Raw genomic sequence first — 199,990 nt, forward strand, 5'->3', positions numbered from 1 at the left:
GCTGGTCACTTCCAGAGGCTTCCGGTTCAGCTTGGCGTAATCGATGGCGAAAAAGCCGGGAGCTAGCGGTTCCCCTGCCGGCAGCGTGCCCGTCTTCGATTTGTAACGGTCCACCTCCTGCTGCAGTTCGACCGTCTGCTGGAACGAAGGCAGATCCATCATCTTGACCGTCGGCTTCGTTTCCGCATCGATCAGGACGTAGGTCGCCGTCCCACCGTTCTCGAACGCATTGGCCGGCACTTCGCTAAGGTAACGCCCTTTCAGCTTTTTGAAATCGATCGGATTCTGTTCATATAGCGGCGTGGTCGCCTCGAAGTTTTTGATCGGCAGCACGCCGGTCTTCGCCTTATATTGATCAATCGCGTTCTGAACGACGATCACATACTCGCCGCTTGCGATCTGGTTCTCCTTGCGCATCTCCTTCGGATACATGCAGCCGCCGAGCAGCGTGCAGACCAGCAGCAAAGACGCCGCCTGCAACCAACGCTTCATCACCATTCCTCCTCCTGCTTCTCCAACTGCTTGCGTATCGCGCTCTTTAACGGATCCTCCGGCACGAGCACCGTGACAGGCCCGGTGATTTTCGCTTGGCAAGCGAGACGATAGCCGTCCTGCTGCAAGCCGCCGAGCTTCAGCGCCTCGTTGCGGTTCGGGTCGGCCAGCCCCGTGCCAGCGTTCTCCGTCACGCGAACCTTGCACATCAGACAAGCCGCCTTTCCCCCGCATCGGGTACGGATATGCACGCGAGCGCGCCGGGCCGCATCCAGAAGCGTCGTGCCCGGTCTTGCTTCCAACGTTTTGTTATCGGGTAAAAAAGTCACTTTCGCGGCCATACGCGCTCTCCTTCCGTTAAATCATCGCTTTCGAGTCGAGCAGCGTACGCAGCCTGTCGGCAAGCTCCCCGCTGAAGCGGTTGCGGGCAATCAAATCGTTGAGAGCCAGCCTGTGACGCTCCGGCTCCCGGACTCGGCATACCCTTGCAATCGCTTCATAACGGTCCGGGCGATCCCTCAGCACGTTAAACACCAATTCGTGGGCCAGCGGCATTAACCGGACGGTCTCTCCTACGCCATGCGAAACAGCAAGCGCATGCGTTCGCGCCAAATACTCGGCTTCCACGCGATATTCGCTATCCATCGCCCGCACCTCGAAAGCCCCGACCAACTCCACCTTGACGTCGTTCATCTCATAATGGCTGAGAATCGACCGGTAAATGAGCGTTTCACTCTCCGTCTGATCGTCAGTCGCGTATTGTCGGAGCGCTATATGCAAAGCCTCCGCATCGCGCCGGTCAGCGTATATATCCAAGTCCCGGGGAAGCGCGTCAAGTTCCACGCCCTGCAGCAGCAGTCCGGTGCTGCCGCCGACCAGCCAAATAGAGTCAGATCCCCGTGTATGTACGGCAAGCTCGGAAAAAATCTCCTTGAGCGGTTCCGTCACCGTGCCAAGTTGTTGAGTATTCATCTTATCATCCTATGCTAAGCAAAATGGTCAAAAATAAGGCTTATGCGCAACCGCGATCGTGCCCTCTCTTTTTACTTTCGCCTGACAACCTAACCGAAAGCCCTGCTCCAGCTCTTCCGGCTCCAGATTGTCCAGCTCCTCGTCCGTCGGAGCGTTCAAATGCTCCATGCCCTCGCTTACTTGACAGCGGCATCGGGAGCAAGTGCCCCGCATGCAGGAGAAGCCCCAGTCCACTTCCGCCTTCAGCGCCAAATCCAAGATCGTGAACCCGGTCACCGGTTCGATGGATTTCGTTACTCTGCGTCCTTTTAAAGTTATCATGAACTGCCAAACTCCTTACAATAGGGATACGACCATATAAATAAAGATCGGGATAAACATCAAGAACGCGACCAACGAAAGCACAAACCTGACAATGCCCGTCGTTTTATTTCTCGCAAATGTGATCAGCAGCGAAGCGAGAACCATGAGACCGATCGCAATAAAAGATGCCCACATTTTGTCCAACGGCGACATAATAAATTTTCCAACCCCTAGCTTGGTAACGTAATTGACTCCATCATAACACAAAAAAAGCATAAGCGCGCTTGACGGGCGGCTCATGCCATAAAACTGTTAAAAATGTCACCTTACTTCTTCATGATCATCTTCATGAGCTGTTCCAAATTGTCCGTACTCACTTTGCTGCTCTTGATCGCTTGAATCAGCTCGTTCGTCGTTTGATCCGAAACGGGAACATTCACAAGGCCCGCAACTTGCTTAATCAGCTGCCGCAGCTGCGTATCGCTCTGCAGCGTGGACGGCTTTACTCCGCTCGCAAGCTTGTATATATCTTTCTCGGAGACGCTTTTGCCGGTTTTTTTCTTAACCACATTGAGCACGTCTTTCGGCATGTTTTTATCTGCCATCGTTGTCCCTCCTCAGACTGGGTATGCAATAAAGCCTGAGGTAGTATATGTGGAAAAGTTGCCGTCGGTATAGGCGTTTGCCTTAACGAAGCCAACCGTTTTGAGAATCGTCGGCGATTTCTTCAGTTTCGTGCCGGGGACCCCGACCCATCAAATGCTCTACGGCCGTTTTCGGGTTTTTCCCGTTAAACAGAACATCGAACAGCTGTTCCGTAATCGGCATGGAAATCTCGTAGCGGCGGGACAACTGATACGCGGCCTGCGTCGTTTTGACGCCTTCTACGACCATTCCCATCCGCTGAAGCACTTCTTCCAGCGAATGCCCCTGTGCCAGCATTGACCCGGCCCGCCAGTTGCGGCTGTGCCTACTCGTGCACGTCACCACCAAATCTCCGATTCCGGCCAATCCCGCGAACGTCAACGGACTCGCCCCCATCGCCGTCCCAAGTCTGGCGATTTCGGCCAGTCCCCGGGTAAGCAGAGCCGCTTTGGCGTTATCTCCGAATTCCAACCCGTCACTGAGGCCTGCACCGAGTGCGATAATATTTTTGAGCGCGCCGCCAACCTCGACGCCAATAACATCAGGATTCGTATATACGCGAAAATACGAGTTGATCAATAAATCCTGCGCCTTTTCGGCGGCTTCTTTGTCCAGCGAAGCAACGACGACCGTCGTCGGGCATTGCCGGATGACCTCTTCCGCATGGCTTGGTCCGGACAGTACGACCAGCCGGTTCGAATCGTAAGATGTCAGCTCTTCCGCCAGCACTTCGCTCATGCGCTTCAAGCTGCCGGCTTCGAATCCTTTGGTTGCGTGGACCAGAAGCGAATCGGGGCTTAAATACGGTTTAAGCTGACCTGCGATATCCCGCATGGCCGAGGATGGCGCTACAACCACGACGGCTTCCGCATCTTTCACGGCTTCTTCCATCGAATCGGTCGCCCGAATCCGCGAAGACAACAAAACCTCGGGCAAAAACCGGCTGTTACGGTGCTCTTCGTTAATCTCCCGTACCTGGTCACGGTTGCGGGACCATAGCAGCACGTCGCGGCCGTTATCCGCCAGCACCGAGGCAATGGCCGTTCCCCAACTTCCCGCTACCAGCACGGCGGTTTTACCGGAAATCGGCATGAACGAACACCTCCGTCTATTTCGTCAAACTTGTTTTTTGGCACCAAGCTTGTTCTCTTGTCCTTTTAACAGCTTCACGATATTGCTCCGGTGCTTGACCCAAGCGAATACGAAGAGAAGCAGGCTGAGCGTGAAAATTTCCCGGGAACCGGCCATAAACCATATCAAGATCGGCAAAAGTGCGGTAAACAATAGGGATCCCAGAGAAACGTAACGCGTGACAGCAATAGAAACAATAGCAACAATCCCGGCGATAATCGCAGGCAAAAAGGCAAGCGTCGCCATCACTCCGATCGTCGTCGCAATGCCCTTGCCTCCCCGAAACCCGAAAAACACGGGCCAATTGTGCCCGACGATGACGCTGATCCCAGCAAGCACTTCAAACAGCGGATCGCTCCCGCTCAGCCACGTGCCGATCCAGACGGCTGCCACACCCTTCAATACATCCAAGAGAAGCACTGCGATGCCCGGCCCTTTGCCAAGCACCCGCAGCGTGTTCGTAGCCCCTGCGTTCCCGCTTCCGTGTTCGCGTATATCGATGCCTTTCAGCAGTTTGCCAGCCAAATAACTAAAGCTGATCGAGCCGAGCAAATAACCGATTAAAAGTGAGAGCAAGCTAGTCAACACGGTTCGCCCCTATTCCTCGTCCGATTTGCGACGCGTAAACATGCGCAGAGGAGTGCCCTCGAAACCGAACGCGCCGCGAATTTTATTTTCCAAATATCGCTGGTAGGAGAAATGCATCAGCTCCGGATCATTCACGAAGAAAATGATGGTCGGAGGCTTGACCGCCACCTGTGTCGCATAATTGATTCGCAGTCGTTTCCCTTTATCCGTCGGCGGCGGGTTGATGGCCACGGCATCGGACACGACGTCGTTCAGCACGTGCGTCGCCACGCGCGCCGCATGCTGCTCGGCCACATTGGTCACGACCGGGAACAGCTTATGCAGCCGCTGCTTCGTCTTGGCCGACAAAAACACGACGGGAGCATAGGTCATAAACAAAAAATGGTCGCGAATTTTTTGTGTGAACTGATGCATTGTTTTGTCGTCTTTTTCCACGATATCCCATTTATTCACAACGAAGATCGCCGCTTTGCCCGCCTCGTGCGCATACCCGGCGACATGCTTATCCTGCTCGATAATGCCTTCCTCGCCGTCGATGACGACCAGCACGACGTCCGCCCGCTCGATCGCCTTCATAGCGCGCATGACGCTGTACTTCTCCGTCGTCTCGTATACTTTGCCGCGCTTGCGCATCCCCGCCGTATCGATAATGACATACTTTTGGCCGTCTTTCTCAAAAGGCGTATCGATCGCATCGCGCGTCGTTCCGGCGACATTGCTGACGATGACGCGCTCTTCTCCCAAAATGGCGTTGACGAGCGACGATTTCCCGACGTTCGGCCGGCCGATCAATGCGACCTTGATCACATCCTCGCCGTACTCTTCCTCAGTCGTGTCCGGAAAATGCTTGATCACCTCGTCAAGCAGGTCGCCGATTCCCGTGCCGTGAGAGCCGGAGATGCCGACGACTTCGCCGAAGCCGAGGCTGTAGAACTCGTAAATATCGTCCATCCGCTTCAGATTGTCCACCTTGTTGACGGCAACGATAACCGGCTTTTTCGCCCGGAACAGCATTTCCGCGACTTCGCTGTCCGCCGGCGTAATGCCCGCTTTGGCATCCACCATAAACACGATGACGTCCGCTTCCTCGATGGCAAGCTCCGCTTGAACGCGAACGGACTTCATGATCTGATCTTCCCCGTCGATCTCAATCCCGCCGGTGTCGATGACGCTGAACTCGGTGTCCAGCCACTCTCCTCTGCCGTACAGCCGGTCCCGGGTAACCCCCGGTTTATCTTCCACAATAGCCAGCTTATCGCCGATAATACGGTTAAATACCGTAGATTTGCCCACGTTCGGACGGCCGACAATCGCTACGATTGGTCTTGCCATGCACTTCATTCCCTTCTTTGACTACCGCAATGTTGCTTCATGTCTCCCTCCGCCGTTCAGCCAAGGGACGTTATGTACAAAGACAAGCCTTTTTTCAAGGCTTGCAAGCTCTGATATTATATCAAAATCGAATTCACAAGTAAATGAACGAAACGTTAGCGGGCAGCCTTCCAACCGCTAATGCTTCACTAAAATAACGATTCCATTCTCCAAATCGTGGGCCGCCGCATCCAAAATTTTTTCCAACTTAAAGGCTACTTTCTGCTGATGATTGGCATCGTCTGCAATAAAGATGGGAGCTCCGCCTGCCACCGTTTGCCGGTTTGCTTCAATAGCCACCACCGCCATAATTTGTCCCATAAGCGCTATCCTCCCGCTTTTCCGCCGGTTTGCACATGCGCTTCGCTCGGCATCCGCACTGCGCTTTCCAGCACCGGCGAGTTCATCGCGACTTGCCGGGCTTTCTCCGGATCTTGCTCCTGCGGAAGCAGAAGCACAGCCAGCCGCCCGTCCTCCATATTCAGCTTGGCCAACGGTACGAGCGCCGGTTCGCCTTCGTCGCGATGGACGCCCATGATCGTTGACACATCATGCAGCAGCGCCTGCCGCTGTCCCGGGTTAGCCAAAGTAACCCTTGCATTTTTGTTTTTGGGCACAAGCACAATACCGATGGCTTTTTTCCGGATGACGTTTTGCGTATCACTCAATCCTACGTTCATGATATAAATGTCGTCTACAAACAGATTCGGTCCGTCCAGCCGCACCTGGCCGATGTTTACATTTGCAATGCGGGACAAGGTTTTGCCCGTCTTGAACATATTGGTGACCAGAATAGCCGCAATGCCGGCCACTATCCCCCAATACCAGGGAAACACGATACCGAAGAACGCCGTGGCAAACGCGGTAAAAATGACTAAATAGTTGCGCCCTTCAAATACCATTGCAATCCCTTCGATATAGGTCGCTCCCCGCGGTACCAGCTCCAGGCTGTCGATCTTGCTCAGCGTCTGACGCTCCATATTGCGGACGTCCCGGAACTGCTGCGCCGCCATAGCCAAAAACGTCATGGCCGTATAGTTCTTATCCAGCAGCGAAGGGACGGCAACCGATCCGAGCCCCGCCGCAATGACGCCCAAGGAAAGGTGAATGATTTTGCCGTGAGGATAAGTCGGATATTGCCGGTAATCGGTTCGCAGCATCGTCAGCCGGGCCAGCACACCGAACACTACGCCCAGTATGATTCCTACGGTATATTTTTGCTCCACCAGCCAAGCCCACATGTCGATCACGTCTCCTTCCTTCTTGGGCAACAGCCTCTGCCAGTCAATCGTTCTCCGGCTCTCTGCCCGACCTAACCCTTTGCCGCACACGATTAAATGCCAGCTTCGTTCCCGCGACCATCCCTTCCAGCAGCAGAGAACAGCTTCGGGCCGCAAAGGCCGTCAGCCACCATTCATCCTGAAATTCCGCTTGCCCGAGCGTCATCTCCATCTGTTCCCGGTGCGCGTAGGCGGACATAACGTCGCCGATCAGCAGTCCGAGCGACAGCCCTGCGATCTGCAGCGGCGGCCAACGCAGCAGAGCCGCTGCCAAAAAACCGACGCTTGAGGCAACGGTCCATTCCGAGCTGAACCAGATGACCGCGGGCATCAGATGCAGCGTCTCTTTCAGGAAGAAATAAACCGATCCGAGCAGCAGGGCGATGGAGAGCAAATGGAACCGATACAAAAAGCTCGGCGTGCGAACCAAGATCCAGAACGAAACAGCCATCAGCAGCAAAGTGCAGCCGTATACCCGAATCCCGCCCCAGTCCGTGCTCCACCGCATAAACAATATCCAAAGCATAAAAAAAAGAAGTAGACTCGTAGGAGTAATACCTCTTAATATGACGTTCATCCAGCCACTGGCGAACAAAATCAGCGCAACGACGATTAACAATAAGGACACGTAACCCGCATTCATTCGCTCTCACCCGCAGAAAAAGCTTGTTCCTCTTTTTCCTTAGTATGGCTTTCTTTATTTAGTTTTAGTCAATCCTTAAGCGTAGCCCAATCGCCTGGCGTATGTGGATACATCCATTCCCCGGTTCGAGCACCACTCTGCCGTTTCCGACGTAATGACGACCGGAAGTTCGTGCAGAGCTTCAATTCGGGATGCGCCCAACGCCGTCATCAACAGCCGGAGCTCCTGATGCCATGAGGTAATTTGCCCGATCAACGCTTCGGTCCCCGATGTTCGCAGCACTCGCAGCATGGCTCCGGCCATACCGACTGCTGAGGCTCCGAGCGTTAATGCTTTGCAAATCTCAAGCGCGCCTGTAATGCCGCCTGTCGCCACGATCGCCACGTCCGGCCGGTTCAGACGACGCTTGGCCTCCAATACTTCTAACAGCGCGATGCTGGTCTTGCAGCCCCAATCGTTAAGCCAATCCATCGGCAGATCGCGCCGGGCATTCTCGATTGCGGCAAAATTGGTACCTCCCGATCCGCCAACATCGATACATCCAACACCGCAGTCGATCAGCTTCTCGGCGCTTTCTCGCACCATGCCGAAGCCGACCTCCTTGACGATAACGGGAACGCCCGCCCGTTCAATGATCGTCCGGATCCGCTCCAGCATTCCCCGGAAATCTCTGTCCCCTTCGGGCATGATCAGTTCCTGCATCACATTCAGGTGGATTTGAAGCCCGTCGGCTTGCAGCATGTCCACCGCTCTTAGCGCTTGCTCCAGCGTCGCTTCGCTTCCAAGATTGCCAAATACGATGCCGCGCGGGTTTATCTTTCTTACGATACGGTAGCTTTCAGCCGTCTCCGGGTTTTTGATGGCGGCCATCTGCGAACCTACCGCCATGGCAAGTCCCGTCTCTCGAGCGGCAACGGCAAGCTCTCGGTTAATTTCTTCGGTCTCGCGGGCTCCTCCGGTCATGGCATTAATAACAATCGGCGAGCTCAATAAGAGTTCGCCGATTCGGGTATGCAATGCTATGGATTCCGAAGAAATACCGGGGAGACAATTATGGACCAGCTTGATATCGCGGAAGCCCTGCTCGCCGCTTTGCCCAAGCCGGAGCGCATGATGAACATGCTCCATTTTTCGTGGTATGCGCACCCCTGATTCCTCTTTTCGTCTATAGACAGCGGTTTACTTGAATTTGCTCAGCTTGTCGCCAAAACGCTCTCCGAGCGTCAGGTTTAGGCCTTGAAGCTCTTCGTGGGAAACGGATTCCCGTTTCGGCGCACGCTCTCTTTCCGGTCTCGGTTCACGGGCAGGTGCTTCTTCCGTCTCTTTGATGCTGAGCGAGATGCGCTTCTCGCCCGGGTTCATATCCAACACTTTCACTTGAACCTCTTGACCTTCCTTCAGCACTTCGAACGGCGTTGCAATGTGACGGTGTGCGATTTGGGAAATATGAACCAATCCCTCAACGCCAGGAGCGACTTCGATGAACGCGCCGAATTGCACGAGCCGTTTAACGGTACCGGTGACGATATCCCCGATGTTGATTTTGTTCTTAACGGATTCCCAAGGTCCCGGCTGCGTAGCTTTGATGCTCAAGGAGATGCGCTCGTTGGCCGGATCCAATTTCAGAACTTGAACGCGAACTTGGTCGCCTTCCTTCACGACTTCGGAAGCATGCTCGACATGATGCCAAGCCATCTCGGAAATATGAACGAGTCCGTCCACGCCGCCGATATCGACAAATGCGCCGAATTGCGTCAAGCGTTGAACCGTACCGGTCAGCTCTTGACCGACCGACAGTTTGGAAATCGTTTCTTGCTTTTTCGCTTCGAACTCTTCATCCAGCACGTCTTTTTGGGAAAGAATGACTTTGTTTTTCTCGCGGTCCATTTCTTTCACGCGCAGACGCAGCGTGCGGCCTTTGTAATCACTGAAATCTTCGACGAACGTGCGCTCAACCATGGAAGCCGGAACGAATCCGCGCAGACCTACGTCAACGACAAGACCGCCTTTAACCACTTCGGCAACTTTCGCTTCGAGGATCGTTTTGTTTTCCATGTCCGCTGCAAGCTTCTCCCACGATTTCTCGCTGTCGATGGCGCGTTTGGAAAGCACAAGCTTTTCCTTATTGTCATCGATGGTAACAACTTTCAGCTCGATGTCTTGACCGACTTGTACGATCTCTTCCGCATTGTCCAGTTGGACGGACGAAAGCTCGCGCACTGGCACGATGCCGTCGTATTTGTAACCTACGTCGACAACCGCTTGATCCGCATCCACTTTAATGACTTTGCCAGTAACGATGTCGCCTTTTTTGATAATGCTGACATTCGCCATGGACTCTTCTTGAGATACCTCTGCGGATTGAACTTCTTGATCTTTTGTTTCTTCTGACATGTCCAATTACCCTCCTTAAACAACCTGACAACGTGTAATGTATTTGGATAAAAAATTTACTTCATCATTTTCTTAAGTATGCCACAATTTATCATTTCGATTCGTGCTGCTTGACCATGCTTCGGATCGTGCTCATGATTTTGTCGGTCGCCTGTTCCAAGCCTTCCGAACCGCTGTTCTCAAATTCGCTTAAATCGACTGGCGGACCATACACGACCTTCATTTGCCGAAACGGCTTATAATTGCCGATAATGGCTGCCGGAATGACTACAGCCCCAGATTTCAATGCCAGGCTGGCCGCTCCCTTTTTACCCATGCCTCCCGCGTTGCTGCGCGTCCCTTCAGGGAAAATGCCCATAACCTCGCCGTCTTTAAGCAGCTGCAGCGACAAGCGGATCGATTCTTTGCTGACACCACCGCGTTTGACGGGAAATGCCGCTATTCTCGGCAAAACGTACCCCAAAACGGGAACGTCGAACAGCTCGGCCTTGGCCATGTAATGCACCTTTCGCTTCAGCGGAGAGCCCATCAGCGGCGGGTCCCAGTTGCTGGTGTGGTTGCCGCACAGAACGACGGCGCCTTCGGCGGGAATGTTCTCGATCCCTTCCGCCCGCAAAAAAAACACGGTGCGGAACAAGACGCGAAAAATCCCTCGAAAAAAGACGTACAACATGCTACTGCCCCCCACCGACCCGGAGCCTGCAAAGCTCCAAAATGCGATCCACCACTTGCGGTATCGTCATCTCGGTCGTATCCAGCAGTACGGCATCCGGCGCTTTCACAAGCGGCGAAGCCTCGCGTTGCTCGTCCATCCGGTCCCGCTCCGCAATATCGCGCTCCAATCTCTCAAGCGTGATATCCGGCTGCGAATCGCAAATTTCTTTGAACCGGCGTTGGGCACGGACGCTGACGCTTGCGGTCAAAAACACCTTGACCTCGGCGTCCGGCAACACATGACTGCCGATATCCCGGCCATCCATGACAATTCCTTTGCTTCGGGCCATTTCCTGCTGTTTGGCGGTAAGGATACTGCGAATTTCAGCGATGGAAGCGATTCTGGAGACGTTTCCGGTCACCTCCGCAAGGCGAATCATGCCCGTCACGTCTTCGCCATCGACAAAGACCATTTGGCCATCGCTGCCCGGCACTAAGCGAATGTCCATACAGCCTGTGAGCGCAATCATGTCCGAGATCTGTTCCGCTTGAAGGCCTTCCCGTAAAATCTTCCAGGTCACGGCTCGGTACATGGCTCCCGTATCGACATAAACGAAGCCGAGCGCACCGGCGACCAGACGAGCGATCGTGCTTTTCCCCGCTCCCGCCGGACCGTCGATTGCGATGTTAAACTTTTCCAAGATGCGGCCTCCTTACAAAATGAAGCGGACGAGCAGCCTGAAAAAAAAACAGGCCGAAGCCTCGAACGAAGAAAATTATACCATAGTTTTACCGTGGATTGCAAAACTCACGCACCCTCCATTATTTTCCTTCCGCGGCCTGAAGCCGGGACATCGAATATGGAAGTCCCTCCAACTGCTCTACCTTGACTAAAACATAACGGATTCGCGGGTTAAGAAGCAGCAATTGGGAAGCGACCAAAGCAATGGCGCATCCCGCCAATGCCCAGGCAATCCATCGTTCCGCCCGATGGGCAAACTGCAAAAATAATTCTTCGTACCTATCGTCCGATTCATTTTGATTCTTTGTATTCATCCGCGGCCACCACGCCCATCCAATATTTGGGGGATAGTGTGCCCGTCATGCCAAGTTATTATGTATTATCTTTTGCGGAAATCAAGCTGCCGCTCAAAGCAGTACCGGATAATTTTTTGGCGGTCGCGGTCCGTGATCTCCGAAAAGCGCATCATGACCTGCTTTTTGCCCGTCTCCAGCTCTTTGACGCGAACGATTTCGCTTTTGAACGGCACATGCTCGATCTGGCCGTTCTTGAACGGGACAAGCAGCCAGCATTCGACCGTGTGGCCGGACTCCACTGGCACGTAGCCTTCACATAGGAACGATATGCCTCCACCTCCGACATCGTCGGTCAGCGATACGAACTGCAGCTGCTCCGAGAATTTCACGGCGATTTCGAGTATGGCCGGCACGCGCAAAAAGTTGCGGCGCTGCACTTTCGTGATCGATTCGGGATCCGGTTTTTTGATCAGGACAAGCCGGATCACATCATCGGAAAATCCGAGTACGGACGAGTTGAAGTAGTTCTTGACGCCGCCCTCGGTTATAAAATAAACGGAAAGCTCGTCGCCCGGATACAAACGCTTCAGCTTCCCCGATTTGTCGTTCATAGGAATTTCCATGCTGATATACGCATCCGAGACGTTTGTAATTCTGGATTTATATTCCTGCTTCGCCTCTTCTTCATCGATGGAATTGATTTGGATAAAAAGCGTCTGGTTTACTTTCGGCAGCAATCGGCTCACCTCCCCGGAGTGTAAACTTCGATAAGTCCAAGCTTTATTATAGCACGTGAAGAAAATATGGGAAGGGGTGAGCGCACAGCGTTCGGAGTTTCTTCTTTGGAGCGTTGCGGGACGGTGAGAGGGACGGTGAGAGGACGGTGGCGCGGCCTGCGGCGAAATCGCGATTGGCTAATGCTCAGACACGTTTTGACCCGGTCCCATGGAACAATTTTCCTATGGAATTGGGACCAGGTCAAAAAACTCGCCGCCAATCGCGATTTCGCCTTCGGCTCATCACCAAGTACCACCCCAAACAAAAGAAGCAAGAATGCAAAAAAGCCCGAACACATCGGGCTTGGGAGAGGACTAAAAAAAATGAAACATCAGGTTGGGGTGACGGCGGCGGCCTCTTCCGCGCCAAGGCGGTCGATCTTCTCTTGCGCGCCGCTCTCGGCGTTGACGTAGATCCGGTACAAGCCGCCATTCACGCGGCCGATATACTGGTAGCAGAGCACCTCTTCGTCGATATCGTTCTTGATCAGCGCCTGGTTGACGCTATCCGCTTTAAAATCGGCATTCAGCGTTTTGCGGGCTTCGTCCGCCGTCAGCTTCGGCGCTTTGATCTGGCGGTCCTTCTTGCCGTACACGTAATCCGTCGCTTCGAGTCCCGTGACCTCGCCGTTGTCCAACGCCACCTGAACCGCGACCTTTTCCACGTAATTGATCACGTTGTTCGTGCGCGCCGCATACGTCATATGGGCGACGTTGCCGTATTCGTCGTAGCTGACCGCGGTCATATTCTTGTAGCCGTGCTCATCAAGGAACTGCGCCCCAATGTCGCGCGCCTGCCGCAAGTCGAGCTTCTTGTCAGGCACATTGCGGGAAGCCGCGAACCATAAAAGCTGGCCGCCTCTTTTCGAATAATCCAAATGAGCGCCGTCCGCCGTGCCCTGTTTAGGAGCCGTGACACTGAAAGACTGGTACTCGGTCCCGGGGCCGTTTTCTACGACCTGAAGACCGGACGGGTCCTGGATACCAAGAAACTGAGCGGCCTTTTGCTTAATTTCGTCCGCATTCACCTCCGGGCCGGAAAGCATGTGCATGTCCCGCTTCTGATACATACTCATGACCGCCGGGCTCCAGTTGATTTCCGGATATTCGCGCACCTTTTTATCCACCGTAGTGAACCCGTCGACGATGACGTTGTCATGAGGTTCCTTCTGCGTTGCCAGCGCCAGCTCGACATCCATCCAGCGCAAGTTGTTCTGGATGACCTTGCTTTGAACCCCGCGCAGATCTTTGGAAATTTCCGCCGCGTGCTCGTATAGCGTATTGAGCGTCTTCATTTCGTTTCCGTCCAGCGGATTTTTGGAAAGGTCGCGTACTGCCGCCCGATAAGCAAAATTCGAAATATTAGCCAAAAACTCCTCGGTTTTGTTGAAAGGCAGCATGGTCAACGGCAATTGACTGATTTCGTTCTGCGCTTCGCTCGTGATCCGCCAAACGTTGATCAGCCCTTTTTTGTAGGCGTCCTGGGATGTCGAATTCACCGCGAGCGTATTGCCGAGCTCCGTGTGCAGCTTGTCCACGTGAAACGACAAATCGTGGAACGCCCGTTGATAATGGTTTTCCGCCTTGATCAAGACGGCGTTTTTCTCTTGATGCTCCAAGTAACCCCAGACCCCGGTGCCGATGAGCGCCACCAAAAGAATCGGAAACATGACCATGCTCAGTCTTTTGTACATGTTCGAGAAATCTCCCTTCATCAGCAAAACTTGGGCTTAGTTTTCGCCTGAAGCGAGACGGATTATTCACGAAGCACAGGACATCGCAATCGAGCCGTGCAAAAAAAGAAAAAAGCCGGCTCTTGGCCGACTCTTTCCCGGACTAGAAATCAAGGGTTTCGATATCGAAATCTTTTTCATTGTTGCATATGCACTGCTTGAACCCGGTATCGATCTTTTCCTTTTCTTTCCGGCCCTTCAAGATGAATTTCTCGCCGCAATGCTTGCAGCGGATGGCAACTTTCACCCGCGGACTAACGACATTCATCATATCCCTCCGGTACGACCTATGGTTTTTATATATCCATTATGGTCATTCCGGCTAAATTTTAACCTGATCCTCCCGCGTGGCGACCCTGAGCGGCGATTTGGCATTGGCCCGATTCACTTTGCGCAGGCTGCGCAGCCACAAGAAGCACATGAGCGGCACCATAAACCAGACCCAGTACGCTTTGCTTAGGAGCAGCGTATAATCGAACACCCCGTGCCAAAATACCGGCAGCGCCAGCGCCAAAATCAGATGCTTGCGGGTGTGGTCCGGCGTAAACTTTGCTTTTCCAAAATGGTAGCCCATCATGACGCCGAACATGGCATGACCGGAAACCGGCAGGAACGCCCGAATCATGAGCGACGAAAAGCTCGAGCCGTTCAAGAACGCATAAAACACGTTTTCGAGCGTGGCGAATCCGAGGGACACCGCTACCGCGTACACGATGCCGTCATATGGTTCGTCGAACGATGCATGCTTATAAGTAATGAAATAAACCAGAAACCACTTAAAAAACTCCTCCGGCAGCGAAGACGTGAGGAACGAAAAAACGAACGGATCCTCGCCGAGCCCCTGCACCAGAGCCCGCTGCAGCACCATGACCGGGAATACGATCAGAACGCCGAACAAGAACAGCTTGATCACTAGGGAAATAGGCTCCGTATCGTATCGGTCTTTTAAATAAAAATAGGCCAGCAGAGCGACACCCGGCGCTATAGCCGCCGTCAGGACAGTTAAGACGCTCAAAGTGTCTCCCCTCCATCACAATGGTTTAAACCCGCCCGCAGCAACGGCCGGCCCCCGCAACTTTGCGGATGCCGACCGTGATACGGGCAGGCGCTTGTCGATATTTCTTTTCCTATGAATATTATAGACATTTTGAATGGCTTTTTCCATCATTTCTTGGAATCTGGCATACACTTCCGCATTCGTCCTACTTCAGGCGCTTCACTCTTCCGCTTCAGCAAAACGCGCCTGCTGGTCGTAAAACCGGAGCGGAATGGTCGCCAGCGTCCCATTGCGGTGCTTCAGAAGCTGCAGACTCGAGCGTATCCCGTTAGCGGACGTTCCGTCCGGCTCCGGCTTCAGCCGCATAATGACGTCGGCTGACGCTTCCGCCCCTTCCGGTAGACGCTCCTCCCCGATATCCGAAGGAACGGCTGCAACAACCGGGCCGCCCCATTCCTTGGACCAATGCTTGAGCATATAAGCGATTATCGTCTGATGCTCGGCGGACGAGCGGGGCGGATTGGGCAATCCGCCTGCCGGGATGCGGTTTATATGGTCGATGAATACGACGGGCGTTCTACCGGACATGCCGGCAATCCGCTCGACATTGGTCATGACGCGATCGATCGTGGAATCGAGCGAGCATTCGATCGTCCAAAGCATATTGCTGATGGGCATATAGCGTTTATTGGCTTCGGCCACTTGCCCCGGCTCGATCTTCCCGCTGAGCACGTTCTGCGGCTCGGTGCCGATGAGCCTGGCTATGCTGCGCGCCCAAAGCTCGAATCCCGTCATGTCCCAGGATACGTAAACGACCGGCGTCTGGTGCACGGCGATGTGATCCGCTATTTGCTTCATAAGCATCGTTTTGCCCGAAGAAGCGGCCCCGGCCAGCAAATACAGCCCGCTCCGAAGCCCGCCGAACAACGCTTCGTCCAATGCGGCGAAACCTGTCGGGACGCCCGAGGCTTGTCCGCGATGCCGCTTCATGAATTCTTCGGTATATATGGTAATATTTTTCGTATCGGGAGCAATCGGAAGCAGCATCGTCTCTTCCATCGTTTCGTTCAACAGCCGCATGAACGAATCCAGCGGATTTTGCACCCGCACGAAGAAATCGTTGGCGTCTCGGATCGACTCCGGCAACTGCATGACAAACGTTTGCTTTGCCGTCGATTGCAGCAGCGCCTGGATTCTGACGCTTTCCCGGCGCCCCGCTTCATCGTTGCCCAGACAGATGAACACCCGCTTGTCCCGCAGCTTGTCCGCATGAATTTCTTTAAAAGACATCCAGATCGGCACGCATACCGCCGGCAGGTGCGCCTGAGCCAAGCTGAGCACATCGAACACCCCGCTGCACACGATGACGTCCTCCGTCTGCTCCAAGATCTCCTCGTTGAATAAATAATCGCCCTCTCCGAGCAGCGATTTGTATTTTGGCTCGCGCTGGTCGACCGATCGACCGATTAAATCGACCGTAACCCCATCCGCGTTCGTAATCGGAATAATAATGCGGTTCTCAAAAAAATCACCCAGCTTGCCCGAGTTGATGTAAAACCCGAACTTGCCCGGCTCAAAGCCGATTCGATAATGTTCCGCCGTCTCCTGATGGATGCCCCGCCGCTCCAAATAAGCATAAGCTTCTTCCTTAAGCTGTTTGTGGTAATGGGTGACAAGCTCCTCCAAATCAAACGCGGTCTTGGCTGCGCCAATGTGTTGAACTTCGCTCATGACGTTCTTCCCCCCCGCAAAAAAAGCATTCCGCAAAAACAACGCTGTTTTTGAGAATGCTTACGATTCATTAAGCTAAACAAGCCTCATTAAAACTTGGAACAAAGCACCTTCACGGCATCGGATTCAATCACGATCTTGCCGTATTCCTCCAGAACCGCTTGCGTGACGGATGTGGCTTCTCCGAACTCGGACAAGACGGCCACGACCGATTGAAGCCGCTTTTCTTCCATCTCGACGGCATCCAGCAGCAGGATCCATTTATTTTTATAGGAATACAACGTTCCTCCGTCCGTCAGGAGCGGATTGATGACTTTGGCAAGCCGGAGCAGATCCTCGAAATCGTGGAAAGCGTAAATGATTTCGTCGGTCTCATCCATCGTCACTTCAAGCTCGTACACTTCTTCCATTTCGTCCTCTAGCGTATCGTCGCCTTGGCTGAAATTCATTCGGCCGCGTGTGACGATCACCATCATCCCTTGCGCCGGCATGGCGAGGACTTCCACGGCAAGCGGTCCGGTTGCGTCGAAGCCAAGCTCGGTATAGGCTTGGTCCATCATCTCGCTGAACAGCTCGTGAACCTTGGGGATTTCTCTCCACATGTCATCCTTGTGAATCCCGCGCTCCGTTAAGTCATCGAATGTGAGGAAAATCCGTATCTTGTCTTGACTTAAACGCTCCATTTTCATACTGGATTCCTCCCTTGCCGACTAATAATAAACAGCTTATGAAGTTTGGTAAACAAAGGTGAGCCGTGTTCGTTCCGCTATATAAAGGATTCGAAAACGCGTTCGAAATTGCGTCCTCCAGCCTTTCCCCTCGGAAACGGTACAGCTTGTTTGCCATGCTATGACTATTATATCACAAACCGCGCAGAAAAGAACGGTTGTCGCCTGAAAAAATGCCCTTTTCATACAAAAAGACACATACGCCGCCTTTTGGAGAAGGCGGAGTTGTGTCTTTACACGCAAGTCGAACGCTTAATGCGCCCGAATTTCGGATTTTCCCCCGTTGCTGGCCAAAATGTCGTTCACTGCCGCTTTAAGCCCCGAATCCTGATTGATCAGTTCCTGGACCTTGCCGAGACCCGCGGCGGAAGTCGCCACGTCGGCGGCGCTCTTGCCGTAATCGGCGTTCGGCTCGGCCGAATCCGTCAGAACCTTTTCTTTTTTGTCAGATCGATCCATGACCTGGTTCAGAAAGCTTCCAATGGCGTCGCTATTCGTCATTGCGGAGAACAGCATCGGTTTTCTTTTGCCCGTTAGTACGACCGCTGCGGTCGCCCCGACAAGCCCGCCAAGCAGAAAAGCACCCCATCTCATGCCAATCCCTCCCGTATTGTTTTCTAATTCGTTACTATTTTTCGCTATATCCTATGAATCATGCATGATAAAATAAGGAAAAGCCAAAAGATTCATACCAAACCTAACGAGGGGATTACACATGTCTAAACAATGGATTGCCATTCTGGCCGCGCTTCTGCTTCTGACTTCCTGCGGCACCAAACCGGACGCATCGCCTGACGCCTCGGCTAAAACGGAGCCGCCTGCTTCGCAGCCGGTCTCAGGGAGCGAGAAACCGAAATCCGCGGACGACGCCTCCGCTTCGAATCAGCCTGCACCGACTCCTGCCAAGGACGGCAAAGAATCTGCGCCTGCGGACGGCGTCAAAAAACAAGAGCAGCAAGTCGCGAAGCGCTATACGATGAATCCGAAAACTTACGATATCGTGCCGATCGATCCGAACGGGGCGCCCAAAAAAGTCGTTCTGCTGACATTCGATGACGGTCCGAAGGACCTTGAGATAAATAAAGCGTTGCTCGATACACTGCAAAAACATAAAGCGAAGGCCATCTTCTTCCTGAACGGCTACCGCGTCAAACAGAAGCCCGAGCTCGTCAAGCTGCTTGCCTCCAGCGGCCAAACGATCGGCAATCATTCCTGGGATCATATCGATTTGAAAAAGGAATCCAAAGAAAAGGTAAACCAACAAATCGGAGATGTGCAAAAAGCGATCAAAGAGCTGACGGGCAAAGCGCCGGTCTTCTTTCGTCCGCCGTTCGGCTCCGGCAGCGACGACGTTCGGGCCAAGGCCAAGGAAGAGGGGCTGCTGTTCATGACCTGGTCCAACGGATCGAAGGATTGGGAAATGACGGTGAAGAAAAATAGCCCCGAGCAAGTGATCAGCAACGTGCTGAATCAGCTTCACCCGGGGAGCAACATTTTAATGCACGAATTGCCATGGACGGTAGAGGCGCTGGACAAACTTTTGACACAACTCGAGGAAAAAGGCTACGGATTCGTTGATCCGGAAGAAATTGAACTTACATCATGACGAGTTTCCAGCCCCAAACGGAAAGACCTGCAACAAGGAGTATAAAAATCCACAGCAACGACCGATAAAAATAAGGCAGCCACTTTTCTTTCTCTGTCGGATGCACGGTTTTGCGGGGAGGCAAATAATGATCGTCGGGTCCCGCTTCCTTCGCCGGGTCGGGTTGATGATCGGCCTCTTCCTTCGGTCGGTGCGGAGGTTGCAGATACTTGTTGTTCATGATTCTTCTCTCCTGTAACGAAGAATGCAGCCCATGACGAAATCAATCAGGAAATGGGCGATAATCGGTGTTAACAAGGACCCGGTCCGAATATAAATCCAGCCGAGCCCGTAGCTGATGCTGAAGACAAGTCCCGTCATCAGCCAGTGCTGCAAATAGCGGACATGAATGGCCGCGAACAGGATGCTGGTCCAGTACGGTCCCCACCAGGCTTGGATCGTACCGCGGAACAGCAGCTCTTCGCAAAATGCGACAATTAGCGAGATGAGTGCAATATGCCAAAGCGGCCTGTTTTTAAACAGCATTTCGTTGATGCCCCCGTCGTCCGTCACTTCGGGAGGCACCCATCTGGAAACGAGCAGATCGACGAGCAGTACGGCGACGGCAAAGCCCGCTCCCCATAGCAGGATCGTGTAGCCCGAGCCCGGGGAAAACATCGCCCGCAGGTCCGGCTTCTGAAAAAGCATCAGAACGACGGCTGCCAGGAAGACAAGGAACTGAGTCACATACAAGTTCACGAGCAAAAAGCGCTCGTCGATTTCGTCCGGATTGATTTTTCGCAGCTTGATCCGTTTAAAGTCAAATTTTTTCATTCTGATTCCCTTTTTCGACAATTTCACCTATACTATCTGCATAGAACAAGAATTTGAGGTGCTTGATCATGGAAAAACGGCTTACCCGAACGGACTACTTATTCGCCGTTACCTTCATTTTCATGCTTGTCGTGGCTATGGGGGCCTTCTTCTTCGGTTTAAAAATGGGACAGGACCGTTCTTCGCTGAAATACGAAGATCTGCTCAACAAGCAAAATGAAGCGGCCAAGAGCTTTACCGCCTACCATCAGCAGTACTTGGTGTCTTTCTATCATACCATTTATCAGCCATACAGGGAATTTCATAAAAAGTGGTTTGAGAAAACCGACGAGCTGCTGACGAATCGTACGGCCGACGCTTCCTTGATTCTCAAGGACTTGAGCAAGCTCGCGCAGGAAAGCTACGACAGTCTCGGTTCGAAATCGATGCCGGACTCCTCTCCGCTGCTGCAGGAAGCGCACAAGGATTACATGAAAAGCTTAAAGCTGTTCGGTGAGGGCCTGAAAAGCTATTCGGCCAAGGCAAACGGCATTCCCGCGGCCGAGCTGATCGCACAGCTTCAAGCGGACCCTTATCTCGGCGAAGCGAAGACCTTTGCGCTCAAGGCTGAAAAAAGCTACTACGAGTCGATCGACAAATGGTATGCTACGACCAACCCGCAATTTAAGCCTGTCGATGTGACCAAGCCGCTCTCCCTGAACGATTGGAAGAGCCAAAGCCTGAATATGAAAAACGAATACGTCGCCCAACTGATGCTCGGCAATAAGCTGTTTAAACCGTTCACTCCGCAAGATCTGACCAGCCGGATCGACGAAATGATCCAGTCCGGTCAAGCGCAAAAAATGAATCTGAACGACGTGGGGCAAGTCGTCGACGTGCTAATGGCTACCGATGCCGTTCGCAAAAGCGATTTTATCCACAACAAAGACAAATATTACGGCAAAGAAACGTTGCCGCAGCTTCCGTTTTTCACTGCCAATTAATACATAGGCTTCCGAAGCCACGATGTGCGGTCACTCGTACTCGTGGCTTTTTCCATGCGCCGATTAGTCGTACTGGAACCCGCGAAGGGCTGCGAGCGCAGCCATGCCGCCCTCGACATTGATCACATCGTCGAAGCCGTTCTGCTTCAAATAGTAGCACACGTTAGCGCTTCGCACGCCATGGGCGCAAACGACATAAATCGTCCGGTCCTTCGGAAGCTCGGCCAGCCTTCCCGGAATGCTGTTCATCGGCATCAGCTGTGCTTGTTCCCAATGATAATACTCCCATTCGTACGACTCCCGGACATCGAGCATTAGCGCGTCCCCCAGCTCTCCGTTGTCCGTTTTTGCCCGGAACGCTTCGGGCTCTATACTTTCGAACATCATGAATGCCCCTTTCGCTGTACGATAATTTCATACGGGTTGCACGGTTTATTTTAGCACGGCGAATTTATTTTTCACAAATATTTCGGATTTGCAAATCGTTTGCCTGCCTATTGACAATGTCGAAATAGTCATGTTACGCTAATGAAAAATTTCACCTGTAACAAACTTTGACGGAGCCAAGCATAAGCCGAATCGATCAGAGAGCCGGTGGTCGGTGCGAACCGGACGAATTCGATATGCGGAGCACTCCTGAGTTGTTGTGCCGAACCTTACAGTAGGCGCAGCCGGCCGGAAACCGTTATTTTTCCTGGTCTGTTCATCGCAGACCTCATGAGGCTGTTGCGCGCGAGCGCACAGCGAAGTAGGGTGGTACCACGAGAATCAGCTCCTCGTCCCTTGTATACGCTAGTCGTGTCGGGGCGGGGAGTTTTTTGTGTTTTTTTCGTAATTAACTACATGGAGGTCTGGGAAAAATGTACAAAGTGTTAGTTATGGATGGAATCAGCGACATGGGAATTCAACTGTTGTATGACGCACCGGATGTCGAGGTGGAAAAAAAGAACGGATTGTCCGAAGACGAACTGGTGGCGATTATTGCAGACTATGACGCTTTATTGGTGCGCAGCGCCACGAAGGTAACCGAACGCATTATGGGCGCCGGCAGCAAATTGAAAGTTGTCGGACGCGCCGGTGTTGGCGTCGACAATATCGATTTGGAAGCGGCGACGAAGCGCGGCATTGTTGTCATCAATGCACCAGACGGCAATACGATCGCCACCTGCGAATTGACTTTCGCGATGATGATGTCCGTCGCCCGTATGATTCCGCAAGCGTACAAGAAAACGGTTGGCGGCGAATGGGACCGCAAAACGTTCGTCGGTGTAGAGCTTCGCAACAAGGTGCTCGGCGTGCTCGGCATGGGCCGCATCGGCAGCGAGGTCGCCAAACGGGCGAAAGCGTTCGGCATGGAAGTACTCGGCTATGACCCATTCCTGACCGAAGAGCGTGCGGAAAAGCTCGGCGTGAAGCTCGGCTCCGTGAACGAAATCTGTGCCGCAGCGGACTTCATTACGGTTCATACGCCGCTGACCAACGAAACCCGCCATATGATCAGCAAGCCGCAATTTGAGCTGATGAAAAAAGGCGCTCGCATCATCAACTGTGCACGCGGCGGCATTATCGACGAAATGGCGCTTGTCGAAGCGATCGATGCCGGCATCGTCGCCGGAGCGGCGTTCGACGTGTTCGAGAAAGAACCACCGGCGGCAGATCACCCGTTCCTGAACCATCCGAAAATTGTCGTCACGCCCCACCTCGGCGCATCGACGGTCGAGGCACAGGAGAACGTCGCGATCGACGTATCCGAGGAAGTGCTTCACATTCTGCGCGACCAGCCGTTCAAGAACGCCGTCAACATGCCGCCGGTACCGGCTAACGTGCTCAATGCGCTGCAGCCTTATTTCAATCTCGGCGAGAAGCTCGGCGTCTTCCTTGGTCAGACGATCGACGGACCGGTCAGCGAAATCGTGGTCAACTATTCCGGTGATTTGACCGACGTCGATACGACGCCGCTCACCCGCTACATCGTCAAAGGCATTCTCGCCAACCAATTGGAAGGCGTGAATATCGTCAACGCGATGCATCTGGCCAAAACGCGCGGGCTTAACGTCGTCGTACAAAAGTCGTCCGCAGCGAAGAGCTTTACGAACCTCGTTTCCGTTACGCTGAAAACGAAGCAAGAAGAACGCGTGCTTGCCGGCACCCTGCTTTCCGGCTACGGCGAGCGGATCGTTCAAATCGACCAATATCCTGTCGATATCGCACCGTCCGGCCATCTGCTTCTGATCTCGCATAACGATAAACCGGGCATCATCGGTAAAGTCGGAACGCTGCTTGGCGACAACGGCGTCAATATCGCGACAATGCAGGTTGGACGTAAAGTCGTCGGCGGCTCGGCGATCATGGTGCTGACCACCGATAAAGAAACGCCGAAGGAAGTGCTCGACCGCCTGATTCAGCTTCCGGAATTGACCAATGCGCGCGAGTTGACGCTGTAATCGGATATACAACGTTCCACGATTGTTTCACGAACAACAAGAAAAAAGACGTTTGTTCTACAAAAAGAAAGAAGCCTCCGATGACGAATCGGAGGCTTTTGTCTGGTTTTACACCGCTTTGCAGGGAAGTGTGATGGAAAATGTCGTCCCCTGCCCCGGCTGGCTTTTAACATGTACGGTACCCTCGTGAGCTTCTATGATGTTTTTTACGATGGACAACCCCAATCCCGTTCCGCCGGTAGCTCCGCGCGTACGAGCTTTGTCCGCCTTGTAGAAACGCTCGAAGATGAAGGGCAGGTCTTCCGCCGGAATGCCGTAGCCTTGGTCGGCCACCTCGATCAATACCGCGTCTTCCCCTTTGTAGCGCGTTTGTGCCGCGCTCAATTGAATAAGCGATTGCGACGGCGTATGCCGGATCGCATTGTCCAGCAAGTTGGTCAGCACCTGCTCCATCCGGTCTTCATCGGCATGGCACAGCACCAGCTCTTCCTCGGGCAGGATGCAGGTCATCGTAATGCCGTGTTCCTTGGACAAGCCGGCGAATTTACGGTGTACCCGCTTTAAGAATGTGTTCACTTCCAGCTCACGGAAGTTCAATTCCATATTGCCCGTCTCCATCTTCGCGAGATCGAGCAAATCTTTCACCAGCCGGCCCATGCGAAGCGATTCGTCATGAATGACCTGCGCCAAATCCTTGCGTTCTTCGGGTGTAGCCGCGATATCGTCGATCAATGCCTCGCTATAGCCCTGCAGCATCGAAAGCGGCGTGCGCAGCTCGTGCGATACGTTGGCGACAAAATCTTTGCGCAGCTTGTCGAGCCGGAATTCCTCGGTAACGTCCCGCATCACGGCAACAACCCCGCGTACAAGCTCACGCGAATACAACGGCGCCATCACGACGGACCATACTTCACTCTGAACATGCAGCTTGGCCGTCATTTCCTTTGCCTCGGAGATCACCCCTTGGAATAACGGTTGAAGCGGTTCGGGGACCGTTCCCGGCTTCCCCGGCATCTGTCTTTCTTCCTGGCCGGACCAGTCGTCCGTCCAATGAATCTCGTTCCAATCCCGTACGACCTTATCTCCCGGAGGATTAGTCAGAATGACTTTCCCGTCGGCGTCGAACGTAATCACCGCATCCCCCATGCTTCGCAGCACGCTGGCCAAGTGCTCCTTCTCATGACTTAGGGCTTTGATCGTATCCGACAGCTTCTCTCCCATATGGTTGAACGTTTTGCCCAGCTCGCCCAGTTCGTCGGAAGACGTGATCGGCACGCGGGTATCGTATTCGCCCATTGAGATCAGATCGGCCGCCTTCTTGAGCTGGAGCAGCGGCTGCGTAATTTTGGTCAGCAGGAAGAAAGCGAAGAACGTCGTCATCAGAAAGCCGGCGACGCCGACGACGACGAACAGCTTTTTGACATAAGCCTGCGTCTCCTCCGCCGACTGTGTGAGTTGATACAGAATCAGCGCTCCGGCGGTCTGCGTCTGGCCTTCATTCAGATAAGGCACGGCTACGGCCGTGTATTGATTGCTCAACGGCGCACGCGGAAGGCCCGAGCTCGTATTGCGGTTATCGACCGGCTGCCCGGCGAACGCCTTCTGCAGATCCGCTTTCGTGAAGAAATCGGTATAACGAAACGTTTTGTCCTGCGTTTGCGCAAACGGCGGATCGATCTGCTCGAAATTGGCAGTCACCATCAGAATGCTCGCCCCTTGGGCGCTAAGCAGTTCGTTGACAACCTGCAAATACCGCCGTTCTTCCTTATGCAAGGAAATTTCATTGGCCACCTTGACCGCGAGCCTCGTGAGCGTTTCCGCCTGATCCTTCGACTTGGGGAACGACGTTTCGATATATCGGAACAAAAAAAGGCTGAGCGTCAATAAAACGACAACAACCAGCCCGATAATCGTAATCCACAGTTTACCGACAACGCTTTTTAAAATAAACACGTTATTTCGGGACCTCGAGCTTGTAGCCTACGCCCCAAACGGTCGTAATCATGGAGGCGGCGTCCGGCGACACTTTATTCAGCTTCTCGCGCAGCCGCTTCACATGGGTATCGACCGTGCGCAAATCACCGAAAAACTCGTAGTTCCATACGTCTTTGAGCAGCTCCTCACGGGAAAACACCTTATCCGGCGACACCGCCAAATAATGAAGCAGCTCGTATTCTTTCGGAGTCAATGCCACTTCCTGTCCTCCGGCCGTGACGCGGTGAGCGTCGTGCTCGATGACCAGATTCGGGAACACGATATTGTTGCTCGAATTCACTTCCTTGGACAAATACGCGGTGACCGAAGACCTCCGCAAAATGGCCTTGACGCGGTAAATGACCTCGCGGGGACTGAACGGCTTCACCACATAGTCGTCCGCTCCCGATTCGAAGCCTTGGACACGGTTCGTTTCTTCGCCTTTGGCCGTCAGCATAATGACCGGCGTCGATTTCACCTGGCGCAGCCGGGCGCACACCTCGTTGCCGTCGATGCCCGGCAGCATCACGTCAAGCAGAATCAGGTCGTAATCCTGATCCAGCGCTTTGCGCAGCGCCGATTCGCCGTCCTCGGCTTCGTCAATGCTGTAATTTTCTTTCTCCAAATACATCCGCAGCAAGCGGCGAATCCGTTCCTCATCATCTACAACCAATATGTTCAACTTCGTCTCGCTCATGGCTGAACCTCTTTTCAATTGAGATTAACGACCGTTTATTGAAACTCGGCATGCTGTCGCTGTGCCGGTTTACGTGCCGGAATACGAATGCAAGCCGGCGATCACCAGGTTTACGCCGATGAGCGTAAACATGACGACGAGAAACCCGATCACGGACAGCCAGGCGGATTTTTTGCCCTGCCAGCCGCGGGAAAGACGAAGATGCAGGTACACCGCATAAAACAACCAGACAATCAGCGCCCATACTTCCTTCGGGTCCCAGCCCCAGAAGCGTCCCCATGCTTCATGCGCCCAAATCATCGCAAAGATGAGCGCCCCGAGCGTGAAGATCGGGTAACCGATAGCAATCGCCCGGTAGCCGATCTCATCCACATCCTCCGAGTCAATCCCCCGCATTGCCGGCTGAAGCGCCCGGCCTAACGGCTTGCGGATTACAAGACGAATCAGCGCGTACAGCAAGGTGCCCAGAAGGACCGACCAAATCACCGTGTTGAACTTCCGCCCGGCATTCGCCCCCTCCATCCAGGATGGAGCTTCGAAAAGCGGCTCGGTCATCCCGAGAAAGGGCTTCATTTCCAACTGCTCGCTCTGATACGGTTTTACGATCGGCGGCAGTACGTACTCGACGTTTTGCTTCACGACCTGCTCGACATTATTGATATCGGTCATCTTGACGTCGCTGACGAACGTCGCTTTATACCCTGTTGCGTTAAAGCCGAAGATGGCAACGACGAACGAAATAATCATGAGCAGGGTAAAAATGGTAAACTCGACGCCACGCTGCTCCCTGCGGTCCGCTTTGGATGCTCCGCCGAAGTTGACGTTCTGGAGCAGATACATCAAGCCTGCGGCAAACCCGACGGCGAAGAACGCTTCACCGAGCGCCGCGGTCGTCACGTGGATTTTGAGCCAGTAGCTTTGCAGCGCCGGAATAAGCGGCTGCACTTCGCGCGGAAACACCGAAGCGTATGCGATGATGATAATCGATACGGGCATCGCGAATACGCCAAGCGCGGGCGTGCGATAAATCAAGTAGACGACGATAAATGCGAGCACGATCATCATTCCGAGGAACGTCATGAACTCGTACATGTTGCTCGTCGGAATATGCCCGCCTTCCACCCAGCGGGTAAAGAAAAACGTCACGTGACACAAAAATCCGATCACGGTCAAGATGAAGCCGATGAAGCCCCATCGTTTGGCGAACCCTTCGGGGTCCGCCTCCTGAACCGATTTTTTCCCGGTAACGGCTATGACGAAGCCGAGCAAAGCCAGGGCGTACACGATAAAAGCAATCAGCAAAAACGTGCTGCTCAAGTTTCAATCACCTTTCTTTCCAGCGTCTTCGGATCGATGTCGATTCCCGTTTTTATCAAGACCTGGGCCACTTCCTTCCGGATACCGTACCAGTTCTTGTTCGTATGAGCGCCGAGCGCAAGCTGTCCGTTATCGATGCGCAGCCAGATCCGGCGATGGTGCCAATAAAAGCCCATGATCAAGCCGATCATCGAAATGGCCGCGCCGACCCAGATATACGGCATTGCCCGGTCGACCCGGATATTCAAGTAACTGACATACTCTGAAATAGCTACGTCGGCCATGGAACCAACGGACAGCTCCAGCTTGGCGCCGAGCGCTCCGTTGATTTCGTCTTGACGGAAATTGACTTTATCCACCTGACGCGGGAAGTACATGTAAGGCTCCCCTTCCGGCTTCAAGCCAGGACCCGAAATGGCGAATACGAACGCCGGGGCTTTCGGTTCGTTGGACTTGGTCATCGGCACACCTTTGTCGTCCAAAGCGAATTCGGGGAAATACGCCTTCAGCTTCAATTGGTAAGAACCTGCGCTGTACGATTCCGCAGGCTTGTTCATCGGCAGCTCGAAGCTTCCGTACGTTTCGCCGGTTTGTTTGTTCTTAAGCGTCGGCTTGACGGATATGAGCGTCGGAGAAGGCTTGAAGTCGAATTGATACGCGAGAAATCCATTGTACTCCAACGGCTTGTTCACGACAATATCCTGGCGGTGCACTTCTTCAAGCACCGGCTCCTTCGCCGGATCGTCGCAGTCCGCCTTGCACTGGTAGAGCACCGCTTTCGTTTCGAATACCTTCGGGACGTCCTGTCCTTTGGACCGGAAGCTCTCCGACATCTCTTCCGGCTTGTAAAACTCCAACGTAAATTTCTCGTTCTTCAAATAATAAGAAGTCTCGGGAATTTTGACAAGTTTGCCTTCCGGAAAAGCGATATGCTGATCCATATGCCACCCCGGAATGCTGCGCATCAATACGGCGCCTAGAAAAATAATCAACCCGATATGATTGATATAAGGTCCCCAGCGGCTGAACCGGTTTTTCTCCGCCAGCAGCGCCGTGCCGTCCGTATGTACGCGGTAGCGCTGCTTGCGGAGCACCTCCGCCGCCTGCTCCGTCCAAGCTTCCGGCGTCTGTACCGAACCTTGGGCAGTGGAAGGAAGCGGTCCGGTAAATGTCACTTTTTGTCGCGTGATGAAGCTTAAATGCTTGCGGATCTGCTGCTTATTGAGCGCCCGGTACAACGGCAGCACACGGTCCAGACTGCAGACGACGAGCGATGTGCCAATCATGAACAGCAGCGTGATGAACCACCAAGATTCGAACGTATGCGACAGCCCCAGCAAATAATAAATGTACCCGATCGTTCCGTACGTTTCTTTATAATACACCGCAGGATCGATGTTCAAAAACGTATTTTCCTGCGGATATACGGTCCCCAGAATCGAGCCCAGCAGTGTAATCGCTATGAGATAAACGGCGATTTTGACGGACGAGAAAAAATTCCACACCCGGTCCAGCACGCCGGGATTGGCACGCTGGGATCGCCGGGCGACCCCGTCGTACCGCATCTCAAGCGGCTCGCTGCCGCCTTCGTCTGAAAGCGGCTTGCCACAGGACTCGCACAGCATGGTGCCGACATGATTCTGGTGTCCGCATTCGCATTTCGTGTTTTGAATCATGCCTACTCACCCTTGCTTCTGCGGTAATAGCGATGTGATGGTCTTTTCAATATATGCCTCGTCCATTTCGCCGATCCGGATGACGCCGACCTTCCCTTCCCGGTCGACGAAGAACGTGGTCGGATATTGGGAAACGCCGTAACGCTTGCGGGTTTCCTCGTTCTTGTCGAGCAAAATCGGGAACGTAACCTTATATTGGCTGACGAAGTTTTCGACCGCGACTCTGGGCTCGTCCAGATTGAGGCCGAGAATCTCGACATTTTTATCCGCCCACTTGGCGCGCTGTCTTTCGAGCGCCGGCATCTCGTTGCGGCAGGGCTCGCAGAACGTTCCCCAGAAGTTGACGACGACGACTTTGCCGCGGTAATCGGACAGTTTGCGGGTGGTGCCGTCCAAACCGAGCAGCTTAAAATCCGGCGCCTCCGAGCCTTGCGTCGGTTTCTTGTCGCTCCCGAACAGATTGCTCGCGAGCGTGAGCGCGCCGATGACGATAATGACGGCAAAAATGGAAACTTGGACCCATCGTCTATGTTTTCCCATATTCTCACACCTTTAAAACGAGAGTTGACTGACTGACAAATATCACACTACCATTATATCGAAAATGGTTCCTGTAATTATTCGCCTTTTTGAATTTTGTGTGACTTGCTTTCTCCCGCTTTAAGCGCTTCCTGGCGAAGCTCGTTGACCTCCTGCGGGGTCAGGTGGCGAAACTTGCCCCGGGGGATGCCGGATAGCTGAAGCGGCCCGAATTGAATCCGTTTCAGCTTGATGACCGGATGATGAATTGCGTCGAACATCCGCCGCACCTGCCGGTTGCGTCCTTCGTAAATCGTAATTTTCACGACGGCTTCGTTGGTTTCCAGACGCACGTCCTGGTACTCCACCTCGGCGGGCGCGGTCATCCCGTCCTCCAGCTCAATTCCGTTCTTCAGCTTGTCCAACAAGCTGCCATGGGGCACACCTTTGACCGTGGCCAAATAGGTGCGCGGCACGTGGTGCTTCGGATGGGTCAGCAAATGAGCGAATTCGCCGTCATTGGTGAGCAGCAGCAAGCCTTCCGTATCGTAATCCAGCCTGCCGATCGGGTAAATGCGCTGCTTGATGTTTTTGAAAAACTCTGTCACCGTTTTACGTCCCTCGGGATCTTGAGCGCTTGTGATGACGCCTTTCGGCTTGTTAAAGATCACATACACTTTGGACTGCCGGCGGATCGGCTTGCCGTCCACTTTAATAAAATCCTGGGAAGGGTCAACCTTCACCCCCAGGGTCGTTACTACCTTGTCATTGACTTCCACACGTCCTGCGGTAATCAATTCTTCACACTTGCGGCGGGAGGCCACACCCGCTTCGGCCAACACTTTTTGCAATCTGTCCATCTGTTGGATTCACCTCAAGCTAATGATACCTATCCTCGGGTGAAATCACAAGTTGCGCCCACGGAAAATCGCCGCCCGGGCACGTAATCGAATGCGGAAAAATGTCGTCGGGCTGAAAACCGTACGTTTCCGCCAGCCGGAGAATTAGCTTGTTCATCAAAAACAGCTGCTCTTTTTCCGCGGGAGTGCGGACGGCGCGCGGCCCGGAGAAGTCCCCTTCGAGACACAGGTGGATGTAGAGCGGATCGGTTTGCTCGGAAGAAGGGATGATGTCGCCGTTTTTTGCGATGAAATAATCATACCCTTTTCCGTTAATGGAGGAGCAGGCGGAGTGGTGGATGACAATGCCGTAATACTGCATGCGGTTCACCTCGTTAAGGCTGGACTGCTCACAGTATATGTGCGGAGAGGATGGGGGGTGATGCGTGGACCGGCGTATATGCCGGAGCGGGCGGAATTGGTCCGCACGCATGCGGCCTGCAATTTACCGGCAGCGTTCAGGCAAATACCAACGAACAGATCGCAATTGAAGCGATAAAACCGACGGCGTCGGAAATAAGACCGACCTTGAGGGCGTAGCCGGCCTTGCGGATGCCGATGGCGCCGAAATAAACCGTGATAACGTACAGCGTCGTATCCGTGCTTCCTTGGATCGTGGAAGCGATCCGTCCGATCATCGAATCGGGGCCGAACTCGGAGATCAAGTCTGTCGTAAAGGCAAGCGAGCCGGCGCCGGTAATCGGGCGCAAAAAGGCGAGCGGAATAATATCGCCCGGAATGCCAAGCCGCTCGCAAATCGGCTTCAGCCAGCCGATCATCAGATCCATTGCTCCGGATGCACGAAACACGCTGATCGCTACCATCATGCCGACCAGATGCGGAATAATCCGGATCGTCGTATCGAAGCCTTCTTTAGCCCCTTCCACGAACGATTCGTAGACGGGAACTTTCCGGTAAGCGGCGTAAAGAGGAATGAAGACGATCACGACAGGGATGGCCCATGCCGATATCCAATTGACCAAGTTATACACGCGGGTTCATCCTTTCCCCTGTCCGGGCGGCGTTGAGCGCTTGCGGTACCACCGGTCAACCACGATGGCCGCCAAGGTCGAGACAAAGGTAGCCAGCAGCGTCGTACCGACGATTTCGGCCGGATTCGCCGAATTGTAATTCATCCGAATGGCGATCAGCGTTGTCGGAATCAGGGTAATGCTGGCCGTATTGAGCGCCAGGAGCGTGCACATGGCCGGGCTCGCTATGTCCTTATGCTTGTTCAGGAGCTGCAGCTCCTGCATCGCTTTAATGCCCATCGGTGTGGCGGCATTGCCCAATCCCAGGATGTTGGCGCTCATGTTTGACATAATGTATCCGAGCGCCGGATGATTTTTGGGCACGCTAGGAAACAGCGCGCGGACGACCGGAGAGAGCAATTTCGCCAGCTTCTGCAGCAAACCCGCGTCCTCGGCGATCCGCATGATGCCGAGCCAGAACACCATAATGCTGATAAGCCCGAAGCAGACCGTCACCCCGCTCTTCGCGCCGTCAAATACCGCCTCGGTCACCAATTCGATTTTGCCCTGAAAAGCAGCGACGACAAACCCCGCAACAATGAAAAACAACCATATCCAGTTGACCATGCCCGCCGCTCCCTTCCGCTTAATCCGCTTGCCCGGTAAACAGCACCCGGGTCAGTTCGGTCAAGATGTAGAGCCATTTGCGCGAATAGCCGCCGCCAAGCTCTTCCGCTTCCGCGAACGAATAGGCGGACCGTTCTTGCTGCTTCAGCCGGGGGCTGTCCTTGGCAAACAGCGGGATCGAGCCGACCGGCTTACCGTCCAGCAGAAATTGCAGCCGCCCCGCTTCCCCGAGCCGACTCTCAACGGAAGCCGCATCGTATAATATCGGCTGACGCGCCAGCCGTCCGCGTTCCGCCTGCTCCGCCGGATATTGGAACGATGCCCCGGCGACAAGCCCGGTCCCCTCAATCGTCTCCCCCTTCTCGGCCAAAGAAAGCAGGGGGAAATGCTTGAAGCCGAAGTCGAGCAGTCGGGCGTGGTCGATCCAATCGTCCGGATCGTTCAAGGTCACGACAGCAAGCTGCTGCCCGCCGCGGGTCGCCGAAGAGACAAGGCAACGCTTCGCCAGCTTCGTATAGCCGGTTTTCACTCCATTCGCCCCGTCGTAAAGCGTAAGCATTTTATTTTTATTGACCCAGCTGTAATCCCAGGATTCGTTCGGATTTGGCACCTTCTTCACTTTCGTCTTCACAATCTCCTGAAACACGGGGTTTTTGAGCGCATAAGCGGTCAGCTTGGCCATATCGTTCGCAGTCGAATAGTGCCCTTGCTCGTCCAGACCGGAAGGATTTTTGAAGCTGGAATTCGTCATCCCGACGACTTTCGCCTTCTCGTTCATCAAGAAGGCGAAGCCTTCCACGCTGCCGCCCACATGCTCGGCAATCGTAATCGCCGCATCATTCCCGGAACGGAGCATCAAGCCGTACAGCAAATCCTTGAGATTCATTTCCTCGTTCAGCCTCAGGAAAATGGACGACCCTTCTTTGCCGAAAGCGTTCTTGCCTACTTTCGCCCGGTCGGTCAAGCGTCCATGCTCAATCGCGACAATCGCAGTCATGATTTTGGTCAGGCTGGCGATGCGCATCGGTTTGTCTCCCCTGGAGCTGTAAAGCAGACGCCCGGAAGCGACGTCGATCAGCGCCGCAGCCTGCGCGCCGGTCGATACGCCCGGAGCGGCGTTAACCCCCGCAGGCGGAAGCGCACCCATATAAGCCAGCAGCAATGCGAGCAAAAGCAGACATCCTTTTCTCATCTTTATCCTCCCACGCGCCATCCTATAGGAAAAGCCGACTGCCATCGGTCGGACAACTCCATGTCTTTGTACAAGTATATGCTTGTCACTCCAGGTTATGAACGGCCCATGACATGCTGAAATTTCCGAAGCGTATGGGAAAAGATGTAAAATAAAAAAACCTTGCGCCTGAGGGTGTCTCCCTACAGGCTACAAGGCTATTGGCTCTATGCAATCGGGCTCATTGTATGAAACACGGCCGACCTTCGGATCGACCTCGTAATACCTCATCCGCTCGGCGGGATACGGCTGTAAAACGGGAAGCAGCTCCCTTTCGTCCTGCACGGTCCGGTTCAGCCACAAGCTTTCATGCTCTCGCGGCAACATGACGGGCATCCGCTCGTGAACCTCGGCCACCAATTCGTTCGCGGCTGTCGTAAGGATCGTGCAAGTGTGCAGTTTCGTTCCGTCCTCTGCCACCCATGTGTCATACAAGGCAGCCATGCCGAACAGTCCTCCGTCCTGCAGCACGAAACGGACCGGCTGCTTCTGCGAACCGATCCGCTTCCATTCGTAAAAGCCGTCGGCCGGAATGAGGCAGCGCTTCCGCTTCAGCAGGCTGCGGAAGGCGGGCTTCTCGGCGGCGGTTTCGGCCCGCGCATTCATCATGCGCGCGCCGGATTTGTCATCCTGCGCCCAGGAGGGAACCAGGCCCCAGCGAAGCTCGCCAAGCCGGTTCGCCCCGCCGCCTGCACCCCCGATAATCGCGGGAATCCATTGGCCCGGCGCCGCATTATAGCGCGGCTGAAATGGCGCGGGACGACGGTCCAGCATAAAATACAGCACCAGCTCTTCGAAACTTACGGTAACGGTATAGCGTCCGCACATGCCGGAGCTCCCCCTTTCAAGCTTGGCGGGCTTGAGTTATATTGTCCGCATGGTTAATAAATACCGTCAGCTTCTCGGCCAAATCGATTTCGTAAGGCTGCCCCAGCACTTGGCCATAGGCGTCGATCAGCACCCGGACGACGGGACGCTGCGGCACCGCCGGGTTAATATTAACGACAACCCCCTGCTCCCCCGTGCTAAGCGTGACGGTCAAGCCGAGCGGATAAATGGCGACGTTATCCCGGAACAACGCTACTTTACGCTGATCGTACAGTGTTCCGACGCCCGCAAACAACATTTCCATCGCTTGATGCGGAAGCATCGCGAGCCGGTGCGGCCGGTGCGTCGTCATCGCGTCGTAGCTATCGGCGACGGCGATCCACTTGGCATATTCGTGAATATCTTTTCCCGTAATCCCTCTCGGGTATCCGCTGCCATTTTCCCGTTCGTGATGCTGAAAGGCGCAGTGGGCGGAAAGCAGGGGCATATTCGGCTCGTCCTTGAGCAGGCGGAAGCCGATCTCCGTATGCTTCTTCACCTCTTCGAATTCCTCCGCCGTGAGCGGTCCGGGCTTCTTAATGATGTCCAGATTAATCTTGGTCTTGCCGATATCATGCAGCAGCGCGCCCATTCCGAGCGCCATCAGCTCGTCCCGGTTGTAGCCGCTTATCATGCCGAGCATGGTTGCATAAATACAAACATTCAACGAGTGCTGATACAAATAATTGTTCAGAACGTTCATATTCAACAGCATAATCGCGGTGCCTTGCTTTTCGTTCAAGTCATCGATAATCATCTTCATGACATTTCCGAACGAACGTCCGAGCACGTGGTTTTTAGAAAATTTGGATCGGCTTTCGTTTTCCATGAAGCTGCGAAAATGAGTTCGGATTTCGGTTAGCGCTCTGATTCTCGTTTCATCAGCAAGCGGTTCCTCAATCTTAAGGTCCTCTGTCGCCTTATCGGCAATATATAAATAATCGATGCCGAGCCTCTCCAAACGCCCGAGTAATCCTCCCGTCAATTCCACTCCTTCATTTAAAAGAATGACGCCTTCTTCGTTATAAATGCACTTCCCGAGGCGCATACCCGGTTCGCACGATCTGGTGGGCAACAGCCGCATGAACGTATACCTCTTTCCCCATGTCTTCAGTCCTACGGTTACAAAATAACTATAGTCCAACCTTTGGGAAAGAGCAATATGTGTCATGTTAATTAATCAAAAAACAGTAAAAAATATGTAAAGCTGCTCCTGAGAGCAGCTCGCCGAATGATACGATCTAACCTTTTTCATATCAATTATGTCTTTGTCTACAGGTTTTATTATGACCAAAAAAGGGTCGGGTGAAAAGGGAATGTTGCTGGAAAGGGAAACAACTCTTTCCAAACACCGACAAATCAGACAATAAAGTTCTGATTTTCGATGTTGTTCGTGACGGTAGTAGCGCCGCCGGTTCCTTCCGTCATCGCACCCGTACCGGCTTTCGCCCCGTTCTTGATCATCGTTTGAATGCGGTCAACGACATGCGGCGCCGAATCGATCAGGCGCTCCAGCAAGTGGGTCTGGTTATCGAGCGGCACAACCTTGACGCCATGCTTGCCTACGACCAGAAAAGCGATCGGCGTGATGGATACCCCGCCGCCGCTGCCGCCGCCGAACGGCAAGGCCACATTGGCGTTATGCGCATCGTTGCGGCTAAAGCCAGCGGACGAGGATTCGTCGGTTACAAACTCGCTGCCGCCGGCCGCAAACCCGAAGCCTACTTTGCTGATCGGCATAATGACGCTGCCGTCCGGGGTTTCGACCGGATCGCCCACAATCGTATTGACGTCGACCATTTCTTTGATGTTTTCCATGGCCGTTTTCATGAGTCCTTGAATCGGATGCTCAGACATAAATGAAGATCCTCCTTTTCGAAAAGGCTTGAACGCTACAATTTTCGATTGCTTTTTTAGCATTACCCAAAGCCGAAAACGGTATGCGGAGGCGGTCCGTAAATGCCGAAAAGCCGCCGCTTCTGCGCAATGCAGTTCACGACAGCTTCGTCAGGTGCGCAGCAGCACTTTTTTCCAGGCGCGCAGTCCGCCTTTTACTTTTAAAATCCGGAAGAGTAGCTGGAGTCCCGCCGCTACAAGATGCCATAAGCGGATATGCAGGCGGCATATGCCTTCGGTAATAAACACGTTCTGATTAAACACCGGCATGACTTGAAGCTCCGGCTTCGCCTCAAGCCGAACCGTCCGGAAGATATACCCCAGAAACGATGTTTTAAGCCCCCATAAAGTACCTACGACAACGGCCGTCTCCGCCGCATCCCCGATACCGGCCGATGTTTTCCAGTTCAGCTCGGTACAATGAAAACGGCTGAGCAGCCGGCGGAACCATTGGTTGAACTTAAAGCAGTTGTGAAGCAATACACGAAAGTTATCGATCGCCTTTTTAATTTTATCGAAGTCGATTTTACGTTTAGGGTCGCGCTGAAGATCCCCCCTGTTCGGATTCGTCTTCTCCGAATTCAGTTCGAGCCCTTCCAGCCATCCCTGGAAGCGGAGCATTGGCACGATGTACCTGTAGCGGATAAGTCCGAATAAGGAGCGGACATCGATTCGAATTTCGTCATTTTGTTCCATATGTACGAAAGACAGGCAAATTTTGATCTTGCTTTGCGCCACGGCAAAAATCAAGACCGCGACCGCTCCGGCGATCCAAGCCCATATCATGCGATGCTCCTCCTCTTCGGCCCGAGACGCTTGCGGGCAGCACAAATACTCCTGAGCCGGAAGCCTTTTGCTTCGTTTCCTCAGGAGTTAGTATAGCCCAGCATTGGAAAAACATGCGTACGTTACATGCCGTCCGGTTCCGCTACGTCCTCGAACGTGATCTGTTTGCCGTCCAGCTTCTCGAAAAGCAGCCTTGTCTCTTCTTCCAAATTATCGTCATTTTCGAACATCGATGTCTCCGGAAGATCTTCAATCGTACTGAGCGCAAAATAATCGAGAAACGATTTGGTCGTCCCGTACAGAATCGGCCTTCCCGGCGCGTCCGCGCGGTCTACCTGTTGAATCAGATCTTTGGCCACCAGCGTCTGAAGCGCGCGGTCCGACTTCACCCCGCGAATCTCTTCGATCTCCACCCGCGTAATCGGCTGCTTGTACGCTACGATCGCGAGCGTCTCCAGCGCCGCCTGAGAAAGTGACGTCCGCGAAGGAGAGTAGGCCAGCCGCTCAAGATACGGCGCATGCTCCGGTACGGTCGTAAGCTGATACGTACCCGCCAGCTCGACAATTTGAATCCCGCGGCCCTGACGCTTCATGTCCTCCTGCAGATCCAGCACAAGATCGGTCACGAACTCGGCGCTGAGCTCCAGCACATCGGCCAGCTGTTTGGCGTCCAATCCCTCGTCTCCCGCCACAAACAACAAGCCTTCAATAACTGATTTCATCTGCCCAAAATCCATCCGCCGTTCCTTCCTCTCTTGCCTGAATCACAATATCGTCAAAAAGCTTATGCTGGAAGCAGACGATCCTCTTGACTTTCATCAGCTCCAGCAGCGCCAAAAATGTAACGACAATCGCGTCTTTCGTCGCGTCGTCGCTCAGCAGCTTCGAAAACATGACTTTGCCCCCGCACTTCTCGAGCGTATCGACCACCTCGTACATGCGATCCTTCACCGAGATTTCGTCTTTGCGGATTTTGGCAATCGCCTGACGGCTCTGCATCCGCCGCATCGCCTTGCGAAATGCGTTAACGAGATCGGCCACATGCAGACCTTTGACCGGGTTTTCCTGCACCGCAGGCACATACGGGGTCAAGTCTTCGGGTTCTCTCGTATAAATGAGGCTGCGCTCCATCTCTTTATCCCGCAAATGATCCGCAATCGCTTTATACTTGCGGTATTCGATCAGCTTCGCTACGAGCTCGGCGCGGGGGTCGTACTCTTCGTCCATCATGTAATCGTCGAACTCCATGTCCACGACGGGAGGCTTCGGCAGAAGCATCTTGCTCTTAATGGAAAGCAGCGTCGCGGCCATGACGAGGAACTCGCTCGTCACTTCGAGCTCCAGTTCCTGCATGGCGTCCAAGTATTCCATGTATTGATCCGTAATTTCTTTGATCGGAATGTCGTAAATATCGACTTCCGCTTTATCGATCAAGTGCAGCAGCAAATCAAGGGGGCCTTCAAAGGTTTCCAGTTTTACTGTGACTTTCACTTTCCTCTCGTTCCCCCTTAATCCTCATGCAGCTTTCGTCAGGTTGTCAGCTGTTTCGTCAAATTGGCCATCTCGATGGCGCTCGCAGCCGCTTCCCAGCCTTTGTTACCGGCTTTGGTCCCCGCACGCTCCACCGCCTGCTCGATCGAGTCGGTCGTCAGCACGCCGAAAATAACGGGAATGCCGGTTTTGAGCGAAATGGCAGCCACGCCTTTGGCCGCTTCATTGCAAACGTAATCGAAATGCGGAGTGGAGCCGCGAATGACCGCACCCAGCGTGATGACGGCGTCGTACTTGCCGCTCTCGGCCATTTTCTGGGCGATCAACGGAATTTCGAACGCGCCCGGAACCCAGGCAATCTCGACTTCGTCTTCCTGTACGCCGTGCCGCTTCAGCGCATCCAGCGCGCCGCCCAGCAGCTTGTTCGTAATAAATTCGTTGAACCGTCCGACCACGATCCCGTATTTTAATCCTTGCGAGACCAGATGTCCTTCGTATACTTTCGCCATGTCCCTTCAACTTCCCTTCATTTGATGAAATATTTTTTTAAATGGTAAAATCAAGCAGATGCCCCAGCTTCGCCTGTTTCGTATGCAGGTAATTCGTATTGTCCTCGTTTTCTTCCATTTGCAGCGGCACGCGCTCGACCACCTCAAGCCCGTAGCCTTCCAAACCGCGAATTTTCCGCGGGTTGTTGGTCATGAGCCGGATGCGCCCAATGCCGAGATCCTTCAAGATTTGTGCGCCGATCCCATAATCCCGGAGGTCGGGGGCGAAGCCCAGCTTCAGGTTCGCATCGACGGTATCGAGCCCCTGCTCCTGCAGCTTATACGCCTTCAGCTTGTTGATCAAGCCGATGCCCCGTCCTTCCTGCCGCATGTACAGCAGCACACCAGAGCCCGCTTCTTCGATCTGCTTCAGCGCCGCCGCGAGCTGCGGTCCGCAATCGCAGCGGTGCGAGTGGAAGACGTCGCCGGTCAAGCATTCGGAGTGGACGCGCACGAGCGTCGGGCGGTCGCTGTCGATCTTGCCTTTGACGAGCGCCACATGCTCCTTGCGATCAACATCGTTCGAGTAGGCGATGGCGGTAAAAACGCCAAAGTCCGTCGGCATCCGCACCTCGACCTCGCGCTGCACCAGCTTCTCTTTCTGATTGCGGTAACGGATCAGGTCCTGAATCGTGATAATCTTCAGCTCATGCTTGCGGCTGATCGCCATCAGGTCCGGGACGCGGGCCATTTCGCCGTCTTCCTTGATCACTTCGCAGATGACGGCAGCCGGGTAAGCGCCGCACATGCGCGCCAGATCGACCGCCGCTTCCGTATGTCCGGCGCGGCGCAGTACACCGCCTTTTTTGGCCGTGAGCGGAAAAATATGTCCCGGACGGCGGAAGCTCTGCGGCTTCGTCTGCGGATCGATCAACGCCTGCACGGTCCGAGAACGCTCCGATGCGGAAATGCCGGTCGACGTTTCGACGTGATCGATCGAGACCGTGAAGGCCGTGCCATGGTAATCCGTGTTGCGCGATACCATCTGCGGCAAATCCAGCTCCTGGGCCCGCTCTTCGGTAATCGGGGCGCAGACGAGGCCGCGTCCTTCCTTGATCATGAAGTTGATGACCTCCGGCGTCGCTTTCTCAGCCAGGGCGATGAAGTCGCCTTCGTTCTCGCGATCTTCGTCGTCCACGACGATAATGACTTTGCCGAGCATCAGATCGTATATCGCTTCTTCAATCGGATGAAACCGGATCGGTTCGTCCATTGCTCTCTCCTCCTTATTGTCGATGGGAGCGGCATCCAGATTACAGGAACCCATGCTCCGTTAAAAACGCTGCGCTCAGCCCCCCGGTGGTTGTCCCTTTAGCGACTGCGGCTCCTTCTCCCGATCGGAAGGTCAGCAGCCGTTCGATGTATTTGCCGAGCACATCGGCTTCGAGATTGACTTCATCCCCTTGCTTCTTATGCTGCAGCACCGTTTCCGCGAGCGTATGCGGGATGATGGATACGGTAAACAACGTTTCTCCCAGCTCGACGACCGTCAGGCTGATCCCGTCGATCGTGATCGAGCCATGCGGGATAATATATTTTAAGATACCCGGGTCGCGCGGCTCTACGCGGAAGACGACGGCGTTTTCTTCCGGTGTCCGTCCCCGGATGATGCCTGTCGAATCGACGTGTCCCTGTACGATGTGACCGCCGAACCGGCCGCCTGCCGTCATCGCCCGCTCCAGATTGACCGGAGACGCGCTCGACAGCCGGGACAAGTTCGTTCGCCGGAATGTCTCCGGCATGACATCGACGGTGAAAGACGCTTCGTCATAAGCGATGACGGTCAAGCAGACGCCGTTCACCGCAATGCTGTCGCCAAGCTTCACATCGTCCAGAATCCGCTTCGCCCCGATCGTCAGCACCATCGCCTGACCTTGCTTGGCAATGCGGCGCAACGTTCCTATTTCCTCGATAATTCCTGTGAACACGGCATATCCCTCCTTCTTCTCGCTATCCATCTTCTCAGAACAGCTTGTCTATTCGCTCGGCTCCGCATACTTCGGGTACCCGATCAGGCACAAGTCGTCGCCGAACGTCTTGACCTGCATGTGCTCCAGCCGAATCGCCTCACGCATTTGCCCGAAGCCGGCGAAGTCGAAGTTCGCCGGCGCCAGCGCGCCGCCACCGATGATCTTCGGCGCGAGGAAGAGCACGAGCTTGTGGGCGAGCCTACGCTCCAGCAGCGCACCGCTCAGCTTGCCGCCGCCTTCCACGAGCAGCGAGCCGATCTCGCGCTCGCCGAGCCGCGCCATGGCGGCGTCCAGATCGACAGCGGGGCCCGGCCCGCAGTCGACGATCTCTACGCCGCGCGCTTCGAGCTCGCGGCGGCGCGCCGCCGGCGCCTGTTCGGTCGTGAGCACGACCGTTGGCGTAGCCCCGTCCCGCACGAGCTTCGCCTCGTGCGGCAGCCGCAGCGTCGAGTCGACGACGACGCGGATGGGGTGCAGACCCGGCACGGGCAGCCGGGTCGTCAGAGACGGGTCGTCGGCCAGCACGGTGCCGATGCCGACCATAATCGCCTGATGGCGATGGCGGAGCGTATGAACGTAGGCTCGGGAGGGCTCGCCCGTAATCCACTTGCTATCGCCCGTCCTTGCGGCGATTTTGCCATCTAGCGTGCTGGCCGATTTGACGGTGACGAACGGCCGCCGGGTGACGATGAACGTATTGAACGCTTCGTTCAAAGCGTTCGCCTCCCGCTCCAGCACCCCTTCCGTCACCTCGATGCCGCTCGCCCGAAGCCGGGCGATCCCGCTGCCCGCCACAAGCGGATTCGGGTCGGTCGCCGCAACGACGACTCGCTTGACGCCTTCGCGGATCAGCCGGTCGCTGCACGGCGGTGTCTTTCCGAAGTGGCTGCACGGCTCCAGCGTCACGTAGGCCGTAGCGCCCGCCGCTTCGCTTCCCGCCATGTTCAGCGCGTGAACTTCGGCATGCGCTTCGCCCCGCTTCAGGTGGGCGCCCATGCCGACAATACGTCCTTCCTTGACGATGACGCAGCCGACGACCGGATTAATGCCCGTCTGTCCTGCCGCCGAAGCAGCCAACTGCAAAGCCAGATTCATGTAATACTCGTCGTTCAGCAACCTCACAGTCAATTGACGCAGCCTCCTTCTCCCTGATTAGCTTGCCGGAAAATGCGAAAAAGCCCTCTTTTTGCTTAGCAAAAAGGGGCTTGTGAGAAGCGTCGCGTTCAGGTAAACAAACGCAGGCGGAATCCCTTGCAGCGATAGATCGCAATGCCATGCATGCCACTAACGCGCGTCGATGCATGCCTAAAAAAACCTTGCTCCATGTCCGAAGACACGCGGCAAGAAGACATGCTTGAACAGACACACCTGTGGCATGTTGAGTATGTGAAATAACGCACATACGCACGCAGACAGTCTATCGTCGATTCCGCTTTCCCTTCTCCCATCCAGACTATACTGTCGGTCTCGGAATTGCACCGAGTCCACCGGCAACCAGAAGCTGGCTGCACGGGTCACGGACTGAGTTCGGCCGAAAACAAATCAGCCGAAACATCACCGCCGGTAGGGAATTTCACCCTGCCCCGAAGGTAAGCTGTATGAACTTATGGTCTACCAGAAAAACATACCTAGCATTGATTGCAATAGTACCATCGCGAAGTGAAAATTGCAAGCGCGGTCTTTTTGCTTTTTTCGGGGCCGGAGGCCCGCTTTCGCTCGCTTTATAACATTCGCCGGGACTAGCCGGTTATGTCCAACATAAAGTAATAGGGAAAATAAACGAAAGGGAGGACCGAGCGAATGAACCGGACGCTTGTAAAAAAACCTATAAGCACAAGGTAGGCAAAAATCAGTTCGTCAAGACATCACTAATTAAAAAACGCCGAAACCCCGTAGTTCATCAGGGGATTCGGCGTTTTTCCGCATCAAGCACAGCAAACAGGAAACCGATTAAGCTTCCACGATTTGAACGGATTCCATTTTGTCACGGCCTTTGAATGCATCGACATGCTCCATGCCTTTGACGACTTTCCCGAATACGGTATGCTGACCGTCCAAGTGAGGCTGCGGCTGGTAGCAGATGTAGAATTGGCTGCCGCCGGTGTTTCGGCCGGCATGCGCCATGGCAAGCGTTCCGCGTTCATGCTTGTTCGGGTTGATCTCGCAGTTGATCGTATAGCCCGGGCCGCCGGTGCCTGTGCCGTGCGGGCAGCCGCCTTGCGCTACGAAGCCCGGAATGACACGGTGAAACACGACTCCGTTGTAGAAGCCTTCGTTTGCAAGCTTTTCAAAGTTCGCTACCGTATTCGGCGCGTCTTTCTCGAACAAATCGAGCACGATCTCGTTGCCGTCGGTCATTTTAATAATCGCCTGTTTTGCCATAGGACGTACACTCCTTTAATTGCTTGTTCTGCCGGACGCATCCTTTCGCGATGCTCCCGGACAACCCTTCCTATTTTACTATGAAAAGCGGCTTCGCACAAATCAGCATCCGCCCCTATCGCTCACACCGACAATAAAAAAAACGCCGGCCACAGGGACCGGACGTTCTCTCTCGCTTGATTATAACGTTTTGGCCGTCACTTGCCGCATCCGTTCGGGGACGACATCGTTGCCGAGCAAATGCTCGAACGATTCGCGATTGACCACGATATCGGCCTCGCCGTCCTTCACGAAAACGACGGCCGGCCGGCGAATCCGGTTATAGTTGCTCGACATCGCGTAATTGTACGCACCGGTGCAGGCTACGGCGAGCAGATCGCCCGTGCGCGCCTGCGGCAGGCTGACGTCCCAAATGAGCATATCGCCGCTCTCGCAGCATTTGCCCGCGATGGATACGACCTCTTCGTCCGCTTCGCTCGCCCGATTGGCGAGCATGGCCTCATACTGCGCTTCGTACAGCGCCGGACGCGGATTGTCCGTCATCCCGCCGTCGACGGCGACGTATTTGCGCACACCGGGAATATCCTTGTACGTGCCGATCGTATACAGCGTCGTCCCTGCGTCTCCGACGATACTGCGGCCCGGCTCGGTCCAGATCTCGGGCAGCGGATAGCCGTTTTGGCCGAATTTCGTTTGGATCGCTTCGGCGATCGAATTCACGTACTCGGCGACAGGCAGCGGCGAATCGCCATCGACATAACGGATGCCGAAGCCTCCGCCCAGATTGATAACCGGGAACGTCAGACCTAGCTGCTCCCGAATATGGACTGCAAAATCGGCTACTTTATCCACCGCGAGCCGGAAGCCGCCGACCTCGAAAATTTGCGATCCGATATGCGAATGAACGCCGAGCAGCTCGATATTCGGCAGCTCCGACGCTTCCTTGACCGCCTGCTCGGCCGCGCCGTTGGCCAGATCGAAGCCGAACTTCGAATCGGTCTGGCCTGTCGATATATATTCATGCGTGTGAGCATCCACCCCAGGGGTGATGCGCAGCAGAACATTGACTTTTTGCCGTTTCTCTCCCGCAATGGCATTCAGCATGTGCAGCTCGACGAAGTTATCGACGACGAAGCAGCCGATCTTCGCGTTAACCGCCATCTCAAGCTCCTGCGGCGTTTTGTTATTGCCGTGAAAATGAATCCGCTCGGCCGGAAAGCCGGCTTCCAGTGCGGTATACAATTCACCGTCCGATACGATGTCCAACGACATCCCTTCTTCCTCCACAATACGGCACATCGCCATAACGCAGAACGCTTTGCTGGCATATGCTACCTGAAACCGGAGGCCTGTAGCGCGAAAAGCTTGCACAAATTCGCGGCAGCGCTGGCGGATCAATTGTTCGTCCATAACATACAGCGGTGTTCCGTAGCGCTCGGCTAAATCGACTGTGTCGCAGCCGCCGATTTCCAGATGTCCCCTGCCGTTAATCTTGCTGGTGCCGTGTAGATACATCTTGTTCGACTCCTTCTCCCCATGAAAAGACATTACTTTTAAAGTACCACAGACAAGCGCCAAAACACAATATGCAAAACACCCCTCCGAAGCGGGCTTCGAAGGGGTGCGAGGAGTGAAACTATTCCTGCCGCTGCGGCTGCCGGGTTCTGTCCTTCGGCCTCGTCAGACTTAGGCGCGTTTTCATGGACAGAAACGGCGGCCTTACCAAAATGTGCCTCATCGCGTTCATATTGAACGGGATAAACGGCCACAAATACGGGGTATTGTACGAGCGCTGCAGCGCCAGCATAAGCAGCAACAAGGTGGAGCCGATGACAAAACCCGGCACTTTGAAAATGGCGGCAATCACGAGCAGCGCGAGCCGAGAAAGGCGGTTCGCCAAGCTGAGCTCGTAGCTGGGGGTTGCAAACGTACCGACCGCGGCAACCGACAAGTAGAGGATGATTTCGTTTGAAAACAATCCCGCCTTGACGGCTACATCTCCTACCAAAATTGCCGCCACCAAGCCCATGGCGATCGCGAGCGGCGAAGGCGTATGTACGGCGGCCATCCGCATCAAATCGATGCCGAGCTCCGCAATTAGAAACTGGCCGAGCAGCGGGATTTTCCCCGGCTTCTGCGGCCCCAAAAACTCGAGCCCGGCCGGCTTAAGCCCCGGAGATGTCACGATAAGAAGCCAAAGCGGCAGCAGAAAGATCGATGCGGCGATGCCGATAAACCGCACCCAGCGGAGATAGGTGCCCACAATCGGCGTCTGACGGTATTCTTCCGCATGCTGCACATGGTGGAAAAACGTCGTCGGCAAAATCATAACCGAAGGGGATGTATCGACAAACACGATGACATGGCCTTCCAGCAGGTGAGCCGCCACCACATCGGGACGCTCCGAATACCGGACCGACGGATACGGATTCCAGCTTTTTCCGACAATCGCTTCTTCCAGCTGCTTTTCGGCGAGCGGCACCCCGTCCACTTTCACTTTTTTGATTTTATCGCGGATCGATTCGACCAGCTTCATGTCGCAAATATCTTGAATGTAACCAATGCAAACGTCGGTCTGCGTCCGTTTGCCGACCTGCGTAATCTCCAACTTCAGCCGCGGGTCCCGCACTCTTCGGCGTACTAATGTAACATTGGTAAGCAGCGTCTCGACAAAGCCGTCGCGCGAGCCCCGCACGACCCGTTCGAGCTCGGGCTCTTCGGTCGTGCGGGCAGGAAAGCTCTTGGCATCGACCAGCACGGCTTCGTGTTGACCCTCAAAGAAAAAGGCCGTGCCGCCCATCGACACATTATCGATCGCTTCCTTCAGCTTGCAGGCCCGCTTCACCTGCACGTGAGGAATCAGCGCCTCTTCGAACAAGCCGATAATATTGCGGCGCTTGTCCTCCTCCTGTCGATCGGACGGCTCTTCCTCATGGTCCGATCTCCAATTCCGGTAAGGTCTCCGGCGCTCCTCCCCCGGTTCCCGGTGCCCCGCTTCCCGGCGCACCTGATCGGCATAAGAAAGCCGTTCCAGAATTTCGGTCAGCACAAAATCTTTAATGAACCCGTTATAGTAGAAAATCCCCGTTTTTTGCCCGCCGAACACCATTTCGCGAAAGATGACGTCGAAGCTTTTGTTCAAGCCTACTTGCTCTTCCAACTGCCGCTTCAGACGGTCGAAATCCTCGGAAATTTTCGTGCTCTCCTTGAGCTCCCGCTCCTCCGCCGTCAATTGCGTCTCCTGACGCATCTTGCGCGACATTCCCGCTTCCGAATCACCTGATCCGGTATCGCGCTCTCTTCCGTCCTTCGCGGATGGCTCCTCCGGTTCGTCCGCCGACAAGCTGCCGATAATATTGCCTTCCCGGTCAACGATCAGCTTATCTTCCTCCGGCGGCTTGAAGCTGCGAAGCTTTTTCGTTTTCCCGCCTATTAATTTCGCACGTTTGATTTGTTTGTTCACGCCCTTCACCTCCCAGTGAATTTTGCTGCGGCGCAGCTTCCGGCATTACTGCACCAGCCCGAGCCAGTCGATCAGCGAGCCGAGCACTTTCCCGAAAATCATCGCCATCAGCAGCCAGATCATGTACTCTTCCATCCGGATTCTTTTGGCCAAAATCGGCAGCACGTTGATGACCTCGGTCAGCGCCGCCGCAAGCATTCCGACAAAGCAGCCGGCTAACAGGCCGAGCACCGAGGCGGACAAAGGAAACAGCCGGAACTTCCATTGAAAGAAATCCGTCACCGTAAAAAAAACCGCACCGAGCACGACTGCGCCTTCGTATAAGCGGATCGACCGGTACGATCTGCTGATTTGCGCCAGCCTCGGTATGATGTCCAGCACCACTAGAAAAGCAACCATGCCGCTGCCCACCGCAAGGCCGCCGGCCAAGCCGACAAAAGCAAGCAGAAATCCGCTCAGCAGTCCGGTCAAGGCGGCGGCTCCCGGTCCGGCGTGCGATTGATTTTGGCGTATTCCTCGGCGATGACATACTGGTTGACGTTTTCCTGGTACATGAACATTTCCACCTCCAACGGGCTCGGCTCCTCGTTGAACTTTTTCTTGAACAGGTGATTGAAAAAGACGATCATCCCGATGCCGATGCCAAACGAATATGGAATCTGCAGCAGCAGCGGGCGCTCGGTCTGTTTGCCGGTGAGCAGCCTATAGATGCTCCGGTGGACTTCGGCCATGCTGACGTCGGCGTGAAAGTTCATAATGGCCAGACCCGAGCCGATAAAAAGCAGCAGCCACACGAGAACGATGAGAAGCCTACTGGGAGGGCGCGCTTTACCCGAAATTTCAACCAGCGTGTGCGGTTCGCCGAAATGCTCGATGGTCATGGACGGAAACCGCTCTTTGACTTTGCTCACGACCAGCATCATATCGATAAGCAGCAAGCTGCCGTCATGCTCTTCGGGGCGGTACAATTCCAGTTCAAGCAGCTCCGCCTCGTATTCGGGTTCCGTCAGAAAGACGGCAATATGCCCGAGCCGAATCGGATCGCCGCGGCTGACCCGCATCCGTTTGCGCAATCGGATGTACAGGGACGGAGCGGAAGCACGGTTCATCTCCGAATCCTCCCTTACCATGCATTTAACGGTAGTATGAATAATTACGCATGGCGGTAAACATCCCGGACTTTGGCAAAAATTTCACTGGGAGCCGAAGCATAAAGGAAAGCGGCGTGACAAACAGTAAGGGCAAGAACAAAGATCACCCAAACTTTTCTTTAGAGGAAGGTGTCGAGCATATGAGAAGAACGGCTTTAACGCTCGTAATCATCGGGGCTTTAAACTGGCTGTTGGTCGGATTGTTTCAATGGGACTTGGTTGCCGCCTTGTTCGGAGGCGACGCCCATCGGGTATCTTCGGGCTTAAGCCGAATTATCTATACCTTGGTCGGTTTGGCAGGGCTGTACTGCATCGCCTTGCTGTTCCGCGACGACGACAGAGCCCGGGCCCGGTAACGGCAAGGCTGTCCTCAAGAACGCGCCAAGAGGACGAGAGCGTTCGCTCGTTCTCTTTTTAGGCTGCAAGAAAAACAGCTCCCCATCGATTCCAGTAAGAGGAACCTCGGAGAGCTTCTTTAGGCAGCTAGTTATTGGGCAATCTGATCCTTGATCGACTGCAAGATTTTTTTCTCGAGCCGCGAGACCTGCACCTGGGAAATTCCGAGCCTGCTGGCTACCTCGGACTGCGTCTGATCCCGGAAATATCGGAGATATACGATCAAGCGTTCCCGCTCGTTCAGCGCGCCGATCGCCTCATTGAGCGCCAGCTTGTCGAACCACTTGTCCCCGCCCTCGTCCGCGATCTGGTCCATCAAGGTGATCGGGTCGCCATCGTTTTCAAAAACGGTTTCATGGATCGAGGACAAAGGCTTGTTCGCTTCTTGAGCGAAGACGACCTCCTCCGGCGTGATTTGAAGCTCCTCCGCCACTTCCTTGATCGTCGGCAGCCGGCCGTTCCGTTTCGAAAGCTCGTCCTTCGTCTTGCGGATTTTGTTAGCCAGCTCCTTGAGCGAGCGGCTGACCTTAAGCGTTCCGTCGTCGCGCAGAAAACGCTGGATTTCCCCGATGATCATCGGGACCGCATACGTTGAAAACTTCACATCATACGACAAGTCAAACTTATCCACCGACTTGAGCAGTCCGATGCAGCCGATCTGAAACAAGTCCTCGGCCTCGTAGCCCCGGTTGAGAAACCGCTGCACTACCGACCAGACCAGGCGGATATTGCATTGCACCAGCGTATCTCTGGCCACGGTGTCGCCGGACTGGCTGAGCGCGATCAATCGTTTGACTTCGCTATCGTCCAAATAGCTGTGTGAGGCGTGCTTCAAATCTACATCCATGAGATCAGACCCCTAATTGAAAAGAGCTTTTTTCGATTCGATTCGCTTCTTCATTCTAATCGTGGTGCCTGTGCCTAAGGTTGTCGTCACTTCGATCGCATCCATGAAATTTTCCATAATCGTGAAGCCCATGCCGGACCGCTCCAGCTCCGGCTTCGACGTGTAAAGCGGCTGCTTGGCCAGATCCAGATCCTCGATCCCCGCTCCTTCGTCCGTCACGGTAATAAAAACCGTGTCCGCTTCGAGCTCGGCCGTAATCGTTACAATTCCGTCCGGGCGGTTGTCGTAGCCGTGAATGATGGAGTTCGTTACCGCTTCGGACACGACCGTCTTGATATCCGTCAGCTCATCCAGCGTCGGGTCCAGCTGCGATACGAAAGCGGCGACGGTTACGCGGGCGAACGATTCGTTCTCGGAGCGGCTCGCAAACTTCAGCGTCATAAAGTTTCGTTCACTCATAGGGCGACCTCCAGACTTTGCAGCGCTTTTGTTTCGTTATCCTGAATCGACAAGATTTTGAACAGCCCGGACATTTCAAGAAGCCGGTATACGGCAGGATTCAGGTCGCAGACGACCATTTTGCCGCCGCGCGCCGTAATCTGCTTGTAGCGGCCCAGAATGACGCCAAGGCCGGAGCTGTCCATAAAGGTTAGCTCCTTGAAGCTCATAATGATGTGGTTGACGTTTCCGCGCATGACCGCCTCTTCCATCCGCGTTTTGACCGTATCCGCTGTATGATGGTCCAGCTCTCCCTGAAGCCTGACGATCAGAGTTTGGCGGTGATGTTCGAGTTCGATTTGCAGACTCAAGCTGCTCACTCCTTCCCGTTCATGCACACTCATTTCTACGTGAAGGAATCCTTTTCCTGCCCCCCGACAAAACTAGAAGAAATGCGCTATAACTAGAACAAAAGCGACAGAAAGCGCAGCGGAATAGCGCAAAATCCCCGCGGCGGCGTAGGCTGTATCTGCGGGGATCATGCTGTGTATGTCAGGCTGCGGCCGTTCGTCAATCCAAGAACAACATCCGCTTCGCCGTTCGTTTCGTCAAGGTCCACCAACCGGCTTTTTTCACATTCACGGGCGCTTCCAGCGCGAATTCGGTCAATACCTGATCGCCTTTGTACACGACGATTTTCCCGATCGAATCCCCGGCTGCAATCGGCGCTTTCAAATCCGTCCGCAGTTGGACTTCATGGCGGATTCCGTCGGCCGCTTCCCCTTTTTTGAGCAGCAAGCTGTACGGATGTGTCGCCGTCAACGGGACGACCGGCACCTCGCCTTTGCCGATTCTCAATTCGCCAAGCGAATCGCCGGTCTTATAGATCGGAAGATTCGTATATTGCGAGAACGCATAATCGAACATCCGCGTGACTTCCGCATTGCGCGTTTTGGTATCCGGTTCGCCCATGACCACGGAGACGACGCGCAGATTGTCGCGCTTCGCCGTTGCCGACAGACAAAACTTCGCTTCACTCGTGTAGCCGGTTTTCAAGCCGTCCGCCCCCGAATAAAAGCGCACGAGCTTGTTCGTATTGACGAGCCAAAACGGCTTGGGCGTTTCCTTGCGCAAATAGTCTTGGTACAAGCCGGTATACTGGGTAATCTCTTCGTGCTTAAGCAATTCTTTGGACATCAGCGCAATATCGTAGGCGGAAGAGTAGTGATTTTCGGCAGGCAGTCCGTTCGGATTGGCAAAATGGGTATTTTTCATCCCCAGCTGCGCGGCACGCTCGTTCATCATCCGAACGAACGCTTGTTCCGTACCTGCAATTTTCTCCGCCATCGCTACCGATGCGTCGTTGCCGGAGGCCATGGCGATGCCTTTCAGCATATCGCGTACCGTCATTTCTTCGCCGACTTCCAGAAAAATCTGCGAGCCGCCCATGGAAGCGGCGTATTCGCTTGTCCGCACCTTCTCGTCCAGCTTGATTTTTCCTTGGTCCAGCGCTTCCATAATAAGCAGCATCGTCATAATTTTCGTGATGCTGGCCGGGGGAAGCCTGGCATCTTTGTTTTTGTCGTGAATAACCGTGCCGGAATCCGCATCGATAATAACGGAAGATACGGCATTCGGAGCCAGCTCAATCGGCTGCGCCCTTTTCGTTTCCTCGGCCATTGCGGGCGGCAGCGCGACCAGCAGCAGAAGCTGGAGGCAAATCGACCACTTGATCACTTTGCTGAACATAACCCTATTCTCCCCTCCTGTCGGAGCTCGATTGTAGGTACTGGTATTCAGTGTTGACGAATCAGCAGCAAAATATTCCAAAACAGGAAAACAAACAACCGGGAAGCAGGCTTGATCCCCGGCTTGCATTGACATTCGCACTGGAGGATGCGGCTCTAATGCGCAGTCGGGAAGACGCGGCGGACCAAATCCGCAAACCCTTGCACGAATCCGCCGACCGGACGTCCAGCACGCACATCCGATATATACGTATTGACGCGCCCGACAAAATCCGGATTGACGGATACGTAGACGCGCTGTACGTTCGCATTTACCACCCGGACTTTCCCGGCGATGCGATTTTCGACATCCTGCGTCAGCGTCTGGTTGGGCTTCAGCACGGATGCCACATAAGCCGTACGGTCAGTAACGAGCACATTCGCCGAATGTACTTCCGGCACCTCGGAGACAATTTTGCCTGCGGCCGCATCCGCGATATCGATTTTTCTGGCGGTGCTTTGATTCGGTTGAGCCCCTTGATTCGTTCCCTGCTGTGCGTGATGAGTCTGCTGCTGGGTTTGGGCAGCTTGCTGCTGCATACGCGCCTGCTGCCTGTTCGTGCAGCCGGCAGCCAGGACGGCGACGCAGCCAAGCACGACCGAGGCGCGGACCCATACTTTCACGTGATGCATCGTTGTTTCAGCCTCCCTGTGGATGATTGTTCGCCTTTAGTATGCTTACTCCCATCGTTTGGCATGCACGCAAAGAAGCCCGGGACGAAAATCCCGGGCTTTCATGTATGGATCACAGCTATTATAACTGGCGAATACCGTCCTTCGTGACAACCGCATAAATCAACTTCAATTTTTCGGCAGGCGCCGAAGCGATTGTAAAAGCGGCAGCCGTCCGCTGCATCATTTCGGCCGTTTCTGCCGAATCCTCACGGTTGATGTACAGTTCGGCCAGCGGCTCGCCCTTCTTCACCGGATCGCCGACACGCTTGAACAGCTTGATGCCCACCGCCAGATCGATCTTGTCTTCTTTGGTCGCGCGGCCCGCGCCAAGCAGCATGGCGGTAATCCCTAGCGCTTCCGCATCGATCGCAGCTACGAAGCCTTCTTCCGGCGCCGGAACGTCCACGCGGCGGGCTGCTTGGGGAAGCCTGGAAGGATCTTCCGCAACACGGGCGTCGCCTCCCTGCGCGGCAATGAACTGCTTCAGCTTCGCGAGCGCCTCGCCATTTTCAAGCAGGCGGGTGACGAATTCCTTTGCTTCGGCTTCGCTGTCCGCTTTGCCCCCAAGGCGCACCATATGCGCCGCCAACTCCAGACAAAGCTCCGTCAGCTCGGCCGGTCCCCGGCCGCTGAGCGTATCGATCGCCTCCAGCACCTCAAGCGAGTTGCCGATCGAAGGCCCGAGCGGCTCATCCATATTCGTAATCACCGCAACCGTATCCCGGCCGACCTCCGTCCCGATATCGACCATCGCTTGAGCCAGCTTGATGGAATCGTCAAGCGATTTCATAAACGCGCCGCGTCCGGTCTTGACATCGAGGACAATAGCATCCGCGCCGGAAGCGATCTTTTTGCTCATGATCGAGCTGGCGATTAGAGGAATCGATTCTACCGTCGCCGTCACGTCCCGCAAGCCGTACAGCTTCTTGTCCGCCGGCGTCAGGTTGCCGGTCTGACCGACTACCGCAAGCCCGATCTCTCGCACCTGCGCCAAAAACTGCTCCGTTGTCCGCTCGACGGCAAAGCCGGGAATCGCTTCCAGCTTGTCGATCGTCCCGCCCGTATGGCCGAGGCCCCGGCCGGACATTTTCGCCACAGGAATACCGGCTGCCGCTACCAACGGCCCTACGATGAGCGTCGTCGTATCTCCGACTCCACCCGTGCTGTGCTTATCGACCTTGATGCCGGGAATGGAGCTAAGATCGACCTGATCTCCCGAACGTGCCATCGCCAGCGTTAGGTCCGCCGTTTCCCGCGCGGACATGCCGTTGAAATATACCGCCATCGCCCAAGCGGACATTTGGTAATCCGGAATTTCCCCTTTCGTATAGCCTTCGATCAAAAAAGCGATTTCTTCGGAGGACAGCTCCTTGCCGTCCCGCTTGCTATGTATGATATCGACCGTTCTCATCCAGGCCAACTCCCCTGTCACGTAGTCTCTCCCCCGTATTATATTCCCTCCCAGGCAAAAAGAAAAGAAAGCCCCGGGAAACAGCTCCCGAGACTTCCTTGGCTCATGGTTAAAACGATATATTGCTATTAGGAAACGACGATCTTGGTTTTCATCTCCGCATGACCCGGACCGCAAGGCAGCGTGCAGTGCACTTCATACGTACCCGGTTTGTCGAACGTGACTTCCATCGACTTGTTGTTGTTATCCAGCTTAACGCTGGTGCCTACGATCTCAAGCGCATGAAGCCCTTCCTTGTTCATCAAAGAAACGGTCATCTTCTCGCCGGCTTTCGCCGTGTATTCCGGCTTATCGAACTGATAGTTCGAGGCTACGAATTTAATCGAAGGACCCGCCGATTCCTCTTTTGCCATTTCCGCTTGACGGGCAGAGATGTTCTGGAACAAAACGCCCGCGCCAAGGAGACAGGCGACGATGAACAGTGAAAACATAGCCCACTTTTGCATAGATAATCCCCCCTTACTGTTTGGCCGTAAAGACGTATAGTCTTATTGTACAAAATACGAGCGACTTTACACATGCCCTTTCATGCCATTCCCGTGAAAAATTTGTGAACAAATTTAGACCGGTTCGACACGAAATTCCCTCTTAGCATGAGATAACCTTTAAGCCAAAATACGCGGACTTCCTCTGCCCGCAAAAAAAACTCCGCCGTGGCGGCATAGTATTTACAATTGGATTCAACGGCTGAGCCGATCGCGAATTTGAAAGCCAATACCTCGCTCTTTCCGCTTCGCTTCCTGTTGGTTCATCTTATGTATATCGTTCACGATCCGAATCCGGCACGAGCTGCATAAATGGTGCTGTTTGATCGGGGAACCGCAGCTGTTGCACGGGTAGGTCAATCCGGGATAATAGGCGACCGGCAGCCGGTTCGATACGATGAATTCGGCGATTCGTTTAACGGAGACCCCTGTAGCTCTGCTCAGCTCTTCGGTACTTGCCTTCCGGTTGCCGCGCAAATAAGCCTCGCAGCGGTCAAAATCGTCGTGGACCTGATCGATACAATCCTGACACAGATTGCGTAAATTTTTTTGAAACACTTTTCCACAGTTCGGGCAGTTGGCTACTTTAAGCATCGTCATGGCGGCACGCCCCTCTTTTTCCTACCTTAGTATCGTCAGAGATGGTTCTAACGAATTATCGAAAGTAGTCCTATATGCCCAATTGTAGCACAGTCGCTTCGGCCCGAACAGAGGGACGTCCCAACTTTTTTCGGGATCTGCCCCTAAAGTATTATGCCTGAATAACCCTATCGCGGATTGTCATACTATAAAGGACCCATTCATACCAGAAGCAAGGAACAGGAGGTGCCGCACATGTCTGACAAGCAGCAAGGCCACGGGAATCAGAACACGACGACCCGTACCAGCGACAAAGGCGCAAAGAAATCGAAATAACGAGCCGCGACAAAAAAAGTACTCCCGCTTCCGAGGAAGGTGGAGTACTTTTTCCATAACTATGCGATCGGCGTCCCGTTCGGAGCCGCCTGGTCCGGCGCGAGCAAAATGACATCTCCCTGCTCCGGCACCCCGCCGAGCACCAGCACCTCGGATACGTATCCGGCAATGCGTCTGGGTGGAAAATTAACAACCGCTACAACCTGTCTGCCGATAAGCTCTTCCGGCACATACCGCTTCGTAATCTGTGCGCTGGAGCGCTTGATCCCGAGCTCTCCGAAATCGATCTGCAGCTTGATGGCCGGAACCCGCGCTTCCGGGAAAGGCTCGGCGGCAATCACCGTGCCGATGCGCAGGTCCAGCTTATGAAAATCGTCGATCGTTGCTTCCATTCCGCTTCCTCCCGAGTTATTCATGCTTTAATAACCATGATAGCCCAGCACAAAGGGACAAAGCAACGAACCGTTTCGTTATAACGTTATTTTACCTTCCGGTTTCGTCATATTGCCGACTTGCGAAGCATGGAATACGACGCAAGCGCATAGACGACCATGAGTGCAAACAACCAGCCCGCCCATTCAGACGCCGATTTGCCCGCGATCCATTGAAACAAGTCTCCCCACCATTGGTAATAGCTTGACATAACCACGAGGACACTAACAACCGCGAAGATGCCGCCCGATAGCAAAATCATACCGAACCACCCATAACGCCGCTGGACGCTCGAAATGGCAAATCCAAGAAAGAACAGATGCAGCAGTAACACGAAGTTTCTCATCACTTGCCCGATCGCCGCACCGTCACCCCAATAAGGCATACGGAAAAAGTGGAGCCCCATTCCCCAGCCGCCGCTCCAGCCTTCAATCAGGGAGAGCAGCAATAGCAGGATGGCCGTACCCAGGCTGATCAGAGCAAAGTTCATCGCCGTTCCGGCAAAATAATCTTTTCTCCGGACACCCAAGCCAAGTGCAAAGACAAACGTTTGAGGCAGAGCGATCATCCCGATAACCAGCATATATACATAAAGGGAAGTAATGCCGCCGGTATACATTCCGTCTTTCCCGCCGATCGAAAACCGGATGGTAAGATGTATGATGAGATTGAATAAGATAATGATCCAAGGCATGTATATCCAGGAAAGCTTATCTCTTAAATGCATTTTTGCTACGCTCGCAATGCGGTTCATAGAGTACTTCCCGCCTTTCTGTCCGAGGTATGCTTCGTTAAATGGACGACTAATTGCTGTAAGGAAACGGGGGAGAATTCGAGCCCGAGCGCTTCCCCTTCTTTCCGCTCTTTCTCGCTCAGTTCATCCATCACCGTTGCCGAAATCAGTCCGCCGAATGCTTCCTGATGTATGATTTCCCGGGCTCGAATGAATTTTTCCACGGTACGGGCCGTTCCTACGACGGCAAACGCCCGCCCCCGAAGCGCCTCGGTATCCTCGTTCAAAATCAGCTTGCCGCCATCGATCACAATCACATGCTCCAGAAGCCGGCTGACTTCATCAATCAAATGCGTCGACAATATGACGGTTCTCGGATAAGCCGAGTAATCCTCAAGCAGCTTTTCGTAGAATAACCCTCTGGCCACCGCATCGAGACCCAAATAGGGCTCGTCGAATATCGTAAGCGGCGCTCGGCTGGCAAGACCCACGACGATTCCTGCAGCGGATAGCATGCCTCGGGACAGCTTCTTCATTTTCCTTTTCAGCGGAAGCCCGAATGTCTCAATCAGTTCATAGGCGTACTCGCGGTCCCACTGCGGAAACAACGATTCTGCCACCTCCAGCACATCGATAACGTGGAAGTTGTCCGGGTACTTTTGGCTTTCCTTGATAAAGCACATTCTGCTAAGCACGCTATTGTTCTCGTACGGGCTTTCACCGAATACTTCAACTTCTCCACTCGTAGGAAAAATTTGAGCCGTGATCATATGCATGACTGTCGTCTTGCCCGCACCGTTTCGCCCGAGAAGCCCGTAAATTTTGTTCGGCTCGATGGAAAAGCTGATGTCGTCCACCGCTTTGACGTTCCCGTAAGACTTGGTCAGCCGGCTCACTTCGACTATCGGATTCACTTGCCCCCATCCCCTCTCCGGATCATATCCATCAGCTGCTCCGATGTAATCCCGAGCTTCTCGGCTTCACGGATCATCGTCACCACATATTGCTCAAAAAACTGCTCTCTCCGCTTCTCCATCAATTGTGCGCGCGCGCCGGTCGCTACAAACATGCCTATCCCCCGCTTCTTGTACAATATACCTTGGTCCACCAACAGATTGACTCCCTTGGCCGCCGTTGCCGGGTTGATCTGATAAAATGCCGCGAATTGATTCGTCGAAGGAACCTGCGATTCTTCGGGCATGCCGCCTTCGATGATGTCATTTTCAATCCGTTCGGCGATCTGAACAAAAATCGGACGGCTGTCGTCTATTAAGGTCATTTGTTCACCACCAAACTGGTTAATTACTCATGTAACTAACTATATATCCAAGCAACTTCTATGTCAATCGGATTTGAGCAAAAAATAGAAAAAATCCCCGAAAGCCTAGAAGCGAAGGCTCTCAGGGACTATTCATTGTACCGTTAAAGTAATGCTTCGACTGCCGGTTCGATATCGAGCGGGTCGACCGTCGATTCAAACCGCTTAACAACCTTGCCTTCGCGATTGACGAGAAACTTCGTGAAGTTCCATTTAATGTCGTCCCCGGCCAGCAGCTCAGGCTGCTTCTCTTGCAGAAATGCACTCAGCATTTTGCCGGCCGACTGGTCGAGATCGAATCCCTCGAACGGGGCTTGCTCCGTCACATAAGCAAAAAGCGGATGTTTCTCCGAACCGCGCACGTTCACTTTCTCAAACAACGGAAACGAAACCCCGTAGTTCAATTGGCAGAAGGTATGGACATCTTCACTGCTCCCCGGCTCCTGCTCGCCGAATTGATTGCAAGGGAAGCCCAGAATGACCAGCCCCTGGTCCCGGAATTTTTCGTACAGTTTTTGCAGGTCGGCGTACTGCGAGGTGAAGCCGCATTTGCTGGCCGTATTGACGATCAGCACGACCTTGCCCTCATATTGCTCCAGGCTGACTTCTTGGCCTCGGATATTGTTCGCTTGGAATGAATAGATAGACATGATAATTCCTCCATTGTCGTTTGATTTGGTTGATGCGGTTTTAATACTAATTAGCGAATCGAAAATTAAATTGTATACAATTTAATTGTTTAAAATTTATCATATGGTGCCAGCTTCTGTCAAGCCTTTCATGTTCCTTTTTTAAGCTAAAAAAACCGCTTCCCCTGTAAAAATCGAAGGAAAGCGGTTCTTTCATTAGCTTTATTTAGACGGTAAGCCTATGCTTCTTTCACAAAACGGCGCACCAGCTCGATGAAGATCGGCTTCGTGCGGTTCGCCACTGCCACAACCTGCTCATGCGTGAGCGGCTCCAGCTCCTCGCCGATCGCCATGTCGGTAATGCAGGAGATGCCGAGCACCTTAAGGCCTGCGTGGCTTGCAGCAATCACTTCGCCTACCGTAGACATGCCTACGGCGTCGCCGCCGAGGTTCGCGAGCATGGTCAGCTCGGCCGGAGGCAAATAGTTCGGACCGCTAATGCCCGCGTATACGCCTTCCTGCAGCCGGATCGCTTCGCCGCGCTCCTGTCCCATTTGGGCAGCAATCCGCTTGGCGAGATCACGGAATTGCGGGGTATACGCCTGCGACATGTCCGGAAAACGAGGACCGAGCTCCGGATGATTGATTCCGATGAGCGGGTTGTCCCCCGTCAGATTGAGCTGGTCGGAGATCAGCATCAAATCGCCCGCCTGAAAGCCGCGGTTCATGCCGCCCGCCGCGTTCGTAATGACAAGCGACCGAACGCCGAGCTGCATCATGACGTAGATCGGGAAGACGACTTTTTTCATGGAGTAGCCTTCGTAATAATGAAAGCGGCCCTGCATGACGATGACATTTTTGCCTTCGAGCTTGCCGATGACAAATTGCCCGGCATGGCCTTCCACCGTAGATACCGGAAAATGCGGAATTCTATCGTAAGGAATGGCGATCGCATCCTCCACCTGAGCGGCCATATCGCCAAGGCCGGAGCCAAGCACCAAGCCCATATCCAAAGATCTTCGTTCGATGCGGTCGCTGATCCATTGAGCTGCTTCTTGAATATGTTCAACGTAGTTCGGTTCCATCTCTTCTCCCTCTTTCGAATCGAATTTGGCGGTCGCTTGAAAGGCGGACGCCGTTCCAATCACCATGACATTCTAGATTCGCGAGATGATTCCGAGCACCAGCTTAAGAAATTTCGGCTTCGCGCGCTCCGTCGTTTCCATAACCTCCGCATGGGACAACGGCTGATCCAGGATGCCCGCCGCCATATTGCTGATGCAGGAAAAACCGAGCACTTCAATACCCGCATGCCGCGCAACAAGCACTTCCGGTACGGTGGACATGCCCACGGCGTCGCCGCCGAGCGTCCGCATCATGCGGATTTCCGCAGGCGTTTCGTACGACGGTCCGAGCAGCCCGAGGTATACCCCCTCCTGCAGCTTCAGCCCCTGCTCTGCCGCTACCTCCTTCGCAGCCTCGCGCAAACGGCGGCTGTACGCTTCGGACATGTCCGGGAAACGAACGCCCAGTTCGCTGTGGTTCGGTCCAATAAGCGGATTGCGGAACGTAAAGTTAATATGATCACGGATCAGCATCAGGTCACCGACCTCGAACGACGTGTTGATGCCGCCGGCAGCGTTGGTCACCAGCAGTTTCTCCACGCCAAGCTCCTTCATGACGCGGACCGGGAACGATACCGTTTCTACGCCGTATCCTTCATACATATGAAAACGGCCTTTCATCATCAGCACGTGCTTGCCTTCCACTTTACCGAGCAGCAGCTCGCCGGCATGGCCTTCAACCGTAGATACCGGAAAATGCGGAATGTCCTCATATGGAATTGTTACCCCGCCTTCCACCAAATCGGCCAGCACGCCGAGGCCGGAGCCAAGAATCAGGCTAATTTCCGGCTTCTCCGGATATTTCCCGCGGATATATTCCGCGGCTTCCTTAATGTTCTTCAACAGCGTCGTTTGATCGCTCATTCGAATCGTCCTCCCCGGCAATATGTACTTGTTATTTCAATTCGTTCAAAAAGCTGGCTCCGTTGCCTGTTCCCTTCACGCCGAAGTTTTCGGCAACCGTCGCGCCAAGATCCGAAAACGTGCTGCGGACTCCGACCGTCCCCGTTGTTTCGAACGCCGGGCTGTACACCAGAAGCGGCACATACTCGCGGGTATGGTCCGTCCCGTGATGAATCGGATCGTTGCCGTGATCGGCAGTCAGAATAAGCAGGTCGTCCTTGCCGACCCGTTCCATCAGCTTGGGCAGCCATTCGTCGAATTCGTTCAGCGCCATGGCATACCCTTCCGGGTCACGGCGGTGGCCGTACAGCGAGTCAAAATCGACGAGGTTCGTAAACAGCAGCCCTTGGAACGATTCTCCCATAACGTCAATCGTCTTGTGAATCCCGTCGAGATTGCTTTTGGTCGGAAGCGCACGGGTCACGCCTTCTCCGTCAAAAATATCGTTGATCTTCCCGACGGCGATGCAATCGAGTCCCGCATCCTTCAGCTGGTTCATGACCGTCGGAGCCGGCGGCTTCACCGCATAATCGTGACGATTCGGCGTGCGTTTGAACGCCCCTGGCGTTCCAACATAAGGCCGCGCTATAACACGACCGACCGTATACGGATCTTCGAGCGTCAGCTTGCGGGCGATCTCGCAGGCGCGGTACAGCTCCTCCAGCGGAATAATCTCTTCATGCGCCGCAAGCTGGAACACGCTGTCCGCCGAAGTGTAGACGATCCAAGCCCCGGTTTTCATCTGCTCCTCGCCCAGTTCATCCAATATTTCCGTTCCGGAGGCCGGCTTGTTGCCAATGACCTTGCGCCCGGTTTCCTGTTCGAAACGGGCGATCAGCTCCGGTGGGAAGCCGTCCGGAAATACATTGAACGGAACGGTCACATTCAGACCCATAATTTCCCAGTGGCCGGTCATCGTATCTTTGCCGACCGATACCTCGGCCATTTTGCCGTAATATCCGCCTGGGCGTTCAACCGGATCAACGCCCTGAAGCCCGGCAATATTTCCGAGGCCGAGCTGCTGCATATGGGGCACGCGCAGCGACGGCACGCGCTCTGCGATGTGGCCGAGCGTATGGGCTCCGGTATCGTTAAAACGCGCGGCATCCGGCAGTTCGCCGATCCCTACGCTATCAAGCACAATCAAGCATACTCGTTTAAATTTCATGGATGTCCCTCCTCAGAGTATTGCGAAGCAATACTTTCTTCGTAAGCACAGGCTTGGCATTGCGCAGCAATGCCATCTTCGTAAGCACAAGCTTGGTATTGCACAGCAATGCTTTCTTCGTAAGCGCCGATTCGGGCATTGCGCAGCAATGCTACAGCGAAAGCGAAAACTTGGCCATGGTGAGGCAATGCCATCCTCGCAGGCCGATCCTTTCGACAAGCCTACCATTATTATCGCAAAAGCGGACATGGTTTGCAAAAAGCCGCAATACGAAAAACCCGGTCTCTCAGGCGCAGAGGAACGGGCTCGCCGGAAGACTATTCGATTTTGGCCCGGGGATGGGTCCGATCATAGACCTCCTTCATTTTGCTCCGGGTAACTTGCGTATAAATCTGCGTCGTCGAGATGTCCGCATGACCGAGCATTTCCTGAACAGACCGGAGGTCGGCTCCGTTCTCCAGCAAGTGCGCGGCAAACGAATGCCGGAGCGTGTGCGGGGTAATTTCCATCCGAATGTCGGATTCCGCAGCATAACGTTTAATGATTTTCCAGAAGCCCTGACGCGTCATCCGGGTCCCCAAATGGCTGACAAACAACGCCTCCTCGGTCTTGGACGGCTTAAGCAGCTTCGGACGCATCGTTTGGATATAGGCCTCCACATACTCCGAAGCGATTCTTCCGAGCGGAACGATCCGTTCTTTGCCTTTGCCGACACAACGGATAAAGCCCATACTCGGATTGACGCTGTCCACGTCAAGCGAGATGAGCTCCGATACCCGGATTCCCGTCGCGTACAGCACCTCCAGCATTGCCTTATCCCGCATCCCGTTGGGCGTCGTCGTCAGGGGGGCTTGGAGCAGCTTGCCAACCTCTTGAACCGACAGCACCTTCGGAATCCGTTTCTCGAGTCTCGGCGTCTCCATGTGCAGCGACGGATCGCTGTCCAGCAGACGTTCCTTCACGAGGAACTGGTAAAAGGCGCGGATGGAAACCATACTCCGGGAAAGCGTGGCCGTAGCCCTCCCCCGCTGCTTCAGGTCCAGCATATAGCCGGAAATGTTCAGCTTCCCGCTGTCGCCCAGCGAAGAGATGCCGGAGCTTTCCAAATAATCTATATACTGAGACAAATCGCGTCGGTACGAGTCCAGCGTATTCTGAGCAAGGCCCCGATCCTCCGCCAAAAAACGGATAAACGAGTTGAGTTCCTGTTTCATGCGCAATTGATCCCCTTTTATGTCTTGCATCGGCGCTTTTAAAACAATTCCACATGCAGGATCAATTTTCCTTCCGCATCGGGAAGCTTTTTTACTCGCCGATCCGGTAGAACAGCTTCAGTCGTTCGCTCATCTTGATTTTGTCGGAAACCGAAGCCGTCTTATCGTTCTGGAACGCTTTGACGGCGCGGCCTGCAGGCTCCTTGTACTTCGGCTCCGGCTCCAGCCATCGCGTAACGGCGAGCAGCATGTGATAAAGCGCGAACGTAAACACCACGAACAAAAGTGCGAAGCGAAAGCGGCCGAGCCATTTTCGCGCCCGAACATGAACAATCACGGCTTGTCCCCTCCTCCCCTGCTCCCTGCCGACGGCTTGGCGCCGGACCGCGGGAGTTCAGACAGGTTCTAAGAGTACACTATGACCGGACTGGCCAAATTATGCGTACTCGAACGAAGGACGAGACGAAACTACCGCCAGCATGCACCGCTGCCTTGATCAACTTATTGGCAGCAGCGAATCCAAGCCCGTATAAGGCAAACCGACGGCTTCGGCTACCGCGGGATACGTGACGTGGCCCTGATAGGTGTTCACGCCGAGCTTCAGCGGCGGATTGCCGTAGAGCGCACGGGTCACCCCTTTGCCAGCCAATTCGAGGGCGTAGCCGATGGTCACATTCGTAAGCGCCAGCGTAGAGGTACGCGGCACGGCTCCCGGCATGTTGGCGACCGCATAATGAAGGACGCCATGCTTCTCGTACGTCGGCGCGCTGTGCGTCGTCACGCGATCCACCGTCGCGATCGATCCGCCTTGATCGACGGCTACGTCCACGATGACGGCCCCGGGCTTCATCTGCCGCACCATGTCCTCGCTAACGAGCTTCGGTGCTTTCGCTCCGGGAATAAGGACGGCCCCGATCAGCAGATCCGCCTTTTGTACCGCATTGGCAATGTTGTAGGGGTTGGACATCAACGTGCGGATGCGGCCGTGGAACACGTCGTCCAAATACCGGAGCCGTTCCGCGCTGCGTTCGATGACGACGACGTTGGCGCCGAGTCCGAGCGCCATTTTCGCAGCGTTGGTTCCGACGATGCCTCCGCCCAAAATGATCACGTCCGCCGGAGGCACTCCAGGTACGCCGCCGAGCAGAATGCCGCGCCCGCCGTAATTTTTCTCCAGAAACTGCGCACCGACCTGAACGGACATGCGCCCGGCCACTTCGCTCATCGGAGTAAGCAGCGGCAATCCCCCGCTCGGAAGCTGGATGGTCTCGTACGCGATGGCGGTTACTTTCTGCTGCACAAGCGCCTCAGTCAGCTTCGGCTCGGCCGCCAAATGAAGATAGGTAAACAGCGTCAACCCTTCGCGGAAATAACCGAATTCCGCAGAGAGCGGCTCCTTCACCTTCATAATCATCTCCGCTTTGCCCCAAACCTCGGCAGCCGTAGGTAGCAGCTCGGCGCCTTCCTTGGCATACTCTTCGTCGGAAAATCCGCTGCCCGCACCGGCTCCCGCTTCCACAATAACGCTATGCCCGGCTTCTCTCAGGACCGCTGCGCCGCCAGGGGTTAAGGCAACGCGGTTTTCGTTGTTTTTGATTTCTTTCGGTATCCCGATAATCATCGTTCCATGCCTCCTGTTCCCGTTGTTCAACCAAAGCGTATGATATTGTATAGCGTTTGCCTTTTCGGTGCGAATATGTGACAAAATGCAAAAAACCTTCATACTTGATCTAGCGTCAAGCCGAAGGTTTCGTGTTTACGATTTGTTCTTGTCGCGGCAGCGGTGGCAAATGCCCTGAAAATCGAGCCGGTGGTCGAGCACCTGGAACCGGTATTCCCGCTCCAGCCGTTCTTCCAGCGCGCCGAGCCAATCTTCCATAATTTCGTCGACGGCACCGCACTGCACGCAGATGAGGTGATGATGATGGTGATGAGAGCTGTCGTTGCGCAAGTCGTAGCGTGCCACACCGTCGCCGAAGTTCATTTTCTCGAGGACGTGCAGCTCGCTGAGCAGTTCCAACGTACGATAGACGGTGGCAAGGCCGATTTCGGGCGCTTTATCTTTGACGAGCATAAACACGTCTTCCGCGCTCAGATGATCCTCTTCGTTCTCCAGCAAAACCCTGACGGTCGCTTCCCGTTGAGGCGTCAGCTTGTAGCCTTGCGATTGCAGCTGTTGTTTGATTTTTTCGATGCGAGATTCCATGCTTCTCCCCCACGGGTTTTGCACCGAAGCAAAACCTTTCTCGTAAGCTTAAGCTTTCTTCATGCTTACATTATAGGAGGAGGACTTAGGGAAAGTCAAACCTTTTAAGACCCGGACATCGTTACCAGCATGGGAGTTACCCATTTCATCATGGCCGGTGAGACATAAGCCTCGAATACCGCCACGCCGAGCAGCAGCGCCCCGGAAGCCAGAATGACGCCCGAAAATCGCATAAACGGTTCGTATAGAGCGCCTTTGCGGCTGATAAACCGGTTTTTGACCAGATGAATCGTGAAAGCCATCGCCGTGACGCTGCATACGAGCAGCAAAGGGATGACTACCAGGTTCGGCGGCACGACCGAAACGAGCGCAAACAGCAGCCCTTTCCACGATAAGGTGCCGACCAGATAGCCGACGGTGAAGCCGACCAGCACGCCCTTTAAAAAATCCAGAATAAGGATTAACGGCAAGCCGATGACGGACAGGCCCAGCACCCAAATAATTAAAAACCATTTGATATGCATGGAAAACGAATCTTTGAACGAACCCGTAACATCGCCCTCCAGCCCGCCTTGATGGACGGACGCAAAAAAGCTGCCCAAATACCGGCTCAGCTCCTGCTTCTGCTCCAGCGACAGGGCGTTCACCATAACCGCACCGAAAACGACGCCCGTGACGAAGACGACGCTTACGAATAAATAGAACGACAAATGCTCCTTCATATACTGCTCAAGCGTACGGTTCCGCATCATGCCGGTGCGCCCCCCTTGTCCGAATAGTACAGAATATGAGGGGGCACACCGGTTTATGACTCCGTCCGTTTTTCGCGTTATTCTTGCCGTGAGGACACTTTGCCGTATTTGCCGCCGCCGCCCGTATCGAGCCGCAGCGTACCCGCGCGCGCTTCCATAATATAGCCGGCTATCGTTTCGCCCGCCGCAGCCGCGAGCTCTTCGAACGATACGCGGTGTAGCAGGTTCATTTCGGAGCCGAACCGCTCGATGAGACGATTGAACGTTTTCGGCCCGAGGCCCGGAATGTATTCAAGCGGCACTTGGTAGCAATAAGGCGGTCGGTCCGGGGCAACCCGAGGCTCCTCCCGATCCGCAAGGCTCAGAATGCGGTCCATGACGCCGCGGACAATCCGTGGGCTGCCGCAGTACAAGCAGCGCTCCACGGCAGTCTGGCCCTGCTCGTCGAGAATCGAGCTGCAATCGCCGCAGTACGTGCGGTGGTATTTGCCAAGACGCGGATTGAGCCCGTAATTGGCAAGCACGCCGCGTCCGTCCTCCTGCGACAAAGCCTTCCGCAGCTCCTCGAACGTCGGCACCTCAAGCGCCAGTTTATTGTATTCGCGTCCGATCTTCGGAAGCGAATGAGCATCGGAGTTGGTCAAAAAGGTATAGCGGTCCAGTTCGCTGATATGCCCGGCCATGACGGTGTCGGCGCTGAGACCGAGCTCTACGGCCGCGATTCCATCCAAGTCGAGCAGATGCTCCATCCGCGTCGAGCAGCTCCCGTAGACGCTTTTATGCGGCGTGAAGATATGGGCCGGAATCAAGAAGCCTCCGCGCGCGATAACTTCCCGCTGAAGCTCCCGGGCCGTGACATAGATGCGCTGCGAGCTGAGCTGCACATTTTTCATATGCTTGCGCAACCACTCCGTGAAGCTCTGCATGTCGCCAAGCTTGGGCAAATAAGCGAGCAAATGGGCGGTCCCCAAGCCGGGGTCGCGCACCTCGATCTCGCAGCCCAGCAGGACGGTCGTCCGGTGGAAGCGGATGCCCCCTCCTTCCAGCTCTTCCATCTCGCCCGTATCCAAATAATGCAGCATTTCGCGCTGCACGCCCGGCGAATGGCAGTCGATGATGCCGATCATGTCGATCCCTTTGCGCTCCGACGCTTCCTGCGCGATGTTGTAGAACGTCAGGTTGTTCGCGGCGCTTATTTTGACCGCTTCGCCCGCTTCCGTTCGCCCGATGTGGATATGCAGGTCGGCGTAGTACGCGTTCGTGCTCATGTCGGGAACGAGCCGGTAAGCTTGTACAGCTGCCAGGCGTAAACGGCCATGATCGTCTTGGCGTCGCTGATCCGCTGCTCCCGGATATACGCTTGCGCCTGCTCCAGCGTAAGCTCTTCGATTTCGAGGAATTCGTCTTCGTCGGGGTTCGCTTGTCCTTTCACCAACTGCTCGGCGGCATACAGATGAAGAATTTCGTCGGCGAAGCCGGGCGATGTATAGAAAGAGCTGATATGGCGGATCGAGCCTGCGGTATAGCCAGTTTCCTCCTCCAGCTCGCGCTTGGCGGCATCCAGCGGATTCTCGCCGGCGTCCAGCTTCCCTGCCGGAATTTCCACCTGGCTTTTCTCCAGCGGCTTGCGGTATTGTTCGACGACAATCATCCGGTCATCCGGGGTAAGGGCCAGAACCGCGACCGCACCGGGATGCTTGACGATCTCGCGGGTCGCTTCCGCGCCGTTCGGCAGCTTTACGGTATCCACTTGCAAGGAAATGATTTTGCCTTGAAAAATCGGCTGGGTGGAGACGGTCACTTCTTCGAATTTTTTATGCGTCTTATGCGGCATGGAAGATTCCTCTCTTCTCTTTACGGGTATTGTAAGAATAAGACCAAAGCTCATTATACCACATCCGGCGGCTGCTGGCCGCCCGACTAAGGACATAATCGTGTCGTCTCCCGCATAAGGTGGATTATATGAACCTATCGAAGCAGGGGGGGTACTCTATGAAAACATATGTCAATGCAAGGCAGCTTCGTTTGGTAGGAAAAGGCTGGGAAATCCGCAACTATTTGAAAATGGCGCTGGACCGCGTCTCGCCCGATGTGCCCCTTTCGGCCTTCCTGGACGGGACGCGGTCCAGCAGTGCGGCTACTGCGGCTCCTCGTTCCGAAGGAGCCGGTACGCCGCCCCTGCCGCCGTACAAATGGCCGCAAAAAACGCCGGATCGTCCGGCAAGGCTCGCCCCATGGTAGTAATTTGCCGCCCATACGCTGCCAGCGCAGCGGCCATTTGCTCCAAGGACGGCGGCGTCTCCCACAACAGCCGGTGACGCCGGGCGAGTCCGCTCTGCCGGACCTGCTCGCGCAGCAGCGCGGTGTCCGCTTCGGCAGGCAGCCGCGGCAGCGGGACGCAGGCCGACGCGAGCGCGGCTCGGCCCAACGCCACCGCCGTATGGCGGCTGAGCCCGCGGTGCTGCGGCCGCGGATCGGCGAAGCTGATGCGAGCCATCGCCACGGGCACGCCCCCAAGGGCATGCACTGCGCCCACAAGCTCGCCCGCCTCGATGCCGCTGAAGCCGTATAGCGTGCCGGTGCCTACGATGCCGGGGCCCATACAGACGACGGCCAGATCGGCTTTTAGCACATGCCTCGCGGCAAGGAGCGCCGTGTATTTGTTGACGGCTTCGACGTCGCCTCCGTAGGCGTGCCCGTATGTGACCGCCCCGGCCAGCAAGCCGAGCTCCCGCAATCGCCGTACATGTCCGCTAACCGCCAGAGGCAGGGCGCCCCCGTCGGTCATGACATAAGCGATGCGCGGTACTGGCGCTCCCGCCTCGCGTGCAAGCTCGCGGAGCCAGCAGACGGCGGCAGGCAGCATGCTGTGGAGCTCGCCGATGAGCACCGGCATCCCATTCAGCGTAAGTGATTCGGCAAACAGAGCGTGATGCGGACTTGACGGCTCCTCGACCGAGAGCACAGCCCGCTGCAAAGACGTGTACCGCAGCTTCATAATATGCCCTTCCTGCGGCCCAGGGGACCGCAGCCGGTCTGGCGTCTCTGGCTCCCGAGGGATTGTAGCTCCAACGTTCAGGCTGTCGATGGTCTCTTCCGCCCTCCCAAGTCTCGCGTGGACGAAATGAATGCCGCCCGTACCGAGCCCCAGACGAACCGCGGTCGTATTCAGCAGCACCTCGTCCCCCGGCCGAAGCGGCGTCCCTATGGCAAGATCGTGCAGCGCAGCGGCCGTTTCGCCGTTCGCAAGCCGCACCCGGACCTCCTGCAGACCATTTGAAGACAAAGGCTCCCCCACCGTTTCTGTAACGACTGCCGTTTCCCATTGTATCCTCACCGTCCGTTTCCTCCCGCTTTCGCACAAAAAAAATCGCCGCTTACCCTAAAAAGAGATAAGCAGCGATTAAAACAACCTGTATGCTATTACTTTATGCCGGAAGGTCAAGCATTATGCCTTGGTAACTTCATTGACGATCGAGACGACCACTTCGGCCGTTTTGACAAGGTCCGAGATCGCGATCCGTTCTTTCGTCGTGTGGATATCCAGATAGCCGATAGCCAGATTGACGGTCGGTACGCCCATGCCGTTGAACATATTGGCGTCACTGCCCCCGCCGGAATGGAAGGTGCGCGGCGTGCAGCCGACGTTCGTCAGCGCGTTCATCGCAAGCTTCACGACCGGAACGGATTCGTCGTACATAAACGCCGGATAGATGACTTCGCTTTTGAAGTCAAGCTTCCCGCCCATTTCCTCCGCCGCTTCCTCGCACGCTTGACGCATTTTCTCGACCTGCTCGTACATTTTGGCCTGCGTGATGCTGCGCGCCTCGCCTTCGAGCGTTACCCGCTCGACGACGATGTTCGTCGCGCCTTCCACGCCGCCTTCGAAGCGACCGATGTTCGCGGTCGTTTCTTTGTCGATGCGGCCGAGCGGCATGCACGCAATCGCTTTGCTCGCAACGGTAATCGCGCTCACGCCCGCTTCCGGATTCACGCCTGCATGAGCCGAGCGGCCCCAGAACGTGATGTACACCTTCGCCTGCGTCGGAGCGGCTACGGCGATGTCTCCGATGGTGCCGTTCGAGTCCAGCGCGAAACCGAGATCCGCATCGACCCATTTGGCGTCCATTGCCCGGGAGCCCTTCAAGCCGGATTCCTCACCCGCCGTAATGATAAACTGAATCTGCCCGTGCTCGATGTTGTTCTCTTTCAGGACGCGAATCGCTTCAAACATGGCGGCGAGGCCCGCTTTGTCGTCCGCCCCGAGAATCGTCGTTCCGTCGCTGCGGATATAACCGTCTTCGCCGATCTGCGGCTTGATGCCTTTTCCCGGAGTAACCGTATCCATATGCGAAGTGAAGAACAGCTTCGGCAGCGGCTTCGCGGATGTCGCCGGCAGCGTGCAGATGAGATTGCCCGAGCCGTGGCCGGTTTTCGCTGCGGAATCGTCCTCTTCTACCTTCAAGCCCAGCTCAGTGAATTTTGCCTTCAGCACGCGGCTGATTTCCTGTTCGTGCTTCGTTTCGCTGTCGATTTGAACCAACTCGATAAATTCGTCTACCAATCGCTTTTGCTGAATCATAGCTTTCCTCCATTAGGCCGCTTGGGTTATTATAGGAATAGTATTCCCTTGATAAGGAGCTGAAATCGTTGCGAAATAAATTGATTTTCAAAATCGTCGTCTACACGATGATTGTCTCGATGCTGTTATCGACGCTGTTGTTTACGGTAAGCAATTTCTTCTAGCTGGTCGACGGGCGACAGGTTAGGGACAAGCCTCCCCGAGCTGCCGCCGGCCTTTAGTACAGCTTCGTGTCCTGATTGTACGCTTCCAGGTTCTCTTTCACCCGCTGCAGGAAGCGTCCGCAGATGACCCCGTCCAAAATGCGGTGGTCCAAGGACAAGCACAGGTTGACCATCGAACGGACGGCAATCATGTCCTGAATGACGACCGGCTTTTTCACGATCGATTCGAAGGTCAATATGGCGGCTTGCGGGTAGTTGATGATCGGGTACGACAAAATCGATCCAAACGAGCCCGTATTGTTTACGGTAAACGTTCCGCCTTGCATATCGTTAAGCGTCAGCTTGCCGGCTCTTGCTTTCCGGGTTAAAGAATCGATCTCCCGGGCGAGGCCGGCAATATTCATTTGGTCGGCCTTTTGGATGACCGGCGTGACGACGAAGTCCTCGGTACCTACGGCCAGCGCAAGGTTGATGTCCCGCTTGACGATAATTTTGTCTACCGCCCAGACCGAGTTCATGATCGGATAATCCTTGATCGCGCCAACGACCGCTTTGAGCAGGAAGGCCAGATACGTAATGTTGATCCCTTCCTGTTTCATGAATTCGCCCTTCACTTTGTTCCGCAGCAGCACAAGGTTGGTCACGTCGACCTCGATCATCGTCCAGGCATGCGGAATTTCCGTCACGCTCTGGCGCATGCGGCTGGCAATCGTATTGCGGATCGGCGTTACGTCGATCAAATATTCGCCCCGGCCGTCAAGCGGCTGACCCTCCACCTCGATTTTCGGCAGCGGCGGGTTTTCCGACAAATGGATGCCGGTCGAACGAACCGGTCCCTTCGGCGGCACCGGAAGGAACACGCCGGCGGTCGCAGCTTCTGCAGCGGCTTCCGCATTGACGGCGGCCACGGGTTTACCCTCTACGACCGTTGCAGGCTTGCCGCTCGCGACGTAAGCTTCCACGTCTTTGCGCGTAATGCGGCCGCCAAGGCCCGTTCCCTTCACTTCCGACAGCGCGATCCCGTGTTCTGCGGCAAGCTTGAGCACCGCAGGCGAATAACGGCCGCTCATGCCCGCTTCACCTCCGGCAGCTTGCGCTTCGCGACGGGCTTGTCCGCCTTGAGCGCGCTGCGGCTGAGAAACGGCTTCTGCGGCTTCCGCCGTGCTGTCTGCTGCCTGATGCGGCTCCTCGATCAAACAAATCTCTTCTCCGACCGCAGCCGTATATCCTTCTTCCGCCAGCAGCTTGACCAACCGGCCTTCGATCGGGGACGGCATCTCCACCGTCACCTTGTCGGTGATCAGCTCGCACAATACGTCGTACTGCTCGATATAATCCCCCGGCTGCTTGAGCCATTTGCCGATCGTCGCCGATACCAAACTCTCGGCCAGATGAGGAACCTTGACCCCGGTTCCTTTCGTCGCTTGATCGTTCATGTAACGGTCCTCCTAGAACAAAGCCAGCTTCCGCATGGCTTCCATGATCTTATCCGTATTGAGAAGGAAAAACTTCTCCATCGGCGGGTTCATTCCGACGGCCGGAACGTCCGGCGCGCAGAGCCGCATAATCGGCGCGTCCAGCTCGAACAGCAGCTCCTCGGCGATGATCGCGGACACTTCCGCCCCGACGCCTCCGGTCTTGTTATCCTCGTGGATGATCAGCACTTTGCCGGTTTTGGCAGCCGCTTTGAGAATCGCTTCCGTATCCAAAGGCTGCAGCGTTCTCAGATCGAGCACATGAGCCTGAATGCCTTCTTTAGCCAGCTCTTCCGCCGCACGCAGCGCATATTGCACGGTGATGCCGTACGTGATGACGGTGATGTCGGAACCCTCACGCTTCACGGCAGCTTCGCCGATCGGCACGATGTAATCGTCCTCGGGCACTTCGCCCGTGACAGACAAATAGCATTTCTTATGCTCGAAGTACAGCACCGGATCCGGATTGCGGATCGCGGCTTTCAATAGCCCTTTCGCATCATACGGGTCTGAAGGGGCGACGATGACAAGCCCCGGCGTGCCGAAAAAGACGGATTCCGGACATTGGGAGTGATACAGCGCGCCGCCGCCGGTCGCCCCGTACGGAGCGCGGATCACGACGGGACAGCTCCAATCGTTGTTCGAACGGTACCGGATGCGGGCCGCCTCGCTGATGATCTGGTTCGTCGCCGGAAAAATAAAGTCAGCGTACTGCATTTCCGCCACCGGCTTCATCCCGTACATGGCGGCGCCGATCGCTACACCCGCAATCGCCGATTCGGCGAGCGGCGTATCCATGATCCGCTCTTCCCCGAACTGCTCTTTCAGCCCTTTCGTCGCATTCATGACGCCGCCCTTGCCGACGTCCTCGCCCAGGACGAACACGTTCTCGTCCCGCTCCAGTTCTTCCTTCATTGCCGTGCGAATCGCTTCCAAATACGTAATGACCGCCACGAATTAGCCCTCCCTCTGTTCCGCGTACACATGCTTGAGCGTATCTTCCGGCTTCGGAAAAGGCGCATCGTCCGCGTAATTCGTCGCTTCGACCAATTCCTGCTTGATGGCCGCCGCAAGCTCGGCGTCCTGCGCCTCGCTCCAGAGGCCGCAGTCGATCAGATACTGCTTGAACCGAGGCAAGCCGTCCTTCGCGCGGTTCTCTTCGACTTCCTCCGGGGTGCGGTAGAGCAAATCGTTGTCGGACGTCGAATGCGGAGAGATCCGGTACATGACCGCTTCGATCAAGGTCGGACCTTCGCCGCGAAGGGCGCGCTCACGTGCTTCCTTCACGACGCGGTACACTTCAAGCGCATCCCGGCCGTCTACCTTAACGCCCGGGAAACCGTAGCCGTGGGCGCGCTCGGCGATGCTGCCGCCCACCTGCTTGTGCAGCGGGATGGAGATCGCGTACTGGTTGTTTTCGCACATGAAAATGACCGGAAGCTTGTGAACGCCCGCAAAGTTGCAGCCTTCGTGGAAATCGCCCTGATTGCTCGATCCGTCGCCGAAGGTCGTGAACGCCACGAAGTTTTTCCGTTTCATCTTGGCTGCCAGCGCAAATCCGACCGCGTGAGGCACTTGGGTCGTTACCGGGGAAGAACCGGTCACGATATTCAGCTTTTTATGGCCGAAATGGCCCGGCATTTGACGTCCGCCGCTGTTCGGGTCCTCCGCCTTGGCGAAGACGGACAACATCAGTTCCTTTAACGTCATGCCGACCGAGAGCACGAAGCCGTAATCCCGGTAATACGGTAAAAAGTAGTCTTCCCCGCGCGAAAGCGCGAAGGCCGCGGCCACTTGCGCCGTTTCCTGGCCGATTCCGGACACGTGGAACGCAATTTTGCCCGAACGCTGCAGCAGGAAGCACCGCTCGTCAAACATGCGGGCTTTCAACATGTATGTATACATTTCCAGAGCCTGACCGTCCGTCAATCCGAGCTGCCGGTGTTTTGTCATTTGACCGATGGACATGGAGTTATAGACGCCTCCTTTTAAAACAGCAAGAGTTTTTTAATACCTGGTGCTAATACCAGACACTATAACTTATTATAAACCGTTTGGTCTATGAATACAATTTTATTAGATAAAGAGGCGCTCTCCCGGCCTTCCGGCAGCAATTTACATATTGATGGACCGCCCGTCCACGGCCAGCATCGCCTCGCCCAATAGCTCGGAGAGGGTCGGATGCGGATGGATCGTCTGTCCGATTTCCCATGGGGTCGCATCAAGCAACTGAGCTAACGCCGCTTCGGAGATATAATCGGTCACGTGCGGTCCGATCATATGGACGCCAAGCAAATCGTTCGTTTCTTTATCGGCCACCACTTTGATAAACCCATCGGTCTCCCCGAGCACGATCGCTTTCCCCAGCGCCCGGAAATGAACTTTGGACACTTTGACGTCGCGTCCCCGTTCCTTGGCTTCCCGTTCCGTCCAGCCGATGCTTGCCGTCTCCGGCCGGGAATAGACGCACCGCGGCACTTGGTGCGGCTCCACCTTGTGCGGCTTCAGGCCCCAGGCATGCTCGGCCGCAGTCAAGCCTTCATGGGCGGCGGCGTGGGCGAGCTGAAGTCCGCCGATGCAATCCCCGACTGCATAAATGTGCAGCTCGGCCGTCTGCATCAATTCGTTGACGCGAATGAAGCCGCCTTCGACCTTCACGTCGGTATTTTCCAAACCGATGCCTTCGACATTGGCTTGACGCCCTACGCACACGAGCGCGATTTCGGCCGACAGTGCGGCTTGTTCCTCGCGATGTTCTACATTCAGCGTCACGCCGCCCTCATGCTTGCGGACGGATTCCGTGAGCACCTTGGTGCCTGTGCGCACGCTAACCCCGCGTTTTTTCAGCAGCCGCTCCAGCTCGCGCGATACGTCTTCATCCTCGCTCGGAAGCAGTCTGGGGGCAAATTCCACGACCGTCACCTGCACGCCAAAATCGCTAAGCAGCGAAGCCCATTCCACGCCGATGACGCCGCCGCCGATAATGACCGCCGAAGCCGGCAGCTTCTCCAAACGAAGCGCCTCGTCGCTGTTCAGAATCGACACGCCGTCGGTTTCCAGACCCGGCAGACTTCTCGGACGGGAGCCCGTCGCGATGACTACCTTCTCCGGCACCAGCGTCAAGATCTCATCCTCGCCTTGATCGACGGATACCGTACCGCTCCGGGGCGAAAAGATGGAAGGACCGATTAATCTGCCCTTCCCCTGGAATACGGTGATTTTATTTTTTTTCATCAAAAATTGCAGCCCGCTGTATAGTTGCTCGACCACCGCATCTTTGCGGCTTGCGACTTTAGTGAAATCTAGGGTGACCGCCTCGGCTCCGACGCCGAATCTGTCGCTGTCTTTCATGAGGGCGAATACTTCCGCGCTTCGCAGCAGCGCCTTGCTTGGAATACAACCGCGGTGGAGACAAGTTCCTCCGATCTTGTCCTGCTCGACAATGGCCACGCTTTTTCCAAGCTGCGCGGTCCGAATGGCCGCCGTATAACCGCCAATGCCTCCGCCAAGAACAACCATATCAAAAGTATGCGTCATCCATAATTCCTCCTGATACTTAAGATTCTCCTATTGTAACTCTATTCTGCGGCAGAAATATAGTCCAATTTGTGAAATGACATGAATTCTTGATAAATTTATGATAACGTAGAGATTGACGATTTTGAAGCAATAGAAGGAGCCAAGCATGATGGCCGTTATTTCTCGTTTCATCGCCATGCTGCTGCTGGTCGTGCCCGGACTCATGGCAACTTACGGATTTTTGGCAATGAAGGACGCCTGGTTCGCCCAATTCGATCCGGCGATCGGCTTCCTCTGGTGGAAATTTGCGCTGGGACTGCTGCTGTTTGCCGCAGGAGTCGCTTTTATCGGGGGATGGATTTTTTTCCGGGACCGCAAACGCAATTATGTCGCGCCGCGCTTTCGCAAGAAACGCAAAAAGGGATAGGCAGCAATCGCAGCCTGTCCCTTTTTTTGTCGTTCAGCCTCGTCCGCGGCCGGCTTGATCCAGCCAGCGGAGCAGCGTGTGACGCTCGATGATGACGCTAAGCGACCGCCGCCAGGTGATCGCGTGAAGCCCTATGAGCACGGCTAATGCAGCGGCCTGCACCGAAACCGGTGTCAGCAGCGCGAACCCGACACCAAGCGCAAACCCCAGCACGTTGGCTCCGGCGTCGCCCAGCATAGCCTTGCCGCGCAGGTCTGCGCCTGCGAACATCCCCGCTCCGATCGTAAGCGGAACCAACATACGCCATACATTCCAAACGGCTTCCGTTCCGCTCTCCTTCCAAGAAGCAAGCCATACGAGCAGAAGCAGCGAAACAAAAAAGCCCTTCAAGGCCCGTCCGGGCCGGACGTCAAGCAGATTCACCGCATTGGTGGCGAGCAGAATAAGAAGCAACTTGAAGGGAAGCAGCCACAGCGCACGGCTATCCGCTGTGAGGGTTGTCCCCGTCCCGCCGCGAAGCTGTTCCGCTTCCGGCAGCAGGATAAGCATTCCGGCCACTAAGGTCGTCCCCGCCTTGACGATCCCGGTCGTTATCCTCCGCTGCTCGATCCAAGTCTTCCAATGATTGCGCAGCCCTTTGACCTCCCGCTCCCCGAGCAGATCGTCAAGCAATCCCGCAAAACCGACCAACGTGACCGCCAGCATCCATCGGTCTGTATCGGGCCAAGAGGAAGGCACTACGCACACCCCGTACAGATACCACAGCAGAAGCAGCAGCCACAGAAGCACGCCTCCAGCCGTCGGAACAAGACGTCCCCGGTAGTTCGTTTCCGAGAGCCCGTGCTCCTGCAAAAAACGAATCGTTCCCGGCAGCAAAACGGCTCCCGCCGCGATCAGCAAGCCCAACGGAACTGCCCATGCCCATAACCAGCCGGTCACGGTCAGCATGCCGGTTTCCGCCAGCACTGCCACAAGGTAAGTCCGACCTCGCAAAGCTGCTTGCCGCGATGGAGCCATCCCTGCCAGGTCCGTCCGGTCTCCCGGTGCCGGAAAGGAACCTCCAGTTCGACGATCCGAAAGCCGAGCCTGACGGCATCGACCATCATGCCGACCTCGGCGCCGAATCCCTGGTATTTCCTTTCGCAGCGCCGCAGCACTTCGCTTCGCATCGCCCGTTGCCCGGATAACGGAGCCCCCGAGTCATAGCCGCTCAACAGACGGACGCCGCGGCCGGCCAAGCCTCTGACGAGCCCGAAGCCACCCGGGATGCTTGCCGGTGGAAGCTTCGCCACGGTCAAATCCGCTTCCCCCCGCAGCACAGGCTCAAGAAGCAGAGGGAACTTTTCGGCGGTGCTGCCGAGATCGGCGTCCAGAAACACGACAATCTCCCCGGACGCCGCTTGCCAGCCCGCGAACATCGCCGCTCCTTTGCCCGAATTCACGGGAAAACGCAATACGACGTCAGCCCACGCACAAGCGACGTCACCCGTTCCGTCGCGGCTTCCGTCATCCACCACGATGAGCTGCATGTCGAATGAAAATTCCGCTGAGGCGTGCGCCTTCGAGACCGCTTCCAGCGTCGAAGCCAGCAGGCGGGACTCGTTCCACGCAGGAATAATGACGGATATAAGCGGAACCATTGGCGTCCTCTCCCTTCTCTCAATGCAAAAAACGGACAAATGATAACCACGCTGCCCCTGGGCTTGCCGGCTTACGCCGTTCGGTTGCAGGGTATAGGCGGCTAATCCCCCTTGCATCGACAAGCCTGCTCCCAATCTTCATCCGCACAAGCCAACTGCTGCCCATGCCTTTGCGTCCTTTTTCCATAAAGTCCTGCATATGGCTGTGCAATCCAACGGTGATAATCTGCTCGCAGCCTTGTTCGTAAGCCAGCAGGAGCGCCGCATCCTCGCTCGTTCCTCCCGTCGGCAGGGAAGCCGCCGAAAGCCCGAGCCGCCGAAGGCGCTCCATCCCCGGAGCCGCTCCGTTCCGATAGCTATGTACGATAAGTTCCGCCCCGCTGAATAAAGCAAGATCCGATACGCTGTCCATATCCCCTATGATCATGTCGGGGTTGTACCCCGCTTCCAAAATGGCGTCAGCCCCTCCGTCCACACCGATCAGCACAGGACGGACTTTCCGTATGTAACGTTTCAGCGCGGCGAAATCTTCCCGGTACCCGCTTCCCCGCACCACCACCAGCGCATGCCTTCCCGGCAGCTCCGTTCGCAATGTAACGGGCGGCAGTGGTTCGAGCAGCTGCTCCTTTTCCTCGGCAGCGTATTTCAGCGTATTCTCGATAAACCTGGCGAGCTGCTTCGGCTCCGAAGCTTGTGCGGCCCGGTATCCGGCGAACCAGCTTTGCCGGGTAAACCGGCGGCAGGGCACCCACGACGTCCCCGTATCGATCCCGTGTTCGGTCACGGTAACGGTCCGGGAGGTCTGCAGCAGCTCGAAAGCGTCCGGAGACGTCTCCACAAGCGGCGTACCCGCCTCCAGAAGCTCTAAAACCGCCCGGGAGGCAATCGTCCCGGTCATCGTCCGGCCCGTGTTCACGACGGCGGATACCCGAGCTTTGAGCAGGCCGCGCACGGCCAACTCGTCCAAATCATCGTGCGCCAGCACGGCGATTCGCCCCGGTCCCAATCGTTGAAGCAGCCGCTTAGTGCTTCGGTCACTTTCCGTTATCCCGGTGATGGGTAAAAGTCCCATTTTCGACTTCCATCTCATAGCTTCATCCCCAATCACGTCAAGGAATCCAGCGCCTGCTCCACCCTCGTGACCCCTTGAGACATCGCATGTCCGCTAGCCACCGCCGACGCCACGGCCGTCGCCTCGAGAATTTCTTGCCGGGAAGCTCCTTTCGCCAGCGCTTCTTGAACGTGATATAGCGTACACACCTCGTTATTGGCAAACAAGCCGATGCCAAGGGCAATCAACTGCTTTTGCTTTTCATCGAGTGCTCCGGGGGCAAAACAAGCGGCTGTAAAATGATGGTATGCTTCCACCATCGTCGGCATAAGCTCTTTCATGTGGCCGACACCGACCTTATAAGAGTCGACTTTTTGCAAGCTGTCAGCTTGATGCATCGCGGCGCCTCCTTCCGATTTTCCTTGGTTTAGCTTCCCCTCGTTCCAAAGGCATATGCAAAAAGAACGAAGATCGTGTCCAAAAAAAATCAAAAATTAACGAAAACACTTACAATATTCTACAAAAATCGATTTTATCGTATGGTATAATTAGTTCTATCCTAGGGTAAGGAGTAGATTCAATGCAAAAAACATGTCAGAAAATTGTTCGTGTTCAGGATGGTCTGATTACGGAAATTTATGATGGCTTGGTTTACCGAGACTTCAGTGACAATGAAAGCGCATTGAAGGAATTGCTGATGGACGATATCGGTCTGGATTTTGATTCCATACTCCATACTTACGAGCAGCTCATTTACGAGATGGCATGCTCCAGTTCGGAACTCCGTTCCTCCATCATGAAGCGTCTGCCCGAAGGCTGGCTTGATTGGGCACACGATTTGTATTCCGACAATAACGCCGAAAATAAGGCCATGCTGCCCATCACTCAGTCAATCCTATAATTGCCTGACGTCAGCCGCATACTTGGATAAGCACGTTCCATACTAAGTTTGAATTCACTTAGGCGGAGGTGCTTTTGAAATGGTTGACAATCTCGAAAGCAATTATGACTGCTCCAATGCAGGTGGCGATCTTCAAGAGCTGCAGCAGCAGCTGGCCGGGATGCACAATACCGAGCTGGACGAACAGTCTCAGCAAACGGTCAACCGTCTGGAGAACCAGATTCGGTTCATCAAGAACAAGTGCGACATTCGCCCTTAATCCGAGCTTTTGAAGAGAAAAGCCAGCCCTTCGGATATCCATCCACGGCTGGCTTGCTTGCATTTGTAAGATAAAAAACGGTTATTTTTAGTCTTCGCGAAGCAGCACGATGTCGCTCACATTATGAATGACATGGAAATTCAATAGTTGATAGGCCGTCATTGCGTTTAGTTTTTCGTGCAAATCATAAATGGCGACCTCGCCGCGTGCAGTCTCGCCCAGCTTGATCGCCACGTGACATTCCACATAGACACGTTCAACTTGTTTGCGGGCGGCCATCGTATAGTTGACGATACCATCGGAAACAAAATTGGCATGGTTCTTATCGGGCGTGAGAAAAGCGTCAACGATTTCGAAGTCACCGTTACCCGAATCAATGACGAGCTTGATTCTTTTTAACACGGCATGCAGCCCCTTTCGTTTGAATTTATCTGCACAGGTTCATCTGGTCAACGCATGACACTATTTAGATGACCAAAAGAGCCTAATTTCAGCAATATAACAAACAAAAATTAGATGATAACTCGGAATTAAGAAGTGGTGAATATAACGGCTTTGTTCGTAAGAATGAAGCCCCCTATTCGTGAATTGAAAGAGATGAAACTTTTTGTTAAGATGTACTTGAATCATGAGTCAATATTTCGATTTGTCAACATGTTGTGCATAGAATTATATTAACTCTTACCGTTCAAAATGTCAACATGTTGTGCAAATGTTTTAGGAGGAATCCGTATGTCCGTTCGTTGTAAACTTGGAGACATTATGAAGCTGCGTGGACTTTCCAATAAAGAAGTCGTAGCGTTAACAGGAGTTAGCCGAAACACAATTACTTCGTTGGCCGCTAATGCCACAAAGAGGATTGATTACGATACCCTTGAGGGTCTCTGTCGAGGACTTGGTGTCACGCCAGGAGATTTGATTGAATATGTACCGGAAGATAACACAAAGACCCCGTAACGCGACATACTGATCCTTACCCGAAAAATTCGATTCGATAACCATCCGCTAAAGATTTCGTGGAAATTTGCGAAAATGAGTGGTGGGGATGATGAATTGGTTAACTCCCACTAAAATATACATATAAACGCATAAACATATTATATGCCTATCAGTTTAAACGTTATTACGTATATTTCGTAAATTTTGGATAAGTATAATAGCTTTATAGGTGGGTGATCAACAGTTGCGCAGAGTTCGCTTAAGATTAAAAGAAATTATGGAACAACGAGGATTAACCCAGATACAGCTTTCGGCATTATCGGGGTTAGGCAATCTGCAATAAGCGAGATGTCTCGTAATGTTCGCGAACAAATAAGTCTCATTCATCTTGCGAAATTAGCAGACGCTCTAAATATTGACGACATTAACGAGTTTCTAGTAATAGAAAAAGACGGCAGCCAATCGGACTAATGCACCGAAAAGCTGCCGTCTTTTGTTTATGTGACATTCATTTATCGTTTTGACGAATTACGCTATTTCAAGCCGAATTGTGCTTTTGTCACAAGTTTGCCGTCTTGGAATGCAAAATTAGCGTTTGCTCCGGGTGAGCCCTCGCCTTTATACATATAGCCGACAGTGTGAGACTTTTCGCCTTTCGTTCCAGCTTCGGCTACCAATTCGCCCGGTCCCCCGATAATCTTTGAGACTTCCTCATAGGTCTGCCCATTCTCAATCTTATCGAATTCCTCTTTCGTAATGGTTGCTTGCTTCGATTCCGTCTTCTTTTCCCCTGCAGGTGCGCCTGCTTCTTTGGCCGGTGTGCTTGCTTCCTTTGTAGTCGAACTAGTTTCCTTTGCCGGAGTGTTTGCTTCCTTGGCAGGTGCCGCTCCGCAACCACTAATCACAACAATCATAAGCGCCGCGGTGAAAGTCAGTAGATGTTTCACGCCATGACCCCTTTCCAGTATATACCGTAATTCTACACTGGGAATGTGCGACATACTAGAGAATATTCGTTCGCATATGGACAGAACTCCATGAAAATGAAAACGTCGAGCCCGTTGGGACCCGACGTAGGAAAGCTCACTTATTTCACGAAACTTTATGCTCGATCCGCAGCTTGTCCGCCACCATTGCGATGAATTCGCTATTCGTCGGCTTCGCTTTGCTAATATTGATCGTATAGCCGAACAAATGCGAGATACTGTCGATATTGCCGCGTGTCCAAGCGACTTCGATCGCATGGCGGATCGCCCGCTCGACGCGGCTCGGCGTTGTTTTGTATTTTTCGGCAATGGCCGGATACAGCGTCTTCGTAATCGCTCCGAGAATTTCGATGTTGTTATATACCATCGTGATCGCTTCACGCAAATATTGGTATCCTTTGATATGAGCGGGTACGCCGATTTCGTGAATGATGGTCGTAATGTTGGCATCCAGATTTTTGCCTTTCGGCAATTGAACGACGTTCGCTTTCTGCGACGACGAAGAGGACATCACAGGCACAGCTGGGCTTGTGCCGATCAACTGCCGAATCCGATTCGTCAAAATTTCCATATCGAACGGTTTCAAAATGTAATACGAGGCGCCGAGCTGAACTGCTTTTTGGGTAATGTTTTCTTGACCAAAAGCAGTGAGCATGATGATTTTCGGCTGCGGATTCAAATCCATTTCCCGCAGCTTCTCGAGCACGCCAAGACCGTCCAGATGAGGCATAATAATGTCCAAAATCAATACGTCCGGTACCCGCGGGCCTTGCTCGATTAGACGAAGCACATCATTTCCATTGTAAGCAACGCCGGTCACTTGCATATCGGCCTGATCATCGATGAATTCGGAGAGAAGATTTGTAAATTCTCGGTTGTCGTCTGCTAAAAGAACTTCAATGGTTTGCAACGGTAAGCGCCTCCTTCATTTGCGGCAATTCGCTTTAGCATTATTTACCTGTAATACAATTTCGACATGCACTTTAAAATTCCTTCTGTCGAATATTATTTTTCTGGATTTTTTCTGATTTTTATTTTATAATTAATAATTTACTTCACCATTATACATCATTCGACAAAGAATGATTATATGCTACATATCGTATCTATCCTCGAACAATAACAAAACGTCCACCTACAAACGATTCGAAACGGAGCAAAGATTTACGTACTGCCCAACAAAAAAACCGAAGACCATTAACTGGCCTTCAGTTCCGTTGTTTCCGTATTGGAAGGACGAAGCATAATGCCTGCATCCTGCAGCATCCATTCGATAAAGCATCCGTAGCCGCTCGTCGGGTCATTGACGAAGACGTGAGTCACCGCTCCGATCACTTTTCCGTTCTGAATAATCGGGCTTCCGCTCATGCCTTGCACGATCCCTCCAGTCTTGTCCAGCAGGCGGGAATCGGTAATTTTGATTACCATCCCTTTGGTGGCCGGATATTCCTGCTTCGCCACATGAACGACCTCGATATCGAATTTCTCGACCTTCTGACCGTTGACCACCGTATAAATCTGTGCAGGACCTTCCTTCACCTCTTCGGCGAAGGCGACGGGCAGTGCCTTGTCGCTGTAGCTATGCCCCGGCGTGTCAAACATTTTGCCGAAAATGCCGAACTGCGTATTTTTCTCAATATTGCCGATGGCTCTGCTTTCCTTGGAGAACTGGGCACGCTTTTCACCCGGCTCGCCGTTTTGGCTCTTCGATATCGAAGTGACGTTCGAATGCACGATCTCTCCGTTGCCTACCATGATCGGCACTTGCGTGTCCATATCGGTAATGACATGGCCCAGCGCTCCGTATACGCGTTGATCCGGGGCATAGAAGGTCAGCGTCCCGACCCCGGCGGCCGAATCGCGTATATACAGCCCGAGCCTGTACGCCTTGTCCACGATATCATACGCAGGAGTAATCGGAATATCGAGCGTTTCGTTTCCGCGGCGGATCGTCAGCATAATCGGCTTTTTGTTCTCTCCCGCCGCTTTGACGAGATCCGCTACCCGGCTTACGTCGCTTACGGTTTTACCGTTCATTTTGACGATGAGATCGCCGAGCTGTACTTTGGCTTCTTCGCCCGGAGACGATTTGCGGTCATCCGTGATCGCAACCAAATGATGCCCGACGATCATAATTCCGGCCGATTTCAGCTTCACGCCGATCGTCTGCCCGCCGGGAATAACTTTCAGATCAGGGACGACATTGACTTTAACCGTCTTGAAAGGAATTTTTCCGAATAGCTTCAGCTTCATTTCAGCTTGTCCAGCTTGATAAGATTCAAGTGCGATAGGATGATGAAGATCCACTTGGAATGAGTGCCTTGCCGAGCCGTTGACCTTGAGCACTTCCGGATGGTTGACTGTCACTTGCGCGCTGACCGGCATCGCCAACTTCAGTTGGGTTTGCTGTCCGGTAAAAAGCCGGAGCTCCTCGGGGAATGAGGCAAAACTGCGGAAAGGGGTGGTGAGGCTACCCAAACAAACGAAGAGGACGAGCAGTAATCCAATCAATCTTTTTCTATGGTTGGAACCCAATTCGCTCACGCTCCCTTGCTTCCTTTGCTTTGCGGCACGCGGCTTGCGACTTCCGGCTTCAAAGCTGGCTGCACCGCCGTTTGTGTACCTTTAAGGTAACCCCCGCCCTTTTCTTTTATAACTCCAAAATGCTCCCTTGGCTAGCTCATCTTTGCTTTCATGTTATCGGCAAGCGCAAGCATTTCCTGCGCGTGCTGGAGCGTTTTGTCGGTCACTTCGACGCCTCCCAGCATCCGGGCCAGCTCGTGCATGCGCTCTTCCGTATTCAAGTCGTCAATATTCGTATAAGTGCGGTCTCCATCCGTCGTTTTATGAATGCGGTAATGCACGTCCGCCATGCAGGCGACCTGCGGCAGATGCGTGATGGAGAAGATTTGGCAGCTCCGGGATAGCCTGGACATTTTTTCGGCTATCGCCTGCGCGGCGCGACCGCTTACCCCGGTATCCACTTCGTCGAAGACCATTACCGGAATGCTGTCCACCCGGGCAAAAATCGATTTAAGCGCCAGCATGACGCGAGAGATTTCACCGCCGGATGCAATTTTGCTGAGCGCACGCATCGGCTCTCCGGGATTGGCCGAAATGAGAAACTCGACCTGATCGGCGCCTTCACGCGTCAGCTTCTTCTCCCCACCCACGGCAAAATGCACCCGGAATTGCGTCCGCTCCATCTGCAGCTCACGGAGCTCCGCCACGATTTCCGCCGCGAGCTTGTCCGCTACGATCATACGCTGCTCGGTCAGAACCGAAGCCAGCCGTTGTACCTGTTCGAGGGCCGCCGCTTCCTCTTTTTGCAGCTGCTGAAGCTTTTCGTCCTTGTTCTCAATCAGATCCAATTCCCGTTCAATCTTTTCAACATAAGCAAGAATATCCGAAACCGATTCTCCATATTTTCTGCGAAGCGACGAAATCGTATCCAGCCTTTGCTCGATGAAATCAAGCCTGGAAGGGTTGAACTCCACTTCATCGCGGTAATCTCGAACTTGGTAAGCGGCGTCTTCCAGCTGGTAGAACGCTCCTTGCACCTGCTCCAGCAGCGACTGAAGCTTAGCGGGATCGAGCGCGGCAATATCCTGAAGCTTCTGGACGGCGCGACCGACGGCATCCAGTCCCTTGCTTCCCCCGTACAGCAGATCGTAAGCGTCCGAAGCATTTTGAAACAGCCGTTCCGCATTGACCAGCTTTCGTTTCTCGTCGGCCAGCGCCTCGTCTTCTCCCGCTTTCAGCTTGGCCGAACGGATTTCCTCCACCTGAAACCGGTACAAATCCATCATTTGCAGCGCTTGCTTGCTCGTTTCCTGCAGCTCCTTAAGCTGCTTGCGGATCCCCTGGTAGACGTCGTACGCTTCCTGGTAAACAAGCTTGGCGGGCAAAATCTGCGGCTCGCCGAACATGTCGAGCCATCGGATATGCTCCTCCACCCGGAACAACGATTGATGCTCGTGCTGTCCGTGAATATTGACCAGATAATCGCCGATCTCCCTAAGCACCGCCCGGTTGACCAACTGTCCGTTCACGCGGCTGGTGCTTTTGCCTTGAGCCGTAATTTCTCTGCGAATAATAAGATGCTCCTCCGGGTCGGCTTCTATTCCCACGCCGTACAAAATATTCCAAACGGGATGATCCGTTCCGATCTGATACAGCGCTTCGATCGACGCTTTGTCGCTTCCATAGCGAACCAGATCCGACGAGCTGCGACCCCCGGCAATCAGACCGAGCGCGTCGATGATGATCGATTTGCCCGCACCCGTTTCCCCCGTCAAGACGTGGAATCCGGTTTTGCAATGCAATTCGACGTGTTCGATAACCGCCAGATGGCGAATGGATAGTTCCAGCAGCATAGCTACACCTCTTTGAACATTAACTGAGCATTCCCAAGACTTGATTAACGACATGTGAGCTGTGATCCTTAGTCCGGCAAATGATCAGAATCGTATCGTCGCCGCTGATCGTTCCCATAATTTCATTCCATTCCAGACTGTCGATGAGCGCTGCAATCGCACTTGCCGTCCCCGGCAAGCTTTTGAGTACGACGAAATTCTCGGTATGGTCAATATGCACAAAATGATCGTTTAGCGCCCGCCGCAAGCGCTGCAGCGGATTGTAGCGCTGATCGGCCGGCATGGAATATTTGTACCTTCCGTCGTCCAGCGGCACTTTGATCAGGTGCATTTCTTTAATGTCTCTGGAAATGGTCGCCTGCGTCACATGAAAGCCCGCTTTGCGAAGCTGTTCGACGAGCTCATCCTGCGTTTCGATTTCGTTGTTGGTGATGATTTCGCGTATTCTAACATGTCGTTGGCCTTTCATGGCATCCTCCCTGGTTATGGGGTCTCGGTATCTTCTTCTTCGGCTTGCAGTTCGAACACATAGCAATCCACCGTTTGCTCAGGCACATTTACGAATAGTACTCCTGCCGTCTTCGGGTATAGCAGTTGATACACGAGCAGATGGTCGCGGACGCCGCTTCCGGTCCTCTCCATCGGTTTACGCTCTTTTGCTGTCTTGACGATGTAATACCGGCCGTTTTTCTCTACGGTGTAATCGACGAACAGCCGGCTTTGAAGCGTTTCGCTGCGGTTGACTTTGATGTGCACGGGAATGCGTTTCTTCCCGCTAAGGACCGAATAGCCTCGCGCCTCAAGAAGTTCCGTCGCTTCATCCTCGGGCACCTCCGCGTCGGCGAGAAATTCGAACGGAGGCTCGTCTTCTACGGCTTCCTTCAGCTTGGTCCGGGTGTAAAAATACACCCATGCCCCCAGTGCCAGCGCCACCAAAAACACGATCAAGCCGTCCCCGCTTTGCATGGAATCACCTCGAAGGAATATTCGAGAAACCGCATCCAAATTCCTGTGTAAAGGCAAAAAAACTCATCCGTCAAGATGAGCTCTGCATGCTTTGCGACTCTTGGGTGACCTCTCGGATCAACCGGTCCAGTTCGGGACCGGACAACCCGGGCTCGTCCGTATGGAGAAGATGTACTAAAAATTCAATGTTGCCCTCGCCGCCCTTGATCGGGGAGTAAGTCAATCCCCGAATGGCATAACCGATATCCTGGGCAAACCGGAGGATATCCTCCAGCACTTCTTGATGGACCCGGGGGTCGCGGACGACGCCGGATTTGCCGACCTTCTCCCGGCCCGCTTCAAATTGCGGCTTAATTAAGGCAACGACCTGCCCTTTCGGCGCAAGCAGCTGCTTCAGCGGCGGCAAAATGAGCTTCAAAGAAATAAAGGACACGTCGATCGAAGCAAATGCCGGTTCCGGTCCCTGCAAGTCGCCCGGCTGCATGTAACGGAAATTGGTCCGCTCCATCACGCTGACCCTGGGGTCCTTGCGCAGCGACCAATCCAGCTGGTTGTAGCCGACATCGACCGCATAGACGTGAACCGCCCCATTCTGCAACGCACAATCGGTAAATCCCCCGGTCGACGCACCGATATCCAACATCGTAACGCCATTCAAGTCGATGCCGAACACGTTGAGCGCCTTCTCCAGCTTCAGCCCGCCGCGGCTGACGTAAGGATGAACCGCACCCTTGACGATCAGCCGGGACGTGCGGGCAATCTTTGTCCCGGCCTTGTCGACCGGAACGTCGTCCACCAACACCAATCCGGCCATAATGGCCGCCTTGGCCTTTTCTCTTGTTTCATAATAGCCCTGCTCGACGAGCAGGACATCGAGTCGTTCTTTTTCCGCTTTGTCCGCAGCCATGAATTGCTCCTACCTCATATTGTTAGGCCCGCTGCCGTCTGCGCGGAACGAGTGCCTGCAGTTCCGATACGAGCCGCTCGGCTGTAAATCCAACCTCTTTGCGCTGTTCCTTGACGGAGCCGTGCTCGACGAAATAATCCGGCACGCCGATAATTTTGATTCGCAGGCCGTAAATATTTTGCTGCGAGTAATGCTCCAGCACGCCGCTACCGAAACCCCCGAGCTCCGCTCCTTCCTCCAGGGTCAGGATCGGAATGTCTTCTTTCGCCAATTGGAGAAGCATCGCCTCGTCCATCGGCTTGATAAACCGCGCGTTGATGACGCGAACTTGAACGCCTTCCTTGCTCATCGCTTCGGCCGCTTCCAACGCAAGCGGAATCATCGGGCCGACGGCCAGAATCGCCGCATCGCTTCCCGGACGGAGCACTTCCCAAGTGCCGATCGGAATCGGCTGGAGCGTCTCGTCGATCGGCACCCCAAGTCCGCTTTCCCGCGGATAACGGTAAGCGATCGGGCCTTCGTTATACTCGAAAGCCGTCTTCATCATATGCCGCAGCTCGTTCTCGTCCTTCGGCATCATCAGCACCATATTCGGAATGCTGCGCAAGTACGCAATATCGTACACTCCTTGATGCGTTTCGCCGTCCGGACCGACAAACCCCGCACGGTCAATGGCAAATACCACGTTCAGGTTTGCGCGGCAAATATCGTGCACGACCTGGTCGTAAGCGCGCTGCAGGAAGGTCGAGTAGACGGCGAACACCGGCTTCAATCCTTCCTCGGCCAAACCGGCGGAAAACGTAGCGGCATGCTGCTCCGCGATCCCTACGTCGAACATCCGGCCGGGAAATTCCTTTGCAAAGCCGAGTAGGCCCGAACCGCCGGGCATTGCCGGGGTAATCGCCACAACACGCTCATCCTGCTTCGCCAGCTCAATCAGCGTGCTTCCAAACACTTCCGTATACATCGGAGGGCCGACCGTCTTCAGGACTTGGCCGGATTCGATTTTGTACGGGCTGATACCGTGCCATTTGTGGGAATCCGCCTCGGCTGGCGAATAGCCCTTGCCTTTGGTCGTGATCACATGGACCAGGACAGGCCCGTTAACCTTATCCGCTTGCTTCATCGTTTCGAGCAGCAGCGGCAAGTTGTGGCCGTCCACAGGTCCCAGATACGTCAGGCCGAGCTCTTCGAACCAAACGCCGGGGACAACCAAATATTTGAACGAATCCTTCACCCGTTCCGCCGTCTTCGCCAACGTGCCGCCGATGGCCGGAATCTTTTTGATCAGGTGTTCGAATTCTTCCTTTGCCTTCACATAGTGCCGGTCCGAACGAATACGCGCCAAATAATGGCTGAGCGCTCCGACGTTCGGGGCGATGGACATTTCGTTGTCGTTCAGAATGACCATCAGCTTCCGCTTCTCGTGGCCGATGTGGTTCAGAGCTTCCAGAGCCATACCTCCGGTAAGCGCTCCGTCGCCGATCATGGCAATGATCCGGTTCTTCTCGCCCTTCAAATCGCGGGCAACGGCCATCCCCATCGCTGCGGACAGCGAAGTGCTGCTGTGGCCGGCCTCCCAGACGTCATGCTCGCTTTCGGAACGTTTCACGAAGCCGCACAGGCCTTTATATTTGCGCAATGTATCGAACTTGTCTTTTCGACCGGTTAAAATCTTGTGAACATACGACTGGTGACCGACATCGAAAATAAATTTATCCTTCGGACTGTCGAACAAATAGTGCATAGCAATCGTTAACTCGACAACGCCAAGGTTGGGCGCGAGGTGACCGCCGGTGACCGAAAGCTTCTCGACAAGAAAATGTCTCGTTTCCGCAGCCACTTGCTCCAACTGTTCCACAGTCAGACGTTTCAAGTCCTCAGGCTGATGAATGTGATCGAGCAGCACGCTTGTTCCCTCGCTTTCCATAGTTGGAGTATGCCTAACGAATGGCAGGTAAGAGTCGGTAACGATCTGCTTCATTGCATAGGCTATGTAATGTGCTTGAATACGATGCCATTATAGCACAGGACCGTCACGCGCTCAAACGGGACCGGTGCGAAAGCAGCCGCGCCCATGGGCGGCAGAACCCGGCCAAGCGCTAATGGTCGCGCTTCATTAAATAATCCGCAAGCTCCAGCAGCCGCTCCGGGCGCGGGAAATCCGCCGCCAAGATCGCTTGCTTCGCCTCGCGCGTCAGTTCCCCGACCTTCGCAATCGACGCTTCAATCCCGATAAAATAAGGGTAGGTGACTTTCTGCTGTTTGACGTCGCTTTGGACCGGTTTGCCGAGCTTGCTTTCGTCCCCGATCAGATCGAGCACATCGTCCTGAATTTGAAACGCCAGCCCGATGCATGTGCCGAACCGCTCCAATGCGGCAAGCTGGGCTTCCGTCGCCCCTGCGATCCGGCCGCCGGCTTTCAAGGAAAAGACGATCAAGTCGCTCGTCTTGTGCAGATGGATGTACTCCAGCTCTTCCAGCTTCGTGACTCCCTGCTCGCCCAGCATGTCCGCCGCTTGACCGCCGACCATACCGGGGGCTCCGGAAAGCCGGGACAGATCTTCGACGATGTCGATCACGCGATCAGCCGGAATGTTATGCTTCCTCGCGGATTGGACGACCGAGAAAAACGCATGGGTTAGCAAAGCATCCCCGGCCAGAATCGCCATCGCTTCGCCGTAAACCTTATGGTTCGTCGGTTTGCCTCGCCGAAAGTCATCGTTGTCCATGGCGGGAAGATCGTCATGAATAAGCGAATACGTGTGGATCATCTCCACGGCCAACGCTGCAGGAACGGCCGCTTCCGGGCTGCCGCCCAGCGCTTCCGCCGCTGCCAGCACCAGAATCGGCCGCAGCCGCTTGCCGCCGGCCATCAAGGAGTACATCATCGATTCGCGAAGCGGGGCGGGAATCGCCCACGGCGACGGAATCGACTGCTGCAGCTCCCGCTCTATGAGCGAAGCCATGTCTCGAATGTATTCTTGGATGCCGGATGACTCGTTCATCGGTTATCCCCTTTATCGGTTTCCTGCGGCTGAAACGGCTTTTTCGCCAGTCCGCCCTCTTCTTCCAGCAAAATTTCGATTTTTCGTTCCACCTGCTCCAGCTTCTGCCCGCACAATTGAGACAGCTTCATCCCCTCTTGAAACAGCTCTATCGCTTTTTCAAGCGGAATATCGCCGCTTTCGAGCTGTGCCACAATGCGCTCAAGCTGGTCCATCGCCTGCTCGAAGCTAGGCGTCGCTTCCTGGTTTGACATCGCTTTTCTCCTCCGTCTTCTCCTCCATAGACCAAACATGACAATCGATCCGTCCGTCCATCAAGCGCAGCTTCAAAATATCCCCAATTTGCACCTGGCGGATCGATTTCACGAGCTGTTTCTCTTTCTCGTCATATACGAGGCCGTATCCGCGCTGCATGATCTTGAGCGGGCTGAGCGCATCCAGCTGGCGCATCGATGATACGAGTTCCTGCTGCTTGCGCTTCAGCACCGCCTGCATCGTCTGGCGAAGCAAACGGGCGGAAGAGTCCAGCCGCTTCCGGGAGTAGACGACCTGCTCCTTCGGATTAAACGAGGCGAGCTGCCGGTCGGCCTTCATCAGCCGCTCGTGACTTTTCGTCAGGCGGCTGCGCATCTTGTAGCCGAGCTGCTCGCGCATGCGGTCAAGACGCTCCGCGGGCTGCAGCAGCAGCTGCCTGCGGGGATTCGTCAGGTAAGGCGACCGCTGAAGCCGCTTCAGCCGCTCTTTGCTCCGCTCGAGCTGCTGCGTCAACCCGCCGTATAGTTGCTGGCGCAAGTAGCCGAGCTGCTGCTTCAGCTCCAGATGATGCGGAACGGCCAGCTCGGCGGCCGCCGTTGGAGTCGGCGCGCGCAGATCGGCGACGAAATCCGCGATCGTGAAATCCGTTTCGTGGCCGACGGCCGAAATGATCGGCAGGCTCGAAGCGAAGATCGCCCGGGCCACCGCCTCTTCGTTGAAGGCCCACAGCTCCTCAAGCGATCCGCCGCCGCGGCCGACGATTAGCACATCGACTTCGTTCCTGGCATTCATCTCCTCGATCGCTCTCACAATCGAAGGGGCCGCCTGCTTGCCCTGCACAAGCGCCGGATACAGCAGAATGGGGACGGTCGGATGGCGGCGCTGCAGCGTGATGATAATATCGCGAACCGCCGCGCCCGTCGGCGACGTAATGACCCCGATCGCACGCGGGAAGCGTGGAATCGGCTTCTTTGTCGCCGGAGCGAACAGGCCTTCGGATTCCAGCTTTTTCTTCAACTGCTCGAATGCCAGATACAGGCTCCCGATGCCGTCCGGCTGCATTTGCGTGACGTAGAATTGGTACTGCCCGTCCCGTTCGTATACCGAGATGTTTCCGCAGGCAATCACCTTCGTCCCTTCCCGGGGAATGAACGGAAGGCGCTGGTTATAGGAGGCGAACATAATGCTTTTTAACCGGCTATCCGCATCTTTTAACGTAAAATACATATGACCGCTGGAATGGTGGGTGAAATTGGAAATCTCACCCCGCACCCAAACGTCCTGCAGTCGGTCGGTGCCCTCAAGCAGCATTTTAATGTATCGATTCAGCTCTTTGATCGATAAAATTTGTTTTTCTTTCATAATTACGCCCGTTACCGCTAGTTGGTTGCAGAAGCCGCACGCTGTGCCGCTTCAAGCGTATTGCGAAGCAGGATCGTAATCGTCATCGGACCGACGCAGCCCGGCACCGGCGTGACATAGCTTGCCGTTTCCAGAACGTCGTCAAAATCGACGTCTCCCGCCAGCTTGCCCGTATCGAGCCGGTTGATGCCCACGTCGACGACAACGGCTCCCGGCTTGATGTGGCTGCGGTTGATCATCTTCGCTTTGCCGACCGCCGCGATCAAAATATCCGCCTGCCGCGTAATTTCTTCCATATTTTTCGTGCGCGAGTGGCACACCGTTACGGTTGCATTCTCGCGAAGCAGCAGAATCGCCATCGGCTTGCCGACGATGTTGCTGCGGCCGATCACGACGGCATGCTTGCCGGCGATTTCAACACCGACTTTCTTCAGAATCTCAATGACGCCCGCAGGCGTACAAGGAGCCGGCCCTTCCTTGCCGATCATCAGGTTGCCCACATTGACCGGATGGAAGCAGTCGACGTCTTTTTCGACCGCGATCGCTTCGACTACCCCTTCCTCCGAGATATGTCCCGGCAGCGGCGACTGGACAAGAATGCCGTGAATCGCCTTATCGCCGTTCAGCTTGGAGATGAGCGCCAGCACATCCGCCTCCGGCGTATTTTCCGGAAGCTTGTACACTTCGGAATGCATGCCCGCTTCTTCACAGGCTTTCGCTTTATTGCGCACGTAAACGTGCGAGGCCGGGTCGTCCCCGACGATGACCACCGCAAGCCCTGGCTGTACCCCTTGCTGCTTCAACTGCTCGACTTGCTGCTTAATATCAGCGCGGTAAGCGCTGACGATTTCTTTGCCGTTAATGATTTGCGCGGACATGCTTGTTTTCCCCTTTCGCTAGGTAGCTTCTACGCTTCGGACGAACGGCTGCGGATCGTCTCCAGGTCTTTGATCATTTTGCCGAGCACGCCGTTGACGAACTTCCCCGATTCCTCCGTGCCAAAGTTTTTGGCCATTTCGATCGCTTCGTTCACGACAACTTTCGGCGGCACGTCTTCCCGAAACACCATTTCGTACGTGGCAAGCCGCATAATTTCCCGGTCTACCTTGGACAGCCTGTCCATCTGCCAGCCCTTCAAATAATCGGAAAGCAGGCCGTCGATTTGCCGCTTGTGCTGCATCGTGCCTTCCACGAGCTCAAGCACCTCATGAGGCGCAATCTGATCGCGCTCCCGCGTCAGCTGCGCCTCGTCCTCCGTCCGCGCTTCTTCGATTACGTGCGCGATGGCATCGGCCGCTGTCGCTTCGTTCATTTCGATCTGATATAAGCTTTGCACCGCAAGCTCCCTTGCCAATCTTCGTCTCATCCGATCAAATCCTCCTGTGGGTTTGCACTTGCTTCACCGGAATAAACCGGCTGCGTCTTCCTTGTCTTAAGTTGAAGACTTATAAATCGTTATCAACCGAAAAAATCCTTGGGCGTCATCCAAGGATTTTAGCGGAACAGTCTCCATTTGTCCATTAGCCGGCGCCAAGTGTCTTCTGCGGGAAACACCGGCTCGTTCCGGTCCAACCTTTTCCCTATGTAGTATCCAGTATATACGATCAGGATAAAGATTAACATACGCCAGAAGCCGAAGAACAAATAAATGAGGCCAAGGGCACTCCCGGCCAGGACGCCGATCGTCTTACCCCTATGCTGTTCCCACAGCTGCTCCCAAATTCGCATCCACATCCGGGGGCTCACCTCTATTCCACTCGACTTTTGAAGGTCGGGGACGATTGTTGAATATTCGCGATAAATACCGTGACGAAAGCCACGGGAATTCCGGTAATTTCCTCAATATGCCGCTTCACGTTCGCCTGCATCTCTTCAGTCATCGCCGGAATGGAATTTTCGCCGTCGACGATGGCGCGAATGACGATTTCAAGTCCGGATTGATTCACTTTGACACGGGCGCGCAAATCTTGAACCCCGCGCGTCCGGCCTGCCGCTTTCAACGACAAATTCTCCACCGTATCGAGCGAAATGCGGATGTCCCCGAATTCGGTCCGCTGATCGATCGATGGCGACGAAGATTTCCCGCGCCTTACGGACAAATACAGGAAGCGAAGGCTTAACAACGCAGCCACCACCGTGGAGCTGATGAAAATAATCGCCGTTCTTAAATCGAAATAGACGTCGTGAGCAAAGTTGCCCGCCGTGTCGAAGGAAATCAGGCCGAATGCAGCGAACAGCAGAATGAACGTTGCGATCAGCACGGCCAAGCTGAAAATAAAGAGCAGCAGTCTGTCGAGAACTTTTACCACGAATCCTGACTCCTTCCTAAGATGGAGGAAACCCCCAAACGGTGAAGGATGGGGGTTCAACCGGGGTATTTATTAATTATTTTACGCGCTGTGCGGGCATTTCCGGCTCTTCGACTTTGTCCGCACCTTTGAAAATGACGTCATGAATGTGAACGTTCACTTGAACGACGCTAAGTCCGGTCATCGATTCGATGGCCTGCTTCACATTATGCTGAACCGCGCTTGCAACCTCCGGAATCCGCGTGCCGAATTCGATGACGACAGACACATCAATCGCCGCTTCGCGCTGGCCTACTTCGACTTTTACGCCTTTGGACATATTTTTGCGTCCGAGAAACTCGGCGATATCTCCGGCAAATCCGCCGCTCATGCCTGCAACTCCGGACACTTCCACGGTTGCCATACCGGCGATGATCTCGATCACCTCCGGGGCGATCTGAATCGTGCCCATCTCGGTCTTCTCATAATCCGCTGCCAGTGTACTCATGGTCAGGACCTCCTAAACATTTGGCTTGCCCACACCTAAACTTATTGTATACTATACCATTCCCTTAAAAATATGACAATGAAGCGAACGGTGTGCTTAAGAGTTCGGATCGTTCACGTCATGCTCTTCCAAAAACTTGATATCGAAGTCGCCGGCCAAAAACTTTTTATGCTCCAGCAGCTTAAGATGGAACGGGATCGTCGAATGAATGCCTTCGATCGTAAATTCGGCCAAAGCGCGCTTCATCCGCTGGATCGCATCGTTGCGGTCCGCTCCCCACACGATCAGCTTCGCGATCATTGAATCGTAGTGAGGCGGAATCGTGTAGCCTGGGTATGCGGCGCTGTCGACACGGACGCCGAAGCCTCCGGGTGGCAAATAAAATTTGATTTGACCCGCGGACGGCATGAAGTTGCGCTCCGGGTCTTCCGCGTTGATCCGGCATTCGATCGCCCAGCCGTCGATGCGGACCTCGTCTTGAGTGAACGAAAGCGGCTCGCCTTCCGCGACACGGATCATTTCTTTAATAATATCGATGCCCGTGATGAGCTCCGTAACCGGATGCTCTACCTGTATCCGGGTGTTCATTTCCATGAAGTAAAACTGTCCGTCCGGTCCGAGCAAAAACTCCAACGTACCGGCACCGGAATAATCGACGGCCTTGGCCGCGCGAACGGCCGCTTCGCCCATTCGTTCACGAATGTCTTCGGTCAGAATCGGACAAGGCGCTTCCTCCACCAGCTTCTGGCGACGGCGCTGCACCGAACAGTCGCGCTCGCCCAGATGCACTACGTTGCCGTGCTTGTCAGCCAGCACCTGAATTTCGACGTGCTTCATCCCCGTCAAATATTTCTCCAAATAAACTCCCGCATTGCCGAACGCTTTTTGCGCTTCCTGCTGGGCAGTCGTAATTTGCTGAATCAGCATCTCTTCGTTTTCGGCCAGACGAATGCCTTTGCCTCCGCCTCCGGCCGTCGCTTTAATAATGATCGGATAGCCGATCTCGCGGCCCAGCCGGATCGCTTCGTCCATATCCTCGACAAGGCCGTCGGAGCCGGGGATAACGGGCACGCCCGCTTCCTTCATCGTCTGCTTCGCAACGGATTTGTCGCCCATCTTGCTGATCGCTTCCGGCGAAGGACCGATGAACGCAATGTTGCAGCTCTCGCAAATTTCGGCGAAGTCGGCGTTCTCGGCCAAAAAGCCGTATCCCGGATGAATCGCGTCGGTCTCCGTCAACGTCGCGACGCTCATCAGATTCGTATAATTCAAATAGCTGTCTTTGGAAGCTGTAGGTCCGATACAATAGGCTTCGTCCGCCAAACGGACATGCAGCGCTTCACGGTCCGCTTCCGAGTAGACCGCGACCGTAGAAATTCCGAGCTCACGGCATGCGCGAATAATGCGCACGGCGATTTCCCCACGGTTGGCGATCAATACTTTTTGAAACTTCAATGGGTTCTCCTCCTAGCGGATTATTCCGGCTTCACCAGGAACAACGGTTGGCCGTACTCTACCAACTGGCCGTTCTCGACAAGCACTTCGACGATCTGTCCTTTGACTTCGGCTTCGATCTCGTTCATCAGCTTCATCGCTTCGATGATGCAGACGATCGTCGTTTCCTTCACGCTGCTGCCCTTGGAAACGAACGACGCCGCGCCCGGAGCCGGAGCTTCGTAGAAGGTGCCGACCATTGGGGAAACAATCGTATGTAAATTGGATTGGGCTGCTGCCGAAGGTTCGGCTGCGGGGATGTTGACCGCTGCGGACGTCTGAACGACGGCTTGAGGAGCAGACTGCTGGGCAACGAGGCTAGCCGCGGGCTGTGCGGCGGTGACGACGACTTGCTCGGTTTTATTCGGTTTACGGATTAAAAGGCGGGAGCCTTCGTTTTCGATCTCAAGTTCTTGCAAAGATGTTTGATCCACCAGCTTGATCAATTCTTTAATTTCGCTTAACTTAAACACGGAATTCACTCCTTTGGGCATCTTGTTGACGGCTGCTCATGCAAGCTGCGGCACGCCCCGGACCAAGCGGCGCGCGAACCGACGGCTTGTCCCGCGGCAGCGGTCAACACCGTAAAACAAACGACGTTGTTATTATATCACAATCTTTCGGTAAGAAAAGAGTTTCCTTGCTCCGGGAACAGCGCGAACTTTTCAGCTCCATCGGCTCTCCAAAAAAGCCGCCGCTAATAAAAAAAAGAATATGGCGAAAATCGTCGAACGATGCCGCAAAAAAAAGGAGAGCCGGGTTTTCCGGACTCTCCTTACAAATTCTTGCTTAAGGAATCATTTGCACCGATACGCTGTCGGGGCCGATGCTCAATTCTTTGATCGTTTTGTCGATGATGCTGAGCGCCTGGCTTTTCTCCAGCTTGCTGGCTTGGACTGTAACCTTCCATTTGCTGGAATCTTGTGTTACAACAGCCTGCGGGAAATCTTTCGTCAAGCTTTCTTCGAGATTCGTGACTTTGGCTTCCATATCTTCGATCTTCCGCAGCTCTTCCTGTGCCTTGACGGCTGCTTCGGTTGTTTGTTTCGGATCCGCGATAATCGTCAGAAGCTGTTCGGCCTTCTTAGCCATCTCCTCGTTGCGCTTAAGCTGAAGGTTTACAAAATAATCGTTCCCCGATTGGGCATGCGCCTGCGCTTGCACTTGCTGCAGCACTTTGGCGTCCGTTTCGTTTTTGGAGACCGGCTGAGCGGCGATATCTGCCCCCGTGCTGGTGGATTTGTCGCCCTTTCCAGGCTTTTGCTCCGGTTTGCCTTCCGGCTTTTGTTCCGGCTTCATGGGCTTCTGTTCCGGCTTCATTTCCGGTTTTTGCTCGGGCTTCATTTCGGGCTTCTGCTCGGGCTTCATCTCGGGCTTTTGCTCGGGTTTCATTTCCGGCTTTTGCTCCGGCTTCACCTCAGGCTTTTGTTCGGGTTTTATCTCAGGCTTCTGCTCCGGTTTTATTTCCGGCTTTTGCTCCGGCTTCACCTCAGGCTTTTGTTCGGGCTTCACTTCCGGTTTTTGCCCCGGCTTTTGCTCGCCTCTCGGACCGGCGTTCGTATCCGTCGCCGTGGGATGCATCGCGTCCGTTTGCCCGGCGCTGATCGTCATTTCCTTCGGCGTCGTTCCCGTCACTTCCACATTGCCCACGTCTTCCGTAAACAAGTAGTAGGCGGACAGCACCACCATCAAACTAAGCATGGATACAAGCCAAATGGTTTGTCTTTTCGAATTCATTGCATATCCTCCTTAACGTTTATCCTTGTTTAAAATTGAATGTATCGCACCGGCCCCGTACGGCTTACTGCTTGCGGGGCTGGATCGATATCCGGTGGGCAGGGACGTCCAGCCCGCGTTCTACCGCTTCGGTAATCATTTTTTTCACCGTCAGATTCTCCGCGCCCTTGGCGACGACGAGCACGCCGCGGATTTTCGGCTTAATCGTCTTGACGACGAGCGGCTGCTTGCCGCCCGAGATCTCGTAGAGCACAACTTCGCCGTTACGGGTCACGTCGGTGATATGTCTCGTGGCCCCCTGCGGATCTTTCTCATTGGTAATTTGCTGCGTTTCCTTGGTGTTACGCTCAACGTTTAGTTCCTCCGTCGACTCAATGGTCACCAGCACTTCTACATCGCCTACTCCGACAATTTTCGACAAGATGTCTCTAAGCTCGGTTTCATACGCTTCCTCATAATCTTTGAACATGCTTCGTTCTTTGCTTCCCTGACCGAAGGCCGGCTTGGTCTGATCGGGAGGAGACGCCCGTCCCGTGCCGATGGGATCCACCTCCTTCACGGTGATAAACGAGTTCAGAATCATAAGCGCCGCGCCTGCGAGCCCAAGCAGCAGCACCCACCTAAACGTCTGAACCCGCTTTGGACCGCCCGGGCCGCCGCCAAGCCACGATTGCATCTTTCTCCGCATCTCTCCCATCAGCATCACCTCCCCACCGTCAGCTCCAGCCGGATTTGGTCTTCGCCTACCTGCCAATCCTGCTCCAACATCAGTAATATTTGCGTCTTTTTCTGCAACCATTCAGGCGATAGCTTATTTTCATCCGATTCCCTGCTGCTTATCCGGGAAACAGGCTTCGATTGCGGCTCTCCGATGCGGATATCGACACCTGCAACGGGTTCCACCGGTTTGACCGGCTCGATTCCTCTACCTGGCCTTGAAGCCGTATCCGTAACGGACGTCACCGGTGGCTGCGGTTCCAAGGCGAGGGAGACGCTGCGAATGACAAGCTGGCCATCGCTATCGGCGGTAGTCTCCACCTGAATGCTTCGCACCTTTACTCCGGCCTTCTGCTCGATGCTTCGCTTCATCAGATCGGTAGCCTGCGCCTCCACCAGCTTGCGCGATTGCTCCTGCTGCTTGGCTTTCAGCGCTTCGGCCCGCTGCAGGGTGACGGGCAGCGACTCGACTTCTTCGCTTGCCCCGCCCGCCGGCCGTTCCGGACTCGCCGCTCCGCTTTTGAACAGCGCGTCCTTGACGCGCTCATCCAATTGCGACCGCTGGCCAAGCAGCGAGAAGAGCGGCTGCAGCAGCGTAAGCAGCAGGAACAGGCCGATCACGGTTTTGACGTAGCGCTGCATCGACTGGTTCGGCAGCAGCAGGTCGACGAAGGTGGCGAGCAAGATGACCATGACGATCGACTTGAGCCACCCGCTCAGGAAGTCCAATCGTCATCCTCTCCTTCGCGGGGCGCGGTTCAGCGCATCATGACGGATACGTTGCCTGCGGCAATCACAATGGTGATCGCCAGGAAAAACATCAGCCCGACGACGGCAAGCGCCGCAAATACGAATATCAAACTTTTCCCAATTGTTTCCAAGCACGTAATCATCGGGTTATCTCCCAAGGGCTGCATCACTGCAGCCGATACATTATAGATGAAGGCAAGCGCCAATATTTTAAGCGCCGGGAAGGCACAAAGCACCAGAAGAATGACGACCCCCGCCAGCCCTACCGCGTTTTTCACCAGCAGCGAGGCACCGATCACGGTTTCCGAGGCGTCCGAGAAGAGCCGCCCGACGACCGGCACGAAGTTGCCGGCAATGTACTTGGCCGTCCGGATCGTCACCCCGTCCGCCGCGGCGCTGCCGATGCCTTGTACCGAAACGACCCCCAAAAATACCGTAACGAAAACTCCAAGACACCCTACGCTGACGTTTCGCAGCAAATTTGCAAGCTGGGTCACCTTGTATTTGTCCGACAGCGAGCTGACAATATGCAGCACCGCCGAGAAAAACAGCAGCGGAAATACGATGAAGTAGATCGCCGTCCCGACGGCGTGGATCATGAATACGATCAGCGGGTGCAGGACGGAAACGGTCACCACGTTGCCCATAGAAGCGAGCAGCGTAAGAAGGAGCGGCACGACGGCGATCATGAAGTGGATCATATCGGTTATCGCCGATTTCGCATAGCCGATCGCTACGCTGAAGCTGTTGACCGCCATGATCATCAGGACCAGAAACGAAATGGCGTAGGCGATTTTGCTGACGTTATTTTTCTCGAAGGAGCTTTGCAGCGTTTCCAGCAGCATGCTGAACACCGTAAGAATGACGATGGAAACGAGCAGCTTGCCGTTGAAGAGAAGCTCATGAAATAAGTATTTGAACAGTCCCGAGAAAATCGAACCGAGGCCGAAATCCTTGGCTCCGAGCAGCAGCTCCATGAAGCTGGGGGCCCGGCTGTCCGGAAAATATCCGCCGTACTGCCGGGTCAGCCGGCTCCAGAATTGCTCGACCTGATCAAGCGGCAGCCGCTGCGCCTGCTCACGGATCAGCTCTTCCGCCGGTACGGCGGCATAAGCGGTGCCGCAGCAGCCCGCTCCTCCGTCCGGCATGAGAGTCGTGAGGAACGCCACGCTTAGCAGCAGTCCGAGCCGGAGCGCGCCGCAGGCAGCTAGTCTCCCGAACGAATGTCGTAACCCTTGCATCCAGCGCCGCCTCATCGCTTCGCCTCCACCCGCCTTTTCATGCCGAGCTGCCCATCTCCGGCGCTACGCGGGAAGCAGCTTGACGACCGTTTCGATGATGGCCGAGACGATCGGAATCGCCATCACCATAATGAGAACTTTGCCGGACAGCTCGATTTTGGAGGCGATCGCTTCCTGGCCGGCATCCCGGACGATCTGGGCGCCGAATTCGGCAATGTAGGCAATGCCGATAATTTTCAGAATTGTTTTCAGAAAAATCAGGTTGATGTTCGCCTTGTTGGCCAGTTCCTCCAGCACGCCGATCACGGAGGTTATTTTGCCGATCAGGAAGAGAAAGATCGTAATGCCGGTGAAGGCCGTCAGCAGGAAGGCGAACATCGGCTTTTGCTCCTTGATGATCAGCACCAGCACGGTCGTCACCAACCCGAGCCCTACGATTTGAATGATCTCCACGGGCTTCACCTGCTTTTATTGGAAGAGAAAAATCGTCTTGATCTCTTTAAACAAGCTGTCCAGCAGCCGGACCACCATAAACAGCACGACGACGAAGCCGATCACGGTGACCCAATGCGCCATATCTTCTTTGCCCATCTGCTTCAGCACGGTATGAATCATTGCGATAATGATGCCGATGCCGGCGATCTGGAATATCGCGTTTACGTCCACGTTCATTGGCGGCACCTCACCCTTAAGCCTGGCTCTGCTTCTAATACATTAAAATGACGACTAACGCGCCCATCAGCAGGCCGAGGCTTTTCCACATCCGCTCATACCGCTCCCGCTCGTCCCGCGCAATGTCCGCTTCCCCCTGCAGGCTGCTGGCGGCAAGCCTCAGGTGCTTGACCTGGTCATCGCGGTCCGTCAGCCCCAGCGTAGAGCCAAGCTGCAGCAAAATGTCCCGCTCCGCCGCTTTCATCGACGTCGTTTTCCATCCCCGGCTTACCGCCTGCTCCCAGACGGTCTGTACGGAACGGCCGCCGGGCTTGCCGAGTTCCTCCGCTGCGGCCGTAAACAAAACACCTGCCGGAGAGTCATCCGCTCTTGCGGCACGCCGTAGCGCGTCCGGCAGCGGCGTGAAGCCGTAGACGATTTCCGTTTCCAGCCGCTGCAGCATGCGGATCAGATCGGCGATTTGCCTCGGTCGGCGCGACAATTGGGAAGCCTGGTAAAAGCCGAACAGCGTGCCTGCCAGCAAAATCAGCATGGCGCCGAGCAGCTTCAGCATGCGGGGTCCTCGTCCTCTTCACCGGTTCGTTTCATCAGCTCAGCCCCCCTCTCCAAGCGAGTCTGTCGTCCAGCCGTTTGCCCTGCTTGTCATAAACGGCCGTTTCCGGGCCCGCTCCCGGCGGTCGGGCCAGTACAACAAAGCGGTCGAACACGCCGTCTTCGAGCAGCTCGCGCAGGATCGGACGGCGCCGGAGCTCCGCGGCATCCCGGCCGTGGGCCGTAGCGATGACGCCGACACCGGCGTGCAGTGCTTCGTGGATCGCAAGCGCGTCCTCGGCCCGGCCGATCTCGTCGGCAATCAGCACCTCCGGCGACATGGAGCGGATCATCATCATCATGCCTTCCGCCTTCGGGCAGCCGTCCAGCACGTCCGTCCGGTACCCGACATCGAAGCGGGGCACTCCTTTGACGCAAGCGGCAATCTCGGAACGTTCGTCGACGATGCCGATCTTGAAGGACCGGCGCAAGCCGTTGTCCGCTCCTCCACTGCCCAGCAATCGGGCCAGATCGCGGATCAGCGTCGTCTTTCCCTGCTGCGGAGGGGAGACGATCAGCGTGCGGTACACCCGGTCGCCGCCCGGTTCGAGCAGATAGGGAAGGACCGGCTTGGCGGTGTTTTTCCATTCCCGCGCCAGCCGAACGTTGAAGCCGCTGACATCCTTGATGTACTTTACTTTTCCCTGTTCCAGAACGGTTCGTCCGGCGAGGCCGATCCGGTGTCCGCCGGAAACGGTAATGAACCCCCGCTTCAGTTCCTCCTCGAACGTGTACATCGAATGCTGCGTCAGCTGCTCTAGCAGCTCCGCGCAGTCCCGGCGCGTCGGCCGGTAGGCTTGCCCAGGATCGGCGCACAAGCTGCCCTTGTCCGATACGAAGCCGCAGCCCGAAGCCCAAACGACTTCCAGAGGCCTCTCTTCGCGGATCCGGATTTCTTGCAGCTCGGCTGCAATGCGGGTTGGTAGAGTTGCTAGGATCTGCTGCATAGCGGCGGAGAAGAACGGCAGCAGCGACCGGATCATGGCTATCCCTCCAAGCTGTCCATCTTTTACAATCATATGTATGATGCAATCTACTGAACTATGACCGATTACTTTTTTAAGATTCCAATAAAAATACAGCTTACGCCGACAAGCACCCATAGCATTTTGCCCGCCGACAGCTTTTCCGCCATCCCCACAAGTCCGATCGTCGTAGTCGTAAGCAGCACGAGAGGCCCGACCAGCGCCAGCGCCGAATTAATCAGGAGCGCTTTCTCAATCTGGTTGTAGCGCAGCATAAGCAGCCCCGCCATAATCTCAATGCTCCCTGAGAAGATTCGGATCAGCGCCATACTGAGGACGATTTTGTTGATGACAGACATTGGTTTCCCCCCTTCACTTTCCTTATCACTGTATGCGGGCTCGTCTTATTTTAGGCTTGCGGGGCACACCATTCGCCCAAAATGCATATGATGCACCGTAATCCAACTTTATGTTACTGCGAGGCGATACAAGATGGAGGTTACATCACCGCTGCAGTGGAACACCCTGCTCAGCGATCCGACCGGGCGTCGTACGGAGAAGCCGCGAGCCTTGGGCAAAACGATGGTCATCGACAAAGGCCTTGGGCTTCATGCACTTGAGGATTTGCTGCAGACGGCCGGCGTCTATATCGACATGCTGAAAATCGGATTCGGCACCTCGCCGCTTTATAAGACGGAGTTGCTTAAGCGAAAAATCGAAATGGCGAAAGCCCACGACATTATCGTCTACCCCGGAGGCACTTTTCTCGAGGTGGCGATCCGGCAGGATGCGGTCGATCATTACTTTGATATGGCGGCTTACATGGGCTTCAGCGGTGTGGAAGTATCGGACGGAACCATCGAGGTGCCTAGGAGTCTGCGCAGCGAGCTGATCTCCCGGGGGGTGGAAGCAGGACTTACGGTCATCACCGAATACGGAAAAAAAGGGTGGGGCTCCACCATCGAATTGGACGCATTGATTGAGACAGTGATCCTGGATACCGGGCTTGGCGCCGCGCTGGTCACGATCGAAGGCCGGGAATCCGGCAAAGGCGTCGGCATCTACGACGCTCAAGGCGCTTGCAAGGATAAGGAAATCGCGCAGGTGCTCAGGCAGGTGCCGAGTCCGGGCGTTCTGCTCTGGGAAGCGCCGCAAAAGGAGCAGCAGGTGCATCTGATGCAAATGCTGGGAGCTGACGTTCATCTCGGCAATGTCGCTCCTTCGGACGTCATCTCGCTCGAAGCGCTCCGTCGGGGGCTCCGTTCGGATACGATGCTTCCCGAAGGGTTGCAATCCGCTGCCGTCGGCCATTCGTGGGATTATCAAATTTGAAGCGGGGGAGGTCCGGTTTCCATGAATATTCAAGTGATCGCCTCCATTAACGAAGCGCGGTCCGACGATCTTCAGCACAAAACCGTTATCGTCATCGATGTGCTTCGTGCGACCTCCACGATGCTGACAGCACTTGCCGGGGGATGCCGGACGCTTATCCCGGTCGAAACGGTGAGCCAGGCGAAGAGCTTGCAGAGCCCGGGGAATTTGCTCGGGGGCGAACGTTCGTGCAAAAAAATTCCCGGCTTCGACTTCGGCAATTCTCCGCTCGAGTATACGCCTGAAGCTGTGGCCGGAAAAACGTTAATCATGACGACGACTAACGGCACCCGGGCGATTCATAAGGCCAGGAAGGCGGATCACGTGCTGATCGGCGCTTTCCTGAACGCCGGGGCCTGTGCCCGCAAGGCGACCTCGCTGGACCAGGAAATCGTGCTGGTCTGCTCGGGAGCCCAGGACGTGTTCTCGCTGGAAGACGGCCTATGCGCCGGTCTGCTTGTGCACGAATTGCTCGGGTTGTCCGGCTGCGACCCGGACAGTCCGGCCGCCGCACAGGCGGTCGGCGATTTCGGCCTGGCCATGCTTCACGCCTACCGGCAAGTGCAGGACCGTCTGACCGAGACACTGCTCTCCTGCGCCGGCGGACGACGGCTGACCAAGCTCGGCTTCCGCGACGATGTGACGTACTGCTCGGAAATCGATCTATTGCCCTTAGCCCCTGTCGTACGTGCCGGGAAGCTGGAGCCGGAACCCACCTCCGCCTCGCTCTAGTTCTAAACCAAGCCCTCGTTCATACACTGGAAAAGAAACCAATGGACAAGGGGCCTGACCATGAACGGAGACATTTTGCTGGTGGCGCTGATTATCATCGGCCTAATCGGTCGCTCCCATATTATTACAACGGCGGCGTGCGTGCTGTTGATTATCAAGCTCATCAGTTTGGAACGGTATTTGCCTACCATCGAACGGAGAGGGCTGGAGCTCGGGCTGCTGTTTTTGACGATGGGGGTATTGGTTCCGTTCGCCAGCGAACGAATCACCATTAAAGACGTGACGTCGATGTTCACGACTTGGCCGGGGATCTTGGCCTTGGTCGGGGGCGCAATCGCAACGTATATGAACGGCAAAGGCTTGGAGTTATTAAAAATAGACCCACAATTGATTGTGGGTCTTGTCATTGGGTCCATTTTCGGGATTATTTTCTTGAAAGGCATTCCGGTCGGGCCGCTGATGGCCGCCGGAATTACCGCTTTTCTGTTCAAACTGTTTACGTTCGTCTTCGATAAGCTGCGTTAGCTTATCTTCTTTCGGAAGGGCCGCCCACAAATACGGTCTGATCCGTATCGAGGCCGTAAGCACTGTGCAGCGCCGTAATCACTTCGTTCAAACGGCCGTTTTCAATGACGCAGGACGTCTTGATTTCGGACGTGCTCACCAGCAGAATGCTGATGCCAAGCTCGGAGATGACCTCGAACATTTTCGCGGCCACGCCCGGCGTACTAACCATGCCCGCGCCAACGATGGATACTTTGACCAGATTGGTTTCGGAGGTCACTTGACGGAAGCCGACTTCCGGACGAATCCCTTCGATGACTTGAAGCGCCTTCTCTTGATCGGACAGCGATACGGTGCAGGAGAAATCGGCAAGACCGTTCTGTACGCCGCTTTGGACGATGATATCCACATCGATTTGCGCTTTGGCCAAGGCAGAGAAGACTTTAGCCAATTGCCCCGGCTTTTCTTCCACTCCCAAAATACTGATTCTCGCCACATTTTTGTCGTAAGCAATGCCGCGTACTACGATGCCTTGCTCCATCGCCGCTTCCTCCTTCACTTTCGTGCCCTCATTATGATTGAAGCTGGATCTGACGACCAGCTGTACATTGTAATTTTTGGCGTATTCTACGGCGCGCGGATGCAGAACCGCCGCTCCGAGATTGGCAAGCTCCAGCATTTCGTCGTACGAAATTTCGTTCAGCTTGCGCGCGCACTTCACGATCCGCGGGTCGGTCGAATAAATGCCGTCCACATCGGTGAAGATTTCGCAGACATCCGCTTCAATGGCAGCCGCCAGCGCTACGGCCGTCGTATCCGACCCGCCGCGTCCGAGCGTCGTAATTTCGCCTTCCTCCGTCATACCTTGGAAGCCCGCAACGATGACGATTTTGCCGGCTGCGACCGCATTGCGGATACGATCCGGACGGATATCGGTAATGCGCGCCTTGCCATGAAGCGCTTCCGTGTACATGCCGGCTTGCCAGCCTGTAAACGAAACGGCTTCTTGCCCGAGGCTGTGGATCGTCATCGCCAGCAGCGCAACCGAAACCTGCTCGCCCGTCGTCAGCAGCATGTCCATTTCTCGCGCCGGCGGCGTGCCGGGGCACAGTTGTTTGGACAAATCGATCAAATCGTCCGTTGTATCTCCCATGGCCGAAACGACGACGACACAATCGTGGCCTTCAAGCTTTCTTTCCACGATGCGGTTCGCCACCCGCTTCATTCGCTCCGCGTCACCTACGGAGCTCCCGCCGAATTTCATCACTATCAGAGACAAAGCTGCTCACTCCCTACGCAAACTTTTACATAACTAGTGAGTTATTATATCATATGCCCTGTCTCTCTTGAAATAGTAAAATATCAACCCGAGCAGACAGATAGCGCGAAGCCTCCGTTTTTTTCTAGACATGTAAAAAATTTCTTTGTCCCATTGCAGCGAGCTTCCGCCAGATGCTCCTGATAGGCTCGGCTCGTACCCGTCTCGGTCACCACATAGACCCGTTCTTTGCCTAGAGCGCGGCACCATGCAAGAAAGCGGTCCGCCTGTTGGGCGAAGAGCAGACCCGGCAGCGTATGGATGCCCTGCAGCCACAAATATTCGGGCAAGTCGGCAGGCAGCTGCCACTTGGGGAACCGGCTCGCAAGCCGGCCAGGCTCCAAAGGCATGTCACAAGGCATCGTATGAAAATCGTAACGGAAAGGATATTGGCGCGGACCTGCGAGCGGATGCACAAACCGGGCGACGGGCATCCCTTCGCACCAGAGCTCCGCCGTTTGGAGCATTCGCAGCGTTGGACCGGCAACGACCGCGTCCGTATCCGAGAGCGGCTTCAAGCTTCGAAGCCGAAGCGCGTCCGTTCTGCCTCGTTCCGTGAGCTGCGGATCCTTCATTTCCCGGCTTCCGGGCAAACCGAGCGAATGCTGCGCTTCACCGTGAATGACGAATATAAAGTCCATCATGCTCCCCCCAGTCCATCGTTTTCCCTAGGCAAAAAGCTTCTGTTCATTTATACGAAACCGGCGAGTCCTCCATGCTACCTATCGTTAGCGCCGCCCGGGAAGCTACGGCCGGTTCCGCCGATTGGCCCATCTCCGCAACAGCGGCTGCAGGGCTAAGGCGTACAAGGCGGCGCTGCCGGCGAACGTCAGGGCGTAAAGCCATCCGGACGGGCCCGCCGTCAGCCCGAAGGAAACCTGCGATTCCATCCCTTGCTTGCTCGAATAATCGTCGACCATCTTCGGCACATACCGCATAGTAAGTAGCATCCCCGAAACGACTTGCACGATAACATACACAAGATGAACTGCCGCTGCGAACAAAAGGGCGTTCCTTATCGTTTTAACCATCCGCTTCTCCCCTTGAATCCGTCGTCTATAGTTTGCATACCATCCAGTATTCGTCGTAGTACTCGCCGCCGATTTTCAATGCGTTCGGTTCGGTGCCGAAAATTTCGAATCCGGCCGAACGGTACAATCGAACCGCCGGTTCGTTGGCGGTCACCACAGCCAAATAAATCTGCTCCAGTCCTTCCAGCAAGCGCGCCTCCTCCAGCACATGCCGAAGCAGCGCGGAAGCGATCCCTTTCCCCTGATGGGCGCTGTCCACATACACTCCCCACAGCATGCCCTTGTGAGCCAGGTTACGCGAAGACTCCCGGCGAAAGCCGATCATACCCATCAATCCGTCGTTCTCTCCGAACGCTCCCAGAAGAAACTGGTCCGCCGAATTCGGAAAACGGCGGCGAACCTCGTCCATTCCGGTAAGCGACGCGTCCTCGTAGTTCGAGCCGAATGATTCCGGATGTTCTTTCAGCGATTTTAACCGCAAGCTCCAAAATGCCTCCACGTCTTGAGGCTCCAGTTTACGAAGTATCATGACTTATCCTCACCCTTTACATTGATGTAAAAAAAACGATTGACTCTGACATTAATGTCACGGTCTATAATAAAACTACGATCCGCAATCCACCCGAAGGAGGGATGGCCCCTGAAAATCGGCGAGCTGTCCAAGGCGACCGGAGCCAGCATCCGATCGCTCCGCTATTACGAGAAGCAAGGGCTAATCGCGCCGGCCCGCACCGAAAGCGGCTACCGGGAATATCACAAATTTGCCGTAGAACAGGTCAAAACGATCCGGTTGTATCTGAATCTGGGCTTGTCTACCGAGCAGATTGCCGGTTTTCTGCACTGCGTGCTCATGAACAAAGAAGCGTTCTGCAACGAGGTGTTGCCCGTTTATCAGCAGAAGCTGCAGGAACTCGACGAGCAAATCCAGACGCTGGTCCGGATCAGGTCCAATCTGGCGGAGCGCATACAATCTATTCTATCGGAACGAACCGATAACGAATCCATGGAGGGAACGAACGATGAGTCTTAAAACAAGCAATGACGCCGAATTTTCCGAGGATATCCGCAAATCCGAACTGACGCTGGTCGATTTTACCGCCGTATGGTGCCCGCCGTGCAAAAGGCTGATCCCGCTGCTGGAGGAGCTTGGGCAAGAGCTGGGAGAGCGCGTGACGATTCTGAAGGTGGACGTCGACGCTTCGCCGCACATTGCGGCCCAATACGGGGTGATGTCGATGCCGACGGTCATCCTGCTCAAGGATGGCGAACCTGTCGAAAGGCTGGTCGGCTTGAGGCCGAAAGAGGCATACCGGGGCTTGATTGCCAAGCACTCGGCCATGGCCGCGGGCTAAGCAGTCGGGCACCAGTCATACACCGCCATCCGTACCTCTTCCTGTTCATCGTACCATATTTTGGCGCATGGTGGAATTCCCTGCATGTCGGATGATTTTATCGGAAATTTTGCCTAACCCAAAAGGGCTGGCGCGCCTTAGCCGCCAGCCTCCATCCTCCAGTTCCCCTCTTCGATCGCGACGGTTCGGACCGGACGGCCGAACTCCCGTTCGATCCCCTGCTCCACGATAAGCTCATCTGGTTCGTCATGCTGCGGATCGTCCCAGTCCAGCCATTGCAAGCGGCCGAAGCTGTAGGACCGGTACGCCTTTCCATCCTTCACCCGGATATAGACCAAATCGCCTCCGGCCAAATAGTTCACGATCGCTTGACCTGCGCTCTGTTCTGCCGGGAAATGGGTCAGCCAAATCTCGATCAGCCGGCTGCGGCCGGGCGAAGCGGACAAGTCGGCACGGCTGCGCCCATGGGAAGCGATGATGTCCGTCCACTGTCGTGTCCAGCGCTTCTTGGTGAATACCTCTGCGACTTCGGTCGCTTTTTGCTTGAAGGAAACGAGCTTCGCCGGATCGTCCAGCAAGCTGCCGATGGCTTGTTTCAGGGCATGGGCGTTAGGCTCGATGAGCAGCCCGTTGTACCCGTCGATGACGAGGTCCGTCAAGCCGCCGACCCGGGTGGCGATGACCGCATTCCCGGAAGCCATCGCCTCCAGACAGGACAAGCTTGTGCCTTCGCTGTACAGCGTCGGGATCAGCGAGATATCCGCCTGCCGGTAAGCCTGCGGCATGTCGTCAAGTTTAAGCGAGTACCGTTTAATACGGCCGGGCCACCGTTTGATTTTGATGTCTACATGCCGAAGGTCGTCATCGAGTCCTTGCCCGACAAAATGAAAATCGACATGAGGATATTTAAGCAAAATTTGATCGATAACTTCCAGTACCAGGTACAACCCTCTCGCATGGTACAATCTCCGGGGATACAAGATGACGATGCGGCTCCCCGGCTTGTCGTAATCGGGTCTTGGCGTAAATTCGTCCGTATCTACATAGTTCGGAATCACTTTGATCGCGTGGCCCAAAGCATAATCGACCGTCTGCAGCCAGTTCGCCGAATTCGTATCTACCGACACCAGCGTTCCGCACAGCCGGGCCCCTTCGATAAAACGGCGGTTCGTTTCCCAGAAAATCGTCCCGTCCGCATAGCTGCAATCCGGGTTATCCCAGCTCACGCCGTGAATAATACCGATGCCCGAACCGCTCGTTTCATAGGGCCACGCGTTGAAAAAGGCGGAATAGACCGTCAGTGCCGAACGCTCGGCCGTCTGCTCCTGAAACAAGCGGCTGTACGTTTTGACGGTGGGGATCGTATATTGCTTCGCGTGCTGTCCGCCTCGCGATAAAGACACGACATCGATGCCCCTGACCCGGCGCAGCCACGCATCATGGCCGTACTGATAGACGGTAAGCGGCACCCCCTGCTGCTCCATCAGCCGGTGCAAATCTGTCAAATACCGCTCCGCTCCGCCGTTATAGAACTTCTCCCCCTCATAATCCAGAAACGTAACCGTCATCACCGCAGCTTTGCCGGCCGGATCGTAATTGGCATACGCCTTCCAGGCTCCCTGCCGTTCCTCCAGCAGACGCTCCGCTTGATCCGTCCGCTCCGACCATTGGTGTCCTGCGGCGAAACGAACCCCTTCCCGGGCCGCGACCGCAGCGAATTCCGGAGCCAGGACCGATTCAAGCGCCGCTTCGAATTCGTCAGCGCCTTCCGCCAGACGCAAGATGTCGGTCTGGTACGCCGTTAATTCCAGCAGCGGCGTAGAAACGACTGGAAGGCCAAGCGCTGCATATTCGAAAAATTTGACAGGAGACACGCCGTTGGTCGTTTCGTTGACGCGGAATGGAATGATGGCCGCATCAAACCATTTGCCATAGTGGACCAGTTGATGGTACGGCTTCATCCCGAGCAGGTGGACGTTGGGTGCATCGAGTTTATCGCTGGAAATGCCCGGCTTGCCGATAATAATGAACTGCCACTCCGGCTTTCTGCGGGCCAGTTCCAGCACCAGCCCGTCGTCGAACCATTCTTCCACCGCTCCGAAATATCCGATGACCGGGGAGCCTGCTGCGGCAAACGGGGCCATATCCCCGGGAATGAACGCACGTGGCATGCCGAAATCTTCGATTCTCGCAGCGTTAGGCAAATAATAGGCGTCGGACCGTTCCGTCACATACCTCTGCAGCGATTTCGCGGAATAGGTCACGATGTCCGCTTGGGCCGTCGTTTGACGGTGCTTTTCGAGCATGTTCTCATCATATAACGAAAAAAATTCAAGACAGTCGAGCACATCGTACCAAAGCACCTTATGCGGCAATTGGTCCGCCCAAGCCATCTGCAGCAGCCAAGTACACAGCACAATTACGGATTGGCTGCGAAGCGCAGGAAGCAAATACGCTTCGCCGCTCACGACGAAAAGGTTCGGCTCGGCTTCGCGAAGCTGAAAAGGTTCGCCGGTAGGATCGCAAAAAAAACAAAGATAACCTCGTCCGGCAAACTCTTTCAGCAGCTGCTGCGGACGCTGGAGCGGCTCCCAGGGAACGGCTTCGGGGAATACGACGATCGCTTTGTATGTTTTGTTCCCCATCAGCTTCATCACTTCCGCTGCATACGGATCGATCGGACCATGCAGGAAACTGGAATAATACTGCTGCCTGTAATGATATTCCGAACGAAAGTGCGGTTTCGTCTCTGCCGTCACCTTCCTCTACCTCCCCTTCGTTACCGAATCAAACGGCGGTCTGCGTTCGTTCCGTTTTTTCCATAAATAGGTTGATTCATCATTTTCGATGTGACAAGTTCCTATAAGCATTTGACTGACATATGGTACAACGTATCTATTCGGAAGGAGGGTGTAATGACCGTGTCCTTACGGCAAATTCTTTTAGTGAAAAGCAACTGCGTTCCGGCACGCAAAAAGGCGGTTCCCCGAAAGAAACGCCCGACCTTGTCAGACATCGTCAGCAGGCTCCGTCACCGTTTGCTCAGGCTGTTTACCATCTTAAGCCGGCGCATTCGTCGAATCTCGCGCGACGTAAGCCGGCTCGCCGGACAGGTGAACGCCGTCTCCGCGCAAGAGAAGCAATTGGCCGCGCAGTTGGCGCAAACGAACCAGTCGCTGAACGGTTTAAGCGGGCAAGTCTCCGCGCTTGCAGCCCGGACGGAGCCATTCGCCGCCCAGATCGCCGACTTGCAAGCGGAAGTGGAGAGTCTCTACGCCACGAGCCGTGCCGTTCGTACGGTGCTGCAAGGACGTGTCGGCACGACGGTATCTCTCGATACAAACGCAGGCTCCATCTCCGGTACGCTGACTGCGGTCGGCGACGATTTTGCCCAAATCCAAGAGCCTACCGGCGACATTGTCTTAATCCCTCTCGCCAACGTAAATTCCGTAACTTGAGAAAGGAGGCCGCAGGACATGAATTTCTCGCAGGCGCTGGCCGCCTTCATCGGCAGAAAGATCGAAGCGTTTTTGACGAATCAATTCGTACAAGGTACGCTGCTCGGCGTAGGAGACGGCTTTTTTACGGTACTGGTCCCCAATCCTTCTTACACTTCTCCGACGATTCAAGTGACGGTATTTAACCAAAATGTAGAATTCGTACGCATTCTTGCGGCTTAATCTTGCTACGGGCTTATGGCCGGCAGCATTTCCCTCATCCACTGAAGCCACTTGGCATAACGGCCCGGGTGGCGGTGGGTTATGCTGGACATTCGCAGTCTTCGATGGTACATGACTTCAGGTACTTCCTCCGGCGGCCCGAACGGCAGAAGACGTGCCAGAAGCTGAAGGTCTTCGTACAAACGCCCCTCGAACGGGTCCGTGGTCAGCCAGCCTCCCAACTGCTTCAGCCGCTCTACGTTATACATGCGGGGAGCCAGCGGAAACCCGTCTTTCAGAAGCAAATCGACCGTCATCGCTTTCGGACACTCGCCGATCCGTCCCATGATCAAGCTTTTGTCCCGGCGTTCGTGCCATAGCCTGTGACTCCCGTAGAGGAAGGCCGCTCCGTTTCCTTGCACAGCCCGGCCAGCGAGTAAACGCAAGCAGTCCGGCATCAGCCAATCGTCGGCGTCAAGCTCAAGCAGCCATCGTCCCCGGGCCATCGATAACGCCCGATTCAAGGTATGGGACTTTCCCATGTTCCGCTCGCAGCGCACGAACCGGATGCGGGGGTCCGCCGAAAAAGGGCAGGCTCTCAGCTTCTCCTCGGCGCCGTCGGTCGATCCGTCGTCCATAATGAGCAATTCCCAGTGCGGGTACGATTGTACGCAGACGCTTCGGATCGCCCAAACCAAATATTCCGCATCATTGAATAGGCAAAGGACTACCGTTACGAACGGAGACTTGCCGGGAATGGCGGCGCTATACCGCCCTTTCAGGATCGGGACAACCTCGCGCCATTCGTCCGCCGCTCTCTTGGAGACGGGAATACCCGTCACAGCGGGCAGCCACCCCACTGACTGCCGCTCCGGCCAATGCCATGCCGCGCTTAACTGGAATTGCTTTTCCACCAGGGCATACCGTTCGAACGGAAGCAGCCCAGGCCCGGCAAATCCCGGAGACAGGCCGCTTCTACACGCTTTCGTTCGCCAGAGCACAGGCCCTCTGGGTACGCTGGCGGCAGGCAGACGACGGCCTTCCGCTGCCGCCGGGAGCAGGAGCACACCGGCATCGCTCTCCTCCAATGAACGGACCCAAGTCTCGAGCTCGCGGCGAAACGCCGGGAGCAGCAGCTCGCCCGCATACAGCACGACAAACCAAGGCCCGTCATCATCGGCTAGAGCTTCATTCATGCCGCCCGCAGCATGCGATTCCAGCAGTACGCACCGGCTATCCGGGAAGACGGCCCGGACGGATGCTAGCGTTTGCTCCGCAGGTCCGCTTTGATGCGAGTCCAGCACGATAAACAGCATCTCGGGAACGGCCTCCTGTCATCTGCACTTTCGGATTCACTGTTTACTATATGATAAACACCTAGAATATGTTATCGATTTTTCGAAGGAGGAACTGTCCGGTGAGCATCGTCATTTATCCGCCGACCCTCGATTGGCTATGGATGAAGCAGCGCCCGCAGCAGTTGATGACCCAACTGGCAAGACTGGGCTACACGGTATTTTTCTGCAACCGGACCAGATCGATTCCGCGGGTGGAACGCATCGAGCCGAACCTGTTTGTCGTTCATCATCATGAGCATTGGCTTCAAACCGCTTGGCCCAAAATCCGCAAAACCGCCCCGGTTCTCGTCTGGTGCTCGCTGCCCTTCGCCTACTTGTCCATTGCCGCTGCCTACTCCCCTTATCAGATCGTTTACGACTGTTCGGACGAGCTCGGCGAGTGGTTCCGGGCCGAAAAACAGCTGGCCGTCCGGGCGGATGCCATCGTATGCTCATCGCAGCGGCTGTACGACCGAATCCGAAGATGTTACCGGGAGCAGCGGGCCATTTTGATCCGCAATGCTTACGATCCAAGCATGAAGCTTCACCTGCCGGACGAAGAAGCGGCTGCAAGCCGTGGATCATCGAAGCGAAAACAGATCGGCTACGTCGGAGCATGGGCGCCCTGGATCGACGAAGGGCTGATCGGCTTATGCTCACGGCTGCCCGGGGCCGAAGTGTCGGTAATCGGGCCGCAATTCGACAGAAAACTCCGGCCCGACGCTTTCGGCGACACGGTACGGTTCTTGGGGCTCAAGCGGCATGAGGAGCTGCGGGACTATATTCGAAGCTTCAGCGTCTGCATCATTCCTTTCCGCATAACGCCCGTCACGGTCGCAGCCAATCCGGTCAAAGCGTACGAATACCTGGCCGCCGGCAAACCCGTGGTATCCACGGCGCTTCCCGAATGTCAGGGGATGGCTCCGCATGTGGATATCGCCTCATCCCGCGGGGATTTTATACGAAAGGTTGCAGAACGGCTTGTCAAACCGGGCGACGGGGCGGCCCGTATCACCTATGCCCTGGAGCATACTTGGGAGCGCCGCGCCCGGGAGATCGACGCCTTCCTTCGCTCGATTCCGCAACGAAAAGAAAGAACCCGACCCCAGGGAAGCGATCGAATTCTCTCCTGAATGATACCTGCTGCATCGTTTAGCAAGGGAAAATGATTATCGTCTGCCTTCCTCCGCTTGATGCCGTTCCTCCGTCCCGATCTCCTCCACCAGCTCCCGGCTCCCCTGGCGAAACTCGCTTAGCGTGGTCCCGACCGCCCGCCCGAGCTGTGGCAGCTTGGACGGGCCGAATAAAATGAGCGTCACCAAAACGATGAGCAACAATCCCGATAATCCGATACCTGAAAGCATTCGCTTTTCCCCCTTTCAAGTTATTGCAAATTTTACGCGATCCGCACCGGCACGCCTTCCTGATCGGCGGACTGCTTTTCCGCTTCCGCAATTCGCAGCGATACGAGCGTATCCTCCGGAGCCGAGCGGTCCAACGGGCGGTCGTGCATGACCGCTTCCGCGAAATATTTGATCTCGCGGTAGTACCCGCTGTCCTGGGACAGCTCCGGCACGAAGCCTTTGCCGTTCTTGGGGTTATCCTTCAGCACCCGTTTGTCGTATACCAGATTGCCGCCCTCGAAATTGACGCGAAACGCCATTTCGAAGCCAAAATCGCCTTGCAGCGACCGGTCGATTTGCGAATTGACCACTTTGCCGTCGGGATACGTATAGTTCGTGGAAATAATATCGTATGCGCTTCCCGGCAGAACACTGCGGGCAATCGTCGCTACGGAGCCGGGGATGCCGAACAGCCAATTCACCATATCGATGTCGTGAATATGAAGATCGAGCATGCCGCCCCCGCTCGTATTCTCGAGCACCATCCAGTCGTTGTACGTCCATACCGGCGGATTGCCTCCGCGGAAAAAGTAAGCCGACAGCACGTTACCGTATCTCCCGCTGGAAACCGTGTCCTTCAAATATTCGTATTCCGGCCAAAAGCGCAGCACCTGCGCGATCATCAGCTTCTTGCCATATTCCCGGGCGGCTTCGATCATCGCCTCGCCTTCGCCCGTCGTGAGAGCCATCGGCTTTTCGCATAGGACATGGACGCCTTGGCGCAGCGCCTTGAGCGCCACTTCGGCATGCAGATACGTCGGCAGCGAGATGTCAACCATATCCAGCCGTTCCTCCTTCAGCATCCGGTCGACCTCGTTATACAGCCGGTACGGGCTGAAGTCATACTGCGTCGACGGGTTCTGAATGTTGCCCTCGGTAAAGATACCCTGGAATTTCTTCGCATCGACATCGCATATCGAAGTCAGCCGGAGTGGGAAGCCTTCGCGCTCCAGCCGGAGATATTGGGTCATGTGAGTCCGGCCCATAAAGCCAATTCCGATTAACCCTACGTTCAGCATCCGGTTTCTCTCTCCTCCAAAATGAAATAATGGCATGTCCGTCGCCCCACGATGCCCTCCCGTCAGACCGGGAAGCGGACGGCGTTCGGGCGGGTCCAGACCAAATGCTGGACGAACCCTTCGGCGTAAGCGCAGCCTGCTTGAATTCCTCTCGTCTTTCCGAGAGCATCCACAAAATCGACAATATCGACCCCATCATGCTCTTTAAGCCAGACAAGCTGGCTCTGGTGCTTCTTGAGCATTTCCAGCTTCGTGGCGAAATGGTCGGTCACATCGACGTAAAACGTCGGCTCGAAACCGAGACCGGACAAATTGTCCATGTAGTACAGTCCGGGCACCTTGGCCGCCGCCGGACGGTCCGTGACGAAATGCGGCAGCGTGGCAAAAAATGTCGCGTAAAACACCAAGTGGCTGACGGCGATATGATCCGGCATATAATCGTTCGGAGCGTGCGTGATAACGAGATCCGGGCGCACCTCGCGAATCAGATCGATGAACTTCATCCGGTTCTCCTGGTTGTCGGCGATCACTTCGCCGTCGCCGAAGCCGAGCGTCAGTACCCGGCTGCCGATGACGCCTCCCGCTTCCTCCGCCTCTTTGCGGCGGATGTCCGTCAGCTCGTGCGGCGGGATGTGGTAATGCCCTTTATCCCCTTTGCAGACGTGGCACAGCACGACCTCGTGCCCTGCCTGCTTCAGCTTGGCAAGCGTACCCGCGCACGAAATTTCGATGTCGTCGGGGTGCGCGCCGATGGCAAGTACGATCATGAAGCGCCTCCTCCTTAGTTCAGCTCCGGCTCAAGCGGTCCGGCCAGTTCGCTTAGGAAAAACAGCTTGCCGGGCAGCGTCGGCATATACGTTGACGGAATCCAGGGGTCGGCGCCGTGCTGAAGCGTAACGGCCAGCGACATGCCCTGCCACATCATCCCGCGTCCGAGCGCGCCGTCCGCGCCGCCTATCGCATAATCGGCCTGCAGGAACAGCCCGGGCCCGATCGTATTCGCATAGCATGGCACGCGCGTCGTCCGGCTCTTGAAGCTCGTTATCGCATTTTGCTCGATCGTAAGCGGGTGCAGCTTCGCCCCGATCCGGTGCGTGGCGGCCCGCCAAGCCGCTTCGTCCGCATATTCCCCGGCATACTGCGGCTCCCAGAAGGCGATGTGGCAGACGCGCCCGATGCCATAAATAACCAGCAGCTTGGCGCCTTCCTTCTTCAGCATGGCAATGCGCTCGGCATATCTCGGCAAGCTTTCCGCCGTTGCGTAATGCCGCTGTGCCTTCGGCACCGTCCGTTCGCCCAGCAGGTTGTAAAAGCTGTGCTCCATCGCGTATTGGAACGCTCCCGGATCGGACGGCGGCAGCGTGCGTCCTTCGGCGTCGCTCCATTCGTCCATATTGAAGCCATAAACATGGGAAGCGCTCACATCCCAAGCCTTGAGAAAGTAGACAGTCCACTTGTACATCCCCATCGGCCCTACCGGGAAAATGATCGCAAGCTTTTCCCCGCGGTCCCGCGCCTGTTTGATCGTCAGGGCGATCTCATGGCCCATCAGCGCGTTAAATTCCTGCAAATCTTCGCAGGCCACCGGCTCGAACCGGTCATGCCAGTGGCTTTGACGCGCCAGCAGACGCCCGGGGCCCAGGTTGCAGCAGGCGTCCATTTTCTCCAAATCCCACCCTTGCGGGAAAAAGCTTTCCATCAAAGAGCCCTTCAGCGTCGTGAACAAGTTCATGCGAATTCCTCCCGTCTCCTCCACCGCTCCAGCCGCCCGATCGTCGCCCGTATATCCCGGGCCTGCTCGTCGCCGGATATTTCCCGTTCGATAATCAGCTCGCCGTCGTAGCCAAGCTCCTGCAGCTTGGCAAGCAGCACAGGGAAATTCACTTTCCCTTCTCCGGCGGGCACTTCCTTGCCGAGACGATCGCCGTCGGTCGGATACAATCCGTCCTTCACATGCACGTTGCGCACATAAGGACCGATGACGTCGAGCGCATCGACCGGATTGCCTTTTCCGTACAAAATCAGATTGGCCGGATCCAAATTGATGCCGAGATTGGACGTCCCGACCCGCTCGATCGTTCGAAGCAGAACGACCGGCGTTTCCTGGCCGGTCTCGAACCAGAAGCCGAGCCCCTTCGATTCGCAGTACGCGGCGACTTCGCGAATCGCCTCCACCACCGCCGGATAAGCGGGGTCGGTCATATTTTCCGGAATGAAGCCGCAGTGGGTAATGAGCGCCGGGGCGCCGATCCGCTCGGCAAAGTCCGCCCAACGCTTGAGGGTCACAACCCGCTCGCTGCGGTATTCCTCGGGGATCAGACCGAGAGTAACCGGACCTTCGGTAAAATTCCACTTCCCGGGACCCACGACCCAGCCCCAGACCGCACAGATACGGACGCCCGCCCGGGCTGCGCATTCTACGACGCGATCGGCCACTTCCTCAGTGGCCAGCTCCGGGTCCCAACACATCAGCTGACATACCGACAAGCCGAAGTCTCTGACATGCCCAAAGCAATCTCCGCCGTTCCGCAAAATGTTAATGACACCGATTTCCAAAGGGTTCACCCGCTTTCTTGGTCTCTTCCCTGCTAATGATAAACGAAGGTTTTGGCAAAAGCTTTGCCCGTTTCGCCGCACTTTTTGTACTTCGGTTTGCAGGTTGGTACGAAAATTTTGCATTTTCGTCCGTGGCCGGATTTTTACAGAGACAGCACACCGTAATCGCGCAAAGCCTGCTTCAGCTTGTTCACCTCCGACTCAAGCTGCGCCAAGGTGGAGCCGTTCGTATCGCCGATGGCGGAGAGTCGGCCAATCGCGCCGAACGGCTCGAACGAAGGCGCAGCGAAGCTGACCGCGCCGGTGACTGGCTGGCCGGAGGCGACCGGTTCGTGCACGCGCAGAACTGTGCCGGAAATGGCGACGATCCTCAGCCGCTGGCTACCGCTTCCGATGCGAATCCATTGACCTGCGGCAAGCGCAGAAGCGTTATTCACGTTCAGCACCGCCGATCCGGAGCTTCCCGAAGCCGTTACCCCGGTCAAAGCCCCTGCCGTTCCGCCCGAAGTCACCTTGTAGCCGGCCGGCGTCCGGCCCTGTTCTACGGTCGGATCGGCCACATAGACGAATGCGCCGGCCTCGAACGTACCCGAGACTGGTGGAAACGCTTGCACAAATCTCGAAACGGCGCCGTCCCGCTCATCAAAAAGGATGCCCGGACCGAGGTCGAGCCACAGCCCGCCCTGCTTCGAGGCGATGCAATTGTTCTTCAGGCGAATATTCGAGAACGTGCCGTCCGCCTCGTTAATTCGGATCGAATAGAGTCCCCGGGCCGTGTCGTACGTATCCCGGATATAATTGTCCGTAATGTAAGCGTCGCTGACCGCGGACTGGAGCAAAATGGCGGACTTGTACTTTTCGTTCGCCGCCGGGTAATGGCCGGCGTTAATGATCAGGTTGTCGCTGATCTGCACCCCGGTTACTTTGCCCAGCTTCTCCGCATTGCCGATGCGGATGCCGGTAAACGGGCAATTTTTGATCACGTTGCCATTGATGACGATGTTGCTCGCTTCGACCGGCCGCACGAAGCCGATCCCGAATGCCCGGTCTTCGAGGATGGGAACCCCGGCCTCGTTAGGGTCGTTCGGATTGCGTCTGACGAACTCTTCCTGAAACTGGATCGTATTGCCGCTGATCGTTATATTGTCGTAGCCGCCAGAGTCCGGCAGCACTCCCGGGAACGAACCGATGCCCAGCATCATGGAGAAATTATGGTGCTTGTTATTGATGCTGATCGTATTGCCTGTGATCGACACGTTCTTAACCGGAAACTCCTTGCGGGGCCACAACTGAATAGCGAGGCAAGCGTTGCTGAACGTATTCCCCGAAATCGTCATATCGCTGAAATCCAGCGTTTTTCGGAGCTCGGGGTCGTTTGCGATTTCGCTGGACTGTATGTGAATGCCGGTAAAATAACCGTCCGTAATGTTTCCCGACACGACACTTTGGCCCGCATGCGTTTCCATCGCGCCGAACGCTTTATATTTTTTCGGATTCGTATTGAGAAACCGGCAGTTTTGAATCGTATGGCTTCTGGCGTTGATGTATACGGCTGAATTATCGTAATATTTGGGCGCTTTCGCCTCCACGAATTCGAAGGAGCAGTTCAGGATTCGGACGTTTTTACAAGCCGGGTTATTGAGCGTAATCGTATTGACTCCGCAGATCGGAGCGAACCGGACATGCTCGATCGTAATATTGTCGAAGTCGAACAGCGCGATGCAAAACTGCCGCCAGTAATAATCCTTCGTGCCGTTCGTATCCCGGCCGGGATCAATGCTGCATGTCGTATTGTTCAAAACGTTCTGGTCGATCCGCAGATGGCTGATGCGGACGTTCGACACTTTGGACGAGCCTTGAAAACCGCCGAAAATCGTCCAGTAATCGCCCGCATCGTTTTTCACCTTAATCACGGAGTTGCTTCCCTCGCCACGCAAATTTACGTTGCTTTTCAGAATGATGCGTTTCGTCTGGAGAAGCGGCGATACGATGTACGTGCCGACCGGAAAATAGACGGTGCCGCCCCCCAAAGCCGAAACCGCGTCGATCGCCGCCTGAATGGCCGCCATATCGTCCGCTGTGCCGTCCCCTTTGGCCCCGAACCATTTCACGCTAATCTCGTCCCGGTCCACAATCCGCTTAAACCGGTACCCGCTCACCGTCGAAACGAGCACGAGCCCCGTATTGTCCGCCGTCGTGCTGTCGCTCGGATCATAGTAAAAAAATCCTTCCTGCCCCTGATCCCTCACATAGTATAAAAATCCGTCTCTCGCATCTTTTGCCGCCCGCAATGCCGCTATACTGGAAGGCGTGCAGAAATCCATGTTCATCAGATCTCTCGGATGGTTGACCCGGCTTCCGTATACGATGTCGGTCACGGTTTGCGATTCCCCGGCGTAAGCGGACCTCAGTCCGCCGCCGGTCAACAGTCCGCCTGCAGCGGCTACGCCGGCCATGCCGAGCGTGGCGATGACCGAACGGCGGCTAAGCCGCTTCGGCTCGGGTGGAAGGGACGTTTCTTGCGGTACGGATACGGGCTCGGACTCGGCGGGCTTGTATTCGGACATCGTTCATATCCTCCTCTAGTACGGCCAGGCTCCTGTCGGCAGGCAGGCTGCGGGCCGTCTGCATGAAATTTGGGTTGGGATTGAAACAAATAAATTAAACGAGGACCGGCGGGGTAAGAAAATACATTGCAGCTCCATATAACGGTTCTGATAGAAGCGGTGAAGCTTTTGTCGCAGAAGTGAAAGGGTTCGTGTCTCCGCCGCATACGTTCCTTTTGTCTTCCCCCCTTGACGATGCGGGTAAATGCAGGGTTTATCGATAATCATAGCGTGGAAGTTGGAGCAAAATCTTTAGCAGATTAACCGATTTTTTTGCACAATCGTTTGGATTTGCAGTAGCATGGGAGGGTGACGAAGATTTAACTGTGATAAGTCAGGATACGCCCTTACCAATCGACAAAATTCCACTTCATCTGCTCCTCCCTCTGAGATACATTCAGCCAATTCCAGTGAGGGGAAGCCCGCGACAACAGCATAATGGGAACGATGTTTCAACGGAGAACGTTGGGAATCTATTTTTAGAAAATAGGGAGATGAGTAAGTTGGAAAAAGCACTGATCGTATTACTATTGTTATTAATGCTCTCTTACGCTATTCTTGCGATTATTAAACCAGCAGTGATATGGAAAAGGGAATTTATTTCGAAAAAAGTAAGGAAACCGAACGATATCGATTTACTGCTGATGAGAGTATCGGGTGTTTTCTTGATATTTGTTTGTATTGGACTGGCTTATGTATTTCTAATAAAGTAACAAACCCCTGCACCTCATTTTTATCAGCACTACTAGTCACTTCCAAAGTAAAATGCGAGGAAATCGCCTCTTGGCTAACTCCTTGCTTTTTTATTTCCCGTTGTTGCTATTCGCACATTTCCCCCATTACTTGGCACGTGGCATTTTCTGGACCCATTTTCGAAAAATACAGAACAGAACAACAGAACGCCCTGCTTTTACTCAGTCAACCATTGTGTTAAATTAGGGGTAAATTGGTGGTTTCTACCTAACGATGAGGAAGTGAACGTATGCGAAAAAAAGCCGGGATTTTATTAATCCTCGGACTGTTGGCAGGTGCACTGGACGGCCAAACACCGGTACCATCCGCTCTAGCCAGCGACTCCCAGAACCTGGCGGATTCAGCCCAACCCTTGACGCTGTTCGAGCCGACGGAGCTCTACGACGACCGTTATCAACAAGTCGGAATGATCGCACCCCAGCAAGTTCATGTGCTGCAGACGTCAAGCATCAGAAGAGGACATGGGGAAGGCTATCGGGTGCCCAGATATTTGATTTCCACCTGGATGGGCAACGCATGGATCGTTCCCGACAACGCGCTGAGAGGAAAAGAAGAACCGATGGACGCGTACATTGAGCTGTCCCACGAAGAAACTTTGTACAACGATCCGGGGTTATTGTCGCCTAAAGGGAAGATCGGCAAACAAACCGTCAAAGCGATTGCCAGCTGGGATAGACGGTACAAGGTCGCGACACCCGAAGGAGAAGGATGGATTGCACCAACTTGGGAGGCGTTCGTCGACATTAAATTGGTTCAGATGGACGTTCAACTGACAGCGCCGACGAGATTATTTCGTTTTCCATACCAGGATGCCGGAGCGGGCGTCAATCCCCAGCTGATGCAGGTTACTGCGGTTTGGCGAGATTGGTACCGGGCCGATTCGTGGCTGGGGCCGGTTTGGTTCCGGCTTCATGAACTGGATGCGGCGGATGCAGATCATCGCATGGAGGTTGGCCTGCGATATTATTATTTTGACGGGGATCAAACGCGATTTCGAGCCTCGGTGCAGCTCGGGCCGAGGTGGCGGGATACGGGAGAGACGATCCCGGTCGGGTTTACCGTCCTATTCTACAACGAAAAGGGCGAACGAATCGGCGCCTCCTCGGGAACGACAGTCCGGCTTAAAGACGGGGAAGCAACGCCGGTCGAGCTGACGGTGGACCGGAACATCCAGACGTTTGCGTATGCCACCGTTCAAGTCGGCATGTTCAACGATCAAATCGTAAGCGCGATTCAACCGGACGACCCGATGGCCATCGCAGATGATGCGGCTAATCAAGATCTTCGCTTAGGCTCGATTCAAGTGAGGCGGGATGGCGTATTCAGCATCGTGACCGGTCAATACGCCTCCAAACTTGCAGGCGAGCGTCAGGTGAAAGCGGAGCTGTCGTTCCTGAACGCAGACGGTGAAACGATAGCTAAGGCTCCGCTGGAATTGTCATTCGATGCGTCCTATCCGGGAAGCGGCTCCCATCAACCGTTCGAAGCCGTTGTGCCGAAGGATGTATCGAACTATGCATCCGTGAAGCTGAGGGTGCTGGATGCGAGGTAACGACGAAACGCGAGCCTGCTTGAATCGTTGCCGGGAAACGATCGTATTTCAAGCAGCCCCTCGTCTGCCCCTATTCTACTCCGCCTGACGCAGTCCGGCTGCCGGGGAAGACCGCCGCATCAGGGCCAGCGCTTCCGCCGAGGCGACCGCGTCCGGCATGCTGCGCAGCTCCAGCACCCAAGAGCCGGCGAAGCCGTGATCCTGCGCCAGCACTGTCACAGCTTCGAGCGGAACGGAGCCTGCGCCAAACGCCCAGTGATCGTCGCGCACACCCCCATTGTCGCTCAAATGCAGCCCGACAACGTACGGCATGACGCGCTTGAGCGACAGCAAGCAGAGTCCCGTGCCGGTCAAATGGGCGTGTCCCGCATCGAAAACGACCCGCAGACGCGGTGAATCGACTGAGCGGACGATCCGCTCCAGAAACTTCACGTCCGTACCTAAGAGGTTCGGATACGGCGGTACGTTTTCCAGTCCGATCACGACTCCCGAGCCGGCCGTTGCGCGCAGCGCTTCCCGGACAAATTCCGCCACCCGCTCCGCAAGCTCCGCCTCCAGCCCGGAATCGGCCTCCATCCCCTCCGCTTCGTCCGATTCTCCGGGATGCACCACGACATAAGCGCATTCCAGCCGCTCTGCGATCCGAAGCGTAGTTAACAACAGCTCCATCGAGACTTTTCTCGCTTCCGCCTCGTACGCAGCCGGGTTCAGACCTGTGATCGGAGCATGGACCGTCCAGCGAACGCCATGCTCCTTCCCAAGCTGCCGAAGCCAGTCGAGCTTTTCCTCCGGCCATTCCAACAGCTCGATGTGCGGTCCTTCGCCCATGATCTCGATTTCCTTCCATCCGTCCCCGATCAAACGAACGACCGCCGCCTCCAAAGACTCCTCCAGCAGCGCGTAAGTCGAAACGGCGCATTGACGCATCGCTTCCATAGACTCCATCCTCCTCATCTTCGTGTGTTTACTTGATCCCCGATTGAATAAAGCTGTTCATAAATTGACGCTGGAAGAGCAGAAACCCGGCCAGCAGCGGAGCGATGACCATCAGCGTTGCGGCGCTCACTTCCGTCCACTGCGCGCCCGTCTCGAACGATTGGGCGAAAATGGCAAGCCCTACCGTAAGCGGCCGGTTTTCAACGGAATTGGTAATGATGAGCGGCCACAAAAAGTTGTTCCAATGGTAGCTGACGGACACCAGCCCGAAGGCGATGTAAGACGGACGGGCCAGCGGAAAATAAATTTTCCACAGCATCTGCCACTTGGAGCAGCCTTCCATGACGGCGGCTTCGTCCAGCTCCGGCGGGATCGTCTTGAACATCTGGCGCAGCAGGAAAATGCCGAAGGCCGAAGCGAAGTAAGGCAGCATTATGCCGAGCTTCGTATCGAGAAGCGACAATTCCTTCAGGACGTTATAGTTCGGAAAAATCAGCACGTCCGCTGGAATCATAATCTGCACCAAAAACAGCAGAAACACGAGATTTTGGCCGCGAAAGCGGACCCGGGCAAAAGCAAACGCCGCCATCGTCGCCGTGACCATCTGCACGGCGAACACGCAGACGACGATCAGCAGCGTATTCACGTAGTACTGTGCGAACGGTGCAGCCGCCCAGACGCGGGCGAAGTTGTCCAGCGTGAACTCCAGGGACAAGCCCGGCTGCAGCGCAAGCTGCTTCGGACGAAAGGCCGTGCTGGTCACCCAGACGAGCGGAACGAGCCAAACCAATGCAAGCATATATATGAACGCATGACTTATTTTCAATTTATTACGCAGCATGTAACCGCCAACCTTCTTTCACAGGGCATTTCCGCATCAATGGTAATGTATTTTTTTATCCAGCCCGAAAAATTGCAGCGCCGCCACCAGCAGAAGGACGGCGATCATGACGACCGTCAAGGTCGAGGCCATGCCTTGATCCCAGAAGCTGAAAGCCGTTTCGTAAATATAATAAAGCAGCAGATTGCTCGCGTTGTTCGGTCCGCCCTTCGTCATGATAAGCAAATGATCGACGAGCTTGAACGCGTTGGTCAGCGCGACGATGGCGACGAACAAAGTCGTCGGCATGAGCAGCGGGAACGTAATTTTGCGGAACACGGTCCAGCGCCCGACGCCATCCACCTCCGCCGACTCGTACAAGTCCCGGGAAATATTTTGCAGCCCGGCTAAATAAAAAATCATAAAATACCCGGCTTCCTTCCAAATCATCATGACGATCATCGCATACATGACCAGCTCCGGCGTGCCGAGCCAGTTGATGTCGCCCTGCCCGATCCATTGGGTCAGCCTGCTCAGCAGCCCGTACTGCGGCGTATAAATGAACAGCCACACGTTGGCGATGGCGATCATCGGGATCATGGTCGGGTAAAAGAACGCCGTCCGCACAAAGCCTTTGCCGCGAATCGCCTTGTTGGCGAACACCGCCATCAGCAGCGCCAGCGACATGGACGTCGGTACCGTGCCGAGCGCAAACCACAGATTGTTGGACATGACCTGCCAGAAAATATCGTCCTTCATCAGATGCGCGTAATTATCCAGTCCGATGAATATCGGCACTGGGCTCGCCAGATCTGCCTGATAAAAGCTGAGCCGGATCGTCTTGGCGATCGGATAAAACGTAAACAGGAACAAGAACACGAGCGAAGGCAAAAGCAAAAGCCATGCGAATGCGTCCGTTTTCCATTGTAAGTTGAAGTTTTTGCCGCCCAAAAGGAAGCCTCCCCGCGATCGTTAAAATGAAGCCGTGCCGGAGCCCCGGGGCGGCTGCCTGGATTAGCGCATGCCGCCTCCGTTGGTACCGGGTACGTAAGATTACTTATTGAACGGAGCGAGCGCCTTGTCCGCATCCTCCTGCGCTTTCTTCAAGGCGTCCGCCGGCGTCATCGCGCCTGTCAGCGCCGCCTGCACCTGGTCGCTGAGTGCCTTCATCACTTTGCCGTTGTTGTGCGTAGACAGCTCGGCGGCCGCATACTGCAATTGGTCGCGCGCCACGACGGCAGCCGGGAATTCGGCGGCGTATTTTTTCATCCGCTCGGTTTCGTAAGCGGACTTGCGGACGGCGACATATCCGGTGTCGATGCTCCATTGGGCAGCACGTTCGGATTCGGTCATGAACTTCACAAACTTCCAAGCCGCTTCCTGCTTTTTCTTGTCGATGTCTTTAAAGATGTAGAAGTTGCCGCCGCCGGTCGGGCTGCCGAAGCTCTTTTGTTTCGGCAGGAAGCTGACGCCGAAGTCGAACTTGGCGTTCTTCTTCACGTTGGACAGGTTGCCGGTCGTATGGTACATCATGGCCGTCTTCCCTTCCAGGAAGTCCGAAGGCACGGTGCCCCACTCAGTCACGCCTTCCGGCATCGCTTTTTCCTTTTTCGCCAAATCCACCCAATACTGCAAGCCTTCGACGTTTTCCGGCGTATTGAACATGACCTTTTTGCCGTCCTCGGTCATGATGTTTTTGCCGTTTTGCAGTGCGAACGTCTGGAACATCCAGTACGCGAAGCCGGTGACCGGAATTTCGAGACCCCATTTGCCGTCTTTAGTCAGCTTCTTGGCGTAGTCCTTCATCTCGTCCCAAGTTTGCGGCGGTTTATTCGGATCGAGACCAGCCGCTTTGAACAGATCCTTGTTGTAATACAGGACGATGGTGCTGCGCTGGAACGGAATGCTGTACGTCTTGCCGCCGGTTTGCGAGTTCGCCAAGAACGCGGGGTAAAAGTCCGACAAATACTTGTCGCCGCCTTCTTTGGCGATGAACTCGTCGAGCGGAACGATGGCGTTCATATCGAGCAGGCTGAACAGCTCGGTCGATTGGAGCACGGCCACATCCGGCGGATTTTTGCCCTGCACGCCCGCTTGCGTCTTGACGGCGGTATCCGCATAGCTGCCCGTATAGACCGGCTTGACGGTAATGTTCGGATTTTGCTTCGTAAATTCTTGAGCCATCCCTTCGATGGTGGCCGTCAGCGGCCCCCCCACGGCAATCGGGAAATAGAACGTGAGCTCGACTTTCTCGTCCTTCGTCTCCGCTTTCGTATCCGCCTTATTCGAAGCGGAGGAAGTGGCAGGCGATTCGGTTTTGGCACCGCACCCGGCGAGCATCGAAATACACAGACCCAGACTTACCATTCTTGCAGTTAGAGAACGCATCGTTTTCTCTCCTTTGGTGGTTGTATGTAGTACTGTAGCAAACGTGTGTGATGCCCTCGTTAGAGCAATGTAAAGCAAATGTTAAAAATCGGAGCGGAGTGCTTCCAGCAAATCTCCCAGGGAATTCCAGACGTAGTCGGGCCGGATCGGAGACCCGTCCAGGTCGGACCTCGCCGTCACACCCGTCAGCACCAACGCCGTGCGCATGCCGCTGCCGAGTCCCAGCAAGATATCCGTATCCAGCCGGTCGCCCACCATCAGACAGCGCTTCGCCGGAAGACCGCTCCATTCGAGCGCCTTGCGGGCGTAATAGTCCGACGGCTTGCCGATGACGACCTGCGTTTCGGCGCAACTCGCCGCTTCGATCGCTTTCACCATCGCCCACGTGTCGGGGATGACGTCGCCGTCGACCGGACAATACGGGTCGGGATTGGCTGCGATCAACGCCGCACCTCCGCGTACGGCCTTCATCGCTTGATGCAGCCGGCCGTAGTCGAAATGCATGTCCATCCCGACAAGCACGTGCGTCGCGCGAAGCGGGTCCTCCGTTCGCCGGACGCCCAGCTCGTCCAATTCACGCATCAGCGCCGGCTCCCCGACGGGGTACACGACCGGATCGTGCAGCTCCGTGAAATATACCGCAGCGGCATAGGCGGCCGTCACAACCTCGTGCACGTGCGCTTCCAGCCCGAACGATTGCAGACGAGCCTGGCAGTCGCTCCTCGTCCGCGTCGTCGTATTGCTCAGAAACAAAATGCTCTTTCCTTTTTCCCGCAGGACGGAGAACGTTTCGGCAGCCGCCGGAAGCAGCCTGTCCCCGAGCATGATCGTTCCGTCCAAATCAAAAAAGAAACCGTCCACTTCCCTCAAATCCGGCAAAATCCTGCGCAGCTCCCTTCGTGATGAAAACACAAAAAAAACCTTTATCCAGCAGAAAGAAGCGGCGCGTCGTCATTTAGGCGCTTCCTGCAGCTGCATAAGGGTTTTCTCCTCGTCTCATACCCTTGAATATGCAATTGGGACTTTCGACTCTTACTCTAACAGCGATTTATCATCGGGATGTTAACGGTTTGTGTAGTTTTTGTAAAGGTGCGGCTTCCGGCGCGTTCGCTGCTGCCGAACCCGGTCCCCACAGCTTCCGGCTGCCCATCGATACGGCGCTTGCCCCTGCCTGCAGCGCCATGTCGATCTCCGCGTGATCGTGAATCAGCCCACCGGCGATGATCGGCATGGAGATGCTCCGGCGCAGTTGGGTAATGACCCGCGGAATCAGACCGGGCATAATCTCTACGGCGTCCGGCTCGCTCTGTCCGATATTGTGGATGCCGTGCTCCAGCGCCGACGTATCGATCAGAAACAGCCGCTGGATCGCCGCTAAGCCGTTCTTTTTCGCCTGCTTGACCAAATGGCTCTTCGTCGAAATGATGCCCGTCGGCCGCCAGCGCTCCGCCACGTACTTCATGACGATCGGGTCGCTGCCGAGCCCCGCGATAAAATCGACGTGCAGGAACACGTTTTTGCCTGCTTTGAGCGCCGTCTCCACATACTCCCCCGCCGTAACCAAATCGCCGATCAGCAAAAAGACGACGGGCCACTCGCTGGCGCACGCCGCCTGTAAATCCTCCGCTTTGCGCACCGCGGGTATGATGCGCTTGTCCCCCATGTACTCGTATAATGCCTGCTTCACGTTCTCTGCCCCTTTCCAAACATCCGTTCTGCGCCCTACGCTGACAATCTCTGCGCAGCTCGAGTTTATCTTAGCAAACATTTGTCAGGGCAGTGTTAACGGGGTGGGGCGATGGATGGGGGTATGAGCGTAATCGGCAAGGCGTGGGGCATTTTTCTTGGCCGTTGGCTGGATCGTTTCACGAGTGAACCCGTTTCAGAGACATGCGAAAAAAATAGAGGAACTGATGTTCTCTATTGTGTTCGAATTGGTCCGCCTGAGCAAAATAGAGGAACTGCGATGACTTAACACCCTCATCTCAGGGAGAATGATTATTTTTCGACACGAATAAGTCATCCTGCTTCCTCTATGTTCCGAAGAACGTATAAAATCTTTGCTTAGCGCATCCTCGTTCCTTTATTTTCAAGCCGAGTCGAGGGTAATAACCGTCATTCGTGCTTCCTCCAGCGATTGTCTGCATTTGTTGCCATGGTTCCGCTATTACGCGAAAAACGCGGGACGGTTACGCCCCGCGTTGAGCTTTTCGATTTTTTTACCTTCGCTTTGTCTCTTAACTCGCCCGCTCAGGTACGGAGCCGCCGTGCTGCGGTGTCCAAGGACATGCCCTGCTCGTTGACCGGCATGAGCCGGACCGCGAACGTAAATTCATGCGGCTCCAGCCGGTAAGGCGGAAGCTGTCCCTGTCCGCAGCTTGCGCTTCCGAGTCCGTTGTGCCGGTAATCGAGGTGCACGGTAATGAAATCCCGTTTGACCAAGTCGGTCGTATGCTTCGCTTGCTCGATGTCTTCCGGCGTATGCCAGTGCGCGCCGAAATCGAACTGCGGCATCCCAGCCGCCAGCAGCCCCGAGCCGCTGCCGCTCAGAAAAGCAGCCCACCGGACGTCCGAGCGGTTGCCGCTCTCTTGAGGGTACACGTATGGGAACGCCAGCCCGTCGACGGAGCAGTCATATCGGCCGAAGCGCGCCGCCTGCTTGCTGTCCGGGTACGATTCCCCTGGCCCCCGGCCGTACCACACGACGCGGTCATAGTCGCCCGGCAGCTCCATCCGCAGCCCGATGCGCGGAAGCATCTCCGGCGGCTTGCCGTACGGTGTGCCCTGCACCCGGAGCTCGACAAGGCCGCTGCCGTGAACCGTATACGTCCATACGGATTCGTAGCCCCAGTCGTATACGGGCGGAGCCGTGCGTATACGGCGGGTGCAGCGCACCGTGCCGGAGTCGAGCCGCTCCCAGGCGAACGAACGGGTGTCGTCGCGCGCCAAATGAAGGCACGCCTTGCGCCAATCCGCCACGACGTACATGTCGTTGTCGATCGGCGGCCGCCATAGCGTAAGCGCGGGGCTTCGACGGAGCAGTGGACGGCCCGCGCCGGTCCACGAGCGGATATCGCCGCGCGCGAGATCGAAGCTGAGCGCGAAGTCCGCGCCGTGCAGGACGAGCTCGCCCGCGCGCTCTTCCGCGAGCAGCGGGTGCGGCGCCGTCGCAGCAGGCTGGACGCTCAGCCCGGCCGCCGCCCAGCCCGGCAGCTCAAGCTGCGCCCAGGCCACTTCGTGGCCATGTGGCGCCCAGCTTGTGTCCGAGGCGAGCACGAAGCGCAGCTCAAGCCGGTACTCCGCGCCGGGCAGCAGGCGCGCCGGTTTTTGCAGCGGAAGCGTCAGTGAGGCTGTGCCGTCCGGCGGCACGTCCGGCAGCGGCGCGCTGCCGCTCGCAAGCAGTACGCCGTCCGTCAAGACGGTCCATACGAGCTGCAGATGGCTCAGGTTGAGGAAATCGTACCGGTTCCGAATCGTGACCGTCCCTTGCCCGGCATCGAACGCTTCCACCGTTACCGGCTCGATGATCTTTTTGTATTCCAGCAGTCCGGGCGAAGGGGTGCGGTCCGGCGTGATTAGCCCGTCAATAACGAAGTTGCCGTTGTTCGGCTCGTCGCCGTAATCGCCTCCGTAGGCGTAGTACGTCCGCCCATCCGCCGTTTTACGGCTGAGGCCGTGGTCGATCCACTCCCATACGAAGCCGCCGGCGAGACGGGGATACTTGCGGAACGCTTCCTCGTATTCGAGCAGCCCGCCGGGACCGTTGCCCATCGCATGCGCATATTCGCACAGTACATGCGGCTTTTCCTCGTTTTCGCGCTGTCCGAAGCCGATCATTTTCTCCACGGTCGAATACATCGTGCTGAATACGTCGCACACCTTCGCCTCACGGTCGCCTTCGTAGTGAATGAGCCGCGTCGGATCGGCGCTGCGGCACCAGGCGGCCATCGCCTCGTGGTTGCAGCCGAAGCCGGATTCGTTGCCGAGCGACCAGAACAGGATGCTCGTATGATTTTTGTCCCGCTCGACCATCCGCCGCATCCGCTCGACATAAGCTTCCTCCCACGCGGGATCGTTGCTTAGCCGATCGGCATCCCCTACAAGCTCGAAGCCGTGCGTCTCCAGGTCGGTCTCGTCCATCACATACAGCCCGTACCGGTCGCACAGGTCGTAGAACCGCGGATCATTTGGGTAATGCGCCGTCCGCACCGCGTTGATGTTGTGCCGTTTCATCAGGATGATATCCTGCTCCAGCGTCTCCACCGTGACCGCCCGGCCGCGCTCAGGATGATGATCGTGACGGTTCACGCCGCGCAGCCGGATCGGCTTTCCGTTGACGAGCAGCCTGCCGCCTCGCACTTCCACCCGGCGAAAGCCGACGCGTGTCGGCACGACTTCGAGCGTGTCGCCGTCCGCCGTCTTGAGCGTGAGCAGCAGATCGTACAAGGCTGGCGTTTCCGCCGTCCACGGGCGGACGTCGCTCAGCTGCGCCCGGAAGTGCACCTCCGCTGCGCCGCCATCCTCGCTCCAGCTCTCCACGGGGCAAACGCCGGAAGCGGCCTCCGTTCCTTGTTCCCCATCCGTCAGCCGCCACTCCAGCATGACATTTCCTGTCATCGTCCGCTCTTTCACCAGTTCCACTCGCACATGGAGCAATCCGGTGCAGCCGCCGTCTGCATCCAGATCGGCGACGATCGCGAAATCTTTTATATACGTCTTCGGCTGAGCAACCAAGACGACATCGCGAAAAATGCCGCTCAGCCACCACATATCCTGATCCTCCAAATAGCTGCCGTCCGACCATTGGTATACCTGCACCGCCAGCACATTCTCGCCCTCGCGCACAAACGGGACAATCGCGAACTCCGACGGCAGACGGCTGCCTTGACTGTAGCCGACGTAGCTGCCATTCACCCAGACGTGAAACGCGCTATCCACACCTTGAAACTGCAAGAACACATTCCGGGACAGCCAGCCCTCCGGCAGCGTAAACGTCCGCCGGTACGTTCCGGTCGGGTTATCTGCCGGCACCTCGGGAGGAGAGACCGGGAACGGATAATATAAATCCGTATAATGCGGCGCGCCGTATCCGTGAAGCTGCCAGTGGCTCGGCACGACAAGCCGATCCCAGCCGCTGTCGTCGAATTCCGGCATGTAGAACGAGGCCGGAACCTCCTCGGGACGTCCGGCGTAATGAAACGCCCACTCGCCGTTCAGCAGCATGAACCGGTCGGAGCTGCCCCGGTCGTACGACAGCGCCGACTCCTCAGCGCCGTACGGAACGAACGAGGCACGGGCGGGCAGCCGGTTCCGCTCTAGCACCTTCAAATTTTGCCAATCCCTTCTTGCCAGATGGTCGCTCATGATAATCCTCCTAGTATATACATCCGATTACCCTGTTTTATTGATGTTGTACGGCATAGAACGGAGCTGTTTCTTTTCCTGCCGCATTTCCCGCAACCGTCCGTCCCGCTTATTTTATCCCCGTCTGCGCAATGCCTTCCACGATGTACCGCTGCGCACCGAAAAATACAAGCAGCGGCGGCAGGCAAATGATCGACGTCACCGCCATCACGGACGTCATATCGACGCCGTGCACCCCTTTGAACTGGGCGAGTCCGAGCGTCAGCGTATATTTGCTGGAGTCGTTCAGGAAAATCAGCGGTCCGAGGTAATCGTTCCACGTATCGAGCATGTTGAACACGCTCACGAGAATCAAGGCAGGCAGCATCAGCGGGACGATCACCCGGATGAAAATACCTAAATCGCTGGCCCCGTCGATCTTCGCCGCCTCCTCCAGCTCCGTTGGAATGGTCATAATAAACTGCCGCAGCAGAAAAATATAGAAGGCCGATCCGAACCAGGCCGGGACGATCAAAGGCTTGAGCGTATTAATCCAACCGAGAAAGTTGAATTCCATATACAGCGGAATCATCGTCACATCCCACGGGATCATCATCGTCGCCAGCACGATCAGAAACAGCGCGTCGCGTCCCGGAAACCGGAAGCGCGCAAAGCCGTACGCCACCAGCGAGGAGGAAATCAGCTGCCCGATATTGCACAAGATCGTCACGGTCAACGAATTTTGCAAAAACGTATTGAACGGCTGAATCGTCCACGCTTTGACGAAATTGCCCCACTGAATTTCCGACGGAATCCATTTGGGCGGGTACATGTAGATTTCGTCCGGCGCTTTCACCGCCGTCGTCACGAGCCAGAAGAACGGCATCAAAAACAGCAGCGAGAACAAGACGAGCAGCGCGTACGTGAGCGTTTTTTTCATCTCCGGTCCCTCTCCTTTCCTCAGTCCTTAAGCTGCCTTCCGCCGCCGCTTGCCCGCCCGCTTCGATTTCACTTCGCCCTCGTAGTACACCCACATGCCGGTCGAGCGGAAGACGAGCATCGTCAGCGTCAAGATGATCAGGAACATGATCCACGCATTGGCTGCGGCGTAGCCCATATGAAAATACTTAAAGGCGTTTTCATAAACGTACATCGCGTAAAAATACGTCGAGTTCGACGGCCCCCCGCCGGTCAGCGTCAACGCCAGCGTCAGCTGCTGGAACGCGCCGATGATCGAGGTGACGAGGTTGAACAGCAGCGTCGGGCTGAGCATGGGCAGCGTGATCCGAAAAAAACGGGTGAACACGCCGGCCCCGTCGATAGAGGCTGCCTCATACAGATCGCCCTGGATGTTCTTGAGCCCGGCCAAAAAGATCAGCATCATCGAGCCCTGCGCCCATAGGCTCGCGCCTACCATCGCCGCCAGTGCCCAGCCCGGCTCCCGCAGCCAATCCGGTCCGGCAATGCCTACGAGCGACAAAAAGTAATTCAGGATGCCGTATTCCCCGCTGTATACCCACGCCCAGATCATCGCGAGCGCGACTCCGGAGATGACGGACGGCAAATAAAAGATCGTGCGGAATATCCCGCTTCCCCGCACCTTTTGATTCAGCAGCACCGCAAGCAGCAGCGCTACCGATAAATTCAGCGGCACAAATATCGCGGCGAATTTCAGCGTGACGCCAAGCGAATCCCAGAAAAGCGGGTCGTCAGTGAACATCCTGGTATAATTTTGCAACCCGACAAACGTACGCTCTCCCGCAATCGGCCAGTCGTATAAGCTGATCACCAGTGAGAACAGCAGCGGCCCCAGCGTGAAGGAAACGAAACCGATCATCCAAGGAAGGACGAAGAGGTAAGGCGTGAGCCAGCCTCTTCGTTTCAGTCGGATGTCCGGCCTGGCTGCCTGTCGAACGGCGGTCGTATCCATAGGTCCATCCTTCTTCCGTTTTTCGCCTGCCGGCTTTATTTGAAAAATTTCTCCGAGTCTTTGACGGCCTTGTCAAGCGAATCCTTCGCATTCTGGCCGAGCATAATCGTATTGATCGCCGACGTGAGATTGCGGTTCACTTCGTTCCATTTCGGATTCAGCAGAAACGCCGGCGTGTCGTCGCAAGCCTCCAGCATTTTATAGAACGATTGATAGAGCGGGTCTTGGTCGAGCTTTTTTTCGGCCACGACGCTTTTGCGCACCGGCAGGTCGGAGGTTCGCAGCTTGATCGCCTCGTCGGACGCGTAGTATTTAACGAATTCCCAAGCCATTTCCTTGTTCTTGGACGATTTGGAGATCGAGACCGCCGATTCGGCAATGACTCCCTTGAGCTTCTTACCCGGGAAGGCCGGCATAATGACCGTGCCAACGTCGATTTTGGCCTCTTTGAAGCCGTCCAGCGGCCATACGCCGCTTTCCCACATGGCGATTTTGCCCGCCTTGAAGACGTCGTCTCCGGACTGCTGGTTTTTGCCGCCGACAATGACGGCCGTTTTATCCTTGACGAGGCCGCCGAACATTTGCAGCACTTCGGCCGTTTTATCCTTGACGAGGCCGCCGAACATTTGCAGCACTTCGGCCGTTTCATTGCCGTTCATAAACCCTTCGATCGACTTGCCGTCCGGGCTGATGAAGCTGCCGCCGTTGCTCCAGATAAAGCCCTGCAGGTCGTACGGATCGTTCTCGGCCCGGATGCCGAAGCCGTATTGCTTCTTGGCGGGGTTCGTCAGCTTTTTCGCCGTTTCCTTGAAGTTGTCCCACGTCCAGCCCGCTTTCGGATACGGCACGTTCGCTTCGTCGAACAGCTTCTTGTTATAGTACATGACACGGGTCGTAAACCCGGCCGGCATGCCGTATGTTTTGCCGCCGATCTTCACGTAGTTGAACAGCCCGGGATAAAAATCGTCCGGCTTGAGGCCGGCATCAGCGGACATCATCGCATCTAGCGGTTCGAGGTTCTGGGAGTAGGTCGGAAAATCCCACATGTACATCACGTCAGGCGCATTGTTCGCTCCGATCGAAGCGGCCAGCTTCTGGTCAAAGCCGTCCCCGTACGCCTCCACCTGCACCTTGACGCCGGGGTGCTTCGCTTCGAATTGGCGTGCGATCGTCTCTTGAATTTTGAGCAGATCGCCCGTATCCCACGTGGCAAAACGCAGCGTCACCTGCTTGCCCGATTCGGACGATGGCGTCCCCGCCCCCGCTGCGCTGTTTTGAGGCTCGCTTGCCGGTTTGCCGCACCCGGCGGCCAGCAAAGAAGCGGACAATATCGATGTCGTAACAAGAAGCATCCTTCGTTTCATTCGAATTCCCCCTGAACGTCTGTTAGTTAACCGCTTACATGTTTATTGTAACGGGAGTAAAACGCATACAAAACGGAGGGATGTTCGGAAAATCGTGCATCATCGGCTGTATGAACGGCCTCTGTCGGGCAAAGGTGTCATTTCGTTCGATGATCGCCGTGTTTTTAGATGGCGCTCCTTTCCTCGCGCCGCTCGCTCCGGTATTGGCTCGGCGTCTTGCCAGTGCAGCGTTTGAACCATTTGCTGAAATATTTCGCGTCGGGCATGCCGATTTTATCCGCGATGTCCTGAACGGTGATCCCTTGGGCCCCCAGCAGCTCGCAGGCGATTTTCAGCTTCGCCCGGTACGTGAACGAGACGAAGCTTTCGCCGACCGTCTTCTTGAACAGCGTGCTGAAATGGCTGCGGCTCAGCCCTACCTCATGCGCCACCTCGGAGACGGACAATTGGGTATCCGTATGCCGGACGATCAGCTGCACCGCTTCCGCAATCGGAGCGGGCCACTGCCCGACGCTGATGCGGTACCGTTTCTCCAGCTCCATCTGCCCGCGGGCTTTGCGCACGGCGTCAATCCATTCCTCACGCCCAGCCAGCGGCGCTAGCCGTGACCAGTGCAGCTCCGGCTGCTCGGCCTTCCGCTCGCTCAGACGGCTGTCCCATTCACGCTGCCCGGCTTCGGGTACAAACAGCAGCAGGTGCCCTTCCCCGAAGGGCAGCACCTCGCAGGGCTCGCCCGACGCGCAGCCGCGCAGCTCATGCTCCAGCGTCCCACCGCCGCATTTCCCGGGGGCGGAGATCAGATAAAGCGCGGTCGGCGCATTCATCCAGCTCCAAGCCCCTTGAAGCAGTCGATCCAGCTCGGCCGGAAACCGGTCGCCGACGCCGTACAGCCATTCGAGCAGCAGCCCGGAGATCGCGGGGGCGGCAAGCTCGGCCGCAGCGTGCCGTGGAGCCTCGGCGCCGTTCGTGCCGAGCTCCTGACGGAAGGCGGCTAGAAATTCCTCCAGCTCCTCGTCGTTGAACGACGTTTTCAGCAAATAGCCGGAAGCACCCAGCTTGATCCCCTGCTGCGCATATTCGAAGTCGCGGTGGCAGCTAAGCAGCAATATTTTGGTCCGGGGCTCGCATGCCTTCACCTTGCGGGCGAGCTCGATTCCGTCCATTTCGGGCATCACGATGTCGGTGATGACCACATCCGGCCGGTGCTCCAGAAACGCTTCCCAGCCCCGGCTGCCGTTGGGCACGTCCGCTACGACGGTCATCCCGTACTTGTCCCACGGCACCGTCGAAATCAGTCCCCGGCGGATGATCACCTCGTCGTCGGCAATCAGCACTTTAATCGGTTTGGCATTCATGCGATCCCCTCCTTGGCTTTGATCGGCAATCGGATAACGATGCGGGTCCCCGCTCCCGGCGCGGATTGAACGGTGAGCCCGTAAGCTTCGCCGAAATGCAGCTTGATGCGCTCCTCCACATTGCGCAGGCCGATGCTCCGGCGTTTTCGAACGCCGTCCGGGTGCGGTTGAAGCAGCTGCTGGCGCGTGCGCTCGCTCATGCCTTTTCCATCGTCGATCACGGAGACGAACGCGTCCGTGCCGTCCGCTTCGATGCGCAGCACGATCGTCCCCTCCCCGTCCTCGAATGCGTGAAAAAACACGTTCTCCACCAGCGGCTGCAGCGTCATCCGCGGAATGTCCACGGCAGACAGATCGACTCCGGCGGCTTCGATCCGGTAGGCGAACACGCTGCCGTACCGCAGCTCCTGCAAATTCAAATAATGATCGATCACCTCAAGCTCCCGCTCCAGCGTGACGACCTCCCGGTCGACATTCAGGTTGCCGTCCAGCACGTTGGTTAAATGATAAATCATTTTGTTCACATCGGCGGCTCCTGCCAATCTGGCCTTCCATTGAATGGAAGCAAGCGTGTTGATGAGCAAATGCGGGTTGATCTGATGATGCAGCGCGCGGAGCTCGGCTTCTTTTTTCTGGCGTTCGACCTGTTTCATCTCATGAAACAATGTCTGAAGCTGCCCTACCATCCGGTTGAAGCTGTGGCCGAGCAGCCCCAGCTCGTCTTCGGTCTCCACGTCAATCCGCGTATCGAGCTTCCCGAGGCTGACGCGGCGGATCGACTCTTTCATTTTCTTGACCCGCTTGAGCAGCGGGGCCGAGCACATATAGGCCAGCACGAACGCCAGCGCAATCGACAGGCTGACCGCAGAGAACGTAAAGGTGCGGATCAGCAGCGACGGCTTATAAAATTGCTCGTACGGCGTCCGTACCTCAATCGTCCAGTCCGTCTCGTCCGAATGCTTCGTCCAGACGACATCGTCATCCCTTTTCACTAACGAGCCCTGTGTCTGGTAAACCGTTTTGCCGCCGCCGGTGATCGTCAACTGCGAGCCGGTGTCCTGCTCAAATTCGCGAAACAACCGCAACAGCTTGTCAGCGTTCGTCTCGATCAAAATGCTGCTGTTTTCCAGCACTCCCACCTGATTGCGAATGCGGAACAGCAGGCCGATCACTTTTTCCCCGGGAACGCGGGCGGTGTCGTTGTAATGGTTCGGCTCGTACAGGTCGAAGCGGTAACCGTCGGCGTCGTTCCGGTACCAAGGCTCCGCCTTGAGCAGATCGAAGCGGATGATCCGTTCGCCGTAATAGTAGCCCGACTTCGTAATCAGGAAAATGCCTTTCATATCCAACGACTTATGGGCTTTCAAATACTGCTCGAGCTGCTGCTCCTCCTGAAAGCCCTTGTACGTCGTCGGCACCTCTTCGTGCAGCACCGTAAACTTCGGGTCGAGCAAGTACGACAAAATGTCGCTGACCGTATACTTCATTTGCCCCAAGGTGGAATCGATCTGAAATTGCAGCTGCGAGGCGGAGTTTTCCCCGTAGCGGCCGAATTGCTCGTTGATCGTTCCCGACGATTTGTGATACAGCACGTACCCGAGTGTCAGCAGCGGAATCACCGCGGCAAGCGCAATAAGCAGCACCAGTTTGGTCTGCAGGGTGCTTCGGATACCCCGAGGCAGCTTGAATCCGTTTCTAGGCATCATGGACATCCCCCGCAAGCAGTTGTTTTTACGATCTCGTAAGCGCTTTCCTTGTTTATTATATCACGCTCCGAAGACCGCCAGCATCAAGCGCAGGACCTGTACCTGCCGGAAACTTTACCCTTTGCGGGAGCGTCTCGTGAAGCAAAAAGCCGGACTCCAAGGCGGATTCCGGCTGCTGCTGACATTGTCGGGATCACCCCGGCTTTATTTTGCTCAAGACTCGACACCGGCTTCGGCCGGGGCGGTCTTTTTGAGATAAGCCCGCCAGGTGATGCACCATTTCGCCGGGTCGTCGAAGCTCGATTCGTCGATCCGGTGCACGGTGCTGTTGTGCGGGGCGCTGCGGACGATGTCCGGCTGCTCGTAGGCTTCCTTGGCAATCTGCTCCAGGGCGCTTACGTATTCGTCCAAGTCTTCCTTGGAATACGACTCGGTCGGCTCCAGCGTGAACGGCTGCGGCACGATGTACGGATGGTGGCTGGTCCAGTAATGGAGCCCGAAGTCGCACATGCGGCGCTGCACGTCTTCCGTCGTGATGCCGGTTTCCCGGGTCAACTGCTCCCAGCTGTAGCGCACCTGTTCCAGCCTTCCGCCCTCCACATACGGAGCGCTGGCGCCCGGAATTTTCAAGATGCGGCTGTACAAATAGTTGTTGTTCAGGACCGCCACCTTCGCCGCGTCCAACAGCCCTTCCGGCCCCAGCGCACGAATCCATGCGTACGAGCGGAGCACCGTCTGGGCCACGCCTTGGAACATGCGGACTTTGCCGATGCTTTGGGCCGGCGAATGGTTCAGCGTGTAGCGGGTTCCGTCCGTTTCGACGAGCGGGCCAGGCAGAAACGGAACCAGCCGCTCCGTCACGCCGAGCGCTCCCGTCGCCGGGCCGCCGCACATATGAGGCGCGGCGAACGTTTTGTGCAGGTTGAAAAAGCACATGTCGAAGCCCGCTTCCTTCGCCCGGGTGATGCCGAGCAGCCCGTTCGCGTTCGCTTGGTCGTAATAGCATATCCCGCCTGCGGCGTGCACGAGGTCAGTAAACTCGCGAATCCGCGGGTTGAAGATGCCCGTGTCCTCCGGATTGGCTACGACGAAGCCCGCTGTCCGCTCGGAGATTGCTCCCCGAAGTGCTTCCAGGTCCGGGAATCCGTCCTTGTCAGGGTACAGCGTAATGATTTTATACCCCTTCACGGCAGCGGTCGCCGCTTGCGACGGGTGGGAAAATATGGTGGTTATGATTTCATCCCGCTTGTTACCTTCGCCGTTCGCCTCGTGATAGGCCCGCACGATGGACGCCATCGCGAACAGCGCCTGCGTCCCACTTCCCGGCTGGAACGTGAATCGGTCCATGCCCGAAATCTCGCGCATCGCGAGGTCCAAGCGGTGGTACACCTCCAGCATCCCCTGCACGGTCGACTCGTCCTGCAGCGGATGCAGCTCGGATATTTTCGGATTGCGGATCAGCATTTCGTTGACCCGCGGAATGTATTTCATCGTGCAGGTGCCCTGCCCGATCTCGACGTTGAAATCCGAGCCCAGCGTCTCTTGCGACAGGCGCAAGTAATGGCGCAGCACCCGGGCCTGCCCGATCTCCGGCAAAGCCGGAGCTTGACTGCGCAGCATGCCTTGGGGCACGCAAGCTTCCGCGTCTCCCACGACCGCTGCCACTTCCTCGCTGACGGACGGCGGGATAACGCCACGCTCACCTGGCTGATGCAGCTCGAAAATGACGGGTTCGTCCCATTTGGCCTGATGAAATTGTCGAACGTTCCGGTTTCTAGGTATCCGTTTCATAGGTATTCGCATGGCTCCTTTCTGCCCTCAGGCTTACAGGACCGCCTTCAGAGCGGCCGCAAGCGCGTCGATATCTTCTTTCGTGTGGATTTCGGTGACACAGTAGAGTGCGCATTGGCCCCAGGCCGGAAATTCCTCCGACAAATCCTTGCCTCCGAAGATGCCGTGCTCCAGCAGCCGCTTGTTGATGTCGCTCACTGTACGTCCCGTCCCGTTGAAATCGACGACGAATTCTTTGAACGACGATGCCTGAAACCGGATCCGCACCCCTTCCAGCTCCGCCAGCCTGCCCGCTGCATAGCGTGCCTGCCGGATAATCGTTTCGCCGACCTCGCGCATGCCGTGAGGCCCCATTAAAGCCAGGTAGACGCCTGCCGTGATTCCCCACAGCGCGGTTTGGGTCCCGACCGATTCCTTTCCCTTCTCCCGCTTGGCAAAAGAAGTCCGCTCATAAGCGACGTCCCCGAAGCCGTACTCGCCTTCGACCGCCGTCGGAGCAATGCCGAACAAGCGGGACGGATATTCCATGACGAATTGCTCCTCGTCGCGCGTGGCGATAAAGCCCGCTTGACCGCCGCCGTACTGCATGCGGATTCCGAGAGGCTGCAGGTCGCCGCAGACGATATCCGCGCCGTACCGGGACGGCGGCTCAAGCATTCCGAGCGAGATCGGATCGACGCCGACGACGAAAAGCGCGCCCGCCGCATGCGCGAACTCGGCGATTTCGCGGCCTTGCGTCTCGATATGTCCGATGTAGGACGGATTCTCAATATATACGGCGGCCGTGTCGGCCGACAGCTTCGCCTTCAGGTCGGCCATATCGAGGAGTCCGGTGTCCGACGCGTAATCGACGAGCACGCAGTCCATCTGCGGCGATAAATAATTGCGGATGACCCGCAGCCGCTCGGGATGCATCGTCGCCGGAAGCAGCGCCGTACGGCGACCGGTGATGCGGCCTGCCATCCGCAGCGCAGTGGAAGCCGCCTGCGCCCAGTCGAACGTCGGCACGTTCACGACGTCCATGTCGACGAGCTCCGCCAGCAGGCTCTGGTACTCGAACAGCGCCTGGAAGCGACCATGGTCCTCGTAAGGCTCGCCCGCATACGCGGTGACGAACTCCGAGCGCTGGTTGATTTCATCGCAAACGGCCGGCACGAAGTGCTGCCAGCAGCCCGCTCCGAGAAAGCTGATCGTTTCCTTCGCGCTCCGGTTGCGCTCCAGCAGCCGATCGACATGACGCTGCAGCTCGTATTCGGACAGCGCCGGCTCCACCTTCAGCGGGCCCGTCAGACGAAGCTCCTTCGGCACCATGCGGTACAGCTCGTCAATATCGGAGACGCCGATTTCGTCAAGCATCGCCCGCTGAACATCGGGCACGGTGTTGGGGATATACGGATGAGACGTTGTTTTTTTAAGCGTGGCCATGCGTCGCAACTCCTCCTTTTTCGTTATGCCAGTCCTCCGCCGTCGACGACAAGCACCGAGCCGGTTACCCACGACGACATATCGCTCGCGAGAAACAGCACGGCGTTAGCAATGTCGTCAGGCGTGCCGATGCGCTTCAGCGGTCGTTCTAGCGCCGATGCCTGCACGAACGACTGCTCTTCCCGTTGGAGCTGCTTCGCTTCGTCCCGCAGCAGCGGCGTATCCGTATCTCCGGGACAGACGCAGTTGACCCGGATCTGCTGTCCGCCATGGTCGATCGCCATCGCCTTCGTCAGATTGACGATGCCCGCCTTGGCGGCGCAGTAGGCGGCCGCCCGGTCGCCGCCCTTCAATCCCCAGCCGGACCCGGTGTTGATGATGCTGCCTCCGCCGCCTTCGGCCATGAGCGGAACTGCGTATTTCGAGAGCAAAAAAGCGCCCTTGAGCGAAATATCCACTACCGCATCCCATTCTTCCTCCGCCATTTCAACGACGGTGCGCCGCCGGATCACCCCGGCGTTATTGAACAAAATATCCAACCGGCCGTATTCCCGGCGTATCGTTTCCACCGCCGCTTCGCAATCGGCCGCAGAGGTTACGTTGCAGCCGATGAACCGGGCTGCGAGCCCTTCGCTCCGAAGCTCGTCTGCGGCCTGGCTGCCGGCCATCTCGTTCACGTCGAGGATGACGACGGACGCCCCGTGCCGGGCCAGTTTCCGCACCGTGGCGAGTCCGATCCCCGAAGCGCCTCCGGTTACCGCAGCGACTTTTCCATCCAATGCCAGCAATTGTTCTGTCATTTGCATCTCCCTTGTTCCCCCTTATCTTCGGACAAGCTCAGTGTAAGCGGCCTACACACCATATTCCCGGGCCAGCAGCAGAAAGACGCTGGACGTCCACGTGAACGCCCGGTCCCGCAGCCCGCGCCCTTCGAGCGCGTCGAAGTTTTCAGCCATGCCTGCGGAAGCCGCCATCCGGCAAAAACGTCTCGCAACGCCGGCCGCGAACTGCTCCTCGCCCGCTTCCTTCAGCCCTTCCACGAGCAGCAGCATGACCGGGGCCCAGATCGGCCCCCGCCAGTAGCCATCCGGCGCGTACAGCGGGCTTCTGACGCTTTCGGTAGCGAAGCCGTGCGCCGTCAGAAAGCGCCCTTCCTCGCGCAGCCCTTCGATCAGCTTGCACAGGATCGGCCCAGGCAGACGCTTGCCCAATATGACAGGCAAATACCCCATCAAGCTGTCGCCCTCGTCGGCTCCGGCATGCGTGCCGGACTGTACGGCTTGGAAGCGGTCACCGGTCCAAAAGTGCTCGATCATCCGCGTCAACAGCTCCTGCGACCGGCGCTCCCACTGCTCCGCTTCCCCGGCGCGGCCCAGTCTGGCCGCCACCATGGCAAGCGTTTCCATTTGCAAAATAAGAAAGGCGCACAAATCGGGACTTTCCACGGGAATCGTCGCCAAAAAGACCGTACTGTTGTCCCAACCGGAGTCGTTGCCGTGGTTGTACTGCGGCACGCCGTCGCGGTCGTCGTCGCGGTAATCGAACCACCACTGCGTCCAGCGGGCCAGCGGTTCGTAAATTTCCGCAAGCCGCTCCGGCGTAACGGCCTCGGAACGGTTCATCAGCCACCGCAGCGTCCAGCCGTGGATCGGCGGCTTGCAGCAGTTCCACAGCGCATATTTGTCGTTCATAAAATCCGGCAGCATCCCGCTATCGTCCTGCCGGTCAAAAAAGATCGCGAACTGGTCCCAAGCCAGATCGGGATCGGCTGCGGCAAGCGCCATCGCATTGAAGCAGTGGTCCCAGCTCCAAATGTTCGTCATCCAGTTTTTGGACATATACATTGCGTTCCGGGGCAAATACCCATCGGCCTGCACGACGCAGGACCAAGTAATATAAGCGGCCAGCTCCTCCGCTTCGGACCAGACCGCGGCAACGGCGGGCATCCGGCTGCGCCAGGCGGCGTACTCGCCTTGCACCTGCGCAAGCCCTTGATCGAACGATCCGGGGCGCGGCGGGCGCGGAACGGTGCGGTATTCCTCCAACGTAAGCTCCAGCTTCCCGTCGCCCCCAGGCACGCCGTCGAACGCAAGCCGCTGCGCTTTCACCCCATCCCAGCGAACGTCCTCGCGAATCGACCCGGCCACATGGGAAAGCAGAAAGCGTCGTTCCCGCACGAAGCTGTTGAACTCCCAGCCCCGCTCTCCAAGCGGAAACGCATAATCGTATACGCCGGGCGCGCAGGTTAACCGCACGCCGACACCCTGCGAACGAACGCGTATAAAATCCGGTTCCGGTATGCACCACTCGGCTGTCCCTTGTTCCGCTTCAAGCCGCAATAACGTCGGAGAAGCGGAGCAAGTAAAAGGAACGGCTTGGCCGCCAGCGAGCAACTCGATTCGGAACACGGCTCCGATATCGTTATCCCCACCCCGCACGAGCCTCAAGTACAGACCGGCTTCCCTGTCGGGACGCGCCGGAAGAATTGAAAAGGCAAAATACGAACCGAAACGGCTGAACGGCACAGTATGAAGATCGAACAACATGCGGATTCCGATAGCCCCCTCGTCGTCTGGATAACGGCTCTCTCAAACGAAAAGTGTAAGAGAGCGTTTACATGAATTATAAGTAAAATGCATTTCCCGCAAAACGGCTTTCTGTTCGCTGCTTCGTGTCTGTTTGCGCGTTTTTCCGCAAGGCGGTCCCAGAAGCCCGCCGGGGTGTCATTTTGTTCGCAGCGGATCGTAAGTTTATCCGGTAACGGTCTTTTGTCCGATGATCGAACAATTTACCCAGCCAAAAAAAGCCTGAGCATGGCGACCCAGCTCAGGCAATTTATTTTCCAATACTATTTCCCAAATTTCAGCATCGTCTCCGCAATGATTTCCGCCGCCAGCACCACCTGCTTAAGCTCCACCCATTCGTCCTTCGTGTGCGCTTGCTCGATCGAGCCCGGTCCGAACACGACCGCAGGGATGCCTGCCCGGGCCAGCTTGCTCGCATCCGTGCCGTAAGGCACGCCGAGCGTGCGCATTTCGCCGATTTTCCCCGCAGCAGCCGAAGCCACAAGCCTCACAATCTCGCTATCGGGGCTCGTATCCATCGCGTAATCCAGCACAAAGGGCGGATGAACAATGACGTTCAGCCCGCCGTCCTCCGCCGCCAGTTGCTCCATCTCCACCCGGATATCGTGCCATACTTGCTCGCTGTCCTCGCCGGGGATCGTTCGGCGGTCGATGCGGATGAGGCACCGCTCGGGAATCGTGTTCGGCGCCACGCCGCCTTGAATCTGCGTCACGGCAAGCGTCGCCGGACCGACAAGCGGGTGCGCGGCATGACGTAGCCGTGCTTGCATTGCCCCTTCGATATGGGCGACGACCTTCATCATGCCGCTGATCGCGTTGACGCCTTCCTCGGGCTTGGAGGAATGGGCGGAGACGCCGACCGTCTCGATCTCGCAGCGGACGACCCCTTTATGCGCGACAACCGCCTGAAGCCCGGTCGGCTCCCCGACAATGGCGGCGGCATATTCGTGTCCCGCCTCCAGCACGTCCAGCACGCCGAGATAGTTGACCTCCTCGTCGACGGTCGCCGCCAGATGGACCGGCACGGGCGGCTTGACGCCGTTCTCGGCGAACCACTCGATGGCGGCCAGCATCGCCGCGAGCGACGCTTTCGTGTCACAGGCGCCGCGGCCGTAGAGCTTGCCCCCGCGTATTTCCGCGCCGAACGGATCGATGGTCATGTTCGCGGTCTGCACCGTATCCATATGCGCCTCCAGCAGCAGAGCGGGCGCATCGTCGGCAACCCCGGGCAGGATGCCGATCACATTTGGCCGGTCCGGTCGCACTTCCCTGCGTTCGGCCTTCAACCTGAGACGCGTGAAGAAAGCTTCGACGTAATCGGCCATCTCCCGTTCCGGCACGCCGCCTTCGAAGCCCGGATTAACGCTTGGAATCCGCACCAAATCCTGCAGCAATCGGGCAACGCGCTGCTCGTCTATTTTTACTATCATCTTGCGGCTTCCTCCGATCCTTCGCGTTAATAATTGCAGCCCCGCGCATCAACCTTGATACGTTCCGTCACGACGCCGCTGCGCACACCGTAAATCGCATCGTTCAAATTCGGAATGACGCACGAATGGTTCGGAATAATGTCGATCCGCTCGCCGATGGACAAGGACACCTTGTCCGGATCAAACCGCAGCATGCCGTGCTCTTCGTTAAGCGCAGCAATCACAACGTCCGGCTTCCCGACGACGATGCCGAAGCCGTCGCCATGGTGCGCCCGGTCGCTCGTCAGCGCCTTGGTTCCCGCGTCGATCGTCGCCATGCCCGGCAGCGGCAGGCTGACGACGGTAGCCGCGACCCGCAGCGCGCAATCCGCTTCCTCGGCCAAGCCCATCTGTACGGCCGATACGTCGTTGAAAATATAATTGCCTGCCCGTACCTCCGTCACGCCTGCGGCGTGCTCGCACATTTTGGCGGTGGGCGTGGAACCGGAGCTGATCGTGTTTACCGCAAAGCCCGCTTGGCGCAAATCCGCAACGACCCGGCCAAGTGTCTCCGATTCGGCCTGCACCGCAGCGGCGACCGCAGCCGGGTCTCCGCTCCGGTAGATCAGCCCGAAATAAGCCATCAGACCTTCGATGTCAATGCCCGGCAGCTCACGAAGCCGCAAGGCGAAATCGACGATGTCCTTGCCCGGCTGCCGGCCGCCGCGATGCAGCCCGCCGTCCAGCTCGATCAAGACGGGCACCGGCTTGCCGGAGCGGACCCCGACGGTCGAGATACCTACCGCCCCTTCCCAGCTGTCGACGGTGACGGCAAGGGCAATCCGGCGGTGCAGCCGTTCCAGCCGTTCGAGGTTGCGCTCTCCGATGACCGGAAAGGCAATCAAAATATCGTCGATGCCCAAGTCCGCGAACGTTTCCGCTTCCGAAAGCTTGGCTACGGTTATGCCGACCGCCCCGGCTGCGAGCTGCATGCCCGCGAAGCGCAGCGACTTATGCGTTTTGATATGAGGCCGGTGCTTGATCCCGTATTGTGCCAGCTTGTCAGACATTCGCCGGATATTCCGCTCGACCGTGTCGAGGTCGACGAATGCATACGGCGTGGCCGGCGTTTCGGGATAAAGCGCTTCAGATTGATGTGTCATGACGTTTCACCTCGGAATCCGATTGTGGGGAAGCATACTTGTCCCGGTATTCTTGGGGCGTCAGCCCCGTATGCTTTTTAAATACGTTGATGAACGAATGCGCCCGCTGATAGCCGACGTCCGCCGCGATTTCGTAAATTTTGCCCGGGGTATGGAGCAGTAGACGGGCGGCCTTCTCCATGCGGAGCCGATGGACGTAATCGCTTACGTTTTCGCCGGTTTCCCGTTTGTAAATCTTGGAAATATAGACCGGATGCATATACACATGCTCGGCAATCGCCGTCAAGGAAACGTCCTCCGCCAACCGCCGCTCGACGAATTGCCGGACATCGGCGATCAGCTTCGCCCGCGAGCGCTTCGTTTCGCTTTCGGTTTCGCAGCGCAAGCTGCTCATGAGCGCGACCGACCAGTCCTGAAGATGCCGGACGGAACGGTACGGAACGCCCTGCAGCAATTGGTCGTAGCCCGGCCCAATCAGCCCGGAGAGCGGCCGGCCGTTCTTGTGCGCATAAGAGGACGCCGCCGAGGCGATGGCAAAATAAGCTTCGAGGAGCATCTCCTGAATGCAGCCGCTCCTCGTCTGCAGCTCGCCGAAAAGGCGCTCGATCCGCTGATCCGCGACATCCCATTGGCCGGCCTCAAGCAGCTGCGCGAGAGACGGAAGCTCGTACAGCGATGCGAGGGACCGCAGCTCCGTCCGTTCGGACGGCCCGTCCGCCGCAGTCAAAATCAGGTCCTGCTCGTTCCCGACCCTTCTCCGCAAAGCAGACAACGTGCCGTCGTACAGCGCAGACACATCGCCGGGGAACGTTCCTTCCCGGCTGATGACAATCGTCGCTTCGCCCTTCAAATAGGCGTGGATGGCCTCCTGCAATTGCTCGACCGCACGTTCGAGCGCCTGCTGCCGCTCCTCCTGCCCTTCGCCAGCTTCCGACGATACGGCGAATACCAGATAATCGTACGTGTCTTTGCCGGCCCAAAGCTGAAAGCCCGGCGCGAACAGCTCTCCGGCGATATTGCCCACCGCGTATTCCACGAGCGCAAGGCCGCGCGGATCGTAGCCGTAGAACGGCTTTTCGAGGCGGACGAGCAGCAGCGAAACCGGCTTTCCGAATAAGTCGGGCACGTCGAGCATCTCCATTTTGTCGCGGAGCTCAGCCTCGGAGTAGCGTTTGCCGAGGAGCAGCTCGCCAAGCAGCGTGCTCCGCAGCTGCGGCAAGTTTTCGCGCAGCGTCCGGGCGATCCGCTCCTGGGAAATTACCGCGTTCCATTCCTCCCGAACCGTCTCCAGCACGCCAGAGACGGTGTCCAGCAGCTCTTCATCGGTTACCGGCTTGAGCAAATAGCTTGCGGTACCGTTGGCAATCGCTTCCTTGGCATATTCAAACTCGGCGTAGCCCGACAGCAGGATGCATTTCGTTTTGGCCCATTTGTCCCGGATGTGGCGGGAAAGCTCAAGACCGGATATTCCCGGCATCCGGATATCCGAGATCACGATGTCGATCGCATGCGCATTCAGCAGTTCGAGCGCTTCGTACGCCGAATAGGCCTTATGCACGGCGGCGATGCCGATTCGCTCCCACGGGACGAGCTCGGCGAGACGTTCCACCACGTGGGCCTCGTCATCCACGATCAATAGCTGCGCCATCCTCCGAATCCCTCCCCCATGTCAACGTGACGCGCAACCCGCCGAGCGGACTGTGCGAGAGCCTGAGCCCTGCACCTTCGCCGAAGACGTAGCGCAAGCGCTGGTGCACGTTCCACATCCCGAAGCCCGATGCGGCCTCCTGCGGCAGCGCAAGCTGGTGCTCCATGGCGGCGATCGCCTCGTCCGTCATACCGACGCCGTTGTCGTCCACAACGATCCGGCATAAGCCTTCGCTCACGCTTCCGGATACCCGGATGACGGCCTCCCCCGGCTTGTTCTCGATGCCGTGAACGATGGCGTTCTCCACAATCGGCTGCAGCAGCAAGCGAGGAATCGGCAGCTCCAACATCGGCTCCGGGACGTCCAGCTCGCAGCGAAGCCGTCCGAGCCGCAGGTTATGAATGGTCAAATAATTGGTCACGAGCTTCATTTCTTCGCCAAGCGCCGCTGTCCGGTTTTCCATACGTGTAGTGTAACGGTAATATTCGGCGAGATTGTGCGCCATCGCCACGACCGACCTCGTATCCTCCAGCATCGCGGTATTGACGATAAAGAACAGGCTGTTATACAAAAAATGCGGATTGATCTGCGCCTGAAGCTGCTTGAGCGTCGCTTCGTGAAGCCGGATTTTCTCGGCGTATACCCGCTGCACCAAGTCTTGGATCTGTTCGGCCATTTCGTTAAACCGGTCGATCAGGAAATCGAACTCGTTGTTCGGCCGGTAACGGATGCGTGCGGACAAGTCTCCCTTCTTGAGCAGCCTCACGCCATTCAGCAGCTTCCCGATCGGCTTCTGGACGTTCCGATAAAGCAAATAAGCGGCCAAACAGCTCATGCCTAGCAGCAAGCCGAGCGCTGTGTAGAACAGCAAATTCGTCTTGCGGATCGGCGCCAAAATGCTGTCGACGGGCACATAATCGACCAGATACCAGTCAAGCTGTCTGGACTTGACATAGTACACGGCAACCTGCCGTCCGGCGACCGCCGCGACGAAATGACCGCTTTCCTGCAGCGATTGCCCGTCCAGCATACGAACGATGGCCTGCACGGACCCGTCGTTCAGCGTGGCGCTGCCGATCGGGGAAAAACCGCTCCGGTACAGAAACGGATCGCCTTTGCCGCCCGTTTTCACCTGATCGAGCATGACGGAGATGTTGGCAACCGGAAAGCTGACCTGAATCATCGCTTGAATCGCGGACGGATCGGTTGTCCCTAACGGATCGACGATCTGGCGGGTGAAACGGGCCCCCGGCGTCCGGGCATCGCCCCGTACGGTCCCGTCGTAAGTCCAATTCTTAAGCGGTGCAAATTTGTCTATCTCCCCCGGATCGTAGGACTTAAATATATTGGAAGATATGACAAGCTGATCTTTGGGCAAATAAACCGTCAAATCGTTCGTCCAGGCGGCGGAAACGCTCTGCAGGCTGATTTTCTGCATCAGGCGGGTCTGCTCCTTCAGCTTGTCGTAAGGCTTGTCCGATCTGCGGTCGACAAATTCGCGCAAGTACGGATCCGAATTCAAAATAACGGGAAACATCGCAAGCTGTTCGACCGTCGAATCAAACTGCTGCAGAAAAAAGGATAGCCGGTTGAGACTCGAAGACTGGATTTCTTCCCGCACGACGTTCACGCTGACTTGATTCGTGTAAATGTACAAAAAGAGCACAGGCGTAAGCAGCAATGCAATGAGCACTAATACCTTGGTGAAGATCGTTGGCTTTCCCGTCATGATGTCACCGCTCCTTGCGGAATTGTAGTGTGCGCCAGCCATCCGATTCCGAACCATACACGATAAAAGCGCCGTTCGTCCGCTGCAGCCGTTTCCCGCAGGTACTATCCTTTCACCGCCCCCGCCGACAAGCCGCTGACGATATAACGCTGCGCAAGCAGCGCAATAATCAGCACGGGCAGCGTAATGATGCAGGCTGCGGCCATGAGAGCCCCCCAATTGATTTCGGAGTACGACATAAAATTGTAGACGGCGACGGGAAGCGTTTTCGTACGGTCGCCGGCCAAAATAATCGAGAACATAAAATTGTTCCATGAGAAAATAAAGGATAGCAGCGAAGAGGTAATAATGCCAGGCCCCGAGATCGGAAGCACGACGCGCCGGAACACTTGGGAGCGGGTGCAGCCGTCGATCAGCCCGGCCTCCTCGATTTCGGTCGGAAGCCCCTCAAAGAATGATATCATGATCCAGATGATAAAGGGGAGACCTACCAACATATGGCTTAAAATGAGCGACGTAAAGCTGTCGACGAGCCCCAGCTTCGAAAAAATGATAAACCACGGAATCAAGAACGTAATGCCGGGAATGATCCGCGCGACAAGAATAACCAGACCGAGTCCCTGCAAACGGTAGCGGGCGATCGCATAAGCCGCAGGCAGGCCCAGAAGAAGCGAGCCGATCGTCGAGCCCGCCGCAACGAAAAAGCTGTTCCAGATGAAGATCAGGAAATCGTATTGACCAAATACGCTTGCATAATTTTTGCCGGTAGGCTCGAATACGAAAAATTGGCCGGTCGACATGATCTGCGACTGCGTCTTGAAGGAAGCCAGCAGCATCCAGATGAACGGGAACGAGAACACGAGCACGACGAGCAGCGTCAGCCCCGACAATACGGCGTTAGTGATCTTTTGTTTCTTTTTCTTCATGTCGCTCCCTCCAGACGTTTGCGGAACCAGATCATCAGCAGCGTGAATCCCATCACGAGCGCGAAAAATACGACTAGCAGCGACGAGGCCAGTCCGAGCTTGAAGTACTGAAAGCCGAGCGTATAGCCGTAAATGTTGAGCGTCTCGGACTTCATGTTCGGGCCGCCCTGCGTCGTGGAATAAATGATGTCGAACGTTTTGAGCACGTCGATCAGACGCAGCATAAAGGCGACCATAATCGTCGGACGCAGCATCGGCAGCGTGAGATGAACGAATTTTTGCCAGGCCGTCGCCCCGTCCACATCGGCGGCTTCATAAGGCTCCGACGGAAGCGTCGACAGCCCGGCCATCACGATGAGCGCGATCATCGGCGTCCATTCCCAGACGTCGATCACGATAAGCGAAGGAATCGCCTGCGTCGGCGATGCGATCCAGAGCTGCGGCTCCAGACCGAACGCTTTGAGCACATGGTTGGCGAGGCCGATGGAAGGCTCGTAAATCAGCACCCAGACGAGCCCCATGGCGACGGGCGTTGCCACCATCGGCAGCAGAAACAACGTTTTGACGAAATTTTTGCCGCGAAAATCACGGTACAGCAGCATGGCGATCGCGACGCCGAGCACCGTTTCCAGAATCAGCGCGCCGGCCGAGAACACGAACGTATTTTGAACCGCCTGCCAGAACCGGGTATCGGAAAGCAGCGTCGTATAATTGGCAAGCCCCACCCATTTCGGCGGCGTCGCCGACGACATGCTCCATTCGTAAAAGCTGATTCGGAACGTGTATAAAATTGGGAAAACCATCATCAGCAGGACGAACAAAACGGCGGGCATCGTGTAAATCCATTTCAGGTTCCGGTCGAACCAGTTCGTCGGCATGTGCATCATCCTTTCCGCTTCGACTTGTCAAGCAAAAGGATGCGCCCGCCAAATGGGCGCATCCTCCATTCCGCACGCTTATTTTCCTCTTTCCTTGTCGATCAGGGCTTGAAACTCCTTGTTCGCCTGCTCGGCGGCGGCTTTGATGTCTTCACCGGTAATCGCCTTCTGAACGATAGCCCCGATGATGTCCCGCGCCTCACTGACTTTGTCGACGGACGGTACGGAATGGTCGATGCCGCCTTTTTGCGTTTCCTTGGTCACTTCGGCAAGCTCTTTCGGAAAAGCGGTGATGCCTTCCGGACTATCCCATACCGACATGCGCGCGCCCGGATTTCCTTTTTTCTGGGTGGCCGTCACGGTCTCCTTGCTGGTCGCCCATTGGATAAAGGCCCATGCAGCGTCTTTTTTCTTGGATTTGGCATTCATCGCGAGGCTCCAGGAAGTAATGTTGAACGGCTTCGAGCCCTCCTTGCCCGCCGGGAAGCTGGCGAAGCCGACCTTGTCGGCGACCTTCGATTTTTCCGGATCGGTCGTGTTCTTGAAGAGCGAATTTGCGTCCGCGAAGAAAGCGGCCTTGCCCTGCGCGAACACGCCGATAGCTTGCGGCCAAGACATGTTGAGCACTCCGGGAGGACCGAAGTCTTTCAGCAGCGTAGCATAGGTGGTCATGCCTTTGATCGCTTCCGGCGTGTTGATAGTCGCCTTGTCGCCGTTCATAAAGTCGCCGCCTTCGGAGTACATGAACGACGAGATTTGCGAGACAAGCGGAGAACGCTGCCCGCGGGCGGCGAAGCCGTACAATTCGTTCTTCGGATCGTGGAGCTTCTTTGCGGCGGCAAGCAGCTCGTCCATCGTTTTCGGAACTGGGATGCCCGCTTTTTCCAGCAGATCCTTGCGGTAGTACAATATGTGCTGCTCCGTAATAATCGGTATGCCGTACAGCTTTCCGTTCACCGTATTGGAGCTGACGGACGCTTTGGAGAAGTCGGTGAAATCGTAGGCGGCGTCCTTTTTCAGGTAATCGTCAAGCGGGGCAATCCAGTCGTTCTTGACGAACATCCGCGCTTGCTGGAGCGGGCTCATCATGAATACGTCCGGCGTCTCCGACGCAGCCGTCAGCTGTACGGTCAGCTTCTGTGCCAGCTGGTCCTCGAAAAAGCTCTGCACGTCCACCTTCATCCCGGTGCTCGCTTCGAATTGCGGAAGCAGCTCCTTGATCGCGTCTCCCCAAGGGTGGTTGGCGGTGACGATCGACAGCTTCTGCCCTGCGAAAGGCTTGTCCGCGCTTTGTCCCGGCTTGCTTTCGCCCGGTTTCGGTTCGCCGCCGCAGGCGGCAAGCAGACCCGCCGACAGGACGGAGACAAGTCCGGTTTTCAGCGCGCGATTCATGGTTTGGTTCATGATATTTCGACCTCCCTTATAATGTACATGGCGGCGGGATTCGTTCGAAAGCGCTATCATAATAAGTTGTTCCCGCTATAGCTCAAGCCTAAACGATTTCGGACGATGTTGAAATAACGCAGATTAAGCATTCATAACGCAGGTTCAACAAGTTGCTGCAACAAAAATAGAGCAAGCCGCCGCTCGCTCTATATTCCGCACCATTGTTTCCTTTCCAGGTAAACTTTGCATATGAGAAGACGAAACGAACTGCGCGACATGTGGTCATCAGTAAGTTTCGTAGACGAGCTGACTGTTCATTTCCAGCTTGCGGTTGAATACTACGTAAATATACAGTTGTCCAGCCGGGGTATCGCCTGCATCGTACCCTAAGTGAACGGTGCCGTCCCCATCAAATCTCAGCTCGGACAAAGTTAACTCGGCCACATCTTCGTCGGGATGGGTATGGGCAATCAGATCCAGCGCCCGCTCGTGGAGCTCGTCGAAGTGTGCCCAAGCTTTTCGGATCACGGGCGACAGACGCTTCATATCCGCCTTGGCGGGCACAGCCGCAGTAATGGATAGCTCCTTCTCCTTGTAACGAAGCGTAGTGGAATAATATGATAGCGAGCTATCGTACCTAAAAGTACCCATGCCTTTGACCGTATGGTCCGGTTCAACGATAAGATTATCGGCGTAATCCGGCCGCTCCAGCTTCGGATTATGGCGGAGATCCAGCTCCGAAAGTTTATTTTCCGAACAGTAGAGCTCGGCCAGAAGCGGATTACCGCTCAAATCCAAGCTCGCAAGATGATTATGGAAGCATCTTAGCCGCTGCAAAGCCGGGGAGCCGGACACATTCAGATTTTTTAAATGATTATCATAGCATCGAATTTCCGTCAGGTTCGCACATTTCGTGATATTCAGACTGATCAAGTAATTGTTTCCGCAATCAAGATGCGCCAGTTGGGTGTTCTGTTCCAAGTCCAGGCTGAACATGGAATTATAACTGCAGTTCAGTTCTTGCAAATTGACGTTCTGCTCCAAATGCAATTCCGAAATGATGTTCCAATAGCAGACCAGCTTGGTGAGCTTAAGGTTTCGGCTCACATCCAGATGGCGAAGGCGGTTGAAACCGCAGTCCAACGCTTCCAATCGTGCGTTAGCCGTTAAATCCAGTGCAATTATCTCGTTATTATTGCAGAACAACTGCTCCAACTGCAAATTGCGGCTCGTATCCAAACGAGTCAGCTTGTTGCCTTCGCATTTCAATATTTTCAGGTTCCTGTTCCCGCTGATATCCAGCTCCGTCAAATTGTTGAACGAACAGTCCAGCTCGTCCAGTGAGGCGAAGTGCTCGATGCCTTTCAAACTTGCAAATGATCGATTCGCAAGCTTCAAGGAGACGATTCCTTCTACATCCTCCGTCCGAATCCGCTCGCGCTTTCCGCAAAACTGCTCCAGAACAAATGCTTTGAACTCTTCGTCAATGAAATCTTGGGAAATATCCATCGTGCGTCTCCCCGGCAATAGAATGGTTTTCGTTCGATTGAGCGCGAAAGCGTCTATACCCCACCTTGTAGAAGATGGGGGCGTCCATTAGTCCGCAATAAGAATCTCGATGCCCTTCTCTCTCAGCTGTTGAATCCAGTCGGCTGGACATTCCCTATCGGTGATGATCATGGAAATGTCCTGCAGCGCCGCTATGTTGGCGAATGTCGTTTTTCCGAATTTCGAATGATCGGCCAAGACGACCGATTCTTCGGCCCGCTCGATCATTTTGCGCGAGACGCTCGCTTCATTCAAGTCATAATCCGTAATCCCTTCGACGAGCGAGATGCCGCCGACGGAAATGAACGCTTTGTGCACTTTGAATTGCTGAAGCATCGCTTCGGTCAGCGTCCCCCCCACGGATTGCTGATTCACGTTGACCTCGCCGCCGGCAAAAATAATCCGGCCCTTGAACAGCTCCATCGCCAGAAGCAGCACCGGCACGGAATGGGTCACGACGGTCACGTCGGGCCGGTTCTGCAAATAACGGACGATCTCCATCGTCGTCGTTCCGTTGTCGATCATGATCGTTTCGCCTTCTTTGATCAACGAAGCCGCCAGCTTGCCGATCGACGTCTTGGCGCCGTTGTTCATTTGCTCCCGCTGGATGAACGGCGGCTCCCAGCTGTCCATGCGGGTTTTGACCGCACCGCCGTACACTTTTTTGAGCAGGCCTTCTTTCTCCAGCCTGTCCAGATCCCGCCGGATCGTTTCCGGCGACACGTTCAACTGCTCGGCCAGCGCATGCACCTGCACTTTTTCGTCCTGCAGCAGCTGCCCCATAATCGTTTTTTTGCGTTCTTCGAACGTTAATGACACCGCCGCCCCACCCTTCTTTGATTTATGCTTATTGTTGAATGTTTGTGTTGTTTATTGTTTTTATGGTAACTTGCCGCTAGGGGGATGTCAAATGGTAGAACGGCCGAGCATATCGAACTGCCGGACAATTGAGCCCGGCAGCGGCTTACTTCTTTGGATTATACATGCGAAGCGTACTGCGGTAAGCCCGTTTCATCCGGTCCAGCTGCCCGGCGAAAAAGGACTCGGGCTTTGCGATTGCCTGCCAAATCGGTACAATGCGGCACTTTTTTTCCCTGCCGTTCTTCGCAATACATACCCATGTCGGGACGTACTCGACCCCTGCGAGCCGGACGGAACCGCGGGATGCTTTTCGAATCTTGATGCGGACGATCAACCCCGTCAAGGCGGCATCCTTGCCATGCAGCCGGGTAGAAATAAAGTTGCCCAGCGAGTAGATCGCGAACCGATCCCGCGTCCGGCCGTCAATATCTTTCACCGTGCGGCACACGGCCGGCTGAAGAACATGCGGATGCGAACCAAGCACCACATCGGCCCCCTGACGAAACAAAAACCGGACCAGCTTCTTCTGGGAAGCGGCCGGACTTTGGTGATATTCATATCCGCAATGCACGCACACGATGATGAAATCCGAGATTGCCCGCAGCCGTTTCAGATCCTTCCTCATGCTCGTGCGGACAATCTTCTTGGCGCCGGCCGGCTGGTTCTTCGGAACCGGTATGCGGTTCGTGTCTCTCGTATAGGATACAATGCCGATACGAACCCCTTCGACCTCTTGAACGAAGAGCGATCGGGATTCTTGCCGGTTCCGGTACGTTCCGACGTGGGCGATCCCGTTCTTGTCGAGCACTTCGAGCGTCCGTCTGAGCCCGCGGATGCCATAGTCCATGCAATGGTTATTTGCCGTAGCAAGCACATTGAAGCCGGCCGCCTTCAGCGCGGAGGCGAAAGCATCCGGACAATTGAAGGACGGACAGCCGTTCTTCGGATTGCGCTTCGCCTTCGTGTAGCCGTCGTCCGGCCCCCCGGCGAAGGTGGTCTCGAGATTGCCGATCGTCAGATGCGCATCCTGCAGAAAGCGGGCGACCGGTTCAAACGCCTGCTCGAAATGGTAACGACCGACTTTATTGCCGGCGGAGTCCTTCGGTTTGTTACCGGTACGCATCAGCCGAATCAGCAGCGGCTTCATCAAAAGATCGCCAACAGCGGCAATGATAATCTCACGCGACATGCAATCGTCCTCGCAATAGCTGGGCTAAAAAATTCTTCATTCACTATATGCAATGCCACCGGATTGGTTCTGCCAAGATAATACGCGATCATTCGCTTTCCAGTTTCTTCGAGGCCAGAAACTCCTCATTCACGATATTGCGCGGCATTCCGCTGACATATCCTCGAATGTTATCCAGCAATTCCTTCATATTGGCTTCCCGTGCGGTATCCGTATACCACGCCGTGCCGGGCGTAAATACAACGTTATCGAGCTTATACAAGGGATTGCCGGCAACCTGCGCCAGGTCGTCAAGGCCCGCGCCGGCGATTTTTCCGTCCCGAAGCCGGGTGAACAACGCTTCTTCGTCTACCAGACCGCCCCGGCTCGTGTTAATGAGCAGGGCCGTCCTTTTCATCGAAGACAGCAGCTCCGAGGTGATCATCCCTTTCGTCCTGGCATGGAACGGCACATGCAACGAGACGACGTCGCTTCGCCGCATCACCTCGCGAATATTAGCCGCTTCCACCCCCGGGACGGCCCTTCCGGAACGGTTCGCACCGATCACATGCATCCCGAAACCCCGCGCGATCCGCGCCACCGCCTGCCCGATGCGGCCCGTGCCGATCAGTCCTAACGTTCGGCCTGACAATTCGCCTGCCAGGAAAGGGCCGTATACATGGCTCTCCCCCTGCCGGACAAGGTGGTCCGCCTGAATGATGCGCCGATTGACCGCGAGCAGAAGCGCAAACACATGCTCCGCCACCGCCTGCGCCGAATACGTCGGGCAATTCGACACCGAAATTCCTGCGGCTCCTGCAGCCTCGATATCGACCAGATCGTATCCGGTCATGACGAGGGCGATATGTTTCAGCCTCAGCAGCTTCCCGAACGCCAATTCCCGAAGCCGCGTCCACTCCACGATCACAATGTCTGCCGTAGACAATCGCTGAACGGCGGTCGTTATGTCAGGCCGGTCGAAGTAAACTTCGAACTCCCCGAGCTTCTTCATCTCTCGCACAAAACTATCCGGCAGGTAAGTAGGCTGATCCAGATAAATGATTCTCATGCCGGATCCATCCTGTTCGTCCTGAGTGCCGATTTCAAAATTTTGCAGGCCTCGGCGAACATATCCGGGCATCGGGCAAGCGCAATCCGGATATATCGCTCCCCATGTCCGTGGTCGTGCCAGTAGAAATGATCCCCCGGCAAAATTCCGAGCCCCAGCCGCTGCAGACGGTCCACCATGTCCAAGCTGCGGACGTCGGGGTCGGTTATGCGAAGCCATTCGACGCTGATCGTCGAACCCGGATTGTTCAAGAGAAGCCCGGAGGAGCGAATGGCTTCCCGAAGCGTCCGGCGGTTCCGGTCAATCGTTTCCCATACGACGGACTGCAATCCGTGCCGCGCGGTGTCCTTCAAATATTCGATCAACAGCTGCAGAATAAACGGCGAAACGTTCAGCAGAATATCGTTGTGAAGCTCAAGCACGTCTTCGGCCAAATCTTCGCTCATCGCCAGAATGCTGCATTTCAGATCTTGGGTCGGCCATGTCTTTCCCGTATCTTCCACCATCAAATAGCTGATGTTCGACCTCTCCAGCAGCTCGTACTGATCCCACGAAGGCTTCCTCGAAAAAAATCGGAACGTGCAGTCAACGATAAGCAGCTTGCCGTAATGACCGCACAGCATAACAAGCCTCTCCCATTGTTCCCGCGACAGCTCGAATCCCGTCGGGTTGTTGGGAAGCGTAACGAACACCGCATCCGCCGCAAGCCCTGCGAACGTCTCTTCCATCCGGTCGAGCCTGAGCTCCTCCTCATGCAGCGGCGTCAAGGCTACGTTTCTTCTTTGCAACAGCGTCGCCAGATTGTCGAAGCAGGGATGCAGCAGCGCGGTCGTCAACCCCCGCGAAGCCAAAAAAGTAGCGATCAAATCGGTCGACAGCGAAGCCGAGTAACAGAACAGCGTCCGGGTAAGATCGGCGGCAGTCGGCTGTCCGGCCAAGGTGTAGAACAGACGGCGAAACTCCTCCTCCAACTCCGCCTGCCTCGCCGCTTCCGCCTGATCGAACAAGTCGGGCAGTCGCCCGATAATTTGCCGCTGAGCATCGGTTTGCGGCTGATGGGCATGGCCGTCAGCTACGTTAAACAGCTGATTGATGCCGATCGATTCATACCTCGTCAGATTCGGCATCCGCATTAATGATTTCACTTGTCTCACTCTCCACTTGCAGATTCGAGGGTTAGTCATCTTACACCATATGGGTGATCCTTGCCGCCGGACTCGTACAAATGCCCATTTTTTCCCATATACCCACTCCATCCGTTTACGCCAGGCGTAGACTACAGCATATATTCGCTGTGAAAAGGTGGGATTGACATGCCGGCTCGGAACATTCCCGTCATCGCCGTTACAGGCAGCGCGGGAAAAACGACCACGAAAGAAATGATCGCTTCCATCCTGCGGAAACGGTGGACCATTTTCAAATCGGCGTCGAACTGGAATTTGCCGCCGAACACGCGCAAGCACGCCAAGCAGATTCATGCCCGGCATCGGGCGGCCGTCCTCGAATTCGGGATGCTCCGTAAAGGGCATATTCGCGAGCATTGCCGCTTGATCAAACCAAGCTACGGCGTGATTACCAATGTCGGAACGGCGCATATCGGCAATGTTGGACACCGGGTCCAAGGCATCGCGTCCGCGAAATCGGAGTTGATCCGGCATATGCGGAAGACCGGAACGCTCGTCCTGAATGCGGATAACGCGAATTCCAGACTGCTGTCCGTCAAAGGATTTCAAGGAAGGCTGCTGAAGGTCGGCATCCGCAACAAAGCCCATTACAAGGCGCGCGGCATCCGGTTCTTGGGCCGGGGGGTTTCCTTCCGGGTTCGGCTGAACGGAAAAGAAGAGCGATTCTTCATTCCGTGTCTGGGGGTTCATAACGTGTACAATGCACTGAATGCGATCGCCATTACGCACAGCTTGGGATTCACGGCGGGCGAAATCCGCAAGGGGTTGGCGAAGTATCCGATTCCGTACCGCCGATTGGTCCGAACGGAGCTGCCGAGGCGAATCACCTTGATCGACGATACGTTCAGCTCCAATCCCGATGCAACCAAGGCCGCCCTCGATACGCTCGCCTCGGTAAGCCGAAAGCACAAAATCGCTATCATCGGTTATATGAAGGACATGGGCAAATACGCCATCCAAGGTCACAATGAGGTTGGAAAATATGCCGCCCGAAAAAGACTCACCCGGCTCTACACGGTCGGAAAGCTCGCGCGGCACATCGCGACGGGCGCCAAAAAAGCCGGATTCCCCGCAACCCGCATCCGCAGCTTCGCATCCAGACCGCAGCTTCATCAAGCGCTTGCCGGGACGATCAAGCCGGACACCGCCATCTTGGTCAAGGGCACCCACTTATTAAAGCTGGAGAAAACCGTTTCCTTCCTGAAACGCAGCTTATCCGGCAAGCGGTCATAAAGGCAGATCCGGCAAGTCCCGGTCCTCGGGACACTTTTTTTGTAAAAAAAATCTAATATTTTTTAGAGTGGTGCCGATATTATAATAGTTAAAACTGAAAACATTTGGAAAGTTTTCGACATCAAGGAAAGGTCAAGGTCTCTGAAATGAATAATTGGGAATTACTAGGCATTTCTCCTACGCTTGAAGTCAGCGCCATTAAACGCGCCTATGCCAAGAAGCTAAAGGTCTATCATCCCGAAGACGATCCGGAAGGCTTCCAACGTTTGCGGGAAGCGTATGAACAAGCGTTGAATGAAGCGAAATATCTCAAGGAAGCGCAGCAGCCCGTGCGGTCCGACTCCACGGAGCCGGCAAGCGATCCGCATGACGAACCGGTTCGACCAGACGCACCGGATCGCGAACCCGCTTCATGGGTTGATTCCGATCCGGCAGCTTCCCCTCCCTCCCACCCGTTTGTCGAAGAGACGATGAAGCGGATCGAAGCTTTATACGCCAAGCTTCCGACGCGGATCGACGTAAGCTTATGGCGAGGGCTGTTTGCTCAAGAAGAGCTCTGGAATATGAATGTAAAGGCCGCTTTGCACGAACGGCTGTTAGCTTTTCTGGCCGAGCATAACCACCTGCCCAAGCCGGTTTGGGCACTGCTGGACGAGCATTTCTGTTGGACAAGCCAGGAAAGGGAATTAACTAAACGCTACCCGGAAGATTTCGTCGATTATTTGTTGATGGAAGTCACCAAGCCCTGGGAGCTGCGTTACGAGTTTATTCCGGAAACGATTGATTATGACGCGTTTATCGGATACCGGAACGCGGCCCAGCATGCGCTGATGCACAACAATCTGGCGGATGCCGAGCCGTATCTGGCCGCGGCCCGGGATTTGTTCGCGGATGACCCGGACCTGCTCCGGTTGATCGGCAATTTTTATGTTCGCACAGGCGACTTGGAGCATGCGCTCCAGACTTACAGCCGCTTGATCGAACTCCATCCCGCAGATCTGGACGGATTTATCCACCGCGCCGCCCTGTCGCTGGAAGCAGGGAATTTAAGGCAGGCGTTCTCCGACTACCAGCATATTTTGTCGCATACGCCTGACGATCTGCAAGCCCTCAGCGGACTGGCACGCTGTTATATAGCCTATGACAAATTAGCCGAAGCGAAGTCGCTGCTCGAGCTCATCATCGCACAGTATCCGTTCGACCTCGATTCGCGCATCAGGCTAATGGATGTGAGCAAGCAGCTTGCCGGCAAAATACGCACGGAATTGATCCTTTCGCCCGAACAGGCCGAGCTGCAATTTGCGCTGGCCCAAATTTATTTTGATTTGGAACAGTTTGACCCCTGCTGCAAGGTGTTTGACACCATTCAGACTTTGACCGCATTGAACTCCGACATGTATTTGCTGTGGGCTCGTGCGTCATTTAAACGGCGATTGAAGAACAAGGCCTTCGAATTATTCGAAAAAGCATGGACCGCAGCGCAGAACGAAGGCGTCAACGGCTACGAAATCCTCGTTCATCGAGGTATAGCTTACCTGAAAGCGAAGAACACGAAGCTTGCGGTCCGCGACCTGTCTGCGGCGCTGCGGATGAACGAGTATGACGCCGCCGTTCTCGGCCATTTGGCGAGCATCTGCCTGAAGGAGAAGCAGTGGCAGGAAGGGATCGGGTTTGCCGATCGCGCCATCGCCATCGATCCGTCCAACTGGCATTATTATTCCGTCAGAGGCCTCTGCCACTATCATTTGAATAACAACAGGGAAGCTCTCAACGACCATGCCGTGGTGGTGGAGCATGAATATGATTTTGACGAAGCGTGGTTCCGGAAAGGGATGCTGCATTTGCGTCTGGGCCAATATCCCGAAGCGATTACATGCTTTGAAACCGAGATGGCTTGGAATCATGAGGAGGATTCCTACTATTATGTGGCCGGCGCGTGTTTTCTGAATCGCGATTACAAGGCCGCACTTGAAGCGATCTGTACATATAAACGGGCTCATCCCGACGATGCAATCGGCTATATGATCGAGGGCGATATTTACCGTGCCATGGGAGATGAGGCCAAGGCGAAGGAAATCTATTTCGAGGCGGCGGAATTGTTTAAGGACGATTATTATCCGACCCAATTGGCGCTGTATTACCTTCTGAAGGAATGGAAAGTGGTGACAGGCAAGCAAATGACTGCCTTTATCCGCCGTCTTGCCGCTGGCTGGCCGAACGATACATGGGTGCAGCTTGAACGCCTCAAGTTTATGATCAACACGGATTTATGGGAACATGTCCCCGAACTGGTGAAAACTTATTTTGCGAATTGCAGCGACGACCCTTCTTATGATTCCTTGATTTGGCTATACTCCGGGGTGGCTTATTACCACGAGGGAAACTATGCGGAAAGCATCGAGAGCTTGAAACGCGCGCATGAGCTTGGAGAAAGAAAAACCGTCAGCATTTACTTAAGCATGGCGCACGTCAAGCTGGAACGGATGGCGGAAGCGTTGTCCTACGCCCTGCAAGCTTGTCAGGAAGATCCGGATAACGAGGAGTACCGGTTGTTTTATAACCGGCTGCAAGAACCGACGGATAAAAAGTCGATTTGGGGGCTCTTCGGGATCAAAAAGAAGTTCCGCATTCCTAAGACGCTTTTCCTGAAGCATCAGGATGTGGGCGACGTGCACGCCTTGCATTTTATGCTGGATGAAGATGAGGATGGGGATGAAGAAGATGAATAGGGATAGTCAAAGCGGATCCAACCTGACCGAACTATGGAGTATCTCGTTATGCGCCGTATTATACAAAATGAACGGGCTCGATCCCGGAGACGATGACGAATGGGAATCCGCAAAAAATATCGAAATGCATAAGCAGTCTTTTAAACGGGATTGGGGGATCGAGAGCGCGGAAGATTTAAGGAGAAATCTTGAGTGGCTGGCCGAAGAGGGGCATCGCGAGTCGTTCAATCAGATCCGGTCCTTTCTGTCCGCATTGTCTGAAGCCGAACAAACGAAATATGTCGAAGCGATCCCGAAAACGACGGAAGGGTACCGAAAGCATCAAATTGTAAAAGCTTATATGAACCGGCTCCCGGCTGCGGGGATTGCCGCTTGGGACTTGGGCAGATATGCGTATTTGAGCCGAAAAGGCGCTGTCATGGGCTACATCTCGCAGGAACAATCGCTGGAGCTTGTGAAACCGATCATTGCCGCTGCTCAGCAAGCGTATTCCGGCTGGCGCGAATACGGAACCGCCTATTTGGCTGGAAGGCAATTTTGGTGGGCGCAGCCCACGGCGGCAAGCGCGCAGAAAATGGCGGGCTACGTCCGCAGCCTGCTCCTGAATGCCGACAGCCTGTGGAACCGGCTGGAGTGGGATGTGCCGCTCGAAGAGACGGCCGGGCAGCCGGCAAGCCCATTATAATAATTTTTTCCATTCATGAGCCAAGGCCGGACGCCATCGTCCGGCTAGGCTGTTGAGAAAGTGGTCGTATAAAAAATAGAAAAGTATACGGAGGTAGGGGATCTACTGTAGGAGCGATAGCGTTCGCCTTTGTCTGCGGGAAATATCCGCTGTTAAGCGGATTCTAATGAAAATTTCCTGCAGACAACAGCGACCGGAAGTAGATACCCTACCTACTCGTACACCTCTATTACCTAATTGACCACTTTCTCAACAAACTCGCCGCGCATGCAAAAAAACCGCCTTGCCGCAGCAAGCCGGTATCATAAGCGGTAGGTCGAAGGGTAGTCGCGGTCTTCCGCATGCCAGCCCCCATTCATGACATAATAGAACGTTCCATGAACGATTAGAATAACCACGCCGAACAACAAGCAGAACAGCACGGACTGCCCGTTCAAGCTTTCCCCAATGAGACTCAAGAGCGCTTTCGCATCGGTCAGCGCATCCCAGCTGTTCAACCGGTATTCGCGTCCGAGCAAGATCCCGTAGCCCCCCAGCATAGACACTGCAACCACAAACAGCCACGAAGCAGCGCCCCCGAACCTCTTCATGACCTGATATTGAACCAAATAGGCGGAGCCGAAGCCAAGCAAAAATCCGTTCCATGAGATCAGCAGCATCGTCAGAAAATCATACCAGTAGCGGAACGTCCACCGGCCCGCCTCGACATACCAAGCTTTCTGAAGCGTTAAATGGATAAGATCCGTAACGATATAGGGCGCATTCGGAAAAAACAGCAGCCAAGCCGCCCCCAATACGGTGGCGACGGCGGAACGGACCCATCCGGGAGCAAGCCGCTTTCCGAGCTCCGCCACGGCGACGGCAAGCAGCAGCGAAACCCAGGCCAGGAACAAATTCCACAAGAGGAAATCGAAATACGTCTTATTGCGGAACGCATAATAAAGCGCCGTGCAGATCAGAGTCAACAGTCCCATGGAAAGGACAAATTTTCCAGAATGCAGTTTTTTCATCCGGCCCTCCTTCGCAATCCATTCTACTTTTCGGGCAGCATGCCGCGCATGAACAGCTCGACCACTTGGGCGGCCAACTGCTCCGGACTACCCACGCCTTCGGACAAATACGCAAAGGTCAGCCGCTCAAGCGTACCTACAAAGCATTGTGCTACAACTTCCATATCGAGGGTTGAACGAAAGTAGCCGGACCGCTGCTCTTCGAGCAGGTTGTCGCGAATCAGAGCGGCCAGCTCCGCTTTAATGCTTCCGGCCTGCGGTGCCTGAAACAATCCAATGCGCGTCAAGTGCGGGTCTTCCGTAAAAAAACGAAAAAGCGTCTCCAACACGCCGAGTACCCGAGCGTTCACTTCGCCCGGCTTCAGCCCCGATTCCAGGCGGCTCGACGTAACCAGCTCCTGCAGCCGGGACCGGAAATGTCCGACCAGCTCCTCGAACACCGCTTCTTTGCTTTCAAAATAAAGGTAAAACGACGGCTGGGTCAGCCCGGCCTGAGCGACAATCGAGCTGATCTTCGTCTCGTAAAAGCCGAGTCCGGCAAACTGCTCCGCCGCCGCAGCCAGCAATCTCGCCCGGCTTTCTTGCCCTTTGGCTCCTTTGTTTCGCGCCATTCCGCCCGAACTCCTTATGTGTATAAAGTAAGGTATTGCATCTTTCAAAATCCTTAGTTCGTATTATGTCCCAGTCATGCTTCACCGTCAAATCGCAGCGCTTCTATATCCGGTGCCGAAGCTCTTCGTAGGCTTCCTTCAGCCACGGATGCACGACCTTCAAGGTATGCTTTCGCTCCCACAGGTAATGGATGTAAACGAACGCCCCATGAATAAGGGAGCGGTTCAATTGCTCCTGCAGCTCGCTGATATACGGCGGTGTACCGGGCTGATCCCATGCGACTTTATCCGCTACGAACAGCACTTGATCAAGCAAGGTGGAGCCCGCCCGCAAGGTCGTGTGGCAGCCGACCGCATCCAGAATCGCCGCATCGGTTACGCCAAATAGCTGCTCCGCCATCACCACCGACAGCTTCTGATGAATGATCATCGGGAACGCTTCTTCTTCCGGCAGCACCTCGATGCCAAGCTCCCGCGACACCGCAATTCGATCCCCGTTCGGAATGACCGCGCTGATGTCGTGCAGCCAACCAGCCGTCTCCGCCGCCTCGGGATCGGCTCCGAACCGCAGCGCGATACGCCGCGCCTCCGTCCCGACGTCCATACAGTGCTCTGCTGTTTTCTCGCATCCGTTCAAGCTTAGAAAGCTTCGGATATCGTCCCGAAGCCGATTCGTCCGGGGAAACGGTTTCGTTCGTTCAACCAAAATCGAATGCATGCTTCTTCCTCCGTTCACTTTTGCTTCATACCGGGCAGCCGCCGACCGTCCGCTACGGCGCAGAGAACGAGGGCTTGTGCTCCGGACATTGTTTAAGCGTATCTTCATGGGTCAAATATTTGCGGATCAAATTGCAGTAGTGCGGCGTCTCATCCCGCCCCGTGTTCGGTCTGAAATGAACACAGCCTAGGCACGGCTCCGCCACGACAAGGTGGCCGCCGCGTTGAAGTGCGGATAGAACCCCTCCGAGTCCCGCTTCCAATGAAGCCAGTGCTTCCTCCGGCAAGCTTTGGACGGTTTCCTCCAAGGCCTCCCCCCATCGGTCAAGCTTGGATACGGCTTCTTGTCCTTGCGAAGTCAGTTGAAGCAGCGTAATCCGGCGATCCTCGGGCTTCGCGTACTTGGCGATCAACCCTTTGGCCACCAGGCCGTTGACGATTTTGACTGCCGTCACGTGGGTGGTTCCGAGATGATCGGCAAGGCTTCCGACCGATGCCACATCGCCGCGCGTATGCGCCGTAAACAATAACGACTGGATTTGCACGGGAGACAGTCCGGTATCATCGCTCTCCATCTGGCCGATCTTCTTAACCGCTTGGGCCATACGAACAAGCGCCATGCTGACTCGGGCAGCCCGGCTCTCCTTCCGATGCTGGGGATCGTAGCGCATTGGATTCTTCCTTCCATTCCTTTCTAGCCTTATCCTCCATTGTAACCGCTCGATCCGCGAATATAAAGCTTACGCAAAAAGTGCGAGGCGCCTGTACGCACCCCGCACTTTTGATTCATCCTTTTTTCACGTCTTCCAGGCTTGCGCCGAAATTAATGTGGAACACGTTCTCGTCAATCACCAGCGCCGGTACCGACTGGACGCCCGCTCCTTCCGCTTCGGCAATACGGTCCCGCTTCTCGCCCAGATGCACGATCTCGACAGCCGCCTTGGATGGGTCGAGATAGTCCAGCACCATCTGCTCCGCATTTACACAAACCTTGCAACCTGCATGATAAAATACCGCTTTTGCCATTTCAATCAGCTCCTCTTCATTTTATGTAGCATTGCTACATATTCAGTATAGAAACTGCCGCCGGCAGTATCAATTGCGATTTTTCTATCGTTTGCATAGGGAGAAGCTATCGTTAGCGCGCCGCATGATATGCTAAAACTTTTTCCAGATGCACTTCCTCTTCGTCTCTTTGAACTTCTACGTAGCCGTTGGCTTTATAAAATTGAACGGCGTCAAGCCAATCCGCCGTCGTTTCCAGCACGAGCTTCGCATAGCCCTTCTGCCTTGCCCTCCGCTCCAGCTCCTGCAGCATGCAGCGCGCGATGCCTCTTCTCCGGTACGGCTTCCACACGGACATTCTAGCGATTCTTCCAACGTTGCACCCCTCCTGGATGAGAGCTCCTGTACAGACCATTTGGCCCTCAAGCGCACCCGTCAAGAAAAGATGCCCCTGACCGGCATACCAACTCACGATATCGTCGAGGTCCTTGTTGTAGGAAGGGTCCAATTCCCCGAACCTTTCCTCCAGTCCCGCACAAACGATCCGTCTTGCCTGCTCCTGCGTCTCTTCGGTCACTTCCGTCACGGTCAGCCTAATATTCATTCGTATATCCAATTCTGAACCTCCGCAATATGGTCGATTCTCGCGATCGGTCTAACCCCTTTATCCATCATCGCTTCCATGCTCGTCCTGTAGCTGATAAAAGGAATGCCGGCTCCGGCCGATGCTTTGCCGTCGATCCAGGAATCTCCCACCGATATCCATTCTTCCGCCGTAATAGAGCGGAATTGATTCAAAACATAGGTAAATCCGGAAGGGGACGGCTTCAACGACTCCATCTGTTCTCTGCCGATAATCGCGTCGAAATAGGACTTGATTCCCGTCACTTCGAGCGCCTTCAAGGCGGCGGAAAGCGAGTTGTTCGTGACCACGACCAATACAAACTGGCCGTGCAACGATTCGATCAGCTCCGGCACGCCTTTTTCCAGCCCCGCGCCTTCCATCCCGCGCACTTCATGCTTTTCCGCAATGTTCATACAGGAGAGGTATAAGGCGTCGTCCATACCCGCTTGCTTGGCCTGTTCGAGCATGGTGGATGTCGTGTGCTCATGGAGCGGGAACCGCTCCGTCAACATGCCGTGCCCGATCAAGTGCTGGAAAATGTCTTCCTTCATCGCCGCAAAATCGATGCGGGATTGCAGCAGCGTATTGTCCATATCGAAAATGATGCCTTTGCATTTGCGGTCGTCGCGCATGGAAGTTCCCCGCTTCCCGTTTTAGTTTAAGTTATTTTAAGCAAGCACCCGCAGCACATCGTCAATCTTCCTGCAATGAGAGATGACGCCGTAGTTCATCCAAGTGAAAAAATCGACCTCGTACACGCACCGATTACGTACCGCCGGAAGCGCCCGCCATACCGGATCGTCCCGGAGGCGCTCGCTTTCCTGCCCTTCGACGGCGGACTCGCTTTTGTCGAAGGCGACAAACAGATGATCGGCATCCAGCCGTGCCAACCACTCCCGTGTCAAGGGGACCCGCCGGGCATGGCCGGTCAATTGGAGGACGAGAGGATGCGGCCGCAGCCCCAGATCGCCGTACAATATGGGGCCCGTGTATCCGTTCTCCGGTCCGGCATATAAGCAGATCTCCGCTGCGGAGATTCGAAGGCAGGCTACCGTCTGCCCCCGAAGCGGTCGGCTCAATAAAGCTCTGGCCGCGCGTGCTTTGTCTTCGTAGGCTGCGATGACGCTCCGGGCGGCTTCCGTCTTCCCGAACAGCTCTGCTATCGTGCGCAGCATCGAACGCCAATCTTCTCCCCGATGGGGCAACTGGTAGGTCGGCGCAAGCCGGTTGAATCGATCGGATGTCATCCACCGGTCGAACCCGCCGTCCGTCATAATCATGTCCGGCCGGTGCCGGGACAACGCCTCAAGGCTATCTGCCGTAAAATCGAAGACGGGAACCTCGTCCAGTCCCAAATAATCCTGCTTGCCCCATCCGGCGTGAGAGCACTGTACGATCGGCGTCATGCCCAGGGCAAGCAAAAAATCTTCGAGAAACGGGGCAACGACCCTCACGTTGTCCCGGTGATTGCGGCGGTACTGCCCGGGCGAAATCCCGACGCTTTGTTTAAACCTCCGGCTAAAATAATACTCATTCGCATAGCCGACATGCTGAGCAATCTCGAAGAGCCGGTCGTCCGTCATCGTCAGCAGCTGCTTGGCACGGTCAAGGCGTATTTTGTTCAAATAATCGAGCGGAATTTGTCCCGTAATCGATTTGAACATGCGGGTATATTGTCCTCGGGGGACGTCCGCCGCCTCAGCCAACCGCTCTACCGTCCATGGCTCGCTGTAATGCCGCCGTACCTGCTCGATCGAGCTTTCCACCTGCTGACGCAGGCTCTTCCCGCCTGCCGCTGCGGAACCGTTTTGCTGAAAAATAAACCGGAGCAGCTCCAGAAACCGGACGTGATTATAAAACGGTTCCAGGCCGTCTCCCGCATGACGGTTAGCGTAAATCGATTCGACCCGCTCGATGCATTGGGAGAAAGGCGCGCAGGCGGCTTCGCCTAAAATAGGAAACCGGTCGTTCGCCGGGGAGACTCCGGACGACGGCAAATGGCTCTCGGCATTTCTCCGCAGCTCAAAGTCCAGCTCATACAGGGTAAGCCGGTCCCGTCCGGGCAGTACGCTTCCTGTCATGTCCGGTGCGGCAATAAAGCACTTCCCCCGCTCCAGCTTGAAGCCCGCTCCGTCGATCACGATCCGTCCTTCTCCGCCCGTCACGACCAGCATCATATGGTCGCCGCCGCCGTCCAACTGCCAATCCGAAGCACCGGCGCGATAGCGTATATCCGTCATTTGATACGTTAAAGCGGGACGAACCGCTTTGTCCGACATTTTATCCGCCGGTCTTTCTCCCGCTTGTTCCTGCATGTCGATCGTCCTCAATTGAGAATTATTATCACTAGTCAAATTTGAGTATAAAGCAAAAAAGAAAGCTCTTCAACCCTGCCGAAGAGCTTTCCGCTTCCTTCCTTGCTTGATCACTTGATCCCCATACCTGCAATGCCCGTTATTTCACCAGCGATTGGAGAACGTCGTCGAGCTTTAACAGATTGGCTTGATAAGCACCCGTCTGCCAATACGTTCGCTCCACCTGATATACCTTCCCGTTTTTGACCGCGGGGATCGACTTCCAGATGGGGTTGTCCAGCAGCTTGACCGCTTCTTTATTTTCATCGGAGCCCCAAGTCCCCTTCGAGGGCAAAATAAATATGTGGTCCGCCCCTAGCTCGGGAAGTTTCTCCATCGAAATAAAATCGATCGGCAACTTCATTTCCTTCACCAGCTTCGGCGGCGTCAAGCCAAGATCCTTATACAGGATCGAACCGACAAACATGTTCTCGATGCCGAGCAAATTGATCGTTTTCTCCCCGACATTCAAGCGCAGAACGGCCACCGTTTCTTTCCCGACGGCCTTCTCCAGCTTCCCTTTGGCATCGGCAAGCTTTTTCTTGTAAGCTTCCAGAAGCGGCTCCGCCTTCTCCGGAACACCCAGGAGATCGGCCACCGTCTTCAAAATTTCAGGCGTGTTCTGCAGGATGGAATCGGGCAGCCGGTAAGTCGGCGCCACTTTGGAGAACATCTCATACTTGGCGGCATCCGCCCCGCCATCCACAATAATCAAATCCGGACTGTAGCTTAGCAGCGCTTCGATATTGCCGCTGTAGTCGAAGGTCGGAGCATCCAGCTTCAAATAATCCTGCTTGCCCCAATTCGGATGATACCATTGTACGACCGGCTTCACGCCTAACGCCGTCACATAGTCCTCCAAATAAAGAGCCGCTATCCGCTGCGGCTTCACCGGAATCTCCACTTCGCCGAAGTGATCCTTCACCTTCCGGGTCTTGCCGGCTTGCTCCTTCGCGTCTTTGCCGCCGGCAGTAGCCTTGTCCGTTTGCTCCGCATTCGGCTTGGCATTCTCTTGCTTTTCCTTCGGCAGCGGTTCTCCCTCCGTCCCCCCTTGCCCGGCTCCGCATCCGGCTAAAGCGGCCATCAGGACCAGCCATACGGCCATCCATGCAGCGGCTGCGCGACATTGCCTTATCATGATTCCGATCCTCTCCCAAGTAAGCTGCAATGTAACGAATACAAGCTTCGAATATATAATGATTCTCATTCTCAATTCGTTCCCGTCCATTGTAGCGCCCGCCGTTTGCTTCTGACAATGCACATTCCAGCCTCGTTTTTTATACAAACGCAAAGTTAGTTTTTTGGTTTAGTTTCGGCAAACTATGCAAGTACACACTGCTCCGGGGACCGAATGAAAAAGCCTGGCCCAATTTTCGTTAAACTCACTTAGTCTAACCTTCATAACACACCTCTTACTGCATTTTTCCCTATCCAGGGCGCCGACTCCAACAACAATCCATTAATCCATTTCTCTCCAAAATTGTTCTGGGTTGTCTATTTCTACATCATCATATTTGGATACTATTTCTTCAAGCCCGATTGGTGCGTCAATATCAACTTCATACCATGGATTCATATCTGGTGGTCCAAAGCTAACCTTCACTTTCTTTTCCGATACATCAAATATCATACTTCTAAGCGTACCCATTCCACTCGAATAAAAATGACAGCATGGACCATATGGATATGGAGTGGACAGTAACTTCCTCATCTTTTCATCATTGATATAAGGAGCATCCCGCAATAACGAATTCCACACGGAAGAATAGCGCATTTCGGAATGCCAAAAGTGATGTTCATCAAATTCTTTCATTTCATGACTCACATAATGATTTGTGGCGACCAATAAACCACCAGCTGGTTTCCGCACAGAAATTCTTTTTTTGTCTGATGAAAAGCTCGCCACCTCGAATACAGAAGCGTGATTAGATGCATCCGCGACCAAAAAATTCGCATTCGTACATAACGGTATTTCTTCAAGCAGACACTGGGCTTCATAAACATCTTTACAACGGTCTAAAATGGCGCGAATGGCAATCCAGAACTCACATCCATCCCCAGCGAGAGGCTTCAAGTAGGCAGTACTGGACATGGAAACTACGAGTCCATATTCATTGATCCCATCCATCCTCCCCGCATTTTGCAACGAGAAACCAATATGTTTTGGTTTTCCTGTTACCCGGGTGATGCATAAGCTTCTTTCATCCCTTACAAAATATTCATAGCTCCTTCCGACATAAAAATGTCCATCGCTCGTGTTTGAAGGAAGCACTGCAATTTGACAGCAATGATGGGAGCTGTGATATGAATTCGCATAGCATATCATTTTTTCCGGCTCTGTACCTACTTCATCAGCAAATCCTTGTATTTCATCCACAAAGCCGGGACATATTTTGTCAATCAACATCATTCTCTTATGGGCAGTTGCTGCTGCTATATAATCCTGTCCTTCCATGGGGCTGATAAAATAAGCGACATCATCCGGATAGTTCTTTTTTAAAGTAATGGCCCGCTGTTTACCCACCTCATAATTGCTTCCTTCAGCCACATGGATGTCAAATATCATCGGTTCTTTCTTTTCGTTATTTCCCATATCTTCTAACTCCTCCCACTATAAAAATTACTGTTCAAGATGTCTTCTATATTCGTCGTAATCCTAACATATTAAAAAAATTAGGTCTATTGGATTATCAATTATAGAAGAATAATTATTGGCCTCATCTTGCCAGGAGTGGTCGGAGTGTGTATAGCCTATCCGACGTATCATATTCTCATGCTTCAAAATGATACTCCATATCCCCAGCCATTGCGGCTGGCGTATCGCCCGTCTTCCGAAAGTCATGGGCGTATAGGAGTTGAAAATCCCCAAAATCCACTTGTTTATAGAACTCGTAGCAAGGAAACCCGTCATGGCTGCCCTTCACCTGCACGGTGCCATCCTTATACGCGGTAATCTGCAGAGAGTAGTCTACCGTCGGCGCATCAAGACGAAGCGGATTGCTTGCGCTCGCTCGCATGGTTAACAATACCGTATCCCCTTTCCACACCTCGTCTTCAACTCGAATACCTTCCGTAGACGCTTTTCCTTGTTTGTACTCGACGGACCCGTCCGGAGCTGTCAATTTGAGTACGGTGACACCCGTATTGGAAAAAGATGTAATTCGTTGCTTCACGAAGTCGATGACGACTTCCTGCTCCACACGGCAACGCCCGGTGTTTACTGCGTACGGAGTGAACTCCCTGGCATCCGCCTGATATTCATAGATCATGCCTGTAGACGGATCTTGAATTGGGGGCAGATAGAGCATACCGCCGATAAACACACTGCCTCTAATTTTGATTAATTCTGCCATTGTAAAAACTCCTCGCCTATTTAATCATCCCGCACTTTCAACTATATATATCTTATGGAAAGTTTCTCCTTATGATCCAGTTTTCCTGCCTAATAGAACCAAGCTAAAATTGCAAATTCTTGATCGGACAAAAAGAAAACCGCTCCTCGACGCATCATGCCATCGATGGGCGGTTATCTCCCGTCCAAAAAATTACTTTTCCATGATCCGCTTTAACGTTCGCAAGTCGCTCTCGATCATCGCCGTATCGTTCGCTAAGCTTTCGTCCGACATCCCGGGCTGCCGGAACGCCGTGAAGACCACCTCGCAGCCGGAGCCGTTGGGAACGACCCGCATCGGATTCAGGATCGTTTGACCAGTGGCGACGGTTACCCAATGATCCGCGACGCCATAATCGTTCTTGTCCGCGAACTTGAGCGTGATCGGAGCTTCGGTCGTTTCCACGATCCATTCCTCTCCCGATCTCCGGACCGATTTCACAAAGGACGTTACCCATTCCGGAAAATTTTCCGGGTTCGTCACATAAGCGTATACCTCTTCGGGCCGGCGCTCAATGGTGATGCTTAATGTTTTGGAAGGCAGCACGGTCATCGTGTATCACGTTCTCCTTTCGGTTGGCATCTCGGCTTTAGCAAGCCATACCGGTATTGTAACGCTTCCGCCAGCCAAAAGATTGAATAAATCGGACATCCGCCAAAATCACGGGCGCTTGCGCCAATGCCAAGCAACGTCGAGCAGGGAAGAGACGGCAACTCCCGCGCTGTACCGCACGAAGTCCGCCACCAAAAAGCCTTTTCCCAATACCAACGCCCCAAGCGTTGTCTCCCGGATCCGATTGATCCAATCCGCCTGGTATAGCTGGCTGAACTCGACCGCAAAGCAAAACGCGAGGCTGCACCACAGCGCGAAAGAAATCTTCCTATGCGCAAAGCAGGCGCGAAAGCCGAAGTAGATCATGCAGGCCCATAACGCATCGCCAAAATGCTCAGCCACAAAGACAGGCAAACGGTCGGCGTACGCTCTGGACCCTAAGCCCAAAGCGATGGCTGCGAAAACGGCCGCGATATAGGCAATCCGGGCTCTCCATCGCCGCGCGGTACTGTCGTTAAATGTGCTCATAAGTATCGTCCGGCCAGCACTCCAAGACGGCCGATTTGTCTCCATACACTTTGTCCAAATGATCTTCTCCCCACACACAGAAGCTGTCCAGCACCGTTTTCAAGCTCAAGCCGTATTCGCTAAGCTCATACTCCACTTTAGGCGGAATTTCGTGGTAAACGGTCCGGTGGATGATGCCATCCTTTTCGAGCTCGCGAAGCTGCTGCGTCAGCACTTTTTGGGTGATGGCGGGAATTAATTTTCTCAGCTCGTTGGTGCGCTTTTTGCCGGTTGTCAAATGGTACAGGATGATACTTTTCCATTTTCCCCCGATGACCTCCAACGTGACCTCTACTCCAATGCGATATTTCTTCAAGGTAGCACTCCCCCGACTTCCCAAACGTAATAGGAACAGTATAAAAAAGATACTGCAGAACCTGAAAGTACCTACTGTACTTTGAAGTGCGTACTTCACACGATATTTTATATCACCCATAATAGCATCTGTAACCGGCCATTGACTACCACGGAGGTGGGGTATCCACTGGAGAAGCGATAGCGGCCGCCTTTGTCTTCGGGAAATGTCCGCTACTTAGCGGCTTCTAATCAAATTTCCCGATGACAAGAGCGGTCGGAAGTGGATACCCCACCCCCTCGTACTATCTATAGTGCTCCCTGTCCGCTTTCTCAACAAGCCCCTCTTGCCCCATCAGACAAGGTGTCTCTGCAAAAAGTTCAGCGCAGTCTGCCACGCTTCGCGGGCCGCAGCTACCGCAGCTTCGGCTCGGACCTCATGCTCTGCGGTCACCGGCAGATTCGGAATGTCAATGAGATGGCCCGCCTCCGGAAAATGCTCGTGACGCGCTTCCCAGCGGTACCCGCACTTCTCCAGCGTTTGCAGCACTCCCTCCGCCATTTCGGCGGCCGGCCATGTCGCATCATGCGCGCCCGTAATCAGCAGCGCCGGAGCGCGCATCGCTTCCACCGGGATTCGGGCCGCCTCCAGCTCCGCGTCCGTCGAAGTCTCCAGTGCCTGCTCGTGGAGCTTCCGCAACTGGGTAAGCTCGGCAGGAGTCCAGCTCTTCGGCCCGCCGGGGTACGGAAGATACGGAAGCGGCCGGCCTTCGTGCGTCCAAGAGGATCGGCGGCCGGCAGGTGCGATACTGATGCCTTCAAATACATGAGACGCAGGCGAATAGCCGACGACGGCCCGGACAGCCTGCGGATGCATGGAAGCGTAGAGCAGCGCCAGCTCGCTTCCTTTGGAAAGGCCCATGATGCCGGCTCTGGCAGCGTCGATTCCCGGCTGCGCCTGCAGCCAGCGCAGCGCGCGATCCACAGCCTCAAGCGGCACCTCCGCAAGCTGGTTCGGAAGGCCCGAGCGGCCCTGCCAGTCGAAATAGGCCAGCGCCAACGCCGCGAAGCCATGCGCGCTCAAGAGAGCGGCCATCTGCTCGGACCATAGCAAGCCGCCGGCTGATCCTCCCAGCACCAGCACGGTAGGAAGCGGTCCGCGTTCCGAAGCCTCGGGGCAAAAATATTTGCCCGCGAACGGCTCCGTGATTTCGGTTATCCGGACATGGGCGGATACAAAATGAAAGTCGACGGTGCGTTCACCAAGCAAGACGCCGTCGGAGGTCAACCGGAAGGTGACCGCATGCGGCGCACTGCTGCTTTTCATAAAGTAACCGGAGACGGAACCGTCCGGACGCATTGACCAAAGCAAGCCGTTCGCATCGATTCCGTCGTAGGTGCCCTCTTCGGGAGCCGTCTCCGCCGTATCTACCATCCCCTGATCGTCAGCCCGATATAGGCCGAAGGAACGCCACACTTGCCCGAGATCGTCTTGCGCGAATGCTTCCAGCATGATCTTTTGCCCAGGGGTTAAATGCCCGATCCCCAGCTCCAAAGTTCCGTCGATCCAGTTCGTCGCCTGCCCGATGCTCCATACCGGTTCCATCATGACTCCTCCAAGTCCTGTTTAATTTGCTTCAACAACTGCAAGTCCAGCTCCATATGGGCGATGCCGTTGGCAAACACCTGCCGCACAAGCCGAGGGTTTCCGGATAGCTCCGCTTTACCCGGCTCACCCTTGTTCCAAAGCGCAATTTTGTGCTCCAGCCCTGCCATCTGCTGATCGAGGCACCGGAGCACTTCCTTCTTCGGCAGCCGGCCCATCATGAACAGAGCCGCATAGAAAGCCGAAGGGAATTCGGTGGACGGGACGCTCATCGCTTCCGCGATTAAGCTCAGCAGCAGCTCGCTGCCTTGCGGCGTGATTTCGTACACCGCTCTCGTCTTATTGCCGCTTCTCTCCGTATCCCGGATTTGCACGCAGCCTTCCTTGGCGAGCTGCCGCAGCGCATGATAGATCGACCCGGGCAGCACGTTCGACCATAAGTCGACCCGGTCTTTCTCCAGCTGCTGAATCAGGTCGTAGCCGTGCATCGATTGTCTGGCCAGCATGCCCAGCACGATTAAGCGGATCACCGCAGTCACCTCAATTTTATTCAAATTTGAATAAATAAATTTAACTAAAAAATAGCATGTGCTGCAAAAAAACGCAAGCAAATAAACTCCCTTGAAATGATGGTTGTGCAACATCGCATTCTTATTGTATAATCATAACGCACGAATATATGTCATAACATACAATAGTTTTACTATAACATACATAGAGGTGCGAATGATGCTTATCCTTCCTTTCCTGTCGTACATCATTGCGACGAGCTTCACGCCCGGCCCCAATAACATCATGGCGATGTCCAATGCGAATCAACACGGGCTAAGAAAAACATTTCGGTTTATTTTTGGCGTCACCGTCGGATTTTTTGCCATCATGCTGTTGTCCAGCTTTTTCAATCTGATTTTATACAATTATATCCCGCGGATTAAGTTCGTGATGAACCTGTTGGGGAGTCTGTATATGGCTTACCTTGCCTTCAAAATTATGAAAACTAATAAAACGCAAAATAAAGAACAAGCTAACGACACGTTAAACTCGTTCTTTACGGGATTTATTTTGCAATTTATTAACCCTAAGGGGATTTTGTACGGGATCACGGCCATATCCACCTTCGTCATTCCGTTCTACAAGTCCGGCCTCAGCTTGCTGCTCTTTTCCGTGCTGCTTGCGTTTGTCGGATTCTTGTCCACGTTCATGTGGGCGGTGTTCGGTTCGTTGTTTCAAAAGTTTTTGTCCAAGTACGAACGGCCGTTTCATATCGCCATGGGGTTATTGCTGCTGTACAGCGCAATCTCTATTTTCTTCTAAGCCGCCTATCGAACGTTCAGGGCGTCTTCAGGGGTTAGCGCAGAGCCGTTTCAACGATGATTGTCAAAAACGACAACGTTAAAAAGTACAAAGAAAACTTGAAGCTGGTTTTCGCCCAACCCCGGTCGTCCTTCGTAAATAAGCCGCTGAGGCATTGCAAAAACCAAATGCCGAGCAGAACGGTAGAGATCAGCAAATAGGCGGCACCGACGCAGTCGTGAGCATACAGCAAATAAGTAACCGGAAATAAAGCCGCGACATAGGGCAGCATTTGCCATTTGGTACGGCGGACGCCTTTTACGACGGGGAGCAGCGGATAGCCCGCCGCCCGGTACTCGTCCTTCTTCAAGATCCCCAGCGCCCAAAAATGTGGCGGCTGCCATAAAAACAGGACGAGAAATAATAGCCATGCCCCCAGATTCAATTCATTGGAAAAGCCGCAGTAGCCGATCATGGGCGGCATCGCCCCGGAAATCCCTCCGACGGAGGTGCTCCAGGTCGATGTCGGCTTCAGCCATGCCGTATAGATCGCCACGTAGACAAAGATGCCGACGAAACCCAGCGCCATGCTTAGCGGATTCACGAATACGTACAGCGTGGCTAAGCCGATCAAGCCCGCTGCGATTGCAGCCGCCGCAACGATCCGAGGGCTCAGTCGTCCACCGGGCAGCGGCCGGCTTCTTGTCCTCTCCATGTGGACATCCCGGAACCGGTCCAGGACATTATTCGCCATCGAGGCGGCCGCTATAATGAGCGCCGTCCCAACCAGCATGAATGCCAGGCCGGGCCATTCGAACTTCCACCGCGAAGCAAGACAATACCCGGCAAACGCGCAAAACAGGTTGGAGGTCATGATTCGCGGCTTTATCACGGAAATCCAGTCTTTCCATGCGCTCGCCAATCCCCGTTGCGCCTCATTTTCAAGGATATCATGCATGGCCGGTCAGTCTCTCCGTCGTATCCGTCGCGATCCCGTCCAGACGCTTCAGAAATGTCCTCCTCCAGTTGACGGACAATTCATCCACTTCCAGTATCTTCTTGATGCCCTCGATATGATCCTTCTCACGGTGCATGATCCGGTTGGCGTAGGACACGGTAATTCCCTTCGGATGGGAGAAAATGCGAGTCAGTCCGTCACTCCGGGACACGACCCCTTCTTTCAGCACGCGGAAATAAAAGCCCGTGTACCCCGTTTTCTGGAGCTTCAGCGGCATGTCGGGCAATCCGTACCGTACGGATAGCTTGTAGCAGGGCTGGCGCGGTTGACTGACTTGAACGATCGCTTCGCCAAGCTTAAACATATCGCCGATGCAAACGTCCTCCTCCAGCAGCCCCCGGACCGTCAGATTTTCCCCGAATGCGCCGTATGCCAACGTTCTCTGCAATTCCTTCTCCCAGAACGGATAGTGCTCGTAGGGATAGACGCATACCGCCTTCTCCCTGCCTCCATGATGAACAAGATCCGCCTGTCCGTCCCCCTCGAAATTCACCCACGATAAAAACAACTCCCCATCGACCGGCGTCTTGAAGATGCCGGTTGAGACGTCTTTATTTTGAAACTGCACCTCTTTGGGCTTCCCCGTATTGATCGAAAGAATTTCCACAGGCTTCATTTTAACCACCCCGACTTTCACCTTGCTGCATGACTAGAGTATAATCCCGCCCTTTCCATCTATCAATTCAATTGTTTATATAAAAACCATAGGCAGTACCTATGGTTTTAAAAAAGAAGTGATCTCTCCGGCGCACGTCACCATCAACTTGTGCATCGCCCGGGAGCAAGCGATATAGAGCAGGCTTTTATCCAGCTCCGTCCGGTATGTCGATGCATCTGCAAACGGCACGATGACTTGATCGAACTCCAAGCCTTTGGCCAAATGCGCATAGGTGATGACGATGCCTTCGTGGAATTGCTCGCTGTTGAAATCCAGCAAATGAATCTTATGCCCCATATCCTTCAGCTTCGCGTACACGTCTTCGGCTTGGGCATGCGTCTTGCAGATGATCCCGAGCGAATGATGTCCCGACGCCAGGAAATCGCCGGTCAGCCTCCCTACCGTATTCATTTCATCCCTTGGACTGTGACACGGTAGGATGAGCGGCTCCTCGCCATGCCTTTCGATCGGGATCAGTTTGCTGTTCGGCTTTAACCTTTGGGCAAACGTTGTAATTTCAACGGTTGAACGGTAGCTTTTTAACAGCTCGACCGTGTCCGCCTCGGGGAACACCTTCTTAATTTCGGCAAGCGAAGACGAAGAATATGGATTCACGGATTGGCTGCTGTCGCCCAGAATCGTTTTCTTGCATTTGAATAACTTCGATAAAACTGCGTATTGAATCGGCGTATAATCCTGCATCTCATCCACCAGCAGATGTTTGACGAAATCGAACGGCGCCGCTCCCTCAAAATAAATTTTCAAATAAATGAGCGGAAACACATCCGAATATTCCAGTTTCTTGCCCTGCTTTAGCTTGAACAGGTCAGGCCTGCCCAAGTAGCGGTAAAATTCCTTGTACAAGGAGAGGACGTCTTGGCATTTGAACATTTTTTTGACCGCCGTCTTGATCTTTTTGGAAGCCGATGCGGGGACACGATTTCCATCTTCGTCTTTGCAATTGGCCATAACATGGGCTGCGGTCTTCTCCAATCTCGCTTTGACAGGCAACCTTCCGGAAGCCTGATAACTGCTGAATATTGCCTCTTTAGAAATCGTCACCGTATCGATAGTCATATCCTCAGGCGAGAAGTACTGCTCATCCGCATATTGGATAAAAGCATCCATCTGACCGACAAACTCGGCAGTAGCTTTATATTTGATTCGTTCGATCACGGAGTCGTCCGTTTCATCGTCAGTCCCCTCCAACAGCTCCGACACCTGCTCGTAAAACGTCTGAAACTTGACGATTCCCGACAGCTCCTTGGCAGCCAGCTCCTCCAGGCTCACTTCCATAATTTTTTCTTCACCCAGCTCGGGCAGCACGTTCGAGATATAATCGGAGAACACCTTATTGGGAGAAATGATCAGGACATTCCTGGAGCTTAGCGTTTCCTTGTACCGATAAAGTAAAAAGGCGACCCTGTGCAAAGCAACCGACGTTTTTCCCGAACCGGCAACGCCTTGAATGATCAGTTCATGAGCGGCTTCATTCCGGATGATGGCGTTCTGTTCTTTTTGGATCGTCGCCACGATATTTTTCATTCGCTCGTTCGAAGGGCCGCTGAGCTCTTTTTGGAGGACATCGTCATGGATCGTCATCGAGCTTTCGATCATGTATTCCATTGCGCCTTGATTGATTTTGTACTGCCGCTTTAAGCCGATCTCGCCATGCACCTCTCCGACGGGCGCCGAATAGAACGCTTGGCCCACCTCAAAATCATAAAACATGCTGGCTACAGGAGAGCGCCAATCGTAGATTAAATTATCGTGGCCGTTGTCTTCGGTGAAGGAATGTACCCCGATATAGAACGAATCCGGCTTCGTTTGCTGTCCCTCCTTGAAGTCCACTCTCCCAAAATAGGGGGATTGCAGCAGTTTCTGAACCCGCCTGCGCTTGGCGATCGCTTGCTTCCCCAGGTCAATGGTTAGCGACACGTCCACCCGGTTCGCCGCCCGCTCCGCCGGGTCCAATACAGCCGCATTGTCCCAAAGGTATTTCTTGGCTTCAATGACGGCTTCGTAAGTGGACGATACTTTTTCGTCCATCTCCTTCAAGGCTTGATGAAGCTTGCCAACGATGACCTCAAGATATCGTCTCTCTTCCGCTTCCGTACCGTTAAACATCCGTGCAGCCTCCTTTTGAATCGTTAGCCTAAGCAGAGCTTGCATTGCATCCCCTGCAAAAGCGGTATATAGAATATAAAAGATTGCGCAAAAAAAGAATAGACTTTTTCTTTCCAATGAGTTATTCTGATGATAGAGTACGCCCCATGGGTTGTTTGCTAAAAATTTCCAATTTCAATAAGCTAAAATAAAGAAAACCGCCCTCACAAAGGCGGTTTTTTCGCATCGAAATTTAGGAGCATATTTTTTTCGTTATTGCTTGTGTTATTGTATCATAAATGATGATCCCTTCATTCGTATTGTCCAGTTCCCCGACTAATATTCCTTCATCACTCCATACCGCAGATTTGCCGACACTTTCAAAATTATCACAATGCCCAATACAATTGGCCATCAGAACCGTCATGGAATGCTTGCTTGCCATATGCGGGTAATGAATCCATGCTTTGTTTATCCCGATTTGAGACTTCGCTACACTTGCGATATAAACTTCGGCGCCCATCTCGCTGGCATGACCGGCATGTTCAACTTGTAAGGACTCATAACAAATTGCAGGAGCAATCTTTACGTTATCCATTGTGAAAATTATTTGTTCCTTGCCACAAACGAAATAGGGGAATTCGTCAGAATGTAATTTTTGTTTGGAATACGTTTGTCTTGGTTTGTAGGGTTGGAAGACAATCATGCTGATTCGAATTCCGGAATCGGATTTAGTCGGCACACCAATTCCAATAGTCATATGATTTTTGTCGCTTATGCTCTGGAAATCATCGAATCTTATATCGTTTTGGCTTGTCGCTAAATCCTTTGCAAGACTAGGTTCATAGCCCGTCACAGAAAGCTCCGGAAAAAATATGGCATCCGCTTGATAAGAAATTGCAGTAGATATCATTCTTTTGTGTTTTTCGATATTTTCCAAAACATTTCCCTTTTGGGGTCTCATTTGAGCCGCAGCAATTCTCATGATCCTACCTCCGCTATTTTTACCCAAGATTGGACACAATCTATAAACTTTTTAGCCGCAGGGGAGATGTTTTTTCTGGAAGTCATGGCGATCCCTATCGAGCGATAATAGTCGCCTTCCAATTCAAGAACTTTCACATTGCCCGGGATATGCGATAAAATCATTTCAGGAAGCAGGCTTACCCCAATACCACTGTTCACCATCGCAATAATCGCATGATCATCCTCTAATTCATATTTCACCTTTGGGGTTATATTGTTTTCTGAAAATATCCTCTTCACATCCAAATCGCACCCTTTCTTGGGCATGATAAACGGTTCTTCTCTTAATTGATCGATATTGATTTTATCCTCGTTCTGAAGAACATGGTTTTTAGGCACAATACAGTACATTTTATCTCTTTTTAAAGGCATCACTTCTAACGATCCCGAGATGGGTAATGCCACAAAACCAAAATCGACAGAACCCTTGAGAACCCATTGTTCAATATCATTGTAATTTCCTTCTAGTAATTCGATTTCAATCAATGGATATTTTTGTTGAAACTCTTTGAGAATCGCGGGCAGCCATTGTATGGAAACACTTGAGAACGTCCCGATGCATACGGTGCCTGTTACAAGACCACTGATGGAGGAAAATTCCTGCTTCAATTTTTCATTCAAACGGACAATCTCGCGCATAGGTTCCAGTATTCGTTCGCCATTACTGGTTAAACTAATACCGGAACGATTTCTAATCAGCAAAGGAAATCCTATTTCTTGCTCCAGACTGGAGATCGCGTGACTCACTGCCGGCTGTGTCAAGTTTAGTTTCTCCCCCGCTTTTGTCAGACTCTGAAATTCGACTACCGAGCAGAATATTTCATATTTCGTCAGGTTTATCGAAACCGCCTCCCTCTTACATAAAAAGCTCTTATGCAACATATAAATTAGATTCATTTTATTTATTTTAACGCCAAATGTATACTTTTTACGAATGAAACTTTTTTATGTATAGCAAAGGAGTACGTGAAAATGACACCATTTGCAAAAACACCACAGCCACCTTATTACGCCGTTATCTTTTCAAGTCAGCGTTCGGAAGGGGATCACGGGTACGGGAACATGGCGGAGAAAATGGTAACCTTGGCATCTAACCAACCAGGCTTTTTGGGAGTAGAGAGTGTTCGGGACGGTGATGGTTTCGGGATAACCGTTTCGTACTGGGAGTCCTTGGATGCCATTCGAAATTGGAAAGCAAACGAAGAGCATTTGGGGGCACAGGAGAAGGGAAAGACGATCTGGTACGAAAATTATATAACAAGAATCTGTCGAGTTGAAAAAGAATACGGCTTAAAAGAAATATGATTGGAACGCTGCGCAAAGTGTCAACTAGCCCCCATCTTGTCATCCAAGATGAGGGCTTTCACGCTCGGCTTGATGAAAGACTATTCCCCTACGGCTATAGCTTCGATTTCAATCAGGAAATGATCATTTACCAGTTTGCTCACTTCAACGGCCGAACTGGCAGGCGGATTTGTCGTATTCACATAGTTATCCCGAATGTCCCGCACGATCTGCATTTGGGAGATATCCGTTAAAAAGAAGGTCAATTTTACAACATCGTTGAAGCTTACGCCCGAAGCCTCCAACGCAGCTTTGATGTTTTCGAATACTTGCCTAGTTTGAGCAGCCAGATCTCCCGGACCGACCAGTTCTCCGTTTTGGTTAACAGCCACCTGCCCGGAAACATAAATCGTTCTTCCGTTTCGCACTTCCACAACTTGGGTATAACCATTTACAGGCGGCATCGATTGCGGATTCCTGAAAATGGTTTGCTTATCGTTTGGCATGATATTCATGACTTCAGCTCCCTACGAAAGATTCAATGACCGGATAGGAGATGATATTTCGATCCCGGTAAGTTACCTCAACCGCGGCATCCCGCTCTCCCACGATTCCGTTTTGCAGGATGACCGTCTTAAAGCCTCTCTCCCTCGCCCCATTGTACGTGAACAGCACGCAGTGCTCTGCTGCAAATCCCGACACAATCACTAGACCGACTCCGTTCTCCAATAAGAGCTGTTCCAGATCTGTTTTCCAAAAAGCATTGGAGAATACTTTTGTAACTCTCTTCTCATGCTCTTCTATTTTTATTTCGGGTATGATTTCGAATAGCTCTTTATTCGATTCTTGCCGTCCCTCAATGTCTTGGATATGGACAATAAGATGACCCTTTGACCGAAGCAGATCTGCCGTATAATTGATGTATTCGCATGCTTTTTCGATATTCGCTTGTTCTTTATCCTTCAGATAGACGGTTTGCATATCCACAATTAATAGGGCTATTTTCATAGTTTTTCAGCTCCTTTATTCATGAATTTTCTCACTTTTCCTTGATCGGAATCCATAGTTCAACCTGTTCTTCCTCTACATTTTCCTCAAAATAATAGATTTCCATCGGACACGGGGAAAACAGCACCTCCTGGTTTTTCGCGTTTGTGATCTCATGCCTTCGCTCTACAAACTGAGTTTGAATCTGTAGCGCGGCATCCGGAAAATGCTGCGGGAAATTGGCCGTAATACTTTGACCGACCAATTGTACCTCTTTGGTAACGATTTCACAATGAAACTTCAGGTTTTCCACAGGAATCAGTCCTTCCTTCGTTTTTTGTTTGTTACCTCCTTGCTTTCCGATAATGATTCCGTCCGTTCCCCTGCCTATGCATCATTTTCCATACTCCATTGATGAACAATTTCATTATTCTTTTTCAAATAGGCCGATCGGAGGAGACTTCTCTTTTTTAAATCAAGCAGCATATCGTAGTATTTCTCCTCCAATCTCTCCCAACTATCAAAGTTTCCTTCGCCTTCTTCCAGCCCCGTACACCAAAGGTGTCCTTTAAACGGGCCTTTTCTTGAATCATCCCAGTTTCCAATGAGAGGCTGCTTCCAGTTTCCTCCATGCGCGGAAGCAAGTATGCTTTTACCTTCAAACGGTTCCGACTTTTGAAATGTTTCAAGCTCTTCCTCTTCATTCGTAACGTACAACAGTCCGCAACTGGTGCATTGATAAATTAATTTTGTCAAATGCACAGCCATTCGGCGTATGCCCATTGCCGCTCTTTCTTTATCTTTATCCGTCGGTCCCGATTTCTCGATAGCTCGATCTATCGCATCCAAAAAATCAAACCAATCTTGATCCGATATCAAATGTCCCTTATAAGGCAAACCATCGGTTTGGTCGACAATGATACCGCCGCACTCACATCGGATTTTCACTGATATGCCTCCGTTACACTATTCTTGAATCTTCTTTGCTCTACTCCTAAAAATGACGATTCCGATCCGTGAAATCTTTCAAAATGCCCAGTAGTTCGCTCTTTCCGACCTCTAAGTGCCCTTCTCCCTTTAGTTCAATATTTATTTCTTTCCCCCGGTAATAAATCAGTCTATGGCCTTCATGCTCCAAATCCAAATAGGTAAGAATCGAGTGGAACTCCTTGCTCAGACCAATAAACCATCGGTGGATCGAATACGAATCCCTAAGCAGCAAACTCATGCTGGACGTAGCTGCTGTAAAAGATACGGATAGTTCTCCGCTCGCATTGGGCAATTTGCTTTCTTTGATATAAATACAGCCGATTTTGGCCTTTCCGTCATTCCCGATATATTGCTCGATTTCCGATCTATCGTGATGCGGAGTCCCGTCATATCCGCCTTCCAAATATTTCATAATAAAAGAATCTATCTCAAATCGAATACATGCGCAATTGCCGGACAGCTCGCATTGCTCTTTTAAATAATCTCTTAGCGGCTCAACATCCTTCTCGTCTATGACGATGGTATAGCTATAATCTAGTCCCATTTCAATGCCTCCATGCGCCGGGTTATAACTCCAACTTATTGAAGGATACAACGCTCCTTCCGTTTATTAAGTGTTGGCGTTTTGTATCGAACCCCTTGACCAACCAACTCCTCGTAGAAGCTCCAACAATCTTCCGCCCAAGATTCCCATGTTCCTGTCTTCGGACTGCCGTTAATACCACGCAGTTCAAAAACGGGTGCATATTTTTCTAGCTCTTCCGTATTATCGAAGGACTCCTCTGCAAGCACATCCCCTTTTCCGGAAAAAACCCCCATCCCCTTAAGCTTAGGATTGTTTCGTTCCGTCAAAAGATCGTCCGTTGGCAGGTTTCGCAGCCACTCCGAACGCTTTAATCCAATCCTGTACTCTTCTTCTCCCGGTTCCCCAAATTTTTGCGGCAGCATCGGGCCGTTAAAGATATCTTCCCATACTTTCTCTCGGTCTTCATCGCTCTTCGCTTTGGCAACATATTCCCCCAACGCTCCATCCAGAAACCACTTCACCCATGCAGGCTTCATCTGGCCGTTCATGTCCCGTATAGCTTGAAGCTCAAGATCGGGAATCTGTTCGAACATTCGATGAAAAGGTGTCTTGGCCAGCACAGGGAACAGCCCCTTAGGAAATTGACGTTTCTGGTTTCTCGGAAGTCCCATCGGCACGAAACTGCTGCGCAGGTAGTAAGCGATCATGGCGGAAAGCCCCTCAAGCTGAGGACTCATCTTCTCTTCAACGTTAAATCCAAGCTCCATACGTCTTTCCTCGAACGTGTTTTTCATGAGTTCGAAGCTTGTTAATAGCTCTCCCACAGAATTTTCATAGGATGATATATTCAACTTCTTAACAGGGGCTTTATTGTTAGATGTCTCCAGATTCTCCGTATCTTCGTTGCTGGATGTTTCCAGCTTCTTTTGTTTGTTTGCCAACTGATAGAACAAGGATGTGATTTTTCCAAGCGGAATGCCCATCGTAACTTGGACCGAAGGTAAGAGGTTCTTCCGAGGCGTGATATGCGCCTTATTCTTCAGCTTATACGGCGATGTCGTTTCCGATTCGCCAGCCTTCTTCAACAAGTCGCTTAGCACGATAGGGTTCTCTTGGGGCTGTTGTTCCATGTGCCGAGCTAATTTGTCCATACTCCCGACGGATCTGAGAAAATGATCTTTGTCAGCGTGAGCATCGGACACAAATTCGAGGTTCGAGCTTTTTCCAGCAGGCATCAAGTATTCATCCGAAGATAGCGTGAAACCGTTCTCGTCATCGCGAACCAGCGGCGCATACTTCTTAAATGGCTTTCCTTTTGGAGTTGTCACTTCCCAATCAGGGGCCTCCAGTTCAACCCCGATGGCCCGTTGAATAACGCTGCCTTGCCCCGGAGAAGATTGTTTTCTCGAAAAGCCCGAAATCAGATACCGTTGAAGAGCCTGATTCCCTACGGTCTTCGACATGTTGAAAAACCAATCTGGCCCAGCCGCTCGAGGGCTCATCGTGGTACGTTTCGATGACGCAGCTATTGAAACAGGAACCCGCTGCAATATTTTGCTCTCTCTCATGAACGGACTCCCCCCTATGTATTCCTATTAAATACTATAATATACTTTCTCCTCTTAGCTGCGCACCTGATCCAACAGTAATATTTTACGCACGAACTCCCCTAGCCCTGGCTTCCGGCGAATCCCTCCAAAATTAACGCTACGCCATCGTTATCGCTGGCGTGGCGAAAAGCCGCTGTTCATCCTCATAGGATTGGGGTAGTTGATTTTGTACTCCAACGAAGAGCCTTTTGCCTTCATTCACTCTTCTGGTTATCCAAAGCTCTTCCATGTTTACCGCGTTTTGTTTCGACATCGGCATCACCTTTCTACCGGCATTGTTACTTCAGGCTCCAATACAAAATCTTTGGCGATCACTTCTAAGAAGGCGTCGTCATTATCTTTCCAATTAGCAAAAATAAACTTCCTGTACGGTGCCGGATACTTATATTCACTTATCGCGTACAGCATCATACCTTCCGCTTTATGCCTATTTATTGTTAAAACATCCCTTAAATAAAGGGTCAAATTTTCGCCTTCCATGCCATGTAATGTTATGACAAGCTCCTGTCCATTATCCTGAATCTTGTCAATCGTGCTGTCGTGGACTCTGTAATCGCCTACATAAGAAATAAAATCGGATTCTTCCATAATTCCTCCGTTAAATTTTTTGTGAATGACCCAGTTTATTCCGTGCTCAAATTGACTCTTAAGACATTTATTGCGAGGTAATCGAACAGCTTAAACATTCCACCTCAACGACTTGAGCGTCCGAAAGTGTAATTTTTCTTGTCATGGCCTGCTCCCTTCCAGTTAAAGAGCCCGTCTGCTCCAGATGGATTAAAGTATGGTATACTGGAAAGAATTATGATCCAAACTTCTCGAAGGAACGTGATGCGTTTTGTTTATATAAGAAGAATATTACGACGAGCACTTTTTGGAGGCCCAATACTCGCAGAAGGAAGTAACCTCAGTCCGGTTCTATGATTGTACATTTACCAAATGCGATTTCAGCGAGACGGTCTTTAAGGATTGCAAATTTTCGGGATGTACCTTTGAGAACTGTAATTTAAGTTTAATTCAAGTGCTTGACTGCGACCTCTCCCAGGTATCATTCACCCATTCCAAATTGATCGGCATCAATTGGTCCGAGATGGCTCCACCTCGAAAAGTCGGGTCCGGTCTGCTGCGGTTTGAAGAGTGTACCCTAAGTCATTCCACTTTCATCGGACTGACACTGCCTAAAAGCGTAATCACAAAATGCACGGCAAAGAACGTAGATTTCAGGGAAGCCGACCTTACGGAAGCGGACATGAGCTCTACGGATTTCTCCGAAAGTTTGTTTGACCGGACGAACTTGACGGCCGCGGACTTCTCCTTTGCAACCAACTACATGATCGACCCGGGGCTCAATACAATCCGGAAAGCCAAATTTACGCTGCCCGAAGCGATATCTTTGCTCTATTGCATGGATATCCAATTGATTGACGGGGACTAACTTACATATAGCCTCTAAAATAATACTTCTAATTGTCTGTACTCTTTAAGCGGAGATCGGTTTACGAATAATTTCGGGTTTGTTTCTGTGGTATGAAAAGCGTTTAGAATATGCAATTCGTAGTACCATTCTCCCGTATCCGAAGCGATATGTCGTCCATTATAAAGCATTCTTCCATATTCATTAGGCGACAACTCGAATGCTTTCTCGACTAATAAATGATATTTTTTATCATATCTAGCAGGTTTTCCGCAATCACGAGAGTACTTAAAGGTAAATTCATACTTGGCTTCCTTCGGGACGATTTCAACACAACCAATCTTAAAGTCGGCTTCACTCGCTTCGAGAAACCAACTTTGATTACTTAGATTTCGGAAACCGGATTTATTCTGGACAATCAGAAGATTATGGTATGGAATTCCGCGCGATGACTCGTGATTTACTATGGATTCCGGAAGACGGAACGCTTTGCTGTATCGATTTCTTAATGAGGAATAAGGGGCGCCTCTCACGTCTTTGCCCCATCTTATAGTTATCGCTTGTATAATCAAGTTTCCACCCATTTCCAAAAAACTCTAAACCCTTTTTATGCCATAAACTCACGCAAACGCTCCCGATAAATCCGGTAATTTTCCTCATCGAAGCAGACGAACAAAATCTGCTCTAGATTCGACTCGTGATGGCCACGGACGAAATCGGAGACTGCCTCTAAGGCAATTTTAGCCGCCAAAGCCTTCGGAAATCGATAAATGCCCGTACTGATATTAGGAAAAGCGATACTGTGGGCATGATTTTTGCAGGCCAGATTCAATGTGTTTACATAGCAGTTCATCAACTTCTGTTCCTCGCCGTTCTTCCCGCCGTTCCAGACTGGACCTACGGTGTGTATCACAAAGGACGCCGGTAAATTTCCCGCTGTCGTCACTACGGCTTCGCCGACCTGGCAGCCGCCTTGCTGATCTCTGATTTTCCTGCATTCCTCCAAAATCTGCTTGCCGCCGGCTCTGTGGATCGCCCCGTCAACCCCGCCCCCGCCGAGCAAACTTGTATTGGCGGCATTCACGATGATATCCGCGGCTATTTTGGTAATATCTCCTTGGAGTACCTTTACGGTAGTCGTTTGCAGCTTTATCTCTTCTTCCATAATTGAACCTCCAAGCAATAAAAAACATCATGGAAGCACTCGCATTCGAGATCCTGATGTTTTTTGAATGAACTTTCTATGCTAATGGCTATGTGCTAGTTTTCTAGTTTCTGTCATTATTATAATCTAAAACTGGCTTAACGTGTTAAAAGTTTCTTCCTTCTTGCTTCTCCGGCGTACATGTACCACCCGATCAGCAGAAATGGAATCGACATGGACACAACGATCCCCGCGTGCTTAAAGACGCCAAGCAAACTATTAGTCAAATCTCCCACGATACTAAACGTTATCGCCTTCGGCAATTCGATCGTAGGACTGATTGCAACCCTGTAATCTCCTTCTTCGACGATCTCGAAGCTGTACAGCGATTCGCCTCTCGTATCGTTAAATGTAAAATTCATGGAAGAATCCTTTGCTAGCACTATTTCCTTATTGTCCGACACGTTAACTATCTTTACCGCGACCAGACTCGATACATTATTGAATTTCTCTTCTTTTTTAAGCTGTAGCACTCCCAAATTAAGCTGTTTCGAATCGAATTCGTAGAACAAATGATGTTGCCCTGCTTTTAAAAACACTTCCATGGTACCGGGAGCACTTATCATGACTCTATCGTTTACGGGATTATGGTTCAAGAAGTTAATCCCGGCAAACACCATCCCCAATAAGATGATGGCGCCGCCCAATATTAAAAACAGGTACTGAGAAAGCAATCGTTTCATCGGTAACTCCTTTAGGTTTTCTCCGGATTCCCGGCTTCTTCAGGTTTACCCAACGCCCGGCAATTCGTCCAGATGCCAATAAACCAGCTTGCCTTTCTCTTCGGCCACTCTGACCATCTCGTCCGCCCCCTGAGACGGTCCTCCAACCCGGAGCACCGCATCGCAGCATTCCAGCAGCCGAATGGAAGACGGATGAAACATGCGATTGAACACGTCGTCTCCGATGGTCTCGGACCCTGCGGTTGCGATCAACGGGAGCGCATACCACTCGCCCAGAACGGGCAAATGTCCCGCTTCATATACCTGCAAAGCGATTTCGTTCATCAAGCGGACGTTTTGCTCCAGAAGCTCGGGATCGTCCCCGGTTCCCGAGCGATACGGTCCGGCGATAAGAATGTGCAGGGGCTTGACCTCCGGCTCAAGAAGTCCGTGAATTTGCGCATACTGCAGCAGCATGATCGTTTTGGCATCGCAAATTTCGCCGGTTCGGACCATTTCGAGCGCCTCGATGAACGGGAGTTCAAGAACCTCGATATGCTCCTGCTCTTCTTCCATCCCTCCGCCTTCTCCAGCCAGCATGCCCGGACTGTATTCGGCCGTATAAAAATGCAAAATCTCCGTCACGGAGCCGGGAGACATATAAGCCTCGCCGACTTTGACAATCTCACTTACGCGGTACCCTGTCTCCTCCTCCGTCTCGCGTACAATGCTCGCTTCCGGGGTTTCCCGGTCCAGCAGGCCCGCGCACGTTTCGATAAGCATTCCCGTTTCGTTTCCGTTCACATAGGTCGGCATCCGAAACTGCTTGGTCAGCACCACTGTCTGCTTCGCCCGATTATACAGCAAGATTGTCGCTCCATTGCCGCGGTCGTATACTTCACGCGCTTGGGTCTCCCAAGTATCGTCCTGTTTTTGATACTCGAAGGTCAATTTCTTTAAGACGTACCAGTTGTCCGATAACATCTCTTCTTTCAAAATACGTACCCTTGGATTTCCCTGTCTTATCATATGGATCGCTTCCTCCCTAAGAAAAATCCGGAATCTTTCGAAATGCGGATTTTCCCTTCACGTTCGATCATGGAATTTAAAAAGCTTTCAAAATGATGCAGCGCAGCTCCCGTCAACCGCTGGCGGGCATTCATTGGAGTCGAGGTGATGTAATCCAGAAGCGGCCCGACTTCGCTCACAAGCAGGTGGTCGTCATAAGAATACAGCCGAACCTCGGAAAACCAAGGGGATAACATCTGCTCACCGTTGTCCAAATTAAACCGTTCGATGACGGGGTCCAGCACACAGATCTCGGGATCAAACGCCGCAGCGAGCTGCTCGACTTCCTGCAAATGCCGCTTGCTCATCGTCGCAGCGAACAATCTTCCTCCGGGCTTTAAGACGCGATGAATTTCGGAAAACGCTTTGGGCATGTCCGGCACATGGTAAAGCATGTTGTTGGCAATAACGATATCGAACTGTTCGTCATAGAAAGGAATGTCCTGCACATCGGCCATCACAAACTTGAATTGCGCTTTACGTTCCCCTAAGCTGCTTCGCGCTTCCTCAAGCATGCCGTGAGAAAAGTCCGAGAGCGTTACCTTCCAGGCTTCAGGAATCCGGTCCATGTTCCGCGCCCATAAAGCGCCGTCGCCGCAGCCGACCTCAAGCACTGTGCATCCGGACTGCTCGATCAAATGCCCGAACAGCCAGCGATGCCAGCCGATCGGATTGACGCTGCATTTGTCGTAGAGCTGGATTCTCGTTTGCAGACGCGTCGCGGTATGGTACTGCTCAACCCAATCTTTTTCCGAATGGACCGCATGGATGAGCTCGATCAGACTGCTCCACTCCACGTCCTCAGGCTTGTTCTTCATCATTCCCAACGCTTGATTTATCGCTTTGACCACCACTTCCATGTGCGCGAGCTTCTGCCGGAGCGTCTCTTTTTGCGCCATCAACGAGCTTCGGAGGTCATGTCCGGACAGCGATTCTTCGCGAATCACCTCCTTGATCTCTTGAAGGGTCAAACCGATATACTTCAACGTCTGAATCTTCTGCAGCCGAATCAGATCCTCTTTGCTGTACAGCCTCGCCGACGTCTGACTGTGCTGAGAAGGAGACAGCAGACCGATCTGGTCGTAGTACCGCAGCGTTCGCAGCGTGATCCCAGTCCTTTTGGCAATTTGCCCTGTCGTTGCATAGTCGCCGCTTTTCACATTAATCCCCTCCATCACCCCAATAAACCCTAAGGAGATTATATCCGGTTACGTCACGTCACCTTCAAGCTTTATTTTCGGAGAGCACAGCCTGCACGTCTTCGACGAAGCTCCTTTTATTAGCCTCGATGTAGGCAAGTAAATGATCGAATATATTTTCTTCCTGACTGCCGTTAGTTAATTTCTCGGCGGCGTACTGGATTTCTTCGAAAAACTCATCATCCGCAATCGCATGGACTTGCCTGAAATAATTGATTTCATACGGCTCCAAGTCTTGCAGATCGCGATGCAGCTGTCCGGTGCTCAAATTGTAGTTTTCCAGAATCCGTTTGATGTCCTTCAAAGCATTCGCATCATGAACCGCTCCGATGCGTTCCAGCGCTTCGATTGTCTCGTTAAGATATTTTCCGGTCGAGTTTTCCAAAAACCCCAGAATGCCGTTCATAATCAGTTCCGTATCGAAATCGATGAGCAGCACGATGTCCTGAAGTAGAGCCGGAAGCTTAAAGAAGACCTCTTCATCCTTCAGTTGAATGTTTTCCTGGCTGTACCTATTTATACCGACGTGATCCATAATTTCATCAGCGGATGCATTTATTAGCTCCTTATGATCGGGCAGCAATCTTCGTAAGATCGTTTGGTGGATTTCCATTTGTCTTCTCCTTGTTCCGCCGCGTGAACACAGCGCAGTCTTTTATTCTTTACACAGTCTTTTTCCTACCAAAGCTTCTGCCGCTTCGTCCGAAATGTCGGTCAAAAACCCAATATGGTTCAACTTTCTTGATGCGGATCCGTAATTTAACATTTCAATGGAGTTTACTTCAATTTTTTGTCCCTTGTCTTCTTTATTTACTAAAGTGTCTCCATTTCTTAAAATCGCGCCGCTTTCGGTAATTTCTCCTGCAATCACGTACCCTCGGCCTGTGATTTTGAATACATCTTTAACTTCAAGCTCGAACATCGCTCATCATCCTTTTATTGTGCTGTCAACCATCATATTTCCTCCTTTTATTTACATCGTCTGACAGACGCTTAAACTAAATACTCCAGAACCTCCAATTTGGCATACGATGCCTGAGCTACCAAGTAGACCCGGCTCGCCAACGCAAAAAAAGCGAAGTCGAGAAGACTTCGCCAAAAATGCCTTCGTATAGTTGAGCAAGCGGTTTTTCCCGCTATTTTGTTGTATCTATAGGTTCCGAAGCCAGTTGGCTTCCGACAGGCTTATTTTTCGCGGAAAGCAGCGTAATCGCCATCAGCAGTACAACCCCGGCAACAACCACAAAGGGAAGATGCTTATCCACCTGGTAAAGACTCGTGCTGAGAATCGGGGCGATCACGGCGGATATGCCCTGCACCGATCCTACAAGACCGGCCACGCCTCCTTGCTGCTCGCGGGCCACCGCAAGGGAAGCGCCGGCCATAAAGCCCGGCATCATCAGCCCGGCTCCGATGCCAAATAAGAAGAAGGCCGTGTAAAAACCGACGAAGCCGACGACGAACAGAAAGAGCGCCATACTGACCATCAGAAGCATCGATCCGACAAGGATCAACGGGGTGGGCTGCCATTTGGGCTTTTTCATTTGCAGCCCTTGCGTAACGATCATCGCCACCCCGCTAAGCATCAAGCCGAAAGAAAGCATCCGTGCGGTTTCCTGTGTAGTCAAGGACAGCTGGTCCTGAAAATAAAAGCCGCCGACTACTTGCAAGGTGACAATACTAAGCATCGTTGCCAGTCCGGCGAACAAATAAAGGCGGACGCCTTTCTGAAACGGGCTTACCTTTGGAGGCTTTGCCTGAACAACCGGTTTATGAGCCGGGATCAGCAGCAGGACGACGACCAATGCGACGATCGGCAGCAGCGCGCCAATATAAAGCGGCCAGATCAGACCGATAAGCGCAAACACTCCGGCAATCGCAGGTCCGAGCACGAGGCCCATTCCGTTCGCTGCTCCGATCAAGGCCATCCCCGCCGACCGGCCCTTTTCGTCCGTAACATCCGCCATATACGCCTGCGCCGACGACGGAACCGCGGGGATGAACAAACCGACTAAACCGCGTGCCACAATGAGCAATACGACCAACAGTCCGCCGCTGATGAGCTGCGTCAGTCCTGCGTACATTGTGATGGTGAACAACACGTAGCTCACAAACATGCCCAAGAAGCCGATCAAGATAACAGGCTTTCTTCCTTTGGCATCGCTCAGGCTCCCCCATACGGGCGCCATCGCCGCCATCGCAACGGATCCCAGAGAAATAATCAAACCCGAGTGAGTTTCACTTAATCCCAATTCGCGTATAAGCGGAGGCATTACGGGAGCAATAATCATCAAACCGACCATCGCGACAAAAACGCTAAAAAAAATGCTGAATCGTACTCGTGCCATCTACACATCTTTCTCCCTTCCCAACATCCTTTTTGCAATACTTGCTTTTTAATGGTAGGAGAAAAAAGGGACGGTGACCACCAAGTAACGGATCAACTATGATGTAAAACGGATTTTTTGTATGCGGTCATGTTCCTGCTTCACGGAAATTACCCCAGACTTGTTTTAGTGATGTACGCCGCATGGTCTTAAGACGCTTTTGTATTGTAAATTACTTCCCTTAGTCGCTCGCTTATTTTGGGCGAAATTTGAAAGCCTTGTTCCGAGTTCGATTGTTCCACAAGCAGGCCGGTCTGTAGATCCGTCGTATTCGAAATGTTCAAATAAAACCTTTTGCTTGTGCGGTCTTCAAAAGTAACCCGCATTTTAAAGATTACCTCATAATCGAGAATGCCGGGCAGCTTCTCGGCTTTCTGTATGGCGTCCGTAAACAGTTTCAGTTCAGCTTCTTCTTTAAACTCCCGATGGATAAAAGGGGTTCCGTCTCTCATCGTGCACTGATTTCTACATTCCAAATCAACGGAGCTGATCGCTTTATTCTCCAATAGATTGTTGTTATTGCTTCCACAACCTGCAAATATCCCGAACATACAAAGAGCAAATAGAACCATAAGCGCTTTCTTAATGATCATCACATCCCGGAAATAAAGATCTTTGTCTGGCTCATTCAGTCTACATTCCATAATTTGAAAATTCTTGCGAGGGGCCTTTGATGTCTTCTCTTATCGTCTCTGTGTAATTTTGGTTAGAATAAGCTTGAATAACGCTTCTCCAAAAATGTTGGGCAGGGACATTCCAGTCATACTGATTGACTCTCCAACGACCCTTGAATAAATTAAAAGCCTGTACCGCCGCTTCCCTGCCGACACCTTGTCTTCTATACTTCCGAAGTACGAAAAAATGAATTAGGTTGATCACTTGCTCTTTATATAAATGGCGAATGACTACAAAACCGGCTATTTTCCCATCTGCTCTAATAAAAAACAAATGAAAATGCTCGCTATCCAGCCAGCTTTTCGAGTCGAAGTCTACTACAAATAACCCATTCTCATTGACGTCTCTACCGTTGTATTCGGAAAGATCATAAGATGCGAGCTCTACAAGATGGTTTAATGTCATTCTCCCATCTTCCTTAACCTTTTCCAACGTTATCAGCAAAAGATCTCACCTCGCCATTCGTACGGGTAATCTGAAAAAATCCGGCTTTATTTCTTTTTTACCGGGAACATGAGGTCCATGATTTCTTCTGCCGTTTCTTCATCATACTCCTTATAATGTTCTACGCCGTAGGTATCGGCAAGCTCATATTCCGATTCCGCTACCCACTGATATAAGTAATCATAGGCTTGATATGCTTGATTCTTTTTGCCCTTGTATGTCACGCAAGCATACGTATTTGCCGGGAAAGACACGGCCTCCATGCCTTCGGGTAGTTCGTCCATGCCAGTTACTTCGACGCCGGCAATCCATTTGAATTTATCCAATTTGTAGCTATAATTAGGCGGGTCGATAAAAATTCCAATCGCGTTATCGTTTATCCTATTTGTAATCTCGGCTATGCGCTCGTTGAATTTTTGATGCAATTTCGGTATGTTTCTTTGTTCCCGTTCGTCTTGCAGCAAGGTCTCCAAAGATACGCCAACGACCATGAACGATGGTTTTTGAATTATCGTTGTTTTCATTTCACAGCTCCTTTTAGATCTCTTTCCATCCAAGTGCGATTTCAGTTAATTTATCTTCTCCGATTTGTATTTCTTTCTTGCCTATGTATTGTCCGCCTAGCTTCTTGTAGAACTCCATCGACGGATTGTCTTCAAGAACCCAGAGCATGAACGATTGATAGTTTCTTCGCTTTAGCGCTTCAATGAAACTCTCAAAAAGCAGCTTTCCATATCCGTTTCTCTGCACTTCCTTCAATAGGTAAATGGCATACAATTCCGCAACGTATTCAAAATTGGGCTTCCTGCTCTTCCCGCCATGAACAAAGCCCATAATGCTTCCTAAATCTTCAACAATATAAATGACATCATCTTCAGTAAGATTGTCAAAAATGTCTTTCCAATTCTTCATTCTTTTTTCTACGGTTAAATGAGACAAAAATGATTCGGATATGATCCCATCGTAAGTAGACTTCCAGCTCTCGACATGTACCCGGGCAATGCCTTCAATATCACGAACAGAGGCTAATCTGATATTCACCGGACTTGTCTCCTTTATCCTTCATTTCGGAGCGGCAGACTCCGCGTTTGCGTTGTACATATTTTACAATAGCTTTCTCATTCTTTACTATACTTCTCTTATCTGTATATTGCCTAGTAATTTCCATCATATCTATAATCTTATGGTTGTCAA

222 protein-coding genes, 1 pseudogene, 1 riboswitch and 1 other annotated feature (1 of these 225 cut by a window edge) are annotated in these 199,990 nt (G+C 54.4%); of the genes and pseudogenes, 28 read left to right on the top strand and 195 right to left on the bottom strand.

Going from position 1 to position 199,990, the window contains the following annotated elements:
• From NI000_RS07660 to NI000_RS07775, 24 genes are all read right to left on the bottom strand, one after another.
• Positions 1-492, bottom strand: partial view of a hypothetical protein gene (locus NI000_RS07660; protein WP_253409244.1) — the 5' portion only. Its footprint begins 234 nt before the window's first position; only the first 492 of its 726 coding nucleotides appear in the window; the start codon lies at positions 490-492; its stop codon lies beyond the left edge, outside the window.
• Entirely contained in the window at positions 492-833 is a 342-nt protein-coding gene (locus NI000_RS07665) for a 2Fe-2S iron-sulfur cluster-binding protein (protein ID WP_253409246.1), read from the bottom strand. The genes NI000_RS07660 and NI000_RS07665 overlap by 1 nt, the downstream gene beginning before the upstream one ends.
• A 16-nt stretch (positions 834-849) precedes the next feature.
• Positions 850-1,464 (bottom strand): hypothetical protein, encoded by a 615-nt coding sequence (locus NI000_RS07670; protein ID WP_253409248.1) that lies wholly within the window; start codon positions 1,462-1,464, stop codon positions 850-852.
• Between the two features lie 27 nt (positions 1,465-1,491).
• Positions 1,492-1,785 carry a 2Fe-2S iron-sulfur cluster-binding protein gene (locus NI000_RS07675; protein WP_253409251.1) on the bottom strand — a complete coding sequence of 98 codons (294 nt, stop codon included), beginning with the start codon at positions 1,783-1,785 and terminating at the stop codon, positions 1,492-1,494.
• Between the two features lie 15 nt (positions 1,786-1,800).
• Positions 1,801-1,962 carry a DUF2768 family protein gene (locus NI000_RS07680; RefSeq protein ID WP_375540953.1) on the bottom strand — a complete coding sequence of 54 codons (162 nt, stop codon included), beginning with the start codon at positions 1,960-1,962 and terminating at the stop codon, positions 1,801-1,803.
• A 131-nt stretch (positions 1,963-2,093) separates the two neighbouring features.
• Positions 2,094-2,372, bottom strand: coding sequence for a stage VI sporulation protein F (locus NI000_RS07685; RefSeq protein WP_036680703.1), 279 nt, complete (start codon positions 2,370-2,372; stop codon positions 2,094-2,096).
• A gap of 82 nt (positions 2,373-2,454) precedes the next feature.
• Positions 2,455-3,504, bottom strand: a complete 1,050-nt coding sequence (locus tag NI000_RS07690; RefSeq protein WP_253409253.1) for an NAD(P)H-dependent glycerol-3-phosphate dehydrogenase — start codon at positions 3,502-3,504, stop codon at positions 2,455-2,457.
• Between the two features lie 24 nt (positions 3,505-3,528).
• A complete protein-coding gene (gene plsY, locus NI000_RS07695; RefSeq protein WP_301292397.1) occupies positions 3,529-4,128 on the bottom strand; it encodes a glycerol-3-phosphate 1-O-acyltransferase PlsY in 600 nt (199 codons plus the stop codon).
• Positions 4,129-4,140: 12 nt separating this feature from the next.
• Positions 4,141-5,463 (bottom strand): ribosome biogenesis GTPase Der, encoded by a 1,323-nt coding sequence (gene der, locus NI000_RS07700; RefSeq protein WP_054977392.1) that lies wholly within the window; start codon positions 5,461-5,463, stop codon positions 4,141-4,143.
• Positions 5,464-5,640: 177 nt separating this feature from the next.
• The gene (locus NI000_RS07705; RefSeq protein ID WP_253409257.1) at positions 5,641-5,823 is read right to left on the bottom strand and encodes a capping complex subunit for YIEGIA; all 183 of its coding nucleotides are present in this window, start codon (positions 5,821-5,823) and stop codon (positions 5,641-5,643) included.
• Between the two features lie 5 nt (positions 5,824-5,828).
• The gene (locus tag NI000_RS07710) at positions 5,829-6,743 is read right to left on the bottom strand and encodes a YIEGIA family protein (RefSeq protein ID WP_253409615.1); all 915 of its coding nucleotides are present in this window, start codon (positions 6,741-6,743) and stop codon (positions 5,829-5,831) included.
• Positions 6,744-6,786: 43 nt separating this feature from the next.
• Positions 6,787-7,425 carry a YphA family membrane protein gene (locus NI000_RS07715; RefSeq protein WP_446030833.1) on the bottom strand — a complete coding sequence of 213 codons (639 nt, stop codon included), beginning with the start codon at positions 7,423-7,425 and terminating at the stop codon, positions 6,787-6,789.
• Positions 7,426-7,500: 75 nt separating this feature from the next.
• Positions 7,501-8,553, bottom strand: coding sequence for a type 2 isopentenyl-diphosphate Delta-isomerase (gene fni, locus NI000_RS07720; RefSeq protein ID WP_253409617.1), 1,053 nt, complete (start codon positions 8,551-8,553; stop codon positions 7,501-7,503).
• A gap of 51 nt (positions 8,554-8,604) precedes the next feature.
• The gene (gene rpsA, locus NI000_RS07725; RefSeq protein WP_054977522.1) at positions 8,605-9,819 is read right to left on the bottom strand and encodes a 30S ribosomal protein S1; all 1,215 of its coding nucleotides are present in this window, start codon (positions 9,817-9,819) and stop codon (positions 8,605-8,607) included.
• 91 nt (positions 9,820-9,910) lie between these two features.
• A complete protein-coding gene (locus NI000_RS07730) occupies positions 9,911-10,492 on the bottom strand; it encodes a lysophospholipid acyltransferase family protein (RefSeq protein WP_054977523.1) in 582 nt (193 codons plus the stop codon).
• A 1-nt stretch (position 10,493) separates the two neighbouring features.
• Positions 10,494-11,174, bottom strand: a complete 681-nt coding sequence (cmk, locus tag NI000_RS07735) for a (d)CMP kinase (RefSeq protein ID WP_253409261.1) — start codon at positions 11,172-11,174, stop codon at positions 10,494-10,496.
• A gap of 121 nt (positions 11,175-11,295) precedes the next feature.
• Positions 11,296-11,529 carry a hypothetical protein gene (locus NI000_RS07740; protein ID WP_036680723.1) on the bottom strand — a complete coding sequence of 78 codons (234 nt, stop codon included), beginning with the start codon at positions 11,527-11,529 and terminating at the stop codon, positions 11,296-11,298.
• A 65-nt stretch (positions 11,530-11,594) separates the two neighbouring features.
• Positions 11,595-12,248 carry a flagellar brake protein gene (locus tag NI000_RS07745; protein ID WP_253409262.1) on the bottom strand — a complete coding sequence of 218 codons (654 nt, stop codon included), beginning with the start codon at positions 12,246-12,248 and terminating at the stop codon, positions 11,595-11,597.
• A gap of 371 nt (positions 12,249-12,619) precedes the next feature.
• Entirely contained in the window at positions 12,620-13,981 is a 1,362-nt protein-coding gene (gene ypeB, locus NI000_RS07750; protein ID WP_253409264.1) for a germination protein YpeB, read from the bottom strand.
• A 142-nt stretch (positions 13,982-14,123) separates the two neighbouring features.
• Entirely contained in the window at positions 14,124-14,288 is a 165-nt protein-coding gene (locus NI000_RS07755; RefSeq protein ID WP_167336428.1) for a hypothetical protein, read from the bottom strand.
• A gap of 54 nt (positions 14,289-14,342) precedes the next feature.
• Positions 14,343-15,035: a glutamic-type intramembrane protease PrsW gene (gene prsW / locus NI000_RS07760; RefSeq protein ID WP_253409266.1), complete on the bottom strand. Its 693-nt coding sequence runs from the start codon at positions 15,033-15,035 to the stop codon at positions 14,343-14,345.
• A 201-nt stretch (positions 15,036-15,236) separates the two neighbouring features.
• Positions 15,237-16,748, bottom strand: a complete 1,512-nt coding sequence (locus NI000_RS07765) for a DnaB-like helicase C-terminal domain-containing protein (RefSeq protein ID WP_253409268.1) — start codon at positions 16,746-16,748, stop codon at positions 15,237-15,239.
• An 89-nt stretch (positions 16,749-16,837) separates the two neighbouring features.
• Positions 16,838-17,437, bottom strand: a complete 600-nt coding sequence (locus NI000_RS07770; RefSeq protein ID WP_253409270.1) for a genetic competence negative regulator — start codon at positions 17,435-17,437, stop codon at positions 16,838-16,840.
• 291 nt (positions 17,438-17,728) lie between these two features.
• Positions 17,729-18,070: a hypothetical protein gene (locus tag NI000_RS07775; protein WP_253409272.1), complete on the bottom strand. Its 342-nt coding sequence runs from the start codon at positions 18,068-18,070 to the stop codon at positions 17,729-17,731.
• Positions 18,071-18,191: 121 nt separating this feature from the next.
• Here NI000_RS07775 and NI000_RS07780 point away from each other — a divergent pair, with 121 nt between their 5' ends.
• Positions 18,192-19,082 carry a polysaccharide deacetylase family protein gene (locus NI000_RS07780; RefSeq protein WP_253409274.1) on the top strand — a complete coding sequence of 297 codons (891 nt, stop codon included), beginning with the start codon at positions 18,192-18,194 and terminating at the stop codon, positions 19,080-19,082.
• Here the strand turns inward: NI000_RS07780 and NI000_RS07785 are convergent.
• Both NI000_RS07785 and NI000_RS07790 read right to left on the bottom strand, forming a co-directional pair.
• Complete coding sequence (locus tag NI000_RS07785; RefSeq protein ID WP_253409276.1) at positions 19,072-19,302, bottom strand: hypothetical protein; 231 nt, start codon at positions 19,300-19,302, stop codon at positions 19,072-19,074. The two genes, NI000_RS07780 and NI000_RS07785, sit on opposite strands and share 11 nt — an antisense overlap.
• The gene (locus tag NI000_RS07790) at positions 19,299-19,895 is read right to left on the bottom strand and encodes a CPBP family intramembrane glutamic endopeptidase (RefSeq protein WP_253409278.1); all 597 of its coding nucleotides are present in this window, start codon (positions 19,893-19,895) and stop codon (positions 19,299-19,301) included. Before NI000_RS07790 ends, NI000_RS07785 begins: the two co-directional genes overlap by 4 nt.
• A 68-nt stretch (positions 19,896-19,963) precedes the next feature.
• On the opposite strand from NI000_RS07790, the gene NI000_RS07795 reads away from it, so the two are divergent.
• The gene (locus NI000_RS07795) at positions 19,964-20,878 is read left to right on the top strand and encodes a hypothetical protein (RefSeq protein WP_253409280.1); all 915 of its coding nucleotides are present in this window, start codon (positions 19,964-19,966) and stop codon (positions 20,876-20,878) included.
• A gap of 63 nt (positions 20,879-20,941) precedes the next feature.
• On the opposite strand, the gene NI000_RS07800 is transcribed toward NI000_RS07795, so the two are convergent.
• Positions 20,942-21,262 (bottom strand): rhodanese-like domain-containing protein, encoded by a 321-nt coding sequence (locus NI000_RS07800; protein ID WP_253409282.1) that lies wholly within the window; start codon positions 21,260-21,262, stop codon positions 20,942-20,944.
• A 161-nt stretch (positions 21,263-21,423) separates the two neighbouring features.
• Positions 21,424-21,665 (top strand) — a binding site (T-box leader).
• A gap of 73 nt (positions 21,666-21,738) precedes the next feature.
• On the opposite strand from NI000_RS07800, the gene serA reads away from it, so the two are divergent.
• Positions 21,739-23,322, top strand: a complete 1,584-nt coding sequence (serA, locus tag NI000_RS07805) for a phosphoglycerate dehydrogenase (RefSeq protein ID WP_253409284.1) — start codon at positions 21,739-21,741, stop codon at positions 23,320-23,322.
• Between the two features lie 108 nt (positions 23,323-23,430).
• Here serA and NI000_RS07810 read toward each other — a convergent pair whose 3' ends face one another.
• The 25 genes from NI000_RS07810 to NI000_RS07930 form a co-directional block, all read right to left on the bottom strand.
• Positions 23,431-25,275 (bottom strand): HAMP domain-containing sensor histidine kinase, encoded by a 1,845-nt coding sequence (locus NI000_RS07810; protein ID WP_253409286.1) that lies wholly within the window; start codon positions 25,273-25,275, stop codon positions 23,431-23,433.
• Position 25,276: 1 nt separating this feature from the next.
• Complete coding sequence (locus NI000_RS07815) at positions 25,277-25,993, bottom strand: response regulator transcription factor (protein ID WP_025846431.1); 717 nt, start codon at positions 25,991-25,993, stop codon at positions 25,277-25,279.
• A gap of 69 nt (positions 25,994-26,062) precedes the next feature.
• The gene (gene ccsA / locus NI000_RS07820) at positions 26,063-27,310 is read right to left on the bottom strand and encodes a cytochrome c biogenesis protein CcsA (RefSeq protein WP_253409288.1); all 1,248 of its coding nucleotides are present in this window, start codon (positions 27,308-27,310) and stop codon (positions 26,063-26,065) included.
• A complete protein-coding gene (gene resB / locus NI000_RS07825) occupies positions 27,307-28,986 on the bottom strand; it encodes a cytochrome c biogenesis protein ResB (protein ID WP_253409290.1) in 1,680 nt (559 codons plus the stop codon). The genes ccsA and resB overlap by 4 nt, the downstream gene beginning before the upstream one ends.
• Before the next feature lie 6 nt (positions 28,987-28,992).
• Positions 28,993-29,526 carry a thiol-disulfide oxidoreductase ResA gene (resA, locus tag NI000_RS07830; RefSeq protein WP_253409292.1) on the bottom strand — a complete coding sequence of 178 codons (534 nt, stop codon included), beginning with the start codon at positions 29,524-29,526 and terminating at the stop codon, positions 28,993-28,995.
• Positions 29,527-29,603: 77 nt separating this feature from the next.
• The gene (locus NI000_RS07835; protein WP_253409294.1) at positions 29,604-30,365 is read right to left on the bottom strand and encodes a pseudouridine synthase; all 762 of its coding nucleotides are present in this window, start codon (positions 30,363-30,365) and stop codon (positions 29,604-29,606) included.
• Between the two features lie 19 nt (positions 30,366-30,384).
• The gene (locus tag NI000_RS07840) at positions 30,385-30,726 is read right to left on the bottom strand and encodes a peptidoglycan recognition protein family protein (RefSeq protein ID WP_054977571.1); all 342 of its coding nucleotides are present in this window, start codon (positions 30,724-30,726) and stop codon (positions 30,385-30,387) included.
• 136 nt (positions 30,727-30,862) lie between these two features.
• Positions 30,863-31,396, bottom strand: coding sequence for a spore maturation protein (locus tag NI000_RS07845; RefSeq protein WP_054977572.1), 534 nt, complete (start codon positions 31,394-31,396; stop codon positions 30,863-30,865).
• Positions 31,397-31,402: 6 nt separating this feature from the next.
• The gene (locus NI000_RS07850) at positions 31,403-32,002 is read right to left on the bottom strand and encodes a nucleoside recognition domain-containing protein (RefSeq protein WP_253409296.1); all 600 of its coding nucleotides are present in this window, start codon (positions 32,000-32,002) and stop codon (positions 31,403-31,405) included.
• 19 nt (positions 32,003-32,021) lie between these two features.
• Positions 32,022-33,194, bottom strand: a complete 1,173-nt coding sequence (locus tag NI000_RS07855) for a D-alanyl-D-alanine carboxypeptidase family protein (RefSeq protein WP_253409297.1) — start codon at positions 33,192-33,194, stop codon at positions 32,022-32,024.
• 189 nt (positions 33,195-33,383) lie between these two features.
• Positions 33,384-34,061, bottom strand: a complete 678-nt coding sequence (locus tag NI000_RS07860) for an SOS response-associated peptidase (protein ID WP_253409299.1) — start codon at positions 34,059-34,061, stop codon at positions 33,384-33,386.
• A gap of 16 nt (positions 34,062-34,077) precedes the next feature.
• On the bottom strand, positions 34,078-35,184 hold the full coding sequence (locus tag NI000_RS07865) for an HD-GYP domain-containing protein (protein WP_253409300.1): 1,107 nt from the start codon (positions 35,182-35,184) through the stop codon (positions 34,078-34,080).
• Positions 35,185-35,459: 275 nt separating this feature from the next.
• Positions 35,460-35,957, bottom strand: coding sequence for a GerW family sporulation protein (ytfJ, locus tag NI000_RS07870; protein WP_253409302.1), 498 nt, complete (start codon positions 35,955-35,957; stop codon positions 35,460-35,462).
• Between the two features lie 150 nt (positions 35,958-36,107).
• Positions 36,108-36,782 (bottom strand): DUF2953 domain-containing protein, encoded by a 675-nt coding sequence (locus NI000_RS07875; RefSeq protein ID WP_253409305.1) that lies wholly within the window; start codon positions 36,780-36,782, stop codon positions 36,108-36,110.
• Between the two features lie 122 nt (positions 36,783-36,904).
• Positions 36,905-37,519, bottom strand: coding sequence for an SMC-Scp complex subunit ScpB (gene scpB, locus NI000_RS07880; RefSeq protein ID WP_253409307.1), 615 nt, complete (start codon positions 37,517-37,519; stop codon positions 36,905-36,907).
• Entirely contained in the window at positions 37,488-38,273 is a 786-nt protein-coding gene (locus NI000_RS07885; protein WP_253409309.1) for a segregation and condensation protein A, read from the bottom strand. Before NI000_RS07885 ends, scpB begins: the two co-directional genes overlap by 32 nt.
• A gap of 38 nt (positions 38,274-38,311) precedes the next feature.
• Positions 38,312-38,782 (bottom strand): 6,7-dimethyl-8-ribityllumazine synthase, encoded by a 471-nt coding sequence (ribH, locus tag NI000_RS07890; protein ID WP_253409311.1) that lies wholly within the window; start codon positions 38,780-38,782, stop codon positions 38,312-38,314.
• A 37-nt stretch (positions 38,783-38,819) separates the two neighbouring features.
• Positions 38,820-40,034 (bottom strand): bifunctional 3,4-dihydroxy-2-butanone-4-phosphate synthase/GTP cyclohydrolase II, encoded by a 1,215-nt coding sequence (locus tag NI000_RS07895; protein WP_253409313.1) that lies wholly within the window; start codon positions 40,032-40,034, stop codon positions 38,820-38,822.
• Positions 40,035-40,074: 40 nt separating this feature from the next.
• Complete coding sequence (gene ribE, locus NI000_RS07900) at positions 40,075-40,749, bottom strand: riboflavin synthase (RefSeq protein ID WP_253409315.1); 675 nt, start codon at positions 40,747-40,749, stop codon at positions 40,075-40,077.
• A gap of 48 nt (positions 40,750-40,797) precedes the next feature.
• On the bottom strand, positions 40,798-41,913 hold the full coding sequence (gene ribD, locus NI000_RS07905) for a bifunctional diaminohydroxyphosphoribosylaminopyrimidine deaminase/5-amino-6-(5-phosphoribosylamino)uracil reductase RibD (RefSeq protein ID WP_253409619.1): 1,116 nt from the start codon (positions 41,911-41,913) through the stop codon (positions 40,798-40,800).
• Between the two features lie 310 nt (positions 41,914-42,223).
• Positions 42,224-42,386: riboswitch (FMN riboswitch) on the bottom strand.
• A 355-nt stretch (positions 42,387-42,741) separates the two neighbouring features.
• Complete coding sequence (locus NI000_RS07910; RefSeq protein WP_063185852.1) at positions 42,742-43,173, bottom strand: peptidylprolyl isomerase; 432 nt, start codon at positions 43,171-43,173, stop codon at positions 42,742-42,744.
• A 180-nt stretch (positions 43,174-43,353) separates the two neighbouring features.
• Positions 43,354-44,688: a diaminopimelate decarboxylase gene (lysA, locus tag NI000_RS07915; protein WP_253409317.1), complete on the bottom strand. Its 1,335-nt coding sequence runs from the start codon at positions 44,686-44,688 to the stop codon at positions 43,354-43,356.
• A gap of 121 nt (positions 44,689-44,809) precedes the next feature.
• Positions 44,810-46,636 (bottom strand): spore germination protein, encoded by a 1,827-nt coding sequence (locus NI000_RS07920; RefSeq protein ID WP_253409319.1) that lies wholly within the window; start codon positions 46,634-46,636, stop codon positions 44,810-44,812.
• Positions 46,637-46,681: 45 nt separating this feature from the next.
• Positions 46,682-47,107 carry a stage V sporulation protein AB gene (locus tag NI000_RS07925; protein ID WP_253409321.1) on the bottom strand — a complete coding sequence of 142 codons (426 nt, stop codon included), beginning with the start codon at positions 47,105-47,107 and terminating at the stop codon, positions 46,682-46,684.
• Complete coding sequence (locus tag NI000_RS07930) at positions 47,104-47,745, bottom strand: stage V sporulation protein AA (RefSeq protein ID WP_253409323.1); 642 nt, start codon at positions 47,743-47,745, stop codon at positions 47,104-47,106. The genes NI000_RS07925 and NI000_RS07930 overlap by 4 nt, the downstream gene beginning before the upstream one ends.
• Before the next feature lie 182 nt (positions 47,746-47,927).
• Here NI000_RS07930 and NI000_RS07935 point away from each other — a divergent pair, with 182 nt between their 5' ends.
• On the top strand, positions 47,928-48,143 hold the full coding sequence (locus NI000_RS07935) for a DUF378 domain-containing protein (RefSeq protein ID WP_010498984.1): 216 nt from the start codon (positions 47,928-47,930) through the stop codon (positions 48,141-48,143).
• A 131-nt stretch (positions 48,144-48,274) separates the two neighbouring features.
• Here the strand turns inward: NI000_RS07935 and sigF are convergent, their stop codons facing one another.
• The 24 genes from sigF to NI000_RS08055 all read right to left on the bottom strand — a co-directional run bounded on the left by sigF (position 48,275) and on the right by NI000_RS08055 (position 67,114).
• Positions 48,275-49,030 carry an RNA polymerase sporulation sigma factor SigF gene (gene sigF / locus NI000_RS07940; RefSeq protein WP_025846479.1) on the bottom strand — a complete coding sequence of 252 codons (756 nt, stop codon included), beginning with the start codon at positions 49,028-49,030 and terminating at the stop codon, positions 48,275-48,277.
• Between the two features lie 12 nt (positions 49,031-49,042).
• Positions 49,043-49,489, bottom strand: a complete 447-nt coding sequence (spoIIAB, locus tag NI000_RS07945; protein WP_253409325.1) for an anti-sigma F factor — start codon at positions 49,487-49,489, stop codon at positions 49,043-49,045.
• Entirely contained in the window at positions 49,486-49,839 is a 354-nt protein-coding gene (gene spoIIAA, locus NI000_RS07950; protein WP_253409621.1) for an anti-sigma F factor antagonist, read from the bottom strand. Before spoIIAA ends, spoIIAB begins: the two co-directional genes overlap by 4 nt.
• Positions 49,840-50,038: 199 nt before the next feature.
• Positions 50,039-51,217, bottom strand: coding sequence for a D-alanyl-D-alanine carboxypeptidase family protein (locus NI000_RS07955; protein WP_253409326.1), 1,179 nt, complete (start codon positions 51,215-51,217; stop codon positions 50,039-50,041).
• Positions 51,218-51,372: 155 nt separating this feature from the next.
• On the bottom strand, positions 51,373-51,888 hold the full coding sequence (locus NI000_RS07960; protein ID WP_253409331.1) for a YhcN/YlaJ family sporulation lipoprotein: 516 nt from the start codon (positions 51,886-51,888) through the stop codon (positions 51,373-51,375).
• Positions 51,889-52,009: 121 nt separating this feature from the next.
• Positions 52,010-53,341 carry a pyrimidine-nucleoside phosphorylase gene (locus NI000_RS07965; RefSeq protein ID WP_253409333.1) on the bottom strand — a complete coding sequence of 444 codons (1,332 nt, stop codon included), beginning with the start codon at positions 53,339-53,341 and terminating at the stop codon, positions 52,010-52,012.
• Between the two features lie 128 nt (positions 53,342-53,469).
• On the bottom strand, positions 53,470-53,847 hold the full coding sequence (locus NI000_RS07970; RefSeq protein WP_253409335.1) for a hypothetical protein: 378 nt from the start codon (positions 53,845-53,847) through the stop codon (positions 53,470-53,472).
• 234 nt (positions 53,848-54,081) lie between these two features.
• Positions 54,082-54,486 carry a flagellar protein gene (locus tag NI000_RS07975; RefSeq protein ID WP_253409337.1) on the bottom strand — a complete coding sequence of 135 codons (405 nt, stop codon included), beginning with the start codon at positions 54,484-54,486 and terminating at the stop codon, positions 54,082-54,084.
• Between the two features lie 374 nt (positions 54,487-54,860).
• Positions 54,861-55,193 carry a chaperone CsaA gene (csaA, locus tag NI000_RS07980; RefSeq protein ID WP_253409339.1) on the bottom strand — a complete coding sequence of 111 codons (333 nt, stop codon included), beginning with the start codon at positions 55,191-55,193 and terminating at the stop codon, positions 54,861-54,863.
• Between the two features lie 107 nt (positions 55,194-55,300).
• Positions 55,301-55,927, bottom strand: coding sequence for a hypothetical protein (locus NI000_RS07985; protein WP_253409341.1), 627 nt, complete (start codon positions 55,925-55,927; stop codon positions 55,301-55,303).
• A 56-nt stretch (positions 55,928-55,983) separates the two neighbouring features.
• Entirely contained in the window at positions 55,984-56,880 is an 897-nt protein-coding gene (locus tag NI000_RS07990) for an ABC transporter ATP-binding protein (protein WP_253409344.1), read from the bottom strand.
• Positions 56,877-57,245, bottom strand: coding sequence for a GntR family transcriptional regulator (locus NI000_RS07995; protein ID WP_054976409.1), 369 nt, complete (start codon positions 57,243-57,245; stop codon positions 56,877-56,879). Before NI000_RS07995 ends, NI000_RS07990 begins: the two co-directional genes overlap by 4 nt.
• A 143-nt stretch (positions 57,246-57,388) precedes the next feature.
• Complete coding sequence (locus NI000_RS08000; protein WP_253409346.1) at positions 57,389-57,934, bottom strand: glutathione peroxidase; 546 nt, start codon at positions 57,932-57,934, stop codon at positions 57,389-57,391.
• 218 nt (positions 57,935-58,152) lie between these two features.
• Positions 58,153-58,998, bottom strand: coding sequence for a purine-nucleoside phosphorylase (locus NI000_RS08005; RefSeq protein ID WP_253409622.1), 846 nt, complete (start codon positions 58,996-58,998; stop codon positions 58,153-58,155).
• Between the two features lie 72 nt (positions 58,999-59,070).
• Positions 59,071-59,901, bottom strand: coding sequence for a purine-nucleoside phosphorylase (locus NI000_RS08010; RefSeq protein WP_036680851.1), 831 nt, complete (start codon positions 59,899-59,901; stop codon positions 59,071-59,073).
• A 31-nt stretch (positions 59,902-59,932) separates the two neighbouring features.
• A complete protein-coding gene (deoB, locus tag NI000_RS08015) occupies positions 59,933-61,108 on the bottom strand; it encodes a phosphopentomutase (RefSeq protein ID WP_253409347.1) in 1,176 nt (391 codons plus the stop codon).
• Positions 61,105-61,302: a hypothetical protein gene (locus tag NI000_RS08020; RefSeq protein WP_253409349.1), complete on the bottom strand. Its 198-nt coding sequence runs from the start codon at positions 61,300-61,302 to the stop codon at positions 61,105-61,107. The genes deoB and NI000_RS08020 overlap by 4 nt, the downstream gene beginning before the upstream one ends.
• Before the next feature lie 123 nt (positions 61,303-61,425).
• Positions 61,426-62,322, bottom strand: a complete 897-nt coding sequence (gene xerD / locus NI000_RS08025) for a site-specific tyrosine recombinase XerD (protein WP_253409351.1) — start codon at positions 62,320-62,322, stop codon at positions 61,426-61,428.
• A 91-nt stretch (positions 62,323-62,413) separates the two neighbouring features.
• Positions 62,414-62,659: a DUF4227 family protein gene (locus tag NI000_RS08030; RefSeq protein ID WP_253409353.1), complete on the bottom strand. Its 246-nt coding sequence runs from the start codon at positions 62,657-62,659 to the stop codon at positions 62,414-62,416.
• A 159-nt stretch (positions 62,660-62,818) separates the two neighbouring features.
• Positions 62,819-63,943, bottom strand: a complete 1,125-nt coding sequence (gene ald, locus NI000_RS08035; protein WP_253409355.1) for an alanine dehydrogenase — start codon at positions 63,941-63,943, stop codon at positions 62,819-62,821.
• A gap of 135 nt (positions 63,944-64,078) precedes the next feature.
• Complete coding sequence (gene fur, locus NI000_RS08040) at positions 64,079-64,528, bottom strand: ferric iron uptake transcriptional regulator (RefSeq protein ID WP_054974905.1); 450 nt, start codon at positions 64,526-64,528, stop codon at positions 64,079-64,081.
• A gap of 104 nt (positions 64,529-64,632) precedes the next feature.
• The gene (gene spoIIM / locus NI000_RS08045; protein ID WP_253409357.1) at positions 64,633-65,280 is read right to left on the bottom strand and encodes a stage II sporulation protein M; all 648 of its coding nucleotides are present in this window, start codon (positions 65,278-65,280) and stop codon (positions 64,633-64,635) included.
• Between the two features lie 77 nt (positions 65,281-65,357).
• A complete protein-coding gene (locus NI000_RS08050) occupies positions 65,358-66,548 on the bottom strand; it encodes an endonuclease Q family protein (RefSeq protein WP_253409360.1) in 1,191 nt (396 codons plus the stop codon).
• A complete protein-coding gene (locus tag NI000_RS08055; RefSeq protein WP_010499016.1) occupies positions 66,545-67,114 on the bottom strand; it encodes an NUDIX hydrolase in 570 nt (189 codons plus the stop codon). The genes NI000_RS08050 and NI000_RS08055 overlap by 4 nt, the downstream gene beginning before the upstream one ends.
• 158 nt (positions 67,115-67,272) lie before the next feature.
• Here NI000_RS08055 and mciZ point away from each other — a divergent pair, with 158 nt between their 5' ends.
• A complete protein-coding gene (gene mciZ, locus NI000_RS08060) occupies positions 67,273-67,521 on the top strand; it encodes a Z-ring formation inhibitor MciZ (RefSeq protein WP_253409362.1) in 249 nt (82 codons plus the stop codon).
• Here the strand turns inward: mciZ and NI000_RS08065 are convergent.
• Together NI000_RS08065 and NI000_RS08070 are read right to left on the bottom strand one after the other, a co-directional pair.
• Positions 67,418-68,617 carry a DUF3866 family protein gene (locus NI000_RS08065; protein WP_253409363.1) on the bottom strand — a complete coding sequence of 400 codons (1,200 nt, stop codon included), beginning with the start codon at positions 68,615-68,617 and terminating at the stop codon, positions 67,418-67,420. The genes mciZ and NI000_RS08065 overlap by 104 nt on opposite strands.
• A 111-nt stretch (positions 68,618-68,728) precedes the next feature.
• On the bottom strand, positions 68,729-69,862 hold the full coding sequence (locus NI000_RS08070) for a M20/M25/M40 family metallo-hydrolase (RefSeq protein WP_253409365.1): 1,134 nt from the start codon (positions 69,860-69,862) through the stop codon (positions 68,729-68,731).
• Positions 69,863-69,930: 68 nt separating this feature from the next.
• Here NI000_RS08070 and prli42 point away from each other — a divergent pair, with 68 nt between their 5' ends.
• Complete coding sequence (gene prli42, locus NI000_RS08075) at positions 69,931-70,026, top strand: stressosome-associated protein Prli42 (RefSeq protein ID WP_157261672.1); 96 nt, start codon at positions 69,931-69,933, stop codon at positions 70,024-70,026.
• Positions 70,027-70,079: 53 nt separating this feature from the next.
• On the opposite strand, the gene NI000_RS08080 is transcribed toward prli42, so the two are convergent.
• The 4 genes from NI000_RS08080 to lpdA form a co-directional block, all read right to left on the bottom strand.
• Positions 70,080-71,462, bottom strand: a complete 1,383-nt coding sequence (locus NI000_RS08080; RefSeq protein ID WP_253409367.1) for a dihydrolipoamide acetyltransferase family protein — start codon at positions 71,460-71,462, stop codon at positions 70,080-70,082.
• A 12-nt stretch (positions 71,463-71,474) separates the two neighbouring features.
• Positions 71,475-72,455: an alpha-ketoacid dehydrogenase subunit beta gene (locus NI000_RS08085; protein ID WP_253409368.1), complete on the bottom strand. Its 981-nt coding sequence runs from the start codon at positions 72,453-72,455 to the stop codon at positions 71,475-71,477.
• A 3-nt stretch (positions 72,456-72,458) separates the two neighbouring features.
• Positions 72,459-73,469 (bottom strand): thiamine pyrophosphate-dependent dehydrogenase E1 component subunit alpha, encoded by a 1,011-nt coding sequence (locus tag NI000_RS08090; protein WP_253409370.1) that lies wholly within the window; start codon positions 73,467-73,469, stop codon positions 72,459-72,461.
• A 147-nt stretch (positions 73,470-73,616) separates the two neighbouring features.
• On the bottom strand, positions 73,617-75,038 hold the full coding sequence (gene lpdA / locus NI000_RS08095; RefSeq protein ID WP_253409372.1) for a dihydrolipoyl dehydrogenase: 1,422 nt from the start codon (positions 75,036-75,038) through the stop codon (positions 73,617-73,619).
• A 148-nt stretch (positions 75,039-75,186) separates the two neighbouring features.
• On the opposite strand from lpdA, the gene NI000_RS08100 reads away from it, so the two are divergent.
• Positions 75,187-75,447, top strand: a complete 261-nt coding sequence (locus NI000_RS08100; protein WP_036680888.1) for a DUF2627 domain-containing protein — start codon at positions 75,187-75,189, stop codon at positions 75,445-75,447.
• A 33-nt stretch (positions 75,448-75,480) separates the two neighbouring features.
• On the opposite strand, the gene NI000_RS08105 is transcribed toward NI000_RS08100, so the two are convergent.
• Genes NI000_RS08105 through NI000_RS08120 form a run of 4 tightly spaced genes read right to left on the bottom strand, consistent with a single transcriptional unit; the run spans position 75,481 to position 78,536 of the window.
• Positions 75,481-76,419 carry a hypothetical protein gene (locus tag NI000_RS08105; RefSeq protein ID WP_253409374.1) on the bottom strand — a complete coding sequence of 313 codons (939 nt, stop codon included), beginning with the start codon at positions 76,417-76,419 and terminating at the stop codon, positions 75,481-75,483.
• A complete protein-coding gene (locus tag NI000_RS08110; RefSeq protein WP_253409376.1) occupies positions 76,389-77,087 on the bottom strand; it encodes a glycosyltransferase family 2 protein in 699 nt (232 codons plus the stop codon). The genes NI000_RS08105 and NI000_RS08110 overlap by 31 nt, the downstream gene beginning before the upstream one ends.
• Before the next feature lie 19 nt (positions 77,088-77,106).
• Positions 77,107-78,177 (bottom strand): putative cytokinetic ring protein SteA, encoded by a 1,071-nt coding sequence (steA, locus tag NI000_RS08115; RefSeq protein WP_253409378.1) that lies wholly within the window; start codon positions 78,175-78,177, stop codon positions 77,107-77,109.
• A 14-nt stretch (positions 78,178-78,191) separates the two neighbouring features.
• On the bottom strand, positions 78,192-78,536 hold the full coding sequence (locus NI000_RS08120; RefSeq protein ID WP_253409380.1) for a carboxymuconolactone decarboxylase family protein: 345 nt from the start codon (positions 78,534-78,536) through the stop codon (positions 78,192-78,194).
• Positions 78,537-78,718: 182 nt separating this feature from the next.
• Between NI000_RS08120 and NI000_RS08125 the strand changes: the two genes are divergently transcribed.
• Complete coding sequence (locus tag NI000_RS08125; RefSeq protein ID WP_253409382.1) at positions 78,719-79,039, top strand: hypothetical protein; 321 nt, start codon at positions 78,719-78,721, stop codon at positions 79,037-79,039.
• Between the two features lie 79 nt (positions 79,040-79,118).
• Complete coding sequence (locus NI000_RS08130) at positions 79,119-79,298, top strand: DUF2524 domain-containing protein (RefSeq protein WP_253409383.1); 180 nt, start codon at positions 79,119-79,121, stop codon at positions 79,296-79,298.
• Positions 79,299-79,385: 87 nt separating this feature from the next.
• On the opposite strand, the gene NI000_RS08135 is transcribed toward NI000_RS08130, so the two are convergent.
• Positions 79,386-79,700 (bottom strand): hypothetical protein, encoded by a 315-nt coding sequence (locus NI000_RS08135; protein ID WP_253409385.1) that lies wholly within the window; start codon positions 79,698-79,700, stop codon positions 79,386-79,388.
• A 330-nt stretch (positions 79,701-80,030) separates the two neighbouring features.
• Between NI000_RS08135 and NI000_RS08140 the strand changes: the two genes are divergently transcribed.
• Entirely contained in the window at positions 80,031-80,255 is a 225-nt protein-coding gene (locus NI000_RS08140) for a helix-turn-helix domain-containing protein (RefSeq protein ID WP_375540954.1), read from the top strand.
• Between the two features lie 515 nt (positions 80,256-80,770).
• Here the strand turns inward: NI000_RS08140 and NI000_RS08145 are convergent.
• From NI000_RS08145 to accB, 18 genes are all read right to left on the bottom strand, one after another.
• Positions 80,771-81,184, bottom strand: coding sequence for a DUF3862 domain-containing protein (locus NI000_RS08145; protein ID WP_253409387.1), 414 nt, complete (start codon positions 81,182-81,184; stop codon positions 80,771-80,773).
• A gap of 145 nt (positions 81,185-81,329) precedes the next feature.
• Positions 81,330-82,133, bottom strand: a complete 804-nt coding sequence (spo0A, locus tag NI000_RS08150) for a sporulation transcription factor Spo0A (RefSeq protein ID WP_253409389.1) — start codon at positions 82,131-82,133, stop codon at positions 81,330-81,332.
• A gap of 287 nt (positions 82,134-82,420) precedes the next feature.
• Positions 82,421-83,758, bottom strand: coding sequence for a SpoIVB peptidase (gene spoIVB / locus NI000_RS08155; RefSeq protein ID WP_253409626.1), 1,338 nt, complete (start codon positions 83,756-83,758; stop codon positions 82,421-82,423).
• 140 nt (positions 83,759-83,898) lie between these two features.
• Entirely contained in the window at positions 83,899-85,599 is a 1,701-nt protein-coding gene (recN, locus tag NI000_RS08160) for a DNA repair protein RecN (RefSeq protein WP_253409391.1), read from the bottom strand.
• A gap of 19 nt (positions 85,600-85,618) precedes the next feature.
• On the bottom strand, positions 85,619-86,068 hold the full coding sequence (gene ahrC / locus NI000_RS08165; RefSeq protein ID WP_054976922.1) for a transcriptional regulator AhrC/ArgR: 450 nt from the start codon (positions 86,066-86,068) through the stop codon (positions 85,619-85,621).
• A gap of 14 nt (positions 86,069-86,082) precedes the next feature.
• The gene (locus NI000_RS08170; protein ID WP_253409393.1) at positions 86,083-86,565 is read right to left on the bottom strand and encodes a hypothetical protein; all 483 of its coding nucleotides are present in this window, start codon (positions 86,563-86,565) and stop codon (positions 86,083-86,085) included.
• Between the two features lie 70 nt (positions 86,566-86,635).
• A complete protein-coding gene (locus NI000_RS08175; protein WP_253409395.1) occupies positions 86,636-87,472 on the bottom strand; it encodes a TlyA family RNA methyltransferase in 837 nt (278 codons plus the stop codon).
• A 22-nt stretch (positions 87,473-87,494) separates the two neighbouring features.
• Positions 87,495-89,402, bottom strand: a complete 1,908-nt coding sequence (dxs, locus tag NI000_RS08180; protein ID WP_253409628.1) for a 1-deoxy-D-xylulose-5-phosphate synthase — start codon at positions 89,400-89,402, stop codon at positions 87,495-87,497.
• Positions 89,403-89,574: 172 nt separating this feature from the next.
• Complete coding sequence (locus NI000_RS08185; protein WP_253409396.1) at positions 89,575-90,480, bottom strand: polyprenyl synthetase family protein; 906 nt, start codon at positions 90,478-90,480, stop codon at positions 89,575-89,577.
• Positions 90,477-90,734: an exodeoxyribonuclease VII small subunit gene (gene xseB, locus NI000_RS08190; RefSeq protein ID WP_090665606.1), complete on the bottom strand. Its 258-nt coding sequence runs from the start codon at positions 90,732-90,734 to the stop codon at positions 90,477-90,479. Before xseB ends, NI000_RS08185 begins: the two co-directional genes overlap by 4 nt.
• Positions 90,709-92,097 carry an exodeoxyribonuclease VII large subunit gene (gene xseA, locus NI000_RS08195; protein WP_253409397.1) on the bottom strand — a complete coding sequence of 463 codons (1,389 nt, stop codon included), beginning with the start codon at positions 92,095-92,097 and terminating at the stop codon, positions 90,709-90,711. Before xseA ends, xseB begins: the two co-directional genes overlap by 26 nt.
• A gap of 17 nt (positions 92,098-92,114) precedes the next feature.
• Positions 92,115-92,975 carry a bifunctional methylenetetrahydrofolate dehydrogenase/methenyltetrahydrofolate cyclohydrolase FolD gene (gene folD, locus NI000_RS08200; RefSeq protein WP_253409399.1) on the bottom strand — a complete coding sequence of 287 codons (861 nt, stop codon included), beginning with the start codon at positions 92,973-92,975 and terminating at the stop codon, positions 92,115-92,117.
• Positions 92,976-93,004: 29 nt separating this feature from the next.
• Positions 93,005-93,463 (bottom strand): transcription antitermination factor NusB, encoded by a 459-nt coding sequence (nusB, locus tag NI000_RS08205; RefSeq protein ID WP_010499085.1) that lies wholly within the window; start codon positions 93,461-93,463, stop codon positions 93,005-93,007.
• A gap of 128 nt (positions 93,464-93,591) precedes the next feature.
• Positions 93,592-93,831, bottom strand: coding sequence for a DUF2273 domain-containing protein (locus tag NI000_RS08210; protein WP_054976928.1), 240 nt, complete (start codon positions 93,829-93,831; stop codon positions 93,592-93,594).
• A 14-nt stretch (positions 93,832-93,845) separates the two neighbouring features.
• Positions 93,846-94,406, bottom strand: coding sequence for an alkaline shock response membrane anchor protein AmaP (gene amaP / locus NI000_RS08215; protein WP_054976929.1), 561 nt, complete (start codon positions 94,404-94,406; stop codon positions 93,846-93,848).
• Between the two features lie 76 nt (positions 94,407-94,482).
• On the bottom strand, positions 94,483-94,893 hold the full coding sequence (locus NI000_RS08220; protein ID WP_253409401.1) for an Asp23/Gls24 family envelope stress response protein: 411 nt from the start codon (positions 94,891-94,893) through the stop codon (positions 94,483-94,485).
• Positions 94,894-94,989: 96 nt separating this feature from the next.
• Positions 94,990-96,348 (bottom strand): acetyl-CoA carboxylase biotin carboxylase subunit, encoded by a 1,359-nt coding sequence (gene accC / locus NI000_RS08225; protein ID WP_253409403.1) that lies wholly within the window; start codon positions 96,346-96,348, stop codon positions 94,990-94,992.
• Positions 96,349-96,368: 20 nt separating this feature from the next.
• A complete protein-coding gene (gene accB, locus NI000_RS08230; protein WP_253409405.1) occupies positions 96,369-96,860 on the bottom strand; it encodes an acetyl-CoA carboxylase biotin carboxyl carrier protein in 492 nt (163 codons plus the stop codon).
• A gap of 38 nt (positions 96,861-96,898) precedes the next feature.
• Here accB and NI000_RS08235 point away from each other — a divergent pair, with 38 nt between their 5' ends.
• Positions 96,899-97,180, top strand: a complete 282-nt coding sequence (locus tag NI000_RS08235; protein ID WP_253409407.1) for a hypothetical protein — start codon at positions 96,899-96,901, stop codon at positions 97,178-97,180.
• On the opposite strand, the gene NI000_RS08240 is transcribed toward NI000_RS08235, so the two are convergent.
• The 9 genes from NI000_RS08240 to NI000_RS08280 form a co-directional block, all read right to left on the bottom strand.
• Complete coding sequence (locus NI000_RS08240) at positions 97,177-98,124, bottom strand: SpoIIIAH-like family protein (protein WP_301292385.1); 948 nt, start codon at positions 98,122-98,124, stop codon at positions 97,177-97,179. The genes NI000_RS08235 and NI000_RS08240 overlap by 4 nt on opposite strands.
• 64 nt (positions 98,125-98,188) lie before the next feature.
• Positions 98,189-98,821: a stage III sporulation protein AG gene (spoIIIAG, locus tag NI000_RS08245; protein WP_253409408.1), complete on the bottom strand. Its 633-nt coding sequence runs from the start codon at positions 98,819-98,821 to the stop codon at positions 98,189-98,191.
• A gap of 5 nt (positions 98,822-98,826) precedes the next feature.
• Positions 98,827-99,570, bottom strand: a complete 744-nt coding sequence (gene spoIIIAF / locus NI000_RS08250) for a stage III sporulation protein AF (protein ID WP_253409410.1) — start codon at positions 99,568-99,570, stop codon at positions 98,827-98,829.
• A 29-nt stretch (positions 99,571-99,599) separates the two neighbouring features.
• Positions 99,600-100,832, bottom strand: a complete 1,233-nt coding sequence (gene spoIIIAE, locus NI000_RS08255; RefSeq protein ID WP_375540955.1) for a stage III sporulation protein AE — start codon at positions 100,830-100,832, stop codon at positions 99,600-99,602.
• 63 nt (positions 100,833-100,895) lie between these two features.
• Positions 100,896-101,285 carry a stage III sporulation protein AD gene (spoIIIAD, locus tag NI000_RS08260; protein WP_253409413.1) on the bottom strand — a complete coding sequence of 130 codons (390 nt, stop codon included), beginning with the start codon at positions 101,283-101,285 and terminating at the stop codon, positions 100,896-100,898.
• Between the two features lie 15 nt (positions 101,286-101,300).
• A complete protein-coding gene (gene spoIIIAC / locus NI000_RS08265) occupies positions 101,301-101,504 on the bottom strand; it encodes a stage III sporulation protein AC (RefSeq protein WP_010499062.1) in 204 nt (67 codons plus the stop codon).
• Between the two features lie 34 nt (positions 101,505-101,538).
• Positions 101,539-102,057, bottom strand: a complete 519-nt coding sequence (gene spoIIIAB / locus NI000_RS08270) for a stage III sporulation protein SpoIIIAB (protein WP_253409415.1) — start codon at positions 102,055-102,057, stop codon at positions 101,539-101,541.
• 34 nt (positions 102,058-102,091) lie between these two features.
• Positions 102,092-103,078, bottom strand: coding sequence for a stage III sporulation protein AA (gene spoIIIAA, locus NI000_RS08275; RefSeq protein WP_253409634.1), 987 nt, complete (start codon positions 103,076-103,078; stop codon positions 102,092-102,094).
• 68 nt (positions 103,079-103,146) lie between these two features.
• Entirely contained in the window at positions 103,147-103,419 is a 273-nt protein-coding gene (locus tag NI000_RS08280; protein WP_253409417.1) for a YqhV family protein, read from the bottom strand.
• A gap of 133 nt (positions 103,420-103,552) precedes the next feature.
• Here NI000_RS08280 and NI000_RS08285 point away from each other — a divergent pair, with 133 nt between their 5' ends.
• Genes NI000_RS08285 through NI000_RS08295 form a run of 3 tightly spaced genes read left to right on the top strand, consistent with a single transcriptional unit; the run spans position 103,553 to position 105,688 of the window.
• Positions 103,553-104,392 carry a phosphosulfolactate synthase gene (locus NI000_RS08285; protein WP_253409419.1) on the top strand — a complete coding sequence of 280 codons (840 nt, stop codon included), beginning with the start codon at positions 103,553-103,555 and terminating at the stop codon, positions 104,390-104,392.
• Positions 104,393-104,413: 21 nt separating this feature from the next.
• On the top strand, positions 104,414-105,163 hold the full coding sequence (locus tag NI000_RS08290; RefSeq protein WP_253409421.1) for a 2-phosphosulfolactate phosphatase: 750 nt from the start codon (positions 104,414-104,416) through the stop codon (positions 105,161-105,163).
• Positions 105,164-105,223: 60 nt separating this feature from the next.
• Positions 105,224-105,688 (top strand): DUF441 domain-containing protein, encoded by a 465-nt coding sequence (locus tag NI000_RS08295; protein WP_253409423.1) that lies wholly within the window; start codon positions 105,224-105,226, stop codon positions 105,686-105,688.
• 1 nt (position 105,689) lies between these two features.
• On the opposite strand, the gene NI000_RS08300 is transcribed toward NI000_RS08295, so the two are convergent.
• The 4 genes from NI000_RS08300 to NI000_RS08315 form a co-directional block, all read right to left on the bottom strand.
• On the bottom strand, positions 105,690-106,946 hold the full coding sequence (locus tag NI000_RS08300) for an aspartate kinase (protein WP_253409425.1): 1,257 nt from the start codon (positions 106,944-106,946) through the stop codon (positions 105,690-105,692).
• 83 nt (positions 106,947-107,029) lie between these two features.
• Positions 107,030-107,629: a histidine phosphatase family protein gene (locus NI000_RS08305; RefSeq protein WP_253409427.1), complete on the bottom strand. Its 600-nt coding sequence runs from the start codon at positions 107,627-107,629 to the stop codon at positions 107,030-107,032.
• 102 nt (positions 107,630-107,731) lie between these two features.
• Positions 107,732-108,016 carry a hypothetical protein gene (locus tag NI000_RS08310; RefSeq protein ID WP_253409429.1) on the bottom strand — a complete coding sequence of 95 codons (285 nt, stop codon included), beginning with the start codon at positions 108,014-108,016 and terminating at the stop codon, positions 107,732-107,734.
• A gap of 25 nt (positions 108,017-108,041) precedes the next feature.
• Positions 108,042-108,545, bottom strand: coding sequence for a GNAT family N-acetyltransferase (locus tag NI000_RS08315; protein WP_253409431.1), 504 nt, complete (start codon positions 108,543-108,545; stop codon positions 108,042-108,044).
• A gap of 111 nt (positions 108,546-108,656) precedes the next feature.
• Here NI000_RS08315 and NI000_RS08320 point away from each other — a divergent pair, with 111 nt between their 5' ends.
• Positions 108,657-109,046 carry a MerR family transcriptional regulator gene (locus NI000_RS08320; RefSeq protein WP_253409636.1) on the top strand — a complete coding sequence of 130 codons (390 nt, stop codon included), beginning with the start codon at positions 108,657-108,659 and terminating at the stop codon, positions 109,044-109,046.
• The gene (gene trxA / locus NI000_RS08325; protein ID WP_253409433.1) at positions 109,036-109,368 is read left to right on the top strand and encodes a thioredoxin; all 333 of its coding nucleotides are present in this window, start codon (positions 109,036-109,038) and stop codon (positions 109,366-109,368) included. The genes NI000_RS08320 and trxA overlap by 11 nt, the downstream gene beginning before the upstream one ends.
• 137 nt (positions 109,369-109,505) lie before the next feature.
• Here the strand turns inward: trxA and NI000_RS08330 are convergent, their stop codons facing one another.
• Complete coding sequence (locus NI000_RS08330) at positions 109,506-112,127, bottom strand: glycosyltransferase (protein ID WP_253409435.1); 2,622 nt, start codon at positions 112,125-112,127, stop codon at positions 109,506-109,508.
• 156 nt (positions 112,128-112,283) lie between these two features.
• Here NI000_RS08330 and NI000_RS08335 point away from each other — a divergent pair, with 156 nt between their 5' ends.
• A complete protein-coding gene (locus NI000_RS08335) occupies positions 112,284-112,826 on the top strand; it encodes a hypothetical protein (RefSeq protein WP_253409437.1) in 543 nt (180 codons plus the stop codon).
• Positions 112,827-112,844: 18 nt separating this feature from the next.
• Positions 112,845-113,048 (top strand): hypothetical protein, encoded by a 204-nt coding sequence (locus tag NI000_RS08340; RefSeq protein ID WP_054977740.1) that lies wholly within the window; start codon positions 112,845-112,847, stop codon positions 113,046-113,048.
• A 5-nt stretch (positions 113,049-113,053) separates the two neighbouring features.
• Here the strand turns inward: NI000_RS08340 and NI000_RS08345 are convergent, their stop codons facing one another.
• Positions 113,054-114,343 carry a glycosyltransferase family 2 protein gene (locus tag NI000_RS08345; RefSeq protein ID WP_253409439.1) on the bottom strand — a complete coding sequence of 430 codons (1,290 nt, stop codon included), beginning with the start codon at positions 114,341-114,343 and terminating at the stop codon, positions 113,054-113,056.
• A gap of 101 nt (positions 114,344-114,444) precedes the next feature.
• Here NI000_RS08345 and NI000_RS08350 point away from each other — a divergent pair, with 101 nt between their 5' ends.
• Positions 114,445-115,497, top strand: a complete 1,053-nt coding sequence (locus NI000_RS08350; protein WP_253409441.1) for a glycosyltransferase — start codon at positions 114,445-114,447, stop codon at positions 115,495-115,497.
• A 36-nt stretch (positions 115,498-115,533) separates the two neighbouring features.
• On the opposite strand, the gene tatA is transcribed toward NI000_RS08350, so the two are convergent.
• From tatA to NI000_RS08380, 6 genes are all read right to left on the bottom strand, one after another.
• A complete protein-coding gene (gene tatA / locus NI000_RS08355) occupies positions 115,534-115,728 on the bottom strand; it encodes a twin-arginine translocase TatA/TatE family subunit (protein ID WP_253409443.1) in 195 nt (64 codons plus the stop codon).
• Between the two features lie 32 nt (positions 115,729-115,760).
• Positions 115,761-116,786, bottom strand: a complete 1,026-nt coding sequence (locus tag NI000_RS08360; RefSeq protein ID WP_253409445.1) for a Gfo/Idh/MocA family protein — start codon at positions 116,784-116,786, stop codon at positions 115,761-115,763.
• A gap of 62 nt (positions 116,787-116,848) precedes the next feature.
• Complete coding sequence (locus tag NI000_RS08365; RefSeq protein ID WP_253409447.1) at positions 116,849-117,553, bottom strand: PIG-L deacetylase family protein; 705 nt, start codon at positions 117,551-117,553, stop codon at positions 116,849-116,851.
• A 14-nt stretch (positions 117,554-117,567) separates the two neighbouring features.
• Entirely contained in the window at positions 117,568-118,518 is a 951-nt protein-coding gene (locus NI000_RS08370; protein WP_253409449.1) for a 6-phosphogluconolactonase, read from the bottom strand.
• The gene (locus NI000_RS08375; protein WP_253409451.1) at positions 118,515-119,351 is read right to left on the bottom strand and encodes a sugar phosphate isomerase/epimerase family protein; all 837 of its coding nucleotides are present in this window, start codon (positions 119,349-119,351) and stop codon (positions 118,515-118,517) included. The genes NI000_RS08370 and NI000_RS08375 overlap by 4 nt, the downstream gene beginning before the upstream one ends.
• 134 nt (positions 119,352-119,485) lie before the next feature.
• The gene (locus NI000_RS08380) at positions 119,486-121,909 is read right to left on the bottom strand and encodes a glycosyl hydrolase family 28-related protein (RefSeq protein WP_253409453.1); all 2,424 of its coding nucleotides are present in this window, start codon (positions 121,907-121,909) and stop codon (positions 119,486-119,488) included.
• A gap of 542 nt (positions 121,910-122,451) precedes the next feature.
• On the opposite strand from NI000_RS08380, the gene NI000_RS08385 reads away from it, so the two are divergent.
• Together NI000_RS08385 and NI000_RS08390 are read left to right on the top strand one after the other, a co-directional pair.
• Complete coding sequence (locus tag NI000_RS08385; RefSeq protein ID WP_253409455.1) at positions 122,452-122,661, top strand: DUF6199 family natural product biosynthesis protein; 210 nt, start codon at positions 122,452-122,454, stop codon at positions 122,659-122,661.
• A gap of 269 nt (positions 122,662-122,930) precedes the next feature.
• Positions 122,931-124,253: a hypothetical protein gene (locus NI000_RS08390; RefSeq protein WP_253409457.1), complete on the top strand. Its 1,323-nt coding sequence runs from the start codon at positions 122,931-122,933 to the stop codon at positions 124,251-124,253.
• Positions 124,254-124,328: 75 nt separating this feature from the next.
• On the opposite strand, the gene NI000_RS08395 is transcribed toward NI000_RS08390, so the two are convergent.
• From NI000_RS08395 to NI000_RS08530, 28 genes are all read right to left on the bottom strand, one after another.
• Positions 124,329-125,189 (bottom strand): sugar phosphate isomerase/epimerase family protein, encoded by an 861-nt coding sequence (locus NI000_RS08395; RefSeq protein ID WP_253409459.1) that lies wholly within the window; start codon positions 125,187-125,189, stop codon positions 124,329-124,331.
• Positions 125,190-125,217: 28 nt separating this feature from the next.
• Entirely contained in the window at positions 125,218-126,030 is an 813-nt protein-coding gene (locus NI000_RS08400) for a carbohydrate ABC transporter permease (RefSeq protein WP_253409461.1), read from the bottom strand.
• 36 nt (positions 126,031-126,066) lie between these two features.
• Complete coding sequence (locus NI000_RS08405; protein WP_253409463.1) at positions 126,067-126,960, bottom strand: carbohydrate ABC transporter permease; 894 nt, start codon at positions 126,958-126,960, stop codon at positions 126,067-126,069.
• 102 nt (positions 126,961-127,062) lie between these two features.
• Complete coding sequence (locus NI000_RS08410) at positions 127,063-128,397, bottom strand: ABC transporter substrate-binding protein (protein ID WP_253409465.1); 1,335 nt, start codon at positions 128,395-128,397, stop codon at positions 127,063-127,065.
• An 81-nt stretch (positions 128,398-128,478) separates the two neighbouring features.
• A complete protein-coding gene (locus NI000_RS08415; protein WP_253409467.1) occupies positions 128,479-129,276 on the bottom strand; it encodes an HAD-IIA family hydrolase in 798 nt (265 codons plus the stop codon).
• 172 nt (positions 129,277-129,448) lie between these two features.
• Positions 129,449-130,084 (bottom strand): glycerol-3-phosphate responsive antiterminator, encoded by a 636-nt coding sequence (locus NI000_RS08420; protein ID WP_253409469.1) that lies wholly within the window; start codon positions 130,082-130,084, stop codon positions 129,449-129,451.
• 563 nt (positions 130,085-130,647) lie between these two features.
• Positions 130,648-133,761 carry a glycoside hydrolase family 2 TIM barrel-domain containing protein gene (locus tag NI000_RS08425; RefSeq protein ID WP_253409471.1) on the bottom strand — a complete coding sequence of 1,038 codons (3,114 nt, stop codon included), beginning with the start codon at positions 133,759-133,761 and terminating at the stop codon, positions 130,648-130,650.
• A gap of 109 nt (positions 133,762-133,870) precedes the next feature.
• Positions 133,871-134,680, bottom strand: coding sequence for a carbohydrate ABC transporter permease (locus tag NI000_RS08430; protein ID WP_253409473.1), 810 nt, complete (start codon positions 134,678-134,680; stop codon positions 133,871-133,873).
• Positions 134,681-134,707: 27 nt separating this feature from the next.
• The gene (locus NI000_RS08435; RefSeq protein WP_253409475.1) at positions 134,708-135,670 is read right to left on the bottom strand and encodes a carbohydrate ABC transporter permease; all 963 of its coding nucleotides are present in this window, start codon (positions 135,668-135,670) and stop codon (positions 134,708-134,710) included.
• Between the two features lie 35 nt (positions 135,671-135,705).
• The gene (locus NI000_RS08440; RefSeq protein WP_253409477.1) at positions 135,706-137,034 is read right to left on the bottom strand and encodes an ABC transporter substrate-binding protein; all 1,329 of its coding nucleotides are present in this window, start codon (positions 137,032-137,034) and stop codon (positions 135,706-135,708) included.
• Positions 137,035-137,198: 164 nt separating this feature from the next.
• Positions 137,199-138,389 (bottom strand): response regulator transcription factor, encoded by a 1,191-nt coding sequence (locus NI000_RS08445; protein ID WP_253409478.1) that lies wholly within the window; start codon positions 138,387-138,389, stop codon positions 137,199-137,201.
• On the bottom strand, positions 138,386-140,095 hold the full coding sequence (locus tag NI000_RS08450) for a sensor histidine kinase (RefSeq protein WP_253409481.1): 1,710 nt from the start codon (positions 140,093-140,095) through the stop codon (positions 138,386-138,388). Before NI000_RS08450 ends, NI000_RS08445 begins: the two co-directional genes overlap by 4 nt.
• Before the next feature lie 213 nt (positions 140,096-140,308).
• On the bottom strand, positions 140,309-141,886 hold the full coding sequence (gene gcvPB, locus NI000_RS08455; protein WP_253409482.1) for an aminomethyl-transferring glycine dehydrogenase subunit GcvPB: 1,578 nt from the start codon (positions 141,884-141,886) through the stop codon (positions 140,309-140,311).
• Positions 141,887-141,919: 33 nt separating this feature from the next.
• On the bottom strand, positions 141,920-143,311 hold the full coding sequence (gene gcvPA, locus NI000_RS08460) for an aminomethyl-transferring glycine dehydrogenase subunit GcvPA (RefSeq protein WP_253409484.1): 1,392 nt from the start codon (positions 143,309-143,311) through the stop codon (positions 141,920-141,922).
• A gap of 23 nt (positions 143,312-143,334) precedes the next feature.
• Positions 143,335-144,117 (bottom strand): SDR family NAD(P)-dependent oxidoreductase, encoded by a 783-nt coding sequence (locus NI000_RS08465; RefSeq protein ID WP_253409486.1) that lies wholly within the window; start codon positions 144,115-144,117, stop codon positions 143,335-143,337.
• 45 nt (positions 144,118-144,162) lie between these two features.
• Positions 144,163-145,857 (bottom strand): amylo-alpha-1,6-glucosidase, encoded by a 1,695-nt coding sequence (locus tag NI000_RS08470; protein ID WP_253409488.1) that lies wholly within the window; start codon positions 145,855-145,857, stop codon positions 144,163-144,165.
• 302 nt (positions 145,858-146,159) lie between these two features.
• Positions 146,160-147,326, bottom strand: coding sequence for a M20 family metallopeptidase (locus NI000_RS08475; RefSeq protein ID WP_253409490.1), 1,167 nt, complete (start codon positions 147,324-147,326; stop codon positions 146,160-146,162).
• Between the two features lie 26 nt (positions 147,327-147,352).
• A complete protein-coding gene (locus NI000_RS08480) occupies positions 147,353-148,468 on the bottom strand; it encodes an alanine racemase (protein ID WP_253409492.1) in 1,116 nt (371 codons plus the stop codon).
• Positions 148,452-150,116: a response regulator transcription factor gene (locus NI000_RS08485; protein ID WP_253409494.1), complete on the bottom strand. Its 1,665-nt coding sequence runs from the start codon at positions 150,114-150,116 to the stop codon at positions 148,452-148,454. The genes NI000_RS08480 and NI000_RS08485 overlap by 17 nt, the downstream gene beginning before the upstream one ends.
• Complete coding sequence (locus tag NI000_RS08490) at positions 150,091-151,845, bottom strand: sensor histidine kinase (RefSeq protein ID WP_253409496.1); 1,755 nt, start codon at positions 151,843-151,845, stop codon at positions 150,091-150,093. The genes NI000_RS08485 and NI000_RS08490 overlap by 26 nt, the downstream gene beginning before the upstream one ends.
• Positions 151,846-151,949: 104 nt before the next feature.
• Positions 151,950-152,771 carry a carbohydrate ABC transporter permease gene (locus NI000_RS08495; RefSeq protein ID WP_054971748.1) on the bottom strand — a complete coding sequence of 274 codons (822 nt, stop codon included), beginning with the start codon at positions 152,769-152,771 and terminating at the stop codon, positions 151,950-151,952.
• A complete protein-coding gene (locus NI000_RS08500) occupies positions 152,768-153,649 on the bottom strand; it encodes a carbohydrate ABC transporter permease (protein WP_253409498.1) in 882 nt (293 codons plus the stop codon). The genes NI000_RS08495 and NI000_RS08500 overlap by 4 nt, the downstream gene beginning before the upstream one ends.
• Before the next feature lie 78 nt (positions 153,650-153,727).
• Positions 153,728-155,053, bottom strand: a complete 1,326-nt coding sequence (locus NI000_RS08505) for an ABC transporter substrate-binding protein (protein ID WP_253409500.1) — start codon at positions 155,051-155,053, stop codon at positions 153,728-153,730.
• A 267-nt stretch (positions 155,054-155,320) separates the two neighbouring features.
• On the bottom strand, positions 155,321-156,544 hold the full coding sequence (locus tag NI000_RS08510) for a leucine-rich repeat domain-containing protein (RefSeq protein ID WP_253409501.1): 1,224 nt from the start codon (positions 156,542-156,544) through the stop codon (positions 155,321-155,323).
• An 87-nt stretch (positions 156,545-156,631) separates the two neighbouring features.
• Positions 156,632-157,402, bottom strand: coding sequence for a DeoR/GlpR family DNA-binding transcription regulator (locus NI000_RS08515; protein WP_253409503.1), 771 nt, complete (start codon positions 157,400-157,402; stop codon positions 156,632-156,634).
• A gap of 145 nt (positions 157,403-157,547) precedes the next feature.
• Entirely contained in the window at positions 157,548-158,633 is a 1,086-nt protein-coding gene (locus tag NI000_RS08520) for a CapA family protein (protein WP_253409505.1), read from the bottom strand.
• A gap of 88 nt (positions 158,634-158,721) precedes the next feature.
• The gene (locus NI000_RS08525; protein WP_253409507.1) at positions 158,722-159,681 is read right to left on the bottom strand and encodes an NAD(P)-dependent oxidoreductase; all 960 of its coding nucleotides are present in this window, start codon (positions 159,679-159,681) and stop codon (positions 158,722-158,724) included.
• On the bottom strand, positions 159,678-160,826 hold the full coding sequence (locus NI000_RS08530) for a pyridoxal phosphate-dependent aminotransferase (RefSeq protein ID WP_253409508.1): 1,149 nt from the start codon (positions 160,824-160,826) through the stop codon (positions 159,678-159,680). Before NI000_RS08530 ends, NI000_RS08525 begins: the two co-directional genes overlap by 4 nt.
• A gap of 168 nt (positions 160,827-160,994) precedes the next feature.
• Here NI000_RS08530 and NI000_RS08535 point away from each other — a divergent pair, with 168 nt between their 5' ends.
• From NI000_RS08535 to NI000_RS08545, 3 genes are all read left to right on the top strand, one after another.
• Positions 160,995-162,098, top strand: coding sequence for a UDP-N-acetylmuramoyl-tripeptide--D-alanyl-D-alanine ligase (locus NI000_RS08535; RefSeq protein WP_253409510.1), 1,104 nt, complete (start codon positions 160,995-160,997; stop codon positions 162,096-162,098).
• A 146-nt stretch (positions 162,099-162,244) separates the two neighbouring features.
• Entirely contained in the window at positions 162,245-164,827 is a 2,583-nt protein-coding gene (locus tag NI000_RS08540) for a J domain-containing protein (protein ID WP_253409512.1), read from the top strand.
• Complete coding sequence (locus tag NI000_RS08545; RefSeq protein ID WP_253409514.1) at positions 164,820-165,512, top strand: DUF1266 domain-containing protein; 693 nt, start codon at positions 164,820-164,822, stop codon at positions 165,510-165,512. Before NI000_RS08540 ends, NI000_RS08545 begins: the two co-directional genes overlap by 8 nt.
• Before the next feature lie 302 nt (positions 165,513-165,814).
• Here the strand turns inward: NI000_RS08545 and NI000_RS08550 are convergent, their stop codons facing one another.
• The 16 genes from NI000_RS08550 to NI000_RS08625 all read right to left on the bottom strand — a co-directional run bounded on the left by NI000_RS08550 (position 165,815) and on the right by NI000_RS08625 (position 178,775).
• Positions 165,815-166,522 carry a DUF1361 domain-containing protein gene (locus NI000_RS08550; protein ID WP_253409516.1) on the bottom strand — a complete coding sequence of 236 codons (708 nt, stop codon included), beginning with the start codon at positions 166,520-166,522 and terminating at the stop codon, positions 165,815-165,817.
• 23 nt (positions 166,523-166,545) lie between these two features.
• The gene (locus NI000_RS08555) at positions 166,546-167,133 is read right to left on the bottom strand and encodes a TetR/AcrR family transcriptional regulator (protein WP_253409518.1); all 588 of its coding nucleotides are present in this window, start codon (positions 167,131-167,133) and stop codon (positions 166,546-166,548) included.
• A gap of 103 nt (positions 167,134-167,236) precedes the next feature.
• A complete protein-coding gene (gene yqeK / locus NI000_RS08560) occupies positions 167,237-167,851 on the bottom strand; it encodes a bis(5'-nucleosyl)-tetraphosphatase (symmetrical) YqeK (RefSeq protein ID WP_253409520.1) in 615 nt (204 codons plus the stop codon).
• Between the two features lie 52 nt (positions 167,852-167,903).
• A complete protein-coding gene (locus tag NI000_RS08565; protein WP_253409522.1) occupies positions 167,904-168,521 on the bottom strand; it encodes a MarR family winged helix-turn-helix transcriptional regulator in 618 nt (205 codons plus the stop codon).
• Between the two features lie 115 nt (positions 168,522-168,636).
• Positions 168,637-168,876 carry a thioredoxin family protein gene (locus NI000_RS08570; RefSeq protein ID WP_253409524.1) on the bottom strand — a complete coding sequence of 80 codons (240 nt, stop codon included), beginning with the start codon at positions 168,874-168,876 and terminating at the stop codon, positions 168,637-168,639.
• Between the two features lie 112 nt (positions 168,877-168,988).
• Positions 168,989-169,471 (bottom strand): GNAT family N-acetyltransferase, encoded by a 483-nt coding sequence (locus tag NI000_RS08575; protein ID WP_253409526.1) that lies wholly within the window; start codon positions 169,469-169,471, stop codon positions 168,989-168,991.
• A complete protein-coding gene (locus NI000_RS08580) occupies positions 169,456-170,112 on the bottom strand; it encodes an HAD family hydrolase (protein WP_253409528.1) in 657 nt (218 codons plus the stop codon). Before NI000_RS08580 ends, NI000_RS08575 begins: the two co-directional genes overlap by 16 nt.
• Positions 170,113-170,148: 36 nt before the next feature.
• A complete protein-coding gene (locus NI000_RS08585; protein ID WP_253409530.1) occupies positions 170,149-171,795 on the bottom strand; it encodes a helix-turn-helix domain-containing protein in 1,647 nt (548 codons plus the stop codon).
• Between the two features lie 139 nt (positions 171,796-171,934).
• Positions 171,935-172,972 (bottom strand): ABC transporter substrate-binding protein, encoded by a 1,038-nt coding sequence (locus tag NI000_RS08590; protein WP_253409532.1) that lies wholly within the window; start codon positions 172,970-172,972, stop codon positions 171,935-171,937.
• 321 nt (positions 172,973-173,293) lie between these two features.
• Positions 173,294-174,427 carry a C45 family autoproteolytic acyltransferase/hydolase gene (locus NI000_RS08595; protein WP_253409534.1) on the bottom strand — a complete coding sequence of 378 codons (1,134 nt, stop codon included), beginning with the start codon at positions 174,425-174,427 and terminating at the stop codon, positions 173,294-173,296.
• A gap of 178 nt (positions 174,428-174,605) precedes the next feature.
• Positions 174,606-175,187, bottom strand: coding sequence for a DUF3238 domain-containing protein (locus NI000_RS08600; protein WP_253409536.1), 582 nt, complete (start codon positions 175,185-175,187; stop codon positions 174,606-174,608).
• A 192-nt stretch (positions 175,188-175,379) separates the two neighbouring features.
• Positions 175,380-175,778, bottom strand: a complete 399-nt coding sequence (locus tag NI000_RS08605) for an SRPBCC family protein (protein WP_253409538.1) — start codon at positions 175,776-175,778, stop codon at positions 175,380-175,382.
• A 108-nt stretch (positions 175,779-175,886) separates the two neighbouring features.
• A complete protein-coding gene (locus tag NI000_RS08610; protein WP_253409540.1) occupies positions 175,887-176,306 on the bottom strand; it encodes a ribosomal maturation YjgA family protein in 420 nt (139 codons plus the stop codon).
• A complete protein-coding gene (locus NI000_RS08615; protein ID WP_253409542.1) occupies positions 176,293-176,661 on the bottom strand; it encodes a winged helix-turn-helix transcriptional regulator in 369 nt (122 codons plus the stop codon). The genes NI000_RS08610 and NI000_RS08615 overlap by 14 nt, the downstream gene beginning before the upstream one ends.
• Positions 176,662-176,994: 333 nt before the next feature.
• On the bottom strand, positions 176,995-178,245 hold the full coding sequence (locus tag NI000_RS08620) for an acyl-CoA thioesterase/BAAT N-terminal domain-containing protein (RefSeq protein ID WP_253409543.1): 1,251 nt from the start codon (positions 178,243-178,245) through the stop codon (positions 176,995-176,997).
• The gene (locus NI000_RS08625) at positions 178,245-178,775 is read right to left on the bottom strand and encodes a PadR family transcriptional regulator (protein ID WP_253409545.1); all 531 of its coding nucleotides are present in this window, start codon (positions 178,773-178,775) and stop codon (positions 178,245-178,247) included. Before NI000_RS08625 ends, NI000_RS08620 begins: the two co-directional genes overlap by 1 nt.
• 199 nt (positions 178,776-178,974) lie before the next feature.
• On the opposite strand from NI000_RS08625, the gene NI000_RS08630 reads away from it, so the two are divergent.
• Positions 178,975-179,559 (top strand): LysE family transporter, encoded by a 585-nt coding sequence (locus tag NI000_RS08630; protein WP_253409547.1) that lies wholly within the window; start codon positions 178,975-178,977, stop codon positions 179,557-179,559.
• A 34-nt stretch (positions 179,560-179,593) separates the two neighbouring features.
• Here NI000_RS08630 and cyoE read toward each other — a convergent pair whose 3' ends face one another.
• The 5 genes from cyoE to NI000_RS08655 form a co-directional block, all read right to left on the bottom strand.
• Complete coding sequence (cyoE, locus tag NI000_RS08635; RefSeq protein WP_301292386.1) at positions 179,594-180,496, bottom strand: heme o synthase; 903 nt, start codon at positions 180,494-180,496, stop codon at positions 179,594-179,596.
• Positions 180,489-181,172: an MOSC domain-containing protein gene (locus tag NI000_RS08640; RefSeq protein ID WP_253409551.1), complete on the bottom strand. Its 684-nt coding sequence runs from the start codon at positions 181,170-181,172 to the stop codon at positions 180,489-180,491. The genes cyoE and NI000_RS08640 overlap by 8 nt, the downstream gene beginning before the upstream one ends.
• 99 nt (positions 181,173-181,271) lie before the next feature.
• Positions 181,272-183,341, bottom strand: coding sequence for a HelD family protein (locus NI000_RS08645; RefSeq protein WP_253409553.1), 2,070 nt, complete (start codon positions 183,339-183,341; stop codon positions 181,272-181,274).
• Between the two features lie 232 nt (positions 183,342-183,573).
• Positions 183,574-184,305 carry a carbon-nitrogen hydrolase family protein gene (locus NI000_RS08650; protein WP_253409555.1) on the bottom strand — a complete coding sequence of 244 codons (732 nt, stop codon included), beginning with the start codon at positions 184,303-184,305 and terminating at the stop codon, positions 183,574-183,576.
• Positions 184,302-185,186, bottom strand: coding sequence for a LysR family transcriptional regulator (locus tag NI000_RS08655; protein WP_253409637.1), 885 nt, complete (start codon positions 185,184-185,186; stop codon positions 184,302-184,304). The genes NI000_RS08650 and NI000_RS08655 overlap by 4 nt, the downstream gene beginning before the upstream one ends.
• Positions 185,187-185,318: 132 nt before the next feature.
• Here NI000_RS08655 and NI000_RS08660 point away from each other — a divergent pair, with 132 nt between their 5' ends.
• Positions 185,319-185,651 carry an antibiotic biosynthesis monooxygenase family protein gene (locus tag NI000_RS08660; protein ID WP_253409557.1) on the top strand — a complete coding sequence of 111 codons (333 nt, stop codon included), beginning with the start codon at positions 185,319-185,321 and terminating at the stop codon, positions 185,649-185,651.
• 80 nt (positions 185,652-185,731) lie between these two features.
• Here the strand turns inward: NI000_RS08660 and NI000_RS08665 are convergent, their stop codons facing one another.
• The 7 genes from NI000_RS08665 to NI000_RS08695 form a co-directional block, all read right to left on the bottom strand.
• Positions 185,732-186,136: a RidA family protein gene (locus tag NI000_RS08665; RefSeq protein ID WP_253409639.1), complete on the bottom strand. Its 405-nt coding sequence runs from the start codon at positions 186,134-186,136 to the stop codon at positions 185,732-185,734.
• Positions 186,137-186,149: 13 nt separating this feature from the next.
• On the bottom strand, positions 186,150-186,638 hold the full coding sequence (locus NI000_RS08670) for a cysteine hydrolase family protein (RefSeq protein WP_253409558.1): 489 nt from the start codon (positions 186,636-186,638) through the stop codon (positions 186,150-186,152).
• 31 nt (positions 186,639-186,669) lie between these two features.
• Positions 186,670-186,930, bottom strand: coding sequence for a hypothetical protein (locus NI000_RS08675; protein WP_253409559.1), 261 nt, complete (start codon positions 186,928-186,930; stop codon positions 186,670-186,672).
• Positions 186,931-187,004: 74 nt separating this feature from the next.
• Positions 187,005-187,565, bottom strand: a complete 561-nt coding sequence (locus NI000_RS08680) for a hypothetical protein (protein WP_253409561.1) — start codon at positions 187,563-187,565, stop codon at positions 187,005-187,007.
• A 46-nt stretch (positions 187,566-187,611) separates the two neighbouring features.
• Positions 187,612-188,151, bottom strand: coding sequence for a hypothetical protein (locus NI000_RS08685; protein WP_253409563.1), 540 nt, complete (start codon positions 188,149-188,151; stop codon positions 187,612-187,614).
• 35 nt (positions 188,152-188,186) lie between these two features.
• Positions 188,187-189,701 (bottom strand): hypothetical protein, encoded by a 1,515-nt coding sequence (locus NI000_RS08690; RefSeq protein ID WP_253409565.1) that lies wholly within the window; start codon positions 189,699-189,701, stop codon positions 188,187-188,189.
• Positions 189,702-190,001: 300 nt separating this feature from the next.
• Entirely contained in the window at positions 190,002-190,331 is a 330-nt protein-coding gene (locus NI000_RS08695) for a hypothetical protein (protein ID WP_253409567.1), read from the bottom strand.
• 286 nt (positions 190,332-190,617) lie between these two features.
• Here NI000_RS08695 and NI000_RS37080 point away from each other — a divergent pair.
• A pseudogene (locus tag NI000_RS37080) lies at positions 190,618-190,773 on the top strand (pentapeptide repeat-containing protein); the annotation flags it as partial.
• A gap of 60 nt (positions 190,774-190,833) precedes the next feature.
• Complete coding sequence (locus NI000_RS08700; RefSeq protein WP_253409569.1) at positions 190,834-191,178, top strand: pentapeptide repeat-containing protein; 345 nt, start codon at positions 190,834-190,836, stop codon at positions 191,176-191,178.
• 14 nt (positions 191,179-191,192) lie between these two features.
• Here NI000_RS08700 and NI000_RS08705 read toward each other — a convergent pair whose 3' ends face one another.
• The 13 genes from NI000_RS08705 to NI000_RS08765 all read right to left on the bottom strand — a co-directional run.
• Positions 191,193-191,741, bottom strand: coding sequence for a hypothetical protein (locus NI000_RS08705; protein WP_253409571.1), 549 nt, complete (start codon positions 191,739-191,741; stop codon positions 191,193-191,195).
• Between the two features lie 23 nt (positions 191,742-191,764).
• Positions 191,765-192,322, bottom strand: a complete 558-nt coding sequence (locus NI000_RS08710; RefSeq protein ID WP_253409573.1) for an O-acetyl-ADP-ribose deacetylase — start codon at positions 192,320-192,322, stop codon at positions 191,765-191,767.
• Between the two features lie 137 nt (positions 192,323-192,459).
• The gene (locus NI000_RS08715; RefSeq protein WP_253409575.1) at positions 192,460-193,044 is read right to left on the bottom strand and encodes a hypothetical protein; all 585 of its coding nucleotides are present in this window, start codon (positions 193,042-193,044) and stop codon (positions 192,460-192,462) included.
• 45 nt (positions 193,045-193,089) lie between these two features.
• Positions 193,090-194,052, bottom strand: a complete 963-nt coding sequence (gene nudK, locus NI000_RS08720) for a GDP-mannose pyrophosphatase NudK (protein WP_253409577.1) — start codon at positions 194,050-194,052, stop codon at positions 193,090-193,092.
• Entirely contained in the window at positions 194,049-195,251 is a 1,203-nt protein-coding gene (locus tag NI000_RS08725; RefSeq protein WP_253409579.1) for a MerR family transcriptional regulator, read from the bottom strand. Before NI000_RS08725 ends, nudK begins: the two co-directional genes overlap by 4 nt.
• Before the next feature lie 64 nt (positions 195,252-195,315).
• On the bottom strand, positions 195,316-195,903 hold the full coding sequence (locus NI000_RS08730) for a DMP19 family protein (protein ID WP_253409581.1): 588 nt from the start codon (positions 195,901-195,903) through the stop codon (positions 195,316-195,318).
• Between the two features lie 42 nt (positions 195,904-195,945).
• The gene (locus tag NI000_RS08735) at positions 195,946-196,212 is read right to left on the bottom strand and encodes a hypothetical protein (RefSeq protein ID WP_253409582.1); all 267 of its coding nucleotides are present in this window, start codon (positions 196,210-196,212) and stop codon (positions 195,946-195,948) included.
• 214 nt (positions 196,213-196,426) lie between these two features.
• The gene (locus NI000_RS08740) at positions 196,427-197,638 is read right to left on the bottom strand and encodes an MFS transporter (RefSeq protein WP_253409584.1); all 1,212 of its coding nucleotides are present in this window, start codon (positions 197,636-197,638) and stop codon (positions 196,427-196,429) included.
• Positions 197,639-197,826: 188 nt separating this feature from the next.
• Positions 197,827-198,228 carry a hypothetical protein gene (locus NI000_RS08745; RefSeq protein WP_253409586.1) on the bottom strand — a complete coding sequence of 134 codons (402 nt, stop codon included), beginning with the start codon at positions 198,226-198,228 and terminating at the stop codon, positions 197,827-197,829.
• An 82-nt stretch (positions 198,229-198,310) separates the two neighbouring features.
• Positions 198,311-198,784, bottom strand: coding sequence for a GNAT family N-acetyltransferase (locus NI000_RS08750; protein ID WP_253409588.1), 474 nt, complete (start codon positions 198,782-198,784; stop codon positions 198,311-198,313).
• Positions 198,785-198,843: 59 nt separating this feature from the next.
• Entirely contained in the window at positions 198,844-199,320 is a 477-nt protein-coding gene (locus NI000_RS08755) for a GyrI-like domain-containing protein (protein ID WP_253409590.1), read from the bottom strand.
• Between the two features lie 13 nt (positions 199,321-199,333).
• On the bottom strand, positions 199,334-199,837 hold the full coding sequence (locus NI000_RS08760) for a GNAT family N-acetyltransferase (protein WP_253409591.1): 504 nt from the start codon (positions 199,835-199,837) through the stop codon (positions 199,334-199,336).
• Positions 199,809-199,990: hypothetical protein (locus tag NI000_RS08765; RefSeq protein WP_253409593.1), on the bottom strand; the 182-nt coding region annotated here is incomplete at its 5' end. The genes NI000_RS08765 and NI000_RS08760, both read right to left, overlap by 29 nt.

This window comes from Paenibacillus tyrphae (assembly GCF_024158745.1).
Lineage (GTDB): Bacteria > Bacillota > Bacilli > Paenibacillales > NBRC-103111 > Paenibacillus_G > Paenibacillus_G tyrfis_A.

Coding starts and splice junctions, on each gene's coding strand:
- NI000_RS08540 (WP_253409512.1), top strand. CDS start 162,245: ATGAATAATTGGGAATTACTAGGCATTTCTCCTACGCTTGAAGTCAGC.
- ald (WP_253409355.1), bottom strand. CDS start 63,943: ATGATTATCGGGATACCGAAAGAAATCAAAAACAACGAAAACCGCGTT.
- fni (WP_253409617.1), bottom strand. CDS start 8,553: ATGGAGCATGTTCATCATGCGCTCCGGCTTGGGCAAAGCGGCGAGCAG.
- NI000_RS08305 (WP_253409427.1), bottom strand. CDS start 107,629: ATGATGGACTTTATATTCGTCATTCACGGTGAAGCGCAGCATTCGCTC.
- NI000_RS08505 (WP_253409500.1), bottom strand. CDS start 155,053: ATGAACCAAACCATGAATCGCGCGCTGAAAACCGGACTTGTCTCCGTC.
- NI000_RS08235 (WP_253409407.1), top strand. CDS start 96,899: ATGCAAGCTGCGGCACGCCCCGGACCAAGCGGCGCGCGAACCGACGGC.
- sigF (WP_025846479.1), bottom strand. CDS start 49,030: ATGGATGTAGATTTGAAGCACGCCTCACACAGCTATTTGGACGATAGC.
- NI000_RS08170 (WP_253409393.1), bottom strand. CDS start 86,565: ATGCAAAGCGGGGACGGCTTGATCGTGTTTTTGGTGGCGCTGGCACTG.
- xseB (WP_090665606.1), bottom strand. CDS start 90,734: ATGTCAAACCAGGAAGCGACGCCTAGCTTCGAGCAGGCGATGGACCAG.
- NI000_RS08360 (WP_253409445.1), bottom strand. CDS start 116,786: ATGCTGAACGTAGGGTTAATCGGAATTGGCTTTATGGGCCGGACTCAC.
- NI000_RS07680 (WP_375540953.1), bottom strand. CDS start 1,962: ATGTGGGCATCTTTTATTGCGATCGGTCTCATGGTTCTCGCTTCGCTG.
- NI000_RS07850 (WP_253409296.1), bottom strand. CDS start 32,002: ATGGTCAACTGGATATGGTTGTTTTTCATTGTTGCGGGGTTTGTCGTC.
- NI000_RS07895 (WP_253409313.1), bottom strand. CDS start 40,034: ATGGACGAACCGATCCGGTTTCATCCGATTGAAGAAGCGATATACGAT.
- NI000_RS08010 (WP_036680851.1), bottom strand. CDS start 59,901: ATGAGCGATCAAACGACGCTGTTGAAGAACATTAAGGAAGCCGCGGAA.
- NI000_RS07730 (WP_054977523.1), bottom strand. CDS start 10,492: ATGTTGTACGTCTTTTTTCGAGGGATTTTTCGCGTCTTGTTCCGCACC.
- mciZ (WP_253409362.1), top strand. CDS start 67,273: ATGAAAACATATGTCAATGCAAGGCAGCTTCGTTTGGTAGGAAAAGGC.
- NI000_RS08125 (WP_253409382.1), top strand. CDS start 78,719: ATGCAAAAAACATGTCAGAAAATTGTTCGTGTTCAGGATGGTCTGATT.
- NI000_RS07710 (WP_253409615.1), bottom strand. CDS start 6,743: ATGTGGGCTTGGCTGGTGGAGCAAAAATATACCGTAGGAATCATACTG.
- ytfJ (WP_253409302.1), bottom strand. CDS start 35,957: ATGTCTGAGCATCCGATTCAAGGACTCATGAAAACGGCCATGGAAAAC.
- spoIIM (WP_253409357.1), bottom strand. CDS start 65,280: ATGATGCGGAACCGTACGCTTGAGCAGTATATGAAGGAGCATTTGTCG.
- scpB (WP_253409307.1), bottom strand. CDS start 37,519: ATGGATTTTGGGCAGATGAAATCAGTTATTGAAGGCTTGTTGTTTGTG.
- xseA (WP_253409397.1), bottom strand. CDS start 92,097: ATGAAAGAAAAACAAATTTTATCGATCAAAGAGCTGAATCGATACATT.
- lysA (WP_253409317.1), bottom strand. CDS start 44,688: ATGTATCTACACGGCACCAGCAAGATTAACGGCAGGGGACATCTGGAA.
- NI000_RS08665 (WP_253409639.1), bottom strand. CDS start 186,136: ATGCCAAACGATAAGCAAACCATTTTCAGGAATCCGCAATCGATGCCG.
- NI000_RS07780 (WP_253409274.1), top strand. CDS start 18,192: ATGTCTAAACAATGGATTGCCATTCTGGCCGCGCTTCTGCTTCTGACT.
- NI000_RS08730 (WP_253409581.1), bottom strand. CDS start 195,903: ATGGAAATCCACCAAACGATCTTACGAAGATTGCTGCCCGATCATAAG.
- NI000_RS08585 (WP_253409530.1), bottom strand. CDS start 171,795: ATGCAGGAACAAGCGGGAGAAAGACCGGCGGATAAAATGTCGGACAAA.
- rpsA (WP_054977522.1), bottom strand. CDS start 9,819: ATGTCAGAAGAAACAAAAGATCAAGAAGTTCAATCCGCAGAGGTATCT.
- NI000_RS08055 (WP_010499016.1), bottom strand. CDS start 67,114: ATGCCGCATAAGACGCATAAAAAATTCGAAGAAGTGACCGTCTCCACC.
- deoB (WP_253409347.1), bottom strand. CDS start 61,108: ATGAAATTTAAACGAGTATGCTTGATTGTGCTTGATAGCGTAGGGATC.
- lpdA (WP_253409372.1), bottom strand. CDS start 75,038: ATGACGCATACTTTTGATATGGTTGTTCTTGGCGGAGGCATTGGCGGT.
- NI000_RS08485 (WP_253409494.1), bottom strand. CDS start 150,116: ATGGCGCAGCTATTGATCGTGGATGACGAGGCCCACGTGGTGGAACGT.
- NI000_RS08580 (WP_253409528.1), bottom strand. CDS start 170,112: ATGCGCGACGACCGCAAATGCAAAGGCATCATTTTCGATATGGACAAT.
- NI000_RS07985 (WP_253409341.1), bottom strand. CDS start 55,927: ATGCCTTGGATCATTATCTTATTCAATCTCATCATACATCTTACCATC.
- resB (WP_253409290.1), bottom strand. CDS start 28,986: ATGATTCAAAACACGAAATGCGAATGCGGACACCAGAATCATGTCGGC.
- der (WP_054977392.1), bottom strand. CDS start 5,463: ATGGCAAGACCAATCGTAGCGATTGTCGGCCGTCCGAACGTGGGCAAA.
- NI000_RS07765 (WP_253409268.1), bottom strand. CDS start 16,748: ATGAGCGAAGTTCAACACATTGGCGCAGCCAAGACCGCGTTTGATTTG.
- NI000_RS08645 (WP_253409553.1), bottom strand. CDS start 183,341: ATGTTTAACGGTACGGAAGCGGAAGAGAGACGATATCTTGAGGTCATC.
- NI000_RS08440 (WP_253409477.1), bottom strand. CDS start 137,034: ATGAAACGAAGGATGCTTCTTGTTACGACATCGATATTGTCCGCTTCT.
- steA (WP_253409378.1), bottom strand. CDS start 78,177: ATGAGATGGAAGTCGAAAATGGGACTTTTACCCATCACCGGGATAACG.
- ribH (WP_253409311.1), bottom strand. CDS start 38,782: ATGGCGAAAGTATACGAAGGACATCTGGTCTCGCAAGGATTAAAATAC.
- NI000_RS08465 (WP_253409486.1), bottom strand. CDS start 144,117: ATGCAAATGACAGAACAATTGCTGGCATTGGATGGAAAAGTCGCTGCG.
- NI000_RS08425 (WP_253409471.1), bottom strand. CDS start 133,761: ATGAGCGACCATCTGGCAAGAAGGGATTGGCAAAATTTGAAGGTGCTA.
- NI000_RS07975 (WP_253409337.1), bottom strand. CDS start 54,486: ATGACGATGCTTAAAGTAGCCAACTGCCCGAACTGTGGAAAAGTGTTT.
- NI000_RS08400 (WP_253409461.1), bottom strand. CDS start 126,030: ATGCTGCGTAATAAATTGAAAATAAGTCATGCGTTCATATATATGCTT.
- gcvPA (WP_253409484.1), bottom strand. CDS start 143,311: ATGGCCACGCTTAAAAAAACAACGTCTCATCCGTATATCCCCAACACC.
- NI000_RS08630 (WP_253409547.1), top strand. CDS start 178,975: ATGCTTATCCTTCCTTTCCTGTCGTACATCATTGCGACGAGCTTCACG.
- spoIIIAB (WP_253409415.1), bottom strand. CDS start 102,057: ATGCTGAAGCTGCTCGGCGCCATGCTGATTTTGCTGGCAGGCACGCTG.
- folD (WP_253409399.1), bottom strand. CDS start 92,975: ATGTCCGCGCAAATCATTAACGGCAAAGAAATCGTCAGCGCTTACCGC.
- NI000_RS07815 (WP_025846431.1), bottom strand. CDS start 25,993: ATGAGCGAGACGAAGTTGAACATATTGGTTGTAGATGATGAGGAACGG.
- NI000_RS08290 (WP_253409421.1), top strand. CDS start 104,414: ATGAATATTCAAGTGATCGCCTCCATTAACGAAGCGCGGTCCGACGAT.
- NI000_RS08295 (WP_253409423.1), top strand. CDS start 105,224: ATGAACGGAGACATTTTGCTGGTGGCGCTGATTATCATCGGCCTAATC.
- NI000_RS07840 (WP_054977571.1), bottom strand. CDS start 30,726: ATGCAGTATTACGGCATTGTCATCCACCACTCCGCCTGCTCCTCCATT.
- dxs (WP_253409628.1), bottom strand. CDS start 89,402: ATGGAAAGCGAGGGAACAAGCGTGCTGCTCGATCACATTCATCAGCCT.
- NI000_RS08650 (WP_253409555.1), bottom strand. CDS start 184,305: ATGAGAATTGCTGCGGCTCAAATGAGACCCCAAAAGGGAAATGTTTTG.
- NI000_RS08590 (WP_253409532.1), bottom strand. CDS start 172,972: ATGATAAGGCAATGTCGCGCAGCCGCTGCATGGATGGCCGTATGGCTG.
- NI000_RS08475 (WP_253409490.1), bottom strand. CDS start 147,326: ATGATAGTAAAAATAGACGAGCAGCGCGTTGCCCGATTGCTGCAGGAT.
- NI000_RS08000 (WP_253409346.1), bottom strand. CDS start 57,934: ATGTCTATCTATTCATTCCAAGCGAACAATATCCGAGGCCAAGAAGTC.
- trxA (WP_253409433.1), top strand. CDS start 109,036: ATGAGTCTTAAAACAAGCAATGACGCCGAATTTTCCGAGGATATCCGC.
- NI000_RS08610 (WP_253409540.1), bottom strand. CDS start 176,306: ATGAGCACATTTAACGACAGTACCGCGCGGCGATGGAGAGCCCGGATT.
- NI000_RS08340 (WP_054977740.1), top strand. CDS start 112,845: ATGAATTTCTCGCAGGCGCTGGCCGCCTTCATCGGCAGAAAGATCGAA.
- nudK (WP_253409577.1), bottom strand. CDS start 194,052: ATGATAAGACAGGGAAATCCAAGGGTACGTATTTTGAAAGAAGAGATG.
- NI000_RS07690 (WP_253409253.1), bottom strand. CDS start 3,504: ATGCCGATTTCCGGTAAAACCGCCGTGCTGGTAGCGGGAAGTTGGGGA.
- NI000_RS08435 (WP_253409475.1), bottom strand. CDS start 135,670: ATGGATACGACCGCCGTTCGACAGGCAGCCAGGCCGGACATCCGACTG.
- NI000_RS08620 (WP_253409543.1), bottom strand. CDS start 178,245: ATGGAACCGGTATGGAGCATCGGGCAGGCGACGAACTGGATCGACGGA.
- NI000_RS07670 (WP_253409248.1), bottom strand. CDS start 1,464: ATGAATACTCAACAACTTGGCACGGTGACGGAACCGCTCAAGGAGATT.
- yqeK (WP_253409520.1), bottom strand. CDS start 167,851: ATGCATTCGATTTTGGTTGAACGAACGAAACCGTTTCCCCGGACGAAT.
- NI000_RS08660 (WP_253409557.1), top strand. CDS start 185,319: ATGACACCATTTGCAAAAACACCACAGCCACCTTATTACGCCGTTATC.
- NI000_RS08140 (WP_375540954.1), top strand. CDS start 80,031: ATGTCCGTTCGTTGTAAACTTGGAGACATTATGAAGCTGCGTGGACTT.
- NI000_RS08705 (WP_253409571.1), bottom strand. CDS start 191,741: ATGGGTGGAAACTTGATTATACAAGCGATAACTATAAGATGGGGCAAA.
- NI000_RS08315 (WP_253409431.1), bottom strand. CDS start 108,545: ATGATACTTCGTAAACTGGAGCCTCAAGACGTGGAGGCATTTTGGAGC.
- NI000_RS08280 (WP_253409417.1), bottom strand. CDS start 103,419: ATGTCTGTCATCAACAAAATCGTCCTCAGTATGGCGCTGATCCGAATC.
- NI000_RS08600 (WP_253409536.1), bottom strand. CDS start 175,187: ATGGCAGAATTAATCAAAATTAGAGGCAGTGTGTTTATCGGCGGTATG.
- NI000_RS08740 (WP_253409584.1), bottom strand. CDS start 197,638: ATGGCACGAGTACGATTCAGCATTTTTTTTAGCGTTTTTGTCGCGATG.
- NI000_RS08100 (WP_036680888.1), top strand. CDS start 75,187: ATGATGGCCGTTATTTCTCGTTTCATCGCCATGCTGCTGCTGGTCGTG.
- NI000_RS08480 (WP_253409492.1), bottom strand. CDS start 148,468: ATGACACATCAATCTGAAGCGCTTTATCCCGAAACGCCGGCCACGCCG.
- NI000_RS08240 (WP_301292385.1), bottom strand. CDS start 98,124: ATGAATTCGAAAAGACAAACCATTTGGCTTGTATCCATGCTTAGTTTG.
- NI000_RS08335 (WP_253409437.1), top strand. CDS start 112,284: ATGACCGTGTCCTTACGGCAAATTCTTTTAGTGAAAAGCAACTGCGTT.
- NI000_RS08700 (WP_253409569.1), top strand. CDS start 190,834: ATGGCTCCACCTCGAAAAGTCGGGTCCGGTCTGCTGCGGTTTGAAGAG.
- NI000_RS08130 (WP_253409383.1), top strand. CDS start 79,119: ATGGTTGACAATCTCGAAAGCAATTATGACTGCTCCAATGCAGGTGGC.
- NI000_RS07930 (WP_253409323.1), bottom strand. CDS start 47,745: ATGAACCGTGCTTCCGCTCCGTCCCTGTACATCCGATTGCGCAAACGG.
- NI000_RS08545 (WP_253409514.1), top strand. CDS start 164,820: ATGAATAGGGATAGTCAAAGCGGATCCAACCTGACCGAACTATGGAGT.
- NI000_RS07995 (WP_054976409.1), bottom strand. CDS start 57,245: ATGACCTTAATAGACGACAGCCGTCCGATTTTTGTTCAGATCGCCGAA.
- NI000_RS07865 (WP_253409300.1), bottom strand. CDS start 35,184: ATGCGGCTGTTGCCCACCAGATCGTGCGAACCGGGTATGCGCCTCGGG.
- NI000_RS07775 (WP_253409272.1), bottom strand. CDS start 18,070: ATGAGATGGGGTGCTTTTCTGCTTGGCGGGCTTGTCGGGGCGACCGCA.
- NI000_RS08110 (WP_253409376.1), bottom strand. CDS start 77,087: ATGGTTCCGCTTATATCCGTCATTATTCCTGCGTGGAACGAGTCCCGC.
- NI000_RS08390 (WP_253409457.1), top strand. CDS start 122,931: ATGCGAAAAAAAGCCGGGATTTTATTAATCCTCGGACTGTTGGCAGGT.
- spoIIIAC (WP_010499062.1), bottom strand. CDS start 101,504: ATGAACGTGGACGTAAACGCGATATTCCAGATCGCCGGCATCGGCATC.
- NI000_RS07705 (WP_253409257.1), bottom strand. CDS start 5,823: ATGGGACAAATTATGGCGGTGGTGGCTATTGAAGCAAACCGGCAAACG.
- NI000_RS08345 (WP_253409439.1), bottom strand. CDS start 114,343: ATGCTGTTTATCGTGCTGGACTCGCATCAAAGCGGACCTGCGGAGCAA.
- gcvPB (WP_253409482.1), bottom strand. CDS start 141,886: ATGAAACGGATACCTAGAAACCGGAACGTTCGACAATTTCATCAGGCC.
- NI000_RS08005 (WP_253409622.1), bottom strand. CDS start 58,998: ATGGAACCGAACTACGTTGAACATATTCAAGAAGCAGCTCAATGGATC.
- spoIIIAE (WP_375540955.1), bottom strand. CDS start 100,832: ATGCAAGGGTTACGACATTCGTTCGGGAGACTAGCTGCCTGCGGCGCG.
- NI000_RS07795 (WP_253409280.1), top strand. CDS start 19,964: ATGGAAAAACGGCTTACCCGAACGGACTACTTATTCGCCGTTACCTTC.
- NI000_RS08490 (WP_253409496.1), bottom strand. CDS start 151,845: ATGACGGGAAAGCCAACGATCTTCACCAAGGTATTAGTGCTCATTGCA.
- NI000_RS07935 (WP_010498984.1), top strand. CDS start 47,928: ATGAGAAGAACGGCTTTAACGCTCGTAATCATCGGGGCTTTAAACTGG.
- NI000_RS07860 (WP_253409299.1), bottom strand. CDS start 34,061: ATGTGCGGACGCTATACCGTTACCGTAAGTTTCGAAGAGCTGGTGCTG.
- NI000_RS08450 (WP_253409481.1), bottom strand. CDS start 140,095: ATGATGCCTAGAAACGGATTCAAGCTGCCTCGGGGTATCCGAAGCACC.
- NI000_RS08535 (WP_253409510.1), top strand. CDS start 160,995: ATGCCGGCTCGGAACATTCCCGTCATCGCCGTTACAGGCAGCGCGGGA.
- NI000_RS07715 (WP_446030833.1), bottom strand. CDS start 7,425: ATGAATGCGGGTTACGTGTCCTTATTGTTAATCGTCGTTGCGCTGATT.
- NI000_RS08525 (WP_253409507.1), bottom strand. CDS start 159,681: ATGAGAATCATTTATCTGGATCAGCCTACTTACCTGCCGGATAGTTTT.
- NI000_RS08520 (WP_253409505.1), bottom strand. CDS start 158,633: ATGTCGCGTGAGATTATCATTGCCGCTGTTGGCGATCTTTTGATGAAG.
- NI000_RS08090 (WP_253409370.1), bottom strand. CDS start 73,469: ATGTCCATCGGTCAAATGACAAAACACCGGCAGCTCGGATTGACGGAC.
- NI000_RS07910 (WP_063185852.1), bottom strand. CDS start 43,173: ATGGCAAAACAGGCGATTATTAAAATGACCGACGGCAACGAGATCGTG.
- recN (WP_253409391.1), bottom strand. CDS start 85,599: ATGCTGCTGGAACTATCCATTCGCCATCTGGCGGTTATCGAACACGTC.
- cyoE (WP_301292386.1), bottom strand. CDS start 180,496: ATGCATGATATCCTTGAAAATGAGGCGCAACGGGGATTGGCGAGCGCA.
- NI000_RS07740 (WP_036680723.1), bottom strand. CDS start 11,529: ATGAATACAAAGAATCAAAATGAATCGGACGATAGGTACGAAGAATTA.
- NI000_RS07800 (WP_253409282.1), bottom strand. CDS start 21,262: ATGTTCGAAAGTATAGAGCCCGAAGCGTTCCGGGCAAAAACGGACAAC.
- NI000_RS08715 (WP_253409575.1), bottom strand. CDS start 193,044: ATGAAACGATTGCTTTCTCAGTACCTGTTTTTAATATTGGGCGGCGCC.
- NI000_RS08380 (WP_253409453.1), bottom strand. CDS start 121,909: ATGTCCGAATACAAGCCCGCCGAGTCCGAGCCCGTATCCGTACCGCAA.
- ypeB (WP_253409264.1), bottom strand. CDS start 13,981: ATGTACAAAAGACTGAGCATGGTCATGTTTCCGATTCTTTTGGTGGCG.
- NI000_RS07790 (WP_253409278.1), bottom strand. CDS start 19,895: ATGAAAAAATTTGACTTTAAACGGATCAAGCTGCGAAAAATCAATCCG.
- NI000_RS08020 (WP_253409349.1), bottom strand. CDS start 61,302: ATGGCATTGCCTCACCATGGCCAAGTTTTCGCTTTCGCTGTAGCATTG.
- NI000_RS08410 (WP_253409465.1), bottom strand. CDS start 128,397: ATGCGTTCTCTAACTGCAAGAATGGTAAGTCTGGGTCTGTGTATTTCG.
- NI000_RS08070 (WP_253409365.1), bottom strand. CDS start 69,862: ATGATTCAGCAAAAGCGATTGGTAGACGAATTTATCGAGTTGGTTCAA.
- NI000_RS08080 (WP_253409367.1), bottom strand. CDS start 71,462: ATGAACGATCAAGCGACGAAAGGAACCGGGGTCAAGGTTCCTCATCTG.
- NI000_RS08370 (WP_253409449.1), bottom strand. CDS start 118,518: ATGAACTTGTTCACGACGCTGAAGGGCTCTTTGATGGAAAGCTTTTTC.
- NI000_RS08735 (WP_253409582.1), bottom strand. CDS start 196,212: ATGTTCGAGCTTGAAGTTAAAGATGTATTCAAAATCACAGGCCGAGGG.
- NI000_RS08710 (WP_253409573.1), bottom strand. CDS start 192,322: ATGGAAGAAGAGATAAAGCTGCAAACGACTACCGTAAAGGTACTCCAA.
- NI000_RS08595 (WP_253409534.1), bottom strand. CDS start 174,427: ATGGGAAATAACGAAAAGAAAGAACCGATGATATTTGACATCCATGTG.
- NI000_RS08495 (WP_054971748.1), bottom strand. CDS start 152,771: ATGAAGAAAAAGAAACAAAAGATCACTAACGCCGTATTGTCGGGGCTG.
- NI000_RS07855 (WP_253409297.1), bottom strand. CDS start 33,194: ATGAGAAAAGGATGTCTGCTTTTGCTCGCATTGCTGCTGGCTTATATG.
- NI000_RS07875 (WP_253409305.1), bottom strand. CDS start 36,782: ATGATATGGGCTTGGATCGCCGGAGCGGTCGCGGTCTTGATTTTTGCC.
- fur (WP_054974905.1), bottom strand. CDS start 64,528: ATGGAATCTCGCATCGAAAAAATCAAACAACAGCTGCAATCGCAAGGC.
- NI000_RS08605 (WP_253409538.1), bottom strand. CDS start 175,778: ATGACCGTGCTGCCTTCCAAAACATTAAGCATCACCATTGAGCGCCGG.
- NI000_RS08185 (WP_253409396.1), bottom strand. CDS start 90,480: ATGAACGAGTCATCCGGCATCCAAGAATACATTCGAGACATGGCTTCG.
- NI000_RS08220 (WP_253409401.1), bottom strand. CDS start 94,893: ATGAGTACACTGGCAGCGGATTATGAGAAGACCGAGATGGGCACGATT.
- NI000_RS07685 (WP_036680703.1), bottom strand. CDS start 2,372: ATGGCAGATAAAAACATGCCGAAAGACGTGCTCAATGTGGTTAAGAAA.
- ahrC (WP_054976922.1), bottom strand. CDS start 86,068: ATGAAAGGCCAACGACATGTTAGAATACGCGAAATCATCACCAACAAC.
- NI000_RS08175 (WP_253409395.1), bottom strand. CDS start 87,472: ATGGCTGCGGACAAAGCGGAAAAAGAACGACTCGATGTCCTGCTCGTC.
- NI000_RS08500 (WP_253409498.1), bottom strand. CDS start 153,649: ATGCCGACGAACTGGTTCGACCGGAACCTGAAATGGATTTACACGATG.
- NI000_RS08555 (WP_253409518.1), bottom strand. CDS start 167,133: ATGGCGCGAAACAAAGGAGCCAAAGGGCAAGAAAGCCGGGCGAGATTG.
- NI000_RS07755 (WP_167336428.1), bottom strand. CDS start 14,288: ATGAATGTCGTTAGTCCGCGGGTGAAAGTTGCCATCCGCTGCAAGCAT.
- nusB (WP_010499085.1), bottom strand. CDS start 93,463: ATGAGACGAAGATTGGCAAGGGAGCTTGCGGTGCAAAGCTTATATCAG.
- tatA (WP_253409443.1), bottom strand. CDS start 115,728: ATGCTTTCAGGTATCGGATTATCGGGATTGTTGCTCATCGTTTTGGTG.
- csaA (WP_253409339.1), bottom strand. CDS start 55,193: ATGGAAGCAACGATCGACGATTTTCATAAGCTGGACCTGCGCATCGGC.
- NI000_RS08120 (WP_253409380.1), bottom strand. CDS start 78,536: ATGCATCAAGCTGACAGCTTGCAAAAAGTCGACTCTTATAAGGTCGGT.
- NI000_RS07955 (WP_253409326.1), bottom strand. CDS start 51,217: ATGTTCAGCAAAGTGATCAAGTGGTCGATTTGCCTCCAGCTTCTGCTG.
- NI000_RS07960 (WP_253409331.1), bottom strand. CDS start 51,888: ATGCATCACGTGAAAGTATGGGTCCGCGCCTCGGTCGTGCTTGGCTGC.
- xerD (WP_253409351.1), bottom strand. CDS start 62,322: ATGAAACAGGAACTCAACTCGTTTATCCGTTTTTTGGCGGAGGATCGG.
- serA (WP_253409284.1), top strand. CDS start 21,739: ATGTACAAAGTGTTAGTTATGGATGGAATCAGCGACATGGGAATTCAA.
- NI000_RS08470 (WP_253409488.1), bottom strand. CDS start 145,857: ATGTTGTTCGATCTTCATACTGTGCCGTTCAGCCGTTTCGGTTCGTAT.
- spoIIAB (WP_253409325.1), bottom strand. CDS start 49,489: ATGAGTGAACGAAACTTTATGACGCTGAAGTTTGCGAGCCGCTCCGAG.
- NI000_RS08445 (WP_253409478.1), bottom strand. CDS start 138,389: ATGAATGCCAAACCGATTAAAGTGCTGATTGCCGACGACGAGGTGATC.
- spoIIIAA (WP_253409634.1), bottom strand. CDS start 103,078: ATGATCCGGTCGCTGCTGCCGTTCTTCTCCGCCGCTATGCAGCAGATC.
- spoIIIAG (WP_253409408.1), bottom strand. CDS start 98,821: ATGGGAGAGATGCGGAGAAAGATGCAATCGTGGCTTGGCGGCGGCCCG.
- NI000_RS08670 (WP_253409558.1), bottom strand. CDS start 186,638: ATGAAAATAGCCCTATTAATTGTGGATATGCAAACCGTCTATCTGAAG.
- NI000_RS07970 (WP_253409335.1), bottom strand. CDS start 53,847: ATGCAAAAGTGGGCTATGTTTTCACTGTTCATCGTCGCCTGTCTCCTT.
- NI000_RS08430 (WP_253409473.1), bottom strand. CDS start 134,680: ATGAAAAAAACGCTCACGTACGCGCTGCTCGTCTTGTTCTCGCTGCTG.
- NI000_RS08640 (WP_253409551.1), bottom strand. CDS start 181,172: ATGAAGCCTGTGGAAATTCTTTCGATCAATACGGGGAAGCCCAAAGAG.
- NI000_RS08685 (WP_253409563.1), bottom strand. CDS start 188,151: ATGGGACTAGATTATAGCTATACCATCGTCATAGACGAGAAGGATGTT.
- NI000_RS08550 (WP_253409516.1), bottom strand. CDS start 166,522: ATGAAAAAACTGCATTCTGGAAAATTTGTCCTTTCCATGGGACTGTTG.
- NI000_RS08745 (WP_253409586.1), bottom strand. CDS start 198,228: ATGTTCGGGATATTTGCAGGTTGTGGAAGCAATAACAACAATCTATTG.
- NI000_RS08690 (WP_253409565.1), bottom strand. CDS start 189,701: ATGAGAGAGAGCAAAATATTGCAGCGGGTTCCTGTTTCAATAGCTGCG.
- NI000_RS08395 (WP_253409459.1), bottom strand. CDS start 125,189: ATGGAAGCGATGCGTCAATGCGCCGTTTCGACTTACGCGCTGCTGGAG.
- NI000_RS07965 (WP_253409333.1), bottom strand. CDS start 53,341: ATGAGAACGGTCGATATCATACATAGCAAGCGGGACGGCAAGGAGCTG.
- NI000_RS08695 (WP_253409567.1), bottom strand. CDS start 190,331: ATGGAAGAATCCGATTTTATTTCTTATGTAGGCGATTACAGAGTCCAC.
- NI000_RS08050 (WP_253409360.1), bottom strand. CDS start 66,548: ATGAGCACGAACGCGTACTACGCCGACCTGCATATCCACATCGGGCGA.
- NI000_RS08285 (WP_253409419.1), top strand. CDS start 103,553: ATGGAGGTTACATCACCGCTGCAGTGGAACACCCTGCTCAGCGATCCG.
- NI000_RS08310 (WP_253409429.1), bottom strand. CDS start 108,016: ATGGTTAAAACGATAAGGAACGCCCTTTTGTTCGCAGCGGCAGTTCAT.
- NI000_RS08570 (WP_253409524.1), bottom strand. CDS start 168,876: ATGGCAAAAGCGGTATTTTATCATGCAGGTTGCAAGGTTTGTGTAAAT.
- NI000_RS08565 (WP_253409522.1), bottom strand. CDS start 168,521: ATGCGCTACGATCCCCAGCATCGGAAGGAGAGCCGGGCTGCCCGAGTC.
- NI000_RS07835 (WP_253409294.1), bottom strand. CDS start 30,365: ATGGACAGATTGCAAAAAGTGTTGGCCGAAGCGGGTGTGGCCTCCCGC.
- NI000_RS08365 (WP_253409447.1), bottom strand. CDS start 117,553: ATGATCGTACTTGCCATCGGCGCGCACCCCGACGACATCGAAATTTCG.
- NI000_RS07675 (WP_253409251.1), bottom strand. CDS start 1,785: ATGATAACTTTAAAAGGACGCAGAGTAACGAAATCCATCGAACCGGTG.
- resA (WP_253409292.1), bottom strand. CDS start 29,526: ATGGGAAAACATAGACGATGGGTCCAAGTTTCCATTTTTGCCGTCATT.
- NI000_RS08510 (WP_253409501.1), bottom strand. CDS start 156,544: ATGGATATTTCCCAAGATTTCATTGACGAAGAGTTCAAAGCATTTGTT.
- NI000_RS07665 (WP_253409246.1), bottom strand. CDS start 833: ATGGCCGCGAAAGTGACTTTTTTACCCGATAACAAAACGTTGGAAGCA.
- NI000_RS08755 (WP_253409590.1), bottom strand. CDS start 199,320: ATGAAAACAACGATAATTCAAAAACCATCGTTCATGGTCGTTGGCGTA.
- NI000_RS08210 (WP_054976928.1), bottom strand. CDS start 93,831: ATGTGGATGCGAATTTGGGAGCAGCTGTGGGAACAGCATAGGGGTAAG.
- NI000_RS07770 (WP_253409270.1), bottom strand. CDS start 17,437: ATGAAAATGGAGCGTTTAAGTCAAGACAAGATACGGATTTTCCTCACA.
- NI000_RS07785 (WP_253409276.1), bottom strand. CDS start 19,302: ATGAACAACAAGTATCTGCAACCTCCGCACCGACCGAAGGAAGAGGCC.